Origin of the sequence: Nostoc sp. FACHB-892, from assembly GCF_014698795.1 — a bacterium.
Classification (GTDB): domain Bacteria; phylum Cyanobacteriota; class Cyanobacteriia; order Cyanobacteriales; family Nostocaceae; genus Nostoc.
Window position 1 is genome coordinate 1 of record NZ_JACJTR010000002.1, and the last position, 230,686, is coordinate 230,686.

Sequence of the window (230,686 nt, forward strand, 5' to 3'; positions counted from 1 at the left end):
TGTCATTGATGGAGTTCAAAGAAGAGGTGAAAAGAGAAGCTACAGTACACAACGTGTAAAATTTGACTCTCATTCTTCTGCTTAATTTTTTGTTACATACTTATAAAATTTCACCACGACTTACTTAGTTCTGTGGCATTAGTCAATCACTTTATGATGGCTACAGTAGGAGCAGTATTGGGTTTATGGCTATTTGATGCGATCGCCCTGTTAGGTTCAATTGCATTTGGGAAAACTGCAATGGGTGCGGGTGACGCTAAGTTAGCAGCCATGATGGGAGCCTGGTTAGGCTGGAAATATTTGCTCTTGGCTAGTTTTATTGCCTGTGCGTTAGGAGCGTTAATTGGCAGCAGTGTCATTATGCGTAGAAACAAAGCCACGAGTCACAAGACATCGCCACAAAGGTTAGGACAAAAGATGCCTTTTGGCCCTTTTCTGGCTTTAGGATCTGTAATTACTTTATTTAGCGGCGAAGCCATTTTGTCTAGCTATCTGCGGTTATTTTTTCCAGCGTTTTAAACTGGAGTGGGGAATGAGGCAGGGGAGCAGGGAGCAGGGAGCAGGGAGCAGGGAGTAAGAAAGAAGAGTTTTCCTCTCTGCTCCCCGCACCGCGTCCCTCTGCCTCTTTCCCATGCTCCATGCCTATTCATAATAAATATTTATAATTCGTGACTGTAACCAGCATTACCCCATCTGCCCTTTATATTTTGATAGTATTCAGGTTGTGACTTGTATTACCCTCGTGAACTACCCCGTAGTCTACACGGACGTAGCTCCCCCAATTCATCGGGAATAGCCCACAGAACTCCGTAGTTCTATTGGTCTGACATTCCCTCTAAGGGCAGAATTCCTTGTTCCCAAGGGCCAAATCTTTTACCCGTAACTCTGCCGTACTACTTCAAAGAAGCAAGCTAAGTGTAGCGTCCCGTAGGGAAAGGTTTTCTTGCAACATATACCTGCTTGATTTTCGCTTGTGGCATTGATGGTCAAGATACTAACTATAATACCCGAAAAATCGGTGATTCCTTATATATCCTGGATGCGATCGCCATCACCCGCTCACAATACCTACCTTATGAATATCTTGTTCGCGTTAGCGTCTGTCTACGACACGCTGCGCGAACGTAGAGAAGGTGGAGACTTCCGAAATCCGTTAACGACGATTAAGCGTTGGCAAGCACAACTAGTGAAACAGATGCTGATTGCTCATAACCTAGCAATACGAATCATTGATTTGGGTAGGAGGGAGAAAGCATCTTATTTGGAGGTTGGTATTCTCATGGCTTTGTCAGTACGTCCATATAATTAAGTCTGCTGAAAAAACAGCAAGATACTTGTATTGGCATAAGTATTTTCGTTAAGCTGGCAACCAAAGATGAAAATTAAGGTCTGAATTGCTTAAAAGCTTAATTTGACGATGTAGCCATTAGTCATTAATAAAAACAAATGACAAAAGGCTAAAGACAACCCGATACGGCTTGATATGTTTTCGACCTCATGCCCACTTAAAATAAAATAAAAAATGGCTAACAACGAAGAATCACGCGGTTTAAAGTCTCTATTTGATTGGTTTGCCAATCGACGGAAATCAGGATCTACCAGCCTCGAACGCCAAGAACGCGAAATTGCTGATGGACTGTGGCATAAATGTTCCAAATGTAGCGTTTTGGCATATACAAAAGACTTGAAAGCGAATCAGATGGTTTGCGCCGAATGTGGTCATCACAATCGGGTAGACAGTGATGAGCGCATCCGTCAATTGATAGATCACAATACCTGGAAACCTCTAGACGAGCATTTGCGTCCAACCGATCCGCTAGAATTTCGTGATCGCAAACCCTACAGCGATCGCCTCCGGGAAACACAAGATAAAATTGGCTTAATAGACGCAGTTAAAACTGGTTTAGGTCAAATCAATGGTTTGCCCATTGCCCTTGGGGTTATGGACTTCCGCTTCATGGGTGGTAGCATGGGTTCGGTAGTGGGAGAAAGACTCACCCGCATGATTGAGCAAGCCACTCAACGGCGGTATCCTGTGGTTATCGTCTGTACCTCTGGTGGCGCGAGGATGCAAGAAGGAATGCTCTCTCTGATGCAGATGGCGAAAATTTCCGCAGCCCTACAGCGCCATAAAGACGCACGACTATTATATATTCCTGTTTTGACCAATCCTACAACGGGCGGCGTTACCGCAAGTTTTGCAATGTTAGGCGATATCATTTTGGCAGAACCCAAGGCAACCATTGGTTTTGCCGGTCGGCGAGTGATTGAGCAAACCCTACGGGAAAAACTACCCGACGATTTTCAGACTGCTGAAGATTTGCTCCTGCACGGTTTTGTTGATGATATCGTACCCCGTACCCAATTAAAAAATACCCTAGCCCAGCTAATTGCCCTACACCAGCCTGTACTAACAACACCTCAGATGGTTTTGTGGGAAACAATGTCCTTAACTTCTTCCGCCGCAGAATAGTTAAAAGTCAAAAGTGATGAGTTAGGAGTGAAGAGTTATGAGTGTAAAATTCATAACTCCTCACTCCTAACTTTTAACTCCTCACTTTTCCTTCCCTCATCTTCCTGCCTCTTTGACAAAAAGCAATGGAACAAGCGCTACTAGTCGGAATAGGCTAGAGAGTGCGAACAACCCCAGCAAGCCACCAAACTGAGCAAATTGGATGATGAAGCTGCCTATAGTTGCGCCTAAAGCACCACTCCCTCCAGCAACAGCAGCTGCGATCGCAAAATAGATAGACTGATTTTTAGTTGGTGCGATCGCCAATTGTATATTGTTGTTGCACAAGTCAATCGCCGCCCAAGTACCTCCAGTCAAAATGTGTAACAGGGGTAACCACAACCAGATATCAAGGCTATTAACACCAATCCCCAGCCAAAGCAGTGGTGTGGCTGCAACCAAAATCCCAATACCGATAAGAATGGGACGATTGCCTATTTTGTCTGCTAATTTGCCCCACAGGATGAGCATCAGCAAAGTCGCCCCCGCCTGAAGGCTGTTGTAGATAGTTACGTAGCTCACGTCTAAATCGAGCGTATCGAGCATATAAAGGTTAAAAAACGGACTGCTGAGGTTAACAGCAAGCGCCCAGAAGCTGAAATACAGCAGAAATCTCAAAAAGTTAGAGTTTTTCCAGATGCTGGAAGCTGGCGCAACAGGTGGGGTCGAATCCTCAACTGAACTCTCCCCTTTGCTCCCTGCTAAGAACTCCCTTGCCTCTTGTTCAATCTCATTTGTTTGAGGTAACTTACCATAATAAGTGTTTTGCGATCGCGGATTCATATCCACCTGGAAATATTGGCACCCTAATCCCACAATCCCAAACACTATCCCTACCAGCAGAACTACCCCATAGCCTTGGAGACTTCCACCATACCAATGTGATACAAATAAACCCGCCACTGGTACGCAAACCAAATTTGTGAGGCTAGCAGCACTATTGCGTATCCCAAAATACCTGCCTCGCAATTGCCGGGGAACTATCATTGCTACCCAACTTAGCCATGATGCCGCTCCTAATCCTCCCAAAAGATTGCTGAATAGGACAATCAGGAGTGTCAATATTACTAACTGGTGAGTATTAATTACCCCCAAGCTTACGCCTGCAATACCAATTACTAGAACCAGCCATAGCAGCCGACCAACTCCGTGTGTCCGAAGAGAATATTGAAAACGGCTAGTGCTGCGTTCAGACAAGTAAGCACCCAACGGCTGAATCAGATTGACCAACATGGGGATGGAGCATAGCATCCCAAATACCACTGGACTAGCACCCAATTCCACCAAGAAATTGCTGAGTAAAATCCCGCCAGTTCCAAGGGAGTAAACTGCTGCTAAGACAGAATCTGTAGTAGAGGCTTTTAAACTAGTGCGAATTGCATCCTTGGGAATTCGAGAGTTTGGAGGAATTGTTGGTGATGGTAAGGCAATCTGGGGAATTTCCAGAGTCAGTGGCACAGTTGTTTCAACCTGAACAATATCCATAATGTATGTTTATGATTAAAGCATTCTGGGAGTAATTCGGTTGCAAAGGAACTCAGTATGCTTTTTTAGCATTTCTAATAATTTTTCGTTATTTTAGCTTGCAATTCTAAACAAAAATTTACAATAAGCAAAATCTTATTTCTTGAGAACAAAAAGTACAAGTAAGAAGAGAGAGACTGTTATCTGTCTGTGATCAAGAAAAAGCCTACAATTACCAAGGAAACTTTCAGCATCTACCGCAGTCACCATTAAGCTCAGTGGCTGGGGAGGTTTTCCTACTGAGCAAGAACTTTTGATGCATGTACTGCAAGACTTTGAGACAAAAGATCCAACTATTAAGGTCAAATATGAGGTGATTTCTGACCAAATATTAATATATGGATGTAATCAAAACTCGTTTAGTTGGGGAAGCTGCGCCTAATGTCTTTTATTTGGATACGCTGGAAGCTCCTTTCTTGATGAGTCAAAATGTCCTAGAACCGTTATATGCTTACATCACCCCCGAATTTGACCTAGCAGACTTCGAGGATACCTTACTAGACAGTTTCAAATACCAGAATTAGATTTATGGTCTTCTCAAAGACTATTCTACTCTTGCTCTATTTTATAACAAAAAAGCCTTCGCCGCCCCAGGCTTGAGTAATCCACCAGCTACTTGGGATGAACTAAAGCTAAATCAGCAAATTAGGGCGATGGAGTAAGCAATCTTTCTCAAAATTAGGAAACTCCAAAAAATAAATTATCCAATTTCACCTAATCAAAACGACTTTTTCTCCCCCTGCTCCCTGCTCCCCTGCTATCAGAGCAATGGGATATTTTTTTATTTGAAAGTCCCTGATCTCAGGCGATCGCTTAACAAGTTTTTCAGTTTCGCTAAGACGCTCATTGCAAACCTTAAACACTCATAGGTAATTATTCAAGTGTTTGTGGCAGATGTTTGAATGTTTTTTATCAATGTCGTAATGTTGACCCAATTATTTATAGGATTGCAATTTTGAGTTCCCTGAAGAGCTGCGCTTGGTGAGTGAACCAATACCTAATGCACTCAATGCTACTAACATACTCAATATAGAAGTCGGTTCAGGAACTTTTTTTGTAGTGTCAATCCTCAGGACTTGTCCTTGTCCTGGGCGATCGCCTTTATTTGAAACGTAGATGTTACCATCAGGACCAACAGTCAAGGCAGTGGCAGACTCTAACCCATTACCACTCAGCAGCGTTGTCCGAGTTCCATCAGGAGCTATTTGCACTAAAGAAGCATCTGAAATACCTTTCCACTGTGGTTCATTGCCATACTGTAAAGCATACAAATTACTTTCAGCATCAAAAGCCAAGTCACTCAGTTGGGTAAAACCATCAGCGTAAACTGTAGTTTCACCATCACCTTCAACACGAAAAATCCTCGCTTTACCTTCTGGAAAAGGGAAACCAGTGTATTCGCTCACATATATTGCACCATCGGGTCCAAATGTAACACCTGTAGGTACTGATTGAATTTCAATCTCCTGCGGTGTTTGTCCAGGTAGCGGTGCATCAGGAGGTGCTACTTGCCCTGGCTCAGGAGTGGGGAAAATGGGATTAGTAATCTTTTGTGTAGGAAGCACAGTTAATGACTTTAAATCACTTCCATCAAGCCCCACAGTCAAAACGTTGTTTGCAGCCGCATCAACAATATAAGCAGTATCATCATTAATTGTAAAAGCATAGGGATTGCTAGCTATTTCACCACTAACATCAAGCACATCAACCCCATCTGCATTATTAGCGAATTCGTATTTTGCCAAATCAGCAATACTTTTCAATGAACCTGTTTCCAGGTCTACCTTATAAAGCTGCCCCCAGCTTGGAGAATTTTTTGGAAAATCAGAAATAGTTGGATTACCACCATACCCAATTAAAAGATAAGCATTTCCCAAGCGATCAAATTGAATATCTTGAGGGCCTTCACCTGTATTACCAGTAGGTCTTAATGCTATTGAAGGTAATCCTGTAATTACACGTTCTTGCTTCCCATCCTTAACTCTAGTTACAGCACCACTTGTACCAGCACATGAAAGCAGACCTTCCAAACTAGGGCCAGGAATACATCGTCCATTTCCCCCCACGCCTGACTCTGTAATATAGAGACTTCCGTCAGGAGCAAAATTCAGACCACGGACATTATCAAGGCCCTCAGCAACCACACTAAATGACGCAGCTTTTGCTGGTTTTATTCCAGAAAAAACTGCAAGGCAAATAGTAATAAATATAAAACTAAGGGCAGATTTAGTAAATAAAGATAAAGGCATTTGATAATCCAAATAGGGTAGTAGTCTGTCAAAAAATAATTGAGGTGTGGAGATTGTTCGTAGTTTGCGCTGTTTTTCAAAACAACGCAAACTTGACAAACTAGTAGAGGATTACGAGTATTTGCGTTAACTATTGACTACAAGCTTTAGATATTGCATTTATTCCACCTGAGATCATCCAGCAAATCTACGGTAGCGTCGGTGCAACAGAAAACTGGCTCCAATCAAACCTATGCTAATTAGTGGTGTTATAGTTGTTGTTTCTGGAATTTCCTGGGGAACTTCGATAAAACCGCTTACTAAAGCCTGACCCTTCAATGTAATAGTTTCTCCTAGAATAACTATGTCCTCTTCTGAGAATAATAGTGTGCTTGTAGCGTTTTTGAATATGCCTTCACCATCGGTGATATTTACGACACCAGAACCTTTAGCCGTCAGATTTTCAAAATTAACTGAAGCACTAGCATCACTTGTTGCAAATAACTTATTAGTACCGTCACCAAATAGAATGTAGCCTAACGGGAAACCTTGGACACCAAATACTGCTGGATTGTTGTTAAAAGTGAGATTTCCATTGGTATCTAGCACGGAGTATGTTAAACCCTCGTATAGTCCTAAATCATATGGAGCATCATCACTCACACCTACTTCAAATACCTTTGAAACATTGCCTGAGATCGACTCAATGTTAACTGTTGTGCGATAGTTGCCAGCAAATGGATATATGGTTTGCGCTGTTGCTCTCATTGCATCTGAGCAAACGCTAATGAAGGTGAGAACTAATGGAACTAAACACACCTGGAGTGAGCGAAGCATCATTTAAAATTTCTAACCTCAGAAACTATTGATTTTGACAACAAGTTTGGGTATTCAATTTTTGGAAATATGTTACTTTTGCAAAATTCTTTACAATTTGCGTAAATTGTATGAGTTGTTCTCTAGAGGAAACAATCTGAATATTTTGAAACTAAAAAATTAACGCAAACAGACTCTACGGAATTATAGTCTACAAGTTTCAAGATGCAGTCGCAATGAATTATCTTTTGATAAAATTGTCAATTTTTTCTTATTACTAAACTGCCTTTCTAAGTAATTTAAGAATTCTCACAGACTTATTTAGGGTGGTAGAGAATTTCTTTATCTGAACATTTGGTCAACGGCACCGTTTTTCATGGTGATTTATCTGGCGGCGTTGCAGGATATACCCTAAACACTTTATGAGGCGGCGAAACTTGATGGCGCAAATGGGTGGCGGCAATTTATCTACATTACCCTTCCCTTGCTGAAGCCTGTAACCTTATTTGTGGTGGCAGTGGGGGTGATTGGGACTTTTCAACTTTTTGACTAGTCTTACATCTTTTCTGGCGGTACTGGCGGGTCAAACAACGCTACCTTAACTGTGGTGCTAATTTACCAAGCTGTGTTTCGGAATTTACAAATGGGATATGCAGCTGCGATCGCATTTTTATTAGCAGCAGTGATCATTGCCATCACTTTGATTCAACGGCGACTTTTCGAAGGCGAAGATTGTCCATAGCATGGTTAATGCCACTTTTATTTTCATGATGCGGCAGTTTTTTGTTAATTTTCCTAAAGAACTAGAAGAAGCAGCGCAACTCAATGGCTTAAATACCTTTGGAATTTTCCGACATATTGTCTTAACCTTTAGCAAAACCAGCACTGGCGGCACAGGCAGTTTTTGTATTCATGGGGAGTTGGAATAATTTTTTACTACCTATAGTTATCCTATTTGACCCAGAAATGTTTACTCTCCCCTTAAGGCTGAACACCTTTAAAGGTCAATACATTAGTTATTGGAACTACATTATGGCGGCTTCTATGGTCTTTACCCTACCAGTTTTAGGTATTTACGCCTTTTTAACCCTTACTTTATTCAAAGCGTCACCTTTACCGGGGGAAAAGGCTAATAGTCATTAGTCAAAAGTTAAAAATTCTTCCCCTTCTTCCCCTACTTCCCCTACTCCTTCTGCCCTCTTTCCCCCTCCCGATCCCCAAACAGTATTTTGGGCAACAAATTGCACTCCTAACGTGATATTGGTATTACAGCGACTCAATCTCTATCTATCAGTTAACAAGCATTATGGGTTTTGCAGACCTATCGATCGCAGAGATAGCAGCCGACTACAGCATTCCTGTAGAAAAAGTGTTTTCTCTGTGCAACCAACTGGGAATCGCCTACAAACACCAAAAGACTCGTTTGGCGTTAGAAGATGCAAAGGCAATTATTTCCCAAATATCGTCTGAAATAGGCCCAAAAGGTACTAGCAGCTCGGTGGGTGATAACGAAGTCACCTGAAGGGTTATCTCGGGCTTTGGCTAATCACTGATAGCTAATGATAAAAAACAGTGAGTCATTAGCAATTAGCAGCTTGGAGATTGAGAATCGCTTTCTTAGCTGTGTTGAGCGTCAAAATTTTTAAGGGGAAACATGTTTAGAAGACTAATTGGCGTTGTTGTGGTTACTGTTTTACTCTCGTTTCAGTTGCTTGTCGGTAGCGCGACAGCAGTGGAACTAGACAAAGCTACCCGGACAGTGCCATTAAATGCTGAAGGTGATACCGTTGTACTTAGCCTTAAACAAATCAAAGAAGGCAAACGCTTATTTAATTACGCTTGCGCCCAATGTCATGCTGGGGGAGTTACCAAGGTAAACCAGAATGTTGGACTTACTCCAGAGGATCTGGCACTGGCAACACCCAACCGTAATAACATTGAAGGCTTGGTGGATTACCTGAAAAATCCCACTACTTACGATGGGGAAGAAGAGATTTCCGAAATCCATCCCAGTATCAAAAGCGCAGATATTTTCACAGAAATGCGAAATCTGACAGATGAGGACTTGGAGGCGATCGCCGGTCATATTCTCTTACAACCTAAAATCGTTGGCACTAAGTGGGGAGGCGGAAAAATCTATTACTAAATCCTGAAATTAGTACTGAGTCATTGGGGCATAGGGCATAGGGCATAGGGGATTCCCCATTCCCCATTCCCCATTCCCCAGTTTTCACCAAAATTTAACTGCTTTCATTCTTACAGCAGCACAAAATCTTCTTCAGTTTGGGCACAAAAAATTTTTCATAAGTCAAGATATTCCTAAAGAAAAAAGAAAAACCCCTTATTTTACCGTTTACCTTTATTCACAGGCTTCTTGGGCTATAGCAGTCTAGCATTTATGACTGATTGCACAGCTTTTTGCAATAATATTGCTCCCCATTGTTAAAAAAAAAATTGTATCTATGACAGATTGTCATATTTGGTGTTGATTTTATTTAAAATGAGAAAGGAAAAAAAAATTGTTTGTTAGGAGAGATCCATGAAATTGATTTCGGCAAGCTGGCGACGCCTTAGTTTAGCTGTGTTGACAATCCTTTTAGTTGTTAGCAGCTTTACTGTTTTTACTCCCAGTGCTTCGGCTGATACCTACCAGGTGAAATTGGGTAGCGATAAAGGAATGCTGGCATTTGAACCGAAAAAGTTGACAGTTAAACCAGGTGACACAATTGAATGGGTGAACAATAAAGTTCCTCCCCATAATGTTGTGTTTGATGCTGCCAAAAACCCCGCTAAGGACGCTACTTTAGCAAAATCTCTGTCTCATAAGAATTTGATGATGAGTGCTGGTCAAAAGGAAACAACCACTTTCCCCGCAGACGCACCTGCTGGTGATTACACCTTCTATTGTGAACCTCACCGTGGTGCTGGCATGGTTGGTACAATCACTGTCCAAGGCTAGAAACATCGCCGTTGACACAAGATGATTTTCTGGGCTTCCTTCTCTGAAATTAGCTCATAGCAACACGCCACACTCCTAGAGTGACGCACACAATGAATAAATGGCGGTAACGAGTCCTATGCTTCCCTAAAACGCTAAGTAACCTGTAGCGATAGAGGGATGAACTCGTTACCGCCAATTTTGATCAAATTTGACTTAATCAGACATTAATCGCGTTTATACTCTTGCTGGAGGCTTGTTACGAGGAAATTCTGTTGAGAATACTTTTATTAATCCTACTGTTGGCGATTGCTCTATTTAAATTGACATTCATTAGTCCAGCACTAGCTGCTGAAACATCTAACGGTGCTAAAATTTTCGAGGCTAACTGCGCTTCTTGCCATATAGGTGGCGGTAACATCCTTATTAGCCAGAAAACCTTGAAAAAGGAAGCATTGTCAAAGTACTTAGAAAATTATGATCGCGACTCAATCCAGGCGATTATCCACCAAGTGCAAAATGGTAAAAATGCCATGCCCGCCTTTAAAAGCAAGTTAAGCCCTGACGAGATTCTAGAGGTAGCTACTTATGTTTTTCAGAATGCAGAACAAGGCTGGTAAGTAGCTATACTGTCTATCTATAATGGGCGAAGTGCCTTTATGCACCAGTAATTAAAGGCAAGCAAGACACCCACCAGGTAATATTGGAAAATTTATTTGTTAGAAATCCCTGCATTTCCTTGTTAAAACCTTCTAACAAGTCTCAAAGTTCACTATCTCTATGAGGAACTAGCGATCGCTAGTTCCTCAACTTTTAAAAACGATATCTTAAAGATGAATGATAAAGATTCTGAATTTATCATTCATAGCCTTTAGCTTGTTCCTAATCCAAAATAACCAGTAGGTGATTATTTTTCTGGATTAGACTTTTCTCTGTTTTGCTTCACTTCGCGCAACCGTTCTACTAATTTTACATCTGATTCAGCAGAAGGTATAGGCTGACTCTTATTGACTCGCGGCAACACTAACGGTTCAGAAGTAGTAGCTGCCGATGAAGGCGTCAGCTGGTTATTTCTGATTTGTAGTTCAGGGAATGGTTTTGAAGTAACTGCTGATGAGGGCGTAGGTTGATTCCTATTGACTCCCGGTGCAGATAATGGCTTAAGAGTACCTGTAGGTAAGGACGCAGGCTGGTTATTTCTGATTTGCAATTCCGAGAACGGTTTGGGAGTAGCTGTCGATGAAGGCGTTGGTTGGTTATTTCTGATTCGCAGTTCAGGAAATGGTTTAGAAGTATCTGCTGGTGAGGGAGTAAGCTGATTGTTATTGATTCCCGGTGCAGATAATTGAGTTGTGCCAGTGGTGCTGCTAGTGTTGTTTTGGAAACGTAGATTAAATGGATAGGAACTGATCCGTTTATCTCCCTTGGGGGATTGCTTGTTGAAGTATTCCCTTGCTTCTGATTGCAATTCACGGGAAACTAACTTGTCTTGAAACTTGATATCTAAGACCTTACCATCAGGATCTACCACTAATACACCCAACACAGCACCTTCAAGATTCGGTTTATCGGTGGCTAATGTTTGGCGGATGACTGGTTTTTGTTCAGCGTTGGGGTATTCTTTCTGGACTTCTTTTCTCAGATTTGCGTATGAGTCTAACTGTGCAATTGCCAGTTCAGTTCCTTTCCCAGATAAATCGGATGCCTGTGAGGTGGTTGCCCTAAGGTTTAAGCTATCTCCAGCCCTTGAAGCTTGTTTTAGAGAACTTATTAGCGAACTTTGAGAAATTCTAGACGCATCATTAAACGATTGCGTCATCTGTGGAGCCGTATTTCCTGCCGTTGTAATGGGGTTAGTGTTAATGGGGCTAGTGTCAGATAAGCTTGGAGATTGGGCATTTTGCAGAATATCATTAGGTATTTTCTGCGATTGCAATTCGGGTAATCTACTTACAGCCAGAGGCTTAGGTGGCTCGTATTTGGTGTCACTGACATTTACTCGAGGAACTGATTGAGAGAATTTGGCGCTGCTATTGTTGTATTTAGAGCTATCAAATTTAGAAGCATCAAATCGCAAATTATTACTAGGAATCATCCGCAAAGACTGCCTTGTAGGCAAGGAGGAAACCTGGTAGTTATTCGATGATGGGGGTAGCGGAGGCATTACTAGCTGACTGGATGGCGGTGATGCCAATGGGGGCAATATAGTTTGGGCGTTAAAGTTCGGATTAGAAAGTGGCGCTATTGGAGGAAGTTGTTGTAAACCTATTTGGGGGGAGGTTTGCGGCAGACGGCTTTGATCCGCTTGGCTCAATTCCAAAAGTCCGACAGTTTTTGATGATGCTGTTTCATTGGGCTTGTTAGACTCCATAGGCATCAATGGCACAATCATAGCGATCGCACCGTGGATGCCAAGAGAAGCTATAGCTGCTATCCCAATTGGCTGGCTTAAGATTTCTGGTATATTTTTAAACAGGGAGACGTAAGACATAGTTGTTATCGTTCACTCGGCTCAGTTGCAGTTGACTAGCGATTTTATCTTTCCGACTATATTGCAAGCTATTGCAATAGGCGCATCCCTCTAAGGAAATAATAACTTCTTATGTTGGTAAGCAAAACGCCAAAATTGCCATATATTAAAGTTTCTAATTGATCAATGACGCTTTATCATATATTCAAATTTCAGCTTGCTAAAGAGATATTTGAAAAATTACTACTTTTGATTTTTTATTCTTATGACGCACACAATTAAACTTTATATCTGGGATATTTATTAAAGTTTAAATTCAATGTAAAACCCTGAGTAGCTCACAACATCTGCTGAAGTTGCCTTGTTTTTTCTACTCTTTTTTAGTCAGCTACCCTTCTGTAACAGATGGCACACTTGTTTGTCCAAGGCTAGCCCCTATATGAAAATATTACCACATCAGCAGTCTCTAAAACTGTTGCAAATCGTACAATGTTATTGACATTCTAGTCCTGAACTCTAGCAAAGCTATTCGGGTTTTTATAAAAGGAGTCAGTCATGCGATCGCAATTTTAGCTTTTAAATTCTGACTACTTCTTTGTAAAAAGGTTTCAAAGCCTCAATCATTGCACAACATTTAAAATGCCGCTACCGACAGTTATTATGCCTGGATATCTAGAAAGCGCGATCGCTTACCGCCAACTAGAACAATCCCTACAACAGTTAGATTTTCCTACGGTTACAGTACCACTGCGACGACGCGACTGGTTACCCACTATTGGAGGAAGACCTGTAACGCCAATTCTGCAACAACTCGATCTTACGATTAAGCATACATTGCAGCAACATAATGCTACTCAAATTAACTTGATTGGTCACTCAGCAGGAGGTTGGATATCCCGCATCTACATGGGAGAAAAACCTTATTGGGTAGGCGGTAAAGGTAAATCAACCCTCTGGGAAGGACATCCTCTGGTTGCTACTCTCATAACCTTGGGTACACCCCATATTAGTCAAGAACGCTGGACACGCTCCAATCTAGATTTTGTCACCAATAACTACCCAGGAGCTTTTTACAAAAACGTTCATTACGTTTGTGTAGCTGGCAAAACTATTTTTGGCCAAAGGCGACGCGGTAGCTGGTTAGCTTACAGTAGTTACCAATTAACCTGTGGTAAGGGTAACACTTGGGGAGATGGAATCACGCCTATTGAAGCTGCTCACTTAGAAGGCGCAGAAAATCTGGTGATTGAAGATGTAAGGCATTCTCCAAGAAGTCCTGGAATTTGGTATGGTTCACCAGAACCCTTAAAAGCTTGGGTACAATATTTGATTTAAAAAATTTTATCTTTATTATGATAAATGCAACATTTATTAATATTTCTTAGCTAAAATTGAAAATGTAATTAAGAATAAATACCTAGCTAAGAACAGGAGGGGTGAGCTATGCAAAGCACCCAGTTCAATAGGATTTTGCGACGAGTAGCGACGATATTATCGGTCGTGATTTTGAGTCTGTGTTTAATTTATATCTCTACCGGAGTTCTGCTGTCTTTTTACTATGAACCTACAGCAGGCGGAGCTTATAACTCATTGAAGATGATTAATACACAACTGCCATACGGGTGGTTGTTTTGGAGAGCGCATGATATTGCTGGTAACGCGGCAATTGTGATCGCTCTAATTCAAATTGTAGTAATGTTTTTAGGTCGGCAATTTCGTAAGAGTTGGCTGGCTGCTTGGATTAGTGGGATTTTATTGACCCTAAGTGCGATCGGGCTAGATTGGACAGCCATGATCTTAGATTGGACTCAGGAAGGATACTGGCGTTTTAACATTGAACTAGGAACCATTGAAGCCATTCCTTTCATTGGTGGACAACTGCGCGACATCCTGACTGGGGGTGGAGCGATTAACACAGTTACTGTGGAACACCTTTACACAATACATAGTTATTTGATTTCGGTGGCGACGCTAATTCTTGCCATAGTTCATTTATCTGCTTTACTGTGGCAGGAATGGGAAATGTATCAAGAAACGCCAAGACCAGAAATTAATAACTTGCAACAACCGCCAGAAGGCGAATTTATTCCTTCCCAAGGCTCATAAAAAGTCAATTAGGAATTCTTTCTTCCCCTGCCTCCCCTGACTCCCCTGCCGCTATCTCTCTCATCACCCAGGGGTGTCAGTAGTAAAAAGTTGAGATATTTTTGCAAGGGGGACTTCTTCAACTTCCGCCAACTTTTCTAAAGAGAGGCGAGTAGACTGGGTAGCACCAGATAAGCGTTTTAAAAGCTTAGGTCTGGGGTCATGCAACAAGTAGATAATGCGATCGCCAACTTCCCACTCGTATTTTGCTCTCACTACTTGTAAGCGTTCTTCCCGTTCTACCAATAGCGGTATCAACGCCCCAGTCCTAATCATTTCTTGGATACGCTCATTTTGACTAGAAAATTCTGACTCAGTTAGAGTGGTTGTTCCTAACTTGACTCGCCCATCATTCAAATATTCATTCCAAGTCTTAATTGCTAAGTCTGGAATAAAAGCTTGATTAACTTTATTACTAACAGAGTTACTTGCTTGCGGATCACGGGGGAAAACAGCTAAGACGCGTGGCGGATTAAACTCCTCAGATGCCCGTTGAGCCAAAACAAAATTCACCTCGCCATTACTTGTCATAGCCAAAAAAGTGCCCATTGAGGCAATTCCTGCCTCTTCCAAAACAGCAGCATCAAGCCCACTACTAGCAATCACCCGCAGATTTTGCGCCTCGGCTTCCACAAGACGTTCGGGGTCAGTATCAATCATGACCACGTTTTCTCCCCGTTCTTGAAAGAACCGGGCAATCAAAAGACTTAAGGGATTACAACCCACAATCACTGCCCCAGTTGCATCTTTGGAAGTGATTTTCAGCCATCTAGCAACCCAGCCAGCTGTTAGCCCTTGGCAGACAACAGTCATGATAATTGTCAGGAAAACTAAAGCTTTGATGGAATCACCGCCGTTAATGCCTCGCTGTGTCAGGGATATTGCAAAAAAAGAGGCTACGGAGGCAGCAACAATTCCTCTAGGAGCAACCCAGCTTAAAAACAGTTTCTGTCGCCAGTTTAAATTACTGTTCCAAGTACACAAGAGGATATTAATCGGGCGAACGACAAACATTAATACCAAAACAGTAAATAAACTACCCCAACCCAAAGCAAAGACACTGGCAATGGATAAATCAGCAGCTAATAAAATAAATAGCACCGAGACGCTGAGAATTGTCAGTTGACCCTTAAAGCTCCTTAACAGACGTTCTTCTGGGACTGAGGAGCTAGCAAAGACTGCTCCTGCAACTACTGTTGTCATTACTCCTGATTCACTGCGGATCATTTGCGATAAGGCAAACAGACTCCAAAGTATCGCCAACACCGCTAAGTTTTTTAGCTCGAATGACAGAAAATCAGCGCGTTTGAAAATCAAACTCATCAGATAACCGCCAGCACCACCAATTGCCGCACCAACGCCCAGGCGCATTCCTAAGCCAATGATGGCATTGATAGGGTCAGCATCGCCGTTCAAGATAGTATCGAGGACAACGAAGGCGAGGATAGCGCCTACAGGGTCAATTAAAACCCCTTCTCCTTCCAACAGCGTTGCCACTTGCCGATCTACATTGATTTGTTTAAGCAAAGGCCCAACCACGGTTGGGCCTGTAACCACAACTATAGAAGCATAGAGAAAAGCTATGTTCCAAGGGAATTCACCTAGCCAGTGGGCTGCCATACTCCCACCAAGCAATGTGATCAGCGTTCCTAGAGTGACGAGCAATTGCAGGCTGACTGAAACTCTACCTAACTCTCGCAGATCCAAGTTAAGTCCGCCTTCAAACAAAATGATTGCCGTTGCTAGGGCGACAATAACTTCCAATCCAGTGCCTAGTACATGGGGATGCAACAGCCCGATGCCATCAGAGCCAAAGAGGATGCCTAATAGCAATAACAAGACGATGCTGGGTATCCGAAAATATGCAGCTAGCACTTGGGCGCTAATGCCTGCAAGGACGGCGATCGCCATCTGTAGGGTAATTTCAAAAGATGCTTCCATGTTGTAGATTTTGAGCGATTTATTTCAAAATCTTTTGTAAAAAACCGTAGACATTAATTTTACACAGTACAACATCATACCCTTTGTCCATTGTTGAATGTAGGGTTTTTTCTCTCTGGATGTCCCTTTAAATCCCTAGCAGCAAACGCTGATGAACTCTGCGGCTTTTTGCACAAGCATTTACAGAATTCTTTTGGTATCTCCATGTCTTTGTATCCTCTTCAACCTTTTGTCTCCACCCAGTTTAGCTGTCACAAACTTTTTTTGGCAAAAGCTGTTGACAAAAGCTTGGAAATTGGTTACCTTATAAAAGGTCTGAGTCTGATGCCCCCATCGTCTAGAGGCCTAGGACACCTCCCTTTCACGGAGGTAACGGGGATTCGAATTCCCCTGGGGGTACTTAATAAAAAAGCAAAATATGTTTTGCTCTAAATCTCTGAAGAAAAACTATCATCCAGGCTTTTTCCTGAATGATAGTTTAACTATACATACCGTCCTTTGCTAGCTAAGTTTTCTACACGTTGGTGAATAGCAACAAGATTTAACCGTAAATCTTTACTCAGGCGGTTTTCAATGATTCCCACCGGCATAGTGAGTTTAGGCCAAACTTGAATTGTGTAGGAAAGATTTGTTCCTACACACTCACCGAGGGAATAAGGCTCTAAACACCAGCTACCAGAAAAACCTTTAAAATCTCCCTCTACCATCCGAAAATTAATTTCTTTAGGGAAGCATTCTTCCAAATCCAGAACCACCCGCGCAGAAAAGTTGAAATTCAGTAACCGCTGGGAACCTACTTGCTCTAATCTAATCCCACCATTGGGATGCTCCATCAAACGACTTTTGGCAAGGTTAGGGAGAAACTCAGGCAAGGCTTCATAATCTGTCAAAACCTTCCAGATTTGTTCCACTGGTTGGGGAATTTTGACTTTGGCGCTGATTTGTCGCTGTCGCTCTGCTATTTTTTCAATTTGAACTTCTACCTTAGCTGCTAAAGCAACTGCATCCGCAGTTAAATCCCCTTCAAGGTTGATATCATCACTAGGAGACTGGGAATCGGGGTTCTCTGTTGTGTTCTGTTGTTTAGTCACTTTCAGAATTATGTCTCGCTTTCGTCCGAGAATTGGGGCAGAGTCAGGGTGAAGCAAATTTCGCTCTGTTCAGAATCCGAGATTGGGAGACTTTCAATTGCGATCGCTCCATTTAGATGCTGCACTAAAGACTTGACTAAAGCAAGTCCCAAGCCAGTCCCTGGAGTCCAGCGCCCTTTTCCGCGACGGAATTTGTCAAAGATGTAGGTTGCTTCTTCTTGAGAGATGGCACGTCCTGTATTCGTCACCTTTATGATAACTTGATCAACTTGTTTATCAACTTGGTGAGCAGCTACCAAGTGGACGATGGTATCATGCTCTGAGTATTTATAGGCATTTGTTAACAACTCTTGGAGAATGCGGTCAAAACTCTCTAGTTCAGTTTGTAAGTCTAGCGACTCCTGTGGTAAATCTACAGAAATCTTTAATCCCTTCTCTGCGAGTTTTTTCTCAAAAGAAGCTGCTATATCCTGAATTCTAGTATTTAAATTTATAGATTCTAATTGTGGAGCTTCGTGAGGCGACTCTAGTTTCTGGAGTGTCAACAAGTCATTAATCAAGTTAATTTCCTTTGTACATTCCTGCTCTAGGATATCCAGGTATCTAACCTGACGCTCCGGTGCTATTCCTGGCAAACGTAAGTTCCGAATTGACATCAGCATATTTGTCAAAGGATAGCGCAAGCGATCGCTCATGTTACTCATAAATTCATCTTTGAGTTCATTGAGTTTCCGCAATTGCTCAACATATTGCCGGGTTCTTTCATGCAACTTTGCCTGGAGTTCTAGACTACTCTGTAGTTTCGCCGTTCGCTCATCTACCAAAGTTTGCACTTGTCGCAACGTCTGTGACTGAATAATGGCGTTGCTTACTTGAGCACAAACCATTTCCACAAGATTTAATTCTGCTGCTTGCCAACTGCGAGTAACAGCCTGCTGTAGCACCACGAATCCTAAGATTTTACCTTGACTTTCTAATGGCACTAATAATACCGCAGGTAATTCCTCTATTGCAAATAATGGCGCAGCTGAGGAGGTATCATTTTGCTCTGTATAGTCATCGAAGATTACTGGTTTTCCCGAATCTATAAAGGCACGCTGGCATAAGCCACACTCCGAAAGCAAGAAAGACTGATTTAAGGTATCTAGTTTATTAGTACGAGAAATTTGTGTTGCCTTAGCCCATTCACCAACAACTTTAGCTTTCGCTTTAGGAATTTGTTTTTTAGCTTGAGTCCTAAATAGTGGGTCTGTATATTTTAGTAGTATAAGCAAACCCCGATCTGCCTGTAGAGATTCGGCAGTAGAGGCGATAATTAACTGGAGCATTTGATTAAGCTCCAAATTGCTACGATTCAGTAGGGTTAATTGCTTGATCAAGCTTTGATACTGATTGCTCTTTTGCAGATACTGTTGTTGATGAGCAATTAACTGGGCTTGTGCTACACGAGAAAAAGCGATCGCACAAGCCGACTCCACCTCTTTTAGCAGTTCTTTTTCTGATTCACTCCAATCATAAGGCTGGAATTTAATCAGACTAATTACTCCATTATTGTTGCCACTAAACCGTGTAGGAATTGCTAAAACGGCTTTTATCGGTAGTGGCAAAGATTGACACCCAATCACTAGACTGTTCTGAATGATGGAAATGTCTTCAATAGTCAATGGTTCAGCAGCACATTGCAGCACTGGCGAGTGCATAAGCAATTGTTCCATCGAAAACATCTCTTCTGGATGTGGTAACGCTAGATACTCGTCAGCACACCAATTAGTAGTAGTTGCTTCGTCGGATGTATCATCCGTTACTGAAACCAAGCAGCAACAATCTACTTGAAACACAACTCCTAGCAATTGGGCAATATCTTGCAGCATCAATGCCGTAGCGGAGCTATTGGCAATGATTTGGTTAATCTTTTGTACCAACTCGCGGGCAGGTTCTTCCTGATGCTGCATCAGCTTAACTTGGTAAGGTTGTAGTCGATCTATGTCATCTACATAATGTGGCGGCGACGATAAAGGTTTTTTCATTCTTGGCACGCCCTTAGATAATAACCCCATTGTTTTTGCACCCAACCTATTGGCATATTCTTCCCCGTTAGTTGTGTTGCTACACCTTAGATAATTGACAAATCTTGTATGAATACTTTCTCTCACCTGTTATAGCCCTTTTCTATGGCAGATGGCCAAGTTACCGCTATATTAAGCAAATTGCTACATGGGTAATGAGATACTTAAAATATTCTAAAATGCTCCAGCCTGATTATTTTTGGCTGCTTTATCTTCTTTATATTCAGATAATTAACTAACTTTGACTTAGGATATCCTGTCTATAAGTATACATAAACCGTAATTTCTCTAGAATTTAAGCAAAATAACCCAAAATTAACCGTAAAAATACTGAAGCTATTTTAAAAACTTTGTAAAATTTGGTTTTATGTTAGTCCATTTAATCAGCTACCTTTTAATTTGTGTTGCTCTCAATCAAATATAACCAAGCTAGAGCATAAAACAAATTTACCTTATAGCAGCAATGGAGTATATAAGCTTCAATTCTTAATAATAATTTTTATTTATTGGAAAAATAAAGTTAAATTTTGAATGCAGCCCAATTATTTAGCAAAAATAACTGAGCTGCATTGACTGAATATAGGACTATCCAGCCAAACTCTCAACGCTCAAAGGAACCATATCCCCATTCCTAGTCAGTCCTAACAGCATTGGTTCTTGGGCTTGAATTAGTTGACCTGTAAGTACACAGCGTTCTTCTTGTTGAGCAGTGGCAGCGATACTAGCTCGAATGTCGGTTCGTGAAAATCGAGGCTTCCATTCACCTGATTTTTGCTGGACATAATTCCAAAGGATATCTCGGATTAAAGCTTGATATCCCTGATTCCCGGCTATTTCTTTGAGCTTATCTTTCAGTTCCCGCTCTAAGCGAATGCTAGTAACTTCCATATCAGTAGTTGGGGTACGAGCGATCGTATGCATCACTATTTCTCCTTAAAGGTATAGACAAGATAGTAATACAAGTGTAGTATGTTTAAAGCAATATTCAATAGGTGAAATTTTCTGTGAAATCCATTTACCCCATCTCTACTTCTTTTTCCACTACTAATTGTCGAACTGGTTGGGAATCAGCTGGTATGGAAGTGGAGTATTTATTTATGGGCGATGGTAGCCGAGATCATGGGCAAATCACAGAGGGTAATTATGACTTTAGACATCTCAGCATTAATGGGTTGATTGCAAAACGACAACTAGATGAAGAAAGCGGGGGGTACAGGCAAAGCAATACTGTACCGATATGAAACCAGAAAATTTTCCGGTCAATTCTAACCCCCGCTTCACTCAAAAGTTGAAGCGGGGGTTTTTTTATAAGGAGTGAAGTTGTGACGATATGTTCCATGCGCGGCGCGAACGCAATGCAAGTGTTAGAGCAATCTGTGGTGGTGTTTTCTCAAATACGCACTCTGTTTAAGGCTGGTATGCAACTGCGTATCAAACCAAAAGCACCAATCCACCCCGCGATTTCTTTTGCCGAACAGTTTTGGATAGATATGCAAGGAAGCCTGGAATAGCAGGAGAGCATAAGGAATGCTGAAATTAACTTACACTGAAAGCAGTTTTTATTTGGAATGTCTCACTCTGTCGCTAGAAGAATGGGTAGCACAGCGAGTGATTTTAGCCCTGCGAGTTGGGCAAAGTTTTTGCATTGAACCCAGTACCGCTTCTTTTTTGCTTCCTGTTGATTTGCCGGGAGTAGAAGTGCTTAAGGCTGAGGTAAAAAAAGATGACAGAGAAATTATTGCCCTCTCTGCCTGTGATGCCGAATATATGGAAGTCACCCTGCGGGGTTCTTGGCTATTAGATAGTTCTAAGGATGCTGTAGGTGTATTTTTCACCACTATGAACGATCGCGCTGAGTTCTTTTTGCACAAACTTTGGCAGGAAGCTCAAGCTTGTGCTTCTGTCATGAGCGAATAAACGAAATAGTCGGGTGACTTAATTTTGGATTTTAGATTATTCAATCCAAAATCCAAATATTTAAAATTCGGGGAGGAATTTTACTCCCCGTTTATTTTGCTTCGAGATATCCAGTATTTCTAGGGTTGTCTCCGGCTGGCCCATCATCAATGTCTAGAGCAATACCTTCTCGTTATTTCTGGGATGCACCTGATAAACTGTTTTTCTCTGAAATTTAGCTGGGACTGTAAAGATAGGGTTTTCTACTTTGGCTGGCGGTAGTTGGGCATTAATTTGGCCCTTTGCTGGATGAGCTTGAACTTGTGCAGAATGGATTTTGCTTAAAGACTTGTTCAACTCCAATTGTGGGGAAATACTACAAGCTGTAATCGTAAAGGCGATCGCGACAAAAATAATTATCTGTTGTCGCTTCAAGAAGTTGTCTGTCACATCAGGCTTTTAAAGATTTATCCAGTCATAAGCTGTAGTTTGATTTCTCAGAAGGTTTAGCAAGCTCAAATATAAGTGCAGAGGCTTTTATAGACAATTTCAAAAAATTTTTCTGAAACCCCTTGACACCTCTTGTAGTATTTTGTAGTATGAATGTAGTAAAACGAAAGACAAGGCTTCTCAAAGGTCAAAGTCATGTTCTACATACAACTAAAACAGAGGCGCTGGAATCAACCAGAATTTCCAGTCAATAAAGCTGTTCCTACTCATAAACCATCGGAAGTAGAGGCAATCAACCAAAAAAGTTTTAAGTTTGCACTTAGCAAAACCACAGAATATATCCGTAATACACAGCAGACTTCCTACCTAGAGTTTCGGTTGTTTCTCTAACAGTTACTAACAGCTAAAAGTAATTTTTCTGAACCTTAAAACTGAATAAGAAAGGGGCAAGTTCACCAAAAATCTGTGCCTATAAGCCTAAATATTAGGCACAGATATCAAATATGGGGGTATAGCTCAAATGGCTAGAGCGATCGCTTGTCGAGCGATAGGTTGCGAGTTCGATTCTCGTTGCTCCCGTGAGCCTTGTAGACGACTAGATAAGTCGCTACACAGAAATAGGAGGGGCACTACCTCCCAGATGGATTTATATCTAGTGTTGATGTTACAAGGCTTGCGATACAAGTATAGGATCGCACCGACTCATTTCTTAAATTAACTAGAGTGGTTGGCATAAGGCTGTGCAGATAGCTCTTAACCCGCAGAAATAGGTTCGACTCCTATACCACCCATTATGAATAGGAACTAGCGATCGCTAATTGTGCATGTTTTAGTAGTATATTTTTATCCAGCGTATGTATGGGATATTGCGGCGTTACTGCTAGTAGTTTATCGATTCTTTCTCTAGCTGCTTCCACTACTGATTCATCTAAACTACCCGTGCTGAGGGAATCGGCAAAATCTTCAGCAATCTTATAGGTTCTTTCAATTGATGATGAATTGATATTGCGGGAGACAATAAACAAGTCGCAGCCTGCATGAAATGACTGTGCTACAGTACCAGCTTTCATAAACATATCTGAGATAGCTTTCATATCCAAGTCGTCAGATACAACTACTCCCTCAAAGCCAAGTTCTCCCCTAAGTATGGTTTTGAGAATAGCCTGGGAAAGAGTTGCTGGCACATCAGGATCTATCCTGGGAAATAAGATATGGGCAGTCATGATTAAAGGAATCTGTACTTCGATTAACGCTCTGAAAGGTATGAGTTCTCGAAGTTGTAGGTCTTCTAAGGTTAAATTCAGTACTGGTAGCTCAATGTGAGAGTCTTTGCTAGTATCTCCATGTCCGGGGAAGTGTTTGGCACATCCCAAAATTCCTGATTCATGAAGTCCAAGGTAGTATTCACGGGCATCTTTTGCGGCGATTTCGGGAGTGTTACCGAAGGCACGAGGCCCAATGACAGGGTTATGGGGATGGGAAAAAACATCTGCTACAGGTGCCCAGGATAAATTTATTCCTAATGATTTGAGTTCTACTGCTGTGGCTTTTGCTACTTCACGGGCGTGCGATCGCAGCAACAATGCATGAGGAAATCGCGTAATCGGCATTGGTGTACGAATCACACGGCCTCCTTCATGATCCAGAGTCATAAACATCGAATCACGTTCAGCATATTCTCGTATCTGGTTGTTTAAATCCTTGAAGCTTTCCAACCAAACTTGATATGGAGCGCCATCCAAAAAGTTCTTAGCAAAAAAGATCACCCCAATCGGCTTTAATTCACTGAGTGCGCGTTTATCGTCATCGCTTAATGTAGTGCCGGAAATCCCTATAATCAGGTGATGTCCAAAGCGTTTTAGCTCCTGCGATCCACTCATAATCTTTTACCCAACTGAGTTGTTTAATAGCAGTCTATAACCAGTATTTTAGATATTTTCTCAGATTACATACACAGATTCTCAAAGAAATCAACTCCTTTTAAGATTACCTATTTTATGTCAAAGGAATTACTTTTATTTCTGTAAATTTTCTGCATATAAACCTAGATAAAATGTACGCTCAAACCTATTGCCAACAATGGTATTGGTAATTTTGCTAGGTAGGTGTTCGCATGTAAAATCCCCTTTGGCAAAACTTTTTTGGGGAAGCGACCGCACAATAACTGCCAAATGTTACGGTTTGCAACGTATAATGAGAATCGACAAAACCATTAAGAAATATTGAAGGGCATTAGGGTTAAATGCGAGTAGCGATCGCGGGTGCTGGTCTAGCAGGACTTTCCTGCGCGAAATATCTCACGGACGCAGGTCATACTCCCATTGTCTTGGAAAGCCGGGACGTACTGGGTGGTCTGGTTGCGGCGTGGAAAGACTCTGACGGCGACTGGTACGAAACCGGGTTACACGCCTTCTTTGGGGCATATCCTAATATGCTCCAAATGCTCAAGGAGTTGGGCATTGAAGACAGACTCCAGTGGAAAGAGCATACGTTGATTTTTAATCAACCAGACAACCCTGGGACACTCTCACGTTTTGATGTTCCAGATATTCCATCTCCTTTCAACGTGATTGCATCGATTCTTCGCAACAAAGATATGTTGACTTGGGAGCAGAAGATTCGATTTGCAGTTGGCCTACTTCCAGCAGTGGTTCGGGGTCAAAAGTATGTTGAAGAGATGGACAAGTACAGCTTCTTAGAGTGGTTGGAAAGGCAAGGTGTTGACGAGCGGGTAACTAGTGACGTTTTTATCGCTGCGTGCAAAGCGCTCACCTTTATCAATCCTGATGAAGTTTCGTCAACAATTCTCCTAACTGCACTCAATCGTTTTCTGCAAGAACGATATGGCTCCAAGATTGCATTTTTAGATGGTTCTCCTACAGAACGTCTATGCAGCCCGATCGTAGATTACATTACAGAACGCGGTGGAGAAGTACGGCTAAATGCCCCCTTGAAAGAAATTTTGCTCAACGCCGATGGCACGGTGAAGGGATACTTGATTCGAGGGTTAAATGGGGCAGAAGATGAAGTTTTGACGGCTGATATATATGTATCTGCTATGTCAGTTGACCCTTTAAAGGTAATGTTGCCCAAACCTTGGAAGCAAATGGAGTTTTTTCAAAAGCTAGAAGGTTTGGAAGGAGTACCAGTGATTAACCTGCATCTGTGGTTTGACCGGAAACTTACAGAAATTGATCACCTACTTTTTTCGCGATCGCCCCTCCTAAGCGTTTATGCTGATATGAGCAATACCTGCCGTGAATACGCCAACCCCAATCGCTCAATGCTGGAATTAGTTTTAGCTCCGGCAAAAGATTGGATTGCCAAATCCGATGAGGAAATTGTGGCAGCAACCCTTGCTGAATTGGAAAAACTTTTCCCCGACCACTTTGGGGGAGACAATCCAGCAACATTGCTGAAATCTCATGTGGTGAAAACGCCGCGTTCAGTTTACAAAGCGACCCCAGGTCGTCAACAGTACCGTCCCGCACAAGTTACGCCCATTGCCAACTTCTATCTCGCCGGAAGTTATACCATGCAACGCTACTTAGGCAGTATGGAAGGTGCCGTACTTTCTGGTAAGCTGACAGCGCAGGCAATTTCTGAGGCTCTCCCGGTAGCAAATTCCTCAAACCTGCAAATGCTCACCCGACCGCCCGCAACGAATGCTGCAACTGCCTGATTCCCCCCCGCGCATGAAAACGCTGGTCTCTGTAGACGAGTCATACAAACTTTGCCGACATCTCACAGCAAAGTATGCCAAGACTTTTTACCTGGGTACTTTGCTCATGAGTCCGGTAAAACGTCAATCAATTTGGTCAATTTACGCTTGGTGTCGCCGTACAGATGAATTGGTGGATGGGCCCGCATCTGCTATTACCACGCCAGAAACCCTAGACCTATGGGAACAGCAGCTGGAATCGATTTTTGCGGGACAGCCATTAGAAAATTACGATGTCGCTTTAGCTGATACCCTCCAGCGCTTTCCGATGGACATTCAGCCCTTTCGGGATATGATTGCCGGTCAGCGCATGGATTTATATCGCAGTCGTTATGAAACCTTTGAGGACTTATACCTCTACTGTTACCGCGTTGCTGGCACTGTTGGCTTAATGTCAACAGCAGTTATGGGTGTGGATAGCACCATGTACACCGCTCCGTGGCAGCAGAACAAACAACCTTATGTTCCCACAAAAGAAGCGATCGCTCTGGGAATTGCCAATCAACTTACTAACATCTTGCGAGATGTGGGAGAAGATGCCAAACGGGGGCGAATCTACATTCCCCTTGAAGACTTGGAAAAATTCAACTACACCGAGCAAGACTTCTTCAAAGGTGTGGTAGATGATCGTTGGCGGGCATTGATGCGCTTTCAAATTGCTCGGGCCCGCCAATTCTATACCACGTCAGATGAGGGAATTACTTATTTAGCATCCGATGCCCGTTGGCCTGTATGGGCAGCATCAATGCTGTACGGACAGATTTTGGAGGTTATTGAACGCAACGATTACGATGTGTTCAGTCAGAGGGCTTTTGTTCCCCAGTGGAAAAAGTTACGCACCTTGCCCTTAGCTTGGATGCGATCGCAAGTCCTTTAAAAAATTAGTCATTTGTCCCTAGTCCTTAGTGTTTTATAAATAACCAACGGCTAATGACAAATGACAAATGACCAATGACAAATAACTATTGACTCTTAAAAGCAAGTCTGGTAATATTGATATTCGTGAGTCATGGAGAGGTGGCTGAGTGGTCGAAAGCGGCAGATTGCTAATCTGTTGTACGGCAGGCAACTCCGTACCGAGGGTTCGAATCCCTCCCTCTCCGTTTTTCAGGTTTTAATACACAGAGTGTTTTCTGTGTTGACCAATAAGACTAATGCAAAGGTAAATATTTCTACTCCCAAAGATGGATGATATGATTTATCATTTGGAGTCTTGCTAAGATCCAGCTAACTTACAAATCTAGTTTGCATCTTAACTTTTAGGCTCCTAAATCTCTGAGGGGTAAAATTATCTATGAGAAAAATTAGCACCGCCTTAACCTTTAGTATAGCTACCCTGGCAATTGGGTTCCTAGTTGGGGCTTGTGGTGATACTAGTACGACCAATGGCACAGCTAACAACGGAAGTATAGCTACGCCAGCAGCATCAACTACCACAAGCAGTGCTAAAGGGCTAAAAATTGGTTCCCTGCTACCGACAACCGGCGATTTGGCTTCTGTTGGACAGCAGATGCTAGGTTCTGTTCCTTTACTCGTCGATACAGTCAATGCTTGCGGTGGGGTGAATGGTGAATCGGTAAACTTGGTGCAAGTAGATGACCAAACCGACCCCAAAGCTGGTGCTGCTGGTATGACCAAACTAGCAACTTTAGATAAAGTAGCAGGTGTAGTTGGCTCCTTTGCCAGTAGTGTTTCTAGTGCAGCAGTCTCCATTGCCACACCGAATAAAGTTATGCTGGTTTCCCCTGGTAGTACCAGTCCCGTGTTTACTGAAAAGGCACAAAAAGGGGACTTTCAAGGCTTTTGGGCGCGTACAGCTCCCCCAGATACCTACCAAGCACTGGCATTAGCTCAACTTGCCAATAAGAAAGGTTTCAAGCGAGTTTCTACAGTCGTGATTAATAACGACTATGGCGTTGGCTTTGAAAAAGCATTTGTAGAAACTTTTGAAAAATTGGGTGGAACCATCGTCAATAAAGGTAAACCTGTCCGCTACGACCCGAAAGCCCAAACATTTGATACAGAAGCTGCTGCTGCTTTTGCTGGTAATCCAGATGCAGTCCTGGCTGTACTGTACGCTGAAACTGGCAGTTTATTCCTGAAAGCCGCATATCAGCAAGGTGTAGCTAAGGGAGTGCAAATTCTGCTTACAGATGGCGTGAAATCACCGACTTTCCCAGAACAAGTTGGCAAAGGTAGTGATGGTAAGTATATTTTAACTGGAGCGATCGGTACAGTACCAGGTTCCGATGGTAAAGCACTAGAAGCTTTCAACAAGCTGTGGAAGGATAAAAAGGGTGGTGCGCCAGGGGAATATGCACCTCAAGCTTGGGATGCGGCTGCCTTGTTGACGTTGGCAGCACAAGCTGCTAAAGAAAATACAGGTGTTGGCGTAGCCAGCAAAATCCGTGAAGTTGCTAATGGGCCTGGCACAGAAGTCACCGATGTCTGCGAGGGACTGAAGTTGCTTAAAGCGGGTCAAGATATCAACTATCAAGGAGCTAGCGGCAATGTAGATGTTGATGCTAACGGTGATGTTGTTGGGGTATACGATGTTTGGACAGTAGAAGACGATGGCAAAATCAAGGTGATTGACAAAGTTACCCCCAAGTAGAAAGTGAGGAATTAGGAGTTAAGAGTTATGAATGAAATATTATTAACTCTTAACTCCTAATTCATAACTCCTAACTCTTAAAATCCACTGAAGTTGTAACCAACTCCTAACAACAAGCCTATATCAGTCTCATTGAAAAATCCGGCATTCACAGCAGCCGTCGCCGTGAATTGAGGACTTAGAGGCACATCAATGCCACCAGATACTAAAAAAGCAAATTGCGAATCATCACCAGTTTTGTAAGCTGCACCTACTCCAACGTAAGGTGCAATTGGTAATGGTTCGCTAAAAGCATCTGCTGACTGAAAGGTAAAATCGTAGGTGATAGGAAGTAGAACTGTGGTGTTGTCCCCTAATACAGCTGAGGGTCGCACAGATATAGAATTTGTCAGTCCGATTTTGCTGATTACTGCGAAGTTACCGTCGCCCAAAGATGAGTCCCCACCACTCAAACCAATGTTAGCAGCGACGCCAATATAGCTGCTGCCGCCACTAGTAGTTCTACCCAAATCGATATCTGATTGCGCCACTTTGCTATCAGATGGTTGAGCAATAGTTTGAGAAGTTGGTTCTACAGACTCAGAGGTGAGCGTCGTAGATGAGGTTGCCACTGTGCCTGGAATGGGCGTCAGTGTAGCACTGGCGTTTTCTTGTATTGCAGTATTGGATAACTGCTGTTCTTTAGTTAAATTTCTTACTGTAAATGTTTCAGTTGTTTCTGTAGAGAGATTTTGACTTGCAGTGTCTACTTCTGCACTAAAGTCGTTGGGAGACGCTACGGTTGCGGAAGGGTCAGTTAATGTCTGGGCATTTGCAGATAAGCCACTACTCAGGACTGCAAGAGCAGCTATACTTGGCAACCAAAAAACACCTTTACGAAAAAAAATAGTATTCACGTTCACTCCTAAAATAATATTGCCACGAAAAATAAACGGTTTTGTTGATTGAAGTCAACAAATTCGGGCAATATTCAAAATTTAACACCAAAAAATCGGTTTTTCCATTCTGACTTTGCTGGGACTAGTTAATATTTATTAGCAAAAAATTAAACACTCATCCTAAATATCTGAAATTTGACAGGTGACAAAAATTATCTTGGCTTTAGATAAAGAATCTATTTGTTGAAGAGGTTATTAGAATTGCTAAAAGTTTTACTAAAAAGCTTAGTCTACACTAACACCTAGCTTTCTTAGTCTTTGTGCTAATTATTGAACACATTGGCTTGAATCTAGTAGAGTGCATTGATAGACATTAGTCCTAACACAGCGATAATCTTAGATGGTGCGTTAGCCTAGGGTATAACACACCTTTGTATATTAGGAGAATTCCAGGCAACGGCGACTACAAGAGAAGGGCTTCTCGTAGGGTATGGTTAGTCTATTTACGCCATGCTTTACTAAAAATTACGATTTGCAACAAAAAAAGCTGGCTGTAAAGTTATATTACGAAGCTTGCAAAAATATTTAGAAATTGTCTACAAAGCAAACATGGTTCTAACGTAGAACCTATTAGGAGAGACTTGAGGCAAATGTGATGAGCGGAAATAATATTCAAAAGTATCGGTTTGTCTGTACCCTGACTTTCGGTGACATCTACGGTCAAATAATTGTTTGGTTGATTACAATTACCCTAAGTTTGGCATCAGCCTTGGCGCTAATGGGTGCCAAGCGACCCGTGTACGCTTTAGCAACAGCTGGTCTTGTCGTTCTACTATCGCTACCTTTCTTGTTGTTTGCGTTTGTCACTACCTTGTTAAATCATATTGAAGTCACTCCTGTAGGGCCTGGAACAAAAATGGAACCCATGCCAGGTAATGTGTCTCAGCAACAACCTGTACAAGCGACTAGCTGAAGAGTTAGGAGTTAAGAGTTATAAGTGAAGACCTAACTCTTCATTTTTAGCTTTTCACTGTTAATTTCAAAATTTGTAAAAACATCCCTGTCTATAGGCAGGGATGTTTTTTTGTAGAGATGCCACTGTCGCAACGCACTACCTGATTAATCACCTCTCTACAATAGAACAGCAGGGGTTTGCAATCAGGGGCTAATTATGTTGGAACACGATGTGATTATTGTCGGGGGTGGATTGGCGGGATGTCGCGCTGCTGTGGAAATTGCCCGCACTGACCCTAATTTAAATATTGCTGTGGTTGCCAAAACCCACCCAATTCGTTCCCATTCTGTGGCAGCTCAAGGTGGTATGGCTGCGTCGCTGAAAAATGTTGATGCAGAAGATAGTTGGAAAGCACATGCTTTTGATACTGTCAAGGGTTCTGATTACTTGGCAGACCAAGACGCTGTGGCAATTCTTACCCAGGAAGCACCAGATGTGGTAATCGACTTGGAACACATGGGCGTTTTGTTCTCTCGCTTACCTGATGGACGCATTGCCCAACGGGCTTTTGGCGGACATTCCCACAACCGCACTTGCTATGCCGCTGATAAGACCGGTCACGCGATTTTGCACGAATTGGTTAACAATTTGCGGCGTTATGGGGTGCAAGTTTATGAAGAATGGTACGTGATGCGTCTCATTTTGGAAGAAAATGAGGCGAAGGGTGTGGTGATGTTCCATCTTTTGGATGGACATATTGAGGTAGTGCGGGCCAAGGCAGTGATGTTTGCCACAGGGGGCTATGGTCGCGTTTATAACACCACCTCTAATGATTACGCTTCTTCGGGTGACGGTTTGGCAATGACTGCGATCGCAGGTTTGCCCCTCGAAGATATGGAATTTGTCCAATTTCATCCCACTGGTTTATATCCGGTAGGCGTGTTGATTTCAGAAGCAGTACGGGGTGAAGGGGCGTATCTGATTAATAGTGAAGGCGATCGCTTTATGGCGAACTACGCACCCAGTCGTATGGAACTAGCTCCTCGTGATATTACCTCACGAGCGATCGCTTATGAAATTCGCGCCGGACGTGGTATTCATCTCAACGGTAGTGCTGGCGGTCCCTTTGTTTATCTGGATCTACGCCACATGGGCAAAGAAAAAATTATGAGTCGCGTCCCCTTCTGCTGGGAAGAAGCACACCGTTTGGTAGGTGTTGATGCGGTAACTCAACCTATGCCAGTCCGTCCGACAATTCACTACTGTATGGGTGGTATTCCAGTTAACACTGATGGGCAAGTTCGCAGTAGTGGTGATGGTTTAGTTGATGCCTTCTTTGCTGCTGGCGAAACATCTTGTGTTTCCGTACATGGGGCGAATCGCTTAGGGAGTAATTCACTGCTGGAATGTGTCGTTTATGGCAAGAGAGCTGGGGCTGCGATCGCGCAATTTGTGCAAAAACGTAAGTTGCCTTCTGTGGATGAGCAACGCTATGTGACGGAAGCCCAGCAACAAATTCAAGCTTTGCTAGAACAACCAGGACAGTATCGCATTAACGAAGTTCGTCAAGCCTTCCAGGATTGCATGACTGATTACTGCGGTGTTTTCCGCACTGAAGCATTAATGAGTGAAGGGTTGCACAAATTAGAAGAAATACAACAGCGATATCCACAAATTTATTTAGATGACAAAGGTAGTTGCTGGAATACGGAACTTGTAGAAGCTTTAGAATTGCGAAGTTTGATGGTAGTGGGACAGACTATTTTGGCATCAGCTTTAAATCGCCAGGAAAGCCGTGGTGCTCATTTCCGCGAAGATTATTCCGAGCGAGATGATACTAACTTTCTCAAACACACAATGGCTTACTATTCACCTGCGGGAATTGACATTCAATATCGTCCGGTGGCGATTACTATGTTTGAGCCGAAAGAGCGGAAGTATTAATAAAGGATAAAGTATGAAATATAAAGGCTGAAATACCTTATTTTTCATACTTTATTTGATTTTATAAAGTATACAGAGTTTTAGATAATGACCCACTTGACTAAGGAATTAGGAATAGGTCAAGATATTCAACAAGTTCTTTAAGACTAGGAACACTATTAGTAAGTTCTATATATAGAAACTCATAATCGAGATTAGATGCAAGTCGATTGAGTTGTTTCTCGCTTTTGTTATAACCTTTACCTACAAGATTATAAATCTGTTTCATATCATCGGAAGGTTTAGGCCTTGCTTCCATATCATCAGTCTTAGGATTAAATCCAAAACATTCCTTAATTCTCTCTGGGGTTAGACTCGCATCTATTTTTATAAAATGATTATATTCTGCTAAAAACCATGCTTCTATTTCCATCACAGCAAGAACTATATCTATAGGAATTGTTCCTTGTGGTAACGAATAACGCAAACCAGTTATAAGCTTAGATTTTTGATATATGGGTATTGGAAAAACATCTCTTAATCCTATTACTCTTTCATAACCAGAGGCAGTTAGACTACTATATCTATCTCTTATATCTGAAGGAACGCTGTTATCACTAAATGAGTTATAAACCAAGACATAAAATTTAGTTTCGGGAGTCATAACAGCGTTCTTTATTAACGTGGTATATCTTTTTAATTGATTACCATTTACAGCTATTATTTCTATTGCAATTCTATTTCTACCTGCAATTTCTTTAAGTAATCTTTCTATAAAAATTTGTTCTGTTTGTCCTTCCACAAAAATAGCTAGCTTTTTCACTGATCTATCTGCTCTTTATTACCAAACCCTTCAACATAAAATTGAGTGGAAAAAAAATCGAAATTGTTTAGACCAGTGAATTTAAAGTCTTCAAATATTTGCTTTGAATTATCTATGTTGTGAAGTTTAGCTAATCCTGGTTTCCTCTCAATCACTGACCAATACTCTAAAGGGACACCATTCATGATAAAGCGATCATTAGTGGTCATAACTAGTTGAACTAATCCAGTCTGCGCTTTATTAATAAGCACATCAATCATAGCTGATGCTCTTTCAAAATCTAGTCCTTCTCCAATATCATCTATTAATATACAACTAGGCTTTTTAGCTAAAAGTGAGTAGTTTATTTGAATGATTAGAGATAACGCTCTAAACATACCTTGAGATATTAAACCTTGCTCAGTTTTTTCTTTTAGATCGCTTTCCTGAACATAAAGACATTTTAGTTCTATTTTGTCGGATATTTCATCCTCTTCATCAGAAAATAGAAGTGATGGCGTTTGAATACCAATATCCGATATGTTGTAGCCTATAGATGACATATCTGATTTTATAGCTTCAATAAAAGATTGATCTAATTGAGATTTACCCAATTTAAATACCTCAATTACATTATCTCCATCTCTCAAACTTATGTTTTTTCTAATTTTCCTAACGGGGCTATTTACTGCAAGTTTTCTTCTACCTAAATCTGTTCCAAATTGATAGTAATTCAATGAACTTGCCCAATTGTAAATTTCATCAAAAACAGGATGCTGGATAGAATCTCTACGCTGGAAAGCAGCAACTTCATCAGTAGGAGTCTGAAAATCAATAGATGTTTGTAGCTTTTCAGCCCAAATCACACCTACACCTGATTCATTTCTATCAAGGTAATTCTTAGAACCAATAGTGAAATTCTCTTTAACCACCTGACCTTGATCAACTGTCAATATGTAAATTTTCTTGTTATCTACGTCATGAGAATCGAAAGTTAATTTCCACTCTCTCGACATACGATCAGGCCTTAGACTTGTGTCACCAGATAGTAAACCCGATATCAGGTTTATAGCCCTCAGTATTTTAGATTTACCAGTGGCATTTTTCCCGACTATCAAATTTACATTACCTAACTGGCAACCATCTAAACTCCATTCACTTTGTAAACCTTTATCCTGACAATATTCCACTAAATCTAATTTCATGTGTTTTTAATTTATTTATAATTTTTACTAACTATGGTGAATTATCGCTACGTATACTTAATACAGTTTATTAGCAAGGCTCATACTAAATTCTAATGCTATTCATAACCTAAGCAATATTTCTTTGCCAGTGACTTTCTAATCTGTATCAGTCCATCGAGATTTTCCGCTACGACCAAAAGTTGAAAACGCTTTATATTCAAGCTGCTTTGAAGGATTAGATTGCAGTCATAATTTATCAAGATGGGAAATCGAACTGAGTGAAAAGCGATCGCCTATATTTTAAATTGAGGCTTAGATAAACAGGCTAGGTGAAACCTTGAAGTAATCACCAAGCATTTTGGCTTGTGCCTTGCTAATCGAACGCTTACCATTAACAACCTCAGATACCACACCACTTGATCCAATAACCCCTACCAAGTCAGCTTGACGGGTTCCACTTGCTTCCATAATGTGTTGAAGTATCTCATGAAGCACAGATAAATCCATCGGGTAGTTCTGTGTTTCATATACTTCAATAAGCTTCATTAGCAATTTATGTAAAACTCGCTGCTCTAGAGTGCAATTTTTCGCAAAGGTTAGACGCTCTACCACTGTCAACAGACGTTCATACTCCTCTTCCGTCTCAATTACCTTGGGAGCAACTTCAGCTACTAGATTTCGATAAGCAGTTTCGTCAAAAGGAAAAGTCATTTTTCGATTTGCCTTTATCGTATTCTTGGAATGCAGGTTAGTTCAGCCTAATCCAGCATTGGAAAAGCTGGTGACAATGATGGCTCACTGGTGTGAGATCCTAGAGACAGTCAATGGAGGCTCAACAGAATGGAACAACATCACAAGCCAACGGTTGTAATTACAGGTGCTTCTTCAGGAGTCGGTTTGTACGCCGCCAAGGCTCTTGTTGAAAGGGGATGGTATGTAGTGATGGCTTGTAGGGATATAGCGAAGGCTCAACTTGCAGCCCAATCTGTGGGAATCCCGCATCAGGGCAGTTACACCATTATGCATATCGATCTTGGCTCTTTAGAAAGCGTTCGACAATTTGTGAATAACTTTCGAGCAAGCGGCAACTCTCTAGATGCTTTGGTGTGCAACGCCGCAATTTATATGCCCTTAATAAAGGAGCCTTTACGCAGTCCAGAAGGTTACGAGTTAACTGTCACCACAAATCACCTCGGACATTTCCTTTTGTGCAACCTAATGCTTGAGGATCTGAAGAAGTCATCTTCAGAGCCAAGGCTGGTAATTTTAGGAACTGTCACTCACAATCCAGATGAACTGGGTGGGAAGATTCCGCCGCGTCCAGACTTGGGCGATTTACAAGGCTTTGCAGAAGGATTTAAAGAGCCAATCTCGATGATTGATGGCAAGAAGTTTGAACCCGTCAAAGCTTACAAGGACAGCAAAGTTTGCAACGTGCTGACTATGCGGGAACTGCATCGGCGCTATCACGAGTCAACTGGTATCGCCTTTAGCTCTCTTTATCCGGGATGTGTTGCAGAAACGCCACTATTTAGAAACCACTATCCTTTATTTCAGAAAATCTTCCCTTTATTCCAGAAGTACATCACTGGGGGATATGTGTCTCAGGAGTTGGCAGGAGAACGGGTTGCTGCGGTAGTTGCCGATCCTGAGTACAATCAATCTGGTGCTTATTGGAGCTGGGGAAATCGCCAGAAGAAAGATGGCAAGTCCTTTGTGCAAAAAGTCTCTCCTCAAGCCCGCGATGACGAAAAAGGTGATCGCATGTGGGAACTAAGCGCAAAGTTGGTTGGAATTGCTTGATGAAACGGGGTTTGGCCTTACCCTACACAACTACTAGGTTACGCGGTTGTAGCGTGAATTGAGTGTCTACAACAAACTACATCTAACCATTCTTTCATACTACAATCGCAATACATTTCCTTTGATCTGTCCATACCAGCTACCATAAGCCACAAATGATGAATTTTTTCCTCAGTCAACAGTAAAATTGGGCGGTATATGTCACTTCATTTTCTGTACAGTTATACCTCTCCATTCCTTATTCTTGATTTCTACCTTAAAAAGATGTATAATTAGCGTTGCATTGAAGGGGAGTAGCTGCTGGCCAACAAAATGAAAGCCAGTACATCTGAATCAACATACTGGCGATGAGCCTGGTTCAGATGGCAAGTAATCAATATTTGAAAGCGAGACCTTCACTAAGTTCACACCGAAAAGTGTAAACTTGGTGAGGTCTTTTGGTTCTCATCAAGCTTCACATCGGTAAATGATTCTTCAGGAGCTTGAGAGAGTGTTAACAGCTTTTACCGCAGGTTTATTACTAATAACAGTTTCAGAACTAGGCGATAAAACATTTTTTATTGCTGTAATTTTGGCAATGCACCACTCGCGGCGGCTGGTATTTATAGGTGTTACAGCTGCTTTAGCCGCAATGACAATCCTTTCGGTGCTATTTGGACAAGCGGTATCTTTTTTACCAAAAGTTTATATTCATTACGCTGAAATAGTTTTGTTTCTTGCCTTTGGTATCAAGCTGTTATATGACGCGAGTAAGATGTCTGGTGCTGCTTGTGATACAGAAGTTGTACAAGAGGCCGAAGCTGCGGTAAAAAAAGCAGATTTGGAGTTACCAAAGCAAAAGACTTCCTTGGCAATTATCATAGAAGCCTTTGTGTTGACATTTATGGCAGAGTGGGGCGATCGCACCCAAATTGCCACCATTGCCCTGGCAGCAGGTAATAATCCAATTGGAGTGACAATAGGTGCAATTTTAGGACATGCCATTTGTGCTGCGATCGCAGTTATCGGCGGCAAAATGATTGCCGGGCGCATTTCTGAGCGTCAACTCACCCTAATTGGTGGATGCCTGTTTTTGGTATTTGGTATCCTTGCTGCCATTGAAGGAGTGTGAGGGGATAAGCAGAGGGAGATGAGGGAGATGAGGGGGACAAGATGTGAGAACTTGAAACAAGTCTTTCCCCTTGTCCCCAATTCTCCTTGTCCCCAAGTCCTCTTGCCTATGCCCAATGCCCCTACTTCGGAGTACTTTCTAATGCAGGCGCAGGAGATGCAGCCGGATTAGGGATGGGGGAAGCCGTTGCTGCGTTCTTAATTTCATCTTTATACTGAGCAGGTGCTAAAGCTGCGGCGCTATCAAACAAAAGTTTTGCATCTGCGTCTTTGCCCTGTTGTTTCAGGAGCATCGCTTTGGCCACAACAGGGCGAAAATCCTTGGGATCTTTCTTTATTGCCTGGTCATATACAGAGCTAGCTTGAGCATAGCGTTTCTGAGAAGCATGAACAGAACCTAACAAGACCTGCACGGCTACTGTATCTACACTTCCAGGCTGAATTGTATTTGCTTGAGCTGCGTTAGAGAGGGTTTCTTGTAACAAACCAATGGCTGCTTCCGGGCGTTGCTGACTTATCAACAGAGACACCATTCCTTGTAAAGCCTTCAAATCACCTGGTTTGGTGGACAAAATCGAGCGATATGCTTGAGCGGCTCCTTCGCGATCGCCTATTTGCTGTTTGGCTTGAGCCAATAGCACTGAATATTCTGATTGTTCAGGATTCAGCTTGGCTAGCTTTTCTAAAGGTTCAATAACAACTTGGATATCAGCTGGTTTAACCTCAGCTTTTTCTTTTTGACTCAATAGTTGTAGCCGTGCCTGTAATAAGCCCTTGAGTGCAGTTTGGTTTTCCGGTTCCCTTTGCAAAACCAGTTCATAACCCCGTACTTCGTCTTCCAGTTTTGATTTTTGGTCAGAGGAGGGTAAAGTGCCTCTAGTGCTAGCGGTATTCTGGCTTGAGGGTGGCGTATTATTAAATGCTCCAATTATGGGAATCACCGAAACACCCACAAAAGCAAGAATTGCCACTGCCAAGATGACTTGAACTATCCAACGATTGCGCGGTTGAGACACAGTTTTGTCTTTCTCCTGAACTCTAATGACATTATCATTTACACAAATCGTAAAGTTAAAAATTTCCAGAACTTTGCGGAATACCGTTAATTGCCTGTGAATTTTATAACAATTAACTATTTACACTGCTAAAGTAAGTGATGACTTTAGGAGGAGCCATCAGAATTGGAGCTATGATATGCTTCCGAAACTAGTGTAAAGGCGCTAAATTACACGTTTAGTGTTTATACACTCAATTTAGCGCCTTTAGTATTGTATAGAGTAACTTGGTGTGACTTTGTGAAAAGCAAATATACTTTCATCAGTCGCACAAATGCTCTTTTCAGCTGCCTTTGTAAAATCCCACAATGGGATGTGTCTCCGCCGCAAGGAGTTTTTATGAATTCCGACCTGATGCCGTTGCCTGAATCCTCTAATTCTTCTGCCTCTAACCAGGGCCCAACTAAAACAGGGGCAGCCGCTAATGTTAATGTAGCAGCCCAGCCCTCTAAACTTGAAAATTCGCCTGTTAACCCCAGCGAAACTGACTCAAATGGGAACTTGGTCAATCGACAACAACCGATTCCGCCTCCCAGTGAACCGATGCAGTACCGAGCGATCGGCTTAGTCCGGGGTCGCTATCATGCTAGCAGCGAACAATTTACTCAAGGTACGCTGCTGACCACAGATGGTGTAGAACTCAATGCCGTCCTCCTAGGCCGGATTATGAGCTTAGTCAAGAATCATCTAGACTTAGAAAAAGAACACTTGTGGGTAGTATATCCACGTACAAGACAAGAGAATGATACCTTGCACATCCAAATCGTCGGAGTTTGGGAGCCAGAAAATTTGGCTAAAAACTCAACAGATGAGGATGAGTCGGACTTGGACTTGCAAGAGTTACAGACAACCGATGATGGCTTATCGGAAAACTCTGAATTAAGTACAATTTCAACGATCCCCTCATCAGAAGTAGCAGATGGTGGTTTTTCTGTTCGTGGTGAGGTAGTATACCAGTCTTTTGACGCTAAAAGCTTAGTAGTCAAAATTAGGCAGGCTGCACGCAAACCAACTGAGAAACCCAAGTATTTCAAGTTGAAATTGAGGGGTGTGCTGACCACCAAAGCTGTAGGAAAGTTCTGGGATTTCCAAGCCAAGCGAGAAGCTGACGTTTTGATAGTAGAAAAAGCCGAAGCGATCGCTGACTTGCCCAAAAAACGCAAACCACCGTTCAAAGGTGGCCCTCGTGCTGGCGGTGGCGGTGCTGGTGGCAGAAAACCATTCCCTCCCAGACGCAGTGGGGAAACCCCACGTCCTATCAAGAAAACAGGCGTAAGCAGCGACCCTTCTATAGTGTCAAAACCTATACCAAAAACGCCTGCTCCTAAACCTATCAAGCGACCGAAACCGACTCAAGAATAAAGGAGGGGCATAGGGCATGGGGCATTAGAAAAACTCTTCCCCAGCCCCCAGTCCCCAGTATCAAAAATCCGTCCGACGGTCTTGGGGTAAAAAAGATCGCTCCATCGGAATTGGGGAAACTGGCTCTGTGAGGGTAAACGTTCCTGCTTCGATCCACTTTTTCAACTCTAGGGCGACTTGCCTAGAAAAAAACAAACTCGCTAAGGGGGCAGAGCGTATAGCTTTGCCCTCGATAGTGATCCGCCCAGATTTGAGTTGGGCGTAACTCACCAAACCAAAGGTAGGACGGACGCGCCGGGGAATGGAAAAATCCACTATTGGGGCTACTAAGTCTTTATCCTGCACGGCACAATGTTCAACTACTTGTTCATTTAATACAGGTAGTGGTACACCAACGCCTAACATTAATGAGGGACCATAGCTTTTGAAATAACAACCCCGCACCCAATGAGCATCCATTTGCTTGGCATCACCGATTAAAGCTAAAGTGGCGGAAGGGCCAATCGGTGTACGATTAGCTAAACGCTTTTGTAAAGGGAAGTGCTGAGTGCCTTCCCAGGCGACATAGCCAATACCGCCGCCTAAAAAAATTCGAGTCCCTATACCAACGAGTTGTAAATCGGGATCGTTGAGTAAGGGGGAAATAGCACCGGGGTTAGAGTAAACTGCATTCCCTAAACGCGGTTGTAAAGGGCCGAGATAGGTGAAGAGGGGGCGATCGCCACCATTTACACCAACAATAAAATTTTGATAAAGATTGCGCGGATTGAATAAATAAAACTGATTAATCGTTTCATTGGTAATTGTAGTTTCAAAAGTTGCTCTGGGATAACAATCTGTTACTTGTCCTTGCGCTTTTACGTGTATGGGTTTACCAGCGATCAAATCTTCAATTACATGACCGCCGCCACGTTCTCTGACTTCTTCCCCGTCCGTCGTCTCTACGGCAGAACTTGCACCCAAATATAAATCTACTGCCCCAAAACCAGAGTATGCTGGCACGCCATCTAACCAGCAGCGACGAATTTTTATTGGGGGGTCAGTGTGTCCAAGATTGATAATTGCACCACTTGATTCCATCGGCTCAAACGTGCCAGTGGTAATTACATCAACTTCTTTAGCAGCTTTAGTAACACCGATTTCTACAACTCGTGCTTTTAATTCTTCAACTGTCAACACTACCGCACGTTGGCGGCTGATTTTCTCGTTAATTTCTGCAATTGTTCGCATTTTAATCAGTGCTAGCGCTTCCTGCTGTCTTCCTTTATAAACGAGATGGAAATGAACAAAGACCAGTTGGTATCCCAGATACTGGCTTATAACGGTTCTCAGTTGAGTGCGGTACAGACCCTAATTCCCAACCCCTTCCCTACTAGCTTTGGGGAGTAAGATTCAAAGCCTCTCTCCTAAAAGCAGAGAAGAATGGAAGTGAGGTCAAAAATCTACTGCACCCAAGCGATAACCGCTATAAAACCGTACCATGATTAATTTCGGCTTTCGTGCGACAGTTGAAAGATAAATGAGGGTATAGGCAACTTCATAAATTGCCTATACCCTCAAAGATATAAACTAAGTTTTTGTAGTAGCGTATAAGTCTAAGTTAGCGCCTGAGCAACTACTGCCGAAACTGACTCGTTAACCGCTTGCTTCAACAATTCAGCTTTATCGGTCTGTTCCCAAGGTAACTCTAAATCAGGCCGCCCAAAATGACCATAAGCCGCGACGTCCTGATAAAAACGTCCGCCTCGTTCACTTGGTAAGTTGCGTAAATTGAAGGTATGGATAATCCCTGCTGGACGCAGTTCAAAGTGCTTGTTGATTAATTCCAGTAAGGTTTCTTCATCGACTTTGCCAGTGCCAAAGGTATCCACCAGAATGCTTGTTGGTCGCGCTACGCCAATAGCATAAGATAACTGGATTTCAACTTTTTCTGCTAAACCGGCAGCGACAATGTTTTTCGCCACATAACGAGCCGCATAGGCAGCAGAACGGTCTACCTTTGTGGGGTCTTTGCCAGAAAAAGCGCCGCCACCATGCCGTGAATAACCACCGTAGGTATCAACAATTATTTTCCGTCCTGTCAGACCAGAGTCTCCTTGAGGACCACCAACGACAAATTTGCCAGTGGGGTTGACTAGAAAACGTGTCTCTTTATTAGGCTTAACTTCAATGTCGCCAAAAACAGGTTCGACCACTGCTGACCAAAGGTCTTGTTTAATTTTGGCTTGTACAGCCGCCTCATCTGTGATTTCCCCAATACTAGCTGTATGCTGGGTGGAAATTAGAATCGTATCAATACCTACTGGGCGTCCATCTTCATAGACCACAGTTACTTGGGTTTTACCGTCAGGACGCAGGTATGACAATTCACCTGTTTTGCGAACTGCTGCTAATCGGCGAGCAATACGGTGGGCGAGACTGATGGGTAAGGGCATCAGTTCTGGTGTTTCGTTGCTGGCAAAACCAAACATTATACCTTGATCGCCTGCACCAATTTTGTCGAATAGCTCATCACTATCTTGCTGGCGGGTTTCTTGAGCGGTGTTAACGCCTTGGGCAATATCGGGTGATTGTTCGTCTAAAGCCAGCAGAACGCTGGTGCTGTTAGCAGAAAAGCCATTATCGGCATTGGTATAGCCAATTTCGGCAATTTTTTGGCGGGCGAGATTGACGAAATTCACATTGGCTTTGGTGGTTATTTCACCAGTGATTAGCACCAAACCAGTATTAACTACTACTTCGGCAGCGACACGGCTGCTGGGGTCTTGTGTCAGTAGGGCATCTAGAATAGTATCAGAAATCTGATCGCAGATTTTATCTGGATGACCTTCGGTGACTGACTCGGAGGTAAATAAATATCGACGAGACAAAGGAAATTCCTCCTGACTTGAGTTTTTTAGCTGATTAAATGTAGTATTTAGTTCAACTACTTTATTTAACGTGAGTTCAATGAACCTCTCCCTAACTTGAGCTTTAGTTCAAGTTTGTGCCTCTAGGAGTCGAAGAAGGACGGTTTTAGGTAGTAAAATCTTTAAGAGGTTTTTTGATTAAGCTCCTTAGGCGAACACCACATAAGCCGTCGAACTCACGTTAATTTATGAAATCATAACAATATTTATACTTCAGTAGTTAGTATCTTCTTGATATTAATAAAAACCACTAGCCATAAGGTAAGTATCTGTAAAGAAGATAAATTTATGCTAATTATTTTATGGGACAAATGTATTTAATAACACAAAAAAAGGAGGCACCCAGAAGTGCCCCCACAAACTTTGACACAAACACTGCTGCTTTAAACTTGAACTGCTAACTTTGCTTCCGTAGTTGTCAACCGTTCATAAGCAGCACGCATTTTCAAACCTGTAAGCACTTGGAAGAAACCAGTACCATTATTGGAACCTGGATACTCGCGGTGCTGAAGTAACAAGTGAGTCAATTCACCCTGATATTTAGTGGATGTATTGCTGAGATGGGTTTCGATGTAAATTACTTCTTCCAAATTGTCAAATTGACCATCTACCTCTAGTACTGAGACATAGCGACCGTAGTAAACATCTGAACCGTAGTATAGTTGCATACCAGGATAAGAACAGGTCAGTTTGCGTCCACAGGGAGTCCAATTAATTGTTGACCCCTCATCAAACAGGTATGTTGGATCAAAGCCTTCCTTACCTTCCCTTTGGAGCATACGTACTCTTAAGACTCTACGCTCTGTATCGTTTTTGATTAAGTTAGTAGGTAATACTTGGAGAACTACATCGGCAAATTCTCTTTGTGGTTCGATAAACTTTTCAAAGTCAGGTTTGCGGGAATTGATTTGCGCTAAGACATCTTCGTAGCGATGACCGCGTTCAGCCATATCTCGCTGGATTTTCCAAGCAATTTTGACTTCATCGCTAATGTCAAAATAAACACTAAAGTCAATTAGCGATCGCACCCGCTCATCATATAAAGGATGCAGCCCTTCAACAACTATAATGTGATTCGGCTCTATCCGCTCTGGCGGATCAATCAAGCCAGTTTCGTGGTTATAAATCGGCTTATCAATCGTTTGACCACTTTTGAGCGCTTTAATTTGCTCATACATCAGGTCAAAATTGTTTGCTCTAGGGTCTAATGCCGTTATCCCAGTTTCTTTACGCTGTTTGCGATCTAGAGAGTGATAGTCATCCAAGCAAATGACTGTCATTAAATCTTCACCAAACAAATCTATCAAACGACGCAAAAACGTAGATTTCCCGCACCCAGAGTCTCCGGCTACTCCAATCAGTACCACGCGTTCCGGCTTATTTGTCATAAATCTCCTCTAAAATACTAAAATTGTGTCAATATTTTTTCACACAGCAGATTCTGAAGCCAGGAGTTTACCACTTTGGTTTATCCTGCGTTCTTGCTACCTAGCACATCTATAAGACACCAAGCGGGTAGACAACCAAGCAGACAGGAGGTGAGCCACTGCGGTGGACGGGTTACCCGGCATAAAGCAAGTGACGAACCCGAAGGGCACGGAGGTAGGAGGTAGGAGTAACCAATGTTTAAAAGCATGGGAATTAAGCTGTAGACACCTTTTATCTAGCGCCACTTTTCGCTCAATACAGTTCTTATTTTTAAACTGGGCTTTTGACCCAGAATAAAATTTTCATTCATACTTCTTTCCGCCTGCCTTCTGCCCTCTACCTCCTGTCTTCTCTTATAAGTTGCTACTCGTCGGACTAGCCTGAATTTTGGTGCCGGTAAGTATTTAATCCTAGTGGTATATTTGATTTTAACAGAATGGGGTATCCCATACAAGATTGCTGTCAAGAAGAATTAGCGTAGTTCATGAATCATTTTTTTGTGGATTTAGTTGTTAATTTAAAAATGGGGATCAGCACCGCCCATCAGCGTTGCACCATTATCAGTCTGCTACTTGTGACTCTATATAATCAAGACTATGAGGTATAATTTATTATTGTTGGGAATTTTCTAATGCTCCTAAATTGTAATTCCTGCTCGACAATACTTAAGATATTCAAAGCAAAAATCTATCCAACGAATGAGCAAACAACTTGCATTAGTCAAAATATTGGCTGTAAATTTATGGATATGCTCATATAGAAGCGTTGACGTTATGACAAACTACTGATACTGGTTGACAGATTTTTCACATCAAGTGAAACTAATTATAGTTGCTTCAATTACGGTTCTCTCTGTTGTTATCTTTGTAGCTGGAGTTGTCCTAATGATGTGATTATCTTTAGACAAGTCATGAATATAGCTAACAACATTCCGAGAGAGCATTAGATTTGGAAAAGTAAAACCAATCGGAAGAAGACCTTCCGGAATTGGCATTCTCCGATTTAAACCCTTGGAATAAATAAGCACAACCGCAATTTTTAGAAGTCAACTCAGCACTAGCTTCCACTAATCGAAGCAGGCTTCCTACAATATCCGCCCTTTTAAGTTCCTCACTGGGTAGTAAGGTAAAAACTATCTCCCTAAAGGGGTTGGTAGTTAACAAAAAAAAGATTAAATTGACTCTTTATTAACATTCTCCACAAGACTTTTCCTTTACTTTAGAAGGTGAACAGGTGTGTTTTTTGCTATGCCTGCATGTCTTTGGTGAGTGTACTTAGCAAGGCATTAACTTAATGATGCCGTTTTTCCTTCAGGGTCAGTTTTGTGAAACGAAAATCCGGTAAACTAAAGCTGGCAAGGTAGGGGAATAGTTTTTTTCTGAAAAACGGTTAAGTAAATTATCGGAGTGGTAGAACGAATGTACAATCAAGGTGCTGTTGAGGGTGCTGCCAACACAGAATTAGGTAGCCGCATCTTCCTCTATGAAGTGGTGGGTTTGCGTCAGAGCGAAGAAACTGATCAAACTAACTACCCAATTCGTAAAAGTGGCAGTGTGTTCATCAAAGTGCCTTACAACCGCATGAATCAAGAAATGCGACGTATCACTCGTCTAGGCGGCACAATTGTTAGCATCCAGCCTGTAACTGCTCTAGAATCAGTTAATGGTAAAGCCTCATTTGGGAATGCTACAAGCGTTGTCAGCGAGTTAGCTACATCTGGGGAAACTGCTAACAGTGAAGGGAATGGTAAAGCCACACCTGTAAATGCTCATAGTGCTGAAGAGAACAAGGACAAGAAAGGCAACACCATGACTCAAGCGAAAGCCAAAAAAGACCACGGTGACGTTCCTGTTAACACTTACCGCCCCAATGCTCCTTTTATTGGCAAGGTAATATCTAATGAACCGCTAGTCAAAGAAGGCGGTATTGGTATTGTTCAACACCTTAAATTTGACCTGTCTGGCAGTGATTTGAAGTATATAGAAGGTCAAAGTATTGGGATTATTCCACCAGGAGTAGACAAGAACGGTAAGCCGGAAAAACTCAGACTATATTCCATCGCCTCAACTCGTCATGGCGATGATGTAGATGATAAAACAGTATCACTGTGCGTTCGCCAATTGGAGTACAAGCATCCAGAAACTAGCGAAACAGTTTACGGTGTTTGCTCTACGCACCTGTGTTTCCTCAAGCCAGGGGAAGAGGTAAAAATTACAGGGCCTGTGGGTAAGGAAATGTTGTTACCCAATGACCCTGAAGCTAATGTAATTATGATGGCAACCGGAACAGGTATTGCGCCGATGCGGGCTTATCTGTGGCGGCAGTTTAAAGATGCGGAAAGAGCAGCTAACCCAGATTACCAATTTAAAGGATTCTCTTGGTTAATATTTGGTGTACCAACAACTCCAAACCTCTTATATAAGGAAGAACTGGAAGAAATTCAACAAAAATATCCTGATAACTTCCGCCTAACTGCTGCTATCAGCCGCGAACAGAAAAATCCTCAAGGCGGTAGAATGTATATCCAAGACCGCGTAGCTGAACACGCAGATGAATTGTGGCAGTTGATTAAAAATGAAAAAACTCATACCTACATCTGCGGTTTACGCGGTATGGAAGAAGGCATCGATGCAGCCTTAACTGCTGCTGCTGCTAAAGAAGGTGTAACCTGGAGTGATTATCAGAAGCAACTCAAGAAAGCTGGCCGCTGGCACGTAGAAACTTACTAAATTAGTCATTAGTCATTTGTACTGAGCGAAGTCGAAGTATTAGTTTTAGACAAAGGACGAAGGGCGTAGATGCCCTCCGGGCATCTACCCGAAGGGCAGGACAAATGACAAAGGAAGCGGGATAATCAGTAGGTAGGGCAAACGCTCTACCTACAATTGTTATTGGTGAAATTGGGTGCAAAATGGGTGTGAGACTAGGAATACTGGGATTAGGCACCGTGGGAACGGGAACAGTGCAGTTGTTGCAAGATAGCGCTGGGCGTCACCCATTGTTGCAAGAGATAGAAATCTATCGAGTGGGAGTGCGATCGCTCGATAAACCCCGTGCAATAGAATTATCTACGGAAGTTTTAACAACAGATTTAGAAGCTATTGTCAACGATCCGGCGGTAGATATAGTTGTGGAAGTGATAGGTGGGCTGGAGCCGGCGCGATCGCTCATCCTCAAAGCCTTAAGTAATGGTAAGCACGTAGTTACCGCCAATAAAGCAGCGATCGCTCGCTTTGGAGCAGAAATTTTCACAACTGCCAATCAAGCAGGCGTATACGTGATGCTAGAAGCTGCGGTAGGTGGTGGTATTCCGGTGATTCAACCCCTAAAGCAGTCTTTAAGTGTTAACCGTATTCATACTGTAATAGGCATCGTAAACGGTACAACAAACTACATCCTGACGCGGATGCAAACAGAAGGCAGCAACTTCAGCGATGTCCTAGCTGATGCCCAGCGCTTGGGTTATGCTGAGGCTGACCCTACAGCCGATGTTGATGGCTTAGACGCAGCCGATAAAATTGCTATCCTGGCATCATTAGGCTTTGATGGACGCATAAACTTACAAGATGTATATACTGAGGGCATTCGGCAAGTCAGCAAAACAGATATTGCCTACGCTGAAAAATTGGGATTTGTGATTAAATTGTTAGCGATTGCTAAACGTGATACTCCCTCATCTCCTCTCTCGGTCAGAGTTCATCCTACCTTAGTGCCCCAAGCCCACCCTTTGGCTAGCATCAACGGTGTTTACAACGCCATTCTTGTCGAAGGAGAACCAATTGGCCAGGTAATGTTTTTTGGCCCCGGTGCTGGTGCTGGCGCAACCGCCAGTGCTGTCACATCAGATATTTTGAATTTAGTTGCTGTCCTCAAAACCAATACAGCAGTTGCAAATCCCTTACTAACTTGTGGACATCAAGAATACTGTCAAATTGCACCAATGGCAGAATTGATAACTCGGTTTTACGCCCGTTTCCTCACCAATGACCAACCTGGAGTTATCGGTAAATTGGGGACTTGCTTTGGTAACTATGGCGTTAGCTTAGAGTCAGTTGTCCAAACTGGTTTTCAAGGGGAACTCGCAGAGATTGTGGTTGTTACCCATGATGTGCCAGAAGGTAATTTTAGGCAAGCTTTGGCAGAAATTCAGAATTTATCAGCGATCGAAAGTATTCCCAGCTTACTGCGTGTACTTTAAGATCACATGAATAGCGATCGCTCGGTATTGAATCAGAGCTTTAAGTATTTGCTTGACGTTGCATAATTAAGAAATGAACTGTCCACATTGTGCATCCAACTTTATCCGTAAGAACGGGCATCGTCGTGATAAACAGAACTACATCTGTGTCTCTTGCGACGTGCACTACCTCCATTAAGGAGAGAGACTTTGAATTTTCCCCCTTCCCGTGTCGGGAAGGGGGTTAGGCGATCGCTAAGGATTGTTTGTGAAAATTTTATGCAAATAGGGACGTTGTTTAGTTTACAGCAGCACTGACTAAACCATTGTGCCTGAGCAAAGCGATCGTACTTGGTTCACGACCTCGGAAAGTTTTAAACACCTCCATTGGATGCTGACCACCACCGAGCGCCAGTACTGTATCGCGATAACGTCGACCTGTAGCTTTTATAGCCTCTTCATTTTCTAACCCAGCTTCTTCAAAAGCGGCAAAAGCGTCAGCGCTCAGTACTTCTGCCCACTTGTAACTGTAGTAACCTGCTGCATAACCACCCTCAAAAATATGTCCAAAAGCACATAAAATGGCATCTTCTGGAAGTGGTGGTAATACAGTAGTAGTCTTGGCTATACGATGACGCACATCTGACGGAGTTTCATTACTACCAGGGTGATAGCGGTAGTGTAATTCTAAATCAAGACTGCTCAGGTGGATCTGCCGCAACATGGCAGTACCACTCATATAATTACGCGCCGCTAGCAGCTTTTGATAATAATGCTCCGGTAGGGCTTCACCAGTTTCATAATGCTTCGCCATTCCAAAGAAAGTAGGTCGTTCATAGCACCAGTTTTCCATAAACTGGCTAGGTAATTCTACTGCATCCCACTCCACATTATTGATGCCTGCGGCTCCAGGATAATCAACTTTCGTAAGCAGATGATGCAATCCATGACCAAACTCGTGGAACAAAGTCTCTACTTCATAGAAGGTCATCAAACTAGGTTTACCATCTACAGGAGGACTTTGATTACACACCAAATAAGCTACAGGTAAGCGGATGGCAGTGGCACCATTTTCAGTGATTTTGGCGCGATTGATGCACACATCCATCCAAGCACCACCACGTTTCTCGGCTGGACGGCTGTAAGGGTCTAAGTAAAAGTAGGCTATGGGAGAACCAGTTTCGTCAGCAATTTGGAAATAACGGACATCCTCATGCCATACTGGCGCTTGACCATCGGCAGAGGTAACAGTAACGCCAAACAGCCGCTTGACTAGTCCAAATAAGCCGTCTAACACTTGGGGAAGAGGGAAGTAGGGACGCAATTCTTCAGAGGTAAAAGCAAATTTTGCTTCTCGTTGGCGTTCTGCCCAAAAGCTGATATCCCAGTGTTTTAAATCCTCTGCTTCTGCTGCTCCCTGTGCTGCCGCAAAACCTTTGAGTTCTGCCAAATCTTTGACAGCAGCATCATAACTAGCGCGGCGTAGCTCTTCTAATAGGGCGTTGATTGCCTCAACGTTGGGAGCCATTTTACTCGCCAGGCTCAATTGAGCAAAACTTTTAAAGCCTAGTATATCTGCGAGTTCTTGGCGTAATTTTAAAATGCGCTCAATTAAGGGGTTGTTATCCAAATCGCCAGCAGAAGCGCGGGTGATATGAGCTTTATAGAGCTTTTCGCGCAAATCTCTACGGGTACTGTGCTGCATGAAAGGGCCATAGCTGGGGAAGTCCAAAGTAATCCGCCACGGGCCATTTTCTGGTGTGGCATCGCTTTCGCCAGCCGCACGAGCCGCTTGGGCCGCTAAACTTACTAAGCTTGGTGGTAAACCCTCAATTTCAGCTTGTGTTGTTAGGGTTAAGCTGAAGGCTTTAGTGGCATCAAGTACATGGTTAGAGAATTTGGTAGAAAGTTCTGCTAACTCCATTTGGATGGCGTTGAAACGCTCTCTTGCCTCTCCTTCTAAGCCAACACCAGAAAGTTCTGCATCTCGAATAGCGGCTTCTACAATGCGTTGTTGCGCTAATTCTAAAGTTGCCCAACTATCACTAGTGCGGAGTGCCTTAAAAGCATTATAGATAGGTTTGCTTTGACCAAGCTTATTGATAAATTGTACTACTAGCGGCTGTACGATTTCATGAGCTTCGCGCAGTTCTGGGCCATTTTTAACACCCATTAAATGATTTACCACCCCCCAACTCCATGTAAGCCGTTCTGTCAGCTTTTCTAAGGGTTCTACTAAACCACTCCAAGTAGGCTCTACATTAGTCTCTAAGGTGGTAAGCTGCTGGTCAAGTTCTGCCAGCAACTCATTGAAGGCTGGTACTACTCGTTCTGGTTTAATCTCTGCAAAGGGAGGTAAACCAGTGCCTTGGAGTAAGGGATTGTTGGAAATAATGGTACTTGCACTCATGGTTTTGTGTGAACTGCGAACGAATAAAAATCATTGTTGATTTTTAGTTATATATCTTCTAATGTAGCGATCGCTGTCTTGAATAGTCTTGTAATTCTGGCAAAAAGGCAAAAAAAGCGAAAATTACTGAGAAAATTGTCCTGATACAACTATTTTGTTTAGTTTGTGAACAATATCTGACGAGGTAACAGTTCCAGAAATATCAGCGTCAGTCTGTGAGTTGAAATAAAACTTAAAAGCGCTTGGTGTTGACCCTGATATTATTTAGCCATAGATTTGCGATCGCTCTTGGCAGGTGCTTCGCATAGTCGTACAAGCAAAGGCGATGCCTATGGCGGGCTACGCCTACGTAAAAAGACAACTCTAATGTAATATGTCAAACAGGTAGCTCGTCCACCAGCATGGGTGTTATCCTGAAAACGCAGTTTCAGCCCAATAATCCCACGCTTTCAAGGCGTGAGAGTGTCAAATTAACTTAGCGTAATCGAGCATCCTTGCCAAACTGAAAAGGGAGGCTCTATATTTATGATTTTATTTGGCAACTCATCTTTTTACTCGTAAAATCGAAAACAAGATCAAGGTCAGTAGAAAAGAGTCCCTAAATTAATGAATACGTTAATCAGCCAGGGTGGAAGAGCTATCACTAAATTTCAGATGGTAGACCGGATAAATGATATTGCTTGGCAAGCTCACCAAGGTAGCGTTGCTGCGATTATTCAGCTATTGAACGAAAAGCTAGCTAAGTCTGGTGTCAGAACTAGAGCCATTTTTTCTGATGGTGTCTTACAACTTCTATGCGAGGCGGCTAGGGTAGAGCAACTTGAACAATCTTCCCTCGTAGAACAAATCCAGCAAATTCTTGATTCTATTGCTCCGCGTTACATTCGCCGAGTCAATATCAACAGTCGAATTGTTCGAGAACAACAATTGCTTTGGTTAAAGGAAATAGATAGCGATCGCGACAACCAAGTGCTTTGGTCACAAGAAATTGCATTAGTTCAGCCCAATATTGTCAAGCAACTAATTAAAGATTTCACAGAAGCTCAAGCTGAACTAGGAAAACCAAATTTCCCTAAAACTCCAGTCTCTCGCCCTTTAGTACTTATTAACAAAGAAAAACACCAGAATCAACCTAAAACAAAAATCTTAGCCGCATCTGGTTTATGCTTACTGTTACTGCTTAGTTGGGTTGTTTATGCCCAGTTAGGTAATAACCTCAAAAACTTAATACACCTACAAACCTCCAAATCTTTAACTACAGAAAATACTAACGGTAAGCAAACCCAAACTCCATCTCCTACTCTTAACAATAACCTTTCTGAGCCGTCTGATGGCCCATTTGCAATCTCTGTGCGAATTGCCAACCAAGCTTCTGCATCTGGGAAAACAGCCACAACCTCAACTCAGTGGTTAGAGATCGCCGCTAAGTGGCAACGGGCTTCAGATTTAATGGCTACGGTGCCACAAAAACATAGCCGTTATCAGGAAGCTAAGATTCGTACTCAACTATATAAAAAATACAGTGAGGCGGCACAGAAAGAAGCTGATAAGAGTAAATCTTAGTTTTTTACTGATCAGCTTTATTTACAATTCCTAGCTCTAATTTATCAAGCTTGTTAATCACTTTTGAAAAACTAGTAGTTTCTTCCTTGAATTGAGGAATAATCTCATCAAGGGGGTTCTAATTATTTTGATGTACCTCTAAAACTTGAATTAAAGTTTGATTAGCTTTTTGAATATCTACTGTCAAATTAGTTAATTTTTGACTACAACGCTGAACTTCTATCACTGCTATTTCAATCAATTAGGTTGCCTGGGCTAAACTTACAGCAGATCGTGAAAGTTTTCCTTTCATAGTAGTCAAAACAGTCTTGTACAAAATACTGTTGGGTAAAATTAAAAAAATCGACCTTTGTCAATAAGGTCGATTAAATCAAGGGTCAATTTAAAATCCAATATCCAAAATGTGTATGTTCCCTAACTCAGGAGTTCTCCTGTTTCTTGTAGGGAGTGCAAACGGCGGTAAATACCTTCGTGACGCAAGAGTTCATCGTGGCTACCCACTTCTACAATTCTTCCTTGCTCCAGAACCACAATTTTATCGGCTTCCCGCACTGTACTTAGACGGTGGGCGATAACAATAGTGGTGCAAGTACCCTGAATAGATCGCATTGCTAGCTGGATTGAACGCTCAGACTCATAATCTAAACTAGAGGTGGCTTCGTCAAAAATTAGAACGTCTGGTTCCACTAGCAACGCCCTAGCAATTCCTAACCGTTGTCTTTGTCCTCCAGATAACCTGACACCTCGTTCCCCCACAACGGTGTAATAACCTTTGGGTAAATGCTGCACTACTTCATCGACTCTGGCAATTCTACAGGCTTTCTGAACCTGCTCCAAACTAGCATTCGGTCTACCGTAGGTGAGATTATCCAATATGGTACCGTTGAAAACGTCTACTTCTTGATGAACGATCGCTAGCCTTCGTCTATACTTACCCACATCCAAAGTCCGAATATCTTGACCATCAATTAGAATTTGACCTTCTTGAGGTTCAAAATATCGCAACAGCAATTTCACTAAAGTAGACTTACCAGAACCGGAACGCCCCACTAATGCCACTGTTTGGTATGGCTCAATCAACAAGTTAATATCTTGTAAAACTTGACGCTTGGCATCATATCCAAAACTGAGGTGCGATAACTCAACTTTTCCAGTAAATTTATAAGGTGATTCTGTCTGGTTGCTCTCTTCTAAAAGACTAGCTGAATCAGATGCAGTTGGCTCTTGCAGAAATTCGTGAAAGCGCAGCATGGGAGAATAACGACGGGCAAAAACTTCTGCCAAATTACTAATAGGTTCTAACTCGGCATAAGCCATGCTAGAAAGAGTTAAGGTCATGACAAAGTGACCGAGAGAAATTCTCCCATCTACTGTTGCTGCTAAAGTCAAACCCAGGATTGTAAACACACAAAACTGAATTACGGTTCTTTGCCAAGTAGCCAGTATCGTATAACCTTTGTGAATGCGATCCTCAACTACCCTCAGTTCACGATCCAAACGTTGCTTTTGCCGTTTCAGTTCCCTAGCTTCTCTAGCAAATGCTTTCACCGTTTTGATATTAGTGATTAATTCAGAAGTACGGCTTTCAGTGTCCTCTCCGTATTTATCCAGAATAGTTTCGTGCCCAATCAACCGTTGTAAATCCTTCAAAGTTAAGCTAAGGATAACTACAAAGGAAATTAGATATAGAACTGCAATTCGCCATTCAATCACCAAAATAAACAAGAAAATTCCTAGTACACGAGCTAGTTTAGGAATCAACTGTCCGGCAACTTCAGGGTAACTAAAAGTATGGTTAGAAATACCTCTTGCTATTCTTCCAGCAATGCGCCCGGGGTTATTTTCATCATAAAATTCCAGTGGTAGAGTCAGAATTTTTTCTATAGCTGTTTGAGCTTTCTCCCGACGCACCCTTAAAGGTATATCCCAATGAAACCAAGTGCTTAACCACGGTTGTGTTGGCGCTTTCACTACGGTGACAACGAAAATTAAACCCAGTAAGACACCCAAAGATAGAGTTTTATTGACTGGGTAATTGGTGATGTTTGAAAAAGTTGCGATCGCATTTTGAAGTGGTCTATCCAAAGGTTGATTAGACAAAACGTTTAAAATCTGCCCGATCGCGTAAGGTACAGCTAAATCAATAACTTCGTAAATGCTAGATGCTGTAATACTGAAAACACTCAGCTTCCAGTAAGAGCGAAAGTAATTGACAATATCTTGAAATTTGGCCATGATGCACACCGTCCAAGAGCGCGATCTTGAGCTTGAAATTTATATATTACAGATATACTACAAAATAATCAAGGGTTAATCAGTCTAAATCACTCCTTTGGAGTAGTGGGCATTTGTGCGGGGATAAATTCTAGGCGATAGCGATAGAGAGCAACTGGTTGAGAACCAGCTTTAAAGTAATCAGGATCTTGGGGTGAAAGATAGACAGCAGTAACTTGATCAGCCTCAATTGCCGGATTAGCTGTTGGAAGTTTATGATAAGCGGTGGTAGATTCTACAGAGTTTAAATAAGGGCGTGAACCGCCTTTAAATAGTTGTTGAAACACTTCTGTAGTGATGAACTTGCCATCAAGGGTAGTTTCTGTAGCTCGTGCAGTTACAATGGAAACTAATTGGCGACTGCTACGCAAAAAGGTAATCTGACGATTAGGTGAATCTGGATCTACTTTGACTAATAAAACTGCTTCATCTCCTAAATAAGCTCTTGCCAAATTCAAGCTATTAAATGCTCTATCAGCTACTAAAATTGGGGATCTATTATCTATATGAGGTAATATTTTCAACCCGGTAATTGATGGCTGTTCTTTGACAAATCTTACTACAAAACTCACAGGCTGATTTAATTGTCGGCGATTACCTTCAAATCCTGGAGTTACGATTTCTGGTGCTAAAGGTGCAGCTAAATCTACCAAAGTACTTCTAACTTGCCAAGAACCAGCCATCCATTCAGGGTAAACCAAATCACCCGAAGCAGGTTGTACTGAAGTTAATTTTTCCCATTGAGGAAAATTTGCTAACCGTTCAGATAACTCTCCTGCAAAAGCATCGCCACCCCAAAAAAGGAATAAAAGCAGCAAGCAAAAACCCCAAATCGCCTTTATTGTAAGCATTAGCAGTTTTGTATTTAACGTTTATTATTTATCGATTAAAACTTAAGTAAGTTTGTGTAAAAATTAAAACTTTGTAGTAAAATATTTGACTTTACAATCCCAAACTATGGTTATAGCATGACATTGGCACTAGGCATGATTGAAGTTTATGGCGTTCCCACAGCAGTGGAAGTGGGAGATGCTGTGTGTAAAGCTGCCCGTGTAACCCTTGTTGGTTATGAAAATACAGATTTGGGACGAATTACCGTGTTAATTCGAGGGGTTGTAGGCGAGGTAAATGTGGCGGTGACAGCAGGACTAAAGGCGGTGCTGCGAGTTAACGGCGGCGAGGTGATTTCTTATCATATTATTCCCCGCCCTCACGAAAATTTAGAATATGTTTTACCGATTCATCGCAGCGTTAATGTGGAGCAATTCAGTGCAGATATCCGATTTCCTGCACCCCTATCAGGTTAGCTTTAAATTTCTGCTGGTAAAGGCTGCCAAATATCCCCATACTTCTCTTTTAGAGTCTGCCAAGCTTCCACCTGCCCGGGTTCATATTCGCCAGGTTTACCCCATTGTAAAAACAGGCTTAAAGCAGGCTCTTGTTTATCATCTAAAAACCGGATAGCATAGGTTGTAAAATTACCCCTTTTCGCTTCACCTGTTTCAAATTTCACTTGAGTGATTTTGTCCATATTCAAGTGAAACTCAAAGCCTTCGGTATGCATATTCGCGTACTTACCTTTAGGCAATTCTGCATAAAATAGCTTTTCAATTTTTCCCCGTGCTTCTAATACAGCAGCGCTGCTAGTAACAATTAGACGCAAAGTACCAAGAGTTTCACAAGCGGCTAAAAATTCTTTCAAAGTAGTACTCATAAATTGTTATCCTTTGTTATTTGTTGATTCCCAATCCCTATTTTTCGTATTGTTCATAAGCAGCAACAATACGCTGAACTAAAGGATGGCGCACAACATCTTTTTGGGAAAATTCGCAAAAGGCAATGCCTTCAACGTGTTTTAAAATTTGTAAAGCTACTCCTAAACCCGATTGTTGGTGAAGTGGCAAATCAGTTTGTGTCATGTCGCCTGTAATCACCATCCGCGAACGGAAGCCCAAACGAGTCAAAACCATTTTCATCTGGGCGGGTGTAGTATTTTGAGCTTCATCCACAATTACAAAGGCGTTGTTGAGGGTGCGTCCTCGCATATAGGCTAATGGTGCCACTTCAATCACACCGCGTTCCATTAAGCTAGGTATTTTTTCGGGATCAATGAATTCATAAATAGCATCGTAAAGTGGGCGAAGATAAGGGTTAACTTTTTGCTGTAAGTCTCCAGGTAAAAAACCAAGCTTTTCACCGGCTTCGACGGCAGGGCGAGTTAAAATTAACTTTTCCACTTGGTTGGCAAGGAGTGCTTGTACAGCAACAACAACGGCGAGATAAGTCTTACCAGTACCAGCAGGTCCAATCCCAAAGGTGAGGTCACGTCTACGCAGTGCCTCGATATATTGACGCTGACGGAAGGTTTTGGCACGGACTTCTTCACCTCGGCGACTTTTGGCAAGGACATCTCGCTGTAAATTTTGCAGTTCCCCTTGCCGATCGCTATCTATAGCTTGACGAGCTGTTAAAATATCGGCACTGGTGATGGTATTGCCTTTAATCCAGAGGTCTTCAAGCGATCGCACTAATCGAGAAGCCAGATCAATTTGTCCTTCAGTACCAGAAATCAGTAATTCCTGTCCGCGTAGCACTAAAGTGGCTCCTGTTTGCCGAGATAGGATTTTGAGATTTTCTTCTCCATCTCCCGCAAGAGCGATCGCACTGGGAATATTGGGCAGCTGAATTGTTAAGGCACCTGCCATAGTATTTTTTAATTGGTGAGGATCTGTTTTAGACAAAGGTTAATGTTTTGTCGCTAAAGGCGAAATTAGGCTTTTTTACTTAACATTACATTTTGGAAAAATCTTTGCAACAAATTAATCGGTTGTAGGGGCATACAGATGCGCCGCTAATGGTCAAAAAGAGGAAAAGGGGCAGGGGCGGGGAGCAGGGGAGAATCCCCATATATGAATATATTGGGTCTGAAGTAAGGACGTATTATTTCTCGTGTTACACATCTTGAAATAAATACTTTATACTTTTAGGCATAAATTTAGTTGCTCTCTAACCTTTGTGGCAGGGTAATTCCAGTATCTTTCTCCCTGCCCCCTGCCCCCTGCCTCTTAGGTGAAGAGTTCAAAAAAAGATCCAAAAATCTTTTTGCTACTTTCCATCTCTACAAAAATTCTGAGCGGAGGTAACCACAACCGCTCAGACTTGCTCTCTAGTTTTGACCTAGCGGAGGCGGGGTTTAACAATGGGTCTAGGCCCATCATTTCCACGCGGTTCTCTCCTAGTCGGCGGTGGCGATCGCTCTTCTGTGTCTTCATCAAAAGACATACCTTCGCGGCCCGGCGTAGTGCTGCCGTAGATATCCAGATATACTGATTGCCCAGCAGCAGCTGCTGCTGCGGCAATTACTGTACGAATCGCCTGAATATTGCGTCCCCCTCGACCAAACACTTTTCCTTTATCTGTGCTTTCAAAGGCGATGCGAATCCAAGCCCGGTTGAGGGCCTGAGAAATTTCACAATCGACGCTTAAAGTTTCTGGAGATTCCAAAAACGGCTGCACTAAAAACTGAACCAGCCCAACATAGTTGGGGCTAGCTGTTGGGGATATTGTTCCGGAATTATGATGCGGCTGTAGCTGTGGCACTGACCTGTTCAAAAACATTGGCTTTTACTAAAATGCGACGTACCGTGTCAGTGGGTTGAGCGCCTTGTTGTAGTCGCTTGACGATGGCGGGAACGTCTAATCGCACTTCATCGGTTCTGGGGTTATAGAATCCCAATTCTTCTAGGGGACGGCCATCACGGCGAGCGAGGTTGTTAATGGCGATAATACGGTAACTTGCTTCCCGCTTTTTACCGAATCGCTTTAAGCGCAGTTTGATCATGGTTGAAGAATCATTCTCCTAATTGGTAAGTATGCCGAAATGCTAATTTTAGCACTCGTCTAGCATTTGGTGCTATTAGTTATTAGTCATTAGTCATTAGCAAATTACCAATGCCCCGTGCCCAATAACTAAAGATTGCCGAAGCCTTTTTTCTTTTTATCTTTGGGTTTTTTCTTTTTCGTGCCTGCATCGCCACCATAGCCACGCCATCCGGGGGCTGCGGGACGATTGCCTGCACCTGCGAAGGCGTTGCCCATACCGCCGCCACCACCGAACATTCCCGGCATTCCGGGGAAGCCACCTTGACCCATTTGCTGCATGAGCGATCGCATTTTTTGGAAATCACCCACCAATTTAGTTACATCTGACTCTCTATAACCGGAACCAGCAGCAATCCGCCGCCGCCGACTGGGAGAACTGGCTAATAAATCGGGGTCGTGGCGTTCTTGGCGAGTCATGGAGTTAATCATGGCTTCACAGCGCTTAAGCTGGGTTTCTCCCTGCTTTAACTGATCATCTGAGAGCTTGTTCATTCCTGGGATCATCTTAATGAAACCTCCCAGAGAACCCATGTTCTTCAGCATCCGCAACTGCTTGAGAAAGTCAGTGAAGTCAAACTTCGCTGACAAAATTTTCTCCTGCATTTTCTCGGCATCTGCTAAGTCAAACTCTTCCTGGGCTTTTTCTACCAGGGTTAGCACATCGCCCATTCCCAAAATCCGGGATGCCATGCGATCGGGATAAAAGGGTTGCAGTGCCTCGACTTTCTCACCCACGCCCACAAACTTAATTGGCGCTCCCGAAATCTTTCGCACTGAAAGCGCTGCACCACCACGGCTATCACCATCTAACTTGGTGAGAATCGCCCCAGTAATTCCGATCTGCTCGTGGAAGGTGCGGGTAAGATTAGCTGCCTCTTGACCAGTCATCGCGTCCACCACCAACAGAGTTTCATGGGGTTGGACAGTTGCTTTGATGCGGGCTAATTCCGCCATCATATCTTCGTCAATTTGCAGGCGACCAGCAGTATCAATAATTACTGTGTTTACACCTTCAGCTCTAGCGCGTTCTACACCTTGTCGAGCAATTTCTACGGGATCTGCGTCGCTTCCTAGTTCAAATACTGGTACGTCAATTTGCTTACCCAACGTCAGCAACTGGTCGATCGCTGCTGGGCGATATACGTCTGTTGCCACCAACAAACAGCTACGCTCTAATTTTCTCAAATGTAAGGCTAATTTAGCGGTAGCTGTGGTTTTACCAGTACCTTGCAACCCAGCCATCAACACAATAGTAGGCTGTTCCTTGGCTTCTGCGATGGGAACATTTTCTTCTCCCATCACCTCGACTAGTTCATCGTGAACAATTTTGATGAACTGTTGGTCAGGTCGCACGCCGGTAACCACCTCGGCTCCCTGGGCTTTGGCTTCGACTTCGCTAATAAAATCTTTGACTACCTGGAGATTGACATCTGCCTCCAACAAGGCGCGGCGCACTTCGCGCAATGCATCTTGAATGTTGGATTGAGAAATTTTGTCCTGTCCCCGCAGTTTTTTCCAGGCGGCTTCTAAACGGTCAGATAGAGCATCAAACATAATGTAATTACAGGTAGTTCGCCAATGGGGAATCTTGAACCGCCGATGAATGCGATTCCGAATTTCCGCTAAATTTTAAACGTGCTATTTACCAGCTTAGTAGTTTTCACGGCGACTGTAGCAACCAGATACCTACCTTTATTGAATATGAAAAAAGATTGACTTGCCGAGAACTAGCGGACTTCTTAGTAGTATTAGAGTGTTACTAACTTGATTAATCAAGTTAAATGTTCTTAGTCTTACTACCATAGTGTAGATAAATTAAAGATTTTCTCTTTTACTTGGTATCTTTTGTTGTAAGTAATGAAATGATTAATGCCTTACACGCTTGTTAGATAATTAGCAAGAAATTGATTTGGCAACGTCGGTAATATTACTTGATGGATATAGGTTGTAACCTATGTATTGCGTTCGCCTCAATTTAGCCCAACGTAAAATCAATATATAGTTGGTAGTTACACGTAAGGGTTATTACCTGTAATTCATGCCTCAAATTCTTCTATATTTATACAATGGCTCACTGTATGGCAACGGGAAAATTGTAGGTATTGAGCCGAGATACGTATCTTGGCTCAATCTCGCGATCGCTTACTGCGATTTTGTGTCCAAGGCAGCACAACAGTATTTAATACTACTAGCGCTCTAAATGCGTAATTCTAACAATATTAAGAGTTGAGGTATTGACGTAAAGGAACTCCTCAGACTTTATCAAGAGATTAAATAAACGGCAATTGTTTAAATCTACGATAAAAATAATACCAAAACTTAGACAAATAAAAAGAGATACGCATAAGATTCAAAGTATGAAAGTAGTAACTATTATTCAAAAGTAAATACTCAGTAACTACTTACATCAATAGCAATTTATCTGAATCAAAGTTTCAAGCAAAGTCAAAAATGAAAAAAAGTTTTTCTTTCATATCAGCTTCAGTTTTATTATTTACTGGAATTACTTGTGCTTCAATTGCTGCACCAGTATATGCTACATCAAATGCCAATCAAACTTCTTCAGCAATATGTCAGCTTAGTGATATTTCACTTGGAGGAGTTCTCGCTACAGCTTGTGAAGGCCCAATTGCTGGTAATGACACAGGGGACAAAGGTAGTTTGCTCCCTGACTTAAATAATGGTCTGTTTAGCAGCTTTGTTGGTACTAATGTGAAATGGAGTTTAGCTGGCAAATCTGATGAGAATCCCTTTGCAATTACAGCAGACAATAAATTGAGTTCTGGCACATGGCGTTTGGGAGAAGCATTAGCCAGTAACACGTTCGTAGTTAGCCTCAAGGCAGGTGATGCTTATACTGCTTACCTATTCAAAGATTATGATTTCTCTAAAGGTTTAACGGGAGTATTCAATACCATCGGTGTTGCTTTAGAGGGCAATGGAAAGGCAGGAAAAGAGTTATCTCATGCCTCGTTGTTTGTCCCTAAAACAGGGACAAATCCCCCTCCTACTTCCGTACCTGAACCTGCTTCTTTGTTGGGTCTTGGTTTAGTAGCAAGTGGAATGGTAATGGTTCGCCGCCGTCGCGCTATCTAATTACACGTTCTTTCCCAATTGGGAACGAGCCGCAGTAGAAATTGCATTCCAAACTATATTTCCGCAATTAATGCTATTACTGCTTTTACAAGATATTGAACGCCTGAAAGACTTGGCGCTAAGTCATGGAATTGACATCCAAGTTTCCAGGTGCAAGATATGAGCTACCCCTTCCCTACTAGGGCAGGGGTAAATTTAAAGCCTTTCCTGTGCACGTGGTCTATTAATCTCAAAACTGTTGTAAGAGTACCCTTTTATGATTGAGGTGCTGTTGGTTTTGAGAGCTGTTGTTGGTAAAAGCGAACAACTTTTTGCACATAGTCAGCTGTGAAACCTTTGTCACAGCCTATATAGCTACCAGTCATCCACCAACAAGCTGCGCCACGCACAGATGCAATTTCATTATTATTGGTGGTACGGAACTGATTGGTTAACTCACGGCGTGTAATACAGGATACAACTTGGCGGGCGATCGCAGGACTGTTTTCAAACTGCATCGGTGTTAGTTCTCGTTTGAGACAAGTTCTTGACCAGCCTTTGAGGGTTTCTGGTTTCACTTGCCATTCGCTGTAATATCCATCATTGGGATTTTTTGTCTGCGGTGCAGCCTGTCGCAATGCCTCTACCATCGCCGCAACTTGGGTATCAGAAACTGGCTGCTGTGCTTGAACTAATAATGGTAATAATCCGAAGGTGACAATAACTCCGTTGAGTAGTAATCCTATGGTTTTTTTGATCATAAGTTAACATCCTATGCTTTTACGCTATCAATTAGCAAGGCATGATCCACAGATTAGGAACCTACTAAATTTTCTATAGTATCGGCATCATTCGGTAATGCGGCGGTTAAAACTTCGCTACCTTCTGCGGTAACTAAAACATCATCTTCGATGCGGATTCCGCGCACATCGGCAAATTCAGATAAACGCTGCCAATTCACTACATTTTGATATTTTGAGCGAACATTGGCATCATTTAAAATTGCTGGTACTTGATAAAAGCCAGGTTCAATTGTGACTAACATTCCTGGACGCAAAGGACGATTTAAACGGAGGTAGCTTAAGCCAAAGCGATCGCTCCTTTCACGTCCCTCTTCATACCCTGCTAAATCACCCAAATCTTCCATATCATGCACATCTAAACCTAGTAGATGACCAATACCATGAGGGAAAAACAGCGCATGGGCATCCATCTCTACTAAATCTTGGGGATTTCCTTGTAAAATGCCTAAATCTACTAAACCTTCAGCTATGATCGTGGCAGCTAGCAAATGAATATCCCCATACTCTACACCAGGGTGTATTCTGGCAATGCAAGCATCATGGGCTGCCAGCACAACATTATAAATATCTCTTTGGGTGGATGAAAACTTACCAGAAACTGGCCATGTACGAGTGACATCAGCAGCCCAACCCATCTCAGTTTCAGCGCCAACATCGGCAAGTAATAAGTCATCTGGTTGTAGAGCGTGGTGATAGTGTTCGTTATGCAAAACTTCACCGTGAACGGTGACAATACTAGTGTAGGAAGTTGTCATATTGTGGGCAATAATTACCCCTTCCATCGCTGCCCGAACTTCTGCTTCTAGCTTGGCTTTAGGTGTTGCTGCCATACCAGCTTTGTGCGCCTCAACAGTGACAGCCGCAGCTTTTCGCAACTCGGTTAATGCAGCTTGATCATGAGTGAGGCGGAGAGAAATGATCGCCTTAGCTAACTCCAAGTCAATTCCTTGGGGAGGACTTTGTGGTAAAACCCATCTATTTAATAGCTGCGATTGTTGCGTCCAAGTAGCTGCATCTTGTACGGCAAGTGTGGCGGCATCTTCTAGCCAAGACTCTAATTCTGCCATTGGCCCTGCCACATCCGCCCCTATATTCTGGGCTATTTCCTCGCGCGTTGGCATTTCTCCATGCCAAAGGGCGCTGCTGGGTGATGGATCGTCCATGAATAGTTCTAGCTTGCCCGCTTCTAGACGAATTGCCGCCTTTGATAATGGCAGTCCGGCAAAATAGAGGAAATGACTGCTTGCGCGAAACGGAAAGGTATTTGCTAGAAAGTTACGCGGACTGTTGCTACCTGACCACAGAATTGCTGGAAAATTAATGAGGTTGGCTAGTTTTTGTCGGCGGAAGCGTAAAGTCTCGATTAGGGAAGTAGAACTTTGTTGGATCAGCATAAATGGAAACTCAAAGAGAAAGATAAAGGTTATAGCTTTGCCTTTATTTAGTCGTTATCGTCATCGTCTTCATCATTCTTGCGATCATTATTCTTGCGATCGCCATCATTGTCGTCATCATCTTCGTCGTTCTGGTTAGGTTGCGGGACTGGTTTTTGTTGCTCAGTTGGAGCAAGTGGCTGCGGTACATTAAGACCACAACTAACTAATCCTCCAAAAATTAACGCTAAGTTGACAGCAGCAAAGATGCTTCTAAAGATTTTTATCGTCATGTTTCCATTTTGCTTTGACATTGACCCTAGTTTTTAGAGATTGTATTTTTAATTTATCAGGTACTGTATATAGCGGTTCTCGTTTGGATGTAATATGCACTTTAAGATTAGAGTATGTATTCCACGCTATTGAGAACCGCTATGGACGCAAATCATCGTAACTAGTACAGGACGGCGGAAATAAGCAGACCATTAAAAAGTCCTAAACACCTTACTCCATAATACTTTTGACTTTTGACTTCCGCCTTGCGGTACTAGTGGCATAAATATCTCATGCACTCTTGATAAATATAATGCTGTCTAATTTTTCAGGTGACTCTGATGGGACAAATCATTACCCAGGTTGATGCTTTTACCAATACACCTTTTGCAGGCAACCCTGCTGCTGTCTGTGTTTTGCCTACTCCCCAAGACGATTGCTGGATGCAGAATGTGGCGCAGGAGATGAATTTATCTGAGACGGCTTTTTTAGTTAGACAGGATGATGGCTTCAATCTGCGTTGGTTTACGCCCGCAGTAGAAGTACCGCTTTGTGGTCATGCAACTTTAGCTAGTGCCCATGTACTTTGGTCAGCGGGGCATTTGTCACAGAATGAAGTTGCGCGTTTCTATACTAAAAGCGGAGTGCTGACTGCTAAGTTGCAAGGTGAGTGGATTGAGTTAGATTTTCCTGTGAATCATTCACAAGCAACAGTCGCCCCGCAAGAACTCAAGGCTGCTTTGGGTGTCCCATACAAATCTGTTTTCTTGAATTCCTTGGGCTATTTAGTAGAATTGGCATCTGAAGATTTGGTACGACAAATACAGCCAAATTTTCAAATGTTGAAAACGTTACCTATTTCTCAAATCATTGTCACCAGCCTCACCCACCCTGATTCTGAATATGATTTCGTCTCTCGCTTCTTTGCACCGGGTTTAGGGGTTGATGAAGACCCCGTAACTGGTGCGGCCCATTGCTGTCTCGCTTCGTTCTGGCGTGATCGCTTGCACAAAAATGAATTATTGGCTTATCAGGCATCCAGTCGTGGTGGGGTGGTAAAGGTGTATTATGACGGAGGCGATCGCGTCTTTCTTCGCGGACAAGCGGTAACTGTTATGCGAGGTGAATTAATTACCGCATAAGGTCATGAGCTTCATGCAATCCACTATAAACGAGCTAAATTTGAAATATTTTTTTACCGACAAGGCGATCGCGTCTTTATCACTATCACTGAACAAGCGATAACTGTTATGCGAAGCAACTGTCACAATATTTAAAGAAACCTATATTTAATTTCAAAAATGTCTACTAAAAAGACAAATAACCGAAGTCCTATTACCTCTCGTGATTGGCCAATTGAGCAATTACCTGGACTGAACCACGAGGAACAATCTCAACTGCAATATTGTGGGATTACTAGCACAGTAGCGCTAGTCAAACAAGGGAAAACTCTAGAGACAAGACTAGCGTTAGCAAATAAACTACATATTCATCTTCAATATGTAAATAAATGGATGGCTTTAGCTGATTTGGCGCGTATTCCTAGTGTAGGCATACAATATTGTGGTTTATTGCTCCATGCAGGTATTGGTTCTGTAGCACAGTTGGCTCAGACTCCCACTCACAGATTGCACCAACAAATTATGCGCTTGCAGGTAGCAACAATGCAGCGACGAGATTTATGTCCACCAATTGAGCTAGTACAACAGTGGAGTCAGCAAGCGAAAGCAATTATTAGTTAAAAGTTAGGAATTAGGAGTTAGGAGTTAAGATAATTCCTAATTCATAACTCCTAACTCCTAACTTTTAACTCCTCACTCCTTGGCTAGAACACCATTAAGGAAGATATCAGCAAGTCCTTCTGCCATTTCCTGCATTTGTTGGGGAGAAGCATCAGGTTCCATAAGGGTATTGTTAGAAAAACCTGCGATCGCAAACATTCCTAAGAAGACTTTGGCAACCAGCTTGGCATCCATTTTGCGATAAATGCCTTTATCCATAGCTGTTTGAAAGAATGCTTCGCCCACATCGGTCATTTTGGTGATGACTTCTAATTGGATGCGATCGCGCAAATCGGGGTGAAACTGCACCTCCATAAAACAAACGCGCATTAAATCGGCATTTTTTTGAAAGTTCCACATCCGGCGACGCATTACCTGAGCTACGGCTTTATAGCTGCCCATTTCACTTAATTCTGTCAGCAAATCTGTGAGAATCTCCACCCATCCACTCGTAGCTACTTCTACCAAAATTGCCTTTTTATTGGGAAAATGACGAAATAGAGTGCCTTCAGCTACACCTGCTGCCTGTGCTAAATCGCGGGTGGTAGTGCCGTCAAATCCTTGAGAGGCAAACAACCGTTGTGCTGCCTGTAAAATCCGGGTACGTGTCTGAGCCTCTGAGGGTGGGGAAGAATTAAAAACTCGCATAACAGTTATGGTGAGATTTCCGGAACAGGATTTGTAGCATTATTGTCTAACGTCAAGTAAAAAAGCTTAAAAAGCTTAATACAACATTAACGTCCTGGTACTAAGTATCTTGTTTTTTAGGTAATGTAACTTTATCTTAATTTTTGCTTATGAACCAGATGAGTCGGTCAATTTGGGATTGGTCAGTTAAAGGAAGCAGAGGGTCACTGAGCGCAGCCTCTCCAAGAGTTGGGAGCCTAAGTGAGACAGAAGGCAGGAAAAACACTGCTCCCTGCTCTCTGCCTTCTGCCTTCGTTGATAAAGTATCTATGATGTTGCGGCGCTTATTTGTCGCTTTGTTGGCTTTGATTATCCTTTGGTGCGGATTGCTGCCAGAAATTGCTTTGGCTCAAACTCAGACAGCACCTCTTCCTCAAAGAGTTCTGCAACCTAAGAAAACTCAAACTCCACCAGTTCAAAGTTCGATTCAACCTTATCTGGATCGAGTGATCAAGCAGTTAACGGAATTTCGCCTCGACAATGGTCTAAAATTTATTGTTTTAGAACGGCATGAAGCACCAGTAGTTTCTTTTCTTACTTATGCAGATGTCGGTGGAGTCGATGAGCCAGATGGCAAAACTGGTGTAGCTCACTTTCTGGAACATTTGGCGTTTAAAGGTACAACGCGCATTGGTACAGAAGACTACAAGGCAGAAAAACCTTTATTAGAAACCTTAGAACGGTTGGATGCCCAAATTCAAGCAGCGAAAGCCGAGGGCAAAAAAGATGAGGTTGCTCGGTTAGAGGCTGAGTTCAAGCAAGTGGAAGCGCAAGCAGCCAAGCTAGTCAAGCAAAACGAATTGGGGCAGATTGTCGAACAAGCAGGAGGTGTGGGTTTAAATGCCAATACTTCAACCGAAGCCACACGTTATTTGTACAGTTTTCCTGCTAATAAGCTGGAACTTTGGATGTCGCTAGAGTCAGAACGATTTCTCGATCCTGTAATTCGTCGTGAGTTTTATAAAGAAAGAGATGTAATTTTAGAGGAGCGACGGATGCGGGTGGAAAATTCACCCATTGGATTGATGGTGGAGAAATTTATTGACACTGCTTACAAAGTTCATCCCTACAGACGGCCGGTGATTGGTTATGACGAAGATATCCGCAATCTGACACCAGAAGATGTCCAAAAGTTTTTTGATACTCACTACGTACCAAGTAATTTGACCATTGCTATTGTCGGAGATGTTAACCCGACTGAGGTGAAAAAACTGGCGCAAACTTATTTTGGCCGCTATGAAGCAAAAACCAAAGCTGTTGAAAAAATTCCGGTGGAACCACCACAACAACAAACACGAGAAGTTACTTTACAGCTACCTTCTCAGCCCTGGTATTTAGAAGGTTATCATCGTCCGGCAATTACTCATCCAAATAATGCAGTTTATGAAATCATTGGCAGTTTATTAAGTAATGGGCGCACATCGCGGTTGTATAAGTCTTTGGTAGAAAAGCAACGTTTGGCGCTAAATGCCCAAGGTTTCAGCGGTTTTCCTGGAGATAAGTACCCAAACCTGATGTTATTCTATGCTCTCACGGCTCCTGGTCATACGGTTGATGAGTTGGCGGTGGCTTTGCGCCAAGAAATTGACAAATTAAAAACTGAGCCTGTAGCTACGGTTGATTTGGAACGGGTGAAAACTCAAGCACGGGCGAGTTTGTTACGTAACCTCAATTCAAATATGGGAATGGCTCAACAATTGTTGGAATATGAGGTGAAAACTGGCTCTTGGCGGAATTTGTTTAAGCAGTTGGATGATATTTCGGCGGTGACGACGGCTGATATTATGCGGGTAGCAAAAGAGACGTTTACGCCGAAAAATCGCACGATTGGGAAGCTTTTGTCGAAAGAAGGATAAGAGAAAAGAACCGCAGAGACGCTGAGGGCGCAGAGGTAGAGAGATATGAAGAAGCACAAGATGAAGGGTCAAAGGCGGATGGCGTTGAAAATCAAGAATGAGAAGGGGTTAATTTATGCTTTGGTAGCTGTTTTTGCGTGTTTACTTTTAACTTGTAATTTTTCTTTGGCAGCGACGGCTGAGGCAAAGCATTACACAGAGTTGCAGCTACCACCGCTACCTGAGATTAAGATACCCAAGTATGAGCGGTTTGTTCTCCAAAACGGCTTGGTTGTCTATTTGATGGAGGATCACGAACTACCTTTGGTAAATGGTACAGCGTTTGTGCGGACAGGAAATCGCTTGGAACCACCACAGAAAGTCGGTTTAGCGGGTTTTACAGGCGCGGTAATGCGAACTGGAGGAACTAAGCAGCATTCGGCTGATGAACTAAACGAGATGTTGGAACAACGGGCAGCATCTGTGGAAGCTAGTATTGGTGAAACTTTTGGTAGTGTTAGCTTTGACGCACTGAGTGAAGATTTAGAAACGGTGTTTGGGCTGTTTGCCGAGGTGTTGCGATCGCCAGTATTTGCTCAAGAAAAGCTAGACTTGGCTAAGACACAGGCTAAGGGTGGCATTGCTCGTCGCAATGACGATCCAGATAGTATTGCTAATCGAGAATTTAAGAAATTGATCTATGGGAAAGATAGTCCTTATGCTCGCACAATAGAATATGCAACGGTGGATCAGGTTGAGCGTGAGGATTTGCTCAAGTTTTATCAGCAATATTTCCACCCCAATAATATGATTTTGGGAATTGTAGGGGATTTTGATGCCAAAAAAATGCGATCGCTCATTCAAGCTAAGTTTGGCGACTGGAACCGCAACCCAGGTATTGCTAATCCCAAATTACCAAACGTTGTAGCAGCCAATACAGGCGGAGTCTTTTTTGTAAATCAACCACAATTGACGCAAAGTAGTGTGCTTGTCGGACATTTAGGCGGACGATTCGATAATCCTGATTATCCGGCGCTGGATGTATTGAATGGGGTTTTAAATGGATTTGGTGGACGCTTATTTAATGAAGTGCGATCGCGTCAAGGTTTAGCATACTCTGTATACGGGCAGTGGAGTCCCCGTTTCGATTATCCTGGGATGTTCATTGCTGGTGGACAAACGCGATCGGATGCTACTGTGCAGTTTGTCAAAGCCTTACAAAATGAAATCAAGCGCATCCAAACTCAAAGAGTAACAGCAAAAGAACTTGCTTTTGCCAAAGAGTCTACACTCAACTCCTTTGTATTCAACTTTCAAGACCCCAGCCAAACCTTATCACGGTTGATGCGATACGAATATTACGGCTATCCTGCTGATTTTCTCTTTCGCTATCAAAAAGCTGTCGCCGCCACCACAGCTGCTGATGTGCAACGGGTAGCACGAGAATACCTCAAGCCAGAAAAGATCGTAACTTTAGTGGTGGGGAATCAAAGCGCCATTCAACCGCCATTGACGCAGCTAGCAGCACAGGTAACGCCGATAGATATAACGATTCCTGGTTCGCAGCCACAGGTGAATAATTAGTTCCATCTTTACTACCTTTTTAAAGGTGTAGGAGCAAGTCTTAATTGAACCAAATCAAATAATTTCCTTAATTATCTGGAAATGGCTGAGGCCAAATTGTAGTAACCAGTAGAAACTAAATCAGGAACCAAAACCTCTGGGAACTCCAGAGGTTTTTTTTTAATATGCTTTTTGAGGAGCGATCGCAGGCTAAACCTCAATAACAAAATTGTTGCATTAACTGGAGTAAGCTAAATTTAGGTTTGAGCTACTGGGAGTGGAAATGATGTTGTTGGAATTAAAGCGCATCTATGTTCCAGCAGGACAAAGAGTGCTACTGCGAGATGTAACCTGGCAGGAATTGGAAACAATTCTAGAGGATTTAGGGGAACACCGTGCAGCACGAATTGCTTATGACAGGGGAATATTGGAGATTATGGCACCACTGCCAGAACATGAAGACGATAAAGAAATTATTAGTGATTTAGTCAAAGCGCTTTTGGAAGAATTAGATATTGAGTTTAGATGTCTTGGTTCTACCACTTTCAAAAACCAAGCAATGGCTCAAGGTATAGAACCTGACCAGTGTTTCTATATAAAAAATGAATCCAAGATTCGCGGCAAGAAGCGACTAGATTTAACAGTAGACCCTCCTCCAGATTTAGCTCTAGAAATTGACATTACTTCCCGCACTCATCCTAATATTTATGAAGCGCTACAAGTGCCTGAGCTTTGGCGTTTTGATAAAGGAAAGCTCCAAATTAATGTTCTGCGAGACGGGTATTATATAGAGTCTCAGCAAAGCCTAAATTTTCCTCTATTCCCACTAATTGAAACGATTCCCCAATATCTAGAGCAAAGTACAACAGCAGGTAGAAATGCAACGCTCAAGGCTTTTCGTCTTTGGGTACAAAAGCAAATACAAAACCAATAACTTATTTCTCTTTTGCTGCCATCAGTATTCAAAATATAGAAAGTCTACTACTCAAGATGTAAGGGCGCACAGCTAACTGTACGCCCCTACAAATTACCTGTATTCCATCTTATGAAAGTCTCAGGTTATAAAATCTACATTACTTAGTAATGATTCAGGTTAATGCCAGCTTCTTTTGCCATTGCTTCTAACCCATTAATTTGTAGGGTTTTGATTGCCTTGGTAGATAGCTTTAACTTCACCCAGCGATTTCCGCCTTCCCACCAAACACGCTTGCTTTGCAGATTAGCGTGCTGAAGCCGTTTTGTACGACGGTGGGAGTGAGAAACAGCAAAGGCGTTATTTGCCTTCTTACCAGTTAGTTCACAGCGACGGGACATAGCAAGTATCTCCAGATTGTTATTTTAATACAGCCTTTCCATTTTAGGTCTTAGGCAACAGAAGTGGAGAAGGGAGTGGGGAGATGAGGGCAGGGGGCAGAGGAGGCAGGCGGACAAGAGGTGACAACTTGAAACAAGTTTTTCCCCTTGTCCCCTTGTCCAATCCCCAATCCCCAACTCACCACTATTTACTTGCTTGTTCCGTCAGTTTAGTGAGTACCTCATTCGATCGCTCGACGAAAGATTTCATTCCTTCAGCGTCAAAGCCCTTCTGAGACATCAGCGCTAGATCGTAGACGTGTTGGCAAATCAAGTTCACTAACTGATCTGTATGCGATTGACCGTCACCTTGAATAATACTACCTTGGTTAATATTTGCCAGATTTTGAATTAGCGGGTGAGCAGTATTCACTAACAAAATGTGATCTTCGGGAAACTCTGCTGTCCCCTGCTGCATCATGGCGTTCATTTCTCGCAGGCGGCGAAGAATCTCAGGTAAAAGCACCATCGCAGGTGGTGTACCTTGAGGATCGTCTGATTTCAAAGCTTCGGTACGAATGTTGAGTTTGGGTTTGTTGAGAGATTTCTCAAATAACTCTTTAATCGTCTCACTGCGGGTTTTGTTCGTCTTAGGATCGACAATTTCCGTAGCTTTATCTTGTTCTAGCAGGGTATTATCTAAATCTGAGTCTACCCGCGTAAACTTGACATCCTGATATTCCCGCTCTAGGAAGTTGATAAAGTGGGTGTCGATGAAGGAGTCCATAAACAGGACTTCCAAGCCTTGATTTTTGTGTAGTTCTATGTATGTAGCTTGGGTTGTTTCATCGGTACTGTAGAAAACCCGGTTTTCGTTACGTTCTTTGTTGCGTTCTAAATACTCTTTGAGTGTGGTGTAAGGAGCAGTGGGTGTTGAGTTCTCGGCACTGGGTGAAGGAGTAACATCTTGCCAAGCATCCCCCTCTGAAGACTGTACTTCAACTGCTGGAGTTTCAGCAGCAGCTTTTTCTGTCAGCTTGGCGGTGGTGCGGAAGACGATGATATCTTCGATTTGTTTTTTGAATTTCTCGTCGTTGAGAACGCCAAATTTTACAAAAGTACCGAGGTCTTTCCAAGCGCTGATGTATTGTTCACGATTATCGCGGAAAAGTTCTTTGAGGCGATCGCCTACTTTTTTGGCAATGTAGTCACCAATTCGCTTCACGGTGCGATCGCCTTGCAAGGCACTCCGTGATACGTTTAGGGGAATATCGGTACTATCAATCACACCCCGCATCGGCATCAGGAATTGCGGGATAATTTCTTCGCAGTTGTCGCTAACAAAAACTTGATTGCAAAATAACTTGATCTGCCCTTTGGTAACATCTACATCCGGCCTCATTTTGGGGAAATACAGAATCCCGTTGATGATAAAGGGATAGTCAGTATTTAAATGTACCCACAACAGAGGTTCTTCTTGAAAAGGATACAGGTAGCGGTAAAACTCTAAATAATCTTCTTGACTTAGATTACTTGGAGACTCTCGCCACGGTGCTTTTTGCTTATTTACTACTTCACCGTCCAGTTTAATTGGGACTGGCAAGAAGTCACAGTAGGTCTTGACAAGATTCTTAATTCGTGCAGATTCAAGAAATTCTTCCTCTTCTCCTTGCAGGCTGAGAGTAATAGTAGTACCACGAGTTGTTCGGGGCGACTCTTCTAGGGTGAAAGCTGGCGAACCATCGCAAGTCCAGTGAACCGCCTGCGCCCCTTCTTGATAGGAGAGGGTATCAATCTCTACCTTTTGCGCCACCATGAAGGAAGAGTAGAAACCAAGACCGAAGTGGCCAATTATCGGTTGATCTGATTTGCCTTCATATTTATGGATAAATTCTTCAGCACTAGAAAAGGCAACCTGATTGATATATTTCTTAACTTCTTCTGCGGTCATCCCGATACCGTTATCGGAGATGGATAGGGTTTTTTTATCTTTGTCAATGGCAATTTCAATTTCTGGTTCGCCGATATCTCCAGCGTAATCTCCGGCGCGGGATACCATTTTAAGCTTTTGGATAGCGTCTACAGCGTTGGATACCAGTTCTCGCAAGAATATTTGGTGGTCTGAGTAAAGCGACTTCTTAATGATCGGGAAAATATTCTCAGTATGAATACTGATAGTGCCTTGTTCTAGCATAATTGGTAATTTTTCGATGTTAGTATCTGAAATGATGATAGTGGCTAATATAGCCTAGCCTTCTGTTTTCCAGGATAAACCCGGAGGAAATAGAAAGGTATGATACCAATTAGGATTTTAAAAGCATAACTTAGGCGATCGCACCTTTTTTGAGCGTTGTTTGCCCCCATTTTCTGATTCGGATTTCCCTACTCCCAATTTTCACCGCAGGTTTATTAACCTAATTGAGACTGTTACCTAAGTACTACTGCCAGTTTTTTCCAACACCAAAAAATAGTGATACGGATAAGTTTGTCCGATTTTTTGATAAATATTCCGAATTTCTAATATTGCAATATTTTTTACCTATGCTTAATAGTTCTGACTTACTCGCAAAACTCTACAATGCCTTTAACCCCTTTGAACCCTTACCCGCAGGTGATCCAAAATATGTAGATTGTCAGGATGTGCGCGGAGATGCGGATATTGAGCAAGAGTTGGGAAATCGGATGCGATTAGCAGATACAAATACTTGCCAATTGTATTCTGGCCATCGGGGTGCGGGGAAGTCTACAGAATTACTCAGGTTAAAGAAATATTTAGAAAATCGAGAATTTTATGTTGTGTATTTTGCTGCTGATGAAGAGGATATTGATTCAGAAGATGCCCAATATACAGATATCCTCCTCGCCTGTACCCGCCGTTTGCTTAAAGATTTAAAAGGAATTGCTAATCCTCGTCCTATACTCAACTGGTTGAAAGGTCGTTGGGAAGATTTGAAAGATTTGGCGCAGACTCCCATAGAATTTGAGAGTCTGGGAGTAGAAGCACAGCTAACTCAATTCGCCAAATTGACCGCAAATTTAAGGGCTGTTCCTGAATTACGCCAGAAGATTCGCCAAAAAATTGATCCTTACACCGTCACATTAATTCAGGTGTTAAATGAGTTTCTGGTGGATGCAAAACAACACTTACCTAATGGCTACAAAAAACTGGCGGTAATTGTCGATAACTTAGACCGAATGGTATTAGTCAAAGATGGAGAACGCACCAACTATGAGGAAGTATTTTTAGACCGTAGCGAACAACTTCAAGCTTTAGATTGCCATTTGATTTACACTGTCCCGATTTCAATGGTCTATTCTACCAGGGCAACAGACCTCAGAGATATCTACGGCGACCCCCAAATTTTGCCGATGATTATGGTAAACACTCTCAAGGGGGAAGTTTACCAGCCAGGACTAAAGAAAGTTAAAGAAGTAATTAAGAAGCGAGTCGGGCAAATTGCACCAGAACTATCACTAGAAACAGAAATTTTCGACAGTTCCCAAACCTTAGACAGACTTTGTTTAATGAGTGGAGGTCATGTGAGGAATTTGCTATTGTTAACTCAAGATGCCTTTGGACGCACTGAAGAGTTACCTGTTTCAGAAAACGCGGTGCGACGAGCAATTACTCAAGCTAGAGATACTTATCGCCGCGCTGTGGAAAATCATCAATGGTGTCTGTTAGCGGAAGTGTCTTGTTCTAAGCGCATTATTAATGATGACTTGTATCGCAGTTTGATGTATAACCGTTGTCTTTTAGAATACCGCTATTTGGATGATGAGGGAGAGATGCAGCGTTGGTATGATATTCATCCATTGATTCAAGGAATTCCAGAATTTAAAGAAGCTGTAGCGAAACTTTCATGAACCCAAATTTAAGTGATTGGGATGATGATTTACCCGCAGAACCAGAAGAAGCTTATCAAGACTTGCTTCGCGCACTGAAGCGGAAATCAGGATTTGGTTTGTTTTTTGTCCAATGTACACCTGTGGAAGCAGACAAGTTCATTGTCAAACTTCCCCAGGAGATTCCGCAGAAGACGATTGCAGTTTTGCGGTTAGTTGAAGCGATTGATAATTTATATGAGCTAGTAGCAGAGTTTATTAAAGACAAGCAAATTGATATTTTATTAATTAAAGGTCTGGAATCTTCTTTATATAAGTATGAAAAAAGAAGTTTTGGGGAAATTACAGAAGGACAATTTAGCAATTTAACCAGTGTTCCGCATATTTTAAATCACTTAAACCAACAGCGAGAACGCTTTAGAGATGACTTTCCCATTAGTTTAGTTTTTCTTTTGCGTTCATTTTCGATTAACTATTTTATTCATCGCGCCCCAGATTTTTTTGATTGGCGTTCTGGGGTATTTGAATTACCAACTACACCAGAAGTAGTAGATGAAGAATCATCTCGCCTACTGGACGAAGCAGGTTATGAAGAATATTTAAAACTTAGCCATGAAAAAAAAATAGAGAAACTTCTAGAAATTAAAGATATGCTAACAGAAAAATTCCAGACAGAAAGCCGGAAGCCGAGTTTACTATGTGAGTTGGGAAAGTTATTAGTTACTGCTAACGAAAATGAACTAGCAATAGCATTCTATAATGAAGCGTTGAAAATTCGAACTGATTATTACCAAGCTTGGTACAATCGGGGCATTACACTAGGAAATTTAGGATGTTATGAACCAGCAATTTCATCCTACGATGAGGCAGTGAAAATTAAGCCTAACTACTACTATGCTTGGTACAATCGGGGAATTATGCTAGTGAATCTAGGATGTTATGAAGAAGCAATTGCATCTTACGAAGAAGCCCTAAAATTTAAACCTGATTATTATGAGGCTTGGAATAATAAAGGTAATTTACTATTAAATTTAGGTGATTATGAAGCAGCGATCGCATCTTATGAAGAAGCGCTAAAATTTAAATCCGATTACTACTTAATTTGGAATAATCGAGGCATTGCCCTAGTAAAGCTGGGACGTTATAAAGCAGCAATCGCATCGTATGAAGAAGCACTGAAACTTAAATCTGATTACCATTTATCTTGGTATGGTAAAGGTAATGCATTAGCTAATTTGGGAGATACTGAAGCAGCGATTGCTTTTTATCAAGAGGCAGTTAAAATTCAACCTGATTACCACTTAGCTTGGTATAGTCAGGGAAATGCACTAGAGAGTTTGGGACGCTATGAAGAAGCGATTGAATGCTACGAAGAGGCGCTGACAATTAAACCAGATGACTATTTAGCTTGGTATGATCGAGGCATTCTACTAGAAAATTTAGGAAACTACGAGGTAGCAATTACTTCCTATAACCAAGCATTAAACATTAAGCCAGATGACTATTTATCTTGGTACGCTAAAGGTTATGCTTCTAAAAATTTAGAACGTTACGAAGCAGCAATTATATCCTTTGATCAAGCACTGCAATTTCAGCCAGATAATCATGAAGTTTGGTACAACAAAGCTTATTGTTATGCTCTCCAAGGTAATATTGAGCAGGCACTAGAAAACTTACAAAAAGCAATTAATCTAGGTGGTGACGAATATCGTGCGATGGCAAAAACTGACTCTTGTTTTGATGCTATGCGAAAAGGTGAGTGCTTTCAATATTTAATTCAATAACTTCTATAAAGATTAAACTAATATAGCGATTATTAATTTAGCGATCACTCACTTTCTCACTTATACTGAAACGACTAACTAAAATCAACAGCGATGCCTATACATTACTAAATATAAAGTTAACTCATCTTCAGGAACACAAATCAAATGTCAGAAAACGCCCAAGAGCAAAAACAGCTATCTCTCCAAGAAATTGCTAGCCTATCTTTGGCAGAACGTCACAAAACACTAGAACCTTTTACCGCCGCTATAGCCGAAGATTTTTTGAATGACCCGGAATTAACAGAATTCTTAGTTTTGGATGGTGAAGACTGGGAAGCTGAGAATGAAAACATAATTTATGCGGAAGAAATTGAAAACATCCGTAACCATGATGCCTTTTTGAATGGCTATATATTAAAAGATGAAGGACTTTATGATGACTATGCAAATCAGAAGGGAAATACTTAAAATAAGTATGAAATTTGTATATTAAGCCTCAGTTTTAAGCAGCTTAAATTAAAAGTGATCGCACATACATATAGTAATCGTAAATCATTTGTGGAAAGTTAGATCCCCGACTTCTTTGAGAAGTCGGGGATCTGGACACCTAGCGATCGCTTATTCAATTTACCGCTTCTGCAATTTCTAATCGCCTTCTCAGACTATGTAGCAATCTGTGGTACTGACACCTTCACCAGCACTTTTTTGCTAAAAGACAGACCGTTCTCATTTTTGTCAATGATAATCGTGTCTCCAGAGATAAAAGTATTCTCCAATAATTTGGTGGCGAGGGGGTTTTCTACTTCTCGCTGAATCGCGCGTTTGAGTGGACGCGCACCATAAACTGGGTCATAGCCTGATTCGACAAGGTGATCGCAAGCAGCTTGCGATATCTCAAAGAAGATTTTTTGCTCGCGCAAGAGATTTTCTACCCGCTTGAGTTGAATACGGATGATATGCCGCAGTTCCGTGCGACTGAGGGCATGAAAGAGAATAATATCATCAAGGCGGGTGAGAAATTCGGGGCGGAAATGCGATCGCAAAGCATCCATTACGCGCTTTTGCATCGTTTCATACTTGGAATCATCACCAGATACATCCAAGATATGTTCGCTACCAATGTTACTGGTCATCACAATAACTGTGTTACGAAAATCTACCGTTCTTCCTTGAGAGTCAGTAACTCTCCCATCATCTAACACCTGCAACAAAATATTGAACACATCGGGGTGCGCTTTCTCCACTTCATCTAGCAGCACCACTGAGTAGGGACGGCGGCGAACCGCCTCGGAAAGTTGACCGCCTTCTTCATAGCCAATGTATCCTGGAGGCGCTCCCACTAACCGAGAAACTGAGTGTTTTTCCATATACTCAGACATATCCAAACGCACCAAGGCATCATCAGAATCAAAGAGAAACTGAGCTAAAGCACGGGCGAGTTCAGTTTTGCCCACACCTGTGGGACCCATGAACAAAAATGAACCAATGGGACGCGAGGGATCTTTCATCCCCGCGCGGGCGCGACGTATCGCAGCTGCTACCGCTTCTACAGCCTCTTCTTGCCCAATAACTCTTTTATGTAAATGACTTTCTAGTTGCAGCAATTTTTGCCGTTCCGATTCCAAAAGGCGATTGACGGGAATTCCTGTCCATTTGGCGACGATTTCGGCAATATCAGCTTCGGTGACTTGTTCTCGCAACAACGTAGAACCTTGGTTTTGAATTTCTAAAAGGCTCGCTTCTTTGGCTTCGCGCTCGTGCTGTACTCCTTCCAATTTGCCATACTTCAATTGGGCAGCTTTATTTAAGTCATAAGCGCGTTCCGCCTGTTCAATTTGCACTCGCAGGGCATCTTCTTCTTTCTTTAAGGCGCTTATAGCCTCCAATATCTGCTTTTCACCTTGCCATTGCTCATTAAATACTTGCTGTTTTTCTGTTAAATCGGCAATTTCTTGCTCAATTCGCTCTAAACGTTCTCTCGTTTGGGGAATACCTTTCTCTTCGCCAGCTAATGATAGCTTTTCCATTTCTAACTGCATGAGGCGGCGATCAATGGTTTCCAATTCAGCTGGTTTGGAGGTAATCTCCATTTTCAACTGTGCTGCTGCCTCATCCACCAAATCAATAGCTTTATCTGGTAAGAAGCGATCGCTAATATAACGTGCTGACAGGGTTGCTGCTGCTACCAACGCCGAATCAGAAATTTTGACGTTGTGATGCACTTCATAACGTTCTTTCAATCCCCGCAGAATGGAAATAGTATTTTCCACAGTTGGCTGATCGACAAATACTTGCTGAAAGCGGCGTTCTAGGGCAGCGTCTTTCTCAATGTGTTTGCGAAATTCGTCGAGGGTAGTCGCACCAATACAACGCAGTTCTCCCCGCGCCAGCATTGGTTTAAGTAAATTTCCGGCATCCATTGCCCCTTGCTGGGTGGAACCTGCGCCAACTACGGTATGCAATTCGTCAATAAACAGTACGATGTCACCGTTAGATTCTGTAACTTCCTTGAGGACTGCTTTCAGGCGTTCTTCAAATTCTCCTCGTAATTTTGCCCCAGCAATCAAACTACCGATATCTAAAGAAATGAGTTTGCGGTTTTTCAGAGATTCGGGAACGTCACCATTTACCATTCGCTGTGCCAAAGCTTCTGCGATCGCAGTTTTACCTACCCCAGGTTCACCAATCAATACAGGGTTATTTTTGCTACGACGAGACAATACTTGAATTACCCGCCGAATTTCCTCATCCCGTCCAATTACCGGGTCGAGTTTTCCAGATTTTGCCTGTTCTGTCAAATCTCTACCAAATTTTTGTAAGGCTTCATAACGAGATTCTGGCGTTTGATCTGTCACCTTTTGGCTACCGCGAATGGCTTTGATCGCAGCTTCTAGTTTAGCTACATCCGTACTAAAGCCTTTGAGGATCTTTCGTCCAACGCGATCGTCTTCAGCAAAGGCTAAGAGTATGTGTTCCACAGAAATGTAGGAGTCTTTCATCCTGACTCTAGCTTCCTCGGCTCGATCTAATAAAACATCTAAACTGCGGCTAAGGTAAAGCTGATCGCTTTTACCAACTTTGGGCTGACGTTGCGTAAAGGCTTCTAGCTGCTGTTGGAAGCGGATTGGATCAACCTCAGATTTAGCCAGGATACGTATTGCTAGACTAGTGGGTTCTTCTAACAGGGCAATAATTAAATGTTCAACATCTAGTTGCTGTTGTTGATAAGCACGGACTATATCCTGAGATTTAACAATCGCTTCCCAGGCTTTATCAGTAAATTTATTAGGATCTGTAGGTTGCATCTTTAGAATTTTAGAATTTTGATTTTTAGTTTAGGGATTGCGTGTTGGGGATTGGGGATTGGGGATTGGGGACTGGGGATTGGAAAAATTCTTCCCTAATAACTAATTCCTAGCCCTTAGTCCCTAATTATCCAAACATTCTCAGCGTATATCCGCGTGTATCTCCAGTGGCAATTTTGGATTGGTAATTGGCGATAGTTTAATCGATTACCTATTTCCTAATTTAAAACGAAAACACTGTTCTGAACGGACTTTCTCAAACGGTGCTGTTGGAGCGATATCTACGACGGGCTACACTTACGTTAGTAGTGTTGCTCATCGACGACAGTATGGGCGTAATACTAATAGGAAGGATTTACGCAGAGAAGATTCCCTAACCCGCCAAAAAAAGGGGAGGTAAAAAGTGAAAAGTCTCGCACATTCGGGTAACAGGAGCGCGATAGTACCTGTCTGCGGAAAAAATAAATTTTCCCGTATCTGGTTCAGCTTTTCAAGACATCAGTGTGGATTTTCCTACAGCTTTATTGCCTTCGATAAAGTTTTACTCCGTACTTAGGCAAAAGTAGGAGCGACGGAAACCGCTACTCTTAACTCTGGTGACTCAGCACAACTGAAGCTCAACTCCATCACCTATATTCTTAAATTATAAGAATTACTGACTCACAAGTTGCTCTTGTGATTCCTGTTTGGCTGCTGATCCTTGAGATCCTAGTTGAATCAGTTCAATTTTATATCCATCTGGATCTTCCACAAAAGCAATCACTGTCGAACCATGTTTCATCGGCCCTGGTTCACGGACAACTTTACCGCCCTGATTGCGGATTTCTTCACAGGTAGCGTAAATATCATCAACGCCAAGGGCAATGTGACCATAAGCATTACCCAATTCGTACTTTTCTACCCCCCAGTTGTAGGTTAGTTCGATCACCGAGTTGTCGCTTTCGTCGCCGTAGCCAACAAAAGCAAGGGTAAATTCTCCCCCTGGATAATCTTTTCGGCGTAGTAATTTCATTCCTAGAAGTTCACAGTAGAACTTTAAGGACTCTTCAAGGTTGCCCACCCGTAGCATTGTGTGTAGTAATCGCATATTGACCTTTTCTCTGTAATTGATTTAGTGTTATTCTCTGCCAACATTTTACCTAGCTGAAAGTCTTCAGGTAAAAATGCATCAGGGAAAAAATTAATTGAAGGAGGCAGAGGAGAGGGCAATTAATTTTCGTCCTGCCTTCTGCCTAGTTGTTGAGCGTACCCCTCCGGGGAAGCAAGCTACGCGTGGTGTCTCGTAGAGATGTCGAAACACTGCCTTCTGCCTTCATTGATAAACATTCCCTTACCCATTTTTGGTGTTGATCCCCATCCATATAATGGAAATCTTCTTTAATCTCAGCCAATAAAGTCTCTTAAACGCCTATGCTAGCGATTGGGTTAGGCAGCTGGACTGTATGCGTAACAGACTCGAACAAAGGATAAAGTACAGATGAGTAAATTTTTAGATACTGCAATTGAAGCGATCGCAGCCCGTGAAATTCTTGATTCACGCGGTAGACCGACAATTGAAGCCGAAGTGCATTTAGCCAACGGTGTTGTTGGATTGGCACAGGTTCCCAGTGGTGCATCTACTGGCTCTTTTGAGGCTCATGAACTGCGTGATGGCGATAAAAGCCGTTATGGGGGCAAAGGTGTACTCAAGGCAGTAAAAAACGTCAAAGAAGCGCTTGCGCCAAAATTGTTAGGCTTGGATGCCCTCAACCAAGAACTCCTAGACCGGACGATGATCGCCATAGATGGTTCTCCTAACAAATCCAGTTTGGGGGCGAATGCGATTTTGGGGGTTTCCCTAGCGGCAGCTAAAGCTGGTGCTGAGTCTCTAGATATTCCGCTATATCGCTATTTGGGTGGCCCTTTAGCGAATTTACTACCAGTGCCGTTAATGAACGTGATTAACGGTGGCGCACACGCCTCAAATAACGTAGATTTTCAAGAGTTTATGATTGTCCCAATTGGCGCAACTTCTTTTCGGGAAGCATTGCGCTGGGGTGCAGAGGTGTTTGCTACCCTCAGTCAGGTGTTAGATGAAAAGGGTTTGCTGACTGGTGTGGGCGATGAAGGCGGTTTTGCTCCTAATTTAGAATCTAATCAGGTGGCTTTAGAATTGCTGGTTGCTGCCATCAAAAAAGCTGGCTATAAACCAGGCGAAGAAGTAGCTTTGGCTTTGGATGTGGCGGCTAGCGAATTTTACAAGAATGGTCAGTATGTTTACGATGGTAAACCTCACGCCCCGGCTGAGTTTATTGATTATTTAGGGCAACTAGTTGACCAATATCCAATTGTGTCAATTGAAGATGGCTTGCACGAGGAAGATTGGCAAAGTTGGCAATTACTCACCCAGAAGTTAGGTTCGCGGGTGCAGTTGGTAGGGGATGACTTATTTGTAACTAATGCCACTCGCTTGCAAAGAGGCATCCAGGAAAAAGCCGCTAATGCCATTCTAATAAAACTCAATCAAATTGGTTCTCTCACCGAAACCTTAGAAACCATTGATTTGGCAACTCGTAACAGCATCCGTTCAGTAATTAGCCATCGTTCTGGTGAAACAGAAGACACAACGATCGCTGATTTAGCCGTAGCCACCCGTGCCGGTCAAATTAAAACAGGTTCCCTCTGTCGCAGTGAACGCGTAGCAAAATATAATCGCTTGCTGCGAATTGAAGATGAACTAGGCGATCGCGCCGTTTATGCTGGTGCTGTGGGGTTAGGGCCTAAGTAGAGTTAGGAGTTAGGAGTTTTTAATTCATAATTCATCACTTCTAACTCCTAACTGATTTAAGGATAAAACCCCAACTTGGGCAACCCCAAGGTTTCATCCCAGTCCATCATCAGGTTTAGACACTGAATCGCTTGGCCCGCCTGTCCTTTAATTAAATTGTCGATTGCTGACATGACAATCACGCGACCTGTGCGCGGGTCAACTTCTACACCGATGTAACAAAGATTGCTGCCGTTAGCCCACTTGGTTTGAGGGTAAACGCCACTACCGCAGACTTTCACCCAAGGGGAGTTGCGGTAGAAGGCTGAGAAAATTGTGATTAAGTCATCTCGCACTAAACCCGGATCGCTCATTGTGGCATATACCGTTGCCAAAATACCGCGCACCATTGGGATAAGGTGGGGTGTAAATTGAATCATGAGTTCGTGACCAGCTAAGTCACTGCAAATTTGCTCAATTTCTGGGGTATGACGGTGACGTCCGATATTAAAAGCTGCTATGGAGTTGTCTGCTTCAGCTAGTAATAAGTTGGTTTGAGCTTGCCGTCCACTGCTAGATGTGCCAGCCTTGGCATCGATAATAGCTGTTTCTGGTTTGATTAAGCCTTGCTTTAAAAGTGGCGAAAGTGCAAGGAGGCTAGCAGTAGGATAAGAACCAGGACAGCCAATTAGTTGAGCTTCGGCAATGCGATCGCGATAAAGTTCTGGTAATCCATAAACTGCTGTAGCTGCAATTGTGCGATCGCTTCTCTCAATGCCATACCAATTTGTATAAGTTGTCAAATCGCTGAACCGATAATCTGCACTCAAATCTATTACTTTACATCCTTTTTCCAACAGTTTGGGCGCGATTTGGCAAGCCAGACCATTTGGTAAACACAAGAAAACCACTTCACAGCGTTGAGCAATTATTTCTGGTTCTACCGCCTCTATTGGCAGGTTAGCTACATGAGCCAAATGCGGGTACAAATCTCCAAAGGATTTCCCAATACTGCTCTGGCAGCCTAAATAAACCAGCTCTACTTCTGGATGATCCATCAGTAGTCGTACTAACTGTACTCCGCCATAGCCCGACGCGCCAACAATCCCAACGGGTACGCGTCTAAATTTGCCCATGATCTGAAATCCTTATCCCATGAATGGTGAATTCGTTATCAGCTATCAACAATATCAGCGACTAGATGCACAGCATACAAAACAGTTGAAACCCCTCTACTTTTTTCAAACGCCGAGAATGAGTGACGCGGTAAAATTGTCAAATATTTTATTTGTCTCCCTGATCGTTGCAGTTTATTACTAAACCCCAATTTTAGGGGCAGAAATTGTTGCCACGTTATCAAATCATTGCTAGTCTACTTCTCTGCCTTATAAAGGAGCTACAATCTAAAAGAAGAAATTGTAAAAAATATTTACGTTGGTAGCTGGAAATCTTTCTGTGTCACAGCCTAATACTAACCAAGCTTTTAAATTTGATTCGATTGATGCCGCGTTAGCAGACCTAAAAGCTGGTCGCGTCATCGTAGTGGTAGATGATGAAAATAGAGAAAATGAAGGCGACTTGATTTGTGCTGCCCAATTCGCCACACCTGACATGATTAATTTCATGGCGGTGGAAGCTAGAGGGCTGATTTGTTTGGCAATGACAGGCGATCGCTTAGACGAGCTAGACTTACCTTTGATGGTAAGTAACATTACAGATACTAACCAAACTGCCTTTACTGTTAGCATTGATGCTGGCCCAGAATTGGGTGTAACCACTGGCATCTCAGCAGAAGACCGCGCCCGCACTATCCAGGTTACTCTTAATCCAGCCACAAAACCGACAGATTTACGTCGTCCTGGTCATATTTTTCCCATTCGGGCTAAAGTTGGTGGCGTACTTAAACGCGCAGGACATACGGAAGCGGCTGTAGACTTATCTCGACTAGCAGGGCTATACCCAGCAGGAGTAATTTGTGAAATTCAAAACTCCGATGGTTCAATGGCGCGGTTGCAGCAGTTAGTCGAATACGCGAAACGTCACAAGTTAAAAATCATTAGTATTGCGGATTTAATCAGTTATCGCCTACAGCACGATCGCCTCGTGTATCGTGAGGTTATTACCAAACTGCCTAGTCAATTTGGTCAGTTTGAAATTTACGCCTACCGCCACACTCTGGATAATACAGAACACGTTGCAATTGTCAAGGGCGATCCAGCTAATTTTAAAGATGAGCCAGTAATGGTGCGGATGCACTCAGAATGCTTAACTGGTGATGCTTTGGGTTCTTTGCGCTGCGACTGTAGAATGCAGCTTGTAGCTGCACTGAAAATGATTGAGTCTGCTGGTCAAGGTGTAGTTGTATACCTGCGGCAAGAAGGACGGGGAATTGGCTTGATTAACAAGCTAAAAGCCTACTCGTTGCAGGATATGGGACTGGATACAGTAGAAGCAAATGAGCGTTTGGGATTTCCTGCTGATTTGCGAGACTACGGGATGGGCGCACAAATGCTCATGGACTTGGGTATCAAAAAGATTCGTCTGATTACCAATAATCCCCGTAAAATTGCTGGAGTCAAGGGCTATGGGTTGGAAGTAGTTGATCGCGTGCCATTGTTAATTGAAGCAAACGACTACAATTCTTATTACCTGGCCACAAAAGCGCAAAAGCTGGGTCATATGCTGTTACAGACTTATCTGGTAACAGTAGCAATTCATTGGCAAGATGACCCGGAAGCTGTGACGGAACGTTATGAACGCTTAGAGAAGCTGCGACACTTAGCGAAAACGAATGATTTATTGTTGCAGGAAGAAGCGCGTCCATTAGCGATCGCTATATTTGATGAGCCATCTTTAACAGTACACTTAGGTTTTGATCAAGCAAAAGTTGCTAGCTCTGATTGGTATCAACAAAGTGGTCATCCTTATATACAGGCTATCTTCCAAATTCTGGATAACCTAGCAACCTTGCCATACATCCAGAAACTAGAGTTTTTGATTTCCTCTGGTTCCGATCCGTTGAGTAATTTACAAGTCCAACTAGATCGGCAAACATTCTCTGATGGTACACTGCCTTCATCGATTAGCGATCGCTTAGAAAAGCAGCAAATATATAGCTTTAGCAAATAGTTTGTCTCAATAAATTTTGTCGGGTGTGTTATCGCGTAGCGTAACGCACCTTACAAATAAACTATTTGCTGACTCGATAAATTGGTCTGAGCTGACGATAAGTATTAAGTAAGTCTAGAAATTTATTACCATCAAAATTGATCGGGTCAACTTTTTGACTTGAACGGTCTACTAGCTTGTGGGTAGTGATGCGCTCATCTGGAACTTGACTTTGAGCAATCAACCAAGCAAGAGAATTATATTGCGCTTCCGTGTAACCGCTATGGGTTTGTTGGCTGGTAGCGTCATAACCATCTGGGGGTGTTTCCAAAGAAACGTGATAAGCAAAATTATTCACAGACGGGGGTAAATTTGGATTAGTCTTTACAGTTTCCACTCCATCAGGACTATCAAATACTGAGTTAGCTGCACCAAAAGCCCGTTTTTCTGGTGGTACTAGATAAACTACTGTTCCGTCTAACTTGATTAAAGTGTGGTAACTTGCTTGCACATTTTCATCGTCATGGGCTACTTGAAAGAAATTAATGGCGCTGGAAGCAGAATAACCAGTTTCATGGAGGACGATAATTGGTTGGTTATTGAGAGGAAGGCCGTTAACATCTTGGGCGTACCGTTCTCCATAATTAGTTGGGTTAACTGAGACAACTTCATAATTAGGTCTGTACTGTGCAAAAGCTTGAGTGGTTACGTACCTTGCCACAGGCTTGTTAGTCTTGGCTGAGGACTTGATAACATCTTGAGATTTCTTTTCTGGCTCTTTTGCTGATTGGAATTGTGCCTGGGGATATTGACTCCAGGCTGTAACCTGTGGATTGGATATATCAGATGTTGCCAGATTATTTTGTAATTTTGTCGCTCGTCCAATTAGCAGCACTACAATTAGAGCCATGAACATCAGCGAGATTAGTAGCACCCTAGTCGCCCAGTCTTGAAACCTCATTTTTCTAATACACGTAAAACGGTAGATATAAACTTGTAGCTAAACTGGCGTATCTTAGTAGAAAAGCACTTCTGTACGCTTCTATTGCCAATAATATCCAAACGAGAATCGCTATAATACCTTAATTCTAGTCAAATATACGTTACCAGTATATGTTGGAATGCTATGTAATTGTTTTAAATGCTTCCTCTGTCTAGGAAGCTATTTCAATGCTATCAAAAGCATCACTAGGAAATTTTAAATAAAAAAATACTCAACTACTGATTGTGGGATGGGCAAGAGACGATTGGTGTCAACTTAACGTGAAACCCTGACAATGACGTTATATCAAGCCTAATCAATTACCAATTAAGTCGTCGGAACCCCACCCCGCTTTTGTCTAGCGACAAAACCTCCCCTCCCCGTGAACGGGGAGGGGATTAAGGGGTGGGGTAAAACGCCTGTGGGGTAAGCGTTTTAACTTAAGTTGACACCAATGACCTCTTGCCCACCCCACAATATTAAAAAATTAAAAATTTATTTCTCCAAGCTTACAAGCCCATAGAGTATAAAATTACGCGATCATGCAGTCTGTCAGGCAAAATATGCTTCAGCACAGCTCCAATTTTGGCATCTTGTCCAACGAGATAGCGTGTCTTTGGCTTCTTTGCAGTGAGCGCATGGAGAACAGCTTGAGCAACAATATCCGCAGAAATTCCGTTAGATGCGAGAATCTGCATTTTCTTGCGGACAATATTCATCGCTTGACCATAGAGATTTTGTGCCGTTTGCGGTAAATCCTGCTGTGCTATTTCAGATTGACCAAGGGACTTTTCCCAAATTGGGGTAGCGATGGAACCAGGTTCAATAATTGAAACCGAGATTCCCCAAGGTCGTAATTCCATCCGCATCACATCAGTTAGTGCTTCCAAGGCAAATTTTGACGCATTGTAAGCTCCCAGGAACGGTGTAGGGCTTCTACCGGCAATGGAACCCATATTGACAATTCGACCCCGATCTTGGCGTAATAGACCAAGAAACCCTTGTGTCACCGCTAATTGTCCGGTGACGTTAACTAGCATCTGGTGTTGAAATTCTGCGATCGCTAATAATTCTAAGGGGCCTGGGATAGCAATTCCGGCATTATTTACTAAACCTAAAATTCCGCCACCACCGACTGCATTTGTTACCTTATCAACCGCAGATGCGATCGATTCAGCGTCAGTAACATCTAAAAAAATCGGAGTGAGCCTTTGTGATCCTTTCTGTTTAAGTGTTTGAGCATCAATATCTTGACGCACGCCAGCAAAAACAGAGAAGCCCAACTGGTCTAAAAGTAAAGCACACGCTTGACCAATTCCTGTTGATGCTCCTGTAACCACTACTGTACGTTGATTTCCTGCAACCATTAACTCTCTCCGTACTATGATGGAATTGCTGTAATTACGAATTAGTCTGAATAAACACGGTACAGGGGAGAAAAAGCACGCCCTGAAGTGGTAAAGTTTCAACCAAGAAAGAATAAGAGCAGCAGTGCTTTCACCCACAAGAGATTTGTAGCTTTCTTTCCCCCTGCCTCTTATCAATCTCTGCAAGTACCAGCGCGAAGACAATCTTCCGTTTGGTCATCTCTAGCCGACATTTGCCACGGAAATGTGTCTAACTGAGAATTTGTGCTGTAAACCACTAGAGCAGTTATTATGGAAAGCTGGTTTTCAACAATTGACACGTCACTACTACAAGTACTGCTTAGTTGAGCATTGTATAAATAAAGAGGCAATGCCATTAATCCAATGCAAATTCTCCGATTCATAAAACCTCAGCAAAAAATTTCCGATTGCGCTATGTATAGATACCACCTTGATGAACCGGATTTTCAAAACTGAGTATTATATGTTTATGTTGTGTCAATTTACTCAGCGCTAGTAGCCGCAGAGACGTTATTTCTAAATTATCGGTTCCACCTTTTTTTGGTTAAGCATTGCCTACAATATGGCTTTCTACTAACTTATGCAGATGCAACCCCAAAAAACAGGATAAAAAACCCACAGCACTCAAAAACATATCTTGCTAACTGCATTCCCCGGATAAAATAGTTAACAAATGTTGCCTACTAACTGACTCATGACGCCTTCACAAGACGTAGATACTCTAAACGTTCCCAACATCGATCCAGAAGAATATGGCAACTCAGACACCAATCCTCTTGATGAGTTACCAGGTGAAGTCGAAATGTCCCTTTTCGACCACCTAGAAGAGTTGCGACAGCGCATTTTTTATTCGCTGATTGCCATAGTCATCGGTATTATTGGCTGTTTCTTTGCCGTTAAGCCCATTGTCCAACTACTTGAGGTTCCCGCACAAGGAGTAAAATTTCTCCAACTTGCACCTGGAGAATATTTCTTTGTATCACTCAAAGTTGCAGCCTACACTGGTATCATACTTACTAGTCCTTTCATTCTTTACCAAATTATCCAATTTGTGCTTCCAGGACTGACTCGCCGCGAACGCCGTTTACTAGCACCTGTGGTTTTGGGTTCGACTGTGCTGTTTGCGGCTGGGTTAGTATTTGCCTATTTACTCCTTATCCCCGCAGCTTTGAATTTTTTCATCAGCTACGGAGCAGATGTTGTTGAACAAATTTGGTCAATTGATAAATATTTTGAATTTGTGCTGCTGCTATTATTCAGCACTGGTTTAGCATTTCAAATTCCCATCATCCAATTGTTGCTCGGTAATTTGAACATTGTCTCGTCTGAACGGATGATTTCTGGTTGGCGCTACGTGATTATGGGAGCAGTGGTTTTAGGAGCCGTGCTTACACCTTCTACTGATCCCCTGACTCAAAGCCTTTTAGCGGGAGCAGTTTTAGGGCTTTATTTCGGTGGTGTTGGACTGGTGAAGCTCACGGGTAAATAACATCTGGAATAAGTGAAAATATTGTCATGCTTAGTTTTTGACCTAATGTTTATTCAAACCCCGATCGGCTTTATCGAGTTTGCTGACTAGCTACTGTTAAAAAGCATCTCAAATTAAAATCTTTGGCGAATGAGATTTTGAGAGAGTGGCGTGCAATGCCTACGTTTTTCTATAATCCACAACTGCCACTTACCAATAATGAAGCTGAACGTACTCTGTGATATGAAGTAATTGCGCGACGTATCAGCTATGCTACTGGGAGCATCTCAATGAGTGTAAAAACACGCCCTAGTCCTAGCGAATGGAATTCGCCGTTATACAGACAAAACCCACATCCGTGGGTTACAAATTCCTTGAGTCCACGTAGGCGGATTTGGTTTGTGTTGCCGCGATTTCTAATCGCCAGGTATATTTGCAAAGGTGAGATGGTATGCTCCTCGCACTTCTAGCGATTAGATGATCGAGATTTAAGTTCATCAAAGAAATGTACGATAGACTGACCTAATTGCTCAATGTAAATACTGAGCGGTTGAAAATGCGATCCTTCTAGTTCTTGATATAAGGGTTGGAAATATTTCTGTTTAATCTGTTCTAGCATAAACGCTACATCATCTTCAGCTATACAATCCAATTTAAAAGAAATAACACCCGTTAAATTAAAGAGTTCTTTACTAGATCGAATCAAACATTCAGTTTGTTTCTGATTTGGATTGGCCAGAGAATTCGGTATTCTCCAGCCCGATCTCAGAATTCTAACTGTGTTACTGATTTCAGGTGCAAGTAAGATAGAAGACTGATTTTTAATAAAAAATTGATTAGCCAATTCTGTTGTAGGTAATAACTGGTCAATAACTCCTTTAGATATTTCCTGCACAGATTCTATTGAAGCTATCTGTTTAATGGCTTCGTCAGCATCTTTTTTGTCTAAGCATTGTCTAAGAATCTGCATTCGCCTTGTTGGCTCATTGCTCGAAATTTCCAAAAGAATAATATATTTACATCCGAGGCTATGACCAAGCCATAAGTAATTGGCGGGATTTGAATATGTATTTATAACATCATCAGTTTGATTCTCTTCTCTTAAGGTTTTAATAATCTCAGTCTTAAGAAGATATTGCTCTTTGAGCAAGCTAAAAGAAACCTCCCAATGATTGAATTGAATTGGATTTAGAGGAAATCGGTATAAAATCAGTGAATATCCTTGAGCAAATAGATATTGATGTAGATATTTATATGCCCGCACAGGAAAAGAACCAAAAATAAAGCTACCAATAAATTGGATGACTCCTTTAGGATTTGGATGTAGTGCTACCTGACTGTTGGATAGCTTTCTAAATTTTAGTTCGGTATTTTGTAACATATACTTATTAATATTTTTTAATTTTTTCATTGAAACCATAACAGGATTAAGTGCAAGGTATGACCAAATCCTATTAAATTAAAATTAAGAAATTAACTGTCCAAAATCATTTTTAGTTCAGACAGTTAGTTCTAAGAGGTTATAATTTATTGCAATATTGCAATATACAGAGTCTAAACAAGATAATCTAAGTTTTGGAGCTAAAGAATCAAGTCTGCTGACAGAAAAAATGTGCGCCAAAGCTCAAAAGTGATGTTAGGATTTGCCTGATAGAGTTAAGATAATCTAAGTTTTGGAGCTAAAGAATCAAGTCTGCTGACAGAAAAAATGTGCGCCAAAACTCAAAAGTGATGTTAGGATTTGCCTGATAGAGTTAATCATTCTTGCTTACAGATCAAATAAAGCTTTTCCGTTAGCAAGGGGCAACGCATAAGCAATCTCACCTAGCTCGCCTTTCTCTGTGCCAAAAAACGTACCTCGATGTTCAGCAGTTATTAGCAACTGAGTTGTTTTAGGAGTTGTTTTAGGAGTTGATTGAGTTGTTTCAGCAGTTGATTCTAAATTAATGGATATCTCGACATAACCCCGCAACTCAAAATCTGCTTTTTCTCGAAGTTCTTTATTAGTAGCATCCGGTTGCAGAATAAATAAGCCTGTATCATTAGCATCAAGGGAAAATGTAAAGCCTGACTTTTTTATCTCTTCTTTAAAGTCAATAGGTTTAGGATCAATGCTTACAGGTTCATCTATACCAGTGGTATCTAGGCGAGTCAGAATTTTGTTAGCCTCTAGTCCGGGCGTTATTGCTGTAACTACAAGGCTCAGAGATACGGGTTCATTAGTGACATTAGCAATCGTAAGGAAATAGCCCTGGAGAATATTTCTCGCTAGTGCGCTAAGTTCAGGCACTTCAGTTGTAAATTTCTTTGGAAGTTGAGGCTTAAGAAGAAGTTCAAATGTTGAGATAAAAGCCATTAGTTTTTCCTTAAGTATGTGTATTTTATCACATTAGCTGTGAGTAAAACTATCATATACGAGCTATGGTATTTTGGAATAAAAAAATACTGTGAATACTTAAAAATTTATAAATCTTAATGCAATAGCGGGTCATAATATCCATTCCGAAGAACGTTCACCCAAATCTAGAGGAATGCTAACAGCTTTGCCGAGCCTGGGGCGATCGCGTGTTTGGGTGATAAATGTTTGTACTTGTGTTGACCCACCCAAGGCATGAAGATAATTAGCAATGGTATCAAGATGCTCTTGGTACTCCGTCTCGCTCAAGGGAAAAGAAGCTTGCTCCAAGTATTTCCACATTACTTGCAAAAATATCTTTCCCTGTGCCCGCCGGAACTGGACATCGTAAGAGTATCCCCATTTATCAAGCAACATCTGACGTAATTCCTGTCCTGTCATAGCTTTTCTCAATCAGATTTTACATTTAGTTATGATGTTAAGTTCCGTGACTCCAGTATGATAAGGATATAAAGAAATGTAATGCTAACAGAAAAGATGCTTTTTATATCTTGCAACAAAGAAGTATGGCATCGTTGTGAGCGCTAGCATTTCGACTTAGACAAGAGTTCCTCAAGTATTAGTACTTTTGTCAAAATGCTTAACAAAATACACAAAGAGCGCGTAGATTATGGCTCAATTTTCTGAATCAGCAGACGTGCCCGATATGGGGCGTCGTCAGTTCATGAATCTGCTCACTTTTGGGACTGTCACTGGAGTAGCTCTGGGTGCATTGTATCCCGTTGTCAACTACTTTATTCCACCTGCAACTGGTGGTGCTGGTGGCGGTACAACGGCAAAAGACGAGTTAGGTAACGATGTTAGCGTTGCTAAATTTCTAGAAAACCGGAATTCAGGCGATCGCAGCCTAGTCCAAGGGCTAAAGGGAGATCCTACCTATATTGTGGTAGACAGCAAAGAGGCAATCAAAGATTATGGCATTAATGCCATCTGCACCCACTTAGGTTGTGTCGTCCCCTGGAACGTTGCAGAGAACAAGTTTAAGTGTCCTTGTCATGGTTCTCAGTATGACGAAACTGGTAAGGTTATTCGTGGCCCAGCGCCCCTGTCTTTACCTTTAGCTCATACCAATGTAGCCGACGACAAAATCGTCTTGACCCCTTGGACTGAAACTGACTTCCGCACCGGTGATGCAGCTTGGTGGGCTTAATAATTTTGTCCTTAGTCCTTAGTCATTCGTCCTTTATTCAGGGCTAAATGACTAATGACTAATGACCAATGACTAATGACTAATTCAATCGTTGCCCTTACTAGAGATGAGAAATGTTTTCTTCAGAGCGAGGTTAACTCGCAGTGCTAGAGCGATCATAAAAACATTGCTCATAGCGATCGCCACCGTGACATTTTACTTCACCAGCGATCTAGCCCTTCCCCAATCAGCTGCCGCCTATCCCTTTTGGGCACAGCAAACCTATCCTGAAACCCCCCGCGAACCAACTGGGCGGATTGTTTGTGCCAACTGTCACTTAGCAGCCAAGCCTACAGAAGTGGAAGTTCCCCAATCGGTGCTACCTGACACTGTATTCAAAGCTGTAGTGAAAATCCCTTATGATCTTAGCGCCCAGCAAGTTGGTGCTGATGGTTCTAAGGTTGGCTTGAACGTTGGTGCTGTACTGATGCTACCTGAAGGCTTTAAGATTGCTCCTGAAGACCGTCTTTCTGAGGAACTTAAAGAAGAAGTTGGCGACACTCCCTTCCAACCCTACAGCGAAGATAAAGAAAATGTCGTCATCGTCGGGCCTTTACCCGGTGAACAGTATCAGGAAATCGTCTTCCCAGTTCTCTCTCCCAATCCCGCAACCGATAAAAACATCCACTTCGGTAAATATTCAGTTCACTTAGGTGCTAACCGAGGACGCGGACAAGTTTATCCTACTGGCGAAAAGAGCAACAACGCTGTTTACAACGCTTCTGCTACTGGCACAATTACTAAAATTGCCAAAGAAGAAGATGGAGACGGTAACGTTAAATATCTAGTCAACATCCAACCTGAATCTGGTGATGTTGTTGTTGATACGATTCCTTTGGGGCCAGAACTGGTTGTTTCCGAAGGGCAAGCAGTTAAGACTGGTGAAGCTTTGACCAACAACCCAAATGTCGGTGGATTCGGTCAACAAGATGCAGAAATCGTATTGCAAGATGCCTCTAGAGTCCAATGGATGATTGCGTTCATCGCTCTTGTAATGTTAGCCCAAGTTATGCTTGTGCTGAAGAAGAAACAAGTTGAGAAAGTTCAAGCTGCTGAGATGAATTTCTAAATTCTTTGCTAAATCATTGCTGACGAGACAGGCTTATTGCCTGTCTTTTTTAACGAGAGAGGCTTTTTACTTGTTATGGCAGTTCTCGACCCAGTAAAGTACAATTTTGACCTCTCTCCAAATCTCTCTCCTAAAAGGAGAGAGGCTTTGAATCGTTCCCCCTTCCCGCTTCGGGAAGGGGGTTAGGTCTATTTGCATACTTCTACCTCACCGGATTGAAAATGGCTATAAGCAGAGCATGACACTTGCGTAGTGCTGCACAAACCAAAAATTTACCCAAGCCTAAACATAGGCTTAGGTGTATTTAACAATTATCGTGATTGGAAATTAACAAAAAATTGTGAATAAGGTTAGTTAGCTAAACAGCACCACTGTTTCTATTAAACAGAAGAGCTATAGTTTTGAAAATTAGCTTTAAATCGTATACCAAACTCCAATTTTTTTGATACTGCAAATCCAGGCGAATTACATCTTCAAAACTACGGACTGTAGAACGTCCATTGACTTGCCATTCGCCAGTCATACCAGGTTTAACATCTAAACGTTGCCACTCTGGTACTTCGTAGCGTTCCACTTCATCGGGTGTAGGCGGTCGAGTGCCTACTAAACTCATTTGTCCTTTGAGGACGTTCCAAAATTGCGGTAATTCATCAAGACTAGTTCGCCGTAAAAAGCGCCCTACTTTGGTAATTCTAGGGTCATTATCATTCTTGAAAAAAGCACCTTGCGCTTGGTTTGTGACTTGGGATTTCTTCGCTTCTGCATCCACACACATAGAGCGGAATTTCCAAATTTTAAACTGCTTTCCCATCCAACCACAACGGGTTTGGCTGAAGAAAATAGGACCGGGATCATTAATTTGAATAGCGATCGCAATAGGAATAAACAAAAACCCTGTAATTAATAAACCGACCACAGACCCGACAATGTCTAATAACCGTTTCATCCAAGATGCCACAGAAGGGTGAGTAGTAGGTAACTGCTCTACTTTGCGGGAACTTGTTTTCTGGTTATCTACTAAGTTTTCTTGTTTGAGCAGCGACCCATCGCCCACTAGCTCTAAGGGAAAAACCTCATTTAATCCCGTGAGTTTTAAGACTGCCATGACTTGAGGCGTTACATTCCGCAGTGTTAATGTAATACCTTGGGTCTGGGCGTATTTAAAATTACTCACCAGGGCACCTAAACCACTACTATCCATAAAAATAGTTTGGTAAAAGTCAATAATGATTTGTTTAGGATGTGAATTGGATTGAATTAAGCTTTGGCAGGTTTGTTTAAAGCCTAAAGCCTCCAGCACGCTCAACCGCTTAGGCATCTGCACTATAGCTGTGTCATTTAGGGAATTAACTGGAAAATCGACCTCTATCGGTTGGCTTGTCATGAAGCTCTGCACTTTCGTTGCCATGTATAATGTAATCTGCCAAACGTTATTTTGTCCTAGAAAATTACCTAACCTAATATTGAAATCAGTAGTAATAAGGACTAATTACTATTTACCGGGGCTGAGATTGGAGATCGCTAGCGACGATTCACAATAGAACAAGAAGCCAAAAAACATCCTTGCTGTTGTGCCGACGCAGCGCGATCGCGTTGCTCTCATCAAATGATTGCTAAAACTACGGTTACACCTACCGCACGCCTAGTTGAGGTCTTTTCTGCCATTCAAGGGGAAGGACTAAATGTAGGGACGCGTCAGATATTTATTCGTTTTGCTTTGTGTGATTTGCGCTGTCACTTTTGTGATAGTGCCCACACTTGGAATGCACCTGCTAATTGTCGGATAGAGCGATCGCCTGGATTGCGCGATTTTGAAATTCACTCTAACCCTGTCTCTCTACCCATATTAATCGAATGGGTGGAACGACAAAACCTACCTTGTTTACACGATAGCATTAGCTTGACAGGGGGTGAACCACTTCTTCATGCCCCATTTTTAATGCAGTTTCTACCCCAAGTGCGAACCATAACTGGTCTACCTGTATATTTAGAAACTGGCGGACATCGCCCAGAACAACTGGCAATGATTCTCCCCTATTTAGACTCTGTAGGAATGGATTTCAAATTGCCCAGTGTTAGCGGTGAAAGTTATTGGCTAGAACATGCTAAATTTCTCCAATTGTGTCATGACTCATATTTAAATGTTTTTGTCAAGATAATTGTGTCTCAAAACACAGATCCAGCCGAGTTGGAACGTTCAGCTTTGCTAGTGGCAGAGGTTAGTCCAGATATCTCAGTATTTTTACAACCTGTAACGCCTTTAGCAGTATCTGAGCAATTCTCCCCAATACCTATGCTTGCGCCTGCGGCCGATCAAGTTTTGAACTGGCAAGCTTTGATGAAGGGGTTTCTTAAGCACGTGCGTGTGATCCCTCAGACGCATAAAATGCTGAACCAGCTGTAAAAGCTTCTGTAAAATTTGAGTTTGATAAAGATGTAGTCAAGAAAAAAGTAAGATTTTATGAAATGCTCATTGCTGCCGCTAATCATCAAGGCAGCAGCCCTCTATTAGGCATTCTCAGCCTGAAGCTGGGAATGAAGAAAAGAGTGAAGAGCGAGGATTGAGGAGTTTTACTCATCCCACGGCTACGAAAACATGGCTAGTCTAATAACACGCTTCCGCGATCGCGACACTCGTAGACTCGTTAACGCTCCGCTATCGTTTTCTTGAATTGCCGTGGGATTTTGCATTTGTAATTAGTTATTAGTACCAACGACCAATGACCAATGACTAATGACTAATTACAACCCGCCTTCATCTGGAGTTCTGGATTTAGCTTTAGCCTTATTGGCACTACGTTTGAGAGCAGAGAGCCTGGCTTCGTATCTTGATCGTTGGCGCTTATTAGGAGTATTGTCAATCAGGGTTTTCAAGGCGCTACCTAGACTCTTGTAGGCATTAGGGAGGCTATAACCAAAACGAGTTGCCAAAGCGATCGCTTTCTCATCAGCATTGAGCAATTCCTTTAGTTGCTTTTCCCCATTATTCTTTTGGTACAGTCGCCAGCCTGACACACCACAAAGCGACAAGGCTAACACCAAAAGCAATCCATCTTGTACCCACAATTCGCCTACAGCACCACCTAAGCCGATGGCTAGTGCTGCCATTTCCCAACCATCTTTAGGAATTGTGTCATTTTGAACGCGAGCAACTTCATGCCAGAACAGCAGATTACGCTGATCCATTGCGAGGGCATCCCATTTAATCAGGTCAATTTGAATTTCTACCTGGTCTTTACCAATTTCTTCGCAACGAACCAGGGGTGGATTGACCTCAGTTGTGCCTTCAACCATGACCCAGCTCTGTAATTCTGGCGGTAGTAAGCCTTTCAACCGCCGTAGTTCACTCATTTCCGCTTTGGCAGAGGAGGTTGCATAGGATGTCATAATATCCAGCCCCAGAAAATTTCAGTAGTATATAGTGAGGGTATCACTTTGGAGTATAGCTATTTAAGTGATGATCCGTCTCAGTCGTTGGGAAAACTTCCTCGCTTTTTTCGCGCTTCCATTGCTTTTTCCAGCAAATCTAGCAATCCTGGGGCTTCTTCTTGAATACTTAGTAACAATCTTTCTCCAAGTTCTATATTCCCCGGATCAAAACCTGTTGCCATAACTTCTTTCAGGCGAGGTATTGCTATGCTATCCACAATCTGAATTAACCCACTCAGACAACGGTGAAATTGTTTTTCTGTGAGAATCGAGTCTTCTAGAGGAAACTCAATAATGGCACGAATCTCGCCATCTGATGGGTCGTACTCCCATTGCAACATTTTGGTTTCCCAAGAGATGGCAAGCATTGTCTGTAGGATAATTCCCTTGTGAGGATGGTCTTGAATTCCTGACAGAACTTGAGGGGCGAATACCCGGAAAAATTTCCCCTCTTCATCCAGTTGAACAACTATTAGGAAATCTTCTAGGTTATCAGCCTCCACACCTGTTATAATCCGGTCTTCTTCATCATCAAAACGGTAGTCCCAACCAAGGTTGTCTAAATAGTTGGCAATCTGTTTGAGGTTAGCTCCCATAAAAGCCTCATAAGGAACGATGGAGCAGCTGTTACCAGACTTAGTTTAACCTGCTAGGGGTAGTTGTTTAGGTTGGTGTGGCTACAAGCGATCGCATCAAAGTATGCAATTAAGGAATGAGGCATTGGGCATGGGGCATTGGACATTGAAGTGAAGATAGAAAAAACAGACTTTCATCTTGGGCTATGAATGATATTTTCTAGGGTTCTCTTGCTTATTATTCAAGAAGCGCTCAACGCGTTTTTATAAATTTTATTCAGTGAAGGATATAAAACTAATTCACTGAAATTTTAATATTATCTTCCAGGTCTAATGAATGTATTGCTATATCAAGTATGGTAGCAGTAAATTAAATAAAAATCGGAAGCTTAAGCAAAGTTGAGGGATTTACACTTACCATCTGAAGGTTTTGAAAAAATAAGTAAAAACTTAAATTAGCGTTTTTCAAAGCGAATAAATATAGCACAAAGACTGGTAGAGTTTTATATTACAAGCAGCAAAATATTTTTACTGAATAATTGTAGTGAAAAATACATTTTTTATTGTAGATATCAATGAAGTTTATGCGTAAATCAGCTTTAATCCTGGCGATCGCACCTTTAGTCTTTGCGATCGCTGCTTGTGGTGGAGATTCAGGTCAAATAGCAAATACACCCGGCACTCCAGCCAGTAATCCAGCCCCACCAGCAACTCGAAATCGCTGGGATAGTATTAAAAGTCGTAGTCAGCTAACTTGCGGTGTCAGTGGCGAAGTTCCAGGGTTTAGCTTTGTGGGAACTGATGGTAGATATAGCGGTATAGATGTAGATATCTGTCGCGCGATCGCCGCAGCTTTATTTGACAACCCAGACGCAGTAGAATTTCGCAATCTCAATTCTAAAGAGCGGTTTACAGCTTTGCAAACTGGCGAAGTAGACATTCTCAGCCGCAATACTACCTGGACACTTAGCCGCGATACCTCTGTAGGTTTAGAATTTGCACCTGTGGTCTTTTACGATGGACAAGCCATAATGGTTCGCAAAAATAGCAACATTAAGTCCCTGGCAGACCTTAAAGATAAACCTATCTGTGTTCAAACTGGTACTACTACCGAACAGAACTTAGCAGATCAAATGCGGAAACGGAGCCTCGCATACAAACCCGTTGTCTTTGAAGACGTTAATGTTACCTTTGCTACCTATGCTCAAGGGCGTTGCGATGGTATTACAGCTGATCGTTCGGCATTGGTTTCTCGGCGCACGACTCTACCCCAACCAGAAGATAACGTGATTCTTGAGGAAGTGATTTCTTCAGAACCCCTTGCGCCAGCAGTTGCCAAAGGTGATGCTAGGTGGGGTGATGTTGTTAAATGGGTTGTTTATTCCCTGGTAAAAGCTGAAGAGTTGGGTATTACTTCCCAGAATGTGGGTCAGTTTGCTGCTAGTAATGACCCAGATATTAAGCGTTTTTTAGGAACCGAAGGCAACCTTGGTGAAGGACTAGGCTTAACTAACGACTTCGCAACTAGAGTAATTAAGCACGTTGGTAACTACGCCGAAATTTACGATCGCAACCTCGGTCCCAAGACAAAACTCAATCTACCTCGTGGTCAAAATCAACTCTGGAACAAAGGCGGACTGCTTTATTCTCCACCATTCCGGTAGGGAGTTAAGAGTTAGGAGTTAGGAGTTAGGAGTTAGGAGTTATTATTCTCCCTATGGCTCTTGTACTCAATGACAAATGGCAAATGACAAATGACAAATTCAAAACCACCTTTATGGCGTGATGTCCGTTTTTGGCGCATTGCTTTACAATTCATTGCCGTATTGTTAGCAGTAATTGTAGTAGTAATACTGTTGGGCAATCTCAATCGGAATTTGCAGCGATTAGGTATTCCGTTTGGCTTTGATTTTTTTAAGCAACAAGCATCTTTTGATATTGGCGAGACGCTAATTCCCTATAAACCCACTGACCCCTATACTCATGCTTTGTGGGTGGGATTAATTAACTCCTTGCGGGTGGCGCTTGTAGGAATTTTGCTCACAACAATTGTAGGAGTAAGTGCTGGGGTTGCCCGACTTTCTGACAACTGGCTAGTGCGGAATATCACGATGGTTTACGTAGAGATTTTCCGCAATACGCCCTTACTGCTGCAATTGCTGTTTTGGTACTTTGCTGTTTTCCTCAGTTTCCCCAAAACAGAAAGCAAGATATCCCTTTGGGGTTTTATTAGCGTTAGTCAAAATGGCTTAGAACTCCCTTGGTTTACCTTATCCCCAGAGTTTTCAGCTTTGCTGTTGGGATTAACATTTTATACGGGTGCATTTATCGCTGAGATTGTCCGAGGTGGGATTCAATCAGTAGCTAGGGGACAATGGGAAGCAGCGCGATCGCTAGGATTAAAACCAGGGTTAGTTATGCGGCTGGTAGTTTTTCCCCAAGCTTTGCAGGTAATAATACCATCATTGACGAGCCAGTATCTTAATTTGACGAAAAATACCAGTTTAGCGATCGCGATCGGCTACCCTGATATTTATTTTGTCGCTTCTACCACCTATAACCAAACTGGGAGAGTCGTAGAAGTGATATTACTGCTTATACTCACCTATCTCACCCTGAGTTTGACCATCTCTATAGTTATGAATTTCTTCAATCGTAGCGTACAAATTAAAGAGCGATAATACAATTTTAGATTTTACATTTTAGATTGTCTACTCCTACAAAAAGCTAGCTATGCGTAAGTCCTGATAAAGAAATATTTATTGATAATTGCTTTTGCTTTCTATCTGTCGCAATCATCTTTGTAAATTAGTCTAACAGAGATATGGGGAGAATAAATCATTAAGATGACAAGCAATCCAAAATCCAAAATCGTTCTGAACGTAGCCGAAGTCCAAAATCCAAAATTGTTGTGGTTGCGTAAAAACCTGTTCAATACTTGGTACAATAGCTTATTAACTGTTGTCTGTTTAGTATTGCTGTTTTGGGTAGTGCGAGGAATTGTAACTTGGGCAACTACTCAAGCACAATGGGCGGTAATTCAGGTTAATTTACCTCTATTTTTAGTTGGTAGGTTTCCTCAAACGCTATATTGGCGAACTTGGATTGTGCTGGCGATCGCTTCAACTTTAGGCGCTATAACTGTGGGTATATTTTTTAATAAACAACAGTTAACTAAGCGTAAAATTTATTTTTTTGCTTTTATAACTGGAGTTTTATTAATTTTTTTACCGCTAGCCTTTACAGCCCGCCTATGGTTACTATTAATTACAGTTTTGCTAGTTGCAGGTTTTTGGTATGGAGGAAAGTTTACTAAGTTAATAACTCCTTGGCTTCCTCTATTATGGTTAGTGTCTTTCCCCGTTATTCTTTGGCTACTCGGTGGTGGATTTGGATTACAATCTGTATCTACAAATTTATGGAATGGTTTGCTACTTACCCTACTGATGGCAGCAACCAGTATTGTACTTTCTTTTCCCATTGGAGTTTTACTGGCTTTAGGGCGTACAAGCAATTTACCCGTAGTCCGTTGGTTTTCCATCCTGTACATTGAAATCGTCAGGGGAGTACCATTGATTGGGATTTTGTTCCTCGCTCAGATAATGCTGCCATTATTTATATCAGCAGATGTGCGTTTAGATCGGGTAGTACGAGCAATTGCTGGATTAGTTTTATTTAGTGCTGCATACATGGCAGAAAACGTGCGCGGTGGACTCCAATCAGTTCCTCGCGGGCAAATTGAAGCCGCAAAAGCACTAGGATTAAATACAGCCTTCGTGGTTTTGTTTATCATCTTACCTCAAGCCTTACGTACCGTTATCCCTGCGATCGTTGGTCAGTTTATCGGCTTATTTAAAGATACTTCACTATTATCTTTGGTGGGATTAGTAGAATTAACAGGTATTGCCCGTTCCATATTGGCACAACCACAGTTTCTTGATCGCTATAAAGAAGTTTATCTTTTTATTGGAATTATTTATTGGATATTTTGTTACTCAATGTCGTTGGCTTCTCGGCGATTAGAGAGACAGTTGAATAATTAGTCATTAGTCATTAGTCATCATTAGTCATTATAAAAATAATATTCATTATTTGGACTTTAAATATTATGTCAGAGGTACAATCAATAATTATTGCTGAAGATGTTCACAAGTGGTATGGTAAATTCCACGTTCTTCAGGGTGTGAGCTTGACAGTTAACCGTGGAGAAGTAGTAGTTTTGATGGGGCCATCTGGTTCAGGTAAATCTACCTTTATCCGCACATTTAATGCTTTAGAAGAATACCAACAGGGAAAAATTGAAATCGACGGTATTATCCTCAGCCATGATTTGCGAAATATTGAAACGATTCGCAAAGAAGTGGGAATGGTATTTCAGCAATTTAATTTATTTCCTCATCTCACAGTGTTGCAAAATATTACTTTAGCGCCAATTTGGGTACGGCGATCGCCAAAGGCAAAAGCCGAAGAATTGGCAATGCAACTATTAGAAAGAGTTGGAATTTTAGAGCAGGCGCAGAAATATCCAGGACAGTTATCTGGTGGACAACAGCAACGGGTAGCGATCGCTCGTGCTTTAGCCATGCAACCCAAAATTATGCTATTTGACGAACCCACCTCAGCCTTAGATCCAGAAATGGTACGAGAAGTTTTGGATGTAATGCGAAATCTCGCCCGTGATGGAATGACAATGGTAGTCGTCACCCACGAAGTAGGATTTGCGCGTGAAGTCGCCGACCGAGTTATTTTAATGGATAGCGGTTCCCTCGTCGAGTCAGCCACCCCTGACGCATTTTTCAGCAACCCCAAAGAAGAAAGAACACGCAAGTTTTTGTCACAAATTCTCTAAAACCTCTGCGCTACTTTGCGCTTCCCTCTGCGCCCCTCTGCGTTTCACTTCTAATAATATTGAACAGGAGGCAATAGACCAATGGCAAAACTAGACGAATATCGACAATATATTAAAAATTTACTTCAACAACACGCTAGTACTGTTTGGGATAATCACATTCAAGCACAGATAATTTATGATACAGAACACGATCATTATCAATTAGTTTATGTAGGTTGGCGTGAGCAAGACCGCATATATGGGCCTGTTCTTCATCTAGATATTATTGACGAGAAAATCTGGATTCAGCAAGATAGGACAGAGGTAGGAATTGCTAATGAATTGGTTGAATTAGGTGTCCCAAAATAAGATATTGTTTTAGGTTTTCAGTTACCATCCGTGCGTAGATATACAGACTTTGCTGCTAGTTAATTGAACTTATTGAAAATAGCGATCGCTCTCTTGTTTTGCTTTGTATTGTTTGGTTAAAAAAGAGCGATCGCTTTAACTAAAAAAATATGCCAGCCTCAATAACCTTTATTGCTCATAATGATATTTGCAAGTTACAATAATCAATCTTCTTCAACTTCATAAATTTGGGTTTCAAAGACAATTTTTTCGTATTCATCTAAATAAACAAAAACTAAGTTACCTTTTTTGACATTTTCTAAAGCTTTGATTATATGTTTTTTGTTCGTCTCTAATTTCAGAATATAGGTAGTTTCATCTTCTTCAGATGGTGGTTCAACTAGCATAATGAATTGTACGAAATCTTTCGCATCTTTCCCACTCTATTTTAACTGTATCTGAGTGAGATGAATTTGAGCGATCGCTTTTGTTTATTAACGTGGACGGTTCGTTAAAAGCGATCGTTAGACAACACATTAATGTGGGAATACTAAGTAACGTGTAAATATTTAGTAATTAAGAGAAGATTATGAGTATACCTTTGACAGTAACCTTTACACTTGCTAGTTGGATTGTTAAAGGACTCCAAGATGGGACTTTAGAAAGGGTTGGGGGTGTAATTATAGAAACAGGGAGCAAACATATTGTTACCTGGTTAAGGGAAGCCAATAATTCTCCAGTTCTAGCACCAAGTTCTTCCCCTAACAATTTACTCAACCTTGCTTTCTCCGGTGCAAATCTTGTTGCTTCTGGGGTAAATGCTGCTGCTACAAGAGAAGGATTAGCTGATGTCAGTGGACGTTTAGGTGGAGTTGAACAAGCAAGTTTAGGTAACATAGCTGTTTCAGGGGTAAATCTGATTGGAACAGTCGCTAATGCGGCTATTTCTGGGAAGGGCTTCACCGATGTCAATGGACGTTTAGATGGGATTGAAAGTCAGTTAGGGGAAATTGGGCAGAATCTGCAATTAACTCAAGGGATTTTGCAGGTAACTACTGCTGCTAGCGTACTTAATCTAGGTGTTTCAGTAATGGGCTTTGCTGTAATAGCACAGCGTCTCAATGAGCTAGAAAAACGCTTAAAACAAGCAGAAGAACTATTGAACAAAGTCAACCGCAAAATCGACCTTAGTTTTTATGCTAATTTTAGTGCTGCAATTGAGTTGGCAGTTAATGCCTTCACGATGACTAAACCTGAAAATCGTAGAAGCAGCGCTTTGCAAGCTATAAATCGTTTCCTAGAAGCAGAGCATATTTATACTGAATATACAGATATCGAAATTGAGCAAAAAAGTCAAATTGCTGATGAGTATTTGCTAACTTTATCTTTAGCCTACTTAGCTGAAGCACGTTGCTATTTAGAATTAGAAGAACATGATACAGCACTTCGCCGCTTCCAAGAAGGTGCTAGAGTTATCCGTTCTCGTATTCAAAAATATGTTGACCTTTTGCTTACTTCTAACCCAGGAGCATATTTACAACCTCAGTTCAAAGGTCAGATTGATTTGCGAAGACTAACACGAATTTACCAATGGATTGACCCAACTTTAGATGAAAATGCTGTGTTTGATCTGCAACGAGATAATTTGTTTAAAATGGCACAAGACCCTAACAAATGGTTAGATTCACTGCCAGCAGCAATTTTAACTCGCGTTGAGGTTCAAGCCGGTTGGTTTGGGCCGAGTCAGGATGATTTGAAGCAAGAAGCTTACAAACGTCTTCCCCAAGTATTTGAAGTAATGGAATCTATGATTGAAACCAATCGCCGCTTTGAAGCATATCAAACAGAATTGCAAGCAATTTCCCAATTAGGAATCAGCTTTCATGACTGGCTTAAATTAACTCCGTCTACAGAAGTTAAACCAGAGGGTGCAAAATTAATGTATATAATTCCGTCCAAACCTTTAGAGTTATAACCTTCCATGTGAACTAAGTACAGCATTTAATTCGCTACGAATGAAATTTACCAAGACTCCACGTTCCCCCGCGTTTAAAAACGCTACGATTCTAAGTAAAGCTGTACTAAGTCACCTATCTTCCTAAATCAAAGGCTTTTTAACTTCGCACTGCGTCAGCCCCTTCGTTCTTTTGAAAAACTTTTCATCAAATGTATAAAACTCAGAACAGTGCTGGCTTTGAGCTAGATGAAAACCATCAGCAAAATCTAAGCCATTTTCATGCCACTGGATTACTTGAACAACTAAACTAAGATTAGTCAAGTAAATATTAGGTAAACCAAACAAGTTTCTCAAAGCTGTACATATCTCATGTGGTTTAAACTTGTATGCAAACCTTAATACCCATTCAGTCTCAAGTATTACGGTATCTGCAATAAAAATATCTTGAGTCTGGAAAATTTCTCTGCTCTTTTGAAACTGTAATTCATCATCTTGAGTCAAAAATCTAACAATTATATTTGTATCAACTGCAATCATGCCACGATTCCTCTACACCTTGGCGAATTGCATTATCCATATCCTCAAGAGTTTTGGGTTTCCCTTGATATTTTAAGCAACCTGCTACATCATCTAACTTAGTTTCTGGAAGAAGTTTCTTAGGCTTTAAAAGAATTCCATCACCCATATCGACAATAATAAATTCTTGACCTACTTCCCATTGATGAGCTTCCCGCAAAGATTGGGGAATAATTACTTGTCCTTGGGGAGACAATTTTGTAATTTCCATTAACTTAAAAAGTAAAAAACTAAGAGTAATATAAAAATTTTAGCATTTTTGATTATTACCATTTCTCCTCTTCCCTGCGGTTCGTAAAAAAAAGGCGAACCCAAAAGTTCGCCCGTAACATACTATTATGCTGTTGCTCAATCCAAACCCAAATTTAAATCTTTGCTTCTTCTCTCACCAACTTATCCCAACCCAAATCTTTCAAATTATTATTCCGACGCAACGGACGAGTCACTAACTCTAACATGTCACGCGCATTCGTAAAGCCGTGAATTTGAGCAAAAGTGAACTCTACAGACCACTTTGTATTAATACCGCGTGCTTCCAATGGGTTAGCATGAGCCATACCAGTAATTACCAAATCTGGTTTCAACTCATAAATCCGTTGAAGTTGATTGTAATTATCCGGCTTCTCTACAATCCTTGGCAGAGGTGAATTCATTTCCTGGCAAGTTTTCTCCAACAGCGCCAACTCAGCAGCTTGATAGCGCTTATCCATGTATGGAATGCCGATTTCGTGAACAGTCATCCCACAACGGATTAAGAATCTTGCTTGGGAAATCTCCAGCAAGTTATCACCCATAAAGAATACAGACTTACCGCGAATTAGTTTCACGTAATCTTCCAAACCTGCCCAAATTTGTGCTTCCCGTTCATCCAAACCCTTGGGAGTAATACCGAACACCGAGCAGATTTTCTCAATCCAAGCGCGGGTGCCATCGGGGCCAATGGGGAAGGGTGCGCCAATGAGTTTACACTTGCGGCGGCGCATTAAGGTGGTAGCTGTACGGCTGAGGAAGGGGTTGACACCAGCGACATAATAGCCTTCTTCCAGCACTGGCAATTCTGTGAAGCGCTTCGCGGGTAGCCAGCCGGAAACTTTGATGCCTTGTTTTTTCAGTTCCAAGGTTAACTGAGTAACTACGGGGTCAGGAAGAGAGCCAAAGAGAACTAAGGGTGGATGATCTACGTACTCAGATTCATCTTGGGCGACATCTTCTTTCTTTTTACCGAAGTTGAGCAATTTTGCGATCGCATTACGTTCACTTTTCTCTGTTTCCGCCACAGGAGCCTTATCAGGACAACGGTTAGCCATTGCTGCTAATACGGTGTCTTCTCCCTGGGTAAAGGCGTAATCTAGACCATTTGCCCGCGCGACAACGATGGGAATACCAATTTCGGATTCTAGCTTCGGTGCTAAACCTTCCAAATCTGTTTTGATAATTTCCGTGGTGCAAGTGCCAATCCAGACAATTACACTAGGATTGCGATCGCGTTTAATTTGCAAGCACAACCGCTTTAACTCTTCATAATCACTCAGTTGTGCTGAAATATCGCCCTCTTCCAACTCTGCCATTGCATAGCGGGGTTCAGCAAAAATCATCACCCCCATCGCATTTTGCAGGAAGTAGCCACAAGTTTTTGTCCCAATCACCAAAAAGAAGCTATCTTCAATTTTTTGGTATAACCACGCCACGCAGCTAATTGGGCAAAAGGTATGGTAATTTCCAGTTTCACATTCAAAGCTTAAAGCTTCTGGTTGTTGAGCGACAGTCATTTTGGTTTTTTCTCCCCTTGATATTCAAGTTAGGAGTTAGGAGTGATGAGTTATAAATTATGAATTATGAGTTTTTATGATCAACTCTTAACTTGTAACTCTAACTTTTCTAAACTCTAAACTCTAAACTCCTAACTCCTAACTTAGTAATTAAGCGTTGGGGAAGAGGCGGGCAATTTCTGATTCATCAAAAACGCCTGCTGGCAGTTCTTCCCCTAAAAAATCGTTATTGTCTTCAGCTTTTTGCAAAGCTGTTTCATCACCCCAGACATCTGATAACACGTCTTTAAACGCATTCTCATCTAATGAACTATCTCCAAGCGCCTCGTCTTCGTCTTCATCCAGCTTGATTTCCATTACAGCTGTTGTATCTGTATCGAAGGCAATTTCCCCAAACTCATCTGCTTCTAGACTAGAGGTTTCAAGAGACTCATCTTTTGAGGTGTATCCGTTGGATAAGGAAATATCGCCAAAGTCATTTTCGGTTTCCTCCAACTCGCTGATTTCCAGATTTTGCTTATCAGAATCCAGGATTGCGAACTCTTGAACTACTGCTACCGATGTAAAGCCATTTGTATGAGAATCTGTTAATGTTTCTTCTTCAGGCTTCTCATCAGTTACAGCTACTGCTTCTTCTACGTAATTCTCCGGTTCTGGGTTGACGATAAAGCGATTACCTAGAGCGAAATCTGGGTCAAAATGCAAATCTAGCACTTCAATCAGCGTATCGGCGTCAGGATTAAGTTTGGCAAAGGGCAACATTAACTGCGCTAGCTTTGGCTCTAGGGCGTTAAGAACTCCCAGGATGAGGTAAGAAGGTGGTCGCTTCCCGCCATCAGGGGTGTACACGGATTCCACTTGCATATGCAGGGTAATCCAGTCTCGATTGTTCTGGAAAAATTGCAACCACTTTTGCTTTATTGAATCTGTAAAGCTGTGAAAGAAAGCCATATTATTGTCCCCCATCCTGAGAACTTGGTGATTTATACAATCATCAAGTCTAGTTCCTCTTCTGAATTAGGAACCTGGGGTTTACCCGGATTTAGATAAAAATCGGATAACAAAGAGAACAACTCACGATCTGGTGTGTCATTAGGCACAACACCTTCAGGACGCGCCAGAATTTGGTCAGCGATGTTGAGATAGTAGTCGCAAACGTAGTCTAGGGAATGATCTTGCTCTGCCATCTCAAACAAAGTTTTACCCTTCACACGCGAAACACGGATATCTTCAATTAAAGGTAAAACTTCCAAAACTGGCATTGGCACAGCTTCTATATATTTTTCAATCAAGTCGCGTTTGGAGGTGCGATTGCCAATCAACCCAGCTAGACGCAGTGGGTGAGTTCGTGCTTTTTCGCGGACTGAAGCAGCAATCCGATTAGCGGCAAACAAAGCATCAAAGCCGTTGTCTGTAACAATCAGGCAGTAATCTGCATAGTTGAGTGGTGCTGCAAAACCACCGCAAACTACGTCACCCAAAACGTCAAAGAGAATTACATCGTATTCATCAAAGGCATTGAGTTCCTTAAGTAATTTTACGGTTTCACCAACTACGTATCCACCGCATCCAGCACCCGCAGGTGGCCCACCAGCTTCTACGCAATCAACACCGCCATAGCCTTTATAAATTACATCTTCAGGCCAGACATCTTCGTAGTGATAATCCTTTTCTTGGAGGGTGTCGATAATTGTCGGAATCAAAAACCCAGTCAGGGTAAAGGTACTGTCATGTTTGGGGTCGCAACCAATTTGCAGCACTTTCTTGCCACGTTTAGCTAGGGCGACTGATATGTTACAGCTAGTTGTGGATTTACCGATACCACCTTTTCCGTAGACTGCTAGTTTCACTTTTATTTGCCTCTTATAGCTACTTGTCAAACTTGTGGCTCAAACATTTGCCTTCACCTTTCCTGAGATGGCGATGCGTGAGGTCTGTGAATGTCATTATTGGGCAAATTACCTAGAAAAGAAAGTGGCTGTTAATCTGTAAAACGGTATTATCCCATGAATTAGAGCTTAATTATCGGTATTTTGGTTTTAATTGATTTAAAAGGCATATTTAGCTCTAAAAAATATCTATAAAAAGTTTTTATTACTGATTTTTATAAAAATAGTTACAAAATACAAAAAATTAAAATCCGCTTTTTTAATGGTTTTCATAGAATTAGCTGATGGTCAGACAATGTTTTTTCAAGTCATTGGGGCATAGGGGCAAGGTTAAAGAGAGGTATATGCAGCCTAATGCTAGAAATAGCATTGAAATTTGCGTTAGCGTAGCTCACCGTACCACTTAGTGGAAGCAAGCTACGCGTAGCGTCTCGTAGAGAAGGTATCGCCGATAAATTGCCAGTTTTCAGTCGGTAGTCATAACCATTTAATTGCTGATTGAGAGTAAGTTACTGTGGTTTTGTAAAAAATTATTAATTTATCAAATAAGGAGGCGCAGCCCACTAAGGGGCATTCCCATTCAGAGACTGGGAACGAAGGAGCGAGGCAAATCAAGACACCTCGGTTTCAGTCCCGTGGATTTCCTGTAATGTTTGCCAGCCAGCTTGCCACTGGGAGTTATCTTGTAATAATTTGGCATTTATCCAGAAACGGACTTTCGGATCACAAGCAGCAACCATTTCGGCGTAAACCCAGTTAGCCTGATTTTTCCGATTGACTACTTGAAAGTGCCGCCAGCCATCAACTTTTTGCTGTGCCGTCCACTTAGAACCAACTAGGTAAGGAAATTTTTGTTTTTTAGTCATTAGTCATTAGTCATTAGTCATTTGTTAATGGGTATTGAGAAAACATTTTCTTTATCCCCAGTGCCCAGTCCCTAGCTAAGATGTCATCAAATCACCGTTACGGGTAAACTTGTGGCAATGCAACTCATTATCTTGCTGAACACATAGCGAAAACCATCTGATATGACTCCAGCAGGTGTTGATGTTGTTGGTAATTTTGCGCTTTTTCTTGGAAAGGCGTTGTCTTACGACTTCATTAGGGCAAAGAATCTCTAACGTCCCTGTACCATCTTCTTCATCGACAATGCGAAATAGACAGTCTTGCAACATGGCACGGCTACTGCTGTCGAAGAACCGCTTAAATCGCTGTAGCTTTTCCCCTTCAGTCATTTGGCTGATGGGTTTGATTTTAAATAGCTCTTCATCCTCAAAGTCAAAGTTATCATCTTCAAAGTCGTAGGGGTCTATCATTTTCAGCATCCACTAGGCGACCTGGGATCATGGTAACTCTGTGTGGGGGCAGGAGGAGAGTGTCATTACTTTTTATCGTCGTGCTTTTAAACTCTGGCTGAGTGCTAGTTTGATTCCAACTAGAGCATTTTCTTCTGGCGTTAGTTCAAAAAATTCTGAAACTGTGCCAACCTTCCAGCCCCTTGCTTCTAGACGTTCCTTTTTAAGTTGATCCATCACTAATACTGTGTATCTGTATCGTATTTACTCAATCGCTTTTTACGTTACCCATACATTCTAAGAAAAAAATAGTAAGCTTTAGCTTTCGGGGGTAAGCTGTTTTCAATGCGATTAAGTGTAGTTGACCTTATAAAATATCTACTTGACCATTTCACATCTTTTAAACTAATTTTACCTGCTCCAAATCTATTACTTGGGAACAATTTTCTTTAATAAGTATCTCTAAAATATCATCAATATTAATCGAAAAAGCTTTGAGAGTTTCTTTGATAGCTGCTTGTGAATTCTGCCAATTTTTTGATGCTGATGGTGAAAAAAACTATCGCGCCATTGCAGGGGATGAGCACTCTGTTGGCAAAACTGCGGGGCAAGCCCTAGATGCGTTAACTACTCAGTTGGGTGAAACAGAGTTCAGCGCACTGCTTGTCATTCAAAACTTTAGCTCTGACCCGTTTTTTAGCGCTAAACAACAAAAACGGTTATCGAAATTGATGAGTTTATGGCGGTTAGGACGAGATCAGGGGCAAGGATTAGCACCAGAGCAACAAGCAGAGTTGGATACTTTGGTTGAAGCTGAATTAAGAGCAGCAGCCAAAACATCTGCATTGATACAGCAAGAGAGTTTGTGAATCGGTATTACGCTGCGATCACTGGGTGAGCCAACCATCGTTGTGAGTACTGCCAATGGGAAATCGGAACTACGGGAAAATACGACTTTTACAAGACGTGAACACCGATCTAGGCGATCGCTCTGCTGTTCATACAATATCTATTAAGAATAGAAATTGTATTTACTTGGTGTTCTGGTGGTAGCCTGCAACAAGCTGCTGCGCCTTTACGTTCCTGAAAAAGCCTATGCAACCTACTAATCCTAACCAATTCACAGAAAAAGCCTGGGAAGCGATCACCCATACCCCGGATATTGTTAAACAATATCAACAACAGCAAATAGAAAGCGAACACCTGATGAAAGCGCTGCTAGAACAAGATGGTCTAGCAACTGGGATTCTCACTAAGGCGGGTGTTAACCTGCAAAAACTGCGTGATCGCACTGAACAATTTTTTCAACGTCAGCCAAAAGTATCCGGTAGCAGCAGTTCTGTTTACTTAGGACGCAGCTTGGATACACTTCTAGATCGGGCAGATGGATATCGCAAAGAGTTTCAAGACGAATATATTTCAATTGAACACTTATTGCTGGCTTACGCTAAAGATGATCGCTTTGGCAAAGCTTTATTCCAAGAATTCGGTTTAAACGAAGCCAAGCTAAAAGATATTATTAAACAAGTTCGGGGGAGCCAAAAAGTGACCGATCAAAATCCAGAAGGCAAATACGAAGCACTGGAAAAATACGGGCGTGACCTTACAGAAGCCGCACGTAAAGGTCAACTCGATCCAGTGATTGGGCGAGATGATGAGATTCGTCGCACTGTGCAAATTCTCTCTCGCCGCACCAAGAATAACCCTGTGCTAATTGGTGAACCAGGTGTTGGTAAAACTGCGATCGCTGAAGGGCTAGCACAGCGCATTGTCGCCGGTGATGTACCCCAGTCTCTCAAAGACCGCAAACTAATTGCTTTAGATATGGGTGCTTTGATTGCAGGGGCAAAATTCCGGGGTGAATTTGAAGAACGCCTGAAAGCAGTATTAAAAGAAGTTACTGAATCTGGCGGCAATATTGTTTTATTTATTGATGAAATTCACACCGTTGTCGGCGCTGGTGCAAGCCAAGGCGCGATGGATGCTGGTAACTTGTTAAAACCGATGTTGGCGCGGGGCGAATTGCGCTGTATTGGGGCGACAACTCTAGATGAATACCGCAAACATATCGAAAAAGATGCCGCACTAGAAAGACGTTTCCAGCAAGTTTATGTCGATCAACCCAGTGTAGAAGATAGTATTTCGATTTTGCGCGGGTTGAGAGAACGTTATGAAAACCATCATGGGGTGAAGATTTCAGATAGTGCTTTAGTTGCCGCCGCCGTATTGTCGAGTCGTTATATTAGCGATCGCTTCCTCCCTGATAAAGCCATTGACTTAGTAGACGAAGCCGCCGCGAGATTAAAAATGGAGATTACCTCCAAACCTGAAGAACTCGACGAAATTGATCGCAAAATTCTGCAATTGGAAATGGAGAAGCTTTCGCTCAAAAAAGAAAGTGATGCAGCTTCTCGTGAACGTCTAGAAAAATTAGAAAAAGAAATTGCCGATCTCAAAGAAGAACAAAGAACTTTGAATAGTCAATGGCAGTCTGAAAAAGACATCATTGACAAAATTCAGTCTGTGAAAAAAGAGATTGAACGGGTTAACTTAGAGATTCAACAAGCAGAACGCGACTACGATCTTAACCGTGCTGCTGAGTTGAAATATGGTAATTTAACTAGTTTGCATCGTCAATTGGAAGCAGTAGAAGCTGAATTGGCAAGCGCTCAAAAAAGTGGTAAATCACTATTACGAGAAGAAGTCACAGAAGCCGATATTGCCGAAATTATTTCTAAATGGACAGGAATTCCCATCAGCAAGCTAGTGGAATCTGAAAAAGAAAAACTGCTGCATTTAGAAGATGAACTGCACCGCCGCGTGGTTGGACAAGAAGAAGCAGTCACAGCTGTAGCGGATTCAATTCAGCGATCGCGGGCTGGACTGGCTGATCCCAATCGTCCCATTGCTAGCTTTATTTTCCTTGGACCGACAGGTGTGGGTAAAACCGAGTTAGCGAAAGCGCTGGCGGCGTATATGTTCGACAGTGAAGATGCGCTGGTGCGAATCGATATGTCTGAGTATATGGAGAAACACGCTGTTTCTCGTTTAATCGGTGCGCCTCCAGGATACGTGGGTTACGAAGAAGGCGGACAACTTACAGAAGCAATTCGCCGCCGTCCTTACTCAGTGATTCTCTTCGACGAAATCGAGAAAGCACATCCCGATGTATTTAATATCTTCTTGCAAATTCTCGATGATGGTCGCGTCACTGATGCCCAAGGTCATAAGGTGGACTTCAAGAACGCTATTATCATCATGACTAGCAACATCGGTTCGCAGTACATTCTTGATGTCGCCGGAGATAACACTCACTACGACGAAATGCGCCGTCGGGTGATGGAGGCGATGCGGAATAGTTTCCGTCCAGAATTCCTGAACCGGATTGACGAAATCATCATCTTCCACGGTTTAGATAAGAAAGAATTGCGGCATATTGTGCTTTTGCAAGTGGAAAGATTGCGCCAAAGATTGAGCGATCGCAAAATATCCCTCAAACTCTCGGATACTGCACTTGACTTTTTAGCAGAAGTAGGGTATGACCCAGTATATGGGGCACGTCCACTGAAGCGGGCGATTCAGCGAGAGTTAGAAACTCAAATTGCCAAAGCCATCTTGCGCGGTGAATTCACCGATGGCAACACCATCTTTGTAGATGTGCAAAATGAGCGTCTTTCTTTTAGTCGCTTACCTGCTGAGGTGTTTACCAGCTAATTGAAGATCATCTCATATCATGTCCGCATAATTTAGTTGTGATTTCCACAGTCATTGCACCCCACCCCCAACCCCTCCCCGCGCTTGCGGGGAACTCGGGCCCCCCTCTGGGGATTAGGGGCAGCAGGGTGGTTTCATACGAAAAAAGAAAAATACATAAGTCTTGATTTCTCGTTTTATGGCATGGCTTTTTACCCCACTTCCATTCCTCTTCCCGAAACGGAGAGAGGCTTTGAAACGCAGTTTTAGTTTTTCTCTGCTTGTATGAAACCACCCTGCTCTGGGGATTAGGGGCAGGGAGACAAAGCGTAGCTTTGCCGGGGTGGGGTTCTCCGGGTTTGATAATCAAGCGGACATGATATTACGAATTATTTTGTCCCTTACAAATCACTTGTCGCATTTTACGCATATTTGCAGGTAACTCTAAGTTCATCGCTTGTTGAATGAAAATTGATGGAATTGGAATCAGAGGTGTAGCTTGCACAGTATAAGAAAGCAAAGTGCCATTACCGCAATCTTTGAGTTCTAAATTAGCGTTAAAATCCTCAAAAGTCCCTTTTTCCATGCGAAATTGGATTTTTTGCCCCAGCACTTCTACAACGTTGAGGTAAATTTCAACTTGAGCTGTGAAAAAGAAAAAGGCTTTTTGTGCTGCTTGATACAGGCGTTTGACTTCGCCTCTATGTAATATTTCGCTTTTAGTGATATCAGGAAAATATTGTACCCAGCGGGGGTAATCAGTTAATTGCTGCCAGACTTGCGATCGCACCATCGGCACATACATCCACGCAGTCACCGCGCCACCCCAGCTTTTGTGTGATCGCGTTTCTATGAAAATTTCACCCTCTACCAGCAACCTTTGCTTGTCTTGACTCCAAGCCATATCTGAACCTGCAATAATTGAGTCTGAGATATGAGACGCAGACATAATAATTTTAGTTACTCCTCAACTCATCCACCTAATAAAGTTGAAACTATAAGCCATAAAACTTGATTTAGATCCAACCCATTAAATTTTAGTTCCAGTGTAATACCTATCTTTTCCGGAAAGGGTTATTTTTTGGTAATTATTTCAGTCACTTTACTGGAAAACTATATTTCTTATCAGAATTAACATAATTAATACTTAAGTGAGTTTTATCAGAGGAATACTTGTAAATGAAAAACTGCGTTGTTAACAGTTAGAATTGCATAAACACGACCTAATATCAAGCACTTTACCCCAACGTTTGGATAGAGTCTCTCGATTTTTACGTGTTATTTTTGATAAAACTACAACTTCATCGTAATTTCATATTTTATTTATCTGTAATGTCTGTTGAGGTGAGAAAAAAAATAGGTGAGTCAATCTTCTTTAAATCGTAGATTAATCCAGATTTTCGGTATACTTCTCGGCATTAGCGTAGCCGTCTGGTTACTGAGAGGCTTTGGTATTCTCACTTTTATTCCAGGTGGAATAATTTGGCTACTGTTACTAGGAGCGATCGCGATCGGAGTTATCAGTTATGCCCAAAGAACATGGTGGCGTTTATAATTTCATAAATCTACCCAAGGGTAGATACCATCCTAAATACGCTTTTTCGGATGATTTTTATGCCGTAGCCCCGTTTAAGAATTGTAGAATGCCTATTTTGACTCACTGCCAAAAGTATTTAATACTGAAGCAGTGGCAACAATTTACAAGGGGAAACGAACATGGCAAAGTATATATGTACTCTTTGTGCCTATGAATATGACCCAGAAGTAGGCGATCCAGATGGCGGTATAGAACCAGGAACAGCCTTTAAAGATATACCAGATGATTGGGTATGTCCAACTTGTGGTGCGACAAAAGAAGACTTTGAACCTGCTGAAGAGTAAAGAGAACAGCTAGCCTAGAGAGTAGGTGCTGTAAAAGAGATATTTTTGAAATTGTTACCGTTACAAATTGTAGTTATTGGGGGCGGGGCAGCCGGATTTTTTGGCGCGATCGCTTGTGCTAAAGCCAATCCTGATGCAGAAGTTACTTTACTCGAAGCCAGTCGTCAACCACTGGCGAAAGTGCTAATTTCTGGTGGTGGACGCTGCAACGTTACTCACGCTTGTTTTGAGCCTGAAGAGTTAGTGCAAAATTACCCCAGAGGTGCAAAAGCTTTGCGGGGTGCTTTGACTCGCTTTGGCCCTCAAGATACAGTAGCTTGGTTTGCTGCTGCTGGAGTCTATCTAAAAACTGAAGCTGATGGTCGGATGTTTCCTGTCACCAACAGTTCAGAAACCATTGTGGAATGTTTAATTAAAGCGGTGGCGAAATCTGGAGTCAAACTCCGTATCGGTACACACGTAACTTCAGTGAAAACCGCAGCAGATAAGGGGTTTGATATTCTTCTGAAGTCAGGAGAGACAATTAAATGCGATCGCCTGCTTCTTGCTACCGGCAGCAGCCTTGTGGGTTATAAAATTGTCAGAGAGTTAGGCCATAAAGTTGAACCGCCAGTACCCTCGTTATTTACCTTCAACATTGTCGATCCTCAGTTGAGGGAGTTAGCTGGAGTTAGCATTAATCCTGCCCAATTGCGGTTATCGGCGGGCGGAAAATCCAAATTACAACAAACTGGGCCATTGCTAATTACCCACTGGGGTTTGAGTGGGCCGGCTGTTTTGAAGCTTTCTGCTTGGGGTGCGAGAGTTCTGTACGAAAGCCGCTATCAAGCCACATTATTGATTAATTGGCTGCCTGATTTGCAACAAGAACAAGTGCGAGAAAAAGTTTTAGCTGTTAAGGATGAATGGGGAAAGAAAGCGATCGCATTGCATCGCGGGGTTGATTTACCCCATCGTCTCTGGCAATATATCATTGCTCGTGTAGGTATTACCACAGAAGACCGTTGGGCAGAAATATCTAGTAAAACCTTAAATCGACTGCTGCAAGAACTTACTCAGGGACAATACTTAATCAACGGTAAAGGAGCCTTCAAAGAAGAATTTGTTACCTGTGGCGGTGTTAATCTCAAAGAAGTCAATTTCAAGACGATGGAAAGTAGATTAGTTCCTGGTCTTTATTTTGCCGGAGAAATCTTAGATATTGATGGCGTGACCGGTGGGTTTAACTTCCAAAGTGCTTGGACAACTGGGTATTTAGCAGGCGTAGCAATGGCGACTAGTGAACTTGACTAAATAATTACTAATTCGTAATCCGTAATGGGAAAATTGTCTTGCCATTGCAGATCAATTTTGAATACACCCAACAATGAAATTCAGCGAAATCCTCCACCAATTTGGTGATGCCGTTACCAATCATAGCCTGACTATCAACCCAGACCATGACCCAGAAATTACAGGGGTAGCAGCCATTGATGAAGCTACCATTGGTACTCTCAGTTACGTAGAAGGGGCAAAATTTGGGTCTTTTATCAGTAAGACTGATGCTAGTGCTTTAATTTTGCCCCAGGACGAAAAATTACAGGTGCTTGCACAAGAAAGCGGTATTGTCTGGATAGCGACCTCAGATCCGCGACTGCTGTTTGCCAGAGCGATCGCACTTTTTTACCAACCATATTGCCCCATCCCAGAAATTCATCCCACTGCTGTGATTCACTTTACGGCAAAAGTTGGTAATGATGTTTACATTGGCCCCCATGCTGTGATTCAACAGGGGGTAGAAATTGGCGATGGCGCAATTATTCATCCCAATGTGGTGATTTATCCAGATGCCAAAATAGGCGATCGCACCACCTTACACGCCAACTGTACCATCCATGAACGCACCCGCATCGGTGCAGATTGCGTGATTCACAGTGGTGCTGTCATCGGTGCAGAAGGCTTTGGTTTTGTTCCTACCCGGACTGGTTGGTTAAAAATGGAACAATCCGGGCATACAGTATTAGAAGATGGCGTAGAAGTTGGCTGCAACAGCGCCATTGACCGCCCAGCCGTCGGAGAAACACGAGTAGGACGTAATACAGTAATTGATAACTTAGTGCAAATAGGTCACGGTTGCCAAATCGGTTCTGGCTGTGCGATCGCAGGTCAGGTTGGCATGGCGGGGGGTGTTAAACTAGGAAATCGCGTTATTTTAGCTGGACAAACAGGAATAGCCAATCAAGTGAAGATTGGAGATGGGGCAATGACATCTGCTCAAACTGGAATTCACAGCGATGTTGCACCAGGAGAAGTTGTCTGCGGAAGTCCAGCCATTCCTTATAAGCTATATCTCAAGGTATGCGCTGTTTATAACCGCCTACCAGATATGTATCAATCACTAAAACAATTACAACGTAAATTCAAAGATAGCCCTGGCGACTAGAAGTCGCGGCTACACAGACAAAACCCACGCAGGTGGGTTTAAAAGTTTTTATTAATTAGGGTTTGCTGAGAATTAGACCGCGCTGTAGGGGCAATTCATGTAGCCGAAGGCTTCCCGCAGGGTATTGCCCCTACCTTGCACTTGATAAACTAGAATCCTAACTTTTCCAGCACTGGCTTTGTGGAAACAACGTGGCGTTCTAAACCCAGTTCTTTTGGACTTACACCAAGTGCCAAAGCAATTAACTGAGATAAATGCAACACTGGTAAACCTAGCTTCTGCTCAATAACCTTTTCTACCTCTGGCTGACGCGAATCTAAATTTAAGTGGCACAGTGGACAAGGTGTAACTATACAGTCAGCACCAGAACTCAAAGCATCTTGAATATGCATCCCCGCCATTTTGAAAGATTGGGTAGTGGCATAGCTAGCAAGGGGCCAACCACAACATTGTGTCCGACCTCGGTAATAAATTGGGGTTGCACCCACCGCCCGAAACATATTTTCCATTGCTTCCGGTTGGAAGGGGTCATCATAAGGCATAGATTTTTGAGCGCGGAGGAGATAACAGCCATAAAAAGCCGCGCATTTTAATCCACTTAACTTCCGGGTGACACGTTTGGTAATTTCCTCTAAGCCGTAATCTGTTACCAAGGCGTAGAGAAGATGTTTAACATCGGTACTGCCGCGATAAGGCGAACAGCCTTCTTTATGCAGCAAACCATTAACCTGTTCAATGTAGGCAGGGTCAGTTGTTTGGCATTCTTTCAGGTGTTCGTTCACATGACCGATAACACCTTGACAAGTGCTGCAATGAGTAAGTAAGGGTAGATTTAATTCTTCTGCTAAGGCAATATTTCTGGCGTTGACTGTATCTTCCAGCAGTTGAGAATCTTCTTTAAATGTGCCAGAACCACAGCAAGCAGCCTTTTTAAGTTCAATCAGTTCAATACCCAGTGCTTGGGTAAGCGCTTGAGTTGACTGGTAAAGTTCCCGACAAGCCCCTTGGGCAACACAGCCAGGGAAGTAAGCGTATTTCAAGGTGTGAGGTAGCATAGAGATATGTTTGGGTTAGAGCGATCGCTCTAAACAATAACTGTTTTATCATTCCTTGTTAGCACCGAAGTTCTGATGTTTGACGTTCAGCGACCCTTTAACCATCTAGGTTCAAAGCCGCAGCATCTACATATTCTTATTGCTAGCAAGGCTTTAAATACTGATCGAGACATTGTAAAAAAAATTAGCAATAATTAGGCAACTGAATCATCTACACGTATCGGCGATGGCGTAAACCGCTCCACTGCCCAAGTGTTCCTAAAAAACTTAGGCAATTTTTTTTAGAAGAAAGGTTTTCTAACAGAAAAACCCTTGGTAGTATACGGGCGATCACGCTTGACGATAAGATGTATATGCTCAAAACAATGTCTCCTCTAAAGAGTAGATCCTAGCAACTGGTTAAGGAATTTTAGTATTTATGAGCCAAACGGAACTTTTTGAAAAGGTCAAGAAAATCGTTAGTGAACAACTGAGTGTTGATGATGCTGCCAAAATCACACCCCAGTCAAAGTTTATGGACGATCTAGGAGCAGATTCCTTGGATACCGTTGAACTGGTGATGGCTTTGGAAGAAGAATTTGATATCGAAATTCCTGACGAAGCTGCCGAGCAGATTATCTCGGTTCAAGACGCAGTAGATTACATCAATAACAAAGTTACCGCATCAGCTTAACTGGGGATTGGGGATTGGGGATTGGGGATTGGGAAGATTTTTCTTTGTACCTAGTTACCCTTTGGGTGATGCTTCTAACGTCGCTAAGTCAGTCGCTCATGGGGCAGCCCTGCGGTCTTCTCTTTGAGACGATACGGGAAGGGTTTCCCCAAGTGCAATAACTGGCGTGTTTCCTAAAGTGATCTTGTGGCTTGAAAATCCCCAAAGCCATGCTGGCTCACCATTACCTACTCGCTAACCCCGAATTTTTTGCCTGCTGCTTTTTCGCCATTTTTAACTGAATCATGACAGATCATACACGTAAACGCGTTGTTGTAACTGGTGTTGGCGCGATTACACCTATAGGTAACACAGCAACAGAATATTGGAATGGATTATTAAGTGGACGCAATGGCATTGACTACATCACATTTTTTGATGCGTCTCGCCATGATTGCCGCATTGCTGGAGAGGTGAAAAACTTCGATCCACATGAGTACTTGGAGCGCAAAGAGGCCAAGCGCATGGATCGATTTGCCCAATTTGGGGTTGCGGCAGCAAAACAGGCTCTATCTAACGCGCAGTTAGTGATCAATGACCTGAATGCAGACCAGGTAGGTGTCATGATCGGTTCTGGCGTTGGTGGCATTAAGGTACTAGAAGACCAGCAAACTATCTACCTCAACCGTGGCCCCGATCGCTGTAGTCCATTCATGATCCCAATGATGATCGCCAATATGGCCGCAGGATTAACGGCAATTCACACGGGCGCTAGAGGTCCAAATTCCTGCCCTGTAACTGCCTGCGCTGCTGGCTCCAACGCTGTAGGCGATGCTTTTCGCTTAGTCCAAGGGGGATATGCCCAAGCAATGATTTGTGGGGGAACAGAGTCAGCTGTGACACCATTATCAATGGCTGGGTTTGCCGCCTGCAAAGCCCTCTCTTTTCGCAATGACGATCCGGCTCATGCTTGCCGTCCCTTTGACCGCGATCGCGATGGATTTGTCTTGGGTGAAGGTTCAGGAATTTTAATTCTAGAAGAACTCCAACACGCCCTAAGTCGCGGCGCTCACATTTATGCCGAAATGATCGGCTATGGTATGACGTGTGACGCTTACCATATAACTTCTCCCGTCCCTGGTGGACTCGGAGCCGCTAGAGCGATAGAACTAGCACTCAAAGATGCCGGGATAACTCCTGAACAAATTAGCTATATTAATGCCCACGGCACTAGTACCCCAGCTAATGATTCAACTGAGACCTCAGCAATCAAAAAAGCCTTGGGAGAACACGCCTATAAGGTGGCAATTAGCTCCACCAAATCGATGACAGGTCATTTATTGGGCGGTTCTGGAGGTATTGAAGCAGTCGCAACAGTATTGGCGATCGCTAATGATCAAATTCCACCGACAATCAACCTGGAAAATCCCGACCCAGAGTGTGACTTAGATTACGTGCCTAACTACAGCCGCGCCCAAAAAGTTGAGGTGGCAATATCCAATTCTTTTGGGTTTGGCGGTCATAATGTCACACTGGCTTTTAAGAAATACGTTTAAAACAAGTCAAAAGGCAGAAGGTAAGAGGCAGGAGCCAAGAGCCAGAATTTAGAATTCAGAAGTTTGATCCAACTCTGCTCGTTTGCCCAATGCCAAATGCCCAATGCCCCATGCCCTATGCCCAAAGTATCAGAAATATCATTCCGATATAAAGTAAGCGTTCAGCATGACCCAATTATCAGCTTGATTTATCACCAGAAACTCAGGAGATCCCGCTTGTCCATCGACAAGCGGGAATGGGATGATGAGGATACTGTGGGGAATCTAAAAATAACCCCAGGAAGAGAAGCTACGAAGAGTGCTAACCCGTCGTTAAAAACAAGAGATTATGACTGTTGCAACCCAATCCCTCAAAGAACTGTCCCTCGAAGAACTTTGTATTAACTCGATCCGCTTCTTGGCTGTTGATGCCGTAGAAAAAGCAAAATCGGGACACCCAGGATTGCCAATGGGCGCGGCTCCTATGGCTTTTGTCCTCTGGGATCGCTTCATGAAGTTTAATCCCAAGAATCCCAAATGGTTTAATCGCGATCGCTTTGTCTTGTCTGCCGGTCATGGCTCGATGTTGCAGTATGCCCTACTGTACCTAGCAGGCTACGATAGCGTTTCCATTGAAGATATCAAGCAATTCCGTCAATGGGAATCCAAAACACCTGGACACCCTGAAAACTTCATGACTCCAGGCGTAGAAGTCACAACTGGCCCCTTGGGTCAAGGAATTGCTAATGGAGTTGGTTTAGCGATCGCCGAAGCCCACCTTGCCGCTAAATTTAACAAACCCGATACCAAGATTGTTGACCATTACACCTACGTAATTTTAGGTGACGGTTGCAACATGGAAGGGATTTCTGGTGAAGCTTGTTCTTTCGCAGGACACTTGGGATTAGGTAAACTCATCGCTTTGTACGACGACAACCACATTTCCATCGACGGTTCCACAGATGTGGCATTCACCGAAGATGTTTCCAAACGCTTTGAAGCTTACGGTTGGCACGTTCTGCACGTGAAAGATGGCAATACCGATTTAGAAGCGATCGCCAAAGCAATTGAAGAAGCTAAATCTGTCACCGATAAACCTTCAATGATTAAGGTGACAACCACCATTGGTTATGGTTCTCCCAATAAACAAAACACTGCTGGCGTTCACGGCGCTGCTTTGGGTGCAGACGAAATTGCCTTGACTCGCAAAGAATTGAAATGGGAATACGAGCCTTTCGTAATTCCAGAAGAAGCCCTCAACCACACACGTAAAGCAGTTGAGCGTGGCGCAGGTTACGAAGAGGAATGGAACAAAACATTTGCCGACTACAAAGCTAAGTATGCCCAAGAAGCGGCTGAATTTGAACGCTACCTAAACGGCAAACTCCCTGACGGTTGGGATAAGGTACTACCTACCTACACCCCAGAAGACAAAGGACTACCCACCCGCAAACACTCAGAAACCTGCCTCAACAAACTAGCGGCAGTTTTACCTGAATTAATTGGTGGTTCGGCTGACTTAACCCACTCCAACTTGACCGAAATCAAGGGCAAGGGCGATTTCCAAAAAGGAGAATACCAAAACCCCAACATCCACTTTGGTGTGCGGGAACATGCTATGGGCGCAATCTGTAATGGTATAGCGCTGCACACTTCCGGATTAATCCCCTACGGTGCTACCTTCTTGATCTTCACAGATTATATGCGTGCTGCCATCCGCTTATCCGCCCTTTCTCAAGCTGGCGCGATTTGGGTAATGACTCACGATTCCATTGGACAAGGTGAAGATGGACCCACACACCAACCCATTGAAACCCTAGCTTCCTTGAGAGCCATTCCTAATTTATTAGTGTTTCGTCCCGCAGACGGTAACGAAACCTCTGGCGCTTATAAAATAGCGATCGAGAAAGCGAAGCAAAACGCTCCATCTCTGTTGGCGTTCACCCGTCAAAACGTCCCCAACTTGGCAGGTACATCCATTGAGGGCGTGGCGAAGGGTGGATACACCGTGGTGGATAGCGAAGGTACACCTGATATCATCTTGATTGCCACTGGTTCAGAATTGAGCCTCGCCGTTGGCGCAGCCGAAAAACTCACAGCCGAAGGTAAGAAAGTTCGTGTCGTCTCGCTACCTTCATGGGAACTGTTTGAAGCACAGGATGCGGCTTATAAAGAGTCCATTTTGCCGAAAGCTGTCACCAAGCGTTTGTCTGTAGAAGCTGGTAGCAGTTTCGGCTGGCACAAGTACGTAGGTACTGAAGGCGATTGCGTTAGTATTGATCGCTTTGGTGCTTCGGCTCCAGGTGGTGTTTGTTTAGAGAAGTTTGGCTTTAGCGTTGATAATGTATTAGCTAAGGCTAAACAATTGTTGGGTTAATAGCAACAGAATATTCTTAAAATTTTGTGAGGTGGGCTGAAAAGCCCGCCTTTTTTTATGCCGAGGAGGGCTGAGGTAAACGCAGAGGTTCGCTGAGTAAGATTGTTTATAATTGAGGTAATTATTTGATAAATGGAAAGAATTATGCCAGAAGTTGCTAATTATAATCAAGAAGTGAGTAATCGCATATCACCAATCGTTGAAAAGCTAATTAAAGGTAATAGCTTATATCAAGTTAAGTTAAACCAACAGGAAATGATAGAAATGTTAGTAGAACTCTTTGGAAAGTTATCACCAGAAGAAATGAGAGCTATTACCGAGCATGAACTGACACGCAGGATTGATAAGATTCTTGTTTTAGAAGCGGTTTCTGGTACGTTAAATGATTTGTCTCCAGAGCAAATCAAAATGTACGATGATGCAGTAAAGCGAAAATAGACAAAGTGACTTATTTATTAGATACAAATATTGTTAGTTACATTTTGAGGAGAGATGCAACTGTTAGTAAGCAACTACGGGATGCTAATCGTTCGGGACAAGAAGTTTTTATCAGTTGCATAACTTATTATGAAGTTAAAAGAGGGCTTTTGTATGCAAATGCTATAAGGCAACTAGGGGATTTTAATCAATTTTCTAGAAAATATGAAGTTTTATTCTTAGATGATATAGAAATTATTGAGAGAGCATGTGAAATCCATGTGGATTTACAACGTAGGGGTTTGAAGATACAAGAACAAGATATATTAATAGCGGCTACAGCGATCGCACGCGGATTAATTCTGGTTTCTAATGACTCTGATTTGCTCAGAGTTGAAGGACTAAGCTTGGACAATTGGGCAAAAACAGAGCCTTGATTTAGCAGTTATGAGGAGAAAGCGATCACAACGCTTGGCCGCTAAACTAACGGAATCAAATATTAATTCAGTTAGTTTAGTTTTTTTGTCAACTATCTTTAGATAGATAGGGTATAAAGTACGCGATTTGCTATCACAAACTGCTTGCTAGTACTGGAAAAATGAAACTTTTATACCTAAAAATCTACACCCTATCTTCAGTTTAATTTGTCAATGTGTAATCTCTAGTATCGCCTAATGAGTCAGCAAGGCCTTCTAAAGACTTAATTTATATTCATGCTTTCAGGTGATGCAGTTATGACTTTATAAATGCGATTATATATGTGTCCTCAAATAATAGATAGTTGCTGTTGTCCAATTGAAAAAATATGGTTTTCTCTGACTCCAGTAACTTTAGATTTATCTAATTGTTTGATGTTTTCAGAAGGTAACACAATGAATAATATCCTAAAACGCACACTTCTACCCAGCCTCATGGCTGCAAGTTTAGCTGGTGTCACATTAGTTCCCGCTAAACCGGCTGCTGCTGATGACCAAGTATTAAGAGATGCAGGTATTGGGGCTGTTACCAATGTAGTAACCGGAGCAGTTAGAGGAAGAGGCAGTGTATTAGACAATGCTGTTAAAGGTGGTGTTACTGGTGCGGCTGTCAATGGTGCAAATGGTCTGAGAAACACTCGCAATCGCCGTAACCGGAGTGTTGTTCAAGATGTCGGAGTTGGTGCAGGGGCTAGCGCAGTGACTGGCGTAATTACTGGCGATCGCAAAGATACCCTTGGGAATGCTGTCGATGGTGCAGCTGTAGGTGCAGCAATCCATCTGCTCACCAATGGCAAATAATTTATAAATTCATCGGTTAAAATATTCCCAACCGCTAATGGGTTTCACTTGTAAACACTACGAACTTATCATTGCCCTAATTCCTCTGCTTTGTGGATGATGAAACACAACCCCCTTTACCTCGTAGGTAAAGGGGGTTGCTGGGTTAGATTTATATTGGGATGTATGTCATCATTAGATTCAGATGACTTTATACTTAATAGTAAACTCTAGCCCTTCAACGCTTTTCTAAAGTTTCGGCGATAGGATTGATTTGTAATAAACAAAGCAGGCCATAGCAAAGATAAACCAATGCGATTGGTCAAAGTTGGATTAAAATTAGTCCGCGTAAACCCATTCCAAAACTTCCAAACGCCGCCTCCGTAAACTACTATCAAGGCAAAAATAATAAAGTTACCCATTCCTATCAACTCCGTTAGTAACTGACAGAATTTAAGTTAAGTTTTACCACACGAGGTAAGCACTTCATAACCAACACCGAGAAGGTATGACTAAGCTCCTCAGTCTTGAACATCTGAGTTAGTTAAACACACATTCTCTTATTCCAGTGTAGATTAGCCTCACGCATCGCAACTAGTTATCACTGGCGATATATTGGCTCAAAAGGCGTAAAAGCGTTATTTTTGCGGTATTTTGGCAATATATGGTGCTTGTAAAACAATTGCTGTAGTTTTAACGAGATGTCTTTTGCTACTGATTGCCACTCGATAACCCAAAGATTTATAGCGATATATATCAAGTATAAATATTGATTAGCTTCAGTACAAAAAAGCCTATCCCATATTAAACTGCAAAATTATGTAGCGCATTATCCTTATGCTTCATCTACCCAATAAAGATAATATCGTTCACTATCTACCCAGGCTCTCTGAAAATCTGTGATCGGAGAAATCTTCAAATCATTACGGTTGACATTCAGTTGATGATTTAAAATCAGCAAAATTTTCTTTTGCTCATCTTGATTTTTGAATAGAGAATTAATTTGACTTAATATTTCAGCTTGATCGACATCTTTGCGACCTTTTTGAAATAGGGTAAAGCTTCCCATTTTTTGAAGCTCAGGATAGTAAAACTTTCGATTAAGATAACCTGATAAAGGAGCCATATTTGCATCTCGGCTGGCAACAATAAACTCATTATCTAACCCAGATTTTTTAATATATTGTGCTGTTTGCCGGCTAGCAGAAAATGGTACAACTAAATCTCTTGAAAAACTATAAATCCCTCCCGCGCACTGGGCATAAAGAATAAGCATCAAAGCGATATGATGCCATTTTTGAACAAATATAATTGAATTTGGACGAATCAAAAACTTATTAAGTAATACTGTAGACTCTTGATAATAACTTGCCAACCATAAAGCCGCTATTAAAACTAAGTAAAAATGCCCAAAATGCCGGGGCATACCTGTAAATCTCAAGTATGTAAAGGCAAAAATTACACAATTACCTATAAAGTAAAAAAACAAAGGAACTGGCTTTTTAAATAATTTTATAAATGTTAAAATTACAATAAAAAGAGTAATTATTGCACATACAATTAAATCTAACCATCTTTTGTGTTGAGGAATAATTAATAAATAACTACCAAATATTCTACCTATACTTCTCAACAAATGACGGATATCTAATTGCATTACCCAACCATTATTTAACCCACCATGAAGATAACTGTCTGTTGGAGGGCTAATAATATAAATCGATAAAATAAACGAAAATGCGATAATTACAATACTTAAAAATAAATCGTATTTTTTGCTTTGACTAAAATAGTGCTGGCGATGTTCACTATCAAAACAAAATTCAGCTAGCAAAGTCAATGATAAAGAAAATGATACTAGTAAACCATAAGCACTACTATTTGCTAGTAAACCCAATAAAATTGCCAAATAAGCATAAGTTATTTTTCTTGAAGAAAAAACTGTACAGAAGGCAAAAACAAATAACATACTAAAGGCATAGTTTCGAGAAATTAAAAGATATTCGTAAAAAGGAAAGAAACCAAATGAAAACAGAAATTTTTGTTGAGAGTTAAAAGGACTATATAAACAAAATAGAGTAACCGAGGCAACGGTAATTGCCAAATGAAAAATTTGCATGATAATAGGGTTATCGACTATTCTAATCAGAATCGCCAGAGAAAAATACCATAAAACAGGATGACCTTCATAACGAATATTTGCAATTAAATCCCCAAAAGACTCACTATCTCTGACAATAAGCCAGGGATTTAGTTCATCTCGCCACATTGAATGGTTAAGAATACCTATTAAGCCAAGAACAGAAAAAATAATGATAATAAACCAAGGAGAATGAAAAGGTAATCTTGAAGTAGATTTGATGATTTTTGTATTTAACATTACTAGTTCAAAATGGGATTGATTGCATAAGAAAAGTTTTTAAAGATACTTACTATCAAAAATTAAGGATAAACTTATTTGTCAAATTTTATCCTGATTATTTAACTGTTAAAATAGATTTATTCTTCCTCATTTCTACTTATAAGTTTCTGGCATACCCACTGCTGATAAACCTGCGATCGCTCGTAAGTTTTGGCAACGAATCAACTCGGTAAAATTTAAACTGGAACGCCCTTCAATTTTGGCTACCGCTTCAATTCCAGATAGCAAGTGTTGCGCTGCTTCAGGTTCTGAATAACCACGCCGTTGTGCTATACGAATTGCTGCTGCATCGGCATTTAACTCTGACTCTTGAGATTTATTAGTCCGCCAGATCCGAAAAGCAGCGATCGCAGTTAATCCCCCGGCTACGGCCACACCTACCACATCTGACTGTGCTGCTTCCAATAATCCGCCTAACAGTCCTGCCAGTACTACACCTTGATAAATGTTAGGTTTAAACCACTTTACGCCCGTCAACCAGCTAACCATCTGTAACAGCAGCAAGTCTCGTTGCGGCTTTGTCAGGCGACGCCACAAATCGAAATTAATATATATTGGTCCCGCCTGATTCCAGGGTTGGGGAAAGGAGGCGTCAATCACTTTTGCCTGTTCTGGCTTACTAACGATTTTTGTCGTCATTCGACCAGAAGCAGGCATCACATCTAATAAACGGCGAATTTCAACATTTGGCTCCATAAATTTAATTATTAGCCATAATGTGCATGGTAAGTATTTTAGTTATCATTAGTGTTAACCTTTGATTTGTGACATACTCTGGCAATCTTTACTAAATGGTTATTTTATTAGTAAATGGCGGTTTGTGAATAGATTTAAATCAAGCTATAAGAATATTGATCAAGCAGTTTGATAGTGTGGCGGGATTTTATAGTATCCATTTGCCGCTAAATTCAAAACCTCAAAGTTTTGGATAACCATTGCAACTACACTTGTAACTACATGGACGCTTTTGCTACCCTTCCGCCTGAATGGACGAATAAGGCAATACATGCCTATGAATTTTGCTGTCCTAATTGCCACTCACCTAGCCGAGAAGCTGAAAAAGTTTGGCTAAATCGGCGATCGCCTGTACTTACAGAAAACCGTCGTCGCAAATGGCAAGAGTTTTACTACTGCCACTGTGGTTCTGCGTGGTGGGCTTGGAGTAGCGATCGCCCTCCAAAAGATATTGCGACGGTTCCCTTAGATTGAAAAATATAAACAAAAGCCCACCTCAAGGCGGGCTTTTGTTTATCTAATTCTGAAGGTTATTTCCCATCACCAGTTTTAGAAGGAGAAAGTAGTACGCAAAGTACCTACATAGACGGTATCGTTAGCATCGTTGTGATCAGGATTGAATATCACTAGGAAGCCAGGAGTAACGGAAATATTATCGCTGACCTTTAAGCGATAAAGAGCTTCTGCATGATAAGAGGTGTCTGGATCCTCTTGTTCTACACCACCGGGAGCGAATTCACTGCTAGTTACTCTGGGTGATTGGCCAAAGATCAAGCCAAGCAAGCTGCCTTCTCTGCCAAAGTCCTTTAGACCAAGAGTAGCAGCCCAATAAAACACATCTGCACTCTGTCCGGCAGCAACACCAGTTCTAGCTTCCACAGTACTGAAGCCTGCCCAACCGCCAAGAGTTAATTTAGAGCTAGGTCTAAAGTTAGCCTGTACACCGTAATGATTGGAATCAATACGACCACCTCCAAATGGATCATTAGCTAGGAAACTGCCTGTACTTCCGAAGACATTGGGATCTTCTTGATAACTGCGGGCGTAGGTCAGACCAACGTTCAAGGCTTGGCTTGGTTGGAAAGTTAGTTGACCAAAAATAGTACTATCACCATTGAACAGTCCGTTATTCAGATCAGGATCAACACCACTGGTGGTAGGACTGTTTGCATCGTTGGATAGATAAGCAGCAGACAAGCTAATAGCCCCTTTGGGGTTAAAGGTGACGGTCAAACCAGCACCATCAGCACCTTGGCGATAGATGGGGCTGAAACGTCCATAGCGCGAGATAGCGCCCCTACCAGAACTAGAAAAGTCAGGGTTGAAGTTGTTGACGTTCTCGTATAATTCAGCACCAGTTACGTCAAGTTTGACACGTATTGCATCACCAAAGTTGAAAGCGTAGTTAACCTTATCAATTTCAACACTGTTGCCAGTATTCTCTTCAAAACCTAAGCGGCTCATGAGAGTACCAGTTTGTCCACTGTTGTTGATGATATTCCCAGAATTCAACCGGATTTGCAATTGATCTGTACCGGTGAAACTGCTGTACAAGTTCAAACGAACTCGGTTAGAGAAAACTGTATTGCTTTCTAAATCGGGATTATTGTTAGGATCAGCGTCCTGATCAGCTGCTGTATCACCAAAAGCTTGAGACACATTGAAAATTGCTTCCCCAACCAGTTTAGTAGTAGTAGAGAACTGGTTCGCTTCCAACTCAGCAGTACGGGCTTCTACTGCATCAACACGACCGCGCAGAGTTGCTAATTCAGCAGAAAATTCTTCTTGTAAGCGCTGTAAAGTAGCTAAATCTTGTTTGCTGACCAAATCGGCAGTAGCGGTAGCAATCAGTTCGTTAACCCGATCTAAACAGGCATTCAAACCTGCGGCAAATTCATAACGGGTCAAAGCACGGTTACCACGATAGGTACTGTTGGGATAACCGGCAATACAACCGTAGCGTTCAACTAGAGATTGTAAAGCTTGGAATGCCCAATCTGTGGGCTGCACATCCGAAAATTGCGAAACTGATGTTACCTGACTCATGTTGTTATCTTGAGCTTCAGATAACTGGGCAACATTTGTTACTTGTTCGTTAACTTCAGCAGCTAAGGCGCTATTGGCAGCGAAAAATGTCGCAGCTACAATAACCGGACTAACCTTAATAAGATTCCAGAATTGTTTTGTCATGTTATTACTCTCACTCACACCTACATTATCCAGTAATAATAAAATGCTTATGGCACTTTATTTTCGGGGATTATACACACAATCACAATCATGATTATACTTTATCACCTGTGATTATTACAAGCAAGTCGGTTGGCATAGTGCTGAATCATAATTTTTAATTAATTTATTTGGTAACCGCAAAATAATGCGGCGTTTGTGACGTAAAACTGTTCCTTCTTCTTCCAATTGTTGTAGGAGTCGGGTAACTGTTACTCGGGTGGTATTTAAAACTTCAGCAATATCTTGATGAGTAACATTTAGATCAATTAGCTTGCCCTTATCTACATCACGTCCAAATTTTTCACTTAACCACACTAAAAACTGCCATAAGCGTAGCGAAATTGGTTTTCGATGCACAATGCTTAGTAGATTTTCCGCCTGTTGAATATGAGATAACAAAGCATTAATATCTTGATGCCACAAATGAGGTGGCACAATGCTTATTTCCACACCTGTGAGACATTGAATCTGGTAGGGCTTGACTTTAGACAAAGGATAACCAATCAGATCCCCCAATCCCCAATAACCAAGAGTGATGAATGTTCCATTTTCACTCCATGTTAAGGTACGAACTGCACCGTGCTCAATCCGCCAAAGTACATTATCTTGAAGTGGAATCACTTCCCGACGAGTAAATATCTGCTGGGGTAATTGTCCGCTCAAAGCAGAGCTATTTGACACAGCAGAAGAGTTTGAAGTAGGAGTTGTGGAATACATCATTAACCGTAACTACATAATTATCAGGGAATCTCGCTATTTACCATGATTAAGAAACTCTAATAATTTGTATCAACCTTTACCTATATATCTGAAGGTGTCTTTTTTTTCAATCAGAGCTGGAGACTAACTCAAAATTTTCTGATGGAAACAACTTATGCTTTGAGGTATTTATTAGCTAAAATAAAACAGAATTTTTGAGTTATTTATCTCTTAACTTTAATTGTGCAAGTTTAAGAATAGGTAAGCTTTTAGTAAAATATTTAGTTAACTTACTTTTTAATTACTTAGTATTTTCTTAAAGCTTAGTAAGTATTTAGGCACACATCCAGCAGTTTTCCTTTGTATGAAATACAAAGCTAGGGGTTTTAAGCCAGTCGCTACAGTTCTATTTCTACTTTTTAAATGACCCTTGTTATGATGTCCGCTTGATTACTTATTAAACCTGAAGAGCCGGAGAAGGTGGGGTTTTGGAGGACTTTTGGCTAATCGGATAACTTGTGTGTACACCGTAGTCCGGCGGGGAGGGGTTCTTTTATGATGGGCAATTTGGCGGACATGAAATAAACCGTGGCTTTTTCCACGATTTTAAGCAAAGCTGTACTAAGTCGCTTGAGTTGTCAGCCTTTGTTTGTAGAGGTAGTGGCTTTAGCCTAAGGACTGATGAACCGTCAATTAAGAGCGTTGACCGGTGACAATATATGCTACCCTTTGACCGATATTAGTTGCATGATCTGCCATGCGTTCCAGACAACGAATTGCCAGTGCTAGCAGCACAATTGGCTCGACTACGCCTGGTACATCGCGTTGTTGGGCTAAAGTCTGATAAACGCGATCATACGCATCGTCTACAGTATCATCTAAGTGCTTTAAACGACGCCCACCGCCTTCATCTAAATCTCCCAAAGCCTTCAAGCTAGTTGCTAGCATCGACTGCGCGTGAAGGGACATAGCTTCAATCTCTGGCAAAGACGGATGAGGCGCGTAAGGAAAAATTTTAATTGCAATCTCAGCTAAATCCTCAGCATAATCGCCAATGCGTTCTAAGTCTCGCACTAGTTGCATAAAGGCACTCAAGCAGCGCAAATCTTGAGCTGTAGGCGCTTGCAACGTCATAATCGCCGTACAGTCTGATTCGATTTGTCTATAAAAGCGATCAATCTTTTTATCTAATCGGGGAAGTTCCTCAGCTGCTGTTAAGTTACGAGCAAATAACGCTTGGTGGCTGAGGCGAAATGATTGTTCTACCAAAGCGCCCATGCGTAATATATCGCGTTCTAAGCGCCTAATGGCGCGTGCGAGTTGAGGTCTTTGAGGATTAGGACTATGATGGACAGCTTTCACACTTGTTGTCTCAAAGGTGAAGAGAAGAAGATACTATTAACTATAGTCTTGGCTTAAAGAGTTTGCCATAACTTCACAAAATTGGATTTGCATCCACGCACCACCAGTTTCTGGATGGTTCATAGCTTTGATTGAACCACCGTGGGCAAGAATAATTTGCTCAACGATCGCTAAACCTAAACCATTGCCAACGATCGCTCCTATAGAGTTACCATCTTGTGGAGAATGGGTTCGAGCCTTATCTCCTCGATAAAATCGCTCAAAGATGTGAGGTAAATCTGCCTCAGAAAATCCAACTCCAGAATCAATAAGATTTATTTCGAGGATTGAGGAAGCGGCATCATTATCCTTTGTTGATAAGATTTTTGCTTCAACGCGAATACTTGTACAAGGCAGACTGTACTTAATGCTATTGTCTAGCAAGTTGAGAAAAACCTGATAAATACGGGCTTGGTCTGCCCTAATCCAAAGTTTTTCTGGGCCAGAATAAGAAAGAGACAGATGTTGGCGCACTGCCAAGGGTTCTAATGTTTCCCAAACAGATGTAATTAGCGATCGCAATTCTACAGCTTTGGTTTGCAATTGCATGGTTGGGTTTGCCTCCATTTGGGTGAGGTCTAGCCAGCTTTGCACTAAGTTAATCAGTCGATCAACTTCTTGCATCAAGCGGTTAACCCAGCGATTTAGAGGTGGTTCCAAGCGGGTTTGTAAAGTTTCCGCAACCAAGCGAATCGAAGTCAAGGGCGTTCTGAGTTCATGCGCTAAATCAGAAAAAGAGCGATCGCGTACTTTATTTATATCTAATAGGGGTTGACGATTTTCTAAAAATACTCCTACTTCACCATTAGGTAAAGGCAAGCTAGATGCCCGCAAAGCCAAAGATTTTATTGTTTGCATCTCTGCCGCATCATCACGAGATGGATGAAATATCCACTCGCCCGTCTGTGGTGTTTGACAATCACGAGTTTGCTCAATTAAATGGTCAAGTTCATAAGACCTTACCAACTCCAGTAACAAGCGCACCTGTTCTGGTTGCCACCTTTGCAAATATAAAATTTCCTGCGCCTGTCGATTGCACCACAGCAGTTGATTTTCTTCATCCACCTGCAAATATCCCACTGGTGCAAAATCTAGCAGGTCTTGGTAAGTTTGCAACAACTGCTGCGAATCTTGCTGTTGCTGCTTCACCATCGTGATTTTCTGGCGCAACGCAGGAATCAGTAGCAGTCCTATCTTATGAGAATGTGAGGTTAACGGTTGGAGTAAGCGCCTCAGGTAGCGGTTAAGTTGAACCTGTTGCCAAACCCAAAACCCAATGCCTACCGCTAAACCTAGAAAAAATCCCAATAAAAGCATTTGAGTTGTTAGTTTTTTGGTGATTACTAAAAACTAACAACTATCTAAACTAATTATCCAAACCTATAGCCAAAACCTCTTACAGTCACAATATATTCAGGATGACTGGGGTCTTGCTCTAATTTTTCGCGCAACCACCGAATGTGAACGTCTACGGTTTTACTATCACCGACGAAATCTGGCCCCCAAACCTGATCTAGCAATTGCTCCCGTGACCACACCCGGCGGGCATAACTCATAAATAATTCCAGCAGGCGGAACTCTTTGGGGGAAAGACTCACCTCTTGACCACGAACCAGCACACGACATTCTTGGGGATTCAAGGTAATATCCTTAAATTTTAATACTGGGAGTTGTGGTAAATTACTTAGGCGTTGGCGACGGAGTAAAGCACGACAACGAGCTACTAACTCGCGCATACTAAAGGGTTTAGTCAGGTAGTCATCTGCTCCGACCTCTAACCCCAGAACGCGGTCAGTTTCACTACCCTTAGCACTGAGCATTAAAATAGGTACTGGGTTTCCTTGATGACGCAGCAAACGGCAAATATCTAGCCCATTGATTTGAGGCAGCATCAAATCAAGAATGAGCAAATCAAAGGGAAGTTCCCCCGAATTGGTTTCAAAACTTTTGAGATACTCTACAGCAGACCGTCCATCAGGTGCTGTTGTCACCCCATAACCTTCCTCTTCCAGGGCTACAGCTAGCATTTCCTGGATTAATTCTTCATCTTCTACTACTAGAATCCGGCTGGCTTGTCCAATGTCGGTTCTAGCAGAATATTTGGTCGATTCAGTGGTATACATTGATATCACAAAAGTCTGGGACTGTGCTTGTATCAATTGGAATGATTGAATCTATTATCTCGTCTTACTGCAACCGTGCTTCCACTAGGGTTAATTCTTTTAGATTTTCTTTACAAAAAGTAACATACGTCACAGTACCCTTTTAAGCGACTTCCAAAAATCAATGTGGCTGCAAGCTTCTAATAGTCTGACGCAATTACATGAAGGGTTGTCTTGACAAAAGCAGATAAAGTTGAGTATATTTTCTTTAGTACAAAAATACTATATTTAACCAGAAGAAAAACTATACAGTAGTTTTTTTTGCATGAAGTACAAAGTTATGCATTTTTAAGTAGGAGATAGAAACTCTTTGATATCTGATGCGTGAGTCCTGCATTTTGTACTTCACTTACTTGCAATCTGCTATATCTAAAAAGCATAAAGACATATATGTGGAAAATTCGTACTCCCTAAGTGTCCTATGCTGATGATTTACGTATTTACACGGCGTTAAAAATGTTGGTTTAAAAGCTACTCTGATGTCTGCATAGGGTAGTCTTTGGTATGGCTTGCTACCCAATATATCATTGCCTATTGAAGGGAGTTGGAAGATGACTACAGTTGGAGTCAAGGACAGCAAACAACAACTAATGCAAGCATTTCAACAAATTATTATTCAAAGAAAAAAGCTGGAATCTAAAATAGCAACTAAACAAGAGGAAGCAGAAAAGGCAAAAAGTCAAGAAATTCTACAAGCAGCTTCTGCATATACAGTTGATAGTATTGTCAAAGGTTTAGCTGATTTACAATTAGAGTTTGGCAGTATTCTCAATGCATTATCTGAAAAACTAGCTCAGGAAAATTCTAAGTTAGAGGAATTGAACCGAGCTATAGAAATTGAAACTCAACGTCTACAAGAGCTTCAAGAAATTAGAGTTGTAGCGGATACTCTAGACATTTTAAGTCAAGAACACCAAGAAAAACTCAAAACCCTAGAACAAGATACTATCAGCAAAAGGGAAACACTAGAGAAAGAAATTACAATCAGGCGGAAAGAATGGCAAAAAGAGCAAGCAGAGTATGAAAAACAACTCCAAGTATATAACGATTTGTTAGCTAAAGATCGTCAGCAAGAACAAGAAGAATCACAGTATAAGTTAGAAACTACTCGTAAAATAAATACAGATAGCTACGAAGCAATAAAACGCCAACAACAAAGGGAAATACAAGAAAATTTTCAAAAGAAAGAGAAAGATTGGGCAGAACGAGAAAAGATATTCGCTGATCGTCAACCACTCTTTGGAGATTATCAACAAAAAATAATTACATTTCCTAATGAACTAGAAGAAGCCGTTAAGAAAGCTAGAGAAGAGGCAATTAAAGAAACCAGCCAAAAAGCTAAAATCGAATCTGATTTATTTGATAAAGAATGGGAAGCTAATAAACAAAGTTATGAGCAAAAAATTCAATCTTTGGAAGAAACAATTAAGAAACAGTCTGAGCAAATAGAAGGTATTTCTGCTCAATTGCAAAGTGCATTAAAACAAGCACAAGATTTAGCTATGAGGGCTTTTGGTAGTTCTAATCCTAAATAGTTATTAATCATAGCATTTTAATCATTTTTAATTCCTGAAAAGGAGGTTTATTGTGGTGTTGAAAAAGCCGACTGATAAGAATACTAAAATAGAAATTCTTCAGGCATATGAGGAGTTATCTAAAGAAAAAGCAGCCCTGAAATTGCAACTCGATCAAGTTGTAAAAGAAAACCAGTCTGGAACTAAAGAACAGCCTAAATTAGAACAAAAAACAGCTATGACTCAGCTTTCTAGTGTCCAACAGAAGATGAACAATACAATTGAAAGCTTGGCGAAGATTCAATTAGGTTTTGGAAGTGCTGCTAATGAATTATCAGAACAGCTAACCACAAAAGCTTCTAAACTAGAAGAAATCAGACGAATTTTAGAAGAAGAAATCCAACAATTAACACAACTGCACAATTTAGCAATTTCTGATGATATCTTGGATACTCTCATCCAAGCTTATGAAGATAATACTAAAGCTTATCAGGAAGAATATAGCCAGCGTTCTGAAGTGTTATTTCAAGAAATATTAGAGCAAAGGAATACTTGGGGAAAAGAACAAGAGGAACAACAACGGGCGATAAAAGAACGGAATGAAAACTTGAATAAAACTCGGCAACGCGATGCGTCAGAGTATAAGTATAATTTAGAACTCCAGCGACAATTGCAAAGTGACGGATACGAACAAGAGCAGAAAGCATTATACAAGCAACTTGAAGAATTACTACAAGAAACAGAAAAACAGTGGGCTGAACGGGAAAAAGCAATTTCTGAGAGAGAGAAACAATTTGAAGAATTAAAAACAAAGGTAGAAGCTTTTCCAAAAGATAAAGAAGCAGCTATCAAAAAAGCTACAGAAGAAGGCAAAGGCATCGCCCACTACCAAGCTAAAGTAAAATCAGATTTATATTCTAAAGAAGTTGAAGGGCAAAAACGTTTCTATGAACAAAGATTGCAATCTCTAGAACAAACTATTACTAATCAAGAGACACGGATTCAAAATCTTTCTCAACAACTTGAATCTGCTCTCAAACAAGTTCAAGATTTGGCAGTGAAAGCTATTGAAGGTACTTCAAATGTTAATTCATATCAGGCAATTAAGGAGATAGCTTTAGAACAAGCAAAAACTCAAGCTAAAAACAAATAAGCTGATTTATTTTTGATAAAAATTGTAGAGACTTAATTTAAGTCTCTACAAGGAGCTATAACGCTTTTTATTCAGTTTTATCTGGTTTGTTGATATCCGTTGGAGGTTGTGCTTTCTTCTTCTTTGTTGGGTTAATCTGTGTTTGCTTAAATGTCTGATTGGAATTTTGTTTTTGACTAGACATAATACTATACTAAATTTTAAAATTTACTACAATCTTATCTACATTACAGGTATTGTGGATTACGGAAACATATTGCAGAGAATTTCAGGTCTGTACTTATCCTTCAACTCAGTCTCTCTGGTTTTCTTCGCCACTAGCCCTTTTTGGCCAACTTAAAGACGCTGACGCTTAGTTAATTCAGAACCAGCAAAAGGCGAAATAGCTCTGCGAATGGTAATTTCATCAAGATTGGCACCAAAGTCAATTGCTTCCAAAGCACATATAGCATCTGCTTTTGTCCATCCGTGACTTTCAAGTAGCTTAATAGACTCTGATTTATCGAAGGTAAGAGGCAGTGTTTCGACTACGCTCAACCGAAGGGGATCACTGAGCGCAGCCGAAGTGACTCCCTGCCTCCTACAATCACGTTTGCTGAAGATAGATTTTGTAGCATATATTACTAGATTATTAGTACATTATCTTTATATCAAGAAGCCGGATTCAAGCATAACGGTAACTTTACTAAACTTATCAATGCTGGAGACTACCTAGTTTTTTGTAGTGGGTGATGGAGATTTGACCAACATCGCACCGCAATACAGGTTTTCTCTGTCTAAAACAAAGCAGTCTCATTATGTACATTACATAAGGTCAGTTGTTTAGATAATTTTTTATTGAAAACCCCTTGCTTACCCAGCCAAAAAAAGCTATCTCTGAATGCAAGTTGGTATCATTGTGCAAGACTACCCTAATCTAGTAGCGATCGAGTTACGATCTTGTTACACCCCTTTTTTGATTTGAGAAGTCCTATTCCAGAATTTTCTGGTTAAAATAGTATATCTGTTCTACTCAAACTCCCAGAGCAACACTCCTTAAAACCATATATTTAGAGGCATTAGAGGCAAGAATGGCTATCAACACCGATACTTCAGGCAAGCAAAAAGCGCTGACGATGGTGCTCAACCAGATTGAGCGCAGCTTTGGTAAAGGAGCAATCATGCGCCTGGGCGATGCCACCCGGATGCGGGTGGAGACTATTTCCAGTGGAGCGCTCACCCTAGATTTAGCATTGGGTGGTGGTTTACCCAAGGGGCGGGTAATCGAGATTTATGGGCCGGAAAGTTCCGGGAAGACTACAGTAGCGCTACATGCGCTCGCCGAAGTGCAAAGAAATGGCGGTGTTGCAGCCTTTGTTGATGCAGAACACGCCCTTGATCCTACTTATGCTGCGGCATTGGGTGTAGATATTGACAATTTGCTGATTTCCCAACCTGATACAGGCGAATCAGCTTTGGAAATTGTCGATCAGCTTGTTCGCTCTGCTGCGGTTGATATTGTAGTCATTGACTCAGTAGCAGCACTGGTTCCCCGTGCTGAAATTGAAGGCGATATGGGTGACGCTCACGTTGGTCTGCAAGCGCGGTTAATGAGCCAAGCCCTACGTAAAATTACGGGTAATATTGGGAAATCTGGTTGTACAGTCATTTTCATCAACCAGTTGCGGCAAAAAATCGGTGTTACCTATGGTAGTCCAGAAACTACTACTGGCGGTAACGCATTGAAATTTTACGCTTCTGTGCGCTTGGATATTCGCCGAATTCAAACCTTGAAAAAAGGTACTGATGAATTTGGTAATCGCGTTAAAGTCAAAGTTGCTAAAAATAAAGTAGCGCCGCCTTTCAGAATTGCTGAATTCGACATTATTTTTGGTAAAGGTATTTCTACCTTAGGTTGTCTTGTCGACTTAGCAGAAGAAACTGGCATTATTGTGCGCAAAGGAGCTTGGTATAGTTACAACGGCGATAATATCTCTCAAGGACGAGACAACGCCATTAAGTATCTAGAAGAAAAGCCCGAATTTGCTGACGAAATTAAGAAACTGGTGCGGGAAAAGCTAGATAAAGGTGCTGTTGTTTCTGCTAACTCTGTAGCTAAAGCCAGTGAAGAAGATGAAGAGGAAGATGTCGATTTAGAGCCAGAAGAATAAAAAATGCGGATTTATTAATTTGCAACTTTTAATATGTAGTGGGTTACATAGACAACTAACCCACTTTTTTCAAAGTATTGATGAGTTATAGCAAGCTTAATGAAGTGATTGCTCCTATATGAAGAGCAATCACTTTATTTTTATAATCGCTATAATATGCAAATTTTTAGCTGGGATTGTATGGTATTTGTCTACTAAAAAAGCGGTCTAAAATTTCTGATTTCTGTTCTGAACTGAAGTCGTCATAACAATCTTCAAACTTTTCAACTAGTCCAGAATTTTTAAAAACCTCTGAATTATCACCTAGTTTTTCAGCCAAAGGTTTTGGTCTGTTATGGGCATAAGTAAGCATTTCTACTTGATTATCGCTCTTTCGGTGCATAAGTTGCATCAATAACTCTATTGCTACAGTTGGTAAAACGCGGCATGTATAATTAATGAAAAAATTAAAAGTTATACTACCTAGACGAATGCGATCGCCATCTTTGAGCTTGATCGGGCCAAAAGCGCGATTGCCATTCACAAAGGAACCATTAGTACTGTTGAAGTCTATGAAGTAGAAGCCTTGATCATCAATATATTGAATAGCAGCGTGGCGACGAGACATATAGCTATCAGCAATGCAAATACCACTATTGCGATTACGACCGATTGTCCATATATGCTGTGGCTGTTGTAGACTTTGACTCTGGTTGTCGCATAAGTTAGTCATCAAATAAACAGCAGCCTTATCTATCACACCATGTACATAACATACATTTATCTTTCTTAACGACGGTTGAGATAGGTTTTCAAGCTGAAGAATTTCATCTAGAAGGCTGCTGTGGTGTTCATACAACTTGAGGAATACCTGATATAAAGTTAGTCGCCGTTCTATTTCCGTTTGTGCAAAGTCAGCCATTATACGTAAACCTTGTATTACCTGATTTCGGTTGTGAATACTTCGCTTCAGCCTACAGTCAGGGATAGTTAATGTTTCACTTTCCGCTGCAATCTAAAAAATTGAGTGGCTTAAGAACGTTAGATTTTACAGCTTTTAAGTGCAAGCTTCCCTGTTGTTGATAGCTATAAAAAGCATGGAAATATTTATGTAAAATTATTATGATGCTTTATTGTTTATTGTAAATAATCATTTGTTATTTGTAACAGATGTAAATTATAAAGATTTGATTAATAATTGCCAAATATCTGCGTATTTATACTATATGGTTTTATGTTTATTAATATTTGTGGGAGCGATCGCTATCACTCAACCCAACTATATGGCGTTTTTCTGTCGGATTAGGTATACGTATTAAAGTGAGAAGCTTGCCAATTAAAGGTTTTACCGTACCTAACATGACTAGGAATCGTTGTAACAATCCTGAATCATTGATGATAAACAAAATCCCCAGCTTCTTGGATAAGTTGGGGATCTACGGATTGCAATTATTACGAATCAAATAGGATGGCTATATCATATTTAATTGCTCAATTCTGAATAAATCTGTAAGCTTTTAAACTCACAACAAGCCTCGTTTACCATTGGGGCGCACGGTCATCCAATTTGTTTTTGCTAGTGCTAGCTGCTCATCAGAAATTTTGGCACTGCTGAGATTAGCACCACACAGATTAGCTCCTCGAAGATTAGCATTGCTGAGATAAGCATTGCTGAGGTCTGCGCCTCGCAGGTCTGCCCCTTCTAAATCAGCATGGTTAAAGTATGCTTTGCTCAAATTAGCATCCTTGAGGTTTGCTCGAGTGAGACTGGCTTTGCCAAAGTCACTATTGTGGAGATTAGCTCCTTGGAGATTGGTTTTTTGTAATTGAGCAGAATGGAAATTTGTTTGGGATAAGTCAGCACCTTGCAGATTCAGCAAACTTAAATTGTGTAGGGCAAAATCCCGCCTTCCCTTCAGATAGGCTGTTAATAAACCTTGGGTATCTAATTTACGCTCAACTTTAGATTTTTGAATTTGCGAACCATTACTGTTGCTGTTGCTGTTGCTGTTAGCTAAAGTAGCTGATTTGGCCATTCCAGAACCCTGGTGTAATCCAGCCGCTTCCACTGCCTTAGCTCGTCTAGCGCGAATTGCTGCGGCTACCTGTGCTACTCCTACACTGGTAACAGCAGCAGAAGGGTTACTACATAAAACAGCAGAATTTTCTAGGTGATTGTGTGTTCGCTCTTTAGACCCGGTATCAGATTTAATCAGTAAACCCTTTGCCAAACTTTCTAAGTATGGTTCTATTTCCAATGCTCTGAGAACTTCTGCCGCTGACTGATAGCGACTACGCACAGACACGTCTAACATTTTTCGCAATACATTGCTCAAGTGGTCACTCACTTGCACAAGCTGCTCCCACATCATCTCGCCAGTATTGGGATTGTAATCTAAATCTTTAGGAGTTTTACTAGTCAATAAATAAATGCATGTCACCCCCAATGCATAGATATCACTGGCGTAGACTGGACGCATAGCCATTTGCTCTGGTGGCGCAAAACCAGGAGTACCAATGGCATATGCAGTTAATGCTGTCTGCCCTGATTGATTTGTCGCACCTTGGCTAACTTGGTTTTTGACTGCACCAAAGTCGATGAGTACCATTCTGGCATCTTGAGTGCGGCGGATTAAGTTAGCTGGTTTGATATCACGGTGAATTACCTTTTGCTCGTGGATATATTGCAGTACTGGCAAAATCTCGCTCAAAAATTGCTTGACTCCAGTTTCGCTCAAGATACCGTTAAGTTTGACCTCTTCCTGCAACGTATCACCACTAATGTATTCTTGAACTAAGTAGAATTGTTCATGATCTTCAAAATAATCTAATAATCTTGGTACTTGAGGATGATTGCCAATTTTACCTAGAGTTTTGGCTTCTCGCTCAAACAGTTCTCTGGCCATCTGTAAAACGTGTGGGGCGCTTCCTGATGGGCGTAATTGCTTAATTACGCAACTCGGTTCTCCTGGTAAGCCTTGGTCATGTGCTAAAAAGGTAGCTCCAAAACCACCCTGACCTAATGGTTTGATCACCTGATAGCGATCGCGCAACAGTAGTTGCGAGCCACAAGACTGACACCTTTGGCTATATACCAAATTTTCTGGATTGGGACAGATAGGATTTAAGCAGTAGCTCATGCACTGTCAACTCGCTGCACGAATAATCACGGTGAGTGTTATACTCTCCTTCAATTATTTAGATATTGATCAACTCTTACAAGGTAATTTTTGCTGGAAATTCTTTGAAGATTTTCTAAAGTTTAACTGAGATTACGTAAATTTATCGCCAAAAGAAGATAAGTATTATACTTATACTGGTAAACTTGTTTAGATTAATTTATACTATGTATCAATTTGTGATAACGCTCTCTTAAAGCTTGTTATCTTTCAGAGCGTGTTATTATATGTAGCGTTCTAATCTACTGACTAGCTAACGTAATTCAGAATTGAGAAAGTCGGCTTTAATCCAGGTTTCTATTGATTGTATCTGTTAGTCTTAGTTTTGAGAATTGGTATTTAAAGCTATTAGGGAGCAGTGTCTAACGTCAGTTGCTCCACTTGGAGCGAAGTCAAAGTGGCGGCTTGGGGCGATAGCGCAGTGCTAACGCTGCGCTATCGGTCTACAGCCTTTTTCCTAAAGGAGACACTAAGCGAACGGGTATCCTACGGTGGGTGTCTTAGGCTAGCATTAAGGGATAAGATCGCACTGGTTCGCTTACAGAAAATCGCTGTAGAATTTTGGATGCCCAAGCTTGGAGGGAGTTCAAAATCATCTCCATTAGTCGTTAAGACACTATTAGCTGGCTTTCATATTCATACTAATAAGTTGTTCTAAAAGTGCAAGAACATCACTGCGGCTGAGTTTCTCTTTACCATTAGCAAGGGCATCAAGAGTACCATTCGCTAAGGTTAAAGGAATTTGACAAAAATCCAAGGCTGGCCCGGTAGGAAGTTCTTTGGTGTAAGCTTCTGCCAGAGCTAGATTGCGCCGCGCATACTCTTGCATATTTGCTGCACTCCAACCCTCTGGGAAAAAGTCTACCCCACGCCCTAAATCCTCAGTATGGTTACGCAGGATATTAACTGCTTGTAAACCCCGACCAAACCCAATCGCCTGGGTACGGTTAGTTTGCGTTCCATCGTACCAAGTCCATAAGTCCGATAGTAACAATCCCACTGCACCTGCAACCCCAAAGGTATAACGATCTAAATCAGCTTCTGTGTCAATTTTCCAGTTTCTTTCTGCCCAGTAAGCCATCCGGTCTGCCATTGCACTAGTGGCATCCCAAATTCGAGGTGCAATGGTTTCTGGTGCTAGCATCAACCATTCTCTAATCCTTAGAGTGACTTCTTCTAAGGTATGCTCATACCCGCTAAATCCTGCAAAGAAAGCATCTACCGCGAAGCCATCAACCCCTGCTTGTAATGTCAGGCTAATGGCTCTTAACAGCTTTGCTTTAGTAGAATTATCTAGTTCGGCATGATCTTCAATTTCATCAATGGCACGCATACACAAATATCCTGATGCTACTGCTTCTTGTAATCCTGGCGGTAAAAGATTAATTGGGATATAAAAAGTTCGGCTAGTTTCTTTGAGGATTTGCAATGCATCTCTACGTAAATTCATGTTTTCACTCCCCGCTTGATTTTTGCACCACATGAAATTTGCAGTTTTTTGATGATACTGGATATAGTTTTGACTAAACCTTAAAAACTATAGACTATAAGATACGCTAGTATTTCATTTAAAAATTAATAGTTTTTGGTGTTGTAATTAACAAAACTCTCAAATTTATGAAAGTCTAACTTAGTATATAGGTTTTTGGTCGCAAAAATCGGTAATGTGCCGTTTGATATAGCTATGATATAGTTTTAGTGTAGATATAAAGAATTATGCTAATATTTGGTTGATTAGCGCGAAATTTTTCTATGAGCGAACATCCATTTTAGGGATTTGAAAGTATTTTAAGTCTGCGTTAATTTGACTAACAAATTGTAATCATTGTATATATAAAGACAATTTAGGAGAAGGTGACAACGGATAACAGTAATTGTACGCACCTTTAGATGCGAACGGCGGCTTGTCGAAGAGTTAGTGTAAGTTAAATTAGACATAGAGGGCTGTAATGCCTGGGTTGAGCTATGTCCACGGTTGATCGGTTACAGTGTGAACCTGCTTACTGTTTAAGCTGGCATCAATTGACCATAACCGAGAATAAGAAGTTCTTGCATATTTACGAGGTTGACAATAAAAAAGTGGGCAAACAGCTTACTTAACTTAACTCGCCACCGTAGCAATTTTATTCGAGAACGAGTCAATTTGGTAAATCTACTCCAAAAAGTGCTTGAGGCTGCCAACATTAAACTTGCCTCAGTTGCCAGTGATGTGATCGGTGTATCAGGACAGGCAATGCTGGTTTTGAGCGTTGAACGTAACACCATTCCCGGACTCATGGCGGATTTGGCTAAGGGAACCATGCAACTTACTTTACGAAAATGTTTCCTTTGGGTAGTTATGGGTTATCTTTTAGAGTGCAGAAAGCTGCCCAAAAAGTGTCTAGACAATTTATTTTTTAAATAACATTTAAAAGTCAAATACTTTACAGGTAATTATAGAAAAATTTCACTCATTCTCTCTATTATGTTTGGAGTTTGGCGATTCTAGAAAATTCTTATTTATAAAAAAATCTATATTTAAAATTGCACCAAATCTAGCAAAAATTAATAAATTGGAATGGATTTACCTCTTTAGGATAGGTTAATTTCCGTACGAAGATAGACAAAAAATATATAGCTAAGAGCTTAGGATTTTGAAAGAAGTTTTAAGAAGCTTAGTATCAAAACTTACTTTTTGATGCAAAGTGAATCAATTCCAAATACTACAACAACAGAAAAAAAACTTTTAATTCAAGTTTTATTTGTTAGGAGGTTTATGATGCGAATAGCTCAAGTAGCCCCACTGTGGGAGAGAGTTCCACCTCCCGCTTATGGTGGTATAGAGTTAGTAGTAGGGTTACTGACCGATGAATTAGTTCGACGCGGACACGAAGTAACTTTATTTGCATCGGGAGATTCTATTAGTCTGGCAAAACTAGTGTCAGTTCATCCCCGTGCTGTCAGACTCGATAGCACTATTAAAGATTACGGCATTTACGAAATGCTAAATCTAGCTTCTGTTTATGAACGTGCAGAAGAGTTTGATATTATTCACTCCCATGTAGGGTGTGGGGCGCTGTCCTACGCGAATCTCGTCACAACCCCTACGGTTCATACGTTACACGGGATTTTTACCCCTGATAACGAAAAGATGTTTAGTTTTGGTAAAAAACAACCTTATGTTAGTATTTCCAATGCACAACGAGAACCAAGGTTAGGGTTGAACTGTATAGCAACGGTTTACAACGGGATTGATGTCAGCAGTTATAAATTTTACGCCCAGCCAGAAGATCCCCCCTATTTAGCCTTTTTGGGTCGGATGTCTCCTGAGAAAGGAGTACACTTAGCAATAGAAATTGCAAAACTAGCTGGTTGGCGTTTGAAAATGGCAGGTAAGGTTGATGCCGTTGATGCGGAATATTTTGAGAAAAAAATCAAACCGCACATTGACGGGAAGCAAATTGAGTATTTGGGTGAAGCGAACCATGCTCAAAAAAATGCCCTTATGGGAGGTGCAGTTGCAACTTTATTCCCTATCACTTGGCGAGAACCCTTTGGGTTGGTGATGGTAGAGTCAATGGCTTCGGGTACGCCAGTAATTGCCATGAACTTGGGGTCTACTCAGGAGATAATTTCCCACGGCAAGACGGGTTTCCTCTGCAATAATATTCAAGAATGCATCAGTGCCATTGATCGGTTAATAGAGTTAGACCGCTATGGCTGTCGCCAGCATATTGAAGACTATTTCAGTATTGAGCAAATGACTGATGGCTATGAGGCGGTTTATGAACAAATAGTAGCAAAACGATTTTCTCAGAATGGGCATTTCCGCAGTTTGGTTGGTTTAGGTAGCGATCGCAGTTAAATATAGAACTTACGCACAGGTAACGGAAAATCGAACCACAGAGACGCAGAGAACACGGAGGAATAGGAGTTTGAGAGGTATTTTGCGTAAGTCCTGAAATATTGTATTTGTTTTTAACTAAATAGAATATAAACCGTCGTAGGGGCGCACAGATGTGCATTGGTGTTAACTTAAGCAGGAAGTAACCATAAGATGTAATCTAAAAACATTACAAAGTCGAGTGAATTGTAGCGTTCTACCTTCATAATTGACACCATCTTGATAGAAAAGCGAATTGACAAGTCAGTGCTTGTGCGCTCGTTCTACCACCGATTTTAAAGTGCCAACGTAAAATCACTTACCAACTGCTAATATTAGACCTTCATGGGCTAATATTGCTTGAGGAAAGGCAGATTTAATATCGACTTGAACCTGGTCAATAAAATTATCATGGTCATCTGGGTGATGATGAGAAATGGCTAGCCGTTTAACGCCAGCATTCAGAGCTGCATTCACCCCAGCTTGCCAAAGTAAATCAGCAGAGTCATGGTTGTGAGATGTAGGAGGAGTGTAAGTAGCATTGGCAATTAGCAAGTCAACACCTTGAATAAACTGTAAAATCCGCTCTCGCTCCACTTGATCAGCATTTTGGTGTAAATCTGTGACGTAGGCAACACTATAATCTTGCCAAGTAACTCGGTACCCCACTGATCTCTGAGTTTGATTGATTAATGCAGTTGTAATAGTTACATCATCTAGTTTCACCTCACTATCAGGAGTGAGATTGTAAAACTGTAATTCCGACTGCATTACCTGTAAAGGGTAAGGAAAGTGTGGCTGGAGCATCTGGTCGTACAGACATTGTTTGATTGAGGCTCCATTTGATGCAGCTGTGCCGTAAATGTGAAAACAATTTTCTCCGATAAATGCTGGAGCAAAAAAGGGAAAGCCTTGAATGCGATTTGATTGGCAGTTGGTAAAAAATAAATGGGCTTCTATTGGCTGTTGCAGTTCTTGCCAAGTTTTACCCAGTATGCGTAAGCCAGTACCGCCATCGAAAATCAAACGTTTACCTGCTACATGCATTTCTACACAAGCAGTATTACCACCATAACGAGTGGTATTGCTACTTGGAGTGGGAATCAAACCTCTTACACCCCAAAATTGCACGATAAATTTACCTGCTGGGCTACTTGGCAGGGTAGATGACTTTTCAGGTGTGTAGCTCTGGGAACCCGACAACTCAAAATTTGACATTTTCCTTGAAATTAGACCTTACTGAGCAGGTCATCATAGTGCCGCACTTGCAACAGGTTATTTTTTTCGTCCACAATGACTACTGTAGGAGAGTAACTTTTTAACTCTTCTGGAGTGAACTGCCCGTAAGTCATTATAATCAGGCGATCGCCAATAATGCCTAGACGTGCAGCACCCCCATTTAGCTCAATTACTCCTGAATGGGCTGGAGCTGCGATCGCATAGGTAATAAAGCGCTGGCCGTTGGCACTATTAACTACTTGCACCTGCTCATAGGGTAAGATGCCAGCTTTTTCCAAAAGCATTTCATCGATGCTGATACTACCCACGTAGTTGATATTCGCCCCTGTCAGGGTGCAGTTATGAATTTTTGCCAAAAGGAGAGTGCGCTGCATTTGAGTTTAGGGTTAGTGGCAGTTTTTACAATCCGTAACAACCGAAATTTATTAAAGTGAGGAGTTAGGACTGAGTCGTTAAAAGTGAGGAATAAAAATTTATAAATCTTAACTTCTAACTCTTAACTCTTAACTCCTAACTCCTAACTCCTCTATTATCCTCTATAAGCTTTGACGGATTTTTCTACTAAAGGTGCAACCTTATCCACATCTTGCCAACCGAGAATTTCAGTCACCTTTTTTTCCAAATTTTTATAACTACGGAAAAATTCGGCAATTTCATCTAAGCGGTGTGGTGCTAAGTCTTTCAGGGATTTGACCTGAGTGTAGCGCGGATCTTTGTCAGGAACACAAAGAATTTTCTCATCGCGATCGCCACCGTCAATCATCTCTAAAAAGCCAATTGGTCGTGCAGCAATAATACAGCCTGGAAAGGTTGGTTCGTCAATTAGGACCATACCATCTAGGGGATCGCCATCATCAGCTAAAGTATTGGGTACAAAGCCGTAGTCGTATGGATATTGTACCGATGAATAAAGTACTCGGTCTAGAGCAAAAGCTTCTAGTTCCTTGTCGTATTCGTATTTATTTTTACTTCCGCCAGTAATTTCAATCAGAACGTTGATTAAACCAGGTTTCGGTTGGGCAGGAATACGAGATAAATCCACAAAAAACTCCTCTGATAACAGTGAATCATGGGGGCACTCAGTCAACTTCGCTCCCCGTGTAGAATTTTAGGGCAATATGGATCTCTTCCCAAAGTATTCATTCTATGGGATGGGGCATTGGGCATTGGACAATAATTAATAGTTCTTCTTTCCCTGCTTCCCCTGTTCCTCTTGCTCCCCCTGCTCCCCACTCCTCCTGAAATAGAAAAAGGGTTGCGAAGTTTATTCGCAACCCTTTTTTTAGAGGGTATTATTCTCTCCCATCCTCTATTACTGTTGAAGGGATTTATGCCCCTATTGTGTCAATACAATTGAAACTTGAAGTCACACAATACAGATTCAGCTTATTCCTGATGAACTACATTCACATCTACAGAGGTTGTCACAAAATCAGTTTTTTCCTTTTTTGTAGCTTTTGTAAAGCTTTATTAATCTTTCCTTCCTTGTAGGTTTTGGATTAGGGGTTGCTGGTTATTTTGAGCATTAGTTGAAGAATAATGAGCGATGACAAATACGGGTAAAATGAGAGTCAACAGCGCGATCGCAGTTCCCACAATGTCTGCCAAACGTTGGGAATATGTATCGGTATTGGCAGACTGACTATTTGAATTCATACAAAATTGAAGTTCTTCGTAACACTGTGATAGGTCTAATCTCTGATTGAGAGTATTAATGCTATTTTAGCTATTTTTAAACTGTAAAATGTGTAGAATTCTACAACTTAAACCAGTTACACAATTGTCATAATAGCCTTTTTATACATGGACTTCTTAATAGAAAGTTACAAGTAAACAAATAATGTTTTATTTTGTAATTAATATTTTCAGATGTTTCCCTGTATAGTCTAATGCTTCGCATACACAAAGCCAACTTTGACAGCATCATAAATTACATTTTTTCGCTGCTTAAAGATTAATTAGCAAAACATATTTGTCTGATACTTCATGAGTATAACATTCTAAAAAGCCTTTGATAAGGTCATTTTACTGGAATTGCTAATTTGTGATACAGGACACAAAACCGCAAAAGCACTGAATATCTATCAGTGCTTTTGATTGTTATATGGTAGTTATACACACAAATATTTCGTATCAGAGAAAGAATCGTAGCAATAATTGTTGCAACCAATGATAGCTACGAATAAATACTGATGCATCAAGTGTGTTGGGCAGTATGGATTCAGTGATAGCACTAAACTAATATTTCAGAATTTAAATTATTCAATATAATCAATATCACAGCCTTTTTGTCAATCTATATATAGGTAGAATAAACAATTTTTAGAAGATAGCATAGAAGTGTAGGAGCTATTGTCAAACTTTGCACATATCTGAACAAAATATTAAACTCAATTTCCAGCTCCTAAATCGGTAGAATTTTTTGGATAAATCAAATATCTAAGATCAGAAATTGTATAACAAATTAATCAGCTAAAAAAACCGCCACTAATTATAATAGGGCGGTCTGGTTAAGCAATCGGAGGGTAATTACAGATTACTCTGCTAATAAATGAAATTGCTGTAACGAATGCACTAAATTGGGCATGGGGCAAAAGAAACAAAGGGGCGGGGCGAAGGGTGCCTCTTGTTTCCTGCTCCACTTCGGCTACGCTCAGTGACCACCTGCTCTCTGCTCCCTATTCCCTAGTAGAACACGGCTAAAAAAGCAGACCATTAAAAAGTTCTAAAGAGCTTATTCCATAAAACTTTTGACTTTTGACTTTTGATTTTTCACTTCCGCCTTGCGGTACTAGTTCCTCCCGTAAACACTGATTGGTTCCTTGATAAATCGGGTGTAAAGATGCTTGAACGTAGACTTAATTACGCGAGGCATGCCAAAATCAATGGGCATTAACTTGTCTGGTAGTCGCCAATCTTCTATTTTCAAGAAGTCAGGATTTAAATGCGGAAACTCTATGCCAGCTAGTTCTGGACAAACTCCTAGCCTTTGAGAAGCTGCAACTGTGGGCACTTGTTCAGGAGGAACATTGAGAATTTCTACCATTGCCCGATCTAAAGCAAATACATTTGATGCGGCTGCTAAAATCCCTAGCTGGCGAGGTTCACCATTACTCGGGCCATTTCCTTCATGACCGATGATGCCATCTAATATGGTTAAGTTAGGGTTAATTGCCTTAGCAGTTTCTACTAACATTTCACCAAATCTATTCGCGTCTTTTCCAGCTTCCATGTGCCACCAAGCTTTCATTTTGCCGGGGACGCAACCAAACAAGTTTTTTACACCCAGTGTTAATGTCAACTGCATATGTGATTTCACTTTAGGCAAGTTAATCACTACGTCTGCTTCCATTGCTTCTTTAGACAGTCGCAGATGGTTAAAATTGTCACTGACGGTTTGGTAACGCTGACCGTTAAAATCGATGATGGGAAGATTGAGTTCTTCTAAAATCGGCAGATAGCCGTTTGCGACTGCTACGCCCTTAGCACTGCCAAAAGCGGGACTATCACCTAAAAATGGCTTACCACCAGCCTCAATTACCATCTGGGCAACTTCGTAAACTAGTTCAGCACGGGTGATACACTCTTTACCAGGACGCGTACCTGTAAGTAAATTTGGTTTGAGTAAAACGCGATCGCCTTTTTTCACAAATGCTGCCATTCCTCCAAAAGGTTCCAGCAGAATGACTAAGGATTCTCGTAAAGCCTCTCGTTCGTAGGATGTAGCCCGAATGAGACTAACAGATGGTTTTTGAGTTTGCATGGATAATAAATTACCAGTAATGAAGATATTCTTTTATCTTCCTATTTATACCAATTCTCTAAAATCTCGCGTACTAGTACAGCACGCCGTAAATAAGACACACATTCCAAATCAACGAAACGCTTACGCTGTGCTGTATTCATTTATAATTTTTAATTCAGCCTTGCGGTACTAGCTTAACCTCTGCCGCAACCACAAAGCCAATAAAGGTAACGCTAGTTGATAACCCTGTTCAGCACTATAAATTAAACCTTTGTGCTGTAATCCAGTCAGCGATCCCTGAAGGCTACCACCTCTTGAAAGACCATGCTTCTGAATATATTCTTTACTTTGTGGTTTATCTGTAGGATCTAAAGCCAAAGATTCTAAAAGATGCACCTGATTGGCTGGCAATAACATGAGTAAAGATTCAAAAACTAAAGACAAGTCTTTGAGTAATCCTTCTATTGCGTGCTGCACTGCTGCTTCACCAATTAACCCATCAGGAAAAGAAAAAGTTTGTAGGCGGCGAATTATTGCCATTGCGTCGCCAATGTGTCCTTGTACAGCATCTAAAAATAATTGCAGTGCTGGGGAGCGAGAATCAAATTTCATTCCTTGTATATGCAATATCTCCCTCGCCCACAATGCCAAAACGTCACTAGCTAAAGGGGCTAACTGTATAGTTTCTAGGGGATAGTTTGTCTCATCTGGATGATGGCTGATTTCAGCTATGGTTGCTACTAAGACGTAGCTAACATGAGTTTGTACATTGATTTCTCGTCTGAATGTGGCTTCCCACAAACCATTGCGATCCCAAGAGCGAATGTGCGGAAAACTGTGTAAAATCAGCACTACACGCTTATTTAAACTAATAGCCATAATTTGGAGCGAATTGAGCAAAATTTCAAATGCTTGCCATAACTGCTTTTGGTTCAGGGAACGCAATAACTTAAGTTTGCCTTCTGGATGAAAGACAAAAAACTCATTCCCAAAGTTACTTACCCAGTCTTGAATTTGTGCTGCTTCCCAGTTTTGGCTAATTGTCTCTGTTAGCAGGAGGATAAATCGCTCTCCATCTGTCGCGCGGATGCAGTCTATTTCCAAGACGATCGCACCAACTTCTTGGGCAGCCCCTCGCACTAAAGTTCGTCGCCCACTACCAGGTACGCCAGTAATCAGCAAGTCTCCGTCTTGGGCTAGTACTTCGACAATTCGCTGAAATTCCAGCGATCGCCCAACCAATTGTAAAGGAGTAGACAAATCCAAATTCACCTAGTTTTTGCCCTTGGTTTTAATCTTCACCTAACGGCAAGCATACCCACTTGCGTGACTACTGAGCAAGCATTGAAAGTAATTATGATTACAATCATCTTTTATTAGTGTTATATAAGTTTTAGCACTAAAAATAAGTGCTAAAACTTATATAACACTAAACTATAAGAGGCAAATATGGTACAGGCAGCATCTCTAATTGCACCCCAAGAAAAACAATCCACCGTTTGGCATACTTTGGAAATTTCTGAAACGATCGCCCACTTGGATAGTGATGCTGAGAATGGTTTGAGTAATGCAGTAGCCAAACACTTATTGTCAAAAGTGGGAGCAAACGAACTCACAGGCAAGAAAAGCAAACCTTGGTGGTTAAAATTTTTACTGCAATTTAACCAACCACTGCTGATTATTTTGTTGTGTGCGGGTTTAGTAAAAGCGCTAACTGGCAGCTTGGTGAATGCTGGTGTTATTTGGGGAGTGACTACCACCAACGCCATCATTGGATTTATTCAAGAATCGAAAGCCGAAAGTGCGATCGCAGCCCTCGCCAAAGCAATTACCACAGAAGCAACCGTCATCCGTGACGGTCAAAAATTACGCATTGCTTCTGGTGAGCTAGTGCCTGGGGATATTGTGTTGCTAACTTCTGGTGATAAAGTCCCAGCAGATTTACGGCTAATTAAAGTTAAAAATTTACAAATAGATGAATCTGCCCTGACTGGTGAATCTGTAGCGGTAGAAAAGAATACTCAAACTTTAAAGCCAGATATTGCTCTAGCCGAGCGCAAAAACATGGCTTATGCGGGTGGCTTTGTTACCTTTGGGCAAGGTACTGGTGTTGTAGTTGCCACAGGGAATACCACAGAAACAGGGCGAATTTCTCAGTTAATGGAGCAACACACAGATATTTCTACTCCCTTAACTAGAAAATTCAATAAATTCAGCCAGAATTGGCTGTATATGGTGTTAGGATTAGCAACCCTCTGCTTTGTGGTGGGATTAAGCTTTCGAGGTTTTGAAGAAGCTTTAGAAGCAGCAGTCGCTTTAACAGTCAGTGCGATTCCTGAAGGATTACCAGCAGTAGTGACAGTCACCTTAGCCATAGGCGTTTCTCGGATGGCACGACGCAACGCCATTATCCGCAAATTACCAGCCGTGGAAACCTTAGGGAGTGCAACTGTTGTTTGCTCTGATAAAACTGGGACTTTAACAGAAAACCAGATGACAGTACAGGCAATTTATGCCGGGGGATATCAATATACTCTCACTGGTATCGGTTACACACCGGAAGGCGAAATCCTGATAGATGACAAATCCGTGAACCTCAACAGCCATAAAGGTTTACAAGAATGTTTAATCGCAGGCTTGCTGTGTAACGATTCCCATTTAGAAAAGAAGAATGGTAGGTGGGTAGTAATGGGAGATCCTACAGAAGGGGCATTAATCACATCCGCAAACAAAGCAGGTTTTAGTCAGGCAACCTTAGCCAAACAAATGCTGAGGTTAGATGGAATTCCCTTTGAATCAGACTTTCAATACATGGCGACTTTGCACGCCACACCCCAAGGTAAGACTATTTATGTCAAGGGTTCAGTCGAGGCAATTCTCCAGCGCTGCACTCTGATGTTGAACACTGATGGACAACCCCGCCCGTTGGATTGTGTAGAAACATTACGGCAAAGCAGCGTCGAGCGGGAAGTCAATATTATGGCACGGCAAGGCTTGCGGGTATTAGCTTTAGCGAAGAAAGTAGTACCCGATGGGCAAAATACACTAGATCATTCAGATATTGATACTGGATTAATTTTCATCGGTTTGCAGGGAATGATCGATCCGCCGCGTGAGAGTGCTATTAAGGCAGTACAAGCCTGTCAGGAAGCGGGAATTCAGGTCAAAATGATCACTGGCGATCATGCTATCACAGCGCAGGCGATCGCTTATCGTATGGGCATCAACAAAAATGGCTCAGTTCTGGCTTTCACAGGTGCAGAACTAGCAAAAATGGATAAAACAGAGCTTGCCGAAGTTGCCCAAGAAGGTGTAGTTTTTGCCCGTGTTGCCCCAGAACAAAAGCTACGTTTAGTCGAAGCTTTACAATCAAAAGGTGAAATTGTTGCGATGACAGGAGATGGTGTCAACGATGCACCAGCCTTAAAACAAGCAGATATTGGTATTGCGATGGGTGGTACTGGTACAGAAGTTGCCAAAGAAGCCGCAGATATGCTGCTTACCGATGATAATTTTGCCTCCATTGAAGCTGCTATAGAAGAAGGACGGGCGGTTTATAAAAATCTGCTTAAGGCAATTTGCTTTATTTTGCCTGTCAACGGTGGTGAATCAATGACAATTTTAATTAGCACATTGCTAGCCAGGGATTTACCAATTTTATCTTTACAAGTTCTGTGGCTAAATATGCTCAATTCTATTACTATGACAGTGCCTTTAGCCTTTGAACCAAAAGCGCAAAACGTCATGCAACAAGCGCCTCGTCATCCTAATGAACCGTTAATTTCAGGGAGTCGGTTACAACGAATCTTAGCAATTTCCCTATTTAATTGGATTGTCATATTTGGAGTATTTGAATATATCCGCCAAACTACGGGTAATGTCGATTTAGCAAGAACAATGGCGATTAACGCTCTCATTGCTGGACGGATATTCTATTTATTGAGTATTAGTCAATTAATCCCGAATTTGATTGCCAAGATGGACGGCACAATCAAAGAGAACGTTGATATTCCTGCTATTGGCTTTGGGATTTTAGGGGCAATTCTTTTGCAAATTATTTTTGCTCATGTGCCATTAATTAATGAAGTTTTTGAAACAGCACCATTAAACTTGCAGCAGTGGTTATTTTGTTTAGCAGTTGGTTCACCAATGATTTTGTGGGCTACAGTAGTAAATCGTTTTGATCCACCAAATTAAATCACTCAGGTATTTTTCAAGACAAGCACCATCCTAGATTTCCGGTGCATTAGGACTAATGTCCATAACGCACCCTACAGATTAAAGCTAATGTGAATTAAGTTTTTCGACTTGTGCGTACATCGTAGCTATTCCACCTTGAGAGGTAAAATACCACTCATCTGTTCTAGATTTAACACTGTGGCTAATTCTGCCTCATTCATCAATCCTCGTTCTAAAACAATCTGCCGTAAAGATTTACCAGTTTCTAAAGATTCTTTGGCGACAGCTGCGGCATTTAAATAACCGATGTGGGTATTTAGTGCAGTTACTAAAGCTAAACTGCCTTCGGCATAAGCTAAACAACGTTCCTCGTTCGCAGTAATTCCCTGGATGCAGCGTTCGGTGAGTGCGGCGATGGTATTACCCAGAATTTCGATACTGTGAATCAAGTTATAGGCAATCAATGGCATCATCACATTTAATTCTAATTGTCCGGCTTGGGCGGCTAATGCGATCGCACTATCGTAACCCATCACTTGAAAACACACCATTGATGTCATCTCTGCCATCACTGGATTATATTTCCCTGGCATTATGGAGGAACCGGGTTGCACTGGTGGGAGTTGAATTTCTTTCAAGCCAGTTTTTGGCCCCGAATCCATCAGCCGCAAATCGTGAGATATTTTGACTAAATCCTGTGCTAAGTTGCGTAAAGCACCAGAAACATTTACAAATGGGGCCATACTCTGCATGGCTGCCATGAGATGGGGTGCAGGTTCTAAAGGAGTATCAATCAATTCTGAGAGAACTTCTACCACACGGGCGCGATACAAAGGATGAGTATTTAACCCCGTTCCGGCTGCACTACCTCCCAAACCCAGCACCATTAAATCACCAGAGGCGGTGTAAATCCGGTTTTGGTGTTCTGTAAGAATGTGCGCCCAAGCGCGAAAATTCTCACCCAAACGCACGGGTACTGCGTCTTGTAAGTGGGTTCTGCCAGATTTGACGATATTTTGAAATTCTACAGCTTTGTTTTCTAAGGCAGCGATCGCACCATCTATTGCTGGGTGCAATGTCTTGGATAATGCTAATAATCCACCAATTCGAATTGCAGTAGGAATCACATCATTGGTAGACTGCCCATAATTAACGTGATCGTTAGGACTAACACGTTTATAATTGCCTTTTTCTTCACCCAGAATTTCTAAGGCACGATTTGCCAGAACTTCGTTGACATTCATGTGGTGGGATGTTCCAGCACCCGCCTGATAAACATCGACGACAAATTGATCTCGGAACTTCCCAGCTAGGATTTCATCAGTTGCTTGGATAATCGCCTGACTAATATCTTGGGGAATGCAATTTAGTTCCCCATTCACAATTGCTGTAGCTTTTTTAATTATCAATCCAGCATCTACGTAAGTATGTAAAGGTTTAATACCGCTAATGGGAAAGTTTTCGATTGCCCGCAGGGTTTGAATGCCGTAATAAACGCTACTAGCGATTTGGCGATCGCCCATCGAATCGTGTTCGATGCGGAATTGAGAGTCTGTGTGTTCAGTCATAGTATTGTTTTAGGAGAGCTACAGAAAACAGATTTTCCCACGCAGCCACACTCAGATAAACTAATCTGCATAGATTTTGCATATTTGCTTGGCTGCTTGTTGCTTTACACTTGTTAATCTTGAAGTTTGATTTATGAATTACGAATTACGAATTATGAATTACGAATTATTATGACCATACCCAACTGGATTACTTTCTCTCGCCTATTGGGAATACCATTTCTGCTTTACGGTTTATATAATCCTACACCTCAAGCTCAGTGGATATGTTTGGCGATTTTTCTTATTGCTGCATTGACTGATTGGTTAGACGGTTATTTGGCGCGGAAACTCAACCAAATTAGCGAATTGGGTAAGTTTCTCGATCCCTTAGTGGATAAACTTCTGGTACTTGCGCCGTTACTGGTTTTTATTGAATTAGGAAAAGTGCCAGCTTGGGGAGTGTTTTTGATTTTAGCGCGAGAATTAGCGATCGCTGGTTGGCGGGTGAATCAAACGACGATTACCGGGGCGAATATTTGGGGTAAACTCAAAACTGTTAGTCAAATAGTTGCGATCGCACTTTTGATTGCACCTCTCGGTGAAGTGTGGCAAACTCCCTCTCTGATTTCCTTTTGGATTTCTGTGGCCCTAACTTTAATATCTGGGGGTATTTATCTTTTGCCCCAAAAAGCTAGCACTGCTGATTGATACATCTACCTGTATCGTCCCTATAGGTCTGAGATTTTCCCAGATAATCATGACAAAATATTTGTAAAACCACTACCAGAGCCTTTGACTGCAAACGTTTCTTTTCGGTTTGTGCAATCCTCACCCCAATTATAGAAGCAGTTATGAGGTATAGTCTTAACTCCTAACTCCTAACTTATAACTTTTTTCATGCCATCCCCAATCTTACCACCGCCCCTAAAACCTGGAGACTTACTACGAGTAATTGCCCCTAGTGGTGCTTTGCGAGAATTTGAGGCATTTGAACGGGGTATAGAAATTTGGCGATCGCGTGGTTATCGGGTAGAAGCCAGTCCTCAGATAGATGACAAATGGGGTTATCTTGCTGGAAAAGACGAAAACCGTCGTCAGCAATTAGCAGCAGCATGGCAAGATCCCGATTGTCGGGGTATTCTCTGTACCAGAGGCGGTTTTGGTGGCACCCGCATCTTAGAAGATTGGGATTGGCAACCAAACTCAGTCATTCCCAAGTGGCTTATAGGCTTTTCTGATATCACAGCTTTATTGTGGAGCCTTTATATAGCAGGAATTTCTGGTGTTCACGCTCCGGTACTGACGACTTTAGCAGATGAGCCAGATTGGTCAATTGAGCGATTATTCGATTCAGTAGAAGGTCGTCCCCTCGCTCCTCTTAAAGGTTGCGGTTGGGGTGGTGGCGTGGTACATGGCACTTTATTACCAGGTAATCTCACGGTGGCCACTCACCTTTTAGGTACACCAATCCTACCACATCTAGATGGTGTAATTTTGGCGTTGGAAGATGTCACTGAAGCACCCTATCGCATCGATAGGATGCTGACGCAGTGGCGTTTAAGTGGTGCTTTATCTCAAGTCTGCGGTATTGCTTTGGGCGGTTTTACTCGCTGTGAAGCGCCGCCAACTGTATCTAGCTTTAGTGTAGAAGAAGTATTGCGCGATCGCTTGGGTGATTTGGGTATTCCGATTGTTTCTGATTTGCCTTTTGGGCATGATAATCCGAATGCTGCATTGCCAGTGGGTGTAAAAGCAACTTTAGATGGGGATGCGGGAATATTAGCGATTGGGTCATAGTTTACCGCAAATCAAATATTACTCATTTTTTCAGGATTTTTTGGAACCATTGTTCTACGCGATCGCCCATAGCTTCTAAAGAGTATAGAGTTTCTGCTTGCTGGCGACAAGTTTGGCGGTCAATTTCATCCAAACGTTTAATCGCTTCTACTAAACCTTGGACACTATCAGGTTCCACCAAAAAACCAGTTTTTCCTTCTTGGACAATTTCTGTTAAACCACCCCGACGATAAGCAATTAAAGGTACTCCGCAAGCAAGCGCTTCTATTGCTACATTTCCAAATGCTTCTACCCAACGAGGAGTGACTAATAGTGCCTGACATTGACCTAACTGCTTTTGTAGCTCAACCGTTGGTAAAAATCCTACATATTCTATGGGAGCATTAGGGTATTCTTGACAAATCTTTTCCCAGTAAGATACATCCTGTTTGAACCCGAATATTTTCAGTTTAATACCAGTGATTTCTGCTGCTGCTACTGCATCTTCTAGTCCTTTTTCAGGAGCTATTCTACCTACCCATGCCAAGCTCTGAGTCGGTTTCTGGCAAAACTGATAAATAGATAAATCCAAACCATTTAACAGACAAATACATCGTTTTGCAAAGGTGAAAGTTGCTGCCTGTGTTTGACTGTGAACACCGATAGTACCCGGAAATTTAACTGCTACTTGTTCAATAATCTCATCCATTGCATCTGTCAAAGAACCCATACTAATCAGATGTGCGATCGCACAGTTAAAATATGGTGTTAAATACAATGGCAACCAATCATAAGCAAAATTAACAATCAAATCATAATCGGCTTGAACTTGACGAGCATAATTCCACATATTCGCTAAAACAGAATTTTTATGCAGCAAAATCGGATCACTAGAACTCTGATTTTGGGCTGGTATCTGTATTAGTTCTCCAGCAATTTCTCTAATAGGTAAACAATTGCTGATAGACCCTTCCGGTGCAACAATTTCTAATTTATGTCCTCGCCGCAGCATCTCTATAGCAATATTGGATAGGGTTAATTCTACTCCGCCTCCTAATCCTGAACCTAGAGGACCCATTGGGGTAGACATAAATAATAATTTATGGTACATTTCCGTCGTTAATCTATTTTCCTAAACATCATTCTTTCCATTTAAACAACATACTTATTGGGTTTCGCTATGGCTCCACCCAAAAGATATGCAATTCAATTCAACTTTGCTTACGGTAGCAGCGAGTTGTAATCAGGTAAGGATGAAAAACCTCTAAAAATTTACTCTGAAGTGTATGAAAAAATGTTTCTACTACTTTAGGATCATCTAAATGGAAAGGAAATTCTTGATTAAAACCTTTAAAGAAATGCCAATTCACTATCATTTTACCTTCAGAATTCAAAGATTGATAAAATTCTAATAACTGCTGGTTAGGATCTGGTAGATGTTCTAAAACATCAAAACATAAAATTGTATCAAATTTTTCTTTAGCAGGGATTTCAAGAGGACAAATTATTTTTTTGCCTAGTCCCATTTTCTCTGCTCGATACTGAACAAAATCACGATTAATCGGATTAATATCATAATAGATGACTTGCTCAACTTTTGGGCAAAGAGCAGCGCCAAGGGAATGAGTTCCTATTCCACCACCAAAATCTAACACTCTTCCTTGAGCATGATCTGCAATCAACCGCAGCATATCTCCAATATAAGCAGAACTTGATAAATGCCAAGCCCCCAATTCAAATAAATAAAGTTCTCCTACTTTTTCACGATAGAAAGCAGTTGCTTCTTCCCAATTAAAATCTTTGTGTCCTAAATTCTTTATTTCCTCTTGTCCTGCTGCTAACTTTGTTTCTATAGTTTCCGGATCTAAATTTAAAAAACCTTGTAGATGATGTTTTAATTCAAATGAATTTTCTAAAAAGCTAGTTAAGACAGAAGGCGTGGTAGAGTTTACCATAAAAAAATTATATTGCAATCAAATCAACGTATTCTATTTTAGAATAAATGTATACCACTTTGATTTATTACCCCTCGTAAATATTGAGATAGAATTTGGCATGAAAGCTACCCTGTTCCAATCCCAAATTCAGAGTTTTTTCCGCCAGTTAACCAATTCTGTTTTACGGCTTTCGCTGATAGTAATTATTCTGAGTATATTTTTATATGGTTGTCAGGGGACAATCCAAAAGAATGATAAAGTAATTCATTTGAGTTTATGGCAATCAATTAATCCCCCTGCTAATCGGGATGTATTTAACAAACTAGTAAATAAATTTAATCAGACTCATACTGATATTCAGGTTGAATCTATCTTCATAGGCCAACCCCAATTGCCAAAAATATTAACAGCAGTTGTGGGCAATACATCTCCAGATATTCTGTCATTCGATCCTCAATTGACAGGCCAGTTTATGGAACTAGGAGCAATTCAACCTTTAGAAGAATGGCTAGACAAATTGCCATTGAAGTCGGAAATTAGCCCCAACTTATGGGAGGAATTAAAATTAGACGGTCATCTTTGGTCAATCCCACTTTATACGAGCAATTTAGGCATTTTTTACCGACCTAAACTCTTTCAAGCTGCCGGAATTACGCAAATTCCCAAAACTTGGGAAGAGTTAAGGGAAGTTGCCAAAAAATTGACTATAGACCGAAATGGTGATAACAGACCTGAACAATACGGAATGTTATTGCCTTTAGGAAAGGAAGAATGGACTGTCTTTAGTTGGTTCCCCTTTTTATTGACCACTGGTGGAGAGATTGTAACAAATAATCGCCCAAATTTGATGAATGCGGGAGCGATCGCAGCTTTACAATTTTGGCAAGACATATTAAAAGATGGTTCGGCAACCCTCTCCTCCCCAGAGCGAGGTTATGAAGAAGACGCTTTTATCGCAGGCCGCGTTGCAATGCAGATCACAGGCCCTTGGACTTATATAATGAAGTCCAATGTTGACTTTGAAGTATTCCCCATACCTGCAAGTGTGAAACCTGCTACCGTGACTGCCACTGGAAATATCTATTTGATGAAGACTACGCCAGAAAGAGAGCAAGCCGCGCTCAAATTTTTAGAGTATGTTTTAAGTGAAGAATTCCAAACAGAATGGAGTATGGGGACGGGTTTTTTACCAGTTAACATCAAATCTGTCCAAAGTCAGGCTTATCAAGAATTTCTCCAGCAAAAACCTGTCATGAAAGTCTTTATTGACCAAATGTCTGTATCAGGTTCTCGACCAATCATTCCTGGCTATAGTCGCTTGTCTGACAGTTTAGGGCGAGCCATCGAAGCCACTATGCTAGGCGCACCTCCAGAAAAAGCACTCAAACAAGCCCAAGCAAACCTCGATTCAATATGGGATTCTCAACAATCTAGATGAAGAACTCCACCCACTCAAGGGAATTGAGTTCTTGGGTATGGGGAATGGAGTTTCCCGTCGCTTTCAATGAAATCAGGACTTACGCAAAATACCTCTCAAACTCTTATTCCTCCGTGTTCTCTGTGCTTCTGTGGTTTGATTTTCCGTTACCTGTGCGTAAGTCCTAGAAATGGAAAATCCTAAATTAAGGCTTCCTTTTTACCCAGAAATTTCACTCCGGCGATGTAAATTTTTTTTCAAGGTACACAAGCCAATTGCTGGTATAATTCCCAGGATTATTGCTGTCAATCCTTGTCCACTCCAATACAATATAAGACTCCGGTTGGCTTCTGGAATCAGGTTTTGCACAATAAAAAGCAACCAAACTAAAATGCTAATTAATAAGAAAGAGATTGAAGGTAAAAAATTCCACCACCAAATCCCTGTTGTGTATCGCCTCAGTACCAGCCATTGGCAAAGCCCCAGCCAAATACCAGAAATTATATATGCGATCGCAGACACAAATGCAAAAATAAAAGTTTGTTCAGGAGATAAAGTTTCATTTAACGATAAGGCAATAGTTGAAATATAGTTAATCCAGGCTGTAGAAACGCCGTTGGCAATCAGCCAACCGACGCTAGTAGCAAATAACCACTGCCAACCTGGTAAATATCGGTAAAGAACAAGGCTTTGGTCAGCAGCGAAAATTACAGCAAATACAACGTTACTGATACTCCTGACCAAAATACTCCATGTTTGTGGTTGGATAACAACACTAGGTGAGCTTTGGAGAATAATTTTCTCTAAGGCGATACTAGCAACGCCACCTACAACCCATCCGATCAGGGTCATTAAGGTAAACTGAATAAAGAACCTCTGTCGCTGCGATCGGGGAATCAAAAACTTTCCTGGGTTAGGCTCATTATTAGCAGATGCAACATGATCGGGACTGTTAGAGTCAGTTTGCATATAAAGTTAGGGGAGTAGAGAGTGGAGAAAACACAAAAGAGTGACGAAATTCTTTTATATTCCACTTTCATTGTTAATTCTTGTTTTATTCCTCTCTCGACCCCGATTGCCCTTTTGAGGTAAACCTGCTGAAAAAGCGTAATCCCAGAATGATAAGCTAAACAGTGGCATAAAAATGTGACTTAGGATGAAGTAATAAATGGGTGTTTATTCAACGACTCCTCATCTCTTAAGGGCTGCTCGTGGTGAAGTAGTAGATCGTCCCCCTGTATGGATGATGCGACAAGCGGGACGATATATGAAAGCATATCGAGACTTAAGAGAAAAGTATCCTTCGTTTCGCGATCGCTCCGAAATTCCGGAAGTAGCAATTGAAGTTTCCTTGCAACCCTGGAGAGCCTTCCAGCCAGACGGTGTAATTTTATTTTCTGATATTGTCACCCCGTTACCTGGTTTGGGGATTGACATGGATATTGCCGAAGGCAAAGGGCCAATCATTCACTCGCCCCTCCGCACTCAAGAGCAAATTGATGCTCTGCATCCCTTAGAACCAGAAGCAGCTCTACCATTCATTAAGACAATTTTGCAAGCGTTGCGCTCCGAAGTAGGCGATAAATCGACGGTGTTAGGCTTCGTGGGTGCGCCGTGGACATTAGCAGCTTATGCAGTTGAGGGAAAAGGTTCTAAAACCTATTCCATCATCAAAAACATGGCATTCTCAGACCCAACGATACTGCATCAACTGTTAACTAAATTAGCAGATGCGATCGCTATCTATGCCCGCTACCAAATTGACTCTGGCGCTCAAGTTGTGCAAATGTTCGATTCTTGGGCGGGTCAATTGAGTCCTCAAGATTATGACACCTTTGCTCTCCCCTATCAGAAGCGAGTTTTTCAGCAAATCAAACAAACTCATCCTGAGACACCTTTGATTTTGCTAGTTAGCGGTAGTGCAGGTGTATTGGAAAGAATGGCACAATCTGGCGCTGATATAGTCAGTGTAGACTGGGCAGTGGATATGGCAGACGCACGGGCAAGATTGGGCAAACAAGTCAAAGTTCAGGGAAATCTTGACCCAGGTGTGTTATTCGGTTCTAAACAGTTTATCCGCGATCGCATTCATGATACCGTTCGCAAAGCTGGTAACTGGGGTCACATTCTCAATCTCGGCCACGGTGTTTTACCAGAAACTCCAGAAGAAAATGTCGCTTTCTTCTTTGAAACAGCAAAGGAACTGAATCTTGCAGGAGTTAAGGGTTAGGAGTTATGAGTTAGGAGTTATGAATTAGGAGTTATAAACTGTTAAGTTATAAGTTGCAAGGTGCAAAGTTATTTTTCATTCTTAACTTCTTACTCCTAGCTCCTAACTTGATTCATAGCTTCTGATTCGGAACTTTTAACTTCATTTTTAACTCTTTACTTTTAACTGTTTACTTTTAAAAAATTTTCTATGAGCCAGAAACGGATTTTAGTGACTGGTGCAAGTGGTTGTGTAGGTCATTATTTAACAGAAGCCTTAATTAAGGAAACAGATCACGAACTGTATTTGTTAGTTAGGAACCCAAATAAACTACAAGTTGATATTAAGGTACGTTCAGGCATCAATGTTTTGCAAGGTGATATGCAAAATATTCGCCAATTTGCCGATTTGCTATCCACAATTGATACAGCAGTACTCACAGCCACAGCTTGGGGTGGTGAGCAGACATTTGATATTAATGTCGTCAAAACTATTGAGTTGATGGAACTCCTAGATCCAGAACGTTGCCAGCAGGTGATTTATTTCTCGACAGCTAGTGTTTTGGATCGCTACAATCAACCGTTACAACAAGCAGGGGAGATTGGGACAGATTACATCCGTTCTAAATATGAGTGCTTAGAGAAAAAAGAAAAATTAGCGATCGCACCCAAAATTACCACAGTATTTCCGACTTTAGTATTGGGTGGTGATGCCAATAAACCCTATTCTCCTGTCACATCTGGTATTACAGAAGTGACGAAATATATCGATTTGATTCGCTTTTTAGAAGCAGATGGCAGTTTTCACTTTATCCACGGACGAGATATTGCCACTGTAGTGCGATATTTAATTGATCATCCTGTCAAAAATGATCAACCACGTTGGCTGGTTTTAGGTCAAGCACCATTAACTGCTAATCAAGCAGTGAAACAAGTTTGTGCTTATCTGGGCAAAAAGATTTACTTTCGCATTCCCATATCTATAGCATTGGCTAATTTGATTATTGTTCTGTTCCGCATTCGCATGGCTGCTTGGGATAGATTTTGCATGAACTATCGGCATTTCATCTATGAAAAATTCATCAATCCCGATAGCTTCGGCTTGCCAAATTATTGTACAACCATGACCGATGTTTTAAAAATTAGTGGCGTTAAGGATGTGAAGTAGGCTATTTGACACTCTTAACATTAGAGCAAACACATCTTACTAAGCTAATCAAAAATAATAAATCAGCCAAAACTAACTTAACTACACTCTGCTAGTAGAGAAAATGAGGCAATATTGCAATAAATATGTATAAATTCTATCATTGCTAACCAAAATGATAAAATAGAGCAAATTTAATAAAAAGTCAATAGCTCTTTATTTCCGTTAGAGTGGGATAACAATCAAAGTGTGAGGATTGATACTACATGCGAATCTTGTTAGTGTATCCAATATTTCCCAAAACCTTTTGGTCTTATGAAAAAATTTTGGAGTTAGTCGATCGCAAGGTTTTATTACCACCTCTGGGTTTAGTAACAGTAGCCGCGATTCTGCCCCAAGAATGGGAATTCAAGCTAGTCGATCGCAACATCCGCCCAGCAACAGAAGAAGAATGGGCATGGGCGGATGTGGTAATTTTCTCCGCGATGATTGTCCAGAAACAAGATTTACTTGACCAAATTCAGGAAGCAAAAAAACGTGGTAAGTTAGTCGCAGTAGGCGGCCCCTACCCTACCTCTGTACCTCACGAAGTTGAAAATGTTGGCGCAGATTTCCTGATTCTGGATGAAGGAGAAATCACTCTCCCCATGTTTATTGAGGCAATTCAACGGGGAGACACATCCGGCACTTTCCGCGCTACGGAAAAACCTGATGTGACAAGCACACCAATACCCCGCTTTGATTTATTAGAATTGAATGCCTATGACATGATGTCAGTGCAGTTTTCGCGCGGGTGTCCTTTCCAGTGCGAATTTTGTGACATTATTGTTCTCTACGGGCGCAAACCACGCACCAAAACCCCAGCACAACTGTTAGCAGAGTTAGATTGCCTCTATGAATTGGGTTGGCGGCGGGGTGTATTCATGGTGGATGACAACTTTATTGGCAACAAGCGAAATGTGAAATTGTTGCTCAAAGAGTTAAAAGTTTGGATGGCAGAACACAAGTATCCCTTCCGATTTGACACTGAAGCTTCAATTGACTTAGCGCAAGACGCAGAAATGTTGGAGTTGATGGTTGAGTGTGGTTTCTCGGCGGTGTTTTTGGGAATCGAAACGCCGGATGAGGATAGTTTGCAAATGACTAAGAAGTTTCAAAATACTCGCAGTTCTCTAACTGAGGCAGTGGAAACTATCATCAGAGCCGGATTGCGCCCAATGGCTGGGTTTATTATCGGGTTTGATGGTGAAAAAGCAGGCGCAGGCGAGCGCATTGTCCGCTTTGCAGAACAAGCAGCGATTCCTTCAACTACCTTTGCCATGTTGCAAGCGTTACCTAACACCGCGCTTTGGCATCGCCTCAAAAAAGAAGGGCGACTGCGGGAAAATCAAGATGGTAACATCAATCAGACAACATTGATGAACTTTCTTCCCACGCGTCCCCTGGAAGAACTTGCACGAGAATATATTGAAGCATTTTGTACTTTATACGACCCAGTAAAGTACTTAGATCGCACCTATCGTTGTTTCTTAATGATGGGTTTACCGAGTTGGAAAGCGCCAGCAAAAATGCCAGAGTGGGTGGTTGTGAAAGCGTTGTTACTTGTAATTTGGCGACAAGGCATCAAACGGGAAACCCGTTGGAAGTTCTGGCATCATTTGTTTAGCATTCTCAAGCGTAACCCTGGAGTTATTGAGCATTATCTTGCTGCTTGTGCCCACAACGAGCATTTTCTAGAGTATCGTCAAATTGTGCGCGATCAAATTGAAAGTCAGCTAGCTGAATATCTCGCACAGGGTGCAGAAAAACCTTATGTACTAGTAAAGGAAAAAGCTGAGGAAAAAGCTGAAGCGATAGTCGGTTAGGTGTTGTAACGGTTAATAGTAAGACTCTATTTTCTCTCTTCTGTAACTCTTTTTTTAAGAATTGGTAGAATTACAGTCCATAATTTGAGAGTTACGGAAGCAGTAGTGCTACAAAGTTAGGGGTACTTATAGTACCTCTAACTTTTTTATGTTAATTTCTAGCTTACGATCGCACCTGCGGAATGTGGGTAATTAGCCGGATATTTCGACTTCAAATGAAATTTTTTGACGATTTTCCCACAAAATCAATACTTAGTTAGTAACTAGTTCGTCTGGCTTTTTTGCATTTGGCGATCGCAGCGATTTACGTCCAGAAAGATCGTACAGTAAACCCATAAGTGCGGGTACAACAGTAGGAGTTAAAATCGTCGAAAAAGCCAGGCCGCCTGTTAAGACAATGCCTAACCCCTGGTATAACTCTGAACCCTGGCCTGGTAAAACTGCTAACGGTAACATCCCCAATACACTAGTTCCAGCAGACATGAAAATCGCCCGTAAGCGATCACTTGTCGCATTATATAAAGATGCATCAAAATCTTCACCTGCTTGCTGGAGTTGCAAGGCGCGATCAACTAGTAGAATCGCGTTGTTAACAACCACACCTGTAAGGATCACAAATCCTAAGGCTGTAATCATATCCAATGCCACATTCATTCCCGGAATCATGTTGGCAATTACTAGGCTCAATAGTGCGCCACTCATACCCATGGGCACTGTTGCCATAATCACCACTGGGTACAGGAAGGAGCGATACAACGCCACCAGTAACAAGTAAGTAATCAAAATTGAAAATGCAAATGCAGCAGCTAATTGACCAACGGTTGTTGCCAACTGATCTGCTGAACCTGACAGTTCTAGCCGATAGCCTGTTGGTAAGCTGGCACGCAGAGGATTCAGAATTTCTTCTTCGGTACGTTCTACTAGCGTAGCAAGAGGGGCATCAGGTGCAAGGGAAACGGTGAGGCTAATTGAGCGCTCTAAATCAACGTGGTTAATGGCATCGGCTCCCGTTGTTTCACGAACTTCGGCAATATCACCGAGTTGCACTTGTCGTCCTTGTGCATATAAAGGCAATTGGCGTAGCTGCTCTGGCGTTTCCACAGCAGTATTTTGTAGTTCCACTGAGACATCTAATTCTTCTTTGCCATCAATGTAATCGGAGGCAACTCGACCACCCAATGCTGCTTCTACCATCGAACCAATTTCCGCTTCCGAAAGTCCTACTTCCGCGATGCGTTCGCGGTTGGGAATCACTTGTAATTCACCTGCACCCAATACAAAGTTTGAGCGTACATTTTGAACCCCTGCAAGCGATCGCAATTTCCCGGTAATTTGCTTTTCTAAATCACCAATCTGATTTAAGTCAGCCCCAACAATATCCACTTCAAATTCTTTACCCGGATCGCGGAATATAGAAATCCGTGTTGGGATGACAAAGCGGTATCCAGCAAAGTTACTGCTTTGGGCACGTAACCGATCTACCATATCAGCTAGTCCCGTAGTCGTGGCAAATTCTGGTTTTAAGATAGTTGCAATACCTCGCAGCGCCCCTGGACGGTCAACATACATGATGCGCTCAACTTCTGGTTGCGATCGCAGAAATTTTTGCACAGATTCAGATTGCCGAATCGCTTCTGGGATACTGGTTCCCGGCAAAGGTTCCGCCCGCAAAACAACTAAGTTACGATTGCCTTCGGGTAGATAATCGGCAGGTGGTAAGAGAAGAATACTAGTTAAGAGTAAAACAACAGGAATCGACAGCACAATTAACCTACGGCCAATACGCTTACGTCCTAGTGACCAACTAACAGTAGCGGCGAGAAAGTTTTCCAGTTTGCCTTGAAAATGACGAAACACCGCAGAGGTTTTAGCTACCATTCGCTCAAACCAATTACCGCCCCGATATTCACCACCCTGCATCATTTGCATGGCTTCTGATTGTTTGAGGAACAATCCCGATAGCATTGGGACTAAAGTTAATGCCGCAAATAGCGAGAATAGAGAAGAGGCAGAAAGAGCGATCGCCATATCGGTGTAGAGTTGCCCTGCTTCACCTGTCACCATTAACAGTGGTACAAAAACCACTATGTTGCTTAAGGTAGAACCAAGCATTGCCCCCCAAACTTCTTGCGTACCTTCAATGGCTGCCCGCATGGCACTTTTGCCTTGCTGCATATGGGTGAAGACATTCTCAATCACAACGATCGAGTTATCTACAACCATACCCACAGAAAATGCTAGTCCAGCTAGACTAATGATGTTCAATGTGCGTCCCAATGCAGACATGACAATGAACACAATAATTGTACCGATAGGAATGGTGATTGCAACTACAGCAACAGTTCGCATTGAGCCAAGGAATAGAAGTAAGACGATAGTTGCTAGTAATGCTCCACTGATCAAGTTCTCTCTAACGAAACTTACCGATTGATTAATGTACTCACTTTCGTCATAGTTGTAGACAAAGCGAATACCTTGGTTTTGCCGATCAAATTCAGTTTGCAGTGCAGCAATTTCCGCCCGAATGCCTTTAGCCACCTCTGGCACATTTGCCCCAATTTGCCGAATTACACCGACTGCTACCCCAGGCTTGCCGTTGAACACCAACGCACTATCTTGGGGTTTGCGTCCCATCTGTACTTTTGCTACATCTCGCAAGTAAACTGTGCCCGATTGGTCGCGTCGCAGCACAAACCCTTCAATTTGCGATAAATCTTGCGATCTGCTGATTGTGCGGACTCGATATTCGCGTCGTCCGAGAATTAATGGCCCACCCCGAATATCACGGTTGTTTTCTTGAAGAACTCTTACTACATCCCCAATTGCGAGGTTGCGATCGCTTAATGCTTTCGGATCAACCTTCACCTCGACTTCTCGTTCTTGTCCACCCACTAACAAAAACTGCCCAGTTCCCTCGACTCGCCGCAAACGAGGAATCACTACTTCGTCTGCTAAGTCCCGATAACGGTCTGCATCTGGTTGAAATCCTTCTTTGGTATCAAACGGAATCCACATCATCGGTGAACTGTTACCACCCACCAGTTCTACATTCGATTCCTGCGCTTCTGGTGGCAAGCTTTCCACCTGTTGCAAGCGGTTGAGAACATCTATCATCCGTTCTCTAGCGTTAGCATCCTGAGCAAATTCTAAGGTAATGCTGCTGCGTCCAGCACGAGAAGTACTGCTAATTTCTTGGACACCTAGCACCTCTTGCATCTGTTCTTCAATGGGGCGGGTAATCAGGTCTTCTACTTCTGTTGGCCCTGCGCCGGGATAGGTAGTTGTGATCGTAATTTCAGGGCGATCGCCTCCTGGTTGCAATTCTAGGGGTAAGTTTAGTAGAGAGAATACCCCGAACATTGCTAGCAAGCAAAACAAAACAAAAGTTCCATGTCGCCAACGAACGGCGGTTTCAATAAAATTCATATTAATTCGTAATTGAGAAAGTCATATTTAAAATGCAATACGGTTCAGTTAATGCTTCACTATTTGTTAAAGTAAATTTTTTAACGTAGACGCATTCGCGCAGCGTCTCGTCAGAGAAGAACGCGAAGAAAGAAATTCCTAACTGAACTGTATTAATTTAAACTGGGTTTCCAGTATTTTGAAGAAGGAAAGGCTAAAGGAGAAAGAGATGATTCTTCCTCTTTAACCGACTTCTGCAAGAAGTCTATGGAAGTGTGGTGCAACCTATGTTTTAACAAGAGAGGTAGGACGATTTGGTGGACTGGAATTAGACTGGGTTGAAGCCTCATCTAAATTACAACCTCCTGCCTTCTGCCTCCTGCCTCCTTCAGGTTGGATCAACTATCTTTACAGGCGCACCATCTTGCAATCCATCACCACCACGTAACACAACGCGTTGACCTGTACGTAAGTTGGGATGATAAATTGCGACATTTTTACCCATATCAGAAACCATCTCGACTGGAATTTGTTTAGCTTTGCCATCTGCAACTGCAAAAACTAACCACTCGTTTTGCCTTCTGGTTAATGCATCTCGTGATACTACAAAGCTAGAGCGATTCGAGGGCATATTTAAGTTGCCTGCGATCGCCATTCCTGGTATTAATCCTGATGGTGGCTTGTTAATTTGGACACGCACACGCTGGCGACGAGAAGCAGTCTCAGCAGAAGGTACTACAGCAGTGATCGTGGCACGTTGTTTCCATTGCGGGAGAGCGCGAGTTGTGAGATCGATTGTCATCCCTGGGGTAACTTTACCACTGAGTTCTTCGGGTAACTCTAGGAAAATATCGAAGCGATCGCCTGCTACCAAGGTGACAATTTGACCAGAACTTTGTACCAAATCACCGTTACTGATATGGCGAGTCTGCACTATACCCGATTCTGATGCCAAAATTCGAGTTCGCTGCCGCGCTAATTCTGCTTGAGCTAAGGTGGCTTTTGCTGCTTCTACATTTGCTCGTTGAGCGGCAATTTCTTCTTGAATCGGCCCAGCTTTCGCTTCAGCAAGTTCTGCCTCGGCTTCTAGACGTTCTCCTTGGATGTTAGCTAATTGTGCTTGGGCTTCCACTAACAATCTTTGAGATAAAGCACCCTCTTTAACAAGATTGCTAGTACGTTTCAAGTTATCTTGTGCTTCCAGTTCTCGCGCCTTAGCAGATGTGACAGCCGCTTGCCGTTGAGCAATGATTTCAGGACGAGTACCAACTTCCAAACGTGCCAGATTACTTCGTTGTTGTGCCAGTTGCGCTCGTGCTTGGCTAATTGCCAATTGCTGATCGGTATCATCCAGTAAAGCGATCGCCATTCCTACTTTCACGCGATCGCCTGGTTGCACTGAAATTTGTTTGACAATTCCACTAGTTTGAGCGCGGATTGTTGATTGCTGAGTGGCTTCTACTTGTCCCAACAACTGGACACTTCTTGTAGCACTTCCAGTTGCCAGAGAGATTGTTTCAATTGGTTTTGGAGGTGGTCCTTGCTGTTGTGCAACAGAAGAACGTGGTGCGCCACCAGGAGCGAACATCCGCCAGAGGATAATGCCACCAGTTGCCAGAAATAGAATCAGTAATCTCCAGAACCAAGGTTTACCCGAACGAGTAGGTGGTAACTCAGAAGGCACAGAACTATCTGATTGGGTTTCAACCGTTGAAACTTGATTTTCAGAAGTATCCATAGCAATTAATGGTGGGCTACTGAGGGTTAAGGTCTAAAGATTAACCTTTGAAAGTGAACAATGAATAGTCAAATGTTCGCTATCAACAATCAATTATTTAGATAAAAGTAAAATTACGTTACTTTTCTTGTAGTTTATTGGATAAATATGACAGAGAAATGTCAAGGTTAGTGAGTGTCATTTGTCATTCGACTCAACTATTAGTTCTTTAACGCGATCGCGTGGTAAGCCTAACTCCTGACTAAGAGCAGTTTCAAGTTTACTTATATCAGTTATTGGAAATTCAAATACTATCTTTGTAAGAACTGAGTTATTGGTTTTAACGTTAACCCGTGAAATTCCTTTTTCAGGGAGAACTTCGACCTTGATCGCTACTATCCTTTTCATAATCTGTCGTGCCGATTGAGTATCTGCTAGCAGATATTTTTTGGTGAGATTGGAGCGACTTAAAATCCGATCTCCTACAAAGCCACTCCCCAGCCAAAAAACTAACCCAATTAACGGCAAGGACAACCAAAACACAAAGCCTAACGATCGCAACACTGGAAAAAGTTGGAGTTGCTGCATGGAATATATAGGGTTGAGTGTTTACGTCACTTTTGTGTCATCCTCTTAGCTTAATCTTAAAATTAGAAAGCAAAAATTACGGCAACCTGAGCAAATGGGATGTTAATCTTACTAGTCGAAGATGACCCATCACAATTAGAGCCACTGCGGGCAGCCTTATTAAAGGTGGGACATACAGTTGATGCGATCGCTGATGGAGAAACAGCACAGTGGTATGCCTTTCGCAAAGACTATGACTTGCTGATTCTAGATTGGATGTTGCCTAAAGTGAGTGGCGTAGAATTGTGTCAAGTATATCGACGGGCAGGTAAGCTGGCTCCTGTATTGATGCTGACAGCGAAAGACACGATTTTAGATAAGGTAATGGGTTTAGATGCTGGAGCCGATGATTACTTAGTAAAGCCTGTGGATGTTCTAGAGTTATTGGCACGAGTCCGGGCGCTAGGACGGCGATCGCCTATGTGGCAAGGAGATATACTTAGCTTGGGCGATTTGGAACTTCATTTATCCACTTTGACGCTCGAACTTGGTTCGTTGACAACTCAACTTTCTAGCCGGGAGTTTCAATTGATGGAGTATTTAATGCGTCATCCCCGCCAGGTCTTATCTCATAACCAGATTGAGCAAGCTCTTTGGAGCTGCGGAGAGGAACCAGAAAGTAACGCGGTTACTACCTTGGTTCGCCGCCTGCGCCAGCGCCTACAGACTATTGGTGTCAAAGATTGGATAGAAACAGTGCATCGCATGGGCTATCGAATAAATCCACCAAATTTGTGAAGGGATGAGGGGGATGAGGGAGGGATAAAAATTAATAACCAGTGCCCAATGACAAATGATAAATGACCAATGACAAATGTTTGATCATAGCCGTCGTAATCTTGCTCACTGGTTTGCCCTGTCAATGGGTGGAATTTTGTTCGCTTTTGCAGGGGTGGGCTATTGTCTGAGTGTAGAAGAACAATTGCGGGTTTTTGACGACGAACTATTTTCACAAAGTAAAGCCTTTGCTATTAAAACCCAATACTCACTTTATCAAAGTCAATGGCAAAATCAGCACAGCCAGACTCCTGTAGAAAGCGGTGTATCGTTGAATGGCGGGCTAATCTACGCACGGTGGTATAACTCCAATAAACAACTTTTACAGTTTATCGGTTCATCGGGTGGTAAACAGTTGAGCGCAAAACCTGGATTTCAAACGTTAGAAGTACCAATAGGCTCAGAGTCATCTAGTACAAAAACCTGGATTCGCCAAGTTACACTTCCTGTTTTGGAAGGTAAGGTACTGATTGGTTACTTCCAAACAGCAACTCCAATGAACTCTCTACGCATTGGACTGAACCAAGCCCGCTTGTTTCTGACTTTCGGGGTTCCCGTAACCTTTGGTGTAATAGGTATCACAGGTTGGTTTTTGGTTGGATTGGCAATGCGACCAAGCCTTCGTGCTTATCAACAATTGCAGCGATTTACAGCAGATGCTTCTCATGAACTACGCACACCCGTTGCTACGGTATTGAGCAATGCTCAAGTTGCCCTGATGCCTCCCGAAGACCCCTTGGAGCAAAGATTGCGGTTGCAAAATATCGTCCGAACTGCTAAGTCCATGAGTACGCTGATCAATGATCTGCTTTTTTTGTCGCGTTATGATGGCTCGCTTGCAGAAACCGTATTAAAATCCGTTGATTTGTGTGAAATATTGCGATCGCTTGCTCAGGAGTTCGCAGCCCTTGCTCCTGCCCAAAGTCTCAATTTCAATGCTCACCTTCCAGAGCATCCGATCATTTTAAAAGCCGATGCTAATTTGCTCAAACAAGCTGTAATTAATCTACTGACTAATGCCTTCAAGTACACACCAGCAAACGGTAAGGTACAATTACATCTTTTTATCCAGTCTCACTGCGCGGTAATTCAGGTCAAAGATAACGGGATTGGTATTCCATCCACCGATTTGCCACATATATTTGATCGTTTTTACCGTGTAGATACTATCCGATCTCGGCAAACAGGCGGCTTTGGACTCGGACTTGCGATCGCTCAACAAATTGTACAGCGATACGGAGGGCAAATTAATGTAAATAGTATACTAGGTCAAGGCTCCACATTTCAAATTAGCCTTCCTCTGAAACTTTGATTCTGGCTGACTTCGGCTACGTTGAGCGACCTCCTGAATTCTAGCTTCTGAATTCTTCAACTATTGCGATCGCGTTCTAAATCATCAATCACTTTTTGCAAATACCACTCCTCTGACATCCCAGGATAATAATTTTGCTTCTGCTGAATTAATCGTTCGGCAATTTCCCAATATCCCCCAACCATTCGCAAAAGTCGCTGACGTAGCAGGCTATCTTTTTGCTTTTTTGACTGTGGACTAAATTTTTGAATTTTTTCTAGGCTACTTAAGACTTGTTGATAATTTCTCCAATCTTCTTGTTCACAAAAAATACTCGCCGCTCGTTGATAATCTTCCAGAGCATTTTGTATTTCTTCTATGCAAGTATAAGCAATGCCGCGATTGTAGTAAGCTTGAGCATCATCAGGGTTTATTCGCAGCGCTTGAGTATAATCTTTAATTGCACCAAGATAGTTACTTATTGCCCGATAGGCATTGCCTCTAGCAATATAGATTAAAGGATCTTCGGGTTGCATCTGGAGTGCTTGGTTAAAATCCGCGATCGCACCTTGATGATCTCCCAATACAGAACGCGCTTTACCTCGGTTGCGATAAACAATAGCATCTTGAAAATTTAGTCCCAATGCTTGATTAAAATCAGCGATCGCTTCTCGATAATTCCCCATTTTGCAACGTACAACCCCACGGCAGCAGTAAGCTTGGGCATCTTGTGGATCGGCCTTTAATACCCAGTTTAAATCTGCTAGCGCCTCTTGCGTATCTCCCTTTTCAGCCTTTTCTAATAATTGTGTGAAATATTCCTTTGTGGATAAAATTGGTGCATTTGTGGAACCCGATTGCTCAACGGCAGGTTTTTCTGGAGATTGTAGCTGTTTAATCTTTTCCAGACAAAGGCGACAATTTTCTTTATCCTGTTGCTCTAGATATAATTGTGCAGCTTTTTTAAAGTTAGCGATCGCGTCTTGAATAGAACCCTGTTTGCGCCGCACTATCCCCCGCAAATTATAAGCAGGAGCATAATTGAGATTGAGACGAATAGCGCGTTCAACATCGTCTAGCGCCCCCGGTAAATTTTTCAGCGCCATCCTAGCCAATCCGCGACAATAATATGCTTCTACACTCTCAGGATTAAGTTTCAGCGCTTCGGTATAATCTGAAACAGCTTTAAGGATTGCTCCTGAATCATAATGTGCCAAACCCCGTTGCAAGTAAGCTTCGGTAAAGTAAGGTGTCAATTGTAAAGCATGATTAAATTCCTCAATTGCTCCAGCGTAGTCTTTTCGCCTAGCTTTTTCCAATCCTCTATTGTAAAATTCGTCATTCATGGCATTTGTTTGGTTGATTCAGTTAGTTAATATTTTAATTATTCAGCGTGCCTTTGCTTCATTCTTGTGTATTGAAAAATGCATCAGGAAAAATCTGTGGTTACTCTGGACTTCTGCTTCCGGTTTGTGAAGATATCGGACTAGCTAACAGGGCTAACGAGCAAACATATAATATTATTATTACTTACACATTTATTATATGTGGACTGGATACAGTTCCGATTCTAGGTAATATAACGATAGAAAAAATTATAGCTTTATTAATTTATATGCCAACTTTAGCCATCAAGTTAAATCAACCACTATCAGCACGATTATTTCCAATTACAAATAAAAAACTGGGGAAATGACTAGATTCAATTCCCCATATCTCGTAAATTGCAAAATATTTACAGTTAACTAGAATTATTCTGAAAGTAAACTAGGAGAAGTCAGTACAAAAACATCCAAGCTTCCTTGAGCATCAGTCTGTGGTTTGATGGGATTGCCGAAGTGGAAAAACTCATGATCGTTAACCAATAATAGTTCGCCCGGATTTAGAACTTTGCTAAACACAGGTTTTTCCTTTTTGGCAGTATACAAATGTGCTTCTCCACCTTGAATATTATTTCTATCTACTGAAAATATGCCAATAAAATCAGTACCATCTTGATGGATACCTTCAGGCGCTAGATTGCCAAAATTACCTGGTGAACAAGTAATTCTAATTTGATGAACTCCGATTTCAGCTTCTGGGTGGAGCTTACAAGAATCACTAAATGCTAAAACAAGATTTTTAAAAATATCAAGCTTTATAAGTGCATCATCTAATTCTGCAAACTCTCTTTTGATGTCACCCATTAATGGATTTTGCTCTTTACTTTGAAAGAAGTAGCCATGAGGTAATTTGATTAAACCATTTCCAGAAACTATAAACCGAGATAATCTTCTCGAACGATAGTTGCCTTTGATATAAGGGTCAATAGGCATATTACTAAAAAATGGCTTGAAACCTTCTGGATTTATCGAATTTACCTTTCTTAGAGTAAACAGAAAAGCATATTCTAATTCCGTTGCTGTCCCCAATTTTTGCATAGGATTTACCTCCTTGCATATTGAAATTCTCCCGGATTTTTCTTTATGGGAGACTTATAATACTTAGTCTATGCTACTTTTTATTACTATGTTGTTAATTTGACTACAAAAATTGACAATCTGTGATATATAAAGTTACTCAAATTCTGCCGCAGGGCGGAGTAGCTGCTGAAAATATCTGCTATTGAGAGGTAGATAGGTAAGGAATCGACGTATATTTACTAGCAGCAACAAGGTTTTTTTATAATGATAGATTGGCTTTATCGCTACCCACCCTTGTATCCGGGTATTTTACTCAAGCGTTACAAGCGGTTTTTTGCTGACGTTCAACTTCCTTCTGGCGAAATAGTGACAGCACACTGTCCAAATACAGGGCCTATGACTGGAGTATCAACTCCCCAAAGTGCAGTACAACTTTCCAAAAGCGATAATCTTAACCGCAAATTGGCTTATACCTTAGAACTAATTCAGGTACATGACGACGAACCGACTTGGGTAGGCATAAATACTTTTTTGCCCAATCGGATTGTAAAGCTAGCTTTGACGAAACACCTTTTCCCAGAATTAGGCAACTATAGCCAAATCAAAGGCGAGGTAGCTTATGGACTAGATAAAAAAAGTAGAGTAGATTTTTTCTTGACGGGGAGTGATGAGGAACGCCCGATTTATTTAGAAGTGAAAAATACAACTTTATCTGAGGGAAGATTAGCTTTATTTCCTGACACGGAAACTACAAGAGGACAAAAGCACCTGCGAGAACTAATGGCGCTGCTACCTGTAACTCGTGCGGTGATGTTTTACTTTATCAATCGCGGTGATTGTACTGAATTCTCTCCTGGCGATCGCACAGATCCTATATATGGTAAATTATTACGCGATGCGATCGCTCTCGGTTTAGAAGTCTTACCTTGCCGTTTTGATATTTCCCCCGAAGGTATCCGTTATTTGGGTTTGGCAAAACTAAAAATTTGATTACACCTAATTAAATATAAACGCATGAAACAACAAATCCATCTAGACGGTATCTAGATGGATTTGTTGGTAGTTGGTGTTTACTAAAAAACATTCAACCAGACTGTAATAGAGAAACGACTATAGATAGATAGTCGCTGCCCCACAAATAGCATTCGCTATTCTGATATTTGCTTATGCAGGAATCAAAACTGTGTCAATTACATGGATGACACCGTTATCAGCATCAACATCTGCTGCTGCAACAGTTGCATCATTGATTTTAACGCCATTAGAAGCGTCGATTTTTACATCTGAACCTTCAACTGTTGTAGCTGTCTTTAGCTTAACTACATCAGCAGCTAGTACCTTGCCTGATACAACATGATAGGTCAAGATTTTCTTGAGCTTTGGAATATCTTGAAGTAATGAGTCTACTGTACCTGCTGGAAGCTTATTAAACGCTTCATCAGTGGGTGCGAAGACGGTAAATGGCCCAGGGCCTTTCAGTGTATCTACTAAACCAGCTGCTTGGATTGCTGCAACTAGTGTGTTGAAAGAACCATTATTAGCGGCGGTGTCAACAATATTGGCCATGTGCTTTACCTAGTTCTGTGTAACTTGTTACAAATCTAAACTATTTATTTAATAAAATCTATCTATCGTTAGACGTAGGGCGAATAAAAATTTTTATTGATAGTATAAATAATTCTCTATATTTTTATACAAATATGTACATTGTCTAAGTGGATGAGTTAGCAGTACTTCTAGGATACGTAGTTTACCGCCGTAGATATCGCCCATTTTTCTATACATCGGTAGGAGCGATCGCCATACAACCTCAATAGAAAAGGTGTGTCACCTCGCTTTGCTTTGAATTTAGAATTCAAAATCTAAAATCCAAAATTAAGAATTACCATAAATAAATTTAGTTGCTCTGATGTCATGAGGTTCTGTCGGTCAGATTATATAAATTAAAATCTATACGAGGCAAGGTTTAATAACTTTTTTTATAAAATTTATGTGTCTATTGCATCCAACTTAGATACAGGGATAGGGGTTTTTATATTAACTAAAAACCCTCCTTAAAAAAGGATAACTTTACTTTTGCGGTTATCAATATTTTTTTATAGGACTAAGGATAATCCTTGGTTGAATATTTTAAAAGCAATGTAGAGGTATTGACAAATACAGTAGCCATAAACTAATTGTGAGAAAATAATACGGGTGCAAGTTTAGCTAATTATTAGGTGCAAAATGTGGAGCCATTCGCTAACTGAATTGAACGAAATCTCTTAAACAATTCGTGAAATCAAAGGCGCATTTACACACAAAATTATAAGGTAGTTAAAATGACTTACGATTCTGAAGATGTACAACAAATCCTTCAAAGAGCGCTCACTCGTAGACAGGAAGGTGAATTTTCACGAGAAGAACTTATAGAAATGGCATCTGAGTTAGGTATTTCTTCTGATATTTTGGGAAAAACTGAAAAAAACTGGTTAATTCAACAAGAAGAAGAACGATCGCAACTTACATTTAATACTTTCCGACGCAGAGCATTTTGGACACACTTTGTTTCATTTATAGCTGTAAACTTATTCCTTATTCTTTTGAATCTAATAACTAGTCCTAGTTATTTGTGGGCTATCTTCCCAATATTAGGATGGGGGTTAGGGCTATTTTTTCATTGGTGGAGCGTTTATCAGAGTAAATCAGAAGATTACGAGATAGCCTTTCAGAAATGGCGTGCAAAAATTTAACTTCTTCCTAGTTTTAAAGATGGGGATTAGTTATTAGTCATTGGTCATTGGTCATTGCTACTAATGACCAATGACTTCAATTGTCGTGAAATAAGCTAAGTTGAATTCCTATATTTTTTGGGGCGATCGCTTTACTATTCACTATGGCAGAAGTTAGCTGCTTATCTACAAGCTGAGAGTAATCTTTCACCTAAAAATGGGGAAATTTCCGTACTTGATACTTTGCTAACTCTACTCTTAGATAAGATTCTCTAAGTGCTTGGATGGATTTATCTTCATTCGTCTGTAAATCTGCTTGGGGCATGGCTTTCCACTGCTTCAGCATTACCCAACAAATGATGAGGATAACTTTTCTGTGGGCATTCAGGCTAATCCAAACCTCTTTAGCGATAAATCTAGGATATTAAGACAGCGCTATTGTCCAAATTTATGCGTCCTTCTGGATAAAATTTTCCCTTAAATTGGGGGCAACCTTAAAGTTGAGTCGTTCTATAAACATACCTTGTGATCTCTGTGTTTGCTAATTTGCCAAAATAGAGATGTAGGCTAGAATAACTGCGCTTTTAGCATAGCTTGATTGCTTACACTCAGGAGCAAGGATCGGCTGGTTTGAAATAAGTAAGAGGAAGGGAGTATGGACAGCAACAACAACTGGTTGCAACAACTAATGATGGTGGGTCTTGGCACAACGTCTTTAGTAGCAGAAAAACTGCGCCAAGTGAGTGATGATTTAGTTAAAGACGGTAAGCTCAATCCTGAGCAAGCCAAGGCAGTTATAGATGATATTGCCCAGCAGTTAAAGTCGGAGCAGGGAAACTTTGATGTTCAAATGCAACGGCAAATGCGAAATATGATGCAAGATTTGGGGGTAGCTCGCCAGTCAGAAGTGGACGAACTGCGCGGTAGAATTGACCGTTTAGAGCGTCAATTGCGCGATTTAGAAAATAAGCTTTGGCGTTAAGATGTCATTTGTGATTTAAACTAAATGTGTCCTATTGGTAATGTTTTTGCCAGGATACCTAAGTAAGGAGAACTGATTTTGAAAGCAATTTTCCTCAGCGTGGCGTTCATGCTGGCGTGCGTTGTGCTTTTGGTTGTGGGGCAAGTAGGCAGTAAACAGAATACTGCCATTGCTGCCGAGTTAACCCAAACGCTGCCAGCGCCCACAACTTTAACTGAAAATAATACTCTAATTGCGAGCAATACTATGTCTGATGCTAATGCCGTAACCACCCCCTCTGGATTGAAGTATGTTGAGTTAAAAGAGGGGACTGGGGCGACTCCTCAACCTGGACAAACGGTTGAAGTTCACTATGTCGGCACTTTAGAAGATGGTACTAAGTTTGATAGTTCACGCGATCGCGGCCAACCCTTCAGCTTTAAAATTGGTGTTGGACAGGTAATCAAAGGTTGGGACGAAGGACTTAGCACTATGAAAGTAGGCGGTCGTCGTCAGTTAATCATTCCCTCAGAGTTAGGTTATGGCGCTCGTGGTGCTGGTGGCGTAATTCCACCCAACGCAACTCTGTTGTTTGATGTGGAATTGCTCGGAGTTAAGTAGAAACTAGGGCATAGGGAATTGGGCATTAGTTTTTCCCAATCCCTAGTCCCCAATTCAAAAGCTAAATTTTTAAATTTTGAAACTTTGTAAACTGTGGATTAAATAAAAGTTTCGCAGTACCTGTAGGCCCGTTGCGGTGTTTAGCTATAATTACTTCTGCAATGCCGCGATCGGGAGTATCGGGAGAGTAATATTCATCTCGATATAACATTATTACTAAATCGGCATCCTGTTCAATCGAACCACTTTCTCTCAAATCAGATAACATCGGACGCTTATTAGTGCGTGCTTCCACTCCTCGGCTCAACTGAGATAGAGCAATAACTGGTACAGATAATTCTCGTGCTAAACCTTTGAGTTGACGCGTAATTTTTGATAATTCTTGTACGCGATTATCGCCTGCTCCTTCCATCAATTGCAAGTAATCTATTACAATTAATCCTAATTCAGTTCCAACTTCTGCTTGTAATCTTCTTGCCTGACTACGCATTTGTGTAACTGTAATATTCGGCGTGTCGTCAATATAAATTGGCATCTCCGAGAGAATACCAATAGCACGGCTTAAAGGTTCCCACTGTGTTTGACTCAGGCGACCAGTCCGCAGATAACTACTTTCAATTTGGGCTTCGCTAGCTAATAGACGTTGCGTCAGTTGCTCTTTTGACATTTCCAAGCTGAAGACAGCAACTGGTAATTTATAAGAAGCGGCGATGTTATGAGCGAGGTTTAAGCAAAATGCTGTTTTTCCCATTGATGGGCGACCCGCGACAATAATCAAATCAGAACGTTGAAAGCCGCTAGTCATCGCATCTAAATCGTAAAATCCGCAGGGGATACCAGGTAAGGCGATGCCTTGATTTCGATCTTCAATATCTTGAAAATTATTAATTAAAGTATCAGAAATGTGAACTAAACCCGATTGGGGACGTTCTTGAGTTACGCCGAATACTTTCTGTTCTGCCTGATCTAGAACCTGTGGTAACTCGGTTTCTGTCTCGTAACCAAGATGTACAATTTCATTACCAGCTTTAATCAACTGTCGCCGCAGATATTTTTCCATCACCAACCCTGCTAAGGCGTCGATATTCACGGCTGACACTGTGCGGTCTACCAGAGTTGCTAATTTATTCCTGCCGCCTATGCGGGCAAGCATATCATGGTCAGTCAGCCAACTTGTGACTGAGAGCAAATCTGTGGGTTTACCTTGGGTGTGGAGCCTCACAGCTGCTTGATAAATATCTTTGTGAGCGCTAATGTAAAAAGCTTCTGGAAGGAGGCGATCGCTAACTCGACTAATCGCTTCTGGATCTAGTAAAATACCACCCAAAATCGCTTCTTCCGCCTCAATGTTTTGCGGCGGGAGGCGTAGTTTACCGCCGTAGGCATCGCTACCATCGCCTTTAAAACTAAGTTCTTCAGCCATAAACGATTTTAGTTTTGAGATGAAAGCTAGTTAAGAGTATGGGAGTCATTCAATTTTAGATTTTAGATTTTAGATTTTTTCTTCAATCCAAAATTCCAAATCTAAAATTGGCAAAGTTAGGCATTATTACGCCTGCTCCCTCATCTTTGCGTCCCCGCCTCCCCTCCTGAGTTAACTAGCGACGACTTGAATATCGACTTGTGCCACTACATCAGAATACAACTTGATTTCGGCTTGATAAGTACCAAGGTGGTTAATATCGGGGATGGTAATGCCACGCCGATCGACTTCTTGGCTGGTGGCTGCCTTAATTGCATCTACAACATCTTGAGTGGTGATAGTACCGAAAATTGCTTCGTTTTCACCAACTGGCTTGGCAATTGTCAAGCTGCCAACTTTTTCTAAAGCTTCTTTTTGCTCAAGAGCTTGTTGTCTGAGTTCTAACTGCCGTTGACGCTCTTGCTCACGACGGCGTTCTACTTGCTTGAGAATACCAGGAGTGGCATTAGTTGCCAATTTCTGGGGAATCAGATAATTACGAGCGTAGCCAGGAGCTACTTCTACTAAGTCGCCAGATTTTCCCAGCTTGCTGATATCCTGATTTAAAACTAACTGTACGCGTTTCGCCATCGTTTTTCCTGTAAAATCTGATTAATTTTGGGTTTGGGTAAGATAGCTCACAATGTCACTGCTGTATTCCAAGCTTCTTTGCCTACACCCTAAAGCTTACAGATCGTAGCGAAAGAAAGGGTGCGATCGCAACTATTAGTGAGAGAAAAATCTGAGGAGTGGAGAAGATGAGGAAGATGGACTTTTCTCCAATGCCCAATTCCTAAAAGTTATTTCTCATTTCCCGTATCCGCGCAAAGGTTTGCACTGCATCGCTACTCTTAACAGTTAATTGTAATAATGGCTGATCCCAACGTAAAAAGGGATTGGTGTGCTTTTCGACACCCAGCAGCGAGGGGATGGTAGCTTCCCCTCGACTACGGTAAGCTTTTACTTCATTTAAGCGTTTATGTAACTCGGTATTGTCGCCATCCACAGTTAAGGCAAATTGTAGATTTTTTAAGGTGTATTCGTGGGCGCACCAGACGCGTGTATCATCGGGTAGAGAGCGCAATTTACTCAAAGAGTCCACCATTTGTGCCGGTGTTCCTTCAAACAAGCGACCGCAACCGCCAGAAAATAAGGTATCGCCGCAAAATAAATCGCCTGTTTCACCAGCTTTTTCGGGAGGGAAATAATAAACTATGTGAGCGCGGGTATGTCCGGGAACGAAGACAACTTCAGCTATGCGGTCTGCAAACTCGACGCGATCGCCTTGTTGCAAAAACACCTGCTGTCCGGGAATCCTACCACGATCCTCGGCTCCTCCATAAACTATCAGTTGAGGGAATTGTTCTATTAATTGCTTATTACCACCCACATGATCGTTATGGTGGTGCGTGTTGAAAATTGCTACTAACTCAGCTTTTAATTCTGCCAGTTTTTTTAATACTGGTTGAGACTCTGCTGGATCTACGACAGCAGCGATATTTTGTCTGCGATCGTACAGCAAAAATATATAGTTGTCTGAAAGTGCCTCAAGACGGATTACCTGCATTACCTTTGCCTCCCTTATGAGTAGATATTTAGTATAAAAAACATCATACTTATGTAAAATTTCGCTAGGCGAACTAGCAAATATGACGTTAACTTTATTGAAGCTTAATATCTAAAGTTAACTAAAAATATGCACTTTTCTATAATTTATGACATATTAAAGGCTGATTCATCCTTGTCCTAAAAAAGCTCAAAAGTAAGAGATAGCTTATATTAAAACCATTCTCTAGTCTATAAAACCTTAGCTATTGAATAATAACAGTGACAAATTTTTGTCAACAAAAAGCAACTAAGATTTTTAGCACCAATAGCTCACATTTTATCAAAATTCCATCCAAAACTATATTAACGTCACAAACCCTTTATGTACAAAGAATTTCGGCAACAGGCAATTTCAGCAATTCGAGACGCTATAAACAACGTCCGATATCCAAAGCGCATACTTGTTGTGCGACAGAAAGATCACCAGTCTACATACAATGACTACTTTCTTTATTGGGTAAGTCAAAATGTACCTGAAGCAGCACATCTGTTTGAACTCCATTATCTCCCTTGTGAGATAAATGACTGGGATCGTTATGCACTATTTCTACCTTGGCTACAAGATCCCCTCAAAGAAAGATTTCCGCATATTTATCAATATGCCCAGCCAATAGAAGCAGAATGTAAAAAACGTAACATTCCCATTGTCAATCCCATTGATAACCTCTCAAATTCAATTAAATCACTGGCAGCACAACGGATTGGTAGCATAAAGGGCATTCGCACCGCCAAGACAGTGCCAATTACTGATCCAGAAGATTTCAAAAAGATACAAGGAGGATTGTCAACTCCTTTCTTTATCCGCGAAGACTGGGTACATGGCTGCCAAATCTTTTTCGTCCAAAATCTTGATGATTTGGCAAACATCCCTTTTGAAAAGTTTATTGCCCCTATTGCAGTAGAATTTCTCGATGTTAAGGGAGAAGATGGTCTGTATCGTAAGTATCGCTATTTCGCTATGGGAGATGAAGGTATCCCTGGCCCTTTAATGGTTTCCAAATCTTGGGAAGTACGCGACAACAATAATCGCGTCATTAATGAATCAATAATAGCAGAGGAAATTGCTTATTTTAGTGGAGAAGACCCCAATCACGAACTTTTGCAGCAAGCACGCAAAGCATTAGGTTTTGATTTTATGGCTTTTGATTACAGTTACGACGAACAGGGAAACCTCATTGTGTGGGAACCAAATCCTTTCCCAGTAATCTGGGGTTCACATGACGGTGATCCTGATAAAAAGTATGCATTGCCATCAATAGACCGCATCTATACAGCACTCCTCAAGTATTACTTGCAGCGTGCCAACATCTCAATTAAAATACCAGCTTAATTTATTTTCCACTAATTAATTTTATCCAGCGTGAATTTTGAACTATACCTTTTCAACAAGAAGAGTGTTTAATCAATGACTCCACTTGTTTCAATCGTTGTTACCTGTTTTAATCAAGCTAGCTATCTAGAACGCTCAGTTAAAAGCGTACTATCGCAAACATTTACTGACCTTGAATGTATTATGGTAGATGATGGCTCTACTGATAATACACAAGAAGTAGCTCAACAATTGATCAGTCTAGATTCAAGAGTTAGTTACTTCTATAAGGAAAATGGCGGAGTATCATCAAGTCGTAATTTTGGCTTTAAACAGGCACAAGGTAAGTGGATTCAGTTTCTAGATGGAGATGATTGGATTCACAAAGATAAAATTAAATTTCAATTAGATCATTTAAGTACCTTAGATGTTCAAGAAAATATTGTTTTATATACAGATTATGAACGGGTATTTATAGACAGAGAACAACAAATTATTAACAGACAGGAAAATATAGTCGGTTCTTTATCAAGAGAGCAATTGATTGAGCGATTACTCATCCCTGATTTTTTAGCTGATTCTCCATTTCCCTTGCTTCAGCAATGTTTATTGATGGATATAAATGTCCAAAACAAAAAAAAATTTGATGAGCGCTTAAAAGCTTTGCAAGATAGAGATTTTACAATAGACCTTTTAATTGCCAATGTTAATTTTGTCTATACACCTATGATAGGAGCATACTACACAAAGCATCAGTCTAATAGAACTAATAACTGGCCTTATATGAAAGCTTATTACATATTGTTATACGAAACAGTGTGCAGTAAACATCATGATTTAATCCCTTTATGCCAAGTAGGCATAAATTTTTTGCTTAAAGAAGCAATTAAAGAAAAAGAGCAAGATAATTTTGATCGGCTAATTAAAATATTTTCCCCTCCTTTGTACTTATTAAATAAAAAAATCAAGATTAATTATAGGTATTTAGTTAAGCTGATTTATCAAACTAGGCTAATTACTCCCAGTTTTATACTTTATGAAAAATACCGAGGCCCACGCGGCCAAAAATTTATATCTATTTTTTCACAGTTCATCAATTTGTTCAAAAAACCCAAAAGTAGTTATGGTAACAGTGACAAAAGCAACTAATATATGAAAGCAAAAGTTTCGTTAGTTGTAAGTGACTTGTCTGGAGGAGGCTCAGTTCGAGCTTTTTTACTAGCTCAAGTTCTAAAAAAACTCGACTATCAAGTTGAGATTGTAGGATTTTTATTTGGTCAAGAATTATATGCTATTCCTCCTAAAGGAATACCAGTAGTTGCTATTGATGGTAAAAACTATCCTGAGTTTTTTACTTCAGCTAAAAAACTTTGGCAAAAGCTAGATGGAGATATTATTTATGCAGTCAAACCTAAACCGACAAGTTTTGGTGTGCCTCTACTGCATAAATTAGTTAGTCGTCGTCCTTTACTTTTAGATATGGATGACTGGGAACTTAGCTGGCATGGAGGTTTTGAATGGAAGTATCGCCCTAATCTTAAGCAATTTGCTAGGGACATCTTGAAGAAAAATGGTGCATTAAGATTTCCCGATCATCCACTTTATCTCCAGTGGATGGAAAGTTTAGTATCTCGTGCCAATGGGATTACGATAGATACTGAGTTTCTTCAAAACCGCTTTGGGGGTGTTTATTTGCCCAATGGCAAAGATACTGCCATGTTTGATCCTGATAAATATAATCCAGAGGTCAGCAGAGAGCGTTATGGTTTGGCAAAGTATCGAGTTCTCATGTTTCCTGGTGCGCCAAGACCTCACAAGGGAGTTGAAGATGTCTTAATAGCGTTAGATGAGTTGAATCAGCAAGATTTGAAATTAGTAATTGTAGGAGGCAGCCCTTACGATGATTATGATCAGCAGCTAATTCAAAAATGGGGACGCTGGATTATTAAGTTACCAAAGTGCCCTGTTGAGGTTATGCCTGAGGTTGTGGCAGCTGCTCACGTTGTAGTTGTTCCCCAGAGAGATAGCATAATTGCTCGTGCCCAATTTCCTTTAAAGCTAACAGATGGAATGGCAATGGCTAAACCTGTTTTATCCACACGAGTAGGAGATATTCCCGAAATTTTAGCAAAAACTGGTTATTTAGTTGATCCTAATTGTCCCCAACAAATTGCTGCACAGATTCAACTGATATTTGCCGATATAGAACAAGCAAAGGAGCAAGGTAGAAAGGCTAGAGAAAGGTGTTTAGAAAAGTACAGCTTAGAAGCGATGGGAGCTACTTTATCTGAGTTAATTTCCCGCTTGTGAGGATGATGCATGATTATAAATCTATATCTATATACAATAATAGCTCTAACCTGAAAAGCTTTATGTATAGTAATTTTTATAGCCGCTATAAAACTATAAATTTAAATATAAACTCCCAATGTCTAACAGAAAATTACTAGTAAAATTTGCCAAACCTTATCCATTTAGGATCTTTTTGACGATCTTGTTTGGATTTTCTGGCGCTTTATTTAACGGTGTGGGTACGACACTAATTGTGCCAGTAATTCTTCAAATAGTAGGTCAACCTGTAGATTTAACAGGCGCTCCGCCAATTATTAAATCCATTATCTCTCCCTTTGAGCAGATTCCTGAAAGTTACCGCTTAACGGTGATGGCTGGCTCAATTGTATTTGTAATTATTTTAAAAAATTTAGCTGGCTATATTGGTACTTTGGTGTCGAGTTCATTAACACGGACGCTGACATCAGATATGCGAGAAGCAGGCTTAAAGCTATTACTAGATATTGACATAGATTATTACAGCAAAATGAAAGTTGGTGATATCATCAACAGTCTTGGAGGAGAAATTAGTCGTGCTGCTAGTGCTATAGGCAGTGTTATAAGGTTAATCATACTGGCAATTACGATTTTAGTTTTTGTGGCTTTGTTGCTATCAATTTCCTGGCAGTTGACCATTGCCACTACAGTGTTGCTAAGTTTGGTGACATTAATCAATCAGTACGCGATTTACCGCTCAAGAGATTTTGGTGCCCAGCTTTCGGAGATGTCCAAAGCTTATTCGATTTCTGTGTTAGAAATGCTAAATGGAATTCGCTTAGTAAAGGCGACTGGAAATGAAGACAGAGAATATAAACGGATTAAAAAGCTAATTCGTGACCGGGAAAAAGCAGATTTTCAATCCCAAGTTAATTCTGAGGCGATTGCACCAATTAGCGAGGTCACGGGCATTATAGCCTTAATAGTGATTGTCTTTTTGGGTCGCACTTTATTTGCTGAACAGCTTAGTTTAGTATCAGCCGTTTTGATTACATATTTATTGTTGCTATTGCGACTACTACCGTTTATTTCTCAGTTAAATACTCTTCGGAGTAGTTTTGCTAATACTGCTTCTAGCGTTGATATTGTCGCTGATTTTTTACGTCATGATAATAAACCGTTCATGGGAAGCGGTACAATTCCTTATGAGAAATTAAAAGAGGGAGTGCATTTTAAGGATCTCTGTTTTTCGTACCCTAATCATCAAAACATAGTACTTCGGGATGTCAATTTATATTTACCACGTGGTACTACTCTGGCTTTGGTGGGTAGTTCTGGTGCTGGTAAATCAACAATGGCAGACCTCTTACCGAGATTTTATGACCTCACATCTGGCTGTATTACCCTAGACGGAATAGATTTGCGAGATTTCGATTTGAAATCGGTGCGGAAGGCGATGGGGATTGTCAGTCAAGATACGTTTCTCTTTAATGATTCGGTTCGGAACAATATTGCTTATGGACGACCAGAGGCTAGTGATGATGAAATTCTCATAGCCGCAAAGCGAGCAAACGCCTATGAGTTTATTAGCAGATTACCTCAAGGATTTGATACGCAGATTGGCGATCGCGGTGTGATGTTATCGGGTGGACAAAGGCAAAGATTAGCGATCGCTCGCGCACTACTGCAAAATCCCGAAATTCTAATTTTAGATGAAGCTACCAGTGCTTTAGATACAGTTTCTGAACGCTTAGTGCAAGCTGCACTCGATGAGCTAAGTCGCGATCGCACAACCCTAGTTATCGCTCACCGCCTTTCCACAGTCCAAAAAGCCCATCAAATCGCCGTTTTAGACCAAGGAAGTGTAGTAGAAATCGGCACTCATGAAGAACTTTTACAAAAAGGTGGTTACTACTCACGCCTCTACTCAATGCAATTTGCTGATCAGGCTGAAACTTCCACTAAAACGAATCCCAGCTTTAACCGAATTTCTCACGAACTGCGGACAAGGCTTAACTCAATGATTGGTTTCCTTGGGTTATTAGTTGACGATCTGGTAGACAATTCCCAAGAGCGGCACGAATTAATTGACGAATCATACAATTCAGCCTTAAGGGTTCTCAACGCCATTGATGTATTAGACGATGTGGTTAACCTGAAAATTAACTGGGAGTTATCGTCAGATATGGATCAAAATGTAAATGACCAGTATCAAAACTTTACTCATATCTCAGATGAGTTTCGCACACGTATCTATCCCATCCTTAGCTCTCTGCGATCGCTAGGCGATAAATTAAAATCCGAACCCCAAAAACAAAATCCATTAATTTTAGAATCTTATAACTCTGCTATTTACCTACTAGAGAAATTAAAGATTTTTGAGGATAGAGTTTAACTTTAGTTAATGTAATTAACAATTGAAAACCTATTATCCAAAACAATGATAAATTTTTCAAAAAAAAATCAATACATTTTTTACACCAGAGAGTTATCACTACAACCAGACACAGCGCACGAAATTCATGATGTCCTTTGTGCCAACGCAGCGGCTAACTTAGGCTACTCCTCAGTTTTAATGTATCCAGATAAGAAAAAATCTTCTGCTAATCTCCTATCGTTAATTTATCTTGAAAAACCCAAAAAGCCTGATAGGGAATTTATAGAATTTTATGATGTTCAAGAAAAGCTCAAAATTGCGGCATTGCCAATGCCTTGGCCTATTGATCAAATAGGTGGTAAATTTACTAATTCTAGTACAGTAGTAACCAAGTATTTTTTACCTGTTCATATCCGCCCTAATTCTAAAGTTGTCCACACACGGGATTGGAACTTTGTCAAAGCCGCAGTCAAAAATAAAATTCCTACTATTTATGAACGTCACTACTTTCAAGACCAAAAATATGAGCCAGAAATTGTCCACAGCTCCTATTTTAAAATAGCCATAACTCAGTCTGAACCCATCCGGCAAAGCCTAATAGAATATGGAATGCCACCGGAAAAGGTCGTTTGGCTACATAACGGATTCAATCAATCATTTTCAATCAGACAGCCTAAAGAAGCGGAAATATGGCGTCAAGAATTGCTTATGAATGGGCGTAAGCATTTAGTTGTCTATTCAGGCGCTTTGTATCCTTTCAAAGGAGTTGATCTGTTAATCGATTCTGCTAAAGAATTGCCAGAAATTCAGTTTGTCATTACAGGAGGTACAGAAGCACAAGTACAAGCATATCAACAACTAGCTAGAGATAAAAATATAGAAAACGTTGAGTTTTTAGGTTGGATACTTCCACGGGAACGATTAGTCAGCTTGTTTCAAGCAGCTGATATTTTGGTTCATCCTCACTGCGCTGGAAAATCAGCAGATTTTACGAATCCAGTTAAGTTTTTTCAGTACATGGCTGCTGGTACTCCGATAGTGGCAACTGAGATTCCACCTTTAATGGAATTCAAGGCATCACCTTTAATTGCTAGTTGGTGTACACCAGATGACCCGCATAAACTTTCCCAATCTATTCTACATACTTTAGAAACCTATCCCCGTAAAATAGAGGGTTATGCAGCTAGTATAGATTTTGCCCAGCAATTTTCTTGGGAGAATAGAATTACCAAAATATTAAGCTACATAGAAGAAGCTCAACGTCCACCTATTCTGGTGTAACGGTATAAAAACTAACTTAAAACTAACTACAAATAAATAGGATTTATGACTATCAAAACTGTTGGCATGATTAGTAGCTATTCAGGTCTTGCTAAAACCAGAGATTGGTTATGGCAACAAACTCCGCACCACTTTGGTGTTTGGGGCAATATCCAAATGTTGAAAATAGCCCACAAGCCAGACTTTATGTTGCTATATCAGTTTGATTTTCCCCAACCATCTCCCCAACCATCTTTGTTAGATATTATTCGTAAACGACAAAGAAAACCAGAAATAAATATAGCATCTCTATTATGTGGTGTGCCGAAAGAGCGAATTATTTATTTTCTCCGCGAACCGCCCCTAGATGAGATTGTAGAAATAAATAAACGGAATTATCAGGAAGCTCAAAAGTATTGTGGTCACGTTTCCGGGCCCGATGACTTTGCACCCAATCCCGATTATATGCCCGCTATTTGGTATCATGCCAAATCATTTGAAGATTTAAATGAGATGCCAGTGCCGGAAAAAATTGCCCCATGCAGTTGGATTACTTCGGGAATTAGCCGGACAGCTAACCATCGCCAGCGTTTAGACTTTTTAAAATCATTGCAAGCTAGCGATACTAAGTTCGATTTGTATGGGCGGGACTTACCTGCATGGTCGCCAACAAAAGGAGAACTTGGTCACAAATGGCATGGAATGGCACCATACTACTACAATCTGGCAATTGAAAATTATGCTGATAATAATTGGTATGTAAGTGAAAAACTTTGGGATAGTTTGCTTGCTTGGTGTCTACCAATTTACTATGGTGGCCCGGCTGCCGATAAATTATTGCCACCGGGTAGTTTTTTGCGGTTGCCGAGTTTAGATGAAAAAGGCATTGCATACATCCAAGAAGTGACAGCTACACCTGATGCTTGGTATGCTGCCAAAGATGCGATCGCAGAAGCACGTCAAATCATTTTACACAAATTAAACTTGCTTAACTGGTTGTCAAACTTTGTTGATCAACACTCATAAATTATGAATGGTATTTGTACCCTTGGCAATGATTATGTTTTCGATCAACTGGTGGCTTTGCTCAACAGTATCGATGCTATCTTGGGGACGGAAACTCCCGTTTGTATCTATCCTTTTGATGATCAAACACAGCGAATTGTTGATGAAATAGCTAAACGTCCTAATGTATTTCTTTACGATAATCAAGAATCAATCAATCGTTGGGATCAATTTATGCTCTCAGCAGCACCAGAACGATTGAATCGCATTAAATCTCGTCTTTATGGCGCTCACCGTCGTTTTTGCGCCTTTGATGGGCCATTCGATAAGTTCATCTATTTAGATGCAGACACCTTAGTAATGAACTCTCTTGCAGAGGTATTTGAAAAGCTCGATAGTTATGATTTTGTTGTCTACGATTTTCAATTTAAAGACGTTAGTAAAATATATAATATAAATTCTCCCAAATTACTAGAAATTTTCGAGCAAAAGCGCATTGATGCCGAAATATTTTGCTCAGGCTTTTATGGCTCAAAACGAGGCATATTTAACTCAGAACAAAGAGATTTTCTAATATCCCAGTTACAAAATGGTGAAGCAGAAATTTTGTATGAAGGTGCCGGTGAGCAACCACTGATAAACTATATGGTAATGAGGTCTAATCTTGCTATTTATAACTTTGCTCAACAACTACCAGATAATGAAACAACTGGATGTTCTGCCACATCTAAGCACTTTGAGGAACGAGAACATCTTCTTTATGACAGAGGAAATCAACTAACTTACCTTCATTACATTGGTATTCCTCCTAATATTAATCAAGCCGTTTGCGCTGGAGAAAATATTGAGTTTCCCTATCGAGATTTATTTCTTTACTATCGTTATTTACACGAGCCAGAAAAGCGCCCAGTCTTTAAAAATCCTCCTAAGAATTATAATGAGGCTCCCACACCAAATTTACTTACAAGAGCTTTGCGAAAGTTTAAGTTAATTAACCAAGGATAATTTATGAGCAGGGGAATTTATATTGTTGCTAATGACCGTGTTATCGATAATGCGATCGCCTTACTCAATAGCATTCGTTACTATGACCCAAATGTAACCATTTATCTTATACCATTTAATGAAAATTATCAGAAGGTAGCAGAGCAGCTTGCTACTTTACACAACGTCCAAGTTTTCCCAGATTTAGAATTTATTGATAAATTTACCAAGCGCATCGGAGAAATTTTTGATAGAGATTTTCTCGCTTTACCTAATAAAATGCGTAAACTGGTGGCCTGGTTTGGCCCTTTAGATGAGTTTATTTATATTGATACTGATATTGTCGTTTTTGAAAAAATCGTTGATAATTTAGACAAACTTTCAGAAGTCGATTTCTTCTGTTGTGATTACCATCATGCCAATGACAAGCTGCGAAATATCTTTTCCCCATTTGTAAAAGAGCAGCAAATTTTTTCTGATGCCCAACTTCAAGACGTTTTCAATAGCGGTTTTTGGGCTTCGAGAAAAGGAGTTATTACCGAACAACAAATGGATGAAGCTTTGCAAGAGTGCGCAGCGCATCGAGAATATTTCGATTTTTCTGAAGGAGTTACAGACCAACCTATTTTAAATTATCTTGTTCTCAAACTAATTGCCAAACGTGGGAATCTCGTCAAAATTCCTGGGGGAGGCCCTGGTAGTTGGGCGGGTTCCCAAAATTTCCAACAGCAAGACTACGCCCTCTATGACCGAGGACAAAGACTAAAATATCTCCATTGGGCTGGTACACGAATGAAAACTGGTAGTCCTTATTGGCAATTGTGGGAACACTATCGCTACCTCCATGAGGGTAAATTCGCCTTTATACCTAAACTAACTCGCCGTTTATTTCCTTTTGTTGCTGCCCGCACTTAATATTAGGAGTATCCCAATGATTGATGGCATTTACACCCTAGCGAATGATGTTGTCTATGACCAACTAGTTGCGCTACTCAACAGCGTAGAAGCTAATGCTGGTAGACAAATTCCTGTTTGTGTAATTCCATATAATGAGCAGTTAGACAAGGTAAAGGCAGAGATTGCAGCTAGGGATAATGTCACCTTATTTGAAGACTCTGCTTCCATAGCTCGCTGGGAGGATTTTGGCACTCGTATCTGGAAAGCTCATCCAAGAGCATTAAAACTGTGGAAAGAATATGGTTTACCAGACAATTATCGCATAGAAAGGCATCGAAAACTTTGCTGTCTAGATGGCCCATTTGACAAATTTATCTTCTTTGACGGAGATACTTTGTTGATGAAATCACTCGATTATGTTTATCAAAAATTGGATGAATATGATTGGATTACGAATGACTTTCAATATAAATCAGATTTGAATTATATTTTCAATTGGACAGAAGATAAGCTCAAAAAAGTTTTTTCCCTAAAAAATATTAGTAAACATATTTTTTGTTCCGGTTGGTTTGCTTCTAAAAAGGGTATTTTTGACGATGCAATGTTAGTAAGCTTACTAGAAAAGTTAGAAGCAGGTGAAGCTGATGCACTGGCGTGGGCAGATTCCGACCAAACAGTTCTCAACTATTTAGTTTTACGAAGTGGAATCTCTTACTATAATTACGCCTTTGATGATTCAGCGACTGGTAACCACTGGGCTTCTAAATTTGATGTTGTAGATAATATTCTTTACGACCAAGGACAACCACTTACCTACATTCACTATATGAGTGTATCTTCTTCAGATTTTGCGAGGCTTTGCACTGGTGAAGATGTTAATGTTCCATATCGAGATGTGTTTTTGCATTACAGATATTTAAAAGCACCAGAACAGAGACCCAAAACCTTTAAGCGTCAGAGTCCGCTAATGCGTCTGCAAAAGACTACTACAAGTTTTTTCAATCAGAAAGTCAATAATATTAAGCTTAACTATCGGAATTTAAAGGGTAAAATGACTAAGTAATGAAGTATTCACCACTAGATAATGATCTCATTTTTAGTAGAGCATCTTGCTGGCGGTGAATATTAACGTAATTTGGATGTTTATAAGGTATCCTACTATCTAAGAAGGAGAATCTAAATCTAAAGATTGCATACCTTCGCGTTCTATAAAAGTCATCATACTTCCCAACTGCAACCAAACTAATAAACAAGTAAACAGACTAATTGGTAAACCGACCCCTAAAGCTAAGGAGTTGGGAAAGCCAAATATTGCTAAACCTGAAGACAGAAATAGACAAGTACCGCCAGTTATACCGATAAATGGCACAAATAATTGTTTTAGTGAAGAACGCGGTTTAGTATTTTCTGTGCGGTCGCTTGGCCATTGCTGCATAATTACTTTCAACGTGCCAGATAATGCTAAACCAGATGTTAATGCTGTTAAAAAGCCAACAAGTAACAGAAAATAAGGCGGTTGCAGAGGAAAATAGTACATGAAAACTCCTGATTTATATTAAAAATTTTTACTTTTTGTTTGTTGGCTGGTTCTCAGCAAAAGGCTCAAGGAATGTAGCGTTTGGGAGGATAGCAGATGCGCCTTGTCTGGATAAGTCTGTTAAAATGCCGATCGCTACATTTAATAAACGATCCGGTTTTATGTCATCTTTAACCAGGTTCCACAGGCGTTGGACATCTTCGGTGTGGAGGCGGTCATCTTCGGTGAGAGCAAGCACCAGCTGCCGCCGCAGAAACTTGCCTTCTTCCGAGATTAAATATTGGAATCCCATCTGGGCTGTGGGCAACACATCAAAGTTGTTATCAGTCCGAGCGATCGCAATTAAATTTTCTAAACGCTGCCACTGAAATTTACCATCTTTGAATAACACATTCAATAATCGTCGCCGTAATTCCGGCGATTCCCCTGTTAGCAACCGCCGTGCTATATAGGGATAACCCACTTCAATAATTTTGAAATCTGGGTTGAGGCTAAGGGCAATACCTTCTTGAGTCACCAAGGAACGAATAATCAAAGCAAACTTTGCCGGAACTCGGAAAGGATATTCGTACATCAGTTCCGAGAATTCATCGGTAATAGTTTTGAAGTTAAAATCTTTGACATTTTTGCCAATAGCGTTTCCTAGCACCGCTTCTAATGCTGGCACTATCGGGCAAATATTCGTGTCTGGAGTCAAAAATCCTAATTTTACAAAATCTTCGGCTAAGTCGGTGTAGTCTTTATTCACCAAATGCACCAGTGCATCCACCAGTGTTTCTTTGGTGGTTTCCTCCAACTGATCCATCATGCCGAAGTCAATATAAGCCATGCGACCATCGGGTACAGCAAACAAATTGCCGGGATGAGGATCAGCATGAAAGAAGCCGTATTCTAAAAGCTGTTGCAAACCCGATGTAACGCCAATTTGAATAATCGCTTCTGGATCTAAACCTGCTTCGCGGATGCGTTTAGTATCTGTCAACTTGAAGCCGTCAATCCATTCCAGCGTTAAAACGTGGGTATTAGTGTAACGCCAGTAAATGCCTGGAACTTTTACCTGCGGGTCGTTGCGGAAGTTGCTAGCAAATTTTTCGGCGTTGCGACCTTCATTTATATAATCGATTTCTTCAAATAGCTTCGTGCCAAACTCGTCCACGATTAAAGTTAGGTCGTGACCGAGATTAAGAGGTAACCAAGGGGCTACCCAACTCGCCCCCCACCGCAATAAATAGAGGTCACGGGTGAGAGTCGGGCGTAAGTTGGGGCGTTGCACCTTCACTGCGACTTCTTCGCCACTAATTAGACGACCACGATATACTTGACCCAAGCTAGCTGCTGCTACTGGGCTAGGCGACAGTTCGCTAAAACATTCGTGAATAGGACGGTCGAGTTCAGTTTCGATAATTTTGTAAGCGATCGCATTATCGAAAGGTGGTAACTGGTCTTGTAACTTGATCAGTTCTTCTAAAAAATCTTTGCGTATCAGGTCAGGTCTCGTAGAGAGGGCTTGACCAACTTTAATAAAGGTCGGGCCGAGGCGGGTGAGCAGTTCTCGCAACTGGATAGCTCGTTTACCCTTGTTCTGCTCAACTTTATCTTGCCATTCGTCCCACTTGAGACTGAGTATAAATCCTGCGAAAGAGGAGATAATCCTTAGCAGTCGCCCCCAGGCTAGCCAAGGACGGGAACTATAATAGCGAGTGATCGCCTCTGGATTATAGAGTTTTAGCAGAGCAGGTTGATACTGACCCACGCCTTTTTTTGCCTCTTCAACTGAAAAATTTACAATGATAGTTTTTCTCCTAACCCACAATTTACTTGCAAGTTCAGGATAGCGGTAGTCTTTTATCTAAAACAACTAGAACTCTTACCCTTTTGGGATACTGTTCGCGGTGATTTTAGCTTATGTTACTGCCTAAGATTTATTTATCTTTTTCTTAATTATACTTTATAAAACTACAACTACTTATCAAGATTTCAGAGGATTTTATTTTTTCTTAACTATTATTTATAAAAATATAAATATCTATCTGTGTTTGATTATGCAGATTTAAATAAACTGGGATCAGAAGTAATTTTATTTACTAACAGTTATATAGAGTAGTAGTACTATTACTGCCTTGGATTTAATCTTCGTTACCATTCCCACCTTGGAATAAATTCCAAGGATAATGGCTCAAATCTTCTCAAAAGGACTAAATACAAAATTTTCAGCCATGTAGAAGGCTATCTTATAGCGGTTCTCAGTCGAGTAGGTATAGAAACCCCACCCCCAAGCTCCTCTAATAGTAAGCGAGGAGCTTGCTCTGATATACCTCATTTGATTAGGAAAAGCTACTATATAAACGGAAAATTTCAGTCTACTTGAGTGAACTTTAGCTATCAGCCCAGAACTTGAGTAGTCAAAAGTCAAAAAGCTTGTGTTATCAGCTTTTCCCTGATTGTGAATGGTATCTCTATTTACGCCGTGCTGTACTAGGACTAAAATTAGTATAGTTAGGTGGAAGAATCAACCTCCGACTCATAATAAAATTATTATTTATAAATGGTATAAATTTGGTAATTGGTAGTGATTTTGCTACACTTACCAATTACCAATTAGCTACTTTTAACCATCGTGCAATGCTATTTAGATTTTGCCTCCAAGTTTTCTAAACGGCTTCTCAATTCCTGATTTTGTTGTTTGAGTTGGTCAAAATCCTCACGCAATTGACGCAGGGTTTTTTCTGAACCAATATTCTTTTGCACCTTAGAAATTTCTTCTTCAGCATAGCGACGTACACGCCCATCGGCTGTTTGTTCAGCTAGCGATCGCAAAATCCCAACTGCTTTGGGTGTTTCCATTTGTCCTAATGCTGCTGCTACCGCCACTTGCGTTAAAAAGAAGGTTTCTTTAGCTAGTTCTGTTAATTGTTCTAAAATTCGTTCCAAATTAACCGGACTTTGACCTACAGAAATCTTTCCTAAAGCGCGAATTGTGGCTAAACGTAGAGGTTGTGGTACACCGAGTTTGGTGTATTCGAGCAAGACATTTAAAGCTGCTTCCGAGGTTTTGAATTCAGCTAAACCAGCAATTGCACCACTCCGCACTACTTCATTCCAACCTGCTTTGTCTTCTAAAACGCCTTTTAGCAGCTTTAATACCTTGTCTTCCTTGGGTTTTTCTTTCAAGTTAGTAGATGCGTACGCGAAACCCGTCGCAGACATCGCTCCGATTACACGAGAGGCTGTTGCTTCCACGTAATAACTAGGATCGCCTTTTTGCACTATCCCTCTTACAACTTTATAGCTTTCAGCAGTTTTAATTTGAGCAAGTGCTTCCACTACAGATCGCCGTACGTAAGCATTTTTATCTTTTAAGCCAACAACTAAGCCATCAAAGGTTTGGTCTAAATTAATTTTGGCTAGTTGTTTCGCCACTTCCACACGCACGCCCCACAATGGGTCATTTTTGAGCGCCGCAGATAGTACTTTTGTCGCTTCTAACCCGCCTTTTTTCGTCAAAGCTTCTGCTGCATAGATGCGCGAAATCGGGTCGGGGTCAGATTCTAATTGTGCTTTTAACTCTGGTATTGGATACTCTAAAGCTACTGTTTTCAGGTAATTATTCCCAACATCAAAGCTGATAAATTGAGGCTTATTTTCTAAGGGAAAGTAGAAGCTTTGTTCTCGTTCATTTACCCTCACTAAAAAAGTTTTAAGTTGTGAGTTAGGGGTGATGAGTTGAGAATTATTTTTAATTCCTAAATCCTCACTTCTCACTTCTGCTTGTTGCCTATAGCCAAAGCCAATAGGTATTTTTAAATCAAACAAATCCTTACTACCATTTTTACCTTCAGCAGCTTGGGTTTGAGTTACCGTAATTTTTGCCAAATTAGCATCACTATCCCAAGAGTAAGCTACTTTAAAATCGGGATGACCACCACGATAAACGTATTGGTCAAAGAGGAATAAAAGATTACGTCCGGTAGCCTTTTCAATCGCCCTGAGTAAATCTATTGTTTCTACGGTTTTGTGGGCATTATCTTGAACAAATGTTTGGATAGCCTGCCAAAACAATTCATCTCCTAATTGGGCGCGAATCATGTGATAAACACAAGACCCTTTTTCGTAGATGTGGCGATCGTAAAGTTCAATAGCTTCGCGGTAGACATGCGTTACCATTGGACGACGATAGCGGCTGCTATCTTCACTAATGTAACGACGAGCTTCCAATAAACGATAGTAAGCTGCTTCTTCTAGACTATATTCCTGTTCTGTCCACATCACCTCAGAATAGGAAGCCATCCCTTCCTTAATCCAAGCATGAGACCAATGCTTAATTATCACCAAATCACCAAACCACTGGTGCGCGAGTTCGTGGACGACTAAACTTTCTGTATTGCGGTTATCTAAAGCGGCACGTTCATCCAGCAAACATCTATCTGTTAACAGGGTTGTGGAGGTATTTTCCATCCCACCAAAGATGAAGTCATCGACGCAAACCTGAGCGTATTTTGGGAAAGGATATGGATAACCGTACTTTTGACTCAAAAATTCGATCATGCGGGGAGTTTTGCCCATGCTGCGTTTAGCATCTTCTTCCCGCCCCTTTTCTACGTAGTAGGTAACTGGTTTCCCCTTCCATTCATCCCGAATTTCGGCAAAGTCACCTACTGCCAAAGTCATTAAGTAGGTAGGATGAACTTGTTGCTGTGACCAATGGTAGATTTTGTAATCACCATCTTCTGTAGTATCAATTAGTTCGCCGTTAGAAATTGCCACCAGAGGGTTGGGAACACGAACGCGAATTTCTGAAGTAGACAGTTGTCCTGGATAGTCAAAGCAGGGGAACCAAAAGCGAGAGTCTTCGTCTTCTCCCTGAGTCCAAACTTGAGTAGGCTTGTTTGGGTAGTGCTTGTCTGGTTGAATAAAGTAAATACCGCGTTGTGGTTTTGCCACCGAGTAGGCGATCGCAATCAGCAAGCGTTTACCAATCTGGGTCGCCTCAGAAAGCTGGATGGAAAGCTGTTCCCCGTCGTAGTCAAAATTTTGTGGCACCTCGTCCACCTGCACAGACTCGATATTCAGGTTGACAGCATCCAAAGTCAAACGGTCAATGCCATTACGGATTGGTAAGAGGCGAATGCTACAACTGCCCTGATAGCAAAGCTTTGGAATATCTAAGCTGAGATCGAGAAAAATATGCTCTACTTGTCCGGGGCGATCGGGGTTGTAGTGTGGTCTTGCTCCCGGTAACTCAAAAGGTTTGTGTCCGTTATTATCTGTATCAAAATAAGACTTCGACATTGATCCTTACTGACCTTGTAATCCTGAAAAGTCTGGCTTGGCTGGATGTAATTAAGTAAAATAGCGGTGTCTAAATGTATTTCCCACAACAGGGCATTATGGAGGTGAGAACTCCTCTTTGGGATTGGGGGATTGAAATTAATCTCACCCGAATTTCCAAAGGTCGGCTGCCGAGCCTTGGATTTTTTTCCATATCCCTCCCGCATCTACTTTTCTTGATGTTTTGCACTTTTTTGTCATCGAGTCAAGAATCTCTTGCACCTCGATAGATTCTGATTAAGTACAAATACTCCCAATTGTTCTTATAACTTTAGGATAGCTTGCCTCTGTTGAGCAGGCTATTTTGTTTGAAACGAACAGCATATCATTTGCGGATTCGCTCTTCATTCTCTTGAAGTCATTTTTAGAGTAATTATTTTAGACTTCTAGCTTATAGGACTACTAATTTTATCAGTAAATACCGATCAATGAGCGGAAATTATTAATAGATCCGAAAACTCTACAATGACACTTGTATAAATCTCGGTGACAATCTGAGCAAAAGAGGATAATAAAATGCCCGAAAGTAAATCAAAGTTTTTGATTCCTGCTGTTGGTGCTGCTGTAGTTGTAGCAGGAAGTATAGCGGCTTATATGTACTTTAAAAGCCCATCAGGAGCTAGCTCAGACGCTCTAGGCAGTGCGAAATTAGTGCCTTCAACAGCATTGATGGCAACTTACATTACTACTGATTCTCAAGCCTGGGCCAAGTTACAGCAGTTTGGTACTCCAGAAGCACAAAAGTTAGTAGCAAAAAGTCTGGAAAATTTCAATAAGCAAATGTTCAATGACAGTAACGTTTCTTATGAAAAAGACATAAAACCTTGGGCTGGTGGTGTAATGATTGCTGTACTGCCACCAAATCCTGTGAAACAGGCCCAGTTAAAAGTGCCTTCTAGGGCACCTAATGTACCAACAAATTTAGAGCAGGAATCAAATATCCTGATGGTGGTGGGAATCAAAGACAAACTCAGTGCCTTGAATTTTGCTAATAAATTGAAGTCGCAAAAAGGGGTGAAATTCCAAGAATCTGACTACCAAGGCCAAAAAATTATCGAAACTACAGAAAATGGTAAGCCGACATATAGCGTAGTTTTAAATAATAGTCACTTGATATTAGCCCCCGAAAAGCAAGCTGTAGAAAAAGCAATTGACACTTTTAAGGGACAGTCTTCTTTTGCCAGTAAAGAAGGTGCAAGCAGCATTCTCAGCAAAGGAGTGGATGTCAAAAACAGCCTTGCCCAAATTTATGTACCAGATTATGCAGGCATGGTACAGCAATTAGCAGCCGGAAGTCAGCAGGCAAAGCAGTTACCTCCACAAGCCTTGACGCAACTGAAGCAGATAAAATCTGTGGTGGCTGGTGTTGGTGTTGATGATGCGGGAGTGCGGGTAAAAGCGATCGCCAATTTAGATCCGCAACTGAATAAATTCCAGTATCAATCAAGCCCTGGGAATATAGTCGGGCAATTTCCCACTGATACATTTGCTCTGGTTAGCGGAAATGGCATCAGCCGTGGCTGGGAGACGTTAGTAGAAGAGTCAAAAAATTATCCAGAAATGAAGCAAGCTCTGGAACAGGTGCGAGGACAATTGAAATTTGTCAATATTGACCTGGATAAGGATATTTTTGGCTGGATGAATGGAGAATTCGCTTTTGGTGCGGTTCCATCTAATCAAGGCGTGTTAGCAAATGTTGGTTTTGGAGGTGCTTTAGTATTTGATACTAGCGATCGCAAAACTGCCGAAGCCACCTTAACAAAATTGGATACCCTCGCCAAAACCCAACAAATCAACGTCGCCAATAGAAATATCGCTGGTAAAGACGTAACTGAATGGCAAATCCCCAGACAAGGAGCTTTATTGGCGCATGGTTGGCTGGATCAAGACACTGTATTTGTGGCTCTTGGTGGGCCAGTTGCTGACACAATTAGCGATCGCAAAAATCAATCTCTCAATAATAGCGACGCTTTCAAAGCCGTTACTGGTTCTTTGCACAAGCCCAACGGCGGCTATTTTTACCTAGATATGGATAAAACTAAAACTGTACCCTTGATCAATAGTTTTATCTCATCTGACGCTAATACCATAACCATCCTGAGTTCCATTCGTGGTCTTGCTTTTACCGCTAATAGCCCCGATAAATCTACCAGTGAATTAGAGATGTTGTTAGCTCTCAAGCCGAATACTGCAAAATAAGGAATGGGGCATTGGGCATTGGGCATTGGTTATTAATTCTTCTCCACCTTACTTCCCCTGCTTCCCCACTCCCCATTCCCCAAAATGTTTTTCAATTTGCATCTAGACTCGCCTCCAGCAACTATGTCATAAGTAGAAAAGGCTGTTAAATGCAAACTGATTTATGACTGCTGCTGCAAATACTACTCCTGGCTTCGCTTCCCGTTTGGTAAATGGCGTACTGGCAATCAAACCTTTAGCCGACCTAGCCAAGCATCAAGCTAGACAAATGATGATTAAACGTGCCGAGAGAATTGGTGTGCCTTGGACGCAAGAAGTCGAGACATTACAGGCGCTTGATTGGAAAGCCGATCTAGCTCAAGTAGAAAACCCTCAGCTTTCCTACCCAGAATACTATTTGCGGTCATTCCATGCATATGAAGGTGGAAACCTAAGTTGGAAAGCCGCTTGTGAGCTAGAAGTTGCTGCCCGTACTGTCCATGCCGGAATTTGGCAAGATGCTGGAGCAGAAGGAGATGCTAAACTGCGCCAAAGTTACCACGATATCCTCAAAGTGCAAATTCCCAATCAACCCCAAGACATTCTTGATGTTGCTTGTGGTGTGGGTTTGAGTACATTTACCATGCAAGAAATTTATCCCCATGCCAAAATTACAGGCTTGGACTTATCTCCCTACTTTTTAGCCGTTGCCAATTACCGCGCTGGGCAACGTCAAGCTAAAATAAACTGGCTTCATGCCCAAGCTGAATCTACCGGACTACCAGATGCCTCTTTTGATTTAGTTTCCATTTTTCTCATGTGTCACGAATTACCCCAGTCAGCAACTCACCAAATTTTTGCTGAAATGCGGCGCGTACTGCGTCCCGGTGGCTACTTGGCAATCATGGACATGAATCCAAAATCTGAAGTTTACCAAAAAATGCCAGCCTACATTTTGACGTTGCTCAAAAGTACTGAACCATATTTAGATGAATATTTTGCTTTGGACATTGAGCAAGCTATTGTTGAGGCAGGTTTCCAAATTCCTACTATCACCAATAATACCCACCGTCACCGTACAGTGATTGCTCAGGTGAGTGGTTGATTTATCTCTAATTTTGTGGGCAGCAATACCACCATTGCTGCTGCTAGGCTACTACTACTGTCGAGTGCCATTTGCCCCACCTTTATTAAGGTTGCTGATGTTCTTTATCATTGGGGCAATATCTGGTATCTTAGCCCTTAGCCTAGAATGGATTTTTGAAATTTTAGCCAACAGATTTATAGACTGGCATCAGATCAAGCGTTGGTTTCCTGGTATAGCCTTGCGCCAGCTTGTAGAAGTAGGCCCAATTGAAGAAGGTTGTAAGTTTATAGCAGTTGTTGTCCCAACCTACTATTTGCAACGCAAGTATCGATTATTTGCATCTACCGTTTTCCTCTTCACCATAGCCGTTGCCCTTGGATTCACTGCCGAAGAGAATTGGATTTACCTTTTCCACGATACAGCATCAATTCTAGACCGTATAATCGGTATGCCAGTCCACGCCATGTTCTCTGCACCTTGGGGATATGCTTTAGGAATCTATATTTCCTCCAACACTCGGTTAAATCGAGACAAAAAGTTCATTTTTAGGGCTTGGCTAAATTCTGTAATCTGTCATGCCCTAGTTAATGTCTTATCTAGTGCTTGGCGTTACTCACTACCTTTAGGTTTTCTGAGTTATGGTTTATTCCCGTTTCTCTTGTGGATGTTTTGGCGACTAGAACAATTACTGCGGAAAGTGCAAGGCAAACTCGCCATTACCGTAATCTCAGGCCATACACCCCAACACCGTTACTGGCAGAGGAGTTTGGTGCTGTTTGCCCTCGTGCTGGGTGGAAATGCTATTTTTGGTCTGTTTCTCTTAGCCAGGATTCTTAGTCCCTTGAGTCCGTCGAAGCTTTTTGATTATGAGATTTTATGGTTTATAGTTAGTCGCATTTTACTAAATCTCTTTTTGGGAGTTTTAGCTTGGGGCATTTATCGTTATTTGCGACATTCTGCTCGTCGTCGGTATTTTTAAAATATGATTTAGAAAAATGCTAGGAGGTTTCTATGCAAACAACTCCAGTGCGTTGGACGACTGCTGATTTAGAACTATTTGCTGGCGATCGCAAAAATCGCTATGAGATTATTGATGGAGAACTATTTGTGACCAAATCACCTAGTTGGGATCATCAAACAAGCTGCGCCAATATTGTTACAGTTCTTAAGATTTGGTCAGATGAAACTGGTCTGGGAAAAGCTGCGATCGCACCTGGAATTATTTTCTCAGATTCTGACAATGTGATCCCTGATGTGGTATGGGCAAGTCATGAACGCTTAAAAAACTTGCTAGATGAAGCTGGACATCTGACGGGCGCACCGGAGTTAGTTGTAGAGGTTTTATCCCCCGGTGAAAAAAACGAAAAACGTGACAAAGAAACAAAGCTAAAGCTGTACTCGGTGCAAGGGGTTCAAGAATATTGGATTTGCGATTCTATACAGAAGAAAGTTGAGGTTTATCGCCGTGAACAGGCTGCATTAAAGTTGGCAGCTACTTTATTTAGTCAAGATGAGTTAACAAGTCCTTTGCTACCTGGTTTCAACTGCTTAGTCAGCAAACTGTTCTAGCCTTAAATTCTTTCCACTCATCTTTTTTACTCTGTGTCCTCTGTGACTCTGCGGTTAAATAAATTACTTTTAAACCGCAAAGACACAGACAGAAGAAAATAAATTTTTCAAGTCACTTTGAAAGGACTAATTTTAATAATTACGAATTATTAAAAATGCCTATGCCTAAATTTTCAATTACCTAAATCCTTGCTAATACTGGCTGATTTCCGGCTGCGCTGACTGAATTTAATTCAGATTCAGTACAGTATATTTCGCAGGAGTTATTGGGACTTTCAATCAGTTTCACTTTGTAAAGTTTAGCTCCCAATTCTTGAATAGGCGATCGCAGTAAATTACTAATGTAAAGTGCGATATTCTCAGCAGTGGGCACAACTTCAGCAAAGTAAGAAATGTCTTTGTTTAAGAAGGTGTGATCAAATGGCTCTACTACATAATCTTCTATTACTTGGTTCAATGCCCCTAAATCGGCAATCATGCCAGTGCGTGGATCAATTTCCCCTTTCACGGTAACTTCTAGATGATAGTTGTGTCCGTGACCGTGAGGACGGGCACACTTACCATAAATCTCATTGTTTTCTTCGTTACTGAGGTTGGGATGAGCTAGCCGATGGGCGGCACTAAAGTGAGTACTGATGGTGAGGTAGGCTTCCATTGCGTTTCCCGTATAATCTGCCCAAAGTTCAGGATGTTCAAATAACTGTACACGGACTAAAGGTAAGTGTGGTGCTAGTCGCTGCCAAATAATCCGTGCAATATTCTCTGTGGTGGGCAGAGTTTGTTGAAATTCTGCCCACGCATCGTTGAGATAAGAGAAGTCCAATTGACTGGTAACTTCCCGTTTAATTACGTGTTTCACATCAGACAAGTTCAATACCATGCCATATTCATCCAATTCTCCGGCAAGGGAGATAAATAAGACATAATTATGTCCGTGTCCCGGAAATCTAGAGCAAGCACCAAATTTCTCAATATTCTCAGCTTCACTCAGTTCTGGCAACCAATAGCGATGACTTGCCGAAAACTGGGCGCGGCGATTAACAGTACATTGCATGAGTACACTATGAGCAGAATTTAAAATTTCTTAATCTTTCTCTGCTTCCAGCATAAACTAATTCTGAAGTTGTGTGTCATGTGTAATTCAACGAAATTGACCCATGCGCTATGCCCAATGCCCAATGACTATATGACAGATGCTTGTGCCTCACAGTGCAATCCCGTAGCTATGCGGAATAGCTCTTGACCTGTGTGTAAATAACGCTCATCGTAGTTCAAAGGAAAATAACCCAATTCATCAAGTCCATCTGCTACTTGATCAAGGCTGTAGTAGAGATGAGCCGCCGTTCTTGCTAAACTAGGCGGATTTGGCAGAGAGCGAAAAGTAATTTGTGCCTGCTTGAGGTCATCTCGACAGGTTTTTAAGTATTCCTGAAATTCATCTAATAACTCATCATCAAAGGGATCAGCAGCTAACTGATCCATTTGTTCTTCTAACGAATAGAGAATGTTACAAAGTAAGCGATTTACAGGTTGGTAAACTTGGCGCAGCCATTCTTCAACTTGCTCATCAACGTCCCGCCCAGTTTTTCGTCTTGTCTGGTAATGATTTTGCGCTGATGCTGTACGCTGTTGGCGATCGCTATTTAATTTTTGAGAGTCATCTTGCAGTTGTTGATCATAATTGTGGCGACTTTGGTTGTCGCCTAAGACTTCATAAGCTGCATTGATGCGGATTATCTGTTCGTGATCGGCTGTTTCTTGATTACTGTCAGGATGAAATAACTTAACCAAGCGGCGATAAGCTTGCTTAATCTCCGCTTGGCTTGCACTGGAACTAATTTTGAGAGTTTCGTAATGGTTAGAAACGTGCTTAGAATTGACCATTAATTCAATTTATCGTTAGCTGATGCTAGCGGCTAACCTTGTTTCCAGGTCTTGGAACAACGGTGTACTTAAATACCTCTCACCAAAACTGGGCTGAATCATCACAATTAAACGTCCTTTATTTTCTGGACGTTGAGCAACGCGAATTGCTGCACATAAAGCTGCTCCACTGGAAATACCAGATAATAGCCCTTCTTCTTTTGCTAAACGCCGACTGTAGGCGATCGCTTCTTCATCGGTGACGGTAATCACTTCATCTATCAATTTTATCTTGAGAACTTGGGGAATAAACCCAGCCCCAATTCCTTGGATTTTATGTGGCCCTGGCCGTCCCCCAGATAAAACTGGGCTATTGGCTGGTTCAACAGCGATCGCTTTAGCACTAGGCTTGCGTGCTTTAATCACTTCCGCTACACCAGTGATCGTACCACCTGTGCCTACCCCTGCCACGATCATATCTACTTGTCCATCAGTATCTTCCCAGATTTCAAGAGCTGTAGTTTCCCGATGCACTTTTGCATTGGCTGGATTGCGGAACTGCTGCAACATATAGGTATTTGGCGTACTATTAACTATTTGCTGCGCCCGCTCAATTGCCCCACTCATACCCTCCATTCCTGGCGTTAGTTCCAGTTCTGCTCCATAGGCCCGCAACATTGCCCGACGCTCCCCACTCATTGTCTCTGGCATTGTCAAAATTAACCGATATCCCTTAGCTGCTGCTGCCATTGCTAAGGCAATTCCTGTGTTTCCAGAGGTGGGTTCTACCAATATTGTCTTCCCAGGAGTAATCAGCCCCTCCTCTTCGGCAGCGTTAATCATACTCACCCCAATCCTGTCCTTAACTGATGACGACGGGTTCATACTTTCCAGTTTCACCACAATTTCAGCAACACATCCTTCTGTTTGAGGAATATGGTTCAACTGCACTAGGGGTGTACGGCCAACTAGTTCTGTAATGTTACGAGCAATTTGCATAATTTAGTCCTTAGTTATTAGTTATTAGTCATTGGTCATTAATTACAAGCAACAAAAGACAAATGACTCTTGATTAAATGTAGTACATCATATCTAATTGCCGCCGAGAATCTTTTTTTTCACAAAGATCCTGAAGGATATATTTTTGCAACACTAAATTTGCCGAGCGACTTGCTTCAACCGAATATCGCTATAATGTTTTCTTTACCAGTCTGAATCTATAATCCTTTTAAACATTCCAAAATTTCAAAAAGGATGATATTTCGGGGATCTCGCATTATATAGATAACCACCTTTAAGTAAGTTAAAAATTTTTAATTCTTAACTCACAGCATCTAACTTTTGGAGTTTATTTGTTGTCGCCACAGACAACAAAAAGCCCCGCCTGATGGCGGGGAAAATAGAGTTCAAATTTGTCAATGGATAGTCAACACTCTAGAAGGTAAAAGTTGTTCTAAGCGTACCGATAATCGCATCATCGTTCTCGCTGCTTTGACCAGGAGAAGTCAACCAAATTACGCCAGGGGTAACAGAGATATTATCTGATACACGATATTTGTAGAAGCCTTCAAAGTGATAAGGTGTATCATTACCAGTAAAACCTGGCCGGTTAAAGGAATAGGGCTGTGCACCAGCAAAAATACCTAAAACATTACCTTGTTTACCAAAGTCAGCTAAAGCAACGCCGGCGCCGTATGACCAAGCTTCATAATCATCAGCAATACCAGAGCCTGTGACATCATGATAAGAGACGAAGCCACTAACTGACAGCTTTTCGCTGGGTCTAAAGGCAGCCGACACACCGTAAGAGTTGCTAGAACCTGAGTTTATTAAAGCGTTAGCTTGTCCGGTACCTACTGCAACATTTCCCGCAAAAGTGTTGTTTACGTTTGATCCAGTACCGGAGTCGAATAAATTACCACCTGTGCCATTATACGCGTGGACGTAGGTAGCAGCTAAAGCCAAGCGATCGCCAACACTAAAGTTCAACTGTCCTAACGCTGCATAGTCGCCATTGGTCAAACCTTGACCAACACCAGGATTATTAGCATCCGATGCCAAATAACCTGCGGTGATTGAGCTATTTCCTAGGATGCCGCCACCTTGACCAAGAGGTAGATTCAGCGCTATACCTGCACCGCCACCAATCCGATAGATGGGGCTTTCAGAAGCAAAGGTAGACAAAGCACCATTGCCGCCGTCAGTGTTGTCAAAAAAGTAAGGGTTGTTAACAGCAGCGTAATGGCTGTGTCGTCCCCCAGTTGCCGCAAGGTAAACTTGAGCTGGGCCTATGGGAGCTTCATAGGTCAGACGATCTATGCTGACACTATTGTTACCAGTACCGCCACCAACTTGAAATGTTTGTGTGCCTTCAGCACTGTTGATACCAACACCACCGTTATCTACTAGTGAAAAGGCTTGTGCATTACCGGCTGCAAGGCGGGTGTTCAAAACGTCTCTACCAGTGAAGCTGGTTTGTAAGTTTAAACGGACTCTATTTTGGAAGACAGTATTATTAGCATCACCAGTGTTCTCGCCAAAGACATCACTAACAGCAAAAATAGCTTCACCGACTAGTTTGGTGGTAGTGGAGAACTGATTAGCTTCCAATTCAGCAGCCCGCGCTTCTAGGGAATCTACACGACCGCGTAGGGTAGCCAATTCTGCGGAAAATTCTTCTTGTAACCGTTGTAAAGTAGCTAAATCTTGTTTGGTCACCAAGTCAGCTGTTGCTGTAGCAATCAATTCGTTAACCCGATCCAAACAGGCATTTAAACCAGCGGCAAATTCATAACGGGTTAAAGCACGGTTACCGCGATAAGTAGCATTTGGGTAACCTGCAATACAGCCATAGCGCTCAACCAAGGACTGCAACGCTTGGAATGCCCAGTCAGTGGGTTGTACATCGGAAAATTGAGAAACTGATGTTACTTGAGACTGAGAGTTATTTTGGCTACCTTCATTACTGTAGCGATTAACTTGATCTATGGTTGTTTGAGCCAATATTTCTGGCTGTTGGGCGACTTCAGTCACACTTGGTTGTGCAACCAATGATGCTTCAGTGGTTTTGTTTGGAGCCGCAATTGCTGTTGCTGAAACTAACAATGTAGCTCCCAAAACTGCTGGGCTAACCACTAAGGATTTCCACAATATACTAGACATCTTCTCTTTACTCCTCACACCTTGTTTAGATAATTGTATTCGTTGCACCTAAAATCTCAAAAAAGCGACATCTCATAGAAACCTGTGGATGAGGCATAGTTGCCACTACTACAATTTTAGTTTTTGCAAAGCTAATAAACGATTAACTTAGGGTTAAAAACTTATGTGATTAACTTATGCAAAAACATATCTTTATATCATAACATTATAAAACATCTGATCTAGATGACAAGCTCACAGCGATCGGCTTAAAAACTGTCACACATAATTATCTAAATATCTCAGCAGGGAGTAGGGTTTAGGGCATTTGCTCTCTAGTTGGCTAAATTGCTCAAAACTTGATATACTTAGCAAATTGTAAGTAAAAATCAAATCTTGCACTTAGCCCTAGTAGAAATTGCACACTATATTTAGTTAAAACACACTAGCTCGGCTATACAAACGTAGGCAAAGCCTTTTAGCAGGGTAGTTTGTCTACTATTGTGGTCACAAATAGAAGCTTAGGGATCAAGGATTTTGAAACCCGTCACTCCAAAGAAAAACCGTAGTTTTACTCTTAAGGCTTGCTATGCACTATGTCTTGCATGGTCTGCATGATTTCCATCTGCTAGCGTTAAGATATCAGAATAAATCACTTAGTTTATTTGGGAAATCGTCTGCGCTACATTAAAGTCAGCCTGCGTCAGCCCTCCTGCATCATGTGTTGTAAGTGTTATCTTTACTTTGTTGTAAGAAATTTCTATATCAGGATGATGTCCTGCTGATTCAGCAGGCTCCACCAGCTTATTGACAAACTCAATTGCTTGAATAAAATTCTTGAATGTGCGGGTAATTTGCAACTTGGAGCCTTCAACACTCCAACCTGACAGAACCTTTGCACTTTCTTGAATTTCTGTCTCAGTGAGTAGTTGTGCCATATCACAAAATTCCTGTTTGTATTATCCTAATTACATTATAAAAAGGCTTTGGAAAAGCCCACTCTTTTTAAGGGTTTCCTCTCCCCTTAAAGCTACGGTGTATACACAAGTCCTAAAATCCTTGCTTGGTGAGATACAAGCTTTATTGGGAAAGGTTTTGAGTTAAATCTTACTAATTATCAATAGTGTCAGATTATTGATAGAGGTATAACGGAAAATCAAGGATCTTAAAAATAATTTTCCGTTCTTTTCTGTCCATTTGATTCTCGACTCGACTTGTGTATACACGGTAGCCCCTTAAAGGGGATGCTATGAGCTTAAATATTTCATAAAATCAAACCCCTTTTTTCTCCACAGACAAAGATGGAAGGATAAACTAGGGAATAATCTGTGTATGCATATTTAAATTGGGCTTGTGTAGATAGGCTGATGTGATTTTAAGTTGCATAATCTTAGCCTTGAATGACGATTAGCTTAGACGCTATTGCTCACACCTAGTCAAACCCCAAAGTTGGATGTTAAGATATTATTTTTTTAAAAAAATTAAATGTGTTAGTTTTGTCTACTGCAAGGCATCGCCATCTCAGTTGTCAAAAGCAACTATTGATAAAACAAAATTTACCTACAAAAAACTATCCGCTCTGATTTAGATCAGGCGATCTAAATCAGAGCGGTGTAGCGGGTCTTCAGGTTGCAACCAGACTGCCGGAAGGAACTCCGAGCTTGCCTAGCTAGTTGAGCTAACTTAGTATCTCAAAGATAACTAAGGCTAACTTTTAGAGAACAGCCCCGGCGCACAGCCGGCTAACTGCAACCTGATGACCCATGCATTTACTACTTTCTATCATGGGCATCACCTCCTTGTTGCCTAAGCGGTCTTAGTCTCAAAAGGGCAGAGCATTTGCTCTGGGTTTATAACCTTCATTTAAGATAACACATAAATTTAGAGATATTAACCTATATAAAAAAATCCCCCACCAAAAGGCGGGAGATCACTGGAGAATGGGAAATATTGACACTTTATAGGCTTATGCCAAGGTGATTATTTAATTTGGTTGGTGTCAATTTTTGACAACCAGAACCTGATTCAAGTCATGGTTGGCTCTTATATTAGAGAGCGTTACCACGAGGTAGAACTTCCTCAGGGAATACAAATTGTTCGTGGGGTTGATCTTGAGGAGCCATCCAAGCGCGGATACCCTCGTTCAGCAAAATGTTTTTGGTATAGAAGGTTTCAAACTCAGGGTCTTCCGCCGCCCGTAATTCTTGGGAAACGAAATCATAAGCCCGCAGGTTGAGTGCCAAACCGACGATGCCGACGGCGCTCATCCACAAGCCTGTGACTGGCACGAACAACATGAAGAAGTGCAACCAGCGTTTGTTTGAGAAGGCAATACCGAAAATCTGTGACCAGAAACGGTTTGCCGTCACCATTGAATAGGTTTCTTCAGACTGAGTTGGATTGAAGGCGCGGAAGGTATTAGATGCTTCACCGTCTTCAAACAAGGTATTTTCGACTGTGGCTCCGTGAATGGCACACAATAGAGCCCCACCCAATACACCAGCAACACCCATCATATGGAAGGGGTTGAGTGTCCAGTTGTGGAAACCTTGCAGGAATAGCAGGAACCGGAAAATTGCAGCTACGCCAAAGCTGGGTGCAAAGAACCAGCTTGATTGTCCCAAGGGGTACATCAGGAATACGCTGACGAATACTGCAATGGGAGCGGAGAAGGCGAGGGCGTTGTAAGGACGGATACCTACTAGACGCGCAATTTCAAATTGGCGCAACATGAAGCCAATCAAACCAAAGGCTCCGTGTAGGGCAACGAATGGCCACAACCCACCCAATTGGAACCAACGGGTGAGGTTACCTTGAGCTTCTGGTCCCCACAATAGCAATAGGGAGTGTCCCATGCTGTCGGCGGGGGTAGATACTGCCACTGTTAGGAAGTTACAGCCTTCTAGGTAGGAGGAGGCTAACCCGTGGGTGTACCAAGAAGTCACGAAGGTGGTACCGGTCAGCCAACCGCCTAGTGCTAGGAAGGCGCAGGGGAACAATAGTATCCCTGACCAACCTACGAATACGAAGCGATCGCGCTTGAGCCAGTCGTCTAGAACGTCAAACCACCCTCTACTAGGGGCGCGTCCAACTGCGATGGTCATTAGAGCAAATCTCCAAATGTTTATAAGTACAGGTTGTATCTGTATTATAGATGGCTAAATAAAAGCCTTCCATAACCAGAAAGTTAACCGGGTTGTTAACCTAGTTTACAAATTTTTACACACCTTTAATCATATTAGGTGTAAATCGCTAATTTTTCCAGCGGTTTTGTAATAAAAATTAATTTTTGATTCAAATGAGGGAGATGAGGTGATAACTTGCAACAAGTCTTTCCCCTTGTCCCTATGCCCAATACCCATTTCCCTAGAATCAGTCAGCTGACGCTAAAATAAGTCCACAGTTAAATTTGATTATTGCTAAATGTTTACCATCGATTTAAGCATCAGAAACACTGCTTTCCCGATCTCAGTACAACGTAAGTCAGCAGAGGATGCTGAGGCTATCTATCAGCTAATTTTGGCAGCAATACGCTCTGGTAACCCTGACATTGTAGAACTCAAGTGTGAGGGCAAGACAGAGAAAAAAATTGCTGTTCGCGCTAGTGAAATTTCTGGGGTGCAGATTGTTCAGAAAGATGGTACAACCCCAGGTGGTGGCAGACCACCTGGCTTTTTTGCTGTAGCTGCTGAGTAACCAAGGTTGACAAATGGCTCAAGTGGGCATTGAGGTCAAGGATTTAAATTTCAGTTGGCCTAATGGAGAAAAGGTTATCGAATCTTGCTCTTTAGAAGTACCCAAGGGCGAGTTTTGGATGCTCTTGGGTACAAATGGCAGTGGTAAATCAACCTTACTTAGACTGCTGGCAGGGCTATTAGTTCCTGAATCAGGCGAAATTAAAGTTTTGCACCCCGTTGGCTTTGTCTTCCAAAATCCGGATCATCAATTGGTCATGCCAACGGTTGGTGCTGATGTGGCTTTTGGATTAGTGGAAGAAAAGTTGCCACCTGCTGCCACTAGAGCAAGGGTTGAGGAGGCGCTAGGAGCTGTAAATTTGCTTACCTTTCTACGACGTCCCATTTATGCGCTCTCTGGGGGACAGAAACAGCGAGTCGCGATCGCAGGTGCGATCGCGCGTCGCTGCGAAGTCTTATTATTAGATGAACCAACTGCTTTGCTAGATCCAGATAGCCAGTTGGATTTAGTTGCTGGTGTGCGCCGCCTTGTCAAAAGTCGAGGTATAACAGCTCTGTGGGTGACACATCGATTAGACGAGTTAAATTACTGTGACGGCGCTTTCTTGCTAGAAAAAGGCTCTCTGGTAGATAGGGGTGAAGCTCAACGCCTCAAAGAACGTCTAATGGAGGTACACAGCGAAGCTCCTTAATTGAGTGCTGAGTAAAGTAAAAAGTACTCAGGCTTTAATAGTCGTACATATTCCGCCCTTTCATAGTTGAGCTTTTAACTCAGCACTACTGAAAAAGAACTATAACGCGCCTTTTAAACAAAGGCGCGTTTTCAGTTGGTGCGTCTGTATGAGGTTTTAATTTTGTGAGGCTGCCATATTTTTTATTCTATGTAGCATAGTGTTACATACAATGCATCAATTATTATAAAACTTATGAATGAATTTTGTTAACTCTAGAAAATTGTGATCAAAAACCATGCCCCGTTCCTTACTCCAAGCCGTTTTGTTAGTAGACGGCTACAATATAATAGGCGCTTGGCCTTGCCTTAAAAAAACGCGTGATAGTGTTGGACTAGAGGCAGCACGGGGTGAACTTGTGGAAGCGATGACTGGTTATAGTGCGTTTCAAGGTTATGCAACTCAAATAGTTTTTGATGCTCAATATCAGAACTCCTCTAGCAATAAAGAAATAATTACTGAGCTTTTATCAGTTTATTACACTGATTTTGGGCAGACAGCAGATACTTATATTGAAAAATCCTGTGCGTCTATGCGCCAGCAAATAGCCCAATCATTGATTTCGCGTGTGATTGTTGCTACATCAGATCGGGCACAGCAGTTGATGATACAGGGTTATGGGGCTGAATGGCTGTCGGCACAACAACTTTGTGGAGAAGTGGAAGCTACTGTCTGTCGAATGCGGCAAAAGTACCATACGCGCAAACAATCTAAGAGTAGGTTTTTAGCTAATGCCATTGATGCTAAAGCGCGGCAGCGTCTGGCTGAATTACGAATGGGATTACAGTAAATAGTTAGTGTTTAAGAGTCTCTGCCTAAGTTTTTGAATTGATTTTGGCTGTAAAAATTCTATTAATTAAGTATTTAAAAAAATATTGGCGAAAGTACTTGCCAAATCCTATTTTTAGCCCTAAGATTATAAATCGTGAGTGGTCCTCAGTAGCTCAGTGGTAGAGCGATCGACTGTTAATCGATTGGTCGCTGGTTCGAATCCAGCCTGGGGAGTTTATCAGTTTTGGATTTTAAATTTTGGATTCTAGATTATCCATTAGAGACTTATGGTCGCTTGACTCGGCTGTAACGTTTTTGAATCATGGGTCTTTTGGTGCTTGTCCTAAACAAGTGTTGGAATTCCAACAAAGTTTGAGGTTGCAACTAGAACAAGAACCCCTACGCTTTTTTGGTAGAGATTGGGAACCATTATTAGACGATGCGAAAAGTAAGCTAGCGGCATTTGTGGGTGTTGATGTCCAAGATTTAGTATTTGTCCCCAATGCGACGACTGGCGTTAACTCGGTGTTAAGGTCGCTGACGTTTTCACCAGAAGATGAAATACTTACAACCAACCACGAATATAATGCTTGCCGCAACGCACTTGATTTTGTTGCTAGTCGCACTGGGGCGCGGGTGGTGGTGGCAAAAATTCCTTTCCCCATTGATTCGCCAAAGCAAGTAGTTGCAGCAGTAATTGAGCGAGTTTCACCAAAAACACGATTAGCACTTTTGGATCATGTTACCAGCCAGACAGGGTTAATCTTCCCGATTCAAGAGTTGGTGAAAGAGTTGCAACAACGGGGTGTAGATACATTAATAGATGGTGCCCATGCGCCTGGAATGATTCCCCTCGATTTACGAGAAATTGGCGCAACTTATTACACCGGGAATTGTCATAAATGGCTGTGTGCGCCCAAAGGGGCAGCATTTTTGTATGTGCGACGAGATAAACAGTCAGAAATTCGTCCCCTGACAATTAGCCACGGGACAAATTCGCCACGCACTGATAAAACCCGCTTTCAGTTGGAATTCGATTGGACAGGTACAGACGATCCTACAGCTTATATGTGTGTACCAGAAGCGATCGCTTTTATGGGTTCGTTGCTACCTGGTGGGTGGACAGAATTGAGACAGCAAAATCATCAGCTAGTGTTGCAGGGAAGACAGCTACTTTGTGAAGCGCTAGAAGTGCAGCAGCCTTGCCCAGAGGAGATGATTGGTTCAATGGCGGTTGTGCCAATGCCTACGACTTTGGAAAACCGCGATTTCATGTCTATACATGATGAGTTGTTTGATAAGTTTGGTATTCAAGTGCAGGTGATACCGTGGCAAGAACAACCTCGGCTGTTGGTAAGGATTTCGGCACAGATTTACAATACTTTAGAGCAGTATGAGTATTTGGCAAGGGTGCTAAAGGGGTTGTGCTGTTAATCTAGTTTAGGAAATTAGCGATCGCATCAAGGGTATGTTTTGCACTTGTAGCAGTAAACATTGGCCCATTTGTCAAATAAATATTTTTCTCAGATACCACATTTAAGGCAAGAGACGGCGATTTATCGCGTCTTTGCAGATTGCAAAGACATTACGTGTAGAACATAAACTGATCGTAAAACGCCGACCTCAAGACACTTGCAAGCCTGTTCCCTGCTATAAATTCAATTTAACTATGAAACATCACAGTTACTAAAGGCAGGAACGCCAACAGAAAGCCATGCCACGATTGCAATTGAGCTTCCGGGGTTGGTTCTGGTGGTGCTAATAAAGCTTCTACTCTTTGTTCTAAGCGATCTGCACCAGAGGAACCTAATGCTGCACAGCAAATTTCCGATAAAACGGGGCCGCTACTAACTACTAATAAAAGTGATTCTGCTAACACCAGAGGATCTACCTGCAATGCTGCATAACCGTCAGCACGGAGTTCGCGCAAAGCTAACAGTTCTTCCCACAAAGGCTCTGTATTCGGCAACCATGCGGTGCAAGAACGCACCCAACCCAGCCAGAAAAACCAGAATGTATCCCTGTAATAGTGATGCCCTTGTTCATGGGCTAAGACGCTTTCTAGATGAATCGGTGAGAGAGTTTGCACTAATCCTTGGCTAACCACTAGTTCTGGTTGCCAAAAACCGATTTGACCAGCGAACAACGCGCCCGTTTGCAGTAGTCTGGCTCGTCTATTGCCAACATTCACTAAAGGACAGTTACGGGCAGATTCTACAGACTGCCAACCCTGAAAGGCAAGTTTAATGCATGAAATGGCAAAAAATGCCAAATAAATTAATGCTAGTAAATAGCTAATTGAGCCTGTATACATTCCGCCCATTTGTCCTTGAGGCCCCATGAACAGCACAGCGATCGCAGTCATGAAAATTAGCAAGGGCGGGAAGAGAAACAAAAATAGCGATCGCTGCCACCGCACATTCCAATTACCTTGGCGTTGATTCCAAGTGGATCTTAACCACCAAGCAACAGCCAAAGCATTCAAAATCATTATTAGATGCATCATTTTTCCTCCCTGGCTTGGCGTGCAGATTGAATACGTTTGGCGATCGCTGCTATTTGCTCACTAGCTGCTTCATCTAGGCTATCAGCAAAGGCTGCAACAACATCGGGGTTACCCACCGCTAGAAATCGCTGTAACTGTTCGTGAGCTTTGATAACTTCTGATTGTTGCTTACTCAGCATTGGCCGCCAATAGAATGCCCGCTCTTTTTTGTCGCAAGCTAGCCAACCTTTATCAGTGAGTCGACGTAAGACGGTGGTGACAGAAGTATACGCTAATTCGCGGTTGGGATCAGCCAGAATGCGATCGTGTACATCCTTGACTGTGGCTGAACCAAGTTCCCAGATGATATTTAAAATTTCCGCTTCCAACGGGCCTACTGATAGTTGTTTAGGGCGATAGTCGGGTAAAGGTGCCATAGCGATTTCGATTTGAGATTTTGGATAAGCGGAGTGGAGGTGAAAATTTCGGTTTTGTTTAGCAAACTTAGTCAGTATGCGTAGTGGTGCTAACTAAGCTTGCTAAAGCTTTGAAAAGCCTGTTCTTGTTTTAGATTACAGGATAGTGCAGCAAGTCTGAAAGTATAGAAGCATAAAAATGCACTTTTTGAGTATTTATCTATTGAATGGGTTACATAATGCATTCTGATGATAAAAAAAGTTCTGGGAGTAATTGTAACTATAGTTAGTGACACCAACTAGGTAGAATGTTATTTGCGGCAGTAGTATTAAAGCAGGTGTATCCAGCGCGTGAAGCTATTCGTATACCACACCCCTGAATTGACTCCAACGGGTAAAGCGCCAGAATGTGCGATCGCAGTCGATGTCTTGCGAGCCACTAGCACAATTGCGACAGTTTTGGCAGCTGGAGGCGAAGCTGTACAAGTATTCAGCGATTTAGATCAGTTAATTGAAGTTAGCGAAAAATGGCCTTCTGAAAAACGTCTGCGGGCTGGAGAACGCGGTGGCGCGAAAGTACCTGGCTTTGAGTTGGGTAACTCTCCCCTCGACTGCACACCAGAATTAGTGGAGGGAAGGCGTTTGTTTATCAGTACTACAAATGGCACTCGTGCCTTACAAAGGGTACAAGACTCTCCAAATTTATTAGCCGCAGCTTTGATTAACCGAGCGACGGTAGTGCAATTTCTTTTAGAGAAGCAACCAGAGACAGTGTGGATTGTCGGTTCTGGCTGGGAAGGCAGTTTCTCTTTAGAGGATACAGTTTGTGCAGGTGCGATCGCTCATAGTATTTTGCAGCAAACACAGTTGTCATCAGAAGAACTAGCTGGTAACGATGAAGTAATTAGTGCGATCGCTCTTTACTCTCAGTGGCAAGATAACTTATTAGGATTACTTCACCAAGCTAGTCACGGCCAACGATTGTTGCGTCTTGACTGTCATGAAGATTTAAAGTATTGTTCCCAAACTGATATTTTAGATGTCTTGCCAATACAACAAGAGACAGGAGTTTTAAAAAGTCAAAAGAAATAAGGAATAGGGGATAGGGAAGAAAGTTAATCAACAATGCCCTATGCCCCATTCTCAATTTTTAAATCTCTAAGCATTTGCCAGAGTCTTTGTCGCCAATGGGGCGGATGTGTTTCTAAAATTGCTGAAATTTTTCCGCAAGCAAGGACGGAATAAGCAGGGCGACGGGCTGGTGTTAAATATTCGGCAGTTGTAATGGGGACAATATGTTCAACTTTTAAAGGGAAGCCTAGCTGTTGGGCTTCTTCAAAAATGGCTACGGCAAAGTCATACCAGCTAGCAACGCCGCTATTAGTATAGTGATAAGTGCCGCTAGTTTCTGGGGTTAACTGGGGAATCACCTGGCCTATTACTGCGGCTATATCTTGCGCCCAAGTCGGGCTACCTATTTGATCGGCAACGACACGGAGTTCTTGGCGTTCTGAACCTAGTCGCAGCATAGTTTTGACAAAGTTACTTTTGCCAAAGGTTCCATAAACCCAAGCGGTACGGAGGATCAGATGATGGGCGCAAGTTTCTCGAATTGCTTCTTCTCCAGCGAGTTTGGTTTTACCATAAATACTCAAGGGATTAGTCGCATCGGTTTCTTGGTAAGGGCGATACCCATTACCATCAAAAACATAATCGGTCGAAATATGAATTAAGAAAGCTCCTAAGTTTTGGCTTTCTTGGGCAATAATTAGGGGTGCGATCGCATTAATAGCGGTAGCAAGTTCGGATTCACTCTCTGCTTTATCTACAGCAGTATAAGCAGCAGCGTTAATGATGATTTGCGGCTGTTTTGATCTGATAACGTTGCGGAGGGTATCGGGTAGGGCAAGGTCTACTGTTGGGCGTGCTACTGAGATAATATTGCCATAGGGTAGAAGGATTTGTTGCAGTTCCTTACCCACCTGACCGTTGCTACCAATCAGCAAAATTGATTTACTCATCCTAATTAGTTTTTGAGCCTAACGCAATCATCAAGCTTAATCAAATACTTCAGCAGTTCTCAAAGACTTCCCGGCTTTGTCTTTAGCTGATAAAATCGGTGGCGTACTCAAAGGCCAATCTATAGCTAAATCTGGATCGTTCCATAGGATGGTGCGATCGCCTTGCGGTGCGTAGTAATCTGTAGTTTTGTAGAGAACTTCGGCTATTTCTGAAAGCACAAGAAAGCCATGAGCAAAGCCTGGTGGTATCCACAGTAGGCGTTTGTTCTCAGCACTGAGTTCAGAACCCACCCATTTACCAAATGTAGAAGAGCTTTTTCTAATATCTACGGCTACATCAAAAATAGTACCGACAACAGCACGGATGAGCTTACCTTGAGGTTGTTGGATTTGGTAGTGCAATCCACGCAAAACGTTTTGTTTAGAGCAAGAGTGGTTATCTTGGACAAAGTTGGCAACAATATCAGTCTCTTGAGCAAATTTTTGATGGTTGTAGGCTTCAAAGAAGAACCCGCGATCGTCTACAAATACTTGAGGTTCAAATTGTAGAACTTCGGGAATTTTGCTAGGTACAATGCTCATTAATATTATAAGTAATGTGCCAAAATGCTAATTGTGAGAATAATTTAATACTTGTATTTTACAGGTATTAGAATAATATTTTGACTGTGGTTTTTCTTGTTTTTAATAAGTAAATCACGTTAGTTCAATTTGACAGTCATCGCCAATTAGAAATCGCAAAGCTTTGGGGCGACGGGGTGCAAGAGTTAATTGTGCTCGTTGTCCAATCACACTATCAATAATGCGCTGATGGATTCCGGCAATTCTAGCACCTTCTAAAATGACACTGTGTTCTAAATCAGTATCAATGAGTGTGGCATTGTTGGCAATACTACTATAAGGGCCAATAAAGCAGTTTTCTAGATGACAGTTGCTACCAATGACTACTGGGCCTCGAATTGTGCAGTTAATTACTTTAGATTTTGCACCGATTTGAACTCGGCCAATAATTTGACTTTGGGCATCGACTTCGCCAACAACTGATGCTGTCAGATAGGTATCCAGAATCAATCGATTAGCTTCTAATAAGTCATCTTTTTTACCAGTATCTAACCACCAACCTTGTAGATTGTAAGATAAAACTTGTTTTTCCTGATTAATTAGGTATTGAATAGCATCAGTAATTTCCAGTTCACCTCTGGCTGAAGGTTGGATATTTGCGATCGCATCAAAGATGAGGTGAGAAAAGAAATAAACTCCTACCAATGCCAGATTCGAAGGAGGAACTTTGGGTTTTTCAATTAGCTGTAATACTCGTCCTGTCTCATCTACCTGAGCTACACCAAAGGCGCTAGGGTTGGCAACCGAACGCAACAGAATCAGAGCATCTGGCTGTTGCTGACTAAATTGTTGCAAAAAGTAATGTAACTCACCTAGTTGGATGAGGTTATCGCCCAAGTACATGACAAAGGGAGAATCACCTAAAAAGGGACGGGCGGTTTGGACTGCGTGAGCAAGTCCAAGTGGCTGGTCTTGTATAATGTAGGTGATGTTCGCTCCAAAGTATTCTCCATTTCCGGTTTTTCCTTGGACTTCTGCCCCAGTTTCTGGGCTGATGATAATGCCAATATCAGTAATACCAGCAGCGACCATTTCTTCAATGCCATACCATAAAACAGGCTTATTCGCAACTGGTACGAGTTGTTTTGCTCCGCTATAGGTGAGAGGACGTAAACGTGTACCTTTCCCACCTGAGAGAATTAGTGCTTTCATAAGGATTGAGGATTAGTTGTAAGTCATTAGTCAAGATAATCTGAAATCTTGACAAAATCCAAAATCCTTACATCTAAATTCTGGCGTTAGGTTATCTTTTACAGGTAGCGGGATAAAACTTCGCTGGTTGCTTTTCCTGTTTTTTCCCAACTAAATTGTTGAGAGTGAGTAATACCTTGACTAGAAAGGCGCGATCGCAATGCCGAATCGGTAGCAATAGCTTGCATTGCCTCTGTAATTTCTCCCGTGTTGTAAGGATTGATCAGAATTGCCGCATCACCAGCTACTTCTGGTAAGGAGGACAGATTGGAGGTAATGACGGGAGTACCACAAGCCATTGCTTCCAGGACAGGTAAACCAAAACCTTCCCAGAGACTGGGGAAAACCAGAGCGATCGCCTAAAGCTATTTCTTAAAAAAACGTTGTGAAGAAACCAAAACCCCATAGAATAGCCTTAATTTAGCTGAAAGGATTAACATAATTTGAGCAGTTTAGGCTCCTTGCGTCTGGCAATAATTAGCAATCCCCGCTCAGGCAACACCTGGTTACGAAAAATGCTGGCAGCTATTTATGAAATGGCTGAACTTGCGGTGCATCATCCGGATGACATTTCCTGGCACTTGCTACCAGCAAGATTAGTGCTTCAGATTCATTGGCATAGAAGTGATGATTTAGTTTCATTGCTTGCCCAGCAACGATTTCGTGTGGTAGTTATTGCCCGCCATCCCTTGGATGTATTGATTTCTATTCTGCATTTTGCCAGCTACGAACCGGATACTGGCAGGTGGCTAAATGGTGAGGGGGGAACTGAGATATCCATCCTTAAGAAAACGCCACTTAGCCCAGAGTTTATCAACTATGCTACTGGAGGTAGAGCAGCAGCACTTCTCTCGATTAGCTCGGAATGGTGGAGGCAAGAAGACACATTGAAAGTTCGTTACGAAAATCTGGTGAATGATGCAGTTAAGGAACTTTCTCAGTTTAACGAACAACTGGGGCTGACCCCAGTCAAGCCTATATTAAATGTGGTTTCGTTGCATTCCATTGATCGCCTCCGCACCATGAGTACAAACAATCACTTCTGGCAGGGAAAGTATGCTCTTTGGAGGAAGCTTCTGATAGCACCCGTTGCTCAAGAGATTGCTCTTGCCCATCAAAGCGTGTTGGCTAAACTTGAGTATGTGTGTAATGCTGACCCGACTCTAACCGAAGAGCAGGCGATCGCTAACTGGAATGCCATTGCAGTGAAGAACTAAGTTTACTCCGCAGTGGCTCTATTTTCTAAAAATCAGTCACTACGAATACTGCTTGAGAACTTCGGTGGTGGCAAGTCCTGTTTTTGTCCAGCTGAACTGACTAGCACGGTTGAGACCAAGGGTACGTAGACGTGATCGCAATACCGAATCGGTAGCAATAGCTTGCATCGCCTCTGTAATTTCTCCGGTGTTGTAGGGATTGATCAGAATCGCCGCATCGCCAGCTACTTCCGGTAAAGAGGACAGATTCGAGGTAATGACGGGAGTACCACAAGCCATTGCTTCCAAGACAGGTAAACCAAAACCTTCCCAGAGACTGGGAAAAACCAGAGCGATCGCTTCATTGATGATTTTTGGCAATTCGCCATAGGGTACATAGTCAAGGAACTTCACCTGATTAGTTATACCTAGTTCTGCAACTTGCGCTGTTAAAGTTGGAGTGTAACGCGAATCACTTGGCCCTACTAACCATAGTTCGTAGTCTTTGCAATTAGGTAACACAGCAAAAGCACTTATAAGGCGCTGTATATTTTTGTATGGATCTTGGCGACCAATATAGAGAAAATAGTTGCGGGTAGTTAGATTAAGAGGGTAAAAGTGAGTGCGATCATGCGCTAAAGGAATCGGAGTAATTTTACTAGCGGGAATCTGGTAAAAATCGGTGATGTCTTTAGCTGTAGTCTGAGATATGCAAATAATATGTTGTGCTTGATTAAAAACTTGGGGCGTATAGTAGCGGTGGTAGGCTGTGAGTGGTGAGGAGCTTTTAGCAAAACGCAACGGTATCATGTCAAAAGATGTAACAACAAAACGACAGTTGTTATAAAGAGGTGCTTCCGGTAGCGGGGAGAACAAGAGGCTCGATTTGAGTTTTTTATATATTTGTGGTAGTTGAAATTGTGTCCAAAGTAGGCGATTAAAATGACCTTTCGTACCGTAATCTGGTGTTAGTTTTGATGAAATTTCATAGCATTCATAGCCAGAAATTGACTGTGAAGTTAATAATGTTAGTTTGAGAGATTGCAGATTTACAAGAATATTTAAAGCGTAGGTTGTTATACCTGTGGGTTTCTTAGACAAAAAAGATAGATTAATCAACAAATTGTTAAGCTTTTATTTAAATTGAATTTAGTTATACAAACAAGAGAGAAACTCTTCAGCAGATTCTTGCCATGAGAATGGGATATACTCATTTCTTATGCGATCTACCAAATTATTGTAGTAAATATCTGAATCAAGTAGCTCTTTTAAAGCTTCATACAGTTCTCTTGGTTGAGTAGGAGAGAAATATCTACAAAAATCGCCTCCGACTTCAGGCAAAGAGCCACCATTGCTAGCGATTACTGGTTTACAGTGTTGTAGTGCTTCCACAACAGGTAATCCAAATCCTTCATAAAAAGAGGCTTGAACTAAACAGTAACAGTTTTGATAGAGAAAATCTAGTTGAGCATCAGTTACTGAACCTAATATTTGTATGAGCTTGCCATACACTTTATTAGATTCTATCAAGTTATCAGTTTCTGAGTCCCAACCTTTATTACCTGCAAAAACTAAAAATACATTATGACTAGAATTTATTAATAAATCGAAGGCTGCAATGATAGTTTTAATATTTTTATGAGGCACTAAGCTTCCGACTACTAAAATATATTTTTTATTAAGGAATTCCTGCAACTTTACATCAAAACTATTATTTCCTTCACTTAGTAATAAATCCTGTTTATAATAGTTACTGCCCAAGCGAAAGCTTTGAATAATTTGTGAATTATTATTAGCTAATATTCCTTGAATTTTCGCATTACTATAATCTTCAGCACTCTTCTTAGAAATACATAATACCTTATCGAATAAAGTCGAATAATCACTGTAAAATTTTGTAAAAGCTTTAGTAAATCTTTTGGAAGAAAACTCTGGAAATTTTATTGGAATGAGGTCATAGCATATAACTACAATAGTAACTTTATGTCTTTTTAAGAGTTGTAAAAATCGGTAGTAAGTTTTAGGTAAATCCCAATTAGCATCAGCTATCACATAAATATCTCCTGACTGGATTATAGAATCTTCAAATTCAATAAAAACTTTTTTGTTTACTGAGTTTGAATCAAACCAATCAATTAAATTTAATCTATAAAAAAAATTGATAAATTTATTTCTCAGTTTCAAAACTAGAGCTTGAAATTTTATATTTATTTTAGTTAGAGCGAAATATTTGTTAACCTCGATCAAATGGTCGTCTTGCTGTTTATTAAGATTAGTCACTCTCCGCATAAAACTACCATCAAACATAACCGCTACTATTTCTATATCTGTGCGGTTTGAGCTTATTTGCAATAATTCAGAAGTTAGTTCTCGAACTACTCTATGGATTCCAGTATTTTTATATGTATGTTTTGCAGTATGAGTACAATCTATAAATATCTTCATCTTAAAACCTACTTGAAACTATTCTTATTGTAAATTTTTAATATTTTTACTTAAAAAACTTACCTAAGACAATCCATCACTAAAACACTCAGGAGTTAAATTCTTAGGTAAGCTATTTTAATTTTGTTCTAGTTTCAGGTTAATAGTTATTTATAATTAAGAAACTAAACCAGTTAACTACTTAATTTCTTAAGGTCATAATCAACCATTAACTCGACTAATTGATTAAAAGAGTACTGAGGCTGCCAACCTATTTCAGCTTTAATTTTATCAATGCAGCCAACTAACTGCACTGGTTCATCAGGGCGATAAAAAGCGGGGTCTACTGAAACATAATCTTGCCAATTAAGCCCAACACAGCTAAAGGCACACTCAACAAGTTCTTTAACAGAGTAGGTTTCACCGCTAGCGATAATGTAATCATTGGGTTGTTCTTGCTGTAACATTAGCCACATGGCGTAAACAGCATCTTTGGCGTAGCACCAGTCACGGCGAGCTTCTAGGTTGCCTAATTTTAGTTCATTTACTAAACCAAGTTTGATTTGAGCTACAGTATAAGTAATTTTACGAAATACAAATTCTGTGCCACGTCGAGGTGATTCGTGGGTGTAAGTGATACCGCAACAAGTATAAAGATTGTATTTTTGCCGATAGTTGATAGTCATCCAGTGAGCATAAGCTTTCGCAACACCATAAGGGTTACGGGGACGGAAAGCAGTACGTTCGGTTTGGGGTGATTCGTCAGGTTGACCAAAAACTTCACTACTGGAGGCTTGATAGAACCTAGCATCTGGTTTGCAGCGACGGATAGATTCTAGTAAGCGGGAGACACCAAGTGCTGTATATTCAGCAGTGAGAGCTGGCTGTGTCCAAGAAATGGGGACGTAGCTTTGCGAGGCAAGATTATAAATTTCGTCAGGTTGAGCTTCAGCAATCACATCCATTAAGGAAGATTGATCTAAAAGGTCACCAGATAGAATTTGAATGTTATTAGAAAAATGATTGATGCGGTCAAGATTGCTGGAACTTGAGCGACGGACTAAACCGAAGACTTCATAACCTTTATCTAGCAATAGTTCAGCAAGGTAAGAGCCATCTTGCCCAGTTAAACCTGTGATCAACGCTTTCTTTTTTGCCATACTCCCTTTTTTTATTTCTATATCTGTAAAGACTACTACATTATTTCTTTTAACCTTATGGGAGCCATAATACCCTTGGTTTAATACCGATCAAAACCGGAGATATTCCCAAGGATAAAACACGGAATTCAAGTATAGATGATCTGTCTATACTGAATTCCAATTTTATTTTTTCTTTATTTAAAATATCTCGTAGTCGAACTTCCTTTTTTGCTAATACTTCTATGCCAGAATTAGTAGAGATATCTGCAATCGCTACAACTAGATCTAAATTACTTTTATCTATTTTCTTATCTGGGGGAAATATTTCAAATTCAACTAAATATTTACCTTGATCATAAGAATCATAAGGACCAAAGATCGCAAATCCTTGCCCATCATCAGGATTCGCAATAACATAATAGTCTTGCTTTCTTTTAATAATTGAACCGATCCCATGAAAAATCACCTCATTTTTAATTCTTTGGTTCTCTACATATAACTCTTGCATTCGCTTATGTAGATTACTATCTATACTATTTATTTCTTTGGTTTTTTGGGCTGTTAACCACCAAACAAAGCAATTGTCCGGTTTTTTGTTAATTGCTTTTTGAGTATCTTCTTCATTGAAATTTATTTCTAAACAAGGCTCAATATATCTACCAAATAAACTAGGTGGAATTCCTAACAAATCTTTTGGAATCAAACCATATGAATCTTGAATTTCAAAACCTGAGATTGGTAAAAGCTCACATATTTGTTCAAAAGTTAGTTCATGTATATGTTCTGGTTGCTTCCATCCATATCTATTAGTAACGGTATAATTAGGACTATCAACTACAAAAATACCATTGGATTTAAGTACTCTGTTAACTTCTAATAAAAAATTTACCTGTGATTCCCAAGATATATATTCAATAAATTGACCAGCAAATACTAAGTCAAAACTTTGCGACTCTATTAAGCTTAGATCATGTCCATCATGTTGAATCCAAGTTACATTCTTT

Annotated in this window: 201 protein-coding genes, 4 tRNA genes and 9 pseudogenes (1 of these 214 cut by a window edge); 106 read left to right on the forward strand and 108 right to left on the reverse strand. The window is 41.5% G+C overall.

Features of this window, described 5'->3' with window-relative positions:
- Positions 1 to 84: 84 nt before the first annotated feature.
- From H6G96_RS02625 to accD, 3 genes are all read left to right on the forward strand, one after another.
- Positions 85 to 519, forward strand: coding sequence for an A24 family peptidase (locus H6G96_RS02625; protein WP_347242178.1), 435 nt, complete (start codon positions 85 to 87; stop codon positions 517 to 519).
- A gap of 463 nt (positions 520 to 982) precedes the next feature.
- The gene (locus tag H6G96_RS02630; RefSeq protein WP_190910374.1) at positions 983 to 1,309 is read left to right on the forward strand and encodes a hypothetical protein; all 327 of its coding nucleotides are present in this window, start codon (positions 983 to 985) and stop codon (positions 1,307 to 1,309) included.
- 213 nt (positions 1,310 to 1,522) lie between these two features.
- The gene (gene accD / locus H6G96_RS02635) at positions 1,523 to 2,473 is read left to right on the forward strand and encodes an acetyl-CoA carboxylase, carboxyltransferase subunit beta (protein WP_190909997.1); all 951 of its coding nucleotides are present in this window, start codon (positions 1,523 to 1,525) and stop codon (positions 2,471 to 2,473) included.
- A gap of 96 nt (positions 2,474 to 2,569) precedes the next feature.
- Here accD and H6G96_RS02640 read toward each other — a convergent pair whose 3' ends face one another.
- Positions 2,570 to 3,997: an MFS transporter gene (locus tag H6G96_RS02640; protein ID WP_190909999.1), complete on the reverse strand. Its 1,428-nt coding sequence runs from the start codon at positions 3,995 to 3,997 to the stop codon at positions 2,570 to 2,572.
- Positions 3,998 to 4,226: 229 nt separating this feature from the next.
- Here H6G96_RS02640 and H6G96_RS02645 point away from each other — a divergent pair.
- A pseudogene (locus H6G96_RS02645) lies at positions 4,227 to 4,668 on the forward strand (extracellular solute-binding protein); the annotation flags it as partial.
- 303 nt (positions 4,669 to 4,971) lie between these two features.
- Here the strand turns inward: H6G96_RS02645 and H6G96_RS02650 are convergent.
- On the reverse strand, positions 4,972 to 6,285 hold the full coding sequence (locus tag H6G96_RS02650; RefSeq protein WP_190910001.1) for a ScyD/ScyE family protein: 1,314 nt from the start codon (positions 6,283 to 6,285) through the stop codon (positions 4,972 to 4,974).
- Positions 6,286 to 6,459: 174 nt separating this feature from the next.
- Positions 6,460 to 7,104: a hypothetical protein gene (locus tag H6G96_RS02655; RefSeq protein WP_190910003.1), complete on the reverse strand. Its 645-nt coding sequence runs from the start codon at positions 7,102 to 7,104 to the stop codon at positions 6,460 to 6,462.
- Between the two features lie 322 nt (positions 7,105 to 7,426).
- On the opposite strand from H6G96_RS02655, the pseudogene H6G96_RS02660 reads away from it, so the two are divergent.
- The 6 genes and pseudogenes from H6G96_RS02660 to petJ form a co-directional block, all read left to right on the forward strand.
- Positions 7,427 to 7,822: pseudogene (locus tag H6G96_RS02660) on the forward strand (sugar ABC transporter permease); the annotation flags it as partial.
- Positions 7,812 to 8,213, forward strand: a pseudogene (locus tag H6G96_RS02665) (carbohydrate ABC transporter permease); the annotation flags it as partial. The pseudogenes H6G96_RS02660 and H6G96_RS02665, both read left to right, overlap by 11 nt.
- A 173-nt stretch (positions 8,214 to 8,386) precedes the next feature.
- The gene (locus tag H6G96_RS02670; RefSeq protein ID WP_190910005.1) at positions 8,387 to 8,602 is read left to right on the forward strand and encodes a hypothetical protein; all 216 of its coding nucleotides are present in this window, start codon (positions 8,387 to 8,389) and stop codon (positions 8,600 to 8,602) included.
- Positions 8,603 to 8,734: 132 nt separating this feature from the next.
- Positions 8,735 to 9,226 carry a photosystem II cytochrome c-550 gene (psbV, locus tag H6G96_RS02675; protein WP_190729654.1) on the forward strand — a complete coding sequence of 164 codons (492 nt, stop codon included), beginning with the start codon at positions 8,735 to 8,737 and terminating at the stop codon, positions 9,224 to 9,226.
- Positions 9,227 to 9,619: 393 nt separating this feature from the next.
- The gene (gene petE / locus H6G96_RS02680) at positions 9,620 to 10,039 is read left to right on the forward strand and encodes a plastocyanin (RefSeq protein ID WP_190910007.1); all 420 of its coding nucleotides are present in this window, start codon (positions 9,620 to 9,622) and stop codon (positions 10,037 to 10,039) included.
- A gap of 254 nt (positions 10,040 to 10,293) precedes the next feature.
- Positions 10,294 to 10,638, forward strand: a complete 345-nt coding sequence (gene petJ / locus H6G96_RS02685; RefSeq protein WP_190910009.1) for a cytochrome c6 PetJ — start codon at positions 10,294 to 10,296, stop codon at positions 10,636 to 10,638.
- A gap of 287 nt (positions 10,639 to 10,925) precedes the next feature.
- Here the strand turns inward: petJ and H6G96_RS02690 are convergent, their stop codons facing one another.
- Positions 10,926 to 12,509, reverse strand: a complete 1,584-nt coding sequence (locus H6G96_RS02690) for a hypothetical protein (protein ID WP_190910011.1) — start codon at positions 12,507 to 12,509, stop codon at positions 10,926 to 10,928.
- A 618-nt stretch (positions 12,510 to 13,127) separates the two neighbouring features.
- Here H6G96_RS02690 and H6G96_RS02695 point away from each other — a divergent pair.
- Both H6G96_RS02695 and H6G96_RS02700 read left to right on the forward strand, forming a co-directional pair.
- Positions 13,128 to 13,823, forward strand: coding sequence for a lipase (locus tag H6G96_RS02695; RefSeq protein ID WP_190910013.1), 696 nt, complete (start codon positions 13,128 to 13,130; stop codon positions 13,821 to 13,823).
- A 108-nt stretch (positions 13,824 to 13,931) separates the two neighbouring features.
- A complete protein-coding gene (locus H6G96_RS02700) occupies positions 13,932 to 14,594 on the forward strand; it encodes a cytochrome b N-terminal domain-containing protein (protein ID WP_190910015.1) in 663 nt (220 codons plus the stop codon).
- Positions 14,595 to 14,657: 63 nt separating this feature from the next.
- Here H6G96_RS02700 and H6G96_RS02705 read toward each other — a convergent pair whose 3' ends face one another.
- Entirely contained in the window at positions 14,658 to 16,574 is a 1,917-nt protein-coding gene (locus tag H6G96_RS02705) for a cation:proton antiporter (RefSeq protein ID WP_190910017.1), read from the reverse strand.
- A 326-nt stretch (positions 16,575 to 16,900) separates the two neighbouring features.
- Here H6G96_RS02705 and H6G96_RS02710 point away from each other — a divergent pair.
- A tRNA-Glu gene (locus H6G96_RS02710) sits at positions 16,901 to 16,973 on the forward strand.
- 83 nt (positions 16,974 to 17,056) lie between these two features.
- Here H6G96_RS02710 and H6G96_RS02715 read toward each other — a convergent pair.
- The 3 genes from H6G96_RS02715 to H6G96_RS02725 form a co-directional block, all read right to left on the reverse strand.
- Positions 17,057 to 17,665, reverse strand: a complete 609-nt coding sequence (locus tag H6G96_RS02715; RefSeq protein ID WP_190910019.1) for an SRPBCC family protein — start codon at positions 17,663 to 17,665, stop codon at positions 17,057 to 17,059.
- An 8-nt stretch (positions 17,666 to 17,673) separates the two neighbouring features.
- The gene (locus H6G96_RS02720) at positions 17,674 to 19,692 is read right to left on the reverse strand and encodes a GAF domain-containing protein (RefSeq protein ID WP_190910021.1); all 2,019 of its coding nucleotides are present in this window, start codon (positions 19,690 to 19,692) and stop codon (positions 17,674 to 17,676) included.
- Between the two features lie 624 nt (positions 19,693 to 20,316).
- Positions 20,317 to 20,652, reverse strand: coding sequence for a hypothetical protein (locus H6G96_RS02725; RefSeq protein WP_190910023.1), 336 nt, complete (start codon positions 20,650 to 20,652; stop codon positions 20,317 to 20,319).
- 71 nt (positions 20,653 to 20,723) lie between these two features.
- Between H6G96_RS02725 and H6G96_RS02730 the strand changes: the two genes are divergently transcribed.
- The 3 genes and pseudogenes from H6G96_RS02730 to H6G96_RS02740 all read left to right on the forward strand — a co-directional run bounded on the left by H6G96_RS02730 (position 20,724) and on the right by H6G96_RS02740 (position 21,648).
- Positions 20,724 to 20,972, forward strand: coding sequence for a hypothetical protein (locus tag H6G96_RS02730; RefSeq protein WP_190910025.1), 249 nt, complete (start codon positions 20,724 to 20,726; stop codon positions 20,970 to 20,972).
- Positions 20,973 to 21,128: 156 nt separating this feature from the next.
- A pseudogene (locus H6G96_RS02735) lies at positions 21,129 to 21,242 on the forward strand (HNH endonuclease); the annotation flags it as partial.
- Between the two features lie 16 nt (positions 21,243 to 21,258).
- The gene (locus H6G96_RS02740) at positions 21,259 to 21,648 is read left to right on the forward strand and encodes an alr0857 family protein (protein ID WP_190910027.1); all 390 of its coding nucleotides are present in this window, start codon (positions 21,259 to 21,261) and stop codon (positions 21,646 to 21,648) included.
- A 153-nt stretch (positions 21,649 to 21,801) separates the two neighbouring features.
- On the opposite strand, the gene H6G96_RS02745 is transcribed toward H6G96_RS02740, so the two are convergent.
- On the reverse strand, positions 21,802 to 22,077 hold the full coding sequence (locus H6G96_RS02745; RefSeq protein ID WP_190910029.1) for a hypothetical protein: 276 nt from the start codon (positions 22,075 to 22,077) through the stop codon (positions 21,802 to 21,804).
- A 195-nt stretch (positions 22,078 to 22,272) separates the two neighbouring features.
- On the opposite strand from H6G96_RS02745, the gene H6G96_RS02750 reads away from it, so the two are divergent.
- Together H6G96_RS02750 and H6G96_RS02755 are read left to right on the forward strand one after the other, a co-directional pair.
- Positions 22,273 to 22,467 (forward strand): hypothetical protein, encoded by a 195-nt coding sequence (locus H6G96_RS02750; RefSeq protein WP_190910031.1) that lies wholly within the window; start codon positions 22,273 to 22,275, stop codon positions 22,465 to 22,467.
- 115 nt (positions 22,468 to 22,582) lie between these two features.
- A tRNA-Asp gene (locus H6G96_RS02755) sits at positions 22,583 to 22,656 on the forward strand.
- 212 nt (positions 22,657 to 22,868) lie between these two features.
- Here H6G96_RS02755 and nagZ read toward each other — a convergent pair.
- Positions 22,869 to 23,957 carry a beta-N-acetylhexosaminidase gene (nagZ, locus tag H6G96_RS02760; protein WP_190910033.1) on the reverse strand — a complete coding sequence of 363 codons (1,089 nt, stop codon included), beginning with the start codon at positions 23,955 to 23,957 and terminating at the stop codon, positions 22,869 to 22,871.
- 362 nt (positions 23,958 to 24,319) lie between these two features.
- On the opposite strand from nagZ, the gene pds reads away from it, so the two are divergent.
- The 4 genes from pds (at position 24,320) to H6G96_RS02780 (ending at position 28,412) form a co-directional block, all read left to right on the forward strand.
- A complete protein-coding gene (pds, locus tag H6G96_RS02765) occupies positions 24,320 to 25,759 on the forward strand; it encodes a 15-cis-phytoene desaturase (protein WP_190910035.1) in 1,440 nt (479 codons plus the stop codon).
- Positions 25,743 to 26,675, forward strand: a complete 933-nt coding sequence (crtB, locus tag H6G96_RS02770; RefSeq protein WP_190910036.1) for a 15-cis-phytoene synthase CrtB — start codon at positions 25,743 to 25,745, stop codon at positions 26,673 to 26,675. The genes pds and crtB overlap by 17 nt, the downstream gene beginning before the upstream one ends.
- A gap of 134 nt (positions 26,676 to 26,809) precedes the next feature.
- Positions 26,810 to 26,901 (forward strand) — tRNA-Ser (locus H6G96_RS02775).
- Between the two features lie 191 nt (positions 26,902 to 27,092).
- A complete protein-coding gene (locus tag H6G96_RS02780) occupies positions 27,093 to 28,412 on the forward strand; it encodes an ABC transporter substrate-binding protein (protein WP_190910038.1) in 1,320 nt (439 codons plus the stop codon).
- Positions 28,413 to 28,489: 77 nt separating this feature from the next.
- Here the strand turns inward: H6G96_RS02780 and H6G96_RS02785 are convergent, their stop codons facing one another.
- Positions 28,490 to 29,308, reverse strand: coding sequence for a hypothetical protein (locus tag H6G96_RS02785; RefSeq protein WP_190910040.1), 819 nt, complete (start codon positions 29,306 to 29,308; stop codon positions 28,490 to 28,492).
- Between the two features lie 637 nt (positions 29,309 to 29,945).
- Here H6G96_RS02785 and H6G96_RS02790 point away from each other — a divergent pair.
- Entirely contained in the window at positions 29,946 to 30,263 is a 318-nt protein-coding gene (locus H6G96_RS02790; protein WP_190732038.1) for a hypothetical protein, read from the forward strand.
- A 198-nt stretch (positions 30,264 to 30,461) separates the two neighbouring features.
- On the forward strand, positions 30,462 to 32,189 hold the full coding sequence (locus H6G96_RS02795; protein WP_190910042.1) for a succinate dehydrogenase/fumarate reductase flavoprotein subunit: 1,728 nt from the start codon (positions 30,462 to 30,464) through the stop codon (positions 32,187 to 32,189).
- Positions 32,190 to 32,289: 100 nt separating this feature from the next.
- On the opposite strand, the gene H6G96_RS02800 is transcribed toward H6G96_RS02795, so the two are convergent.
- From H6G96_RS02800 to H6G96_RS02810, 3 genes are all read right to left on the reverse strand, one after another.
- Positions 32,290 to 32,991, reverse strand: a complete 702-nt coding sequence (locus tag H6G96_RS02800; protein ID WP_190910043.1) for a DUF4276 family protein — start codon at positions 32,989 to 32,991, stop codon at positions 32,290 to 32,292.
- Positions 32,988 to 34,175, reverse strand: a complete 1,188-nt coding sequence (locus H6G96_RS02805; RefSeq protein ID WP_190910044.1) for an ATP-binding protein — start codon at positions 34,173 to 34,175, stop codon at positions 32,988 to 32,990. Before H6G96_RS02805 ends, H6G96_RS02800 begins: the two co-directional genes overlap by 4 nt.
- A gap of 294 nt (positions 34,176 to 34,469) precedes the next feature.
- The gene (locus tag H6G96_RS02810) at positions 34,470 to 34,868 is read right to left on the reverse strand and encodes a transcriptional regulator (protein ID WP_190910045.1); all 399 of its coding nucleotides are present in this window, start codon (positions 34,866 to 34,868) and stop codon (positions 34,470 to 34,472) included.
- Between the two features lie 129 nt (positions 34,869 to 34,997).
- On the opposite strand from H6G96_RS02810, the gene H6G96_RS02815 reads away from it, so the two are divergent.
- Complete coding sequence (locus tag H6G96_RS02815; protein WP_190910046.1) at positions 34,998 to 35,960, forward strand: protochlorophyllide reductase; 963 nt, start codon at positions 34,998 to 35,000, stop codon at positions 35,958 to 35,960.
- Positions 35,961 to 36,450: 490 nt separating this feature from the next.
- Positions 36,451 to 37,071, forward strand: coding sequence for a TMEM165/GDT1 family protein (locus H6G96_RS02820; protein WP_190910047.1), 621 nt, complete (start codon positions 36,451 to 36,453; stop codon positions 37,069 to 37,071).
- Between the two features lie 121 nt (positions 37,072 to 37,192).
- Here the strand turns inward: H6G96_RS02820 and H6G96_RS02825 are convergent, their stop codons facing one another.
- Positions 37,193 to 38,086 carry a tetratricopeptide repeat protein gene (locus H6G96_RS02825; RefSeq protein WP_190910048.1) on the reverse strand — a complete coding sequence of 298 codons (894 nt, stop codon included), beginning with the start codon at positions 38,084 to 38,086 and terminating at the stop codon, positions 37,193 to 37,195.
- Positions 38,087 to 38,464: 378 nt separating this feature from the next.
- On the opposite strand from H6G96_RS02825, the gene H6G96_RS02830 reads away from it, so the two are divergent.
- On the forward strand, positions 38,465 to 39,487 hold the full coding sequence (locus H6G96_RS02830) for a hypothetical protein (RefSeq protein ID WP_190910049.1): 1,023 nt from the start codon (positions 38,465 to 38,467) through the stop codon (positions 39,485 to 39,487).
- 60 nt (positions 39,488 to 39,547) lie between these two features.
- On the opposite strand, the gene H6G96_RS02835 is transcribed toward H6G96_RS02830, so the two are convergent.
- The 3 genes from H6G96_RS02835 to H6G96_RS02845 all read right to left on the reverse strand — a co-directional run bounded on the left by H6G96_RS02835 (position 39,548) and on the right by H6G96_RS02845 (position 43,784).
- Entirely contained in the window at positions 39,548 to 40,717 is a 1,170-nt protein-coding gene (locus H6G96_RS02835) for a homocysteine biosynthesis protein (protein ID WP_190910050.1), read from the reverse strand.
- 365 nt (positions 40,718 to 41,082) lie between these two features.
- On the reverse strand, positions 41,083 to 42,357 hold the full coding sequence (gene metK, locus H6G96_RS02840; RefSeq protein WP_190910051.1) for a methionine adenosyltransferase: 1,275 nt from the start codon (positions 42,355 to 42,357) through the stop codon (positions 41,083 to 41,085).
- 422 nt (positions 42,358 to 42,779) lie between these two features.
- On the reverse strand, positions 42,780 to 43,784 hold the full coding sequence (locus H6G96_RS02845) for a phosphoribulokinase (RefSeq protein ID WP_190910052.1): 1,005 nt from the start codon (positions 43,782 to 43,784) through the stop codon (positions 42,780 to 42,782).
- Positions 43,785 to 45,242: 1,458 nt separating this feature from the next.
- Between H6G96_RS02845 and petH the strand changes: the two genes are divergently transcribed.
- From petH to H6G96_RS02865, 3 genes and pseudogenes are all read left to right on the forward strand, one after another.
- Positions 45,243 to 46,553 (forward strand): ferredoxin--NADP reductase, encoded by a 1,311-nt coding sequence (petH, locus tag H6G96_RS02855; protein WP_190910054.1) that lies wholly within the window; start codon positions 45,243 to 45,245, stop codon positions 46,551 to 46,553.
- A gap of 182 nt (positions 46,554 to 46,735) precedes the next feature.
- Complete coding sequence (locus H6G96_RS02860) at positions 46,736 to 48,022, forward strand: homoserine dehydrogenase (protein WP_190910055.1); 1,287 nt, start codon at positions 46,736 to 46,738, stop codon at positions 48,020 to 48,022.
- Between the two features lie 73 nt (positions 48,023 to 48,095).
- Positions 48,096 to 48,179 (forward strand): annotated as a pseudogene (locus tag H6G96_RS02865) (IS1 family transposase); the annotation flags it as partial.
- A gap of 120 nt (positions 48,180 to 48,299) precedes the next feature.
- Here the strand turns inward: H6G96_RS02865 and H6G96_RS02870 are convergent.
- A complete protein-coding gene (locus tag H6G96_RS02870) occupies positions 48,300 to 50,411 on the reverse strand; it encodes a M3 family metallopeptidase (protein ID WP_190910056.1) in 2,112 nt (703 codons plus the stop codon).
- 606 nt (positions 50,412 to 51,017) lie between these two features.
- Here H6G96_RS02870 and H6G96_RS02875 point away from each other — a divergent pair.
- On the forward strand, positions 51,018 to 51,974 hold the full coding sequence (locus H6G96_RS02875; RefSeq protein WP_242063154.1) for a hypothetical protein: 957 nt from the start codon (positions 51,018 to 51,020) through the stop codon (positions 51,972 to 51,974).
- A gap of 414 nt (positions 51,975 to 52,388) precedes the next feature.
- Here the strand turns inward: H6G96_RS02875 and H6G96_RS02880 are convergent, their stop codons facing one another.
- Together H6G96_RS02880 and H6G96_RS02885 are read right to left on the reverse strand one after the other, a co-directional pair.
- On the reverse strand, positions 52,389 to 54,209 hold the full coding sequence (locus H6G96_RS02880; RefSeq protein ID WP_190910057.1) for an ABC transporter ATP-binding protein: 1,821 nt from the start codon (positions 54,207 to 54,209) through the stop codon (positions 52,389 to 52,391).
- Between the two features lie 89 nt (positions 54,210 to 54,298).
- A complete protein-coding gene (locus H6G96_RS02885) occupies positions 54,299 to 55,099 on the reverse strand; it encodes a DUF6816 family protein (protein ID WP_190910058.1) in 801 nt (266 codons plus the stop codon).
- A 117-nt stretch (positions 55,100 to 55,216) separates the two neighbouring features.
- Between H6G96_RS02885 and H6G96_RS02890 the strand changes: the two genes are divergently transcribed.
- Entirely contained in the window at positions 55,217 to 55,555 is a 339-nt protein-coding gene (locus H6G96_RS02890; protein ID WP_190910059.1) for a carbon dioxide-concentrating mechanism protein CcmK, read from the forward strand.
- A gap of 2 nt (positions 55,556 to 55,557) precedes the next feature.
- On the opposite strand, the gene H6G96_RS02895 is transcribed toward H6G96_RS02890, so the two are convergent.
- From H6G96_RS02895 to ffh, 5 genes are all read right to left on the reverse strand, one after another.
- On the reverse strand, positions 55,558 to 55,962 hold the full coding sequence (locus H6G96_RS02895; RefSeq protein WP_190910060.1) for a ChuX/HutX family heme-like substrate-binding protein: 405 nt from the start codon (positions 55,960 to 55,962) through the stop codon (positions 55,558 to 55,560).
- Between the two features lie 37 nt (positions 55,963 to 55,999).
- Entirely contained in the window at positions 56,000 to 56,953 is a 954-nt protein-coding gene (locus H6G96_RS02900) for a PhoH family protein (protein WP_190910061.1), read from the reverse strand.
- Between the two features lie 472 nt (positions 56,954 to 57,425).
- Positions 57,426 to 57,866 carry a KH domain-containing protein gene (locus H6G96_RS02905; protein ID WP_190910062.1) on the reverse strand — a complete coding sequence of 147 codons (441 nt, stop codon included), beginning with the start codon at positions 57,864 to 57,866 and terminating at the stop codon, positions 57,426 to 57,428.
- Positions 57,823 to 58,089 carry a 30S ribosomal protein S16 gene (rpsP, locus tag H6G96_RS02910; RefSeq protein ID WP_190910063.1) on the reverse strand — a complete coding sequence of 89 codons (267 nt, stop codon included), beginning with the start codon at positions 58,087 to 58,089 and terminating at the stop codon, positions 57,823 to 57,825. Before rpsP ends, H6G96_RS02905 begins: the two co-directional genes overlap by 44 nt.
- Positions 58,090 to 58,217: 128 nt before the next feature.
- The gene (gene ffh / locus H6G96_RS02915; protein ID WP_190910064.1) at positions 58,218 to 59,684 is read right to left on the reverse strand and encodes a signal recognition particle protein; all 1,467 of its coding nucleotides are present in this window, start codon (positions 59,682 to 59,684) and stop codon (positions 58,218 to 58,220) included.
- Between the two features lie 484 nt (positions 59,685 to 60,168).
- Here ffh and H6G96_RS02920 point away from each other — a divergent pair, with 484 nt between their 5' ends.
- Positions 60,169 to 60,330, forward strand: a complete 162-nt coding sequence (locus H6G96_RS02920; RefSeq protein ID WP_190910065.1) for a hypothetical protein — start codon at positions 60,169 to 60,171, stop codon at positions 60,328 to 60,330.
- 251 nt (positions 60,331 to 60,581) lie between these two features.
- Entirely contained in the window at positions 60,582 to 61,226 is a 645-nt protein-coding gene (locus H6G96_RS02925; protein ID WP_190910066.1) for a PEP-CTERM sorting domain-containing protein, read from the forward strand.
- Between the two features lie 254 nt (positions 61,227 to 61,480).
- Here H6G96_RS02925 and H6G96_RS02930 read toward each other — a convergent pair whose 3' ends face one another.
- From H6G96_RS02930 to H6G96_RS02940, 3 genes are read right to left on the reverse strand one after another with little or no spacing between them, the layout of a single operon-like run.
- Positions 61,481 to 61,966 carry a hypothetical protein gene (locus H6G96_RS02930; RefSeq protein ID WP_190910067.1) on the reverse strand — a complete coding sequence of 162 codons (486 nt, stop codon included), beginning with the start codon at positions 61,964 to 61,966 and terminating at the stop codon, positions 61,481 to 61,483.
- A 53-nt stretch (positions 61,967 to 62,019) separates the two neighbouring features.
- Positions 62,020 to 63,402 (reverse strand): aminopeptidase P family protein, encoded by a 1,383-nt coding sequence (locus H6G96_RS02935; RefSeq protein WP_190910068.1) that lies wholly within the window; start codon positions 63,400 to 63,402, stop codon positions 62,020 to 62,022.
- Positions 63,403 to 63,449: 47 nt separating this feature from the next.
- Complete coding sequence (locus tag H6G96_RS02940; RefSeq protein ID WP_190910069.1) at positions 63,450 to 63,695, reverse strand: hypothetical protein; 246 nt, start codon at positions 63,693 to 63,695, stop codon at positions 63,450 to 63,452.
- Positions 63,696 to 63,995: 300 nt separating this feature from the next.
- Here H6G96_RS02940 and H6G96_RS02945 point away from each other — a divergent pair, with 300 nt between their 5' ends.
- Both H6G96_RS02945 and H6G96_RS02950 read left to right on the forward strand, forming a co-directional pair.
- Positions 63,996 to 64,796: a PhzF family phenazine biosynthesis protein gene (locus H6G96_RS02945; RefSeq protein WP_190910070.1), complete on the forward strand. Its 801-nt coding sequence runs from the start codon at positions 63,996 to 63,998 to the stop codon at positions 64,794 to 64,796.
- 159 nt (positions 64,797 to 64,955) lie between these two features.
- Entirely contained in the window at positions 64,956 to 65,396 is a 441-nt protein-coding gene (locus H6G96_RS02950; protein WP_190910071.1) for a DUF4332 domain-containing protein, read from the forward strand.
- A 72-nt stretch (positions 65,397 to 65,468) separates the two neighbouring features.
- Here the strand turns inward: H6G96_RS02950 and H6G96_RS02955 are convergent, their stop codons facing one another.
- The gene (locus H6G96_RS02955) at positions 65,469 to 66,083 is read right to left on the reverse strand and encodes a TetR/AcrR family transcriptional regulator (RefSeq protein ID WP_190910072.1); all 615 of its coding nucleotides are present in this window, start codon (positions 66,081 to 66,083) and stop codon (positions 65,469 to 65,471) included.
- A gap of 308 nt (positions 66,084 to 66,391) precedes the next feature.
- On the opposite strand from H6G96_RS02955, the gene H6G96_RS02960 reads away from it, so the two are divergent.
- From H6G96_RS02960 to H6G96_RS02970, 3 genes are all read left to right on the forward strand, one after another.
- A complete protein-coding gene (locus H6G96_RS02960; protein ID WP_190910073.1) occupies positions 66,392 to 67,978 on the forward strand; it encodes a pitrilysin family protein in 1,587 nt (528 codons plus the stop codon).
- 78 nt (positions 67,979 to 68,056) lie between these two features.
- Complete coding sequence (locus tag H6G96_RS02965) at positions 68,057 to 69,541, forward strand: pitrilysin family protein (RefSeq protein ID WP_190910355.1); 1,485 nt, start codon at positions 68,057 to 68,059, stop codon at positions 69,539 to 69,541.
- 265 nt (positions 69,542 to 69,806) lie between these two features.
- Positions 69,807 to 70,454 (forward strand): Uma2 family endonuclease, encoded by a 648-nt coding sequence (locus tag H6G96_RS02970; RefSeq protein WP_190910356.1) that lies wholly within the window; start codon positions 69,807 to 69,809, stop codon positions 70,452 to 70,454.
- A gap of 143 nt (positions 70,455 to 70,597) precedes the next feature.
- Here the strand turns inward: H6G96_RS02970 and rpmB are convergent, their stop codons facing one another.
- The gene (gene rpmB, locus H6G96_RS02975; protein WP_100900070.1) at positions 70,598 to 70,834 is read right to left on the reverse strand and encodes a 50S ribosomal protein L28; all 237 of its coding nucleotides are present in this window, start codon (positions 70,832 to 70,834) and stop codon (positions 70,598 to 70,600) included.
- A 184-nt stretch (positions 70,835 to 71,018) separates the two neighbouring features.
- On the reverse strand, positions 71,019 to 73,007 hold the full coding sequence (gene htpG, locus H6G96_RS02980) for a molecular chaperone HtpG (RefSeq protein WP_190910074.1): 1,989 nt from the start codon (positions 73,005 to 73,007) through the stop codon (positions 71,019 to 71,021).
- A gap of 347 nt (positions 73,008 to 73,354) precedes the next feature.
- Between htpG and H6G96_RS02985 the strand changes: the two genes are divergently transcribed.
- The 3 genes from H6G96_RS02985 to H6G96_RS02995 all read left to right on the forward strand — a co-directional run bounded on the left by H6G96_RS02985 (position 73,355) and on the right by H6G96_RS02995 (position 76,893).
- Positions 73,355 to 74,680: an AAA family ATPase gene (locus H6G96_RS02985; protein WP_190910075.1), complete on the forward strand. Its 1,326-nt coding sequence runs from the start codon at positions 73,355 to 73,357 to the stop codon at positions 74,678 to 74,680.
- Positions 74,677 to 76,443 carry a tetratricopeptide repeat protein gene (locus tag H6G96_RS02990; protein WP_190910076.1) on the forward strand — a complete coding sequence of 589 codons (1,767 nt, stop codon included), beginning with the start codon at positions 74,677 to 74,679 and terminating at the stop codon, positions 76,441 to 76,443. Before H6G96_RS02985 ends, H6G96_RS02990 begins: the two co-directional genes overlap by 4 nt.
- 147 nt (positions 76,444 to 76,590) lie before the next feature.
- Positions 76,591 to 76,893, forward strand: a complete 303-nt coding sequence (locus H6G96_RS02995) for a hypothetical protein (RefSeq protein WP_190910375.1) — start codon at positions 76,591 to 76,593, stop codon at positions 76,891 to 76,893.
- A 194-nt stretch (positions 76,894 to 77,087) separates the two neighbouring features.
- On the opposite strand, the gene clpB (H6G96_RS03000) is transcribed toward H6G96_RS02995, so the two are convergent.
- Positions 77,088 to 79,730 carry an ATP-dependent chaperone ClpB gene (clpB, locus tag H6G96_RS03000; RefSeq protein ID WP_190910077.1) on the reverse strand — a complete coding sequence of 881 codons (2,643 nt, stop codon included), beginning with the start codon at positions 79,728 to 79,730 and terminating at the stop codon, positions 77,088 to 77,090.
- A gap of 652 nt (positions 79,731 to 80,382) precedes the next feature.
- Positions 80,383 to 80,817: a lactoylglutathione lyase gene (gene gloA / locus H6G96_RS03005; protein WP_190910078.1), complete on the reverse strand. Its 435-nt coding sequence runs from the start codon at positions 80,815 to 80,817 to the stop codon at positions 80,383 to 80,385.
- Positions 80,818 to 81,207: 390 nt separating this feature from the next.
- Here gloA and eno point away from each other — a divergent pair, with 390 nt between their 5' ends.
- Positions 81,208 to 82,497, forward strand: a complete 1,290-nt coding sequence (gene eno / locus H6G96_RS03010; RefSeq protein ID WP_190910079.1) for a phosphopyruvate hydratase — start codon at positions 81,208 to 81,210, stop codon at positions 82,495 to 82,497.
- A 56-nt stretch (positions 82,498 to 82,553) separates the two neighbouring features.
- Here eno and argC read toward each other — a convergent pair whose 3' ends face one another.
- On the reverse strand, positions 82,554 to 83,612 hold the full coding sequence (gene argC / locus H6G96_RS03015; RefSeq protein ID WP_190910080.1) for an N-acetyl-gamma-glutamyl-phosphate reductase: 1,059 nt from the start codon (positions 83,610 to 83,612) through the stop codon (positions 82,554 to 82,556).
- A 319-nt stretch (positions 83,613 to 83,931) separates the two neighbouring features.
- On the opposite strand from argC, the gene ribBA reads away from it, so the two are divergent.
- Positions 83,932 to 85,605 (forward strand): bifunctional 3,4-dihydroxy-2-butanone-4-phosphate synthase/GTP cyclohydrolase II, encoded by a 1,674-nt coding sequence (gene ribBA / locus H6G96_RS03020; protein WP_190910081.1) that lies wholly within the window; start codon positions 83,932 to 83,934, stop codon positions 85,603 to 85,605.
- Between the two features lie 61 nt (positions 85,606 to 85,666).
- Here ribBA and H6G96_RS03025 read toward each other — a convergent pair whose 3' ends face one another.
- From H6G96_RS03025 to H6G96_RS03035, 3 genes are all read right to left on the reverse strand, one after another.
- Positions 85,667 to 86,545 carry a peptidoglycan recognition family protein gene (locus tag H6G96_RS03025; protein ID WP_190910082.1) on the reverse strand — a complete coding sequence of 293 codons (879 nt, stop codon included), beginning with the start codon at positions 86,543 to 86,545 and terminating at the stop codon, positions 85,667 to 85,669.
- Positions 86,546 to 87,075: 530 nt separating this feature from the next.
- Positions 87,076 to 87,933: an SDR family oxidoreductase gene (locus H6G96_RS03030; protein ID WP_190910083.1), complete on the reverse strand. Its 858-nt coding sequence runs from the start codon at positions 87,931 to 87,933 to the stop codon at positions 87,076 to 87,078.
- 173 nt (positions 87,934 to 88,106) lie between these two features.
- Positions 88,107 to 88,337 (reverse strand): hypothetical protein, encoded by a 231-nt coding sequence (locus H6G96_RS03035; RefSeq protein WP_190910084.1) that lies wholly within the window; start codon positions 88,335 to 88,337, stop codon positions 88,107 to 88,109.
- Positions 88,338 to 88,648: 311 nt separating this feature from the next.
- On the opposite strand from H6G96_RS03035, the gene tatC reads away from it, so the two are divergent.
- Positions 88,649 to 89,443 carry a twin-arginine translocase subunit TatC gene (tatC, locus tag H6G96_RS03040; protein WP_190910085.1) on the forward strand — a complete coding sequence of 265 codons (795 nt, stop codon included), beginning with the start codon at positions 88,649 to 88,651 and terminating at the stop codon, positions 89,441 to 89,443.
- 104 nt (positions 89,444 to 89,547) lie between these two features.
- Positions 89,548 to 89,664 (forward strand): annotated as a pseudogene (locus H6G96_RS41100) (transposase); the annotation flags it as partial.
- A gap of 224 nt (positions 89,665 to 89,888) precedes the next feature.
- Here H6G96_RS41100 and H6G96_RS03050 read toward each other — a convergent pair.
- The 3 genes from H6G96_RS03050 to H6G96_RS03060 form a co-directional block, all read right to left on the reverse strand.
- Positions 89,889 to 90,833 carry a DUF1350 family protein gene (locus tag H6G96_RS03050; protein ID WP_190910086.1) on the reverse strand — a complete coding sequence of 315 codons (945 nt, stop codon included), beginning with the start codon at positions 90,831 to 90,833 and terminating at the stop codon, positions 89,889 to 89,891.
- A gap of 357 nt (positions 90,834 to 91,190) precedes the next feature.
- Positions 91,191 to 91,778 carry a hypothetical protein gene (locus H6G96_RS03055; RefSeq protein WP_190910087.1) on the reverse strand — a complete coding sequence of 196 codons (588 nt, stop codon included), beginning with the start codon at positions 91,776 to 91,778 and terminating at the stop codon, positions 91,191 to 91,193.
- A 132-nt stretch (positions 91,779 to 91,910) separates the two neighbouring features.
- Positions 91,911 to 92,219: a DUF3067 family protein gene (locus tag H6G96_RS03060; RefSeq protein WP_190910088.1), complete on the reverse strand. Its 309-nt coding sequence runs from the start codon at positions 92,217 to 92,219 to the stop codon at positions 91,911 to 91,913.
- Positions 92,220 to 92,448: 229 nt separating this feature from the next.
- On the opposite strand from H6G96_RS03060, the gene petC reads away from it, so the two are divergent.
- Together petC and petA are read left to right on the forward strand one after the other, a co-directional pair.
- Complete coding sequence (petC, locus tag H6G96_RS03065) at positions 92,449 to 92,988, forward strand: cytochrome b6-f complex iron-sulfur subunit (protein ID WP_190910089.1); 540 nt, start codon at positions 92,449 to 92,451, stop codon at positions 92,986 to 92,988.
- 106 nt (positions 92,989 to 93,094) lie between these two features.
- Positions 93,095 to 94,096, forward strand: a complete 1,002-nt coding sequence (gene petA / locus H6G96_RS03070; RefSeq protein ID WP_190910090.1) for a cytochrome f — start codon at positions 93,095 to 93,097, stop codon at positions 94,094 to 94,096.
- A 358-nt stretch (positions 94,097 to 94,454) separates the two neighbouring features.
- Here the strand turns inward: petA and H6G96_RS03075 are convergent, their stop codons facing one another.
- Positions 94,455 to 95,504, reverse strand: a complete 1,050-nt coding sequence (locus tag H6G96_RS03075; RefSeq protein WP_190910091.1) for a sugar transferase — start codon at positions 95,502 to 95,504, stop codon at positions 94,455 to 94,457.
- Positions 95,505 to 95,702: 198 nt separating this feature from the next.
- Between H6G96_RS03075 and H6G96_RS03080 the strand changes: the two genes are divergently transcribed.
- On the forward strand, positions 95,703 to 96,500 hold the full coding sequence (locus tag H6G96_RS03080) for a 7-carboxy-7-deazaguanine synthase QueE (RefSeq protein ID WP_190910092.1): 798 nt from the start codon (positions 95,703 to 95,705) through the stop codon (positions 96,498 to 96,500).
- 338 nt (positions 96,501 to 96,838) lie between these two features.
- Here the strand turns inward: H6G96_RS03080 and H6G96_RS03085 are convergent, their stop codons facing one another.
- Together H6G96_RS03085 and H6G96_RS03090 are read right to left on the reverse strand one after the other, a co-directional pair.
- Positions 96,839 to 97,483, reverse strand: coding sequence for a DUF3318 domain-containing protein (locus tag H6G96_RS03085; RefSeq protein ID WP_190728868.1), 645 nt, complete (start codon positions 97,481 to 97,483; stop codon positions 96,839 to 96,841).
- A gap of 80 nt (positions 97,484 to 97,563) precedes the next feature.
- Positions 97,564 to 98,121, reverse strand: a complete 558-nt coding sequence (locus H6G96_RS03090) for a hypothetical protein (RefSeq protein WP_190910093.1) — start codon at positions 98,119 to 98,121, stop codon at positions 97,564 to 97,566.
- A 563-nt stretch (positions 98,122 to 98,684) separates the two neighbouring features.
- Here H6G96_RS03090 and H6G96_RS03095 point away from each other — a divergent pair.
- The 5 genes and pseudogenes from H6G96_RS03095 to H6G96_RS03115 form a co-directional block, all read left to right on the forward strand.
- Positions 98,685 to 99,764: an amino acid ABC transporter substrate-binding protein gene (locus tag H6G96_RS03095; RefSeq protein ID WP_190910094.1), complete on the forward strand. Its 1,080-nt coding sequence runs from the start codon at positions 98,685 to 98,687 to the stop codon at positions 99,762 to 99,764.
- 90 nt (positions 99,765 to 99,854) lie between these two features.
- On the forward strand, positions 99,855 to 100,781 hold the full coding sequence (locus H6G96_RS03100) for an ABC transporter permease subunit (RefSeq protein WP_190910095.1): 927 nt from the start codon (positions 99,855 to 99,857) through the stop codon (positions 100,779 to 100,781).
- Positions 100,782 to 100,946: 165 nt separating this feature from the next.
- Entirely contained in the window at positions 100,947 to 102,143 is a 1,197-nt protein-coding gene (locus H6G96_RS03105) for an amino acid ABC transporter permease (RefSeq protein ID WP_190910096.1), read from the forward strand.
- 65 nt (positions 102,144 to 102,208) lie between these two features.
- Positions 102,209 to 102,949, forward strand: coding sequence for an amino acid ABC transporter ATP-binding protein (locus H6G96_RS03110; RefSeq protein WP_190910097.1), 741 nt, complete (start codon positions 102,209 to 102,211; stop codon positions 102,947 to 102,949).
- A gap of 81 nt (positions 102,950 to 103,030) precedes the next feature.
- Positions 103,031 to 103,297 (forward strand): annotated as a pseudogene (locus H6G96_RS03115) (XisI protein); the annotation flags it as partial.
- Positions 103,298 to 103,503: 206 nt separating this feature from the next.
- On the opposite strand, the gene H6G96_RS03120 reads toward H6G96_RS03115, so the two are convergent.
- Positions 103,504 to 103,686, reverse strand: coding sequence for a hypothetical protein (locus H6G96_RS03120; protein WP_242063155.1), 183 nt, complete (start codon positions 103,684 to 103,686; stop codon positions 103,504 to 103,506).
- A 182-nt stretch (positions 103,687 to 103,868) separates the two neighbouring features.
- On the opposite strand from H6G96_RS03120, the gene H6G96_RS03125 reads away from it, so the two are divergent.
- The gene (locus H6G96_RS03125; protein ID WP_190910099.1) at positions 103,869 to 105,254 is read left to right on the forward strand and encodes a hypothetical protein; all 1,386 of its coding nucleotides are present in this window, start codon (positions 103,869 to 103,871) and stop codon (positions 105,252 to 105,254) included.
- A gap of 123 nt (positions 105,255 to 105,377) precedes the next feature.
- On the opposite strand, the gene H6G96_RS03130 is transcribed toward H6G96_RS03125, so the two are convergent.
- The 8 genes from H6G96_RS03130 to H6G96_RS03165 all read right to left on the reverse strand — a co-directional run bounded on the left by H6G96_RS03130 (position 105,378) and on the right by H6G96_RS03165 (position 111,002).
- Positions 105,378 to 105,773, reverse strand: coding sequence for a type II toxin-antitoxin system VapC family toxin (locus H6G96_RS03130; protein ID WP_190910100.1), 396 nt, complete (start codon positions 105,771 to 105,773; stop codon positions 105,378 to 105,380).
- Positions 105,760 to 106,023, reverse strand: coding sequence for an AbrB/MazE/SpoVT family DNA-binding domain-containing protein (locus H6G96_RS03135; RefSeq protein ID WP_190910101.1), 264 nt, complete (start codon positions 106,021 to 106,023; stop codon positions 105,760 to 105,762). The genes H6G96_RS03130 and H6G96_RS03135 overlap by 14 nt, the downstream gene beginning before the upstream one ends.
- Positions 106,024 to 106,177: 154 nt before the next feature.
- Entirely contained in the window at positions 106,178 to 107,581 is a 1,404-nt protein-coding gene (locus tag H6G96_RS03140) for a ferredoxin:protochlorophyllide reductase (ATP-dependent) subunit N (RefSeq protein WP_163939065.1), read from the reverse strand.
- A 150-nt stretch (positions 107,582 to 107,731) separates the two neighbouring features.
- Positions 107,732 to 108,532: a DUF5331 domain-containing protein gene (locus H6G96_RS03145; protein WP_190910102.1), complete on the reverse strand. Its 801-nt coding sequence runs from the start codon at positions 108,530 to 108,532 to the stop codon at positions 107,732 to 107,734.
- A 32-nt stretch (positions 108,533 to 108,564) separates the two neighbouring features.
- Entirely contained in the window at positions 108,565 to 109,431 is an 867-nt protein-coding gene (gene bchL / locus H6G96_RS03150) for a ferredoxin:protochlorophyllide reductase (ATP-dependent) iron-sulfur ATP-binding protein (RefSeq protein ID WP_190910103.1), read from the reverse strand.
- A 650-nt stretch (positions 109,432 to 110,081) separates the two neighbouring features.
- Complete coding sequence (locus H6G96_RS03155; RefSeq protein WP_190910104.1) at positions 110,082 to 110,336, reverse strand: TIGR02450 family Trp-rich protein; 255 nt, start codon at positions 110,334 to 110,336, stop codon at positions 110,082 to 110,084.
- A gap of 75 nt (positions 110,337 to 110,411) precedes the next feature.
- Entirely contained in the window at positions 110,412 to 110,786 is a 375-nt protein-coding gene (locus H6G96_RS03160) for a hypothetical protein (RefSeq protein WP_190910357.1), read from the reverse strand.
- Positions 110,787 to 110,858: 72 nt separating this feature from the next.
- The gene (locus H6G96_RS03165; RefSeq protein WP_242063156.1) at positions 110,859 to 111,002 is read right to left on the reverse strand and encodes a hypothetical protein; all 144 of its coding nucleotides are present in this window, start codon (positions 111,000 to 111,002) and stop codon (positions 110,859 to 110,861) included.
- A gap of 257 nt (positions 111,003 to 111,259) precedes the next feature.
- Between H6G96_RS03165 and H6G96_RS03170 the strand changes: the two genes are divergently transcribed.
- Both H6G96_RS03170 and clpB (H6G96_RS03175) read left to right on the forward strand, forming a co-directional pair.
- Positions 111,260 to 111,634, forward strand: coding sequence for a hypothetical protein (locus tag H6G96_RS03170; RefSeq protein WP_242063157.1), 375 nt, complete (start codon positions 111,260 to 111,262; stop codon positions 111,632 to 111,634).
- Positions 111,635 to 111,860: 226 nt separating this feature from the next.
- On the forward strand, positions 111,861 to 114,479 hold the full coding sequence (gene clpB, locus H6G96_RS03175; protein WP_190910105.1) for an ATP-dependent chaperone ClpB: 2,619 nt from the start codon (positions 111,861 to 111,863) through the stop codon (positions 114,477 to 114,479).
- Between the two features lie 361 nt (positions 114,480 to 114,840).
- Here the strand turns inward: clpB (H6G96_RS03175) and H6G96_RS03180 are convergent, their stop codons facing one another.
- The gene (locus H6G96_RS03180; RefSeq protein ID WP_190910106.1) at positions 114,841 to 115,407 is read right to left on the reverse strand and encodes an SRPBCC family protein; all 567 of its coding nucleotides are present in this window, start codon (positions 115,405 to 115,407) and stop codon (positions 114,841 to 114,843) included.
- 411 nt (positions 115,408 to 115,818) lie between these two features.
- Here H6G96_RS03180 and H6G96_RS03185 point away from each other — a divergent pair, with 411 nt between their 5' ends.
- From H6G96_RS03185 to lpxD, 4 genes are all read left to right on the forward strand, one after another.
- The gene (locus H6G96_RS03185) at positions 115,819 to 116,013 is read left to right on the forward strand and encodes a hypothetical protein (RefSeq protein ID WP_190910107.1); all 195 of its coding nucleotides are present in this window, start codon (positions 115,819 to 115,821) and stop codon (positions 116,011 to 116,013) included.
- Between the two features lie 161 nt (positions 116,014 to 116,174).
- Positions 116,175 to 116,339 (forward strand): rubredoxin, encoded by a 165-nt coding sequence (rd, locus tag H6G96_RS03190; RefSeq protein WP_190728888.1) that lies wholly within the window; start codon positions 116,175 to 116,177, stop codon positions 116,337 to 116,339.
- A gap of 51 nt (positions 116,340 to 116,390) precedes the next feature.
- Positions 116,391 to 117,632: an NAD(P)/FAD-dependent oxidoreductase gene (locus H6G96_RS03195; RefSeq protein WP_190910359.1), complete on the forward strand. Its 1,242-nt coding sequence runs from the start codon at positions 116,391 to 116,393 to the stop codon at positions 117,630 to 117,632.
- Between the two features lie 73 nt (positions 117,633 to 117,705).
- Entirely contained in the window at positions 117,706 to 118,761 is a 1,056-nt protein-coding gene (gene lpxD / locus H6G96_RS03200) for a UDP-3-O-(3-hydroxymyristoyl)glucosamine N-acyltransferase (protein WP_190910108.1), read from the forward strand.
- Between the two features lie 149 nt (positions 118,762 to 118,910).
- Here lpxD and H6G96_RS03205 read toward each other — a convergent pair whose 3' ends face one another.
- Entirely contained in the window at positions 118,911 to 119,816 is a 906-nt protein-coding gene (locus H6G96_RS03205) for a CoB--CoM heterodisulfide reductase iron-sulfur subunit B family protein (protein ID WP_190910109.1), read from the reverse strand.
- Between the two features lie 418 nt (positions 119,817 to 120,234).
- Between H6G96_RS03205 and acpP the strand changes: the two genes are divergently transcribed.
- The 6 genes from acpP to H6G96_RS03235 all read left to right on the forward strand — a co-directional run bounded on the left by acpP (position 120,235) and on the right by H6G96_RS03235 (position 126,074).
- The gene (acpP, locus tag H6G96_RS03210; RefSeq protein WP_190728891.1) at positions 120,235 to 120,489 is read left to right on the forward strand and encodes an acyl carrier protein; all 255 of its coding nucleotides are present in this window, start codon (positions 120,235 to 120,237) and stop codon (positions 120,487 to 120,489) included.
- Between the two features lie 284 nt (positions 120,490 to 120,773).
- Complete coding sequence (gene fabF / locus H6G96_RS03215) at positions 120,774 to 122,024, forward strand: beta-ketoacyl-ACP synthase II (protein WP_190728892.1); 1,251 nt, start codon at positions 120,774 to 120,776, stop codon at positions 122,022 to 122,024.
- Positions 122,025 to 122,352: 328 nt separating this feature from the next.
- A complete protein-coding gene (gene tkt, locus H6G96_RS03220; RefSeq protein WP_190910110.1) occupies positions 122,353 to 124,380 on the forward strand; it encodes a transketolase in 2,028 nt (675 codons plus the stop codon).
- Positions 124,381 to 124,524: 144 nt separating this feature from the next.
- Complete coding sequence (locus H6G96_RS03225) at positions 124,525 to 124,818, forward strand: hypothetical protein (RefSeq protein ID WP_190910111.1); 294 nt, start codon at positions 124,525 to 124,527, stop codon at positions 124,816 to 124,818.
- Positions 124,819 to 124,823: 5 nt separating this feature from the next.
- A complete protein-coding gene (locus H6G96_RS03230) occupies positions 124,824 to 125,234 on the forward strand; it encodes a PIN domain-containing protein (protein ID WP_190910112.1) in 411 nt (136 codons plus the stop codon).
- Positions 125,235 to 125,669: 435 nt separating this feature from the next.
- On the forward strand, positions 125,670 to 126,074 hold the full coding sequence (locus H6G96_RS03235; protein WP_190910113.1) for a hypothetical protein: 405 nt from the start codon (positions 125,670 to 125,672) through the stop codon (positions 126,072 to 126,074).
- A gap of 209 nt (positions 126,075 to 126,283) precedes the next feature.
- Here the strand turns inward: H6G96_RS03235 and H6G96_RS03240 are convergent, their stop codons facing one another.
- From H6G96_RS03240 to H6G96_RS03250, 3 genes are all read right to left on the reverse strand, one after another.
- Positions 126,284 to 126,475, reverse strand: a complete 192-nt coding sequence (locus tag H6G96_RS03240; protein WP_190728896.1) for a hypothetical protein — start codon at positions 126,473 to 126,475, stop codon at positions 126,284 to 126,286.
- 413 nt (positions 126,476 to 126,888) lie between these two features.
- Positions 126,889 to 128,433, reverse strand: a complete 1,545-nt coding sequence (locus tag H6G96_RS03245; protein ID WP_190910114.1) for a hypothetical protein — start codon at positions 128,431 to 128,433, stop codon at positions 126,889 to 126,891.
- Positions 128,434 to 128,568: 135 nt separating this feature from the next.
- Positions 128,569 to 129,171 carry a DUF3318 domain-containing protein gene (locus tag H6G96_RS03250; protein ID WP_190910115.1) on the reverse strand — a complete coding sequence of 201 codons (603 nt, stop codon included), beginning with the start codon at positions 129,169 to 129,171 and terminating at the stop codon, positions 128,569 to 128,571.
- Between the two features lie 261 nt (positions 129,172 to 129,432).
- Between H6G96_RS03250 and H6G96_RS03255 the strand changes: the two genes are divergently transcribed.
- Positions 129,433 to 129,684: a hypothetical protein gene (locus H6G96_RS03255; RefSeq protein WP_190910116.1), complete on the forward strand. Its 252-nt coding sequence runs from the start codon at positions 129,433 to 129,435 to the stop codon at positions 129,682 to 129,684.
- 75 nt (positions 129,685 to 129,759) lie between these two features.
- Here the strand turns inward: H6G96_RS03255 and H6G96_RS03260 are convergent, their stop codons facing one another.
- From H6G96_RS03260 to H6G96_RS03280, 5 genes are all read right to left on the reverse strand, one after another.
- Positions 129,760 to 131,400 carry an iron uptake porin gene (locus H6G96_RS03260; RefSeq protein WP_190910117.1) on the reverse strand — a complete coding sequence of 547 codons (1,641 nt, stop codon included), beginning with the start codon at positions 131,398 to 131,400 and terminating at the stop codon, positions 129,760 to 129,762.
- 117 nt (positions 131,401 to 131,517) lie between these two features.
- The gene (locus H6G96_RS03265; RefSeq protein WP_190910118.1) at positions 131,518 to 132,162 is read right to left on the reverse strand and encodes a Crp/Fnr family transcriptional regulator; all 645 of its coding nucleotides are present in this window, start codon (positions 132,160 to 132,162) and stop codon (positions 131,518 to 131,520) included.
- A 672-nt stretch (positions 132,163 to 132,834) separates the two neighbouring features.
- Complete coding sequence (gene phoU / locus H6G96_RS03270) at positions 132,835 to 133,503, reverse strand: phosphate signaling complex protein PhoU (protein WP_190910119.1); 669 nt, start codon at positions 133,501 to 133,503, stop codon at positions 132,835 to 132,837.
- Positions 133,504 to 133,539: 36 nt separating this feature from the next.
- The gene (locus H6G96_RS03275; RefSeq protein WP_190910120.1) at positions 133,540 to 134,859 is read right to left on the reverse strand and encodes a PAS domain-containing sensor histidine kinase; all 1,320 of its coding nucleotides are present in this window, start codon (positions 134,857 to 134,859) and stop codon (positions 133,540 to 133,542) included.
- Positions 134,860 to 134,912: 53 nt separating this feature from the next.
- Positions 134,913 to 135,665 (reverse strand): response regulator transcription factor, encoded by a 753-nt coding sequence (locus H6G96_RS03280; protein WP_190728904.1) that lies wholly within the window; start codon positions 135,663 to 135,665, stop codon positions 134,913 to 134,915.
- Positions 135,666 to 136,255: 590 nt separating this feature from the next.
- Between H6G96_RS03280 and H6G96_RS03285 the strand changes: the two genes are divergently transcribed.
- Both H6G96_RS03285 and H6G96_RS03290 read left to right on the forward strand, forming a co-directional pair.
- Positions 136,256 to 137,239, forward strand: a complete 984-nt coding sequence (locus H6G96_RS03285) for a hypothetical protein (RefSeq protein ID WP_190910121.1) — start codon at positions 136,256 to 136,258, stop codon at positions 137,237 to 137,239.
- 52 nt (positions 137,240 to 137,291) lie between these two features.
- Positions 137,292 to 138,371, forward strand: coding sequence for a hypothetical protein (locus tag H6G96_RS03290; RefSeq protein ID WP_190910122.1), 1,080 nt, complete (start codon positions 137,292 to 137,294; stop codon positions 138,369 to 138,371).
- Between the two features lie 336 nt (positions 138,372 to 138,707).
- Here the strand turns inward: H6G96_RS03290 and H6G96_RS03295 are convergent, their stop codons facing one another.
- Positions 138,708 to 138,908, reverse strand: a complete 201-nt coding sequence (locus H6G96_RS03295) for a hypothetical protein (RefSeq protein WP_190910123.1) — start codon at positions 138,906 to 138,908, stop codon at positions 138,708 to 138,710.
- Between the two features lie 533 nt (positions 138,909 to 139,441).
- Here H6G96_RS03295 and recA point away from each other — a divergent pair.
- Positions 139,442 to 140,521: a recombinase RecA gene (recA, locus tag H6G96_RS03300; RefSeq protein WP_190910124.1), complete on the forward strand. Its 1,080-nt coding sequence runs from the start codon at positions 139,442 to 139,444 to the stop codon at positions 140,519 to 140,521.
- Positions 140,522 to 140,687: 166 nt separating this feature from the next.
- On the opposite strand, the gene H6G96_RS03305 is transcribed toward recA, so the two are convergent.
- From H6G96_RS03305 to H6G96_RS03325, 5 genes are all read right to left on the reverse strand, one after another.
- Positions 140,688 to 141,422 (reverse strand): FHA domain-containing protein, encoded by a 735-nt coding sequence (locus tag H6G96_RS03305; RefSeq protein ID WP_190910125.1) that lies wholly within the window; start codon positions 141,420 to 141,422, stop codon positions 140,688 to 140,690.
- A gap of 319 nt (positions 141,423 to 141,741) precedes the next feature.
- Positions 141,742 to 141,906: a hypothetical protein gene (locus tag H6G96_RS03310; RefSeq protein ID WP_190910126.1), complete on the reverse strand. Its 165-nt coding sequence runs from the start codon at positions 141,904 to 141,906 to the stop codon at positions 141,742 to 141,744.
- A 117-nt stretch (positions 141,907 to 142,023) separates the two neighbouring features.
- A complete protein-coding gene (locus H6G96_RS03315; RefSeq protein ID WP_190910127.1) occupies positions 142,024 to 143,640 on the reverse strand; it encodes a serine/threonine-protein kinase in 1,617 nt (538 codons plus the stop codon).
- Between the two features lie 658 nt (positions 143,641 to 144,298).
- Entirely contained in the window at positions 144,299 to 145,129 is an 831-nt protein-coding gene (locus H6G96_RS03320; RefSeq protein WP_190910128.1) for a phytoene/squalene synthase family protein, read from the reverse strand.
- A 557-nt stretch (positions 145,130 to 145,686) separates the two neighbouring features.
- On the reverse strand, positions 145,687 to 145,980 hold the full coding sequence (locus H6G96_RS03325) for a hypothetical protein (RefSeq protein WP_190910129.1): 294 nt from the start codon (positions 145,978 to 145,980) through the stop codon (positions 145,687 to 145,689).
- A gap of 457 nt (positions 145,981 to 146,437) precedes the next feature.
- On the opposite strand from H6G96_RS03325, the gene H6G96_RS03330 reads away from it, so the two are divergent.
- Complete coding sequence (locus tag H6G96_RS03330; RefSeq protein ID WP_190910360.1) at positions 146,438 to 147,523, forward strand: glycosyltransferase family 4 protein; 1,086 nt, start codon at positions 146,438 to 146,440, stop codon at positions 147,521 to 147,523.
- A 333-nt stretch (positions 147,524 to 147,856) separates the two neighbouring features.
- Here H6G96_RS03330 and H6G96_RS03335 read toward each other — a convergent pair whose 3' ends face one another.
- From H6G96_RS03335 to H6G96_RS03360, 6 genes are all read right to left on the reverse strand, one after another.
- On the reverse strand, positions 147,857 to 148,759 hold the full coding sequence (locus H6G96_RS03335; protein ID WP_190910130.1) for an MBL fold metallo-hydrolase: 903 nt from the start codon (positions 148,757 to 148,759) through the stop codon (positions 147,857 to 147,859).
- A gap of 11 nt (positions 148,760 to 148,770) precedes the next feature.
- Positions 148,771 to 149,154, reverse strand: a complete 384-nt coding sequence (gene panD / locus H6G96_RS03340) for an aspartate 1-decarboxylase (RefSeq protein WP_190910131.1) — start codon at positions 149,152 to 149,154, stop codon at positions 148,771 to 148,773.
- A 155-nt stretch (positions 149,155 to 149,309) separates the two neighbouring features.
- Positions 149,310 to 149,822, reverse strand: a complete 513-nt coding sequence (locus H6G96_RS03345) for an inorganic diphosphatase (RefSeq protein WP_190910132.1) — start codon at positions 149,820 to 149,822, stop codon at positions 149,310 to 149,312.
- Positions 149,823 to 150,250: 428 nt separating this feature from the next.
- Positions 150,251 to 150,436: a hypothetical protein gene (locus tag H6G96_RS03350; RefSeq protein ID WP_190910133.1), complete on the reverse strand. Its 186-nt coding sequence runs from the start codon at positions 150,434 to 150,436 to the stop codon at positions 150,251 to 150,253.
- 1,135 nt (positions 150,437 to 151,571) lie between these two features.
- Positions 151,572 to 152,543: a DUF362 domain-containing protein gene (locus H6G96_RS03355; protein ID WP_190910134.1), complete on the reverse strand. Its 972-nt coding sequence runs from the start codon at positions 152,541 to 152,543 to the stop codon at positions 151,572 to 151,574.
- A 171-nt stretch (positions 152,544 to 152,714) separates the two neighbouring features.
- Entirely contained in the window at positions 152,715 to 153,797 is a 1,083-nt protein-coding gene (locus tag H6G96_RS03360; RefSeq protein WP_190910135.1) for an ATP-binding protein, read from the reverse strand.
- Positions 153,798 to 153,974: 177 nt separating this feature from the next.
- On the opposite strand from H6G96_RS03360, the gene H6G96_RS03365 reads away from it, so the two are divergent.
- Complete coding sequence (locus H6G96_RS03365) at positions 153,975 to 156,722, forward strand: HAD-IC family P-type ATPase (protein WP_190910136.1); 2,748 nt, start codon at positions 153,975 to 153,977, stop codon at positions 156,720 to 156,722.
- A gap of 128 nt (positions 156,723 to 156,850) precedes the next feature.
- Here H6G96_RS03365 and H6G96_RS03370 read toward each other — a convergent pair whose 3' ends face one another.
- A complete protein-coding gene (locus H6G96_RS03370) occupies positions 156,851 to 158,272 on the reverse strand; it encodes an aspartate ammonia-lyase (protein ID WP_190910137.1) in 1,422 nt (473 codons plus the stop codon).
- A gap of 171 nt (positions 158,273 to 158,443) precedes the next feature.
- Between H6G96_RS03370 and pgsA the strand changes: the two genes are divergently transcribed.
- Together pgsA and H6G96_RS03380 are read left to right on the forward strand one after the other, a co-directional pair.
- The gene (gene pgsA / locus H6G96_RS03375; RefSeq protein WP_190910138.1) at positions 158,444 to 158,962 is read left to right on the forward strand and encodes a CDP-diacylglycerol--glycerol-3-phosphate 3-phosphatidyltransferase; all 519 of its coding nucleotides are present in this window, start codon (positions 158,444 to 158,446) and stop codon (positions 158,960 to 158,962) included.
- 189 nt (positions 158,963 to 159,151) lie between these two features.
- A complete protein-coding gene (locus H6G96_RS03380; protein WP_190910139.1) occupies positions 159,152 to 160,051 on the forward strand; it encodes an LD-carboxypeptidase in 900 nt (299 codons plus the stop codon).
- 22 nt (positions 160,052 to 160,073) lie between these two features.
- On the opposite strand, the gene H6G96_RS03385 is transcribed toward H6G96_RS03380, so the two are convergent.
- Together H6G96_RS03385 and H6G96_RS03390 are read right to left on the reverse strand one after the other, a co-directional pair.
- Positions 160,074 to 161,120, reverse strand: coding sequence for a glycosyltransferase family 4 protein (locus tag H6G96_RS03385; protein WP_347242169.1), 1,047 nt, complete (start codon positions 161,118 to 161,120; stop codon positions 160,074 to 160,076).
- Positions 161,121 to 161,241: 121 nt separating this feature from the next.
- On the reverse strand, positions 161,242 to 161,985 hold the full coding sequence (locus H6G96_RS03390; RefSeq protein ID WP_190910141.1) for a methyltransferase domain-containing protein: 744 nt from the start codon (positions 161,983 to 161,985) through the stop codon (positions 161,242 to 161,244).
- Between the two features lie 100 nt (positions 161,986 to 162,085).
- On the opposite strand from H6G96_RS03390, the gene H6G96_RS03395 reads away from it, so the two are divergent.
- Complete coding sequence (locus tag H6G96_RS03395; protein ID WP_190910142.1) at positions 162,086 to 163,405, forward strand: ABC transporter substrate-binding protein; 1,320 nt, start codon at positions 162,086 to 162,088, stop codon at positions 163,403 to 163,405.
- A gap of 198 nt (positions 163,406 to 163,603) precedes the next feature.
- Here H6G96_RS03395 and H6G96_RS03400 read toward each other — a convergent pair whose 3' ends face one another.
- The gene (locus tag H6G96_RS03400; protein ID WP_190910143.1) at positions 163,604 to 164,353 is read right to left on the reverse strand and encodes a hypothetical protein; all 750 of its coding nucleotides are present in this window, start codon (positions 164,351 to 164,353) and stop codon (positions 163,604 to 163,606) included.
- A gap of 199 nt (positions 164,354 to 164,552) precedes the next feature.
- On the opposite strand from H6G96_RS03400, the gene hemE reads away from it, so the two are divergent.
- The 3 genes from hemE (at position 164,553) to H6G96_RS03415 (ending at position 168,604) form a co-directional block, all read left to right on the forward strand.
- Positions 164,553 to 165,614, forward strand: a complete 1,062-nt coding sequence (gene hemE / locus H6G96_RS03405) for a uroporphyrinogen decarboxylase (RefSeq protein ID WP_190910144.1) — start codon at positions 164,553 to 164,555, stop codon at positions 165,612 to 165,614.
- 189 nt (positions 165,615 to 165,803) lie between these two features.
- Positions 165,804 to 166,760 carry an NAD(P)-dependent oxidoreductase gene (locus H6G96_RS03410; RefSeq protein ID WP_190910145.1) on the forward strand — a complete coding sequence of 319 codons (957 nt, stop codon included), beginning with the start codon at positions 165,804 to 165,806 and terminating at the stop codon, positions 166,758 to 166,760.
- Between the two features lie 245 nt (positions 166,761 to 167,005).
- Positions 167,006 to 168,604, forward strand: a complete 1,599-nt coding sequence (locus H6G96_RS03415) for a B12-binding domain-containing radical SAM protein (RefSeq protein ID WP_190910146.1) — start codon at positions 167,006 to 167,008, stop codon at positions 168,602 to 168,604.
- Positions 168,605 to 168,856: 252 nt separating this feature from the next.
- Here H6G96_RS03415 and H6G96_RS03420 read toward each other — a convergent pair whose 3' ends face one another.
- The 3 genes from H6G96_RS03420 to H6G96_RS03430 all read right to left on the reverse strand — a co-directional run bounded on the left by H6G96_RS03420 (position 168,857) and on the right by H6G96_RS03430 (position 174,314).
- On the reverse strand, positions 168,857 to 172,030 hold the full coding sequence (locus H6G96_RS03420) for an efflux RND transporter permease subunit (RefSeq protein WP_190910147.1): 3,174 nt from the start codon (positions 172,028 to 172,030) through the stop codon (positions 168,857 to 168,859).
- A gap of 367 nt (positions 172,031 to 172,397) precedes the next feature.
- The gene (locus H6G96_RS03425) at positions 172,398 to 173,747 is read right to left on the reverse strand and encodes an efflux RND transporter periplasmic adaptor subunit (protein WP_190910148.1); all 1,350 of its coding nucleotides are present in this window, start codon (positions 173,745 to 173,747) and stop codon (positions 172,398 to 172,400) included.
- 177 nt (positions 173,748 to 173,924) lie between these two features.
- Positions 173,925 to 174,314 carry a hypothetical protein gene (locus tag H6G96_RS03430; protein ID WP_190910149.1) on the reverse strand — a complete coding sequence of 130 codons (390 nt, stop codon included), beginning with the start codon at positions 174,312 to 174,314 and terminating at the stop codon, positions 173,925 to 173,927.
- A gap of 99 nt (positions 174,315 to 174,413) precedes the next feature.
- Here H6G96_RS03430 and H6G96_RS03435 point away from each other — a divergent pair, with 99 nt between their 5' ends.
- Entirely contained in the window at positions 174,414 to 175,091 is a 678-nt protein-coding gene (locus H6G96_RS03435; RefSeq protein ID WP_190910150.1) for a response regulator transcription factor, read from the forward strand.
- Positions 175,092 to 175,167: 76 nt separating this feature from the next.
- A complete protein-coding gene (locus H6G96_RS03440) occupies positions 175,168 to 176,442 on the forward strand; it encodes an ATP-binding protein (protein ID WP_190910151.1) in 1,275 nt (424 codons plus the stop codon).
- Between the two features lie 56 nt (positions 176,443 to 176,498).
- Here the strand turns inward: H6G96_RS03440 and H6G96_RS03445 are convergent, their stop codons facing one another.
- Positions 176,499 to 177,767, reverse strand: a complete 1,269-nt coding sequence (locus H6G96_RS03445; RefSeq protein ID WP_190910152.1) for a tetratricopeptide repeat protein — start codon at positions 177,765 to 177,767, stop codon at positions 176,499 to 176,501.
- 44 nt (positions 177,768 to 177,811) lie between these two features.
- Between H6G96_RS03445 and H6G96_RS03450 the strand changes: the two are divergent.
- Positions 177,812 to 178,170: pseudogene (locus H6G96_RS03450) on the forward strand (DUF711 family protein); the annotation flags it as partial.
- Between the two features lie 2 nt (positions 178,171 to 178,172).
- Here H6G96_RS03450 and H6G96_RS03455 read toward each other — a convergent pair.
- Entirely contained in the window at positions 178,173 to 178,841 is a 669-nt protein-coding gene (locus H6G96_RS03455) for a 2OG-Fe dioxygenase family protein (RefSeq protein ID WP_190728930.1), read from the reverse strand.
- A gap of 246 nt (positions 178,842 to 179,087) precedes the next feature.
- Here H6G96_RS03455 and sfsA point away from each other — a divergent pair, with 246 nt between their 5' ends.
- Positions 179,088 to 179,813, forward strand: coding sequence for a DNA/RNA nuclease SfsA (gene sfsA, locus H6G96_RS03460; RefSeq protein ID WP_190910153.1), 726 nt, complete (start codon positions 179,088 to 179,090; stop codon positions 179,811 to 179,813).
- 174 nt (positions 179,814 to 179,987) lie between these two features.
- On the opposite strand, the gene H6G96_RS03465 is transcribed toward sfsA, so the two are convergent.
- Positions 179,988 to 180,389, reverse strand: coding sequence for a fasciclin domain-containing protein (locus H6G96_RS03465; protein WP_190910154.1), 402 nt, complete (start codon positions 180,387 to 180,389; stop codon positions 179,988 to 179,990).
- A 755-nt stretch (positions 180,390 to 181,144) separates the two neighbouring features.
- Between H6G96_RS03465 and H6G96_RS03470 the strand changes: the two genes are divergently transcribed.
- The gene (locus tag H6G96_RS03470; RefSeq protein ID WP_190910155.1) at positions 181,145 to 181,555 is read left to right on the forward strand and encodes a 2TM domain-containing protein; all 411 of its coding nucleotides are present in this window, start codon (positions 181,145 to 181,147) and stop codon (positions 181,553 to 181,555) included.
- A 190-nt stretch (positions 181,556 to 181,745) separates the two neighbouring features.
- On the opposite strand, the gene H6G96_RS42270 is transcribed toward H6G96_RS03470, so the two are convergent.
- Entirely contained in the window at positions 181,746 to 181,880 is a 135-nt protein-coding gene (locus H6G96_RS42270) for a hypothetical protein (RefSeq protein ID WP_277932891.1), read from the reverse strand.
- 309 nt (positions 181,881 to 182,189) lie between these two features.
- Here H6G96_RS42270 and H6G96_RS03480 point away from each other — a divergent pair, with 309 nt between their 5' ends.
- Both H6G96_RS03480 and H6G96_RS03485 read left to right on the forward strand, forming a co-directional pair.
- Complete coding sequence (locus tag H6G96_RS03480; RefSeq protein WP_190910156.1) at positions 182,190 to 182,516, forward strand: phasin family protein; 327 nt, start codon at positions 182,190 to 182,192, stop codon at positions 182,514 to 182,516.
- Positions 182,517 to 182,594: 78 nt separating this feature from the next.
- On the forward strand, positions 182,595 to 183,116 hold the full coding sequence (locus H6G96_RS03485) for an FKBP-type peptidyl-prolyl cis-trans isomerase (protein WP_190910157.1): 522 nt from the start codon (positions 182,595 to 182,597) through the stop codon (positions 183,114 to 183,116).
- A 61-nt stretch (positions 183,117 to 183,177) separates the two neighbouring features.
- Here H6G96_RS03485 and dnaB read toward each other — a convergent pair whose 3' ends face one another.
- The 3 genes from dnaB to gloB form a co-directional block, all read right to left on the reverse strand.
- Positions 183,178 to 184,539: a replicative DNA helicase gene (dnaB, locus tag H6G96_RS03490; RefSeq protein WP_190910158.1), complete on the reverse strand. Its 1,362-nt coding sequence runs from the start codon at positions 184,537 to 184,539 to the stop codon at positions 183,178 to 183,180.
- A gap of 171 nt (positions 184,540 to 184,710) precedes the next feature.
- Entirely contained in the window at positions 184,711 to 185,169 is a 459-nt protein-coding gene (rplI, locus tag H6G96_RS03495; RefSeq protein WP_190910159.1) for a 50S ribosomal protein L9, read from the reverse strand.
- Between the two features lie 202 nt (positions 185,170 to 185,371).
- Positions 185,372 to 186,145: a hydroxyacylglutathione hydrolase gene (gloB, locus tag H6G96_RS03500; protein WP_190910160.1), complete on the reverse strand. Its 774-nt coding sequence runs from the start codon at positions 186,143 to 186,145 to the stop codon at positions 185,372 to 185,374.
- A 363-nt stretch (positions 186,146 to 186,508) separates the two neighbouring features.
- Here gloB and H6G96_RS03505 point away from each other — a divergent pair, with 363 nt between their 5' ends.
- The 9 genes from H6G96_RS03505 to H6G96_RS03545 all read left to right on the forward strand — a co-directional run bounded on the left by H6G96_RS03505 (position 186,509) and on the right by H6G96_RS03545 (position 197,349).
- Positions 186,509 to 187,516 carry a hypothetical protein gene (locus H6G96_RS03505; protein WP_190910161.1) on the forward strand — a complete coding sequence of 336 codons (1,008 nt, stop codon included), beginning with the start codon at positions 186,509 to 186,511 and terminating at the stop codon, positions 187,514 to 187,516.
- 75 nt (positions 187,517 to 187,591) lie between these two features.
- Positions 187,592 to 188,644, forward strand: coding sequence for a glycosyltransferase family 2 protein (locus H6G96_RS03510; RefSeq protein WP_190910162.1), 1,053 nt, complete (start codon positions 187,592 to 187,594; stop codon positions 188,642 to 188,644).
- A gap of 3 nt (positions 188,645 to 188,647) precedes the next feature.
- Positions 188,648 to 189,805 (forward strand): glycosyltransferase family 4 protein, encoded by a 1,158-nt coding sequence (locus H6G96_RS03515; RefSeq protein WP_190910163.1) that lies wholly within the window; start codon positions 188,648 to 188,650, stop codon positions 189,803 to 189,805.
- Positions 189,806 to 189,923: 118 nt separating this feature from the next.
- Complete coding sequence (locus tag H6G96_RS03520; RefSeq protein WP_190910164.1) at positions 189,924 to 192,158, forward strand: ATP-binding cassette domain-containing protein; 2,235 nt, start codon at positions 189,924 to 189,926, stop codon at positions 192,156 to 192,158.
- Between the two features lie 45 nt (positions 192,159 to 192,203).
- Positions 192,204 to 193,421, forward strand: coding sequence for a glycosyltransferase (locus H6G96_RS03525; protein ID WP_190910165.1), 1,218 nt, complete (start codon positions 192,204 to 192,206; stop codon positions 193,419 to 193,421).
- A gap of 45 nt (positions 193,422 to 193,466) precedes the next feature.
- Complete coding sequence (locus H6G96_RS03530; protein WP_190910166.1) at positions 193,467 to 194,426, forward strand: glycosyltransferase family 10; 960 nt, start codon at positions 193,467 to 193,469, stop codon at positions 194,424 to 194,426.
- A gap of 3 nt (positions 194,427 to 194,429) precedes the next feature.
- Complete coding sequence (locus tag H6G96_RS03535; RefSeq protein WP_190910167.1) at positions 194,430 to 195,410, forward strand: Npun_R2821/Npun_R2822 family protein; 981 nt, start codon at positions 194,430 to 194,432, stop codon at positions 195,408 to 195,410.
- A gap of 3 nt (positions 195,411 to 195,413) precedes the next feature.
- Positions 195,414 to 196,304, forward strand: a complete 891-nt coding sequence (locus H6G96_RS03540; RefSeq protein WP_190910168.1) for an Npun_R2821/Npun_R2822 family protein — start codon at positions 195,414 to 195,416, stop codon at positions 196,302 to 196,304.
- Between the two features lie 16 nt (positions 196,305 to 196,320).
- The gene (locus tag H6G96_RS03545; RefSeq protein ID WP_190910169.1) at positions 196,321 to 197,349 is read left to right on the forward strand and encodes an Npun_R2821/Npun_R2822 family protein; all 1,029 of its coding nucleotides are present in this window, start codon (positions 196,321 to 196,323) and stop codon (positions 197,347 to 197,349) included.
- A gap of 99 nt (positions 197,350 to 197,448) precedes the next feature.
- Here H6G96_RS03545 and H6G96_RS03550 read toward each other — a convergent pair whose 3' ends face one another.
- From H6G96_RS03550 to H6G96_RS03560, 3 genes are all read right to left on the reverse strand, one after another.
- Positions 197,449 to 197,823 carry a hypothetical protein gene (locus H6G96_RS03550; RefSeq protein WP_190910170.1) on the reverse strand — a complete coding sequence of 125 codons (375 nt, stop codon included), beginning with the start codon at positions 197,821 to 197,823 and terminating at the stop codon, positions 197,449 to 197,451.
- 28 nt (positions 197,824 to 197,851) lie between these two features.
- Positions 197,852 to 199,576 (reverse strand): AarF/UbiB family protein, encoded by a 1,725-nt coding sequence (locus H6G96_RS03555; RefSeq protein ID WP_190910171.1) that lies wholly within the window; start codon positions 199,574 to 199,576, stop codon positions 197,852 to 197,854.
- Positions 199,577 to 200,448: 872 nt separating this feature from the next.
- On the reverse strand, positions 200,449 to 203,112 hold the full coding sequence (locus tag H6G96_RS03560) for a M1 family metallopeptidase (protein WP_190910172.1): 2,664 nt from the start codon (positions 203,110 to 203,112) through the stop codon (positions 200,449 to 200,451).
- Positions 203,113 to 203,667: 555 nt separating this feature from the next.
- On the opposite strand from H6G96_RS03560, the gene H6G96_RS03565 reads away from it, so the two are divergent.
- From H6G96_RS03565 to H6G96_RS03580, 4 genes are all read left to right on the forward strand, one after another.
- Positions 203,668 to 205,350 carry a DUF3352 domain-containing protein gene (locus H6G96_RS03565; protein WP_190910173.1) on the forward strand — a complete coding sequence of 561 codons (1,683 nt, stop codon included), beginning with the start codon at positions 203,668 to 203,670 and terminating at the stop codon, positions 205,348 to 205,350.
- 163 nt (positions 205,351 to 205,513) lie between these two features.
- Positions 205,514 to 206,434: a class I SAM-dependent methyltransferase gene (locus H6G96_RS03570; protein WP_190910174.1), complete on the forward strand. Its 921-nt coding sequence runs from the start codon at positions 205,514 to 205,516 to the stop codon at positions 206,432 to 206,434.
- Positions 206,427 to 207,395 (forward strand): PrsW family glutamic-type intramembrane protease, encoded by a 969-nt coding sequence (locus H6G96_RS03575; protein ID WP_190910175.1) that lies wholly within the window; start codon positions 206,427 to 206,429, stop codon positions 207,393 to 207,395. Before H6G96_RS03570 ends, H6G96_RS03575 begins: the two co-directional genes overlap by 8 nt.
- Before the next feature lie 32 nt (positions 207,396 to 207,427).
- Complete coding sequence (locus H6G96_RS03580; protein ID WP_190910176.1) at positions 207,428 to 207,985, forward strand: Uma2 family endonuclease; 558 nt, start codon at positions 207,428 to 207,430, stop codon at positions 207,983 to 207,985.
- A 181-nt stretch (positions 207,986 to 208,166) separates the two neighbouring features.
- On the opposite strand, the gene H6G96_RS03585 is transcribed toward H6G96_RS03580, so the two are convergent.
- The 6 genes from H6G96_RS03585 to psbD all read right to left on the reverse strand — a co-directional run bounded on the left by H6G96_RS03585 (position 208,167) and on the right by psbD (position 216,093).
- On the reverse strand, positions 208,167 to 209,039 hold the full coding sequence (locus tag H6G96_RS03585) for a 6-carboxytetrahydropterin synthase (RefSeq protein ID WP_190910177.1): 873 nt from the start codon (positions 209,037 to 209,039) through the stop codon (positions 208,167 to 208,169).
- A 128-nt stretch (positions 209,040 to 209,167) separates the two neighbouring features.
- Positions 209,168 to 209,869: a J domain-containing protein gene (locus H6G96_RS03590; RefSeq protein ID WP_190910178.1), complete on the reverse strand. Its 702-nt coding sequence runs from the start codon at positions 209,867 to 209,869 to the stop codon at positions 209,168 to 209,170.
- Positions 209,870 to 209,884: 15 nt separating this feature from the next.
- Entirely contained in the window at positions 209,885 to 210,847 is a 963-nt protein-coding gene (cysK, locus tag H6G96_RS03595) for a cysteine synthase A (RefSeq protein WP_190910179.1), read from the reverse strand.
- Between the two features lie 435 nt (positions 210,848 to 211,282).
- A complete protein-coding gene (locus H6G96_RS03600) occupies positions 211,283 to 213,010 on the reverse strand; it encodes an iron uptake porin (RefSeq protein ID WP_190910180.1) in 1,728 nt (575 codons plus the stop codon).
- Between the two features lie 635 nt (positions 213,011 to 213,645).
- Entirely contained in the window at positions 213,646 to 213,927 is a 282-nt protein-coding gene (locus H6G96_RS03605) for a 4a-hydroxytetrahydrobiopterin dehydratase (RefSeq protein WP_190910181.1), read from the reverse strand.
- 1,110 nt (positions 213,928 to 215,037) lie between these two features.
- Positions 215,038 to 216,093, reverse strand: a complete 1,056-nt coding sequence (psbD, locus tag H6G96_RS03610) for a photosystem II D2 protein (photosystem q(a) protein) (RefSeq protein WP_190910182.1) — start codon at positions 216,091 to 216,093, stop codon at positions 215,038 to 215,040.
- 319 nt (positions 216,094 to 216,412) lie between these two features.
- Between psbD and H6G96_RS03615 the strand changes: the two genes are divergently transcribed.
- From H6G96_RS03615 to H6G96_RS03635, 5 genes are all read left to right on the forward strand, one after another.
- Entirely contained in the window at positions 216,413 to 216,685 is a 273-nt protein-coding gene (locus H6G96_RS03615) for a hypothetical protein (RefSeq protein WP_190731518.1), read from the forward strand.
- 13 nt (positions 216,686 to 216,698) lie between these two features.
- The gene (locus H6G96_RS03620; RefSeq protein ID WP_190910183.1) at positions 216,699 to 217,376 is read left to right on the forward strand and encodes an energy-coupling factor ABC transporter ATP-binding protein; all 678 of its coding nucleotides are present in this window, start codon (positions 216,699 to 216,701) and stop codon (positions 217,374 to 217,376) included.
- Positions 217,377 to 217,653: 277 nt separating this feature from the next.
- On the forward strand, positions 217,654 to 218,205 hold the full coding sequence (locus H6G96_RS03625; RefSeq protein WP_190731514.1) for an NYN domain-containing protein: 552 nt from the start codon (positions 217,654 to 217,656) through the stop codon (positions 218,203 to 218,205).
- A 143-nt stretch (positions 218,206 to 218,348) separates the two neighbouring features.
- Positions 218,349 to 218,420, forward strand: a tRNA-Asn gene (locus tag H6G96_RS03630).
- A gap of 24 nt (positions 218,421 to 218,444) precedes the next feature.
- Complete coding sequence (locus H6G96_RS03635) at positions 218,445 to 219,620, forward strand: aminotransferase class V-fold PLP-dependent enzyme (protein ID WP_199339377.1); 1,176 nt, start codon at positions 218,445 to 218,447, stop codon at positions 219,618 to 219,620.
- Positions 219,621 to 219,849: 229 nt separating this feature from the next.
- On the opposite strand, the gene H6G96_RS03640 is transcribed toward H6G96_RS03635, so the two are convergent.
- Positions 219,850 to 220,689, reverse strand: coding sequence for a M56 family metallopeptidase (locus H6G96_RS03640; RefSeq protein ID WP_190910362.1), 840 nt, complete (start codon positions 220,687 to 220,689; stop codon positions 219,850 to 219,852).
- Complete coding sequence (locus H6G96_RS03645) at positions 220,689 to 221,108, reverse strand: BlaI/MecI/CopY family transcriptional regulator (protein ID WP_190731512.1); 420 nt, start codon at positions 221,106 to 221,108, stop codon at positions 220,689 to 220,691. Before H6G96_RS03645 ends, H6G96_RS03640 begins: the two co-directional genes overlap by 1 nt.
- A gap of 330 nt (positions 221,109 to 221,438) precedes the next feature.
- On the opposite strand from H6G96_RS03645, the gene H6G96_RS03650 reads away from it, so the two are divergent.
- Positions 221,439 to 222,179, forward strand: coding sequence for a 2-phosphosulfolactate phosphatase family protein (locus H6G96_RS03650; RefSeq protein ID WP_190910184.1), 741 nt, complete (start codon positions 221,439 to 221,441; stop codon positions 222,177 to 222,179).
- 38 nt (positions 222,180 to 222,217) lie between these two features.
- Here the strand turns inward: H6G96_RS03650 and rfbD are convergent, their stop codons facing one another.
- The 4 genes and pseudogenes from rfbD to H6G96_RS03670 all read right to left on the reverse strand — a co-directional run.
- Positions 222,218 to 223,108: a dTDP-4-dehydrorhamnose reductase gene (rfbD, locus tag H6G96_RS03655; RefSeq protein ID WP_190910185.1), complete on the reverse strand. Its 891-nt coding sequence runs from the start codon at positions 223,106 to 223,108 to the stop codon at positions 222,218 to 222,220.
- Between the two features lie 36 nt (positions 223,109 to 223,144).
- The gene (gene rfbC / locus H6G96_RS03660) at positions 223,145 to 223,690 is read right to left on the reverse strand and encodes a dTDP-4-dehydrorhamnose 3,5-epimerase (protein WP_190910186.1); all 546 of its coding nucleotides are present in this window, start codon (positions 223,688 to 223,690) and stop codon (positions 223,145 to 223,147) included.
- Positions 223,691 to 223,804: 114 nt separating this feature from the next.
- Positions 223,805 to 224,881: a glucose-1-phosphate thymidylyltransferase gene (locus H6G96_RS03665; RefSeq protein ID WP_190910187.1), complete on the reverse strand. Its 1,077-nt coding sequence runs from the start codon at positions 224,879 to 224,881 to the stop codon at positions 223,805 to 223,807.
- Positions 224,882 to 224,979: 98 nt separating this feature from the next.
- A pseudogene (locus H6G96_RS03670) lies at positions 224,980 to 225,279 on the reverse strand (glycosyltransferase); the annotation flags it as partial.
- Between the two features lie 84 nt (positions 225,280 to 225,363).
- Between H6G96_RS03670 and H6G96_RS03675 the strand changes: the two are divergent.
- On the forward strand, positions 225,364 to 226,137 hold the full coding sequence (locus H6G96_RS03675; protein WP_190910188.1) for a sulfotransferase domain-containing protein: 774 nt from the start codon (positions 225,364 to 225,366) through the stop codon (positions 226,135 to 226,137).
- 39 nt (positions 226,138 to 226,176) lie between these two features.
- Here the strand turns inward: H6G96_RS03675 and H6G96_RS03680 are convergent, their stop codons facing one another.
- The 4 genes from H6G96_RS03680 to H6G96_RS03695 form a co-directional block, all read right to left on the reverse strand.
- Entirely contained in the window at positions 226,177 to 227,217 is a 1,041-nt protein-coding gene (locus H6G96_RS03680) for a glycosyltransferase family 1 protein (protein WP_242063159.1), read from the reverse strand.
- A 48-nt stretch (positions 227,218 to 227,265) separates the two neighbouring features.
- Complete coding sequence (locus H6G96_RS03685) at positions 227,266 to 228,561, reverse strand: glycosyltransferase family 1 protein (RefSeq protein ID WP_190910190.1); 1,296 nt, start codon at positions 228,559 to 228,561, stop codon at positions 227,266 to 227,268.
- A gap of 173 nt (positions 228,562 to 228,734) precedes the next feature.
- The gene (locus H6G96_RS03690; RefSeq protein ID WP_190910191.1) at positions 228,735 to 229,700 is read right to left on the reverse strand and encodes a GDP-mannose 4,6-dehydratase; all 966 of its coding nucleotides are present in this window, start codon (positions 229,698 to 229,700) and stop codon (positions 228,735 to 228,737) included.
- A gap of 55 nt (positions 229,701 to 229,755) precedes the next feature.
- Positions 229,756 to 230,686 carry the end of a glycosyltransferase gene (locus H6G96_RS03695; RefSeq protein WP_190910192.1) on the reverse strand. Its footprint extends 2,822 nt past the window's final position, so the window shows 931 of its 3,753 coding nt (coding positions 2,823–3,753); its start codon lies beyond the right edge, outside the window; its stop codon occupies positions 229,756 to 229,758.

What these genes read in the sequence shown, in the direction of transcription:
- H6G96_RS03225 (WP_190910111.1), top strand. Translation starts at nt 124,525, where the DNA reads ATGCCAGAAGTTGCTAATTATAATCAAGAAGTGAGTAATCGCATATCA.
- H6G96_RS02985 (WP_190910075.1), top strand. Translation starts at nt 73,355, where the DNA reads ATGCTTAATAGTTCTGACTTACTCGCAAAACTCTACAATGCCTTTAAC.
- H6G96_RS02890 (WP_190910059.1), top strand. Translation starts at nt 55,217, where the DNA reads ATGACATTGGCACTAGGCATGATTGAAGTTTATGGCGTTCCCACAGCA.
- H6G96_RS03180 (WP_190910106.1), bottom strand. Translation starts at nt 115,407, where the DNA reads ATGTCTGCGTCTCATATCTCAGACTCAATTATTGCAGGTTCAGATATG.
- H6G96_RS03385 (WP_347242169.1), bottom strand. Translation starts at nt 161,120, where the DNA reads ATGTCTACCCCAATGGGTCCTCTAGGTTCAGGATTAGGAGGCGGAGTA.
- H6G96_RS02695 (WP_190910013.1), top strand. Translation starts at nt 13,128, where the DNA reads ATGCCGCTACCGACAGTTATTATGCCTGGATATCTAGAAAGCGCGATC.
- H6G96_RS02935 (WP_190910068.1), bottom strand. Translation starts at nt 63,402, where the DNA reads ATGCTGATCCAACAAAGTTCTACTTCCCTAATCGAGACTTTACGCTTC.
- H6G96_RS03645 (WP_190731512.1), bottom strand. Translation starts at nt 221,108, where the DNA reads ATGGCACCTTTACCCGACTATCGCCCTAAACAACTATCAGTAGGCCCG.
- H6G96_RS03120 (WP_242063155.1), bottom strand. Translation starts at nt 103,686, where the DNA reads ATGCTAGTTGAACCACCATCTGAAGAAGATGAAACTACCTATATTCTG.
- htpG (WP_190910074.1), bottom strand. Translation starts at nt 73,007, where the DNA reads ATGCTAGAACAAGGCACTATCAGTATTCATACTGAGAATATTTTCCCG.
- H6G96_RS02920 (WP_190910065.1), top strand. Translation starts at nt 60,169, where the DNA reads ATGCCTCAAATTCTTCTATATTTATACAATGGCTCACTGTATGGCAAC.
- H6G96_RS03510 (WP_190910162.1), top strand. Translation starts at nt 187,592, where the DNA reads ATGACTCCACTTGTTTCAATCGTTGTTACCTGTTTTAATCAAGCTAGC.
- rpmB (WP_100900070.1), bottom strand. Translation starts at nt 70,834, where the DNA reads ATGTCCCGTCGCTGTGAACTAACTGGTAAGAAGGCAAATAACGCCTTT.
- H6G96_RS02700 (WP_190910015.1), top strand. Translation starts at nt 13,932, where the DNA reads ATGCAAAGCACCCAGTTCAATAGGATTTTGCGACGAGTAGCGACGATA.
- petE (WP_190910007.1), top strand. Translation starts at nt 9,620, where the DNA reads ATGAAATTGATTTCGGCAAGCTGGCGACGCCTTAGTTTAGCTGTGTTG.
- H6G96_RS02780 (WP_190910038.1), top strand. Translation starts at nt 27,093, where the DNA reads ATGAGAAAAATTAGCACCGCCTTAACCTTTAGTATAGCTACCCTGGCA.
- H6G96_RS03530 (WP_190910166.1), top strand. Translation starts at nt 193,467, where the DNA reads ATGACTATCAAAACTGTTGGCATGATTAGTAGCTATTCAGGTCTTGCT.
- H6G96_RS02670 (WP_190910005.1), top strand. Translation starts at nt 8,387, where the DNA reads ATGGGTTTTGCAGACCTATCGATCGCAGAGATAGCAGCCGACTACAGC.
- H6G96_RS03145 (WP_190910102.1), bottom strand. Translation starts at nt 108,532, where the DNA reads ATGGCTTTCTTTCACAGCTTTACAGATTCAATAAAGCAAAAGTGGTTG.
- H6G96_RS03525 (WP_190910165.1), top strand. Translation starts at nt 192,204, where the DNA reads ATGATAAATTTTTCAAAAAAAAATCAATACATTTTTTACACCAGAGAG.
- H6G96_RS03580 (WP_190910176.1), top strand. Translation starts at nt 207,428, where the DNA reads ATGCAAACAACTCCAGTGCGTTGGACGACTGCTGATTTAGAACTATTT.
- H6G96_RS02655 (WP_190910003.1), bottom strand. Translation starts at nt 7,104, where the DNA reads ATGATGCTTCGCTCACTCCAGGTGTGTTTAGTTCCATTAGTTCTCACC.
- H6G96_RS03265 (WP_190910118.1), bottom strand. Translation starts at nt 132,162, where the DNA reads ATGATGTATTCCACAACTCCTACTTCAAACTCTTCTGCTGTGTCAAAT.
- rd (WP_190728888.1), top strand. Translation starts at nt 116,175, where the DNA reads ATGGCAAAGTATATATGTACTCTTTGTGCCTATGAATATGACCCAGAA.
- tatC (WP_190910085.1), top strand. Translation starts at nt 88,649, where the DNA reads ATGACGCCTTCACAAGACGTAGATACTCTAAACGTTCCCAACATCGAT.
- H6G96_RS02960 (WP_190910073.1), top strand. Translation starts at nt 66,392, where the DNA reads ATGATGTTGCGGCGCTTATTTGTCGCTTTGTTGGCTTTGATTATCCTT.
- argC (WP_190910080.1), bottom strand. Translation starts at nt 83,612, where the DNA reads ATGGGCAAATTTAGACGCGTACCCGTTGGGATTGTTGGCGCGTCGGGC.
- H6G96_RS03245 (WP_190910114.1), bottom strand. Translation starts at nt 128,433, where the DNA reads ATGTTAAATACAAAAATCATCAAATCTACTTCAAGATTACCTTTTCAT.
- rfbD (WP_190910185.1), bottom strand. Translation starts at nt 223,108, where the DNA reads ATGAGTAAATCAATTTTGCTGATTGGTAGCAACGGTCAGGTGGGTAAG.
- pgsA (WP_190910138.1), top strand. Translation starts at nt 158,444, where the DNA reads ATGACCATACCCAACTGGATTACTTTCTCTCGCCTATTGGGAATACCA.
- rplI (WP_190910159.1), bottom strand. Translation starts at nt 185,169, where the DNA reads ATGGCGAAACGCGTACAGTTAGTTTTAAATCAGGATATCAGCAAGCTG.
- H6G96_RS02795 (WP_190910042.1), top strand. Translation starts at nt 30,462, where the DNA reads ATGTTGGAACACGATGTGATTATTGTCGGGGGTGGATTGGCGGGATGT.
- acpP (WP_190728891.1), top strand. Translation starts at nt 120,235, where the DNA reads ATGAGCCAAACGGAACTTTTTGAAAAGGTCAAGAAAATCGTTAGTGAA.
- H6G96_RS03690 (WP_190910191.1), bottom strand. Translation starts at nt 229,700, where the DNA reads ATGGCAAAAAAGAAAGCGTTGATCACAGGTTTAACTGGGCAAGATGGC.
- rfbC (WP_190910186.1), bottom strand. Translation starts at nt 223,690, where the DNA reads ATGAGCATTGTACCTAGCAAAATTCCCGAAGTTCTACAATTTGAACCT.
- psbV (WP_190729654.1), top strand. Translation starts at nt 8,735, where the DNA reads ATGTTTAGAAGACTAATTGGCGTTGTTGTGGTTACTGTTTTACTCTCG.
- H6G96_RS02925 (WP_190910066.1), top strand. Translation starts at nt 60,582, where the DNA reads ATGAAAAAAAGTTTTTCTTTCATATCAGCTTCAGTTTTATTATTTACT.
- H6G96_RS03540 (WP_190910168.1), top strand. Translation starts at nt 195,414, where the DNA reads ATGAGCAGGGGAATTTATATTGTTGCTAATGACCGTGTTATCGATAAT.
- pds (WP_190910035.1), top strand. Translation starts at nt 24,320, where the DNA reads ATGCGAGTAGCGATCGCGGGTGCTGGTCTAGCAGGACTTTCCTGCGCG.
- H6G96_RS02845 (WP_190910052.1), bottom strand. Translation starts at nt 43,784, where the DNA reads ATGACAAATAAGCCGGAACGCGTGGTACTGATTGGAGTAGCCGGAGAC.
- H6G96_RS42270 (WP_277932891.1), bottom strand. Translation starts at nt 181,880, where the DNA reads ATGCTGAAGCAGTGGAAAGCCATGCCCCAAGCAGATTTACAGACGAAT.
- H6G96_RS03090 (WP_190910093.1), bottom strand. Translation starts at nt 98,121, where the DNA reads ATGGGAGCTAACCTCAAACAGATTGCCAACTATTTAGACAACCTTGGT.
- panD (WP_190910131.1), bottom strand. Translation starts at nt 149,154, where the DNA reads ATGCAGCGCACTCTCCTTTTGGCAAAAATTCATAACTGCACCCTGACA.
- H6G96_RS03030 (WP_190910083.1), bottom strand. Translation starts at nt 87,933, where the DNA reads ATGGTTGCAGGAAATCAACGTACAGTAGTGGTTACAGGAGCATCAACA.
- recA (WP_190910124.1), top strand. Translation starts at nt 139,442, where the DNA reads ATGGCTATCAACACCGATACTTCAGGCAAGCAAAAAGCGCTGACGATG.
- crtB (WP_190910036.1), top strand. Translation starts at nt 25,743, where the DNA reads ATGCTGCAACTGCCTGATTCCCCCCCGCGCATGAAAACGCTGGTCTCT.
- petC (WP_190910089.1), top strand. Translation starts at nt 92,449, where the DNA reads ATGGCTCAATTTTCTGAATCAGCAGACGTGCCCGATATGGGGCGTCGT.
- tkt (WP_190910110.1), top strand. Translation starts at nt 122,353, where the DNA reads ATGACTGTTGCAACCCAATCCCTCAAAGAACTGTCCCTCGAAGAACTT.
- H6G96_RS02970 (WP_190910356.1), top strand. Translation starts at nt 69,807, where the DNA reads ATGTTGTTGGAATTAAAGCGCATCTATGTTCCAGCAGGACAAAGAGTG.
- H6G96_RS03305 (WP_190910125.1), bottom strand. Translation starts at nt 141,422, where the DNA reads ATGGCTGACTTTGCACAAACGGAAATAGAACGGCGACTAACTTTATAT.
- H6G96_RS03435 (WP_190910150.1), top strand. Translation starts at nt 174,414, where the DNA reads ATGTTAATCTTACTAGTCGAAGATGACCCATCACAATTAGAGCCACTG.
- H6G96_RS03515 (WP_190910163.1), top strand. Translation starts at nt 188,648, where the DNA reads ATGAAAGCAAAAGTTTCGTTAGTTGTAAGTGACTTGTCTGGAGGAGGC.
- H6G96_RS03370 (WP_190910137.1), bottom strand. Translation starts at nt 158,272, where the DNA reads ATGACTGAACACACAGACTCTCAATTCCGCATCGAACACGATTCGATG.
- H6G96_RS03605 (WP_190910181.1), bottom strand. Translation starts at nt 213,927, where the DNA reads ATGGCACAACTACTCACTGAGACAGAAATTCAAGAAAGTGCAAAGGTT.
- H6G96_RS03255 (WP_190910116.1), top strand. Translation starts at nt 129,433, where the DNA reads ATGGACGCTTTTGCTACCCTTCCGCCTGAATGGACGAATAAGGCAATA.
- H6G96_RS02955 (WP_190910072.1), bottom strand. Translation starts at nt 66,083, where the DNA reads ATGCGAGTTTTTAATTCTTCCCCACCCTCAGAGGCTCAGACACGTACC.
- H6G96_RS02640 (WP_190909999.1), bottom strand. Translation starts at nt 3,997, where the DNA reads ATGGATATTGTTCAGGTTGAAACAACTGTGCCACTGACTCTGGAAATT.
- H6G96_RS03615 (WP_190731518.1), top strand. Translation starts at nt 216,413, where the DNA reads ATGTTTACCATCGATTTAAGCATCAGAAACACTGCTTTCCCGATCTCA.
- H6G96_RS03325 (WP_190910129.1), bottom strand. Translation starts at nt 145,980, where the DNA reads ATGGTTCCCTTAGCCAAATCCGCCATGAGTCCGGGAATGGTGTTACGT.
- H6G96_RS02945 (WP_190910070.1), top strand. Translation starts at nt 63,996, where the DNA reads ATGGGACAAATCATTACCCAGGTTGATGCTTTTACCAATACACCTTTT.
- H6G96_RS03095 (WP_190910094.1), top strand. Translation starts at nt 98,685, where the DNA reads ATGCGTAAATCAGCTTTAATCCTGGCGATCGCACCTTTAGTCTTTGCG.
- H6G96_RS02860 (WP_190910055.1), top strand. Translation starts at nt 46,736, where the DNA reads ATGGGTGTGAGACTAGGAATACTGGGATTAGGCACCGTGGGAACGGGA.
- H6G96_RS03380 (WP_190910139.1), top strand. Translation starts at nt 159,152, where the DNA reads ATGCCATCCCCAATCTTACCACCGCCCCTAAAACCTGGAGACTTACTA.
- H6G96_RS03080 (WP_190910092.1), top strand. Translation starts at nt 95,703, where the DNA reads ATGATTGCTAAAACTACGGTTACACCTACCGCACGCCTAGTTGAGGTC.
- rpsP (WP_190910063.1), bottom strand. Translation starts at nt 58,089, where the DNA reads ATGATCAAACTGCGCTTAAAGCGATTCGGTAAAAAGCGGGAAGCAAGT.
- H6G96_RS03445 (WP_190910152.1), bottom strand. Translation starts at nt 177,767, where the DNA reads ATGAATGACGAATTTTACAATAGAGGATTGGAAAAAGCTAGGCGAAAA.
- H6G96_RS03505 (WP_190910161.1), top strand. Translation starts at nt 186,509, where the DNA reads ATGTACAAAGAATTTCGGCAACAGGCAATTTCAGCAATTCGAGACGCT.
- H6G96_RS02805 (WP_190910044.1), bottom strand. Translation starts at nt 34,175, where the DNA reads ATGAAATTAGATTTAGTGGAATATTGTCAGGATAAAGGTTTACAAAGT.
- H6G96_RS02835 (WP_190910050.1), bottom strand. Translation starts at nt 40,717, where the DNA reads ATGCGAACAATTGCAGAAATTAACGAGAAAATCAGCCGCCAACGTGCG.
- dnaB (WP_190910158.1), bottom strand. Translation starts at nt 184,539, where the DNA reads ATGGCTGAAGAACTTAGTTTTAAAGGCGATGGTAGCGATGCCTACGGC.
- H6G96_RS03470 (WP_190910155.1), top strand. Translation starts at nt 181,145, where the DNA reads ATGACTTACGATTCTGAAGATGTACAACAAATCCTTCAAAGAGCGCTC.
- petA (WP_190910090.1), top strand. Translation starts at nt 93,095, where the DNA reads ATGAGAAATGTTTTCTTCAGAGCGAGGTTAACTCGCAGTGCTAGAGCG.
- H6G96_RS02900 (WP_190910061.1), bottom strand. Translation starts at nt 56,953, where the DNA reads ATGGCAGGTGCCTTAACAATTCAGCTGCCCAATATTCCCAGTGCGATC.
- eno (WP_190910079.1), top strand. Translation starts at nt 81,208, where the DNA reads ATGAGTAAATTTTTAGATACTGCAATTGAAGCGATCGCAGCCCGTGAA.
- H6G96_RS02725 (WP_190910023.1), bottom strand. Translation starts at nt 20,652, where the DNA reads ATGCATACGATCGCTCGTACCCCAACTACTGATATGGAAGTTACTAGC.
- H6G96_RS03685 (WP_190910190.1), bottom strand. Translation starts at nt 228,561, where the DNA reads ATGAAGATATTTATAGATTGTACTCATACTGCAAAACATACATATAAA.
- lpxD (WP_190910108.1), top strand. Translation starts at nt 117,706, where the DNA reads ATGAAATTCAGCGAAATCCTCCACCAATTTGGTGATGCCGTTACCAAT.
- H6G96_RS03100 (WP_190910095.1), top strand. Translation starts at nt 99,855, where the DNA reads ATGACAAATTCAAAACCACCTTTATGGCGTGATGTCCGTTTTTGGCGC.
- H6G96_RS02790 (WP_190732038.1), top strand. Translation starts at nt 29,946, where the DNA reads ATGAGCGGAAATAATATTCAAAAGTATCGGTTTGTCTGTACCCTGACT.
- H6G96_RS03600 (WP_190910180.1), bottom strand. Translation starts at nt 213,010, where the DNA reads ATGTCTAGTATATTGTGGAAATCCTTAGTGGTTAGCCCAGCAGTTTTG.
- sfsA (WP_190910153.1), top strand. Translation starts at nt 179,088, where the DNA reads ATGATAGATTGGCTTTATCGCTACCCACCCTTGTATCCGGGTATTTTA.
- H6G96_RS02885 (WP_190910058.1), bottom strand. Translation starts at nt 55,099, where the DNA reads ATGCTTACAATAAAGGCGATTTGGGGTTTTTGCTTGCTGCTTTTATTC.
- H6G96_RS03130 (WP_190910100.1), bottom strand. Translation starts at nt 105,773, where the DNA reads ATGATTGCAGTTGATACAAATATAATTGTTAGATTTTTGACTCAAGAT.
- H6G96_RS03425 (WP_190910148.1), bottom strand. Translation starts at nt 173,747, where the DNA reads ATGGATACTTCTGAAAATCAAGTTTCAACGGTTGAAACCCAATCAGAT.
- H6G96_RS03535 (WP_190910167.1), top strand. Translation starts at nt 194,430, where the DNA reads ATGAATGGTATTTGTACCCTTGGCAATGATTATGTTTTCGATCAACTG.
- H6G96_RS02630 (WP_190910374.1), top strand. Translation starts at nt 983, where the DNA reads ATGGTCAAGATACTAACTATAATACCCGAAAAATCGGTGATTCCTTAT.
- H6G96_RS02895 (WP_190910060.1), bottom strand. Translation starts at nt 55,962, where the DNA reads ATGAGTACTACTTTGAAAGAATTTTTAGCCGCTTGTGAAACTCTTGGT.
- H6G96_RS03455 (WP_190728930.1), bottom strand. Translation starts at nt 178,841, where the DNA reads ATGCAAAAATTGGGGACAGCAACGGAATTAGAATATGCTTTTCTGTTT.
- H6G96_RS02690 (WP_190910011.1), bottom strand. Translation starts at nt 12,509, where the DNA reads ATGTCTTACGTCTCCCTGTTTAAAAATATACCAGAAATCTTAAGCCAG.
- H6G96_RS03240 (WP_190728896.1), bottom strand. Translation starts at nt 126,475, where the DNA reads ATGGGTAACTTTATTATTTTTGCCTTGATAGTAGTTTACGGAGGCGGC.
- H6G96_RS03350 (WP_190910133.1), bottom strand. Translation starts at nt 150,436, where the DNA reads ATGAATTCAAATAGTCAGTCTGCCAATACCGATACATATTCCCAACGT.
- H6G96_RS02880 (WP_190910057.1), bottom strand. Translation starts at nt 54,209, where the DNA reads ATGGCCAAATTTCAAGATATTGTCAATTACTTTCGCTCTTACTGGAAG.
- H6G96_RS03570 (WP_190910174.1), top strand. Translation starts at nt 205,514, where the DNA reads ATGACTGCTGCTGCAAATACTACTCCTGGCTTCGCTTCCCGTTTGGTA.
- H6G96_RS03415 (WP_190910146.1), top strand. Translation starts at nt 167,006, where the DNA reads ATGCGAATCTTGTTAGTGTATCCAATATTTCCCAAAACCTTTTGGTCT.
- H6G96_RS03330 (WP_190910360.1), top strand. Translation starts at nt 146,438, where the DNA reads ATGCGAATAGCTCAAGTAGCCCCACTGTGGGAGAGAGTTCCACCTCCC.
- H6G96_RS02815 (WP_190910046.1), top strand. Translation starts at nt 34,998, where the DNA reads ATGGAACAACATCACAAGCCAACGGTTGTAATTACAGGTGCTTCTTCA.
- H6G96_RS02965 (WP_190910355.1), top strand. Translation starts at nt 68,057, where the DNA reads ATGGCGTTGAAAATCAAGAATGAGAAGGGGTTAATTTATGCTTTGGTA.
- H6G96_RS03335 (WP_190910130.1), bottom strand. Translation starts at nt 148,759, where the DNA reads ATGTCAAATTTTGAGTTGTCGGGTTCCCAGAGCTACACACCTGAAAAG.
- H6G96_RS03260 (WP_190910117.1), bottom strand. Translation starts at nt 131,400, where the DNA reads ATGACAAAACAATTCTGGAATCTTATTAAGGTTAGTCCGGTTATTGTA.
- H6G96_RS03315 (WP_190910127.1), bottom strand. Translation starts at nt 143,640, where the DNA reads ATGAGCTACTGCTTAAATCCTATCTGTCCCAATCCAGAAAATTTGGTA.
- gloB (WP_190910160.1), bottom strand. Translation starts at nt 186,145, where the DNA reads ATGCAGGTAATCCGTCTTGAGGCACTTTCAGACAACTATATATTTTTG.
- H6G96_RS03440 (WP_190910151.1), top strand. Translation starts at nt 175,168, where the DNA reads ATGTTTGATCATAGCCGTCGTAATCTTGCTCACTGGTTTGCCCTGTCA.
- H6G96_RS03390 (WP_190910141.1), bottom strand. Translation starts at nt 161,985, where the DNA reads ATGGTAAACTCTACCACGCCTTCTGTCTTAACTAGCTTTTTAGAAAAT.
- H6G96_RS03285 (WP_190910121.1), top strand. Translation starts at nt 136,256, where the DNA reads ATGACTACAGTTGGAGTCAAGGACAGCAAACAACAACTAATGCAAGCA.
- H6G96_RS03250 (WP_190910115.1), bottom strand. Translation starts at nt 129,171, where the DNA reads ATGGAGCCAAATGTTGAAATTCGCCGTTTATTAGATGTGATGCCTGCT.
- H6G96_RS03060 (WP_190910088.1), bottom strand. Translation starts at nt 92,219, where the DNA reads ATGACAGGACAGGAATTACGTCAGATGTTGCTTGATAAATGGGGATAC.
- H6G96_RS03055 (WP_190910087.1), bottom strand. Translation starts at nt 91,778, where the DNA reads ATGGCTTTTATCTCAACATTTGAACTTCTTCTTAAGCCTCAACTTCCA.
- H6G96_RS03205 (WP_190910109.1), bottom strand. Translation starts at nt 119,816, where the DNA reads ATGCTACCTCACACCTTGAAATACGCTTACTTCCCTGGCTGTGTTGCC.
- H6G96_RS03135 (WP_190910101.1), bottom strand. Translation starts at nt 106,023, where the DNA reads ATGGAAATTACAAAATTGTCTCCCCAAGGACAAGTAATTATTCCCCAA.
- H6G96_RS03280 (WP_190728904.1), bottom strand. Translation starts at nt 135,665, where the DNA reads ATGTATACCACTGAATCGACCAAATATTCTGCTAGAACCGACATTGGA.
- H6G96_RS02870 (WP_190910056.1), bottom strand. Translation starts at nt 50,411, where the DNA reads ATGAGTGCAAGTACCATTATTTCCAACAATCCCTTACTCCAAGGCACT.
- H6G96_RS02750 (WP_190910031.1), top strand. Translation starts at nt 22,273, where the DNA reads ATGTTCTACATACAACTAAAACAGAGGCGCTGGAATCAACCAGAATTT.
- H6G96_RS03625 (WP_190731514.1), top strand. Translation starts at nt 217,654, where the DNA reads ATGCCCCGTTCCTTACTCCAAGCCGTTTTGTTAGTAGACGGCTACAAT.
- H6G96_RS03165 (WP_242063156.1), bottom strand. Translation starts at nt 111,002, where the DNA reads ATGGATCAACTTAAAAAGGAACGTCTAGAAGCAAGGGGCTGGAAGGTT.
- petH (WP_190910054.1), top strand. Translation starts at nt 45,243, where the DNA reads ATGTACAATCAAGGTGCTGTTGAGGGTGCTGCCAACACAGAATTAGGT.
- H6G96_RS03025 (WP_190910082.1), bottom strand. Translation starts at nt 86,545, where the DNA reads ATGAGGTTTCAAGACTGGGCGACTAGGGTGCTACTAATCTCGCTGATG.
- H6G96_RS02990 (WP_190910076.1), top strand. Translation starts at nt 74,677, where the DNA reads ATGAACCCAAATTTAAGTGATTGGGATGATGATTTACCCGCAGAACCA.
- H6G96_RS03585 (WP_190910177.1), bottom strand. Translation starts at nt 209,039, where the DNA reads ATGCAATGTACTGTTAATCGCCGCGCCCAGTTTTCGGCAAGTCATCGC.
- H6G96_RS03400 (WP_190910143.1), bottom strand. Translation starts at nt 164,353, where the DNA reads ATGCAAACTGACTCTAACAGTCCCGATCATGTTGCATCTGCTAATAAT.
- gloA (WP_190910078.1), bottom strand. Translation starts at nt 80,817, where the DNA reads ATGCGATTACTACACACAATGCTACGGGTGGGCAACCTTGAAGAGTCC.
- H6G96_RS03465 (WP_190910154.1), bottom strand. Translation starts at nt 180,389, where the DNA reads ATGGCCAATATTGTTGACACCGCCGCTAATAATGGTTCTTTCAACACA.
- H6G96_RS03275 (WP_190910120.1), bottom strand. Translation starts at nt 134,859, where the DNA reads ATGCTTTTATTGGGATTTTTTCTAGGTTTAGCGGTAGGCATTGGGTTT.
- fabF (WP_190728892.1), top strand. Translation starts at nt 120,774, where the DNA reads ATGACAGATCATACACGTAAACGCGTTGTTGTAACTGGTGTTGGCGCG.
- H6G96_RS03410 (WP_190910145.1), top strand. Translation starts at nt 165,804, where the DNA reads ATGAGCCAGAAACGGATTTTAGTGACTGGTGCAAGTGGTTGTGTAGGT.
- psbD (WP_190910182.1), bottom strand. Translation starts at nt 216,093, where the DNA reads ATGACCATCGCAGTTGGACGCGCCCCTAGTAGAGGGTGGTTTGACGTT.
- H6G96_RS03430 (WP_190910149.1), bottom strand. Translation starts at nt 174,314, where the DNA reads ATGCAGCAACTCCAACTTTTTCCAGTGTTGCGATCGTTAGGCTTTGTG.
- H6G96_RS02930 (WP_190910067.1), bottom strand. Translation starts at nt 61,966, where the DNA reads ATGATCAAAAAAACCATAGGATTACTACTCAACGGAGTTATTGTCACC.
- clpB (WP_190910105.1), top strand. Translation starts at nt 111,861, where the DNA reads ATGCAACCTACTAATCCTAACCAATTCACAGAAAAAGCCTGGGAAGCG.
- H6G96_RS02740 (WP_190910027.1), top strand. Translation starts at nt 21,259, where the DNA reads ATGCTGAAATTAACTTACACTGAAAGCAGTTTTTATTTGGAATGTCTC.
- H6G96_RS03565 (WP_190910173.1), top strand. Translation starts at nt 203,668, where the DNA reads ATGCCCGAAAGTAAATCAAAGTTTTTGATTCCTGCTGTTGGTGCTGCT.
- H6G96_RS03085 (WP_190728868.1), bottom strand. Translation starts at nt 97,483, where the DNA reads ATGACATCCTATGCAACCTCCTCTGCCAAAGCGGAAATGAGTGAACTA.
- H6G96_RS02875 (WP_242063154.1), top strand. Translation starts at nt 51,018, where the DNA reads ATGAATACGTTAATCAGCCAGGGTGGAAGAGCTATCACTAAATTTCAG.
- H6G96_RS03395 (WP_190910142.1), top strand. Translation starts at nt 162,086, where the DNA reads ATGAAAGCTACCCTGTTCCAATCCCAAATTCAGAGTTTTTTCCGCCAG.
- H6G96_RS02905 (WP_190910062.1), bottom strand. Translation starts at nt 57,866, where the DNA reads ATGTTTTTGAACAGGTCAGTGCCACAGCTACAGCCGCATCATAATTCC.
- H6G96_RS03140 (WP_163939065.1), bottom strand. Translation starts at nt 107,581, where the DNA reads ATGACTGTCGCTCAACAACCAGAAGCTTTAAGCTTTGAATGTGAAACT.
- H6G96_RS02830 (WP_190910049.1), top strand. Translation starts at nt 38,465, where the DNA reads ATGAATTCCGACCTGATGCCGTTGCCTGAATCCTCTAATTCTTCTGCC.
- ffh (WP_190910064.1), bottom strand. Translation starts at nt 59,684, where the DNA reads ATGTTTGATGCTCTATCTGACCGTTTAGAAGCCGCCTGGAAAAAACTG.
- H6G96_RS03550 (WP_190910170.1), bottom strand. Translation starts at nt 197,823, where the DNA reads ATGTACTATTTTCCTCTGCAACCGCCTTATTTTCTGTTACTTGTTGGC.
- H6G96_RS03110 (WP_190910097.1), top strand. Translation starts at nt 102,209, where the DNA reads ATGTCAGAGGTACAATCAATAATTATTGCTGAAGATGTTCACAAGTGG.
- H6G96_RS03640 (WP_190910362.1), bottom strand. Translation starts at nt 220,689, where the DNA reads ATGCATCTAATAATGATTTTGAATGCTTTGGCTGTTGCTTGGTGGTTA.
- nagZ (WP_190910033.1), bottom strand. Translation starts at nt 23,957, where the DNA reads ATGAGTGGATCGCAGGAGCTAAAACGCTTTGGACATCACCTGATTATA.
- H6G96_RS03665 (WP_190910187.1), bottom strand. Translation starts at nt 224,881, where the DNA reads ATGAAAGCACTAATTCTCTCAGGTGGGAAAGGTACACGTTTACGTCCT.
- cysK (WP_190910179.1), bottom strand. Translation starts at nt 210,847, where the DNA reads ATGCAAATTGCTCGTAACATTACAGAACTAGTTGGCCGTACACCCCTA.
- H6G96_RS03155 (WP_190910104.1), bottom strand. Translation starts at nt 110,336, where the DNA reads ATGACTAAAAAACAAAAATTTCCTTACCTAGTTGGTTCTAAGTGGACG.
- accD (WP_190909997.1), top strand. Translation starts at nt 1,523, where the DNA reads ATGGCTAACAACGAAGAATCACGCGGTTTAAAGTCTCTATTTGATTGG.
- H6G96_RS02950 (WP_190910071.1), top strand. Translation starts at nt 64,956, where the DNA reads ATGTCTACTAAAAAGACAAATAACCGAAGTCCTATTACCTCTCGTGAT.
- H6G96_RS03590 (WP_190910178.1), bottom strand. Translation starts at nt 209,869, where the DNA reads ATGGTCAATTCTAAGCACGTTTCTAACCATTACGAAACTCTCAAAATT.
- clpB (WP_190910077.1), bottom strand. Translation starts at nt 79,730, where the DNA reads ATGCAACCTACAGATCCTAATAAATTTACTGATAAAGCCTGGGAAGCG.
- H6G96_RS03050 (WP_190910086.1), bottom strand. Translation starts at nt 90,833, where the DNA reads ATGAAAAAATTAAAAAATATTAATAAGTATATGTTACAAAATACCGAA.
- H6G96_RS03420 (WP_190910147.1), bottom strand. Translation starts at nt 172,030, where the DNA reads ATGAATTTTATTGAAACCGCCGTTCGTTGGCGACATGGAACTTTTGTT.
- H6G96_RS03320 (WP_190910128.1), bottom strand. Translation starts at nt 145,129, where the DNA reads ATGAATTTACGTAGAGATGCATTGCAAATCCTCAAAGAAACTAGCCGA.
- H6G96_RS02810 (WP_190910045.1), bottom strand. Translation starts at nt 34,868, where the DNA reads ATGACTTTTCCTTTTGACGAAACTGCTTATCGAAATCTAGTAGCTGAA.
- H6G96_RS03235 (WP_190910113.1), top strand. Translation starts at nt 125,670, where the DNA reads ATGAATAATATCCTAAAACGCACACTTCTACCCAGCCTCATGGCTGCA.
- H6G96_RS02650 (WP_190910001.1), bottom strand. Translation starts at nt 6,285, where the DNA reads ATGCCTTTATCTTTATTTACTAAATCTGCCCTTAGTTTTATATTTATT.
- H6G96_RS03125 (WP_190910099.1), top strand. Translation starts at nt 103,869, where the DNA reads ATGAGTATACCTTTGACAGTAACCTTTACACTTGCTAGTTGGATTGTT.
- H6G96_RS03035 (WP_190910084.1), bottom strand. Translation starts at nt 88,337, where the DNA reads ATGAATCGGAGAATTTGCATTGGATTAATGGCATTGCCTCTTTATTTA.
- H6G96_RS03160 (WP_190910357.1), bottom strand. Translation starts at nt 110,786, where the DNA reads ATGATAGACCCCTACGACTTTGAAGATGATAACTTTGACTTTGAGGAT.
- H6G96_RS03365 (WP_190910136.1), top strand. Translation starts at nt 153,975, where the DNA reads ATGGTACAGGCAGCATCTCTAATTGCACCCCAAGAAAAACAATCCACC.
- H6G96_RS03105 (WP_190910096.1), top strand. Translation starts at nt 100,947, where the DNA reads ATGACAAGCAATCCAAAATCCAAAATCGTTCTGAACGTAGCCGAAGTC.
- H6G96_RS02705 (WP_190910017.1), bottom strand. Translation starts at nt 16,574, where the DNA reads ATGGAAGCATCTTTTGAAATTACCCTACAGATGGCGATCGCCGTCCTT.
- H6G96_RS03620 (WP_190910183.1), top strand. Translation starts at nt 216,699, where the DNA reads ATGGCTCAAGTGGGCATTGAGGTCAAGGATTTAAATTTCAGTTGGCCT.
- H6G96_RS02720 (WP_190910021.1), bottom strand. Translation starts at nt 19,692, where the DNA reads ATGAAAAAACCTTTATCGTCGCCGCCACATTATGTAGATGACATAGAT.
- H6G96_RS03520 (WP_190910164.1), top strand. Translation starts at nt 189,924, where the DNA reads ATGTCTAACAGAAAATTACTAGTAAAATTTGCCAAACCTTATCCATTT.
- hemE (WP_190910144.1), top strand. Translation starts at nt 164,553, where the DNA reads ATGGGTGTTTATTCAACGACTCCTCATCTCTTAAGGGCTGCTCGTGGT.
- H6G96_RS03355 (WP_190910134.1), bottom strand. Translation starts at nt 152,543, where the DNA reads ATGCAAACTCAAAAACCATCTGTTAGTCTCATTCGGGCTACATCCTAC.
- H6G96_RS03075 (WP_190910091.1), bottom strand. Translation starts at nt 95,504, where the DNA reads ATGGCAACGAAAGTGCAGAGCTTCATGACAAGCCAACCGATAGAGGTC.
- H6G96_RS03560 (WP_190910172.1), bottom strand. Translation starts at nt 203,112, where the DNA reads ATGTCGAAGTCTTATTTTGATACAGATAATAACGGACACAAACCTTTT.
- H6G96_RS02940 (WP_190910069.1), bottom strand. Translation starts at nt 63,695, where the DNA reads ATGTCAAAGCAAAATGGAAACATGACGATAAAAATCTTTAGAAGCATC.
- H6G96_RS02995 (WP_190910375.1), top strand. Translation starts at nt 76,591, where the DNA reads ATGTCAGAAAACGCCCAAGAGCAAAAACAGCTATCTCTCCAAGAAATT.
- H6G96_RS03545 (WP_190910169.1), top strand. Translation starts at nt 196,321, where the DNA reads ATGATTGATGGCATTTACACCCTAGCGAATGATGTTGTCTATGACCAA.
- H6G96_RS03480 (WP_190910156.1), top strand. Translation starts at nt 182,190, where the DNA reads ATGGACAGCAACAACAACTGGTTGCAACAACTAATGATGGTGGGTCTT.